Source organism: Gammaproteobacteria bacterium, from assembly GCA_016712635.1.
Classification (GTDB): Bacteria; Pseudomonadota; Gammaproteobacteria; order SZUA-140; family SZUA-140; genus JADJWH01.
This window is the reverse complement of sequence record JADJQS010000002.1, coordinates 114,460-343,544: the sequence shown is the minus strand read 5'-3', so window position 1 is coordinate 343,544 and position 229,085 is coordinate 114,460. Positions and strand designations below refer to the sequence as shown.

Sequence of the window (229,085 nt, the reverse complement as noted above, 5' to 3'; positions counted from 1 at the left end):
CCCGCTCATCGACGGTGAGGGATGAGGCCGGGCCCCCCGGTTTTGCTGGCATGGATATTGCCTTTTTCCCGGACGATACGTCCGTCGGCGTGAATCAACGGAGCGGGGTGGAGTCATGGCGGTATCTGCAGGTGTGAGTCTTTCTTCAATTCCCCGTGTCATGGACACGGCGGTTCAAGGCGTCGCCGCGGGCGACTCCCTGCCTTCGGCGGCGGACTCCGAGCCGGGGAATGCGCAAGGCGGATCTTTCGGCAACCTGATGAATTCCCTGCTCGCCGCGCCGCGCCTGCAGCAAGGCGCGGCCGCCACGGGCGACAGATCCATGACCCCGCTGCCCGCCGCGACCGCCGGCGATGAACCCGTATTTCAATCGGCGCCGGATGGCAGCCCGTTCGACATACTCGTTCCGGATCCACCTGCGTCGGCGGCGATGCCCCTGCCTTTGTCTCCGGATGCATCATTGCCGCCCGCCGGCAAGGCCTTGCCGCCTGTGTTCGCTGAGACCGCTGAGGGCGAGATCGCCGTGAACGAAATCGAGGCGGCCATGGCGGCGGAAACGCATGACGATGGCGACGGCGATCCGCTGCAGTGCACGGCCGCGCCGCAGATTGTGCCATGGGATACCGTGCCCGGATCGGCGGCGGACGCTGAGCCGCGCGCAGCGATGGACGGAGCGGCGCTTGCGGACACCGGCGCATCACCCGCGGCAACCGGGCAAATCCAGGCCCCGGCGCCGCTCCCTGCGCCGGCCACGACCATGTCCGCAGTTCCATTACCGTCCTCGCCGGCGGGTTCACTGACAACCGTTGCCGCCCCGTCCGCCCCGCCGGCGCAGATCACGCCGGAAGCGGGCGCGGCACGTGACGCCGCCGCCCCGCGGACTGACGCGGCCATGCGTTCCGAACAGATAGCCGTCGCATCGGCTGACACGCAGCCTGAGGCGGGGTCGGATCATGATTCCACGCCGGACGGCGGCACGCGCCTGCAGGAACTGCTTGCCAGGATAGGTGCGGGTGATGGCGCGGCGCGCACCCGGAGCGAGAGTTTCACATCCCTGCTGCAGGCTGCCGACAGCGGCTCCCAGGGAGGCCCCGCCGCATTGACATACGCCCAGGCCGGCATGTCCGGCGGTCCCGTTCGTGATGCGGCACCCGGCCTCGCCGTGCACACGCCGCTGCGCCATCCGGAGTGGAGCGACGAAGTCAGCCAGCGCATCCGCTGGGCGATCGGAAATCAGGTGCAGTCCGCGGAGATGAAGCTCAATCCGCCGCAGCTGGGTCCGCTCGAGGTGCGCGTCAGCGTCGATTCCGACCGGCAGATGACCGTAACGCTGAGCAGCCAGCACGCCCTGGTGCGCGAGACGCTGCAGGAAAATCTCCCGCGGCTGCGCGACCTGATGAGCGAGCAGGGCTTCGGTGCGGTGAACGTGGACATCTCGCAGCATTCCTCGTCGGATGGCAGGAAACCGGCGCCGCAGCAGGCGGACACGGACGCCGCGCCGCGTGCGGAAGCCGCGCCGACCGGCGCGGCAGACGCCGGTCCGGGCCGGCTGCGCGAGACCCGCAGCCTCGTCGACCTGTACGCCTGATTCACACCCTCCCGTGCCGGCGCGCCGGCGCCGCCCCGGGCCGTCCTGCCCGGTCTTATCCCCTTCTCATGCGGCATGCGGCCAACGCCTTTCCGGCGCCGCGGCTCCGGACCGCCCATGGAGGCCGTCAAGATGCCGTCATGACTGCAATTTGCCTAAATAACATCATGTAATTACTTATAAAAAATCTCGCCTCCCCGGTGGCACGTGTCTTGCTAAATCTGAGCAGGACGTTATTACGAACTCCGTGCACAAGGGAAGGGACCGAGATGGCGAGAAAAGACGAAGAAATCAACGAAGACGAAGATAACGAAAAGCCCAAGCCGAAAAAGAAATCGGGGATCCTCAAGATCGTGCTGATCGTTGTCTCCGTGATTGTGCTGATCGGGGCGAGCGTGGGTGCGACGTTGCTGCTGACCGGCGGCCCGGGCAAGCACGACGCGGAGGAGGTGGCTGCCGCCGATGCAGGCGGTGAGGAAGGCGCCGAGGCTGCCGCCGACGAAGCGCCCAAGGCCAAGCCGAAGAAGTCCAAGGAGAAGAAGTCGTCGAAGGAGCCCAAGGCCGCCCCCCATCTACGTCGAGCTGGGCGATCCCTTCGTGATCAACTTCGTCGAAGGGGTCCAGATCCGTTACCTGCAGGTCAAGATCGAGGCGATGACGCGGGACCAGGTGGTTTCGGAGGCCATCAAGACCCATCTGCCGCAGATCCGGAACAACCTCGTGATGATGTTCGGCAACCAGGACTACGCCTCGCTCAACACCGCGGAGGGCAAGCAGAAGATCCGCGACCAGGCGCTCGTTGAAATCCAGAACATCCTCAAGGAAGAAACGGGCAATACCGGGGCGGAAGCCGTCTATTTCACCAGCTTCGTGATGCAGTGACGGCCATGGCGGTTAACGACATTCTGAGCCAGGACGAGATCGACGCGCTGCTCAACGGCGTCACCAGCGGCGAGGTCGAATCCGAGTCCGACCAGCCGGTCGCGGCGGGAGACATCGCCGACTACGACTTCACCAGCCAGGACCGCATCGTGCGTGGCCGGCTGCCGACTCTGGAGATGATCAACGAGCGCATGGCGCGCCAGCTGCGCATCAGCTTCTTCAACCTGCTGCGGCGCAGCGCCGAGATCGCGGTCGGCAATGTGCAGATGATCAAGTTCAACGAGTACGTCCACAGCCTGTTCATGCCGGCGAGCCTGAACGTGATCCGCGTGCCGCCGCTCAAGGGCATGGGGCTGCTGGTGATCGATCCCAAGCTGGTGTTCAGCTTCGTGGACAACTTTTTCGGCGGGCGCGGGCGCTTCAACGCCAAGATCGAAGGGCGCGAGTTCACGCCCACCGAGCAGCGCATCATCAAGATCATCCTTGATATGACCTTCCTCAACATCAAGGAGGCATGGAATCCGGTCGTCGGTGTCGACATCGAGCTGGTCAGCACCGAAATCAATCCGAACTTCGCCAATATCGTCAGTCCGAGCGAGGTGGTCGTGGTTTCAAGCTTCCACATCGAGTTCGAGGGCGGCGGCGGAGACATCCACGTAACGCTGCCGTACTCGATGATCGAGCCGATCCGGGAGATGCTGGAGTCGGTAATACAGAGCGACCGTGTCGAGCTCGACGAGCGCTGGACCGTGTCGCTGCGCAACGAGCTCATGCATGCGGAGGTGGATCTGTCCAGCACGCTGACGGAGACCCGGATCAGCATGCGCCAGCTGAACGCCCTCCAGGCCGGGGACATCATACCGATCGAGATCCCGGAGTCGATCACCGCGATGGTCGAAGACATCCCGGTGTTCCGCGGCATGTTCGGCAGCGCTGACGGCAAGAACGCCATCAAGGTTACAGAGCTGGTCCAGAACCAGCGCGGCAGGCAGTTGATGACTATCACAGGAGCGGCGTGATGAACGATGCAACGAAGACGGAGAGCGGCGCGGTGGAGGCCCAGGCCGGCATGGGACAGGGCGAGGATTACGCGCGCGCAAGTTTCCAGAACCTGCAGGATGATTCCTCCGGCGCCTCCATAGGAGATAAAAGTCTGGACATGATCCTGGATATCCCGGTCACGGTGGCGGTCGAGATCGGACGCACCAAGATCTCCATCAGCAACCTGCTCAAGCTCAACCAGGGTTCGGTCGTCGAGCTGGACCGACTCGCCGGCGAGCCGATGGATGTCACGGTGAACGGTACGCTGGTTGCGCACGGCGAGGTGGTGGTGGTGAACGAGAAGTTCGGCATCCGCCTCACGGACGTGATCAGCGCGACCGAGCGCGTCAAGAAACTCAAGTAGTCCGCGCCGGAGCATGGGAATGTCAGGACGGAATCCGCTCACCATGGGCCTGCGCGTGGCGTGCGCCTGCCTGCCGCTGGTCGCACTGCCCGCGGTCGCGCTGGCCCAGGGCGCCGACCCCGCGCTTGCCCACAAGGGCGCGGTGTCGCTCGCCGGTGTGCTGCAGATGATCACCGGGCTGATCGCCGTGCTTGCGCTGATCTTCGCCGGCGCCTGGGCGCTGAAGCGTTTCGGGCGCATGCAGGGGGGCGAGCATGAACAGCTGCGGCTGGTCGGCGGCATCAATCTCGGCCAGCGCGAGCGCATCGTGATCGTGCAGGCCGGCAGTGACCGCCTGCTGATCGGTGTCGCGCCGGGCTGCATCAGGACGCTGCATGTGCTGGAGCCGGCCTCCGAAGGCGGGGCGGATCCTGCGGGCGCCGGCCCGGCCGCGCCGGCCAGCTTCCTTGGCCGCTTCAACCAGGAGCTCAGAAAGAGAATATCGCTGTCATGACAAGACTCATCCTCCTCGTCCTTCTCGCTCTGGCTCCCTGCGCGGCCGCGCTCGCCGACGCGGGCCTGGCGGCGGTCACCGTGACCACGGCCCCCGACGGCGGCAAGACCTACAGCCTCAGCCTGCAGATACTGGCGCTGCTGACCGCGATGTCCCTGCTGCCCGCGGGCCTCATGATGATGACTTCGTTTACCCGCATCATCATCGTGCTGGCGATCCTGCGCCAGGCGCTTGGCACGGCGTCGACACCGACCACCCAGACGCTGATCGGTCTGGCGCTGTTCCTGACGATCTTCATCATGATGCCGGTGTTCACCGACGTCTATGACAACGCCGTGCAGCCCTACACCGAGGAGAAGATGACGATGAAAGAGGCGCTCGACCGCGGCAGCGTGCCCATCAAGAAATTCATGCTGGAGCAGACGCGAGACTCGGATCTCAGCCTGTTCGCCGGGATCTCCGGCAGTCCGGGCGTGGAGTCGCGCGAGCAGGTGCCTTTCGCTGCTGATGCCGGCCTTCCTCACGAGCGAACTGAAGACGGCCTTCCAGATCGGCTTCATCATCTTCATCCCTTTCCTGATCATCGACCTGGTGGTGGCGAGCGTGCTGATGTCGATGGGTATGATGATGCTGTCTCCCCTCATCATCTCGCTGCCGTTCAAGATCATGCTGTTCGTGCTGGTGGACGGCTGGGCGCTCATCCTCGGGACGCTTGCCGCGAGCTTCTCCGCATGAACGCCGCGCCGCAGTGCCGCACTGGAGAAAGGCCATGACACCGGAATCCGTCGTCACCATAGGACAGGACGCCCTCTACGTGACCCTGATGATCCTCGCGGTCCTGCTGCTGCCCGCGCTCGGGATCGGCCTGCTGGTCAGCATGTTCCAGGCGGCCACCCAGATCAACGAGCAGACGCTGAGCTTCATACCCAAGCTGTTCGTGGTTCTGGTCGTGATGATCGCCGCCGGACCCTGGATCCTGAGGTCGCTGGTCAATTACACCGAGGGGCTCATCCAGAGCATACCGTCGCTCATAGGATGAGTGTCCGGCCCGGCGGGACGATGCAGAAATGAACTTCACCGAACAGGAGCTGACGCAGTGGATCACGGGTTTCATCTGGCCCTTCTTCCGCATCGCCGCCCTGATCATGGTTGCACCCATCCTGGGCGTGCGCATCGTGCCGATGCGCTTTCGCGTCGGCCTCGCGCTTGCGCTGACCCTGGTCATTGCACCCGTGCTGCCGCCGGGTCCGCAGGTGGATCCCGCAAGCGTACAGGGCATCCTGATCTCCGGCGCACAGATCATGATCGGGCTTGCCATGGGATTCCTCGTGCGCCTGGTCTTCAGCGCGGTGGAGATGGGGGGGAACCTGATCGGTCAGACCATGGGCCTGGGTTTCGCCCAGATGATGGACCCTGCCAACGGCGTCACGGTGCCCGTGGTGAGCCAGTTCTACACTGTACTTGCCACGCTGATATTCCTCATCCTGAACGGCCATCTGATCCTGATCGAAACCCTGGTCGACAGCTTCCGGACGATCCCGGTGGCGCTTGCGTCGATCAGCGGCGACGGCCTGTGGACACTGCTCGCCTGGAGCGCATGGATCTTCAAGGGAGCGCTGATCATCTCGCTGCCGGCGCTCGCGGCCCTGCTGCTGGTAAACGCCGCCTTCGGGGTCATGATGCGCGCCGCGCCCCAGCTCAACATCTTCGTCATCGGGTTCCCGATCTCGCTCATGCTGGGTTTCATTTTTATCCTGCTGTCGCTTCCGTTGTTCCCGGCGCAGTTCACCAGCCTGGTCGAGAGCTCCTTTGACGCGGTCAATACGATGATAGCGGAGTAGGGTGATGGCAGAGAATTCCGCACAGGAACGCACAGAACAGGCCACCCCCAAGCGACTGCAGGAGGCGCGCGAACGCGGTCAGGTGCCGCGTTCGCGCGAACTCACCACGATGGCCGTGCTGCTGGTATCGGCGGCGGGCATGATGCTGCTGGGCGACGGCGTCGTGCGGCAGTCACTGCGCACCATGGAGCTCTCATTCGCGGCGCCGCGCGCCGAACTCATGGACGCCGCCTCCATGCTGCTCAAGCTGCAGCAGGCCATCATCGAGTCGGTGGTCGCGCTCGCTCCCTTCCTGATGGTGGTAATGGCGGTCGCGCTGCTCGCGCCGCTTGCGCTGAGCGGGTGGGCCTTCAGCACCAAGGCGATGGCCTTCAAATGGGACAAGCTCGATCCCGTCAAGGGGATGGGCCGCGTCTTCGGCGTGCGCGGTCTGGTTGAGCTGCTCAAGGCCATGGCCAAATTCGGCGTCGTCCTGGCGATCGCCATTCTGCTGCTGCTGGGCAATGCCGAGGATCTGCTCGGTCTCGGCGGGATGGATGTCAATACTGCCATCGCCGGCGCCGGCAGCTTGCTGTTGCATGCCTTTCTCCTGCTGAGCGGCGCCATGATCGTGATCGCCGCGATCGACGTCCCGTTCCAGCTGTGGGACCACAAGAAGCAGCTCCGCATGACGCACCAGGAGATCAAGGAAGAATTCCGCCAGACCGACGGCAGCCCGGAAGTGAAGCGCCGCATCCGCGAGATCCAGCACGAGCAGTCGCGCCGCCGCATGATGGATGCGACACCGAAGGCGGACGTCGTCATCACCAACCCGACGCACTATGCAGTGGCCCTGCGCTACGACCAGAGCAGAATGTCGGCCCCGGTGGTGGTGGCAAAGGGCAGGGATCTCGTTGCGCTGGAGATCAGGAATATCGCGCTCAGGCACAAGGTTCCGATCCTGTCCGCGCCGCCGCTCGCGCGCGCCATCTATTACAGCACGCGCCTGGAGCAGGAGATCCCGTCGGGCCTGTTCCTGGCGGTGGCGCAGATCCTGGCCTATGCCTTCCAGCTGCGCCGGAAGCCGCGCCGCGGGCAGGGGACGAACAGGGACTTCAACGATCTCCCGATACCGGACGACCTGCGCCGGGACGATTGAGTCCGGCAGACGGCGGGATACGGGCAATGAACGCAAGAACGCATACGAGGAATGCATATGGCTGAGGCAAACGTACTGGGAAGCATCCGTGACTTCGGCCGCCACGGCGCGCTGGGGGCGCCCCTGCTGATGATCGCGCTGCTGGCGATGCTGGTGGTGCCGCTGCCGCCGCTCATGCTCGACGTCTTCTTCACCTTCAACATCGCGCTGTCCCTGGTCGTGATCCTGGCCTGCGTGTACACCCAGCGTCCGCTCGACTTCGCCACCTTTCCCACCGTGCTGCTGCTCGCGACACTGCTGCGCCTCGCGCTCAACATCGCCTCGACCCGGGTGGTGCTGCTCGAGGGGCATACCGGTGCCGACGCGGCCGGACACGTCATCGAGTCCTTCGGCTCCTTCGTCGTGGGCGGCAACTACGCCGTCGGCATCATCGTATTCGCGATCCTGGTCATCATCAACTTCGTGGTGGTGACCAAGGGCGCCGGCCGCATCTCCGAGGTCAGCGCGCGCTTCACCCTGGATTCAATGCCCGGCAAACAGATGGCGATCGACGCCGACCTCAACGCCGGCATCATCGGCCAGGAGGAGGCCAAGCGGCGGCGCGCGGACGTGGTGGCGGAGGCGGATTTCTACGGCTCCATGGACGGCGCCAGCAAGTTCGTGCGCGGCGACGCCGTCGCCGGCATCCTCATCCTGTTCATCAACATCATCGGCGGCCTCGCCATCGGCATGATGCAGCACGACATGGCGTTCGCCAACGCCATGCACAACTACACCCTGCTCACCATCGGCGACGGACTGGTGGCGCAGATCCCCGGCCTCGTGCTGTCGACCGCGGCGGCCATCATGGTGACGCGTGTGTCGAGCGAGCAGGACATGGGCAAGCAGCTGCTCAGCCAGCTGTTCGACAGCCCGCGCGCGCTCGCTGTAACGGCTGGCGTCATGGGCCTGCTCGGCATCGTTCCGGGCATGCCCAACGTCGCCTTCCTGACCCTGGCCGGTATCGCGGGGGCGGGTAGCTACATGATCCAGCAGCGCAGGTCGCAGCCCGCGCGCGCGCAGGAACAGGCGCGCACGGCGGCTGCGGCGGAACAGAAGCCGAGCGAGCCGCGCGAACTCAGCTGGGAGGACGTGGTGCCGGTCGACACGGTCGGACTCGAGGTCGGTTACCGCCTCATCCCGCTGGTGGACAAGAACCAGGGCGGCCAGCTCATGAGCCGGATCAAGGGCGTGCGCAAGAAACTGACGCAGGAGATCGGCTTCCTGATCCCCTCGGTACACATTCGCGACAACCTTGAACTGGCGCCGAGCGCCTACCGCGTCACCCTGATGGGCGTCACCCTGGGCGAGGCCGAGGTCTTCCCCGACCGCGAGCTGGCCATCAATCCGGGTCGCGTGTTCGGGAAGCTGGCGGGAGTACAGACCAAGGACCCGGCCTTCGGCATGGACGCCGTGTGGATCGAGGCGAACCAGCGCGAGCAGGCGCAGACCATGGGTTACACGGTCGTCGATACCAGCACCGTGATCGCGACGCACCTCAACCACATCCTGCAGACGCATGCGCACGAACTGCTCGGCCGCGAGGAGGTGCAGCAGTTGCTGGACAACCTCGCCAAGGTCTCGCCGAAGCTGGTCGACGGCCTGGTGCCGGATTCGCTGCCGCTCGGCACCGTGCAGAAGGTGTTGCGCAACCTGCTGGAGGAGAAGGTACCGATCCGCGACATGCGCACAATCGTGGAAAATCTGGCGTCCGCCTCGGCCAGCAGTCAAGACCCCGGCGTTCTCACCGCCTCCGTGCGCGTCGCCCTTGGCCGCCTGATCACGCAGAGCATCAGCGGTCTCGGCAGCGAGCTGCCGGTGATCACCCTGGATCAGACGTTGGAACAGTTATTGCACGAGACTCTGCGCACCCAGGGGGCCGGCGGCATGGCCCTCGAACCGGGACTGGCCGACCGGCTGCACCAGTCGCTGCTGGAGGCGGCGCAGCGGCAGGAGATGGCGGGACAGCCGGTGGTGCTGCTGGTATCCCCGGGGCTGCGCATGGTGATGGCGCGCTTCACCCGCCACACGATCCCAGCCATGAACGTGCTGTCGTACGACGAAATACCGGACAACCGGCAGATCAAGATCGTCGCCAACATCGGACGGCCGGACCGGTGAAACGGCGATAACCGCCGCGCAAGATGCGCGGCGCTGAACGAGGCGAACGATGAAGATAAAACGATTTTTTGCCCCCGACATACGCCAGGCCATCCGCATGGTGCGCGATGAGCAGGGACCGGAGGCGGTGATCCTCTCCAACAGCCGCGTCAATGGCGGCGTGGAGATCGTCGCTGCAGTCGATTACGACGAGACGGTTTTCAAGGCGGTAAAGACCGAAATCATGGGCGAAACCCGGACGCAGGAGGTTCCCGCGCCGGCCGTCGCTGCCGCCCGCAGGACGGTCGAGGCCGTCCAGCCCGCCGCGCCGGCCGCCGAGGCGCCCGACAACATCTGGAGCCAGGAGCCGACGCTGGTCGAGCTGCGCTCCGAACTCAGCCATATGCGCCTGATGATGGAAAACCAGCTGTCGAGCCTCGCCTGGGGCCATTTCAGCCGGCGCGAACCGGCCGCCGTCGAGCTGATCCAGCGTCTGATGCATTTCGGCCTGACCGCAGCCCAGAGCCGCAGTCTCGTCGACGGTCTCGGGCATCTCGATGACGACATCGAGGGGCTGTGGCAGCGCGCGCTGAACCTGCTTGCGAATGACATCCCGCTGTACGGACACGACATCCTCAACGACGGCGGCATCGTCGCACTGGTCGGCCCGACCGGCGTGGGCAAGACCACCACCGCCGCGAAGCTCGCCGCGCGCTATGCGATGCGCCACGGCAGCCGCCAGGTGGCCTTGATCACCGTCGACAACTATCGCGTCGGCGCCTATGAGCAGCTGCGCACCTACGGCCGCATCCTCGATGTCCCGGTCAAGACTGCCGACAGCCGCGACGAACTGCGCAAGGTGCTCAACGACCTGTGCGACCGCCGCCTGATCCTGATCGATACCACCGGCATGGGCCAGCATGACAGCGCGCTGCTGAAGCAGGCGGAGCTGCTCGACAAGTCGCACATGAACAAGAAGACCCTGCTGCTGCTGTCCGCCACCACGCGCCTGTCCGGGCTGGGGGATGTGGCGGGCGCCTTCGGCGCGTTCCATCCGGACGGATGCATCCTGACCAAGCTGGACGAGGCCACCTGCATCGGCGGCGCCGTCAGCGCGGCGATCAGTCACGCGCTGCCGGTGGCGTACTACAGCGACGGCCAGCGCGTGCCGGAAGACCTGCATCAGGCGCGCGCCGGCACGCTGGTGGCACGCGGTGTGCAGACGATGAAAAACTCGGAATCCTCCATCAACGAAGATCTGATCGCACTCAGTTTCGGAAAGGAAGTGGCCAATGCTTATGTCTGACAAGGGACTGTCCCAGGTGGCCGGTCTGCGTGAATTCTCCCGCCAGACGCCCGTGCGCGTCATCGCGGTGACGGGCGGAAAGGGCGGCGTCGGCAAGACCAACGTCTCGGTCAATCTCGGCGTGACGCTCGCCATGAGTGGTGAGCGGGTGCTGCTGATGGACGCCGACCTCGGCCTCGCCAACGTCGATGTTCTGCTCGGCCTGCAGCCGAGCGTGAATCTGTCGCATGTCGTCAAGGGCGACTGTTCGCTCGACGACGTGCTCATGGAGGGGCCGCACGGCCTGCGCATCATCCCCGCGTCCTCGGGTGTGAAACGCATGGCGGAACTCAGCCAGGCGGAACATGCCGGCCTGATCCGCGCCTTCAGCGCCCTCAGCTTCAATCCGGAGATCCTGCTGGTCGACACCGCGGCGGGCATCTCCGACAGCGTGGTGACCTTCGCCCGCGCGGCGCACGAGGTTCTGGTGGTGGTATGCGACGAGCCCGCATCGATCACCGACGCCTACGCCATGATCAAGATCCTGCACCGCGAGCACGGTGTGGACCGGTTCCGCGTGCTGGCCAACATGGTGCAAAGCGCGCAGGAGGGGAGCGAGCTGTACAGAAAGCTCGCCAAGGTGGCCGACCGCTTTCTCGACGTCAATCTCGACTATGTCGGCGCGATCCCCTACGACGAATTCCTGCGCAAGGCGGTGCAGAAACAGCGCGCCCTGGTGGATGCGTATCCGCGCAGCAAGGCGGCGCTCTCCTTCGGCAAGATCGCGCAGAAGGTGGCGCAGTGGCCGACCCCGCGGGCGGCAAGCGGCTGTATCGAATTTTTCGTGGAAAGACTGTTCGTAAACAACAACGGCGGCAGGACAACTGTGGGCATATCATGAATAAACCAGCCATGTATACACCGATAGACAACGAGGATAAAGGGTATCAGGAAGTGGTGACGCAATACGCTTCACTCGTGAAGCGCATCGCCTACCACATCATGAGCAGGCTGCCGCCGAGCGTTCAGGTCGACGACCTGATCCAGGCCGGGATGATCGGCCTGCTCGAGGCGGCGCGCAACTACGATGCCGGCCAGGGGGCGAGCTTCGAGACCTACGCGGGCATACGCATCCGCGGCTCCATGCTCGACGAGATCCGCAAGGGCGACTGGGCGCCGCGCTCGGTGCACCGCAAGGCGCGCCAGGTCGCCGATGCCGTGCGCGAGATCGAGAACGCCACCGGCCGAGACGCCAGGGACCATGAGGTGGCCAAGGTGCTCGGCATGAGCCTGGACGAGTATCACAAGACGCTGCAGGACGCGAGCGGCTGCCGGCTGCTGAGTTTCGAGGAGATGGGCATGAGCGAGGATGCCGTTCCCTCGCGCTTCGGCAAGGGTGACAACGGGCCGTTCGAGGGCGTGCAGCGCGATGATTTCAAGCGCAATCTCGCGGAGGCGATCTCCGGATTGCCCGATCGCGAACGCCTGGTCCTCACGCTCTATTATGAAGAGGACCTCAACCTGCGTGAGATCGGTGCGGTGATCGGGGTCAGCGAGTCGCGCGTCAGCCAGATCCACAGCCAGGCGCTGGTCCGGCTGCAGACCCGGCTCGGCCACTGGCGGACGAACGACTGAATCGCGCCGCCGGCGCAGGGATCGCACTGCACAGGGAAGGTGTGCCGGGACGCATGCGCGTCGCCGGCAGGAACGGAACGGGGATTATGCACAGGCCAGGCGGAACTTACGGATTGACGGGCGCGGGGACCGCCCGCAACCTGCCTGTCGCATGGGAGCGATAGATCTTGGATATGCTGACCATAGCCGGTGTCGCGCTCGCCTTCATCGCGATACTCGGTGGCAACGCGCTGGAAGGCGGGCACCTCTCGTCGCTGTTGCAGCTGACGGCGTTTCTCATCGTGTTTGGCGGCACCACCGGCGCCGTCCTGATCCAGACCCCGTTCAACATCTTCATGCGTTCGCTCAAGATGACCATGTGGGTCGTCTTCCCGCCCAAGGTCGCCGCGGCGGAGGCCATACAGAAGATCGTCAACTGGAGCAATATCGCGCGCAAGGAGGGCCTGCTCGGCCTGGAGTCGGTCACCGAAAGCGAGCCCGATCAGTTCGCCCGCAAGGGATTGCAGCTGCTGGTGGACGGCAGCGACCCGCAGGCGATCCGCGCCATCATGGAAGTGGAAGTGGGCGTCCATGAATATCACGACACCCAGGCGGCCAAGGTGTACGAGGGCATGGGTGGTTACTCCCCCACGATCGGCATCATCGGCGCCGTCATGGGTCTCATTCACGTCATGGCGAACCTGGCCGATCCCAGCAAGCTGGGTTCGGGCATCGCGGTGGCATTCGTGGCCACGATCTACGGCGTCGGCCTCGCCAACCTGTTTTTCCTGCCGATAGCCAACAAGCTCAAGGGCATCGTGCACGTCCATACGCAGTTCCGCGAGATGATCATCGAAGGCATCGTGTCCATCGCCGAAGGGGAAAACCCGCGCAACATCGAGACCAAGCTGCAGGGCTACATCCACTGACGGTCCGCCCATGGCGCGCAAGAAAAAGCATGAGGAGCACGAGAATCACGAGCGCTGGCTCGTGTCGTACGCGGATTTCATCACGCTGCTGTTCGCGTTCTTCGTCGTCATGTACGCGGTTTCTTCGGTCAACGCCGGCAAATACCGCGTCCTGTCCGATTCACTGGTGGCGGCCTTCAACGAACCCAAGAAATCCTTCGAGCCGATCCAGGTGGGCGAGATCGTGAAATCCGCCACCAATGCCTCGATCGAGATCGTCAGCAAGCCCACGCTGATCAAGGTCCCGATCGTCACCCTGAGCAACCAGGATACGGACAAGGGCAACCTGCCCGGCGCCGGCTTCACATCGTCGCCGGAGAACGCGCGCGACATCCAGAAGATTGCGGACGAGGTAGCCGAGGCCATGCAGAAGCTGGTCGACATGGGACTGGTCGCGATCAGCGTGACGGACCTCTGGGTCGAGGTGGACATCAAGGACAGCGTGCTGTTTCCGAGCGGCAGCGCGCGGATCCGCCAGGAGGCGATCGAGGTGCTCACCCGCGTCGCGGCCATCCTGGCCGATTTCTCCAATCCGGTCCGCGTGGAGGGATTCACCGACAACGTGCCCATCAATACCCCGGTCTATCCGTCGAACTGGGAACTGTCCTCCGCGCGCGCCTCCAGCGTGGTGCGCCTGTTCGAGGGTCACGGCATCTCTTCCACCCGTCTGTCGGCGGTCGGCTACGGCGAGTATCGTCCGGTCATCGCCAACGATACTGCTGAAGGCCGCGCGAAAAACCGCCGCGTGGTACTGGTCGTGCTGGCCGACAAGGAGGTCGAATACCTCCTCGACGAACGCCTGCGCCAGTCCGCTGTCCCGGAGGAGGCAGGGTCCACCGCGTCTCCCGCAGCCACCGACATAGCGCCGCTGGCGACGGAACCGGCGGATTCCGTTCCTCTGTCGCCGGCCGGCGTAGCGGAGCCCGCGGAAGTTCCGCCTGCCACGGCGCCGGGCTTCACCGCGCCCGCCGCGCCGCCGGCGGTGCCGCCAACCCCGGCCGCCACGGCCCCCGCGCAGGCCGGCGTGAAGCCGCCTCGTCCGCCGAACCCGCGACCGCAGCGTGCGATCACACTGCCGCCCGTCCCGGCGCTCCCGGTGCGACCGCTGGAACTGGCCCCGCCCGCAGCACAGCCCAGGGTGGAGATCGGCCTGCCTCCGCTGCTGCCGCGCGGGGCCAGCATCGCCGGCCGGCAGCCGGACGCGCGATCGCCCTGACGCGGACCGGGTCACGGCACCCTGGCACGAAATGTGCAAATTTACGGATATTCGGACGGCCAATGGAGGTCGACGGAATGCCGGATATCGGGGACATAAAACCGACGCTGCCGACCTGGGGCAGGCGCCCGGTTGACCGTATCGGGCCGGATTCCGGTCAGCCCCGGCCGCCGCGCAGGGAAAAGACGCCTCCGCGGGACGAAGACGGGGAAAACAAGGATGACTCCCGCGGTGGACAGGTCGATGAATATGCCTGAGGTGAGCTTCGATGAATCTTGATATGACCGGACAGATCGTGGCGGCCACCGTCGCCGCCGCCGTGCTGGTGCTGGTGCTGCTGCAGGCGGCGAGCGTGATCCGTCTGCGCCGCGCCTACCGGGCGCTGCGCGCGGAATCCGCGGCGCTGCAGAACGAGTTGAGTGCGCTGTGCGCAGGCGCCTCCGGCGTGGGTGCGCACCTGAGCCGGCTGGATCAGCAGGTCATGCGGCTGGGCGAACGCCAGGACAACCTGGAGGCGCACGACTCGATGCACCGCGAGTACGACCGCGCGGTCAAACTCGTGCGCAACGGCTCCGGCGTCGAAGAGATCATGGCGCAGTGCAATCTTATCCGTACCGAGGCCGAGCTGCTGATGCGCCTGCATGGCGGGGCGCAGGATCGCCGGCACGCCGCGGTCTGAGACTCGTAGCCCGGATGCAGGCGCGGAGCGCCGGAAACCGGGGTAATGAATAAAGCATTCCCGGATGCCGCTGCGCTGTATCCGGGCTACAGAAGCTGTTCAGGGCAGGTTAAAGATAAAAAAGTCCGCAGATTCGGGCTGAATGTGCTGGGCTGCGCGTTGCTCAGCCCAGCCCGCAGCAGCTTGGTATGCCGGGTTTTACTCAGTCCTGAGTCCCAAGCCCTCGGTCCTTTGGTTCAGCCCGGCGGGATCTCCGGCATCGGTTCCCCGATGAAGTTGCCCTGCGCGCGGTTGACGCCGTACTCGCCGAGCAGGGCGAGGATCTCGGCATTCTCGACGAACTCCGCCACCACCACCTTCCCCAGCGTGCGCCCGACCTCGATCATCGACTTGACGAGGCGCTGGTCGACCGGATCATTGAGCAGGTTGCGGATGAAGCTGCCGTCGATCTTCAGGTAATCCACCGGGAACTGCTTCAGGTAGTTGAAGGAGCTGAAGCCGGTGCCGAAGTCGTCCAGCGCGAAGCGGCAGCCCAGCTCGCGCAGCTGGTTGATCATGTTGCGCGTCTGGTCATAGCTCGCCACCGCCGCCGTTTCGGTGATCTCGAAGGTGATGCGTTCCGCCGCCACCCCGCTGCGCGCGAGCTTGTCGCGCACCAGCGGCAGCAGGGCGTGGTCCTGGAAGGCGTGGATCGACAGGTTGACGTTGAGGGTCAGGTGCGACTGCTCGCGCGGCAGGCGCGCAAGCACGTCGATCGCGTACTGCACGACCCACAGGTCGATGTCGTGGATCAGGCCCATGCGCTCGGCGACCGGTATGAAGCGGTCCGGCGTGACCAGCGAGCCATCGGCCTCGCGCATGCGTATCAGCGCCTCATAGCCGACCACGCGTCCGCCGGGCAGCTCGATCACCGGCTGGAAGAACATGCAGAACCGGTCGTGCGCGAGCGCCTCGCGGATGCGCGGCACCCAGTCGGCCGCGTTGCGCAGGATGTTCGTCTCGACGTCATCCTTGTTGAACAGGTGCACCAGGTTGCGCCCGTGCGTCTTCGCCTCGAAGCAGGCCTGGCTGGAACGCGCCAAGGCCTCGCTCGCGTTGATGTCCTCGTGCGGCAGGATCAACGTCACACCGATGCTCGCGCACACGTGATAGTTGCGGTCCTCGGTGCGGAAGCGGTACTCGTCGATGGCCGTGCGCAGGGTCTCCGCCCGCGCCAGCGCCTCGGCCTCGCCGGTGTCCTCGATCAGCACGGCATACTCGTCGGAGCTGATGCGGGCGAGGATGTCGTGCGCGCGCAGCTGCTTGCGCAGGATGTTGGCGATGCTCATCAGGAGCCGGTCGCCGACCGCGTGGCCCTCCAGGTCGTTGATGACCTTGAACTGGTCGAGGTCGACGTAGAGCAGGGCGGCGGTGTTTGAGTTCGCGCGTGCGCTCGCGATAGCATCCTCCAGCGCGAGCTCGAGCCGGCGGCGGTTGAACAGGCCGGTGAGGTCGTCGTGCGAGACCAGATACTGCAGCCGCGCCTCCATCACCTTGCGCTCGGCGAGCTCGGTCTCGAGTTCGCTCTCGTGCTGGCGGCGGATATCGCGCTCCTTCTTCAGCAGCAGGGCGGAGATCACGCGCGGGATCAGCTCGGCGCGCTGCACCGGCCGGAACAGGATGTCGGTGGCGCCGGCGGCGAAGCTGCCCGGCAGCATGTCCTCCTGCCAGGCGGTGCGCTGCCGGATGAGGATGATCGGCATGTCGATCCAGGCCGGCTGGCGGCGGATCGCGCGGCACAGCTCATGGCCGTCGAACTGCGTCGTGGCGACGTCGAGCAGCAGGAGATCGATGGGGCGGGAGCCGAAGTCCAGGCTCCCGCGCAGCGCCTGCAGGACCGTGTCGCCGTCCGTGGCGGTGACGACGCGGGTGAAGCCGTTCTTCGCCAGCATGACCCCGATCGGCGTGGCGTCGCCGTCCGCGGCCGCGGCCACCAGGATGCCCATGGCGCGCAGTTCGTCAAGACGGGAATTGATGTCCTGCTGTTCGTTCAGGGCTGGCGGGTGGTCGGCGGCGGTTGCCGTCGCCGCCCGGGTATCGCGGCTGGAATTGTGCGCGGAGCTCATACTGACGGTTGTTTCAAATCCCTTTCATGCCATGCCGATATCGATTCTGGCATCTGTCGTGCATATTGAATTGCCTGGCATTCCGGCATCTCGCGATGTCCGGGTCGTTGCGTAGCATACTGTATATTAATTTCATGTTGAACATAAAGGTTTTTTTCGGGTGTCCAGGGGTCGCGGCGGCGGGCGGTGGTCCGGCGCCAGCGCGCCGTTGGACCTGTAGGACGCTGACGGGCGCAGCAGCGTTTCCCGGGTTGTCGGGTGGCGGTCATGCGGCCGGATAAGACGCAGCACCAGCTCTGGTTTACCCGGCGCGGCGAGGCCGTGCAGGGCCCCTTTCCTGCCGGCCAGATCATGCGCTATGTCATCCTCGGCCGGGTGCTGCTGTCGGACGAGGTCAGCACGGACGGGAAGGTCTGGGTGCCGCTGAGCCAGGTTCCGGAGATGATTCCGGAGATCGTGCAGTCCGACGCCGACGACCCCGCGCTGAGCCAGCGCCTGCAGGCGGCGAAGCGCTGGGAGGATGAGCGCGGCCGGAACCGGCGGCGCGACGAGGCCGCGATCGACGCCGACCAGCGGGGTGCGGAGGACCGGCGCAAGCAGGCGGCCTCCGCCGCCCGGCGCCCGCGCACCGCGCGTCCCGACCGCCTCGGTGAGCATATCGCGCAGAACAGGCGCCACCGCCTGGTGTCGGCGCTGATCGCGGTCGGCGTGCTGGCATTCCTCGGCATGCTGGTGGTGATTTACCGGCCTGCGACGAAGGTCGACAGCACGGGGCTGGACTGCGCGCAGCCGCCCGCGCCCGGCGTGGAATGGAGCAACTGCGCATTCGACGGACGCGGGCTCGCGCGCGCCGACCTTACCGCTGCGCAAATGAAGAACATGCGCCTCACCCGCGCCGATCTCAGCGGTGCAGTGCTGGAACGGGCCGATCTTTCCTACAGCGAGCTGGCGGTGGCGCGTCTGCGCGACGCCCGCCTGGGCGGCGCGGTGCTCGTGGGCGCCAGCCTGCGCGGGGCCGATCTCGGCGGCGCGGACCTCGCGGGCGCCGATCTCTCCTACGCCGATCTGCTCGGCGCCGACCTCACCGGCGCGAACCTGGTCGCCGCGACCCTGGACAACGCCATCTGGATCGACGGCAACATCTGCGCGCCGGGCTCGGTCGGCCGCTGCCAGACCGCACGCAATTAATCGGAAGGTCCTTCGGATGCACGCCCTGCGATTCACGCGTGGCGGTCATGCCCCGGCGCCGCGTGCGAGCGCATCCAGGTATCCGCTCCGGATCACGCCGGTGGTATAGCGCGCAAAGCGCAGCGTGTCCGACCAGTATCCCGGCGCCAGGCCGGCCTTGCGCCGCAGCTCGCGCAGGAAATCCTCCGGCTCCGGCAGCGCCTCCCACACCTTGGGCAGGAAGGTCGCACGGTGGCGCGTCCCTTCCTCCAGCACCACCCCGTCGGTGTGCGGGCGCAGCCGCCCGATCAGCTCGGTTTCGCTGCCGCAGACGAGGACCTCAAGCGGATTCAGCACCGCCACCTCCACGGTCAGCAGCGCCGCCTCGGCGCCGGCGAGCGGCGGGAAGCGCGGATCGAGGAAGGCGGCCGCGTAGGCGTTCATGACCAGGTCGTGCGCCAGTGCGCGAAACGGTTCGAGGGTGCCGATGCAGCCGCGCAATTCGTCCCCGCATGTCAGCGTGACGAAGCTCGCGCCGGGCCGGCGCAGCTCGGGCGGGTACTCGGCGAGACGCAGCGCCGGGGGTTCGCCGTGCGCGAGCCCGTGCGCGATCGCGGCGGCGGCGATGGACAGCAGCCGTACGGGCGCGCCGGCCGCGGTGTCCGCCTCGTGCGGCCGGCTATCCATCGAAGGCGAAGGCGCCGTAGCCCACCACGCGGTCGCGCGTGCCGGCGGTGTCGCCGGAGTTGCGCAGGTCGAGTACGCGGGCGTGCAGACCGTGCCGCTGCGCACACAGCAGCAGGCCGTTAACCGGGTTGCGGCCGCAGGCGTCGTCGTAGCGGATGTCCTGCGGCTGCAGCGCCTCGATCGCGCGCGAGGTGGCGGCGTCGAGCCGCTGCGCCGTGGCGTAGTCGCGGTAATGGCTGAGGTCGCTGCTGATCACGACCAGCGTCTCGTCGCCGCCCCATAGCGCCTCGATCACCTCGCTTACCTCTTCGGGCGCGGCATCGCCGACCACCAGCGGTATCAGCGTGAAATCGCCGAGCACTTCCTGCAGGAAGGGCAGTTGCACCTCCAGGCTGTGCTCCATGCGGTGCGCCTCGTCCAGGATGCGGACCTGCGGCAGTGTCAGCAGTTGCGCAGCCGCGGCGGTGTCAAGCGGGATCTCGCCCAGCGGCGTGGCGAAGGCCGTTGCGCTGCTGAGCGCCAGGCCGTCGAAGGCAATGCGATGGGCAGGGCCGAGCAGCACGACGCGCCGGATGCGCCCGCGCGCCGGGATCAGCCGCGCGTAGAGGCTCGCCGCGACCGGGCCGGAGTAGACGTAGCCGGCGTGCGGCGCGATGACGGCCTTGGGTACGGATCCCGCCGCGGGTTCCGCCGCGGCGAGCAGTGCGCGGACCTGGGCGCGCAGCTCGCGCGCGTCCGCAGGGTAGAACATGCCGGCGACGGCCGGGATTCTGGCGGTATGCATCGTTGTCTCCCTCCGTGAAGAGGCTGGATGCCAGCAACAATGGGGACGAATTTGTTTATTTACAGCACCCCGGCGTTATGGGATTGTCCTTGCTGAAGATAAATCCGTCCGTATACCTCCCGATGATGTGCCCGGGAAGTCCGGCAGGCAAGCGCGGACTTGCACTATGTGACCGCCGCCCCCATTTCCAGCGCCATGAAGCTGAATCATGCGTATAGTCGAGGGCAGCGGGGGGAGATTGCGCCATGACTGCATCCGCCGGTGTTGAGCTCGAGAGCGCGGCCACCGTGCCGACGCGCTACTGGCACGCGCTGGCCGACGGCCGCGTGCAGTGCGACCTGTGCCCGCGCTACTGCAAGCTGCACGAGGGGCAGCGCGGACTGTGCTTCGTGCGCGCCTGCCAGGACGGACGCGTCGTATTGACGACCTATGGCCGCTCCAGCGGCTACTGCATCGACCCGATCGAGAAGAAGCCGCTCAACCACTTCCTGCCCGGCACGCCGGTGCTTTCCTTCGGCACCGCCGGCTGCAACTTGGCCTGCAAGTTCTGCCAGAACTGGGACATCAGCAAGTCGCGCGAATTCGATACCCTGGCCGATGCCGCAGCGCCGGAGACCATCGCCCGCGCGGCGCGCGAACTCGGCTGCCGCAGCGTGGCCTTCACCTACAACGACCCGGTGATCTTCCACGAATACGCCATCGACGTCGCGCAGGCCTGCCGCGAGCAGGGCATCAGGACCGTGGCGGTCACCGCCGGCTACGTCTGCCCCGGGCCGCGCGCCGAGTTCTACCGCCACATGGACGCGGCCAACGTCGATCTCAAGGCCTTCACCGAGCGTTTCTACAAACACGTCACCGGTTCGCAGCTCGCTGCGGTGCTGGATACGCTGGTCTATCTCAGGCATCAGACGCAGGTGTGGTTCGAGCTGACCACGCTGCTGATCCCGGGGGAAAATGACTCCGCCGCCGAGATCGACGCCATGACGCGCTGGGTGGTGGAGCACCTCGGGCCGGACGTGCCGATGCATTTCACGGCCTTCCATCCGGACTGGAAGATGACGGACACGCCGCCGACCCCGCCGGCCACGCTGACGCGTGCGCGCGAGATCGCCCGCGCCAACGGCGTGCGCCACGCCTATACCGGCAATGTGCACGACGCCGCGGGCGGCAGCACCTTCTGCCATCACTGCGGTGGGCTGCTGATCCAGCGCGACTGGTATGTTCTGGGGGAATGGAACCTGGATGCGCGCGGCCGTTGCCGTAGCTGCGGGACGCCGTGCGCCGGGGTGTTCGAGCCGAAGCCCGGCGCCTGGGGCGCGCGGCGGCTGCCGGTGCGGCTGAAGGATTACGCCATTAGTGAAGAGCGGGGACAGACTTAAGTCTGTCCCCATGCACCGGCGGTCACGGGGACGGATTTAAAATCCGTCCCCGATGTGTTGAGCGATGCGCCGGTTGATCTCCGCGGCGATCACCGCGGCGTCGACCGGCCCGCCGGTATCGATCCCGATGGCGGCGTCGCGTTCGTCCGCCGTCAGCGCCTCCTGGTTTTCCAGTTGCCGTTCCAGCACTGCAAGCGTGGCCTCCGAGGCGTCGCGGCCCGCCTGCTCGCGTGCACTGACGCGTTTCCTCAGGCTCGCCTCGCTCGCCTGGAAATCGAGGATCATGAACGGGACCCGCAGTCGCGCGGCGAGCGTGCGGAACTGTTCGCGCTGCGCCTGTTTGAGGAAGGTCGCATCCACCAGCGCCGTGAAGCCGGCCTCGATGATCGCCGATGCGAGTCCGGCGAGGTGTTCATAGGTGCGCGCGCCGGCGTCGCGGCTGTAGAGGCCGGCGTCGAGTCCGGAGCGCGTGCGCGCCTCGGGCGCGTAGCCGAACAGGCGTTTGCGCTCGACGTCGGAGCGGACGCGGATCATGCCGCAAGGCGCGAGCAGGGCGGCGCTGTGCACGGTCTTGCCCGAGCCGGACAGGCCGCGGGTGATGACCAGCGCACGCGGCCGTGGACGGGTATAGTCCCGCGCCAGCCTGATGTAGGCGCGCAGGCCGTCCCAGGCGGCGGTCTCCGCCGCGCCGGTCTGGCCCAGCCGGATGCTCTCGACCTTGGCGCGCACCAGGGCGCGATAGACCTGGTAATAGCGCAGCAGCGCGAGGCCTGCATAATCGCCGCTGTGGTGCAGGTATTCGTTCAGGAAGCGCAGGCCGAGGTCGCTGCGCCCGTGCTGGTCCAGGTCCATGACAAGGAAGGCGATCTCGCTCATGACGTCGATCCAGCGCAGGCGGTCGTTGAACTCGAGGCAGTCGAACGCAAGCGGCTCGCCCTGATAGAGCGTGATGTTGCCGAGGTGGAGGTCGCCGTGGCATTCGCGGATGAAGCCCCCGGCCTTGCGCCGCTCCAGCAGCGGTCGCAGATGCGTGTGGATGCGCGTGCTCCAGTCGTGCAGTTCCCGCAGCATCCCGCTCTCCGCGGCAAGGGATGGCGGCAGGCGGATCTGCGCGAAATTCTCCTCCACCGGCGCGGCCACCGCCGCCGGCGAGCCGTAGGCGTCGTCCGCCTGCGCGCGCGCGATCCCGGCATGAAAGCGGGCGAGGCCGGCGGCGAACCCCGCGAGTTGCTCCGGCGTCAGACGGCCGGCGGCGAGCAGGCGGTCGAACTGGGCGGCGGGGTCGAACTGCACCATCTGCACGGCGTATTCGATCGGCGCGCCGGCGCCGCCCGGGCGGGGATGCTGGGCGGTCCCGGTGATTGGCAGCACCGCGCGATAGAGCGCGGGCGCCAGGCGCCGGTTCAGGCGCAGTTCCTCCTCGCAGTAGAAGCATCGTTGCTCCAGCGTGGAGAAGTCGAGGAAGCCGAGATTGACGGCCTTTTTGATCTTGTAGGCGTACGGGCCCGTGAGCAGGACCCACGAGATATGCGTCTCGATGACGCGGAAGCCCGCGACCGGGTGATCGTAGAGCGCCGGGTCCTGCAGCGCCTGTATCAGTGAGGGATCCTGCGCGTTCATGTCGCGTGGGCTCGTCGCGATCTCGACGGGGACAGATTATACAATCTGTCCCCGTGCTCGGTTTGTGCCGCCGTTTCGGGGACAGACTTGAAGTCTGTCCCCGATCATTCCGGCATTATAGCCTCCGCACGACATGCCGCATCCTTAATGCTAGAATCGCCCCAATAAATACCTGACCGGACTGCCGTGGAATTTTATTCCGTCGACAAACTCATCGCCGAGGCCCGCCGTATCGCCGCGGCCTATCGGCGCACCACCGGGCGGCCCCTCTCCGGGGTGAGCGCCGAGATCTGCCAGCACGACGCCGCGCGCCTGCTCGACCTTGAGCTCTGCCAGCCGCCGGTGAACGGCTACGACGCCGTCGGGCGCGGCACGCGCTCCGGCAAGCGCATCCAGATCAAGGGGCGCGCCATCTTCGACGAAGGCAAGGGCGGTCACCGCATCGGCCAGCTCAAGGTCGAGCAGGAATGGGACAGCGTCGTGCTGGTGCTGATGGACGAGAATTTCGAGCCTTTCGAGATCTACGAGGCGGAGCGCGCGGGCATCCTGGAAGACCTGGGCCGTTCCGAAAGCCGGCGCAGCAAGCGCGGCGCGATGTCCGTGGCCCGCTTCAAGAACCTCGGCCGCCTCGTCTGGGAGCGCGGGAGCGGGACGGTGGACGGCGAGGTGTGGGACAATCAGGCCGGCGCCTGATCCGTCCCGCGCGCCATGCCGGATTTCCTGCCGGGCCCCGCTGAGCTGCTCGGCCGCGACGGACCGCTGGCGCGCGGAATCCCCAACTTCGCACCGCGTGCGCAGCAGCAGGCCATGGCCGTGGCCGTGGCCGAGACCCTCGATGCCGGCGGCCTGCTGGTCGCCGAGGCCGGCACCGGCACCGGCAAGACCTTCGCCTACCTGGCGCCGGTGTTCCAGCGCGGCGGCAAGGTCATCATCTCGACCGGCACCAAGGCGCTGCAGGACCAGTTGTTCCAGCGCGACATCCCGGTGGTGAAGCGGGCGCTCGCGAGCCCGCTGCAAGTCGCCCTGCTGAAGGGACGCTCCAACTATCTGTGCCTGTACCGCCTCGATCTGGCCGGCCAGTCGCGCGAGGCCGCGGTCCCGCGCGCGGCGGTGCGCCTGCAGCAGGTGCGCGCCTGGTCCGGGCGCACGCGGAGCGGCGAGATCAGCGAGGTCGCCGAGATCCCGGGCAACGATCCGTTCTGGCATCAGGTCACGTCGAGCGCCGAGAACTGCCTCGGCCAGGACTGCCCGGCGTACGCGGACTGCCACGTGGTCAAGGCGCGCCGTGCGGCGCAGGAGGCCGACGTGGTGGTGATCAACCATCATCTGATGTTCTCCGACATCCTGCTGCGCCAGGAGGGATTCGGCGAGCTGCTGCCGCAGGCGCAGTCCTTCATCATCGATGAGGCGCACCAGCTGCCCGAGCTTGCCTCGCGCTTCTTCGGCACCGCGCTCGGCGGGCGCCAGCTCGGCGAACTGGCGCGCGATTCGCAGCGCGCCCTGTACGCGCTGAGCGCCGACATGCCGCAACTGGAGGCCGGCGCGCGCGCGCTCGAGCAGTGCGTCGAGGCGTTCCGCCTGGCGCTCGGCGAGGGCCAGCGCCAGGCGGCGTGGCCGGCGGCGTCCGTCCCGCCGTCGCTCGACGCCGCCCTGCATCGCCTGCAGGACGGCGTGCTCGCGCTGCTCAGAACAGCTCGAGGCGGCGGCCGGGCGCGACAAGGAGCTGGAGAACTGCTGGCGCCGCGCGCAGGTCCTGGGTTCGCGCCTGCGCCTGTTCGCCGGCGGCGCGGACGCGGAGGAGGAGGCGGGGCAGGCCGAGAGCATCACCTGGTTCGAGACCGGCGCACGCTCGTTCACCCTGCACGTCACCCCGATGGATTTCGCCGCCACCTTCCGCGCCAGCATCGACCAGTACCGCAGCGCCTGGGTATTCACCTCGGCGACACTCGCGGTCGGCGAGGATTTCAGCCATTTCAGCGCGCGCCTCGGCATCGACGACGCGCGCACCGCGCGCTGGGACAGCCCGTTCGATTACGCCGCCAACGCCCTGCTGTACCTGCCGCGCGAGCTGCCCGAGCCCGGCACGCCGCGCTACACCGCGGCCGTGGTCGAGGCCGCGCGACCGGTGCTCTCGGCGAGCGGCGGGCGCGCCTTCATCCTGTTCACCAGTCACCAGGCGCTGCAGGAGGCGGCGCGGCTGTTCGCGCGGATGGATGGCTTCGACTACCCGGTATTCGTGCAGGGCACGCTGCCGCACAATGAACTGCTCGAGCGCTTCCGCCGCGCCGGCAACGGCGTGCTGCTCGGCACCGGCAGCTTCTGGGAGGGCGTAGACGTGCGCGGTCCGGCGCTGTCCTGCGTGATCATCGACAAGCTGCCCTTCGCCCCGCCGGACGACCCGGTGTTCCAGGCGCGCGCCGCCCTGATGAAGGCGCGCGGCGGCAATCCCTTCCGCGATTACCAGCTGCCGGCGGCGGTGATCGCCCTGAAGCAGGGCGTAGGCCGGCTGATCCGCGACGTCGACGACCGCGGCGTGCTGATGCTGTGCGACCCGCGCCTGCTCACGAAATCCTATGGGCGCACCTTCCTGAACAATCTGCCGCCCATGCGCCGCACCCGGGAACCGGGGGATGTGGAGCGGTTCTACACGGACCAGCCGGGGCGGGAAGCGGCGGCCGGCGCCTTCAGCGCGCCTGCCTGACGGGTTAACCCGGAAATAATTCTTTCAGATCATTTCCGCGCTGTCGCAAATCCAGTAATCTGTTTGACAAGCCACGCCGGATTCGTGGCTGGAAATGCTTCAGGTCCGGAAACAATAATAATTTCGCGCTCCATCGTACCCTCGTCTTCATGAAACTGCTCGCCATCGATACCTCGACCATCGCCTGTTCCGCCGCGCTGTTCGATGGAAACGACCTGCACGAACGCTTCGAGATCGCCCCGCGCGAACATGCCGGGCTGCTGCTGCCGATGCTCGACACGCTGCTCGCCGAGGCCGGCTGGTCGCGGGAACAACTCGAGGTCATCGCCTTCGGGCGCGGCCCCGGCGCGTTCACCGGCCTGCGCATCGCCGCGGGCGTGGCGCAGGGCATCGCCTTCGGGCTCGATATCCCGGTGGTGCCGGTCTCCACGCTCGCCGCGCTCGCGCACGGCGCCGTGCGCGACGGCAAGGGCACGCGCATACTCGCCGCCATGGATGCGCGCATGCACGAGATCTACTGGGGCGTATACGAGCAGGAGGACGGCGGCGCGCTGGCGCTGCACGGTGCGGAGCGGGTCTGCGCGCCGATGGATGCCGAACTGCCCGCGGGCGCCGGCTGGTTCGGCGTCGGCGATGCCTGGGACGCCTACGGCGAGGTCATGCGCCTGCGCCTCGGTCCGCGCCTCGCCGGCTGGGACGCCGGGCGTTATCCCCGCGCCCGCGACATCGCCCTGCTGGCGGCGCCCATATATAAGGAGGGCGGCGGCCTGCCGCCCGAGCAGGCCCTGCCCGTCTACCTGCGCGATAACGTCGCCCAGCCCAGGCGGAAACCCGGCCCGGCGGAATAATCCCGCGCCCGGGCGCGTCCCCTGCGCGTTTGGCCGTCCCCGCGGGCTTGCCGCGCCGCGACCCGATGGGGGATCATACCTGTCTGATCGGGGGCGGACTTCAGTCCGTCCCCACCCCGTCGTCAGTTAACAAAAAGGTGAGCAACGATGAACAACTGCCTGTTCTGCAAGATGATCCGGGGCGAGATCCAGCCGAACAAGGTCTACGAGGACGATCGCGTGCTCGCCTTCCGCGACATCAACCCGCAGGCGCCGACCCACGTGCTGGTCATCCCGAAGGAACACATCGCCACCATCAATGACCTGCGCCCGGATCACGCTGCGCTGGTCGGCGAACTCTACCTCGCCGCGCAGGAAGTGGCGCGGCTCGAAGGCCTGACCGAATCCGGCTACCGCACCGTCATGAACTGCGGCCGCGACGCCGGCCAGGCCGTGTTCCACATCCACCTGCACGTGCTCGGCGGCCGGCCGCTGAGCTGGCCGCCGGGGTGATGCGCGACCGGACGGACGCTGCTGGAAATCAGCCGGATTCATTCGTCATGCCCGTGCAGGCGGGCATCCGGACGCGCGTTGATGTCACAGTGACCGCATCCCCGCCTGCGCGGGAAAGACGGAATCGTGATGGCGGTTCTCGGATCCTGTGCGGTCACACTAGCCCGGGAAGAAGCCGCCGGATAATCGCAGTCCTCGGGTCGAAGCGATCACCTTGCGCACCGTCAGGGCCGGAGCCAGCTGCTGCATGATCTTCTCCGCCGTCGCCCGGTAGGCGGTGAGCTTCCCCCCGTAGATCGTCAGCACGCGCGGCCGGTCCGCGCGGTCGGTATGCAGCACCGTGTCGCGCGGGCGTCTGAAGGCGGCGCCGTCGCGGGGCAGGACACGCAGGCCGGCGAAGGCGTCGAGCACGCGCGCCGGCGCGGATCGATAGCGCGGGAAGTAGTGTGCGAGGGTTTCCAGCAGATAATCCTGTTCCTGTGCAAGCGGCGCGACGGCGGAGGGATCGCCGGCGTAGGGTGTCTCGGTGGTGCCGAGCAGCAGCCCGCCCTGCCAGGGCATGGCGAACACGGCGCGGCCGTCGCGCGGGGCCTCCATGTAGTAGATGCCGCGGCGCAGCGCGCCGTCGATGAGGAGGTGTGCGCCCTGCACGAGCTCGATCGCGCGCGGCTCCATGCGCGGACGGATCTTCTCCAGCACCGCGTTGACCCAGGGGCCGGCGGCATTGATCAGCACGCGGGCCTCGCAGTTGTGTTCGCCGCCGGCATGGGTGTACGTGATCGCGCATCCTCGGTCCGATAACCCGGCGCCGGTGAAGGTGGCGGGCAGGATGAGCCGCGCGCCCAGCGACTGCGCCGAGGCCATCACCGCGCGGGTGAGCAGGCGGTCGTCGGTCTGCGCATCCCAGTACCGGAACACCTGCTGCAGGCCGCGCGTCTCCAGGCCATCGAGGTTTGACCACTCGCGGCGAGGCAGGCTGCGGAAGCGGTTCGCGGCACTGAACCCGCCGAGCGCGGCGTAGAGCGCGAGACCGATGCGCAACTGCGCCGGCCGCCTGCGTGTGTCGGCGTATACGGGGAGGTGGAACGGCTGCAGCCGGACGAGATCGGGCGCAAGCCTGAGCAGCAGCGCGCGCTCGCGCAGGCATTCGCGCACGAGGGCGAACTGGCCGGACTCGAGATAGCGCAGCCCGCCATGGATCAGCTTGCTCGAGCGGCTGGAGGTGCCGCTCGCGACGTCCGCCTGTTCCAGCACCAGCACGGACTGGCCGCGCGCGGCGGCGGCCTGCGCCACGCCGGCGCCGTGGATGCCGGCGCCGATCACGACGACATCATAATGGTCAGGGCTCATCGGCGATCGTGAGCGACCACGGCGGTCCCGTGAAGGCGTCGAGCGCCATGGTCTCGACCAGGGCCGCGCCGCGCCGCGCGAGGTCCAGCGCGAGCGCGGGATCGGTGACCTCGTAGAAGGCCCATTGCCACGGACCCGGCCACAGCGGCGTCGGGTGGTCCGGGAGCCTGGTGTGGTTGCAGAACAGGAAGTCGGGGGCGAGCGCCTCGGCGATGTTCCGTTGCACATCGTCCCAGGCGCCCACCACCCAGCCGATGCGCGGCGCGCCGGCGGCGCGCGCGCGCCTCAGCGCATGTTCGTCGAAGGAGATCAGGATGCAGCGATCGAGGCAGGGCGCGAGGACGTCGAGCACGCGCGCGATGACGGCATCGATGCCGAAGGCGTCCAGGCTTTCGCGCTTGAGCTCGACGAAGGCCCGCGCCGCGGGCCAGGCGCGCAGCAGTTCCGCGAACTCCGCCAGCGTCGGGATCATCGTAGCGCGGAAACGCGGACCCAGGCGCGCGGTCTCGCCGGCGCGCAAGCCCTGCAAGGCGGAAAACGCGGTCCCGGTGATGCGCCCGGCGGCGCCGGTGGTGCGCGACAGGTCGGCATCGTGGAACAGCACCGGCACGCCGTCGGCGGTGAGCTGCACGTCGATCTCCACACAGGATACCCCGGCGCGCAGCGCGGCCGCGACCGCCGGCAGCGTGTTCTCGGGATAGCGTCCGGCGTAACCGCGGTGTGCGACGAGGGTCGGCAGGCGCGCGTTCATGTCTTGAGCGCCTCGCGCAGGGCGGTGCGCCAGCGCAGATAACGTTCGTATAAGGCGGCATCGTCATGCAGTGGAAAGGTGTACGCCTCCGGCGCGGCATCTCCCCAGGCGGATGCGTCGCCGTGATCCCGGGTGGCTGCATGCAGCAGAAAGGCGAGGCCGCGCGCGGTCGTCTCGACGCGCCCGCCGCGCCGTACGGGCAGGCCGCTGAGGGAGGCGATGCGCCGGCACAGCCCGTCATAACGCGACAGGCCGCCGCCGATCTCGATGCGCGCGGCGGGCGGGGTCAGGCGGCCGATCTCCTCGATGTTCATCTGCAGCAGGAAGGCGATGCTCTCCGCGACGGCGACGGCCCGGGCGGCCGTCCCGCCTGCGCCGATGAAGCGGCTCTCGAAGTGCGGCTGCATGAACGGTGTGCCCAGCCCCGATACACCGTTGAGGAACAGCGGCGGCTGCATGTCCCCGCCCGCGTCAAGCCAGCGGTGCAGGGCGTTGACGATGCCAGAGGCGGGATGCTGCGCAGCCAGCCAGTCCAGGGCGCTGCCGGCGCCATTAACGGTCCCTTCGAGTGCGTAGGTGGTCGCATCGCGGTCCGCGAATATGACGCCGTGCAGCAGCCGGTGCGAGGCCGGGCGTTCCGCGCCGGTCGGACGCAGCACGAAGGCGCCGGTGCCGAGGGTGATGTAGAGGGTGTCGGCGGCGGGCGGGCCGTCGGCGCAGAGGGCGGCGTTCTGGTCGCCGGTGACGACGAGCAGCGGGACCGGGGCATCGTCCCGGTCGAGGGTGCCGAAGGCGTGCCGGTTTGGCGCGGGCTCCGGCAGCGGCGCGCGCGGCAGCTCAAACAGCCCGAGCATCGCCTCGGACCAGTCGGCGTGCGCGATATCCCACAGCAGGGTGCGCGCCGCGTTGACCGGGTCCGCGTACAGCGGGCGCTCGCGCGCCAGGTGGAACAGCAGGTAGCTCGCCATAGGTCCCCACGCCAGCCGGCCCGCGCCGAGCGCGGCCGCCACCGCAGGTATATGTTCCAGGCACCAGCGCAGCTTGCCCGCGCCGTAATGCGCCGACAGCAGAAGTCCGGTGATGCGGTGCGCCATGGCCGCGCGGTCGCGCAGCCGTTCCACCGTGCGTGCCGCGCGCCGGTCCTGCCAGCTGATCACCGGGGAGAGCGCCGCGCCTGTCTCGCGGTCCCAGCACACCACGTTCGAACGCTGCGTCGCGAGGCCCGCTGCACACAGGCGGCGGCGCGCACTGCCGAGGTCCGCGAGCGCGGCATCGACCGCGGCGGAGACCGAGTCGAGCAGCTCCACCGCGTCGTATTCCATGCGGCCGTCGGCATGGATCCGCAGCCGCGCCTCGCGGTGCGCCGCGGCGACCGTGTTGCCGCGGCTGTCGAAGACCAGCGCGCGGCTCGCGTGGCCGCCCTGGTCAATGCAGAGATACAGCGCGTCCGGGGCGGATCTGCGGGGATGAGGCATGGCAGCGGGCGGTGCGGTGCGGGCGTGCCGTTGGGACGCCCGGAGATGATGGGGATGCGCGCCGGATAGACATCGCACCCATCTTACTGCAGCACCCTGCCGGCCGCATCCGGATTTTTTTCCGGGCGCGGCAAGGCGGTGCGGGCGGCGGTGTATACTGCTCGGCGACCGGCAGTGCAGGCGGGGCTGATCGATGGCGGGGTCGGGACAGGAATGGAGGCATATTACATCAGAATCTTTCGCGGTCTGTTCGTGCTCGTGTTCGCGGCAGTGGCATACCTGTCATTGGTGCAGATGCCGGAGACGGGCCTGCAGCAGGTGTCGGACAAGGTGCATCACGCCTTCGCGTTCTACGTCCTCGCCCTGCTGCTCGATTTCGCCCAGCCGCGCAGCGAGTTCGGCCCGGGCAAGTTCAGCCTCCTGATGGCGTACGGCGTGGCCATCGAGTGCGCACAGTATTTCCTGCCCTGGCGCGAGTTCTCGCTGCTCGACATGGTGGCCGATGCCGTCGGCCTGCTGCTGTACGTCGCCGCCGTCCCGCTCCTGAAGCGGGTGCCGGTGCTGCGGAACAGGTGGCGTTAGGGGACGGACTTCAGTCCGTCCCCATCCAGATACAGGGACAGATTGAAAATCTGTCCCTGTTCATGTCTGTCCGTCCCCGCCCAGCTGCAGGGACAGATTTTTAATCTGTCCCTGTTCATGCCCGTCCGTCCCCATCCAGCCGCAGGGACAGATTGAAAATCTGTCCCTGGTCATAATTCAAGCCAAAATCTGTCCCCGTACATTAACAACCCGAAACGGATTTCAAATCCTCCCTCGTACAATTTATACTCGCCGCAGCGATCAACTGCCGTGCGCGGCGCCGCGCCGTATCATTGGGGTGTCTCATGGAATCCATCATTATCAAGCTCGTCGTGATCTCGCTGCTGGTGGGCGTGCTCGTCTTCATCGCCCTCGGGGACCGGCGCATCCGCAAGGAACGTGAACGGGAAGAACGGGAGAGAGTGGCGAACGGGAATTCCGAGTAGCCTTCCGCTACTCCTGTTCATTGCCGCTGTCAAGCAATAGCATGGCCGCGTCGTGCGCGAGGATCGCGCTGACCCAAATGTCGTAACCCGGTGGTATAATTTGCCGTGTCATACGGGCGAGATCCTGCGCCCGATCCGAAGCAGGCAGAGAGAAGTCCACCACGGCGATGACGATACGGACGGCGCACGGGCTGCAGAGCCTGATGCCGATTTACGAAGGCAATTATCGAAGCCTTGCGCAGCTGGTTCCCGGCCTGCGTTCGATGCAGTATCCCGCCACCTTCATCCTGAGCGATCTGCCCCGCATCCGCATGAGCGTGGTGGAATGCTGCAAGTATACTGCGCTGCTCGCGTTCACCCATTCGCTGATGCCCGACGCGCAGCGGGTGCCCGATCTGGCGCTGAAGGTGCGCATGTGCCACGACGCGCGCGTCGCCGAGGTGATCGGGTATCAGGGGCGGTCCCGCTTCGCGGCGGTCTATGCCTATCCCAACAGGGACATGCACGGGATGTTCGAAAAGCGCCAGGTCAACCTGTTCCTGGGCGAGTGGCTACGCTTCTGCCGCTGCAGCGATCCGCTGCCGGTGGCCGCCGCCGGCGCAGGGCTGAGTCCGTTCCCTGATGAAACATAAAGGCAGGGGACAGACTTAAGTCTGTCCCCATCCGATTGATCCTCTGTCGGGACCTTGATCTGACAGGCGGCTTCAGGAGTGCCCTTTAACTCTCCGGCGTCCATGGTTTTTCCCCGAAACCCGAGCGACGCTGGCGCGCGCAGCACCGCGCGTGCGCGTGGACACGCGAAAGCGTCCTGGGTTAGAATCGCTACGCTTTGAAATCTGGTTCAATTCCGGTTATTTGAAAACGGGAGGGGTGAGGCCGCTTCTCCCGTTTTGCGTATCTGTAAGGAGGGGTTCTGCTTTGCATCAACCGGCCCTGTTAGCGCTTGCGGACGGTAATCTGTTTCGGGGTGTATCTATCGGTGTCTCGGGACAGACGGTCGGTGAGGTGGTGTTCAACACCGCCATGACGGGGTATCAGGAGATCCTGACCGACCCGTCATACAGCCGCCAGATCATCACCTTCACCTATCCCCACATCGGCAATACCGGCACCAATCCCGACGACGAGGAATCGACCCGCGTCTACGCGAGCGGCATGGTCGTGCGCGAGCCCTCGCCCATCGCGAGCAGCTGGCGCGCGCGCGAGCGGCTGGAAGACTACCTGCGCCGCCACGAAGTGGTCGCCATAGCCGACATCGATACCCGGCGCCTGACCCGGATCCTGCGCGAGAGCGGGGCGCAGAGCGGCTGCATCATGGCCGGCGAGCATGTCGACGAGCACGCCGCCGTCGAGGCCGCGCGCGCCTTTCCGGGCCTGAACGGCATGGACCTCGCGCGCGTGGTATCGACCGAGATCCGCTACGAATGGGCGCAGGGCAGCTGGACGCTGGAGCCCGCCGCCGCTTCCACCGCCGGTCGCGCGCAGCCCTACCACGTGGTGGCCTACGATTATGGTGTCAAGCGCAACATCCTGTGCCTGCTGGTCGATCGCGGCTGCCGCGTGACCGTGGTCCCGGCGCAGACCCCGGTGGAGGAGGTGCTGGCACTGAAGCCGCACGGCGTATTCCTGTCCAACGGCCCCGGTGATCCCGCGGCCTGCGGCTATGCCGTCGAGGCGATCCGCGTGCTGCTGCAGCGGCGCATTCCGCTGTTCGGCATCTGTCTCGGGCACCAGCTGCTCGGGCTGGCGAGCGGGGCGCGCACGATCAAGATGAAGTTCGGCCACCACGGCGCGAACCACCCGGTGCTGGACCTCGACAGCAAACGCGTGATGATCACCAGCCAGAACCACGGCTTCGCGGTCGACGAGGCGACGCTGCCCCCGACCCTGCGCGTCACGCACCGTTCGCTGTTCGACGGCTCCAACCAGGGCATCCACTGCACCGACCGCCCGGCGTTCGGATTCCAGGGCCACCCCGAGGCGAGCCCCGGCCCGCACGATGCGGCGCCGCTGTTCGACCATTTCATCGCGCTGATGCAGCAGCACGGCCGATAAAGCGCAACTGAAAGCACATGCCGAAACGTACCGACATAAAAAGCGTTCTGATCATAGGTGCCGGGCCGATCGTGATCGGGCAGGCGTGCGAGTTCGACTACTCCGGCGCGCAGGCGTGCAAGGCGCTGCGGGAGGAGGGTTACCGCGTCATCCTGGTCAACTCCAACCCGGCGACCATCATGACCGATCCCGGCATGGCCGACGCCACCTACATCGAGCCGATCAAGTGGCAGACCGTGGCCAAGATCATCGAGAAGGAGCGCCCGGACGCGCTGCTGCCCACCATGGGCGGCCAGACCGCGCTGAACTGTTCGCTCGACCTGGTGCGGGAGGGCGTGCTCGAGCGTTTCGGCGTGGAGATGATCGGTGCCTCGCGCGACGCCATCGACACCGCGGAGGACCGCGACCTGTTCCGCAAGGCGATGGCCGAGATCGGGCTCGCCTGCCCGCGCGCCGCCGTCGCCCACAGCATGGAGGAGGCGCTGCAGGTGCAGGCGCCGATCGGCTATCCCACCATCATCCGGCCGTCGTTCACGATGGGCGGCAGCGGCGGCGGCATCGCCTACAACCGCGAGGAATTCGTCGAGATCTGCGAGCGCGGCTTCGATCTCTCGCCGACCCGCGAGCTGCTGATCGAGGAGTCCGTGCTCGGCTGGAAGGAATTCGAGATGGAGGTCGTGCGCGACCGCCATGACAACTGCATCATCGTCTGCTCGATCGAGAACCTCGACCCGATGGGCGTGCACACCGGGGACTCCATCACGGTCGCGCCGGCGCAGACGCTGACCGACAAGGAATACCAGCTGCTGCGCAACGCCTCCATCGCGGTGCTGCGCAAGATCGGCGTCGACACCGGCGGCTCGAACGTGCAGTTCGCCATCAGCCCGGAGGACGGCCGCTGCCTGGTGATCGAGATGAACCCGCGCGTGTCGCGCTCCTCCGCGCTGGCCTCCAAGGCGACCGGCTTCCCGATCGCCAAGGTGGCGGCCAAGCTCGCCGTCGGTTACACGCTGGACGAGCTGCGCAACGAGATCACCGGCGGGGCGAGCCCGGCCTCGTTCGAGCCGTCGATCGACTACGTGGTGACCAAGGTGCCGCGCTTCGCCTTCGAGAAGTTCCCGCAGGCCAAGCCCGTGCTCACCACGCAGATGAAGTCGGTGGGCGAGGTCATGGCGATGGGGCGCAATTTCCAGGAATCGCTGCAGAAGGCGCTGCGCGGACTGGAGACCGGCATCGACGGGCTCGACGAGATCATCGACCCCGCCGCGGCGGACGTCGAGGCGGTCATCGTGCACCAGCTGCGCACGCCGGGGCCGGACCGCATCCGCTACGTCGCCGACGCCTTCCGCAGCGGCATGGCGATCGAGCGCGTGCATGAACTCTCCCGCATCGATCCCTGGTTCCTGGTGCAGCTCAAGGAACTGGTCGATCTCGAGGCGGGCGTGCGCGGACGCGCGCCGGCCGCGCTCGATGCCGCCGCCCTGCGCGCGCTCAAGCGCAAGGGCTTTTCCGACCGCCGCCTGGCGCGCCTGCTCGGCGTGGGCGAGGACGAACTGCGCGCGCAGCGCCACCGCCTCGGCGTGCGCCCGGTGTACAAGCGCGTGGATACCTGCGCGGCGGAGTTCGCCACCTCGACGGCCTACCTCTATTCGTCCTACGACGAGGAATGCGAAGCCGCGCCGACCGGGCGCAGGAAGATCATGGTGCTCGGCGGCGGGCCCAACCGCATCGGCCAGGGCATCGAGTTCGACTACTGCTGCGTGCACGCCGCACTCGCCCTGCGCGAGGACGGCTACGAGACCATCATGGTCAACTGCAACCCGGAGACGGTCTCGACCGACTACGACACCTCCGACCGCCTGTACTTCGAGCCGCTGACGCTGGAAGACGTGCTGGAGATCATCGAGGTCGAGAAGCCGTGGGGCATCATCGTCCAGTACGGCGGACAGACGCCGCTCAAGCTGGCGCGCGCGCTGGAGGCGGCCGGCGCGCCCATCATCGGCACCTCGCCCGACGCGATCGACCTCGCCGAGGACCGCGAGCGCTTCCAGCAGCTGATCGAGCGCCTCGGCCTGCGCCAGCCGCCCAACCGCACCGCGCGCACCGTCGAGGCGGCGCTGGTTGCGGCGGCCGAGATCGGTTATCCGCTGGTGGTGCGTCCGTCCTACGTGCTCGGCGGCCGCGCGATGGAGATCGTCTACAACGAGGAGGACCTGGCGCGCTACATGCGCACCGCGGTGTCGGTGTCGAACGAGTCTCCGGTGCTGCTCGACCGCTTCCTCGACGATGCCATCGAAGTCGATGTCGATGCGGTGAGCGACGGCACCGACGTGGTGATCGGCGGCATCATGGAGCACATCGAGCAGGCCGGCGTGCACTCGGGCGACTCCGCCTGCTGCCTGCCGCCGTTCAGCCTGCCGCGCAGCCTGCAGGACGAGATGCGGCGCCAGGCTGAAGTGCTCGCGCGCAACCTGGGCGTGGTCGGCCTGATGAATATCCAGTTCGCCATCAAGGGGACCGACATCTACGTGCTGGAGGTCAATCCGCGCGCCTCGCGCACCATCCCCTTCGTCTCCAAGGCCTGCGGTGTCTCGCTCGCGAAGGTGGGCGCGCGCTGCATGGCCGGCGCGAGCCTGCGCAGCCAGGGCGTCACACGCGAGATCATACCGTCGTTCTATTCGGTCAAGGAGGCGGTGTTTCCGTTCGCCAAGTTCCAGGGCGTGGATCCGATCCTGGGGCCCGAGATGAAGTCCACCGGCGAGGTGATGGGCATCGGACGCAGCTTTGCTGAGGCCTTCGCCAAGTCGCAGGTGGCGGCCGGTATCGATCTGCCGACGGGCGGGCGCGCCTTCATCAGCGTGCGCGACGCGGACAAGGCGCGCGCCGTCGAGGTGGCGCGCGAGCTGGTGGCGCAGGGATTCGAACTGCTGGCGACGGGCGGTACGGCGAAAACCCTTGAAACCGCGGGGGTGCCCTGTGCTAAAGTGATGAAGGTCGGCGAGGGACGTCCCCACATCGTCGACATGATCAAGAACGACGAGATCAGTCTGATCATCAACACCACGGAAGGCAAGCAGGCGATCGCGGACTCTTACGAGATTAGGCGGGCGGCGCTGCATCACAAAGTCACCTACACCACCACCATCGCCGGGGCGCGCGCGACCAGCATGGCGCTCAGGCAGTCGGGTGATTTCACGGTAAACGCCTTGCAGCAGCTGACGGAGCGGAATTCGTATGAACAAGGTACCGATGACGGTTCAGGGCGCCGAACGCCTGCGCCTGGAACTGCATGAACTCAAGACCGTCAAGCGCCCGCGCGTGATCCAGGCCATCGCCGAGGCGCGCGCCCACGGCGACCTGCGCGAGAACGCCGAGTACCACGCCGCCAAGGAACAGCAGTCCTTCATCGAGGGACGCATATCCGAGCTGGAGGAAAAGCTCGGCAACGCGGAGATCATCGATGTCCTCAGGCTCAACGCCGGCGGCAAGATCGTGTTCGGCGCGACCGTCGACCTGATCGACGAGGCCTCGGGCGAGGAGGCGACCTACCAGATCGTCGGCAACGACGAGGCGGATATCAAGGAAGGGCGCATCTCGCTCAGCTCCCCCATTGCCCGCGCACTGATCGGCAAGGAGGAAGGCGACCTCGCCACGGTCCATGCGCCGGGCGGCGTGAAGAAATACGAGATTGTGGCCGTCCGCTACGTCTGAGACGGGAGGCCGCGGCCGGCCGGCGTCAGTCCGGCAGGGCGATCTGCGGCTTTGTGGCCGGACGGTACAGGACGGCGATATGCCCGATGCTCTGCACCCACGCACAGCCGGTCGCACGGCAGATCTCCTCCGTCATCGCCTGCCGGTTCTCCCGGTCGGGGGCGTTGAGCCTGACCTTCACCAGTTCATGATGACCGAGCGCCAGCTCGATCTCGCTGACGACGGCGGGCGTCAGCCCGCGCTGCCCCGTGCTCACCACGGGCTTGCGCGCGTGGGCGAGCCCGCGGAGATAGCTCCTCTGTCTGGCGCTGATTTCCATGGTGCGGCGCATTGTAATGGCAATCCGCCGCGATCGTAAGGGCTGTATATGAAAAAGACCCCCAGCAGCCGGCGCTGGCTGCAGGAACACCACAGCGACGCCTTCGTGCTCCAGGCCAAAAAGGAGGGCTACCGTTCGCGCGCCGCCTACAAGCTGCTGGAGATCGACAAGCGCGACCGCCTGTTCCGCCCCGGCATGGTGGTGCTGGACCTGGGTGCGGCGCCTGGCGGCTGGTCCCAGATCGCCGCGCGCCGCGTCGGCGCCAAGGGGCGCGTGATCGCACTCGACCGCCTGGACATGCCGCCGCTGCCCGGGGTGGAGTTCCACCTGGGTGACATCGACGATGAGGAATGCATGGATAAGGTGTTGAAAACACTGGGCGGCCGCGGCGTGGACCTTGTAATATCCGACATGGCGCCCAATATCAGCGGGGTGGATGCGATCGACCAGCCGCGTTCCCTCCATCTGGCGGAACTGGCCCTGGACGTGGCGCGTAAAGTTCTCGAACCGGGAGGCGATATGCTGATCAAGCTGTTCCATGGATCAGGTCTGGACGCCTATATTAAGGAGCTGCGCCGGTCGTTTCGCAAGGTGATCCATCGCAAACCCCAGGCCTCGCGCGCGCGGTCCCGCGAGGTGTACGTCCTGGGGCGGGACTTCCACCGCGAGTGACACGCCGCATGGTTGGTTAATGCGGGCAAAGCAAGTAAGATGGAAAAGGCGGGCATACAGGTACAGTGCAACGTTAGCCGGGGAGATGCAGGACATTGAGTGACATGGCGAAAAATATCATCCTGTGGGTCGTGATCGCGGTCGTGCTGATCTCGGTGTTCAACAACTTCAGCCCGCCGCAGGTCTCCTCGCAGCAGCTTCCTTATTCGGAATTCATCCAGCGCGTCGAGAACGGCGAGATCAAGGAAGTCGTTATCGACGACCGCACCATCCACGGCTCGACCCAGACCGGCGAGAAGTTCTCCACCTACAGCCCGGGCGATCCCGGCCTGGTGGGCGACCTGCTCGACAACAAGGTGCTGATCCAGGCGCGGCCGCGCGAGCAGCAGAGCGTCCTGATGCAGATCTTCATCTCCTGGTTCCCGATGCTGCTGCTCATCGGCGTGTGGATCTTTTTCATGCGCCAGATGCAGGGCGGCGGTGGTGGGCGCGGGGCGATGTCCTTCGGCCGCAGCCGCGCGCGCATGCTCGGCGAGGATCAGGTCAAGATCACCTTCGCCGACGTGGCCGGGGTCGAGGAGGCCAAGGAGGAGGTGGTCGAGCTGGTCGAGTTCCTGCGCGACCCCAGCAAGTTCCAGAAGCTCGGCGGCAAGATCCCGCGCGGCGTGCTGATGGTCGGCTCACCCGGCACCGGCAAGACCCTGCTCGCCAAGGCGATCGCCGGCGAGGCCAAGGTGCCGTTCTTCACCATTTCCGGTTCCGACTTCGTCGAGATGTTCGTCGGCGTCGGCGCCGCGCGTGTGCGCGACATGTTCGAGCAGGCCAAGAAGCACGCGCCCTGCATCATCTTCATCGACGAGATCGACGCCGTCGGGCGTCACCGCGGGGCCGGTCTCGGCGGCGGCCATGACGAGCGCGAGCAGACCCTCAACCAGCTGCTGGTGGAGATGGACGGTTTCGAAGGCAACGAGGGCGTCATCGTCATCGCCGCGACCAACCGCCCCGACGTGCTCGACCCGGCGCTGCTGCGCCCGGGCCGCTTCGACCGCCAGGTGGTGGTCCCGCTGCCGGACATCCGCGGCCGCGAGCAGATCCTCAAGGTGCACATGCGCAAGGTGCCGATCAGCGAAGACGTCGAGCCGGCGATCATCGCGCGCGGTACGCCGGGATTCTCCGGCGCCGACCTCGCCAACCTGGTGAACGAGGCCGCGCTGTTCGCCGCCCGCGGCAACAAGCGCACGGTCGAAATGGGCGACTTCGAAAAGGCCAAGGACAAGGTCATGATGGGCGCCGAGCGCCGCTCCATGGTGATGAGCGACGAGGAAAAGCGCCTGACGGCCTATCACGAGTCCGGGCATGCCATCGTCGGCCGGATGGTGCCGGCGCACGATCCGGTGCACAAGGTGACCATCATTCCGCGCGGCCGCGCCCTCGGCCTGACCATGTTCCTGCCCGAGGGGGATCGCTACAGTTACAGCAGACAGCGCCTCGAGAGCCAGATATCGACCATGTTCGGCGGCCGCATCGCCGAGGAGCTGGTGTTCGGGCCGGATGCCGTGACCACCGGAGCCTCCAACGACATCCAGCGCGCCACCGAGATCGCCCGCAACATGGTGACCAAGTGGGGCCTGTCCGAAAAGCTCGGGCCGCTCACCTACAGCGAGGAGGAGGGCGAGGTGTTCCTCGGCCACTCCGTGACGCAGCACAAGAACGTATCGGATGAGACCGCGCACGTGATCGACAAGGAAATCCGGGCCTTTATCGACCGCAACTACGAACGCGCGCGCAAGATCCTGACCGACAACATCGACAAGCTGCACACGATGGCGGAGGCGCTCATCAAGTTCGAGACCATCGACAGCCATCAGATAGACGACATCATGCAGGGCAAGGAGCCGCGGCCGCCCCGCGACTGGGGCCACTATGAGGGTCCCAAGGCCGGCTCCGGCATGGGTGGCGAGAAGCCGGGCGAGAAGGACAAGCCGGCGGCCGACGGCACCATCGGCGGACCGGCGGGACAGCACTGATCCCCGGCTTCCGGCGCGACCACCGCGGGCGCAGCGCGGCATGCAGGCCACGACGATACACCCCGCCAGACAGCCGGCGGGCGGGCGTACGCTTCAATGCGGCGACCGTTCGCTGGATCTGACCCGTCCCCAGGTCATGGGCATCCTCAACGTCACCCCCGACTCATTCTGGGACGGGGGTGATTTTTTTTCGCCGCAAACCGCGGTGGCGCGCGCACTGCGCATGACTGGGGAGGGCGCCGCGATCATCGATGTCGGCGGCGAGTCGACCCGCCCCGGCGCGGGCGCGGTGGCGGAGGCGGAGGAAATTGAGCGCATTATTCCCGTCATCCGGGAGATCCGCGCCGCCGTGCCGGCAGCGGTGATATCCGTCGACACCAGCAAGCCCGCCGTGATGCGCGCGGCGGTCGCCGCCGGCGCCGGGCTGATCAACGACGTGCGCGCGCTGCGGGAACCGGGCGCGCTGGAGGCGGCGCGCGAGCTGGGCGTGCCGGTCTGCCTGATGCACATGCAGGGCGAGCCGCGCACCATGCAGCAGGCGCCGCATTATGACGACGTGGTGCGCGAGGTCATGGAGTTCCTTTCCGCGCGCATCGAGGCCTGCCTGCGCGCCGGCATCCCGCGCGCGCGCCTGCTGGTCGATCCTGGCTTCGGCTTCGGCAAGACCGCGACACACAACCTGGAGCTGCTGCGCCGGCTCGACCGGTTCCGCGAGCTGGACTGCCCGCTGCTGGTCGGGCTTTCGCGCAAGTCGCTGATCGGCACGGTGCTCGGGCATCCGGTGGAGGGGCGCCTTTATGGTAGTATTGCCCTGGCCACGCTGGCGGTGTGGCAGGGGGCGTCGATCGTGCGTGCGCACGACGTCGCCGCCACCGTGGACGCGGCGCGGTTGTGCGGCGCGGTGATGGAAAGTATCTGATGGGGACGGATTTGAAATCCGTCCCCTACCACCGCAGGAGGGGACAGATTTCACAATCTGTCCCCGGATTATATGGGGACAGATTACAAATCCGTCCTCGGAGTGCAGCGATTTGATTGAGGAGGCGGAGGACGGATTTTAAATCTGTCCCCTATAATGAACAGCCGGCGCTATTTCGGAACCGACGGTATCCGCGGACGGGTGGGCAGGGAGCCGATCACCGCGGAATTCGTGCTCAAGCTGGGCTGGGCCGTCGGCCGCGTGCTGGCGCCGCGCCAGCACGGCAAGGTGCTGGTCGGCAAGGACACGCGCATCTCGGGCTACATGTTCGAGTCGGCCCTGCAGGCCGGCCTGTCCGCCGCGGGTGTCGACATCCTGCTGCTCGGTCCGATGCCCACTCCGGCAATCGCCTACCTGACGCGCACGCTGCACGCACAGGCCGGCATCGTGATCAGCGCGTCGCATAATCCCTATTACGATAACGGCATCAAGTTCTTCTCCGCGCGCGGCCACAAGCTGCCGGACGAGACCGAGGCGGCGATCGAGGCGATGCTGGAAGAGCCCATGGTCACGCGCGAGTCAGCCGAACTCGGCAAGGCCGAGCGGGTGGTGGACGCGGCGGGGCGCTACATCGAATTCTGCAAGAGCACGATTGCCTCCGGGCTCGAGCTGCGCGGCCTGAAGATCGTGGTCGACTGCGCGCACGGCGCCACCTATCACGTCGCGCCGAGCGTGTTCAGCGAACTCGGGGCCGAGGTGGTCAGGATCGGCGTCGCGCCCAACGGCCTCAACATCAACGACAAGTGTGGCGCGACCCAGCCGCAGCACATCCAGGCCGCCGTACTCGAGCACAAGGCCGACCTCGGCATCGCGCTCGACGGCGACGGTGACCGCGTCATCATGGTCGATCACCGCGGCGAGGCGGTGGACGGCGACGAACTGCTGTACATAATCACGCGCGCGCGCCTCAAGGCCGGGCACGAACTCGGCACGGTGGTGGGCACCGTGATGAGCAACCTCGGGCTGGAGCACGCGCTGGCGGAGCTGGGGGTGTCTCTCAAGCGGGCGCAGGTCGGTGACCGCTACGTGATGGACCTGCTGCTGCAGGGTGGCTGGTCGCTGGGCGGAGAATCCTCCGGCCACATCATCTGCCTCGACCGCACCACCACCGGAGACGGCATCGTCGCCGCGCTGCAGGTGCTCGAATTCATGGTGCGCTCCGGCTGCACCCTGCACGAGCTCAAGGCCGGAATGGCCAAATACCCGCAGCACATGATCAACGTCCCGATAGAGAAGGGCTTCAGCCACACGCGTTCGCCGGCCGTCACCGCCGCTGTCGCCGAGGCGGAGTCCGCCCTTGGCAGCGAGGGCCGCCTGCTGCTGCGTCCCTCGGGCACCGAGCCGGTGCTGCGCGTGATGGTGGAAGGGATTGATCCCCAGCAGGTCAAGGCCATCGCGCAGCGTCTCGCGGCCGTCATCGGCGAGGAGCAGGCGCGCCAGTCCGGCGGCCGCACCGGCAACGCCTGAGCATTCCCCGCATCCCGCGCGTATCCGCTGCGCCGCCGAATTGATTTATTCCGGCGGTGGCGGTAAGCTTCAGCGTTTTCCGCGACACCACAAGGGTTTTTCGAGGATGCGCCGACCTCTGGTTGCAGGCAACTGGAAGATGAACGGTACTCGTGCGGGCATCAGCGGCCTGCTCGAGGCGGTGCGCGCGGGCGCCGCGCGGACCCCGGGAGTGGACATCGCCGTGTGTCCGCCCTTCGTGTACCTGGCGGAGGTCGAGTCCGCGCTCGCGGGCGGAGCGGTCGCCTGGGGCGGCCAGAACCTGTGTCAGGAGTCCGCGGCGGGCGCCTTCACCGGCGAGATCTCCGGCGCCATGCTGCGCGACTTCGGTTGCCGTTATGTCATCATCGGGCATTCCGAGCGGCGCACCCTGTACGGCGAGGGCGACGCCCTGGTGGCGCGCAAATTCGCCGCCGCGACTGCGGCGGGACTGGTTCCGATCCTGTGTGTCGGGGAACTGCTGGAGGAGCGCGAGAACGGCACGACGGAGGCGGTGATCGCACGCCAGCTTGACGCCGTCCTCGATGCGGTGGACGCGCCGGCCGCGCTCGAGCGGGCCGTCGTCGCCTACGAACCGGTATGGGCCATCGGCACCGGACGCACGGCATCGCCGGCGCAGGCGCAGGAGGTGCACGATTTCATCCGCCGGCGCATCGCCCGGCGGAACAAGGATGCGGCGGCCGCGCTGCGCATCCTGTACGGCGGCAGCGTCAAGGGATCGAATGCCGCCGAGCTGTTCGCCATGGAAGACATCGACGGCGGCCTGATCGGCGGCGCCTCGCTGAAGGCGGAAGATTTTCTGGAGATCTGCCGGGCGGCGCAGGCCGCCTGAGATTCCGGCGCTGTCGCGCGTCATTGCTAACAGGTAAATGAAATGTTGCCGTTCCTGATCGTGTTGCATATCCTGATCTCCGTTGTGCTGGTCGGCCTCGTGCTGATCCAGCGCGGCCGCGGCGCCGATATCGGGGCGGCCTTCGGCAGCGGCGCCTCGCAGACGGTGTTCGGCGCGCGTGGTTCCGCGTCCTTCCTCACGCGTGCGACCGCGGTGCTGGCGGCGCTGTTTTTCATCTCCAGTCTCGCGCTCGCCTATGTCTACAGCCAGCGCACCGAACGCGGAAGCGTCACGGATCTGTCGGCGCCGGCGCCCGGACAGGAGCTTCCCGCCGGACCCGCAGACCTGCCGCCGCTGCCGGACGAGCCTCCCTCCGCGCAGGAAGATTCCCCCGGGCAAGCCGGGCAGCAGTAAAGCGTCGGGCTCCGCCACGGAGTCCGCCACGCGCCGCGGTGCGGCGCGCGAGTAAATTGCCGATGTGGTGAAATTGGTAGACACGCCGTCTTGAGGGGGCGGTGGCGCAAGCCGTGCCGGTTCGAGTCCGGCCATCGGCACCATCTGCGGGGGCATCGCGCCCCTGTTCAGCATGAAGTCTAAATACCTTCTATTTGCCTGTTTATCCAAATAATTCCAGGCTGTTTCCGGCTTGACACCGCGCGAAGCGCTGGCCTAGACTGAACAGCTCGTGGCCGTAAAGATCGCGGCCAAACATAATAAAAAGCAGTTCAGTCCATTTGCAGGGGGGAGTCTTCTTCGAGAGGTGAGCCGTGCTACGGTGCGCCTCGGCGCAAGACCATCCGGGCCTTAACAATCCGACTGTAACCATGCTGGAAAATTATCTGCCAATACTGGTTTTTCTCGTCCTCGGGCTGTTCTTCGGAATCGCGCCCCTGGTCGCGGGTTTCGTGCTGGCGCCGCACCGCCCCGACAGCGAGAAGCTGTCACCCTACGAGTGCGGCTTCGAGGCGTTCGAGGACTCGCGCATGAAGTTCGACGTGCGTTACTACCTCGTCGCCATCCTGTTCATCATCTTCGACCTCGAGATCGCCTTCCTGTTTCCCTGGGCCGTGGTGCTCGAGGAGATCGGCATGTTCGGCTTCATCTCGATGGTGGTGTTCCTCGCCATTCTCGTCGTCGGCTTCATCTACGAGTGGAAGAAGGGTGCGCTGGAATGGGAATAGAGGGCGTTTTCAACGAAGGAGTGCTCACCACCACGGCCGACAAGCTGATCAACTGGGCGCGCACCGGTTCGCTGTGGCCGATGACCTTCGGGCTCGCCTGCTGCGCGGTGGAGATGATGCATGCCGGCGCCGCGCGCTACGACCTCGACCGCTTCGGCGTGGTGTTCCGGCCCAGCCCGCGCCAGTCCGACGTGATGATCGTCGCCGGCACCCTGGTCAACAAGATGGCTCCCGCGCTGCGCAAGGTCTATGACCAGATGAGCGAGCCGCGCTGGGTGATCTCGATGGGTTCATGTGCCAACGGAGGCGGGTATTATCACTATTCCTATTCCGTGGTGCGCGGCTGCGACCGAATCGTGCCGGTCGACATCTACGTGCCGGGCTGTCCGCCGACCGCCGAAGCGCTGCTGTACGGCATCATCCAGTTGCAGAACAAGATCAAGCGCACCAACACCATCGCCCGCTGACACGCCATGGCCGATTCCCTGCAGACATTGAGCGAACGCGTGCGGCAGCGGTTTGGCGGCGCGATTGATTCCTGCGTCCTCGCGCTCGGCGAGCTTACCGTCGAAGTCGCGCCCGCGCAGCTGTTCGAGACCTGCCGCGCGCTGCACGACGAGCCCGAGTTCGCCTTCAGGCAGCTCATCGACCTGTGTGGCGTGGATTATCTGGATTACGGCGACGGCACCCGCGGCGGCCCGCGCTATGCCGCGGTCTACCACCTGCTGTCGATCGACCATAACCGGCGCATCCGCCTGCGCGCCTGGCTCGATGATGACTACCCGCGCGTGGATTCGGTGATCGGCGTGTGGGCTGCGGCGAACTGGTACGAGCGCGAGGCCTTCGACCTGTTCGGCATCCTGTTCGACGGGCATCCCGACCTGCGCCGCATCCTCACCGATTACGGCTTCATCGGTCATCCGTTCCGCAAGGATTTCCCGCTCTCGGGCAATGTCGAGATGCGTTACGACCCGGAAAAGCGCCGCGTGATCTACGAGCCGGTGAGCATCGAGCCGCGCGTCAACATCCCCAAGGTGATCCGGCACGATCACCGCTACCTGGTCAGGAACGGAACGGGACGCGAGAATGGCTGAGATCCGCAACTACACCATGAACTTCGGCCCGCAGCATCCGTCCGCGCACGGCGTGCTGCGGCTGGTGCTCGAGCTCGACGGCGAGGTGATCGAGCGCGCCGATCCGCACATCGGCCTGCTGCACCGCGCCACCGAGAAGCTGGCCGAAAGCAAGCCCTACAACCAGAGCATCGGCTACATGGACCGGCTCGATTACGTGTCCATGATGTGCAACGAGCACGGCTATGTGCTGGCGATCGAGAAGCTGCTCGGCGTCGAGCCGCCGCTGCGCGCGCAGTATATCCGCGTCATGTATGCCGAGGTCACGCGCATCCTGAATCACCTGCTGTGGGTCGGCGCGCACGCGCTCGACATCGGTGCGATGACGGTGTTCCTGTACGCCTTCCGCGAGCGCGAGGACCTGCTCGACTGCTACGAGGCGGTATCCGGCGCGCGCATGCATGCGACCTACCTGCGTCCCGGCGGCGTCTACCGCGACCTGCCGCCGACCATGCCGCAGTACCGCGAATCGCAGTGGCACAACGCGAAGGAGACCACCGCGCGCAACCGTGACCGCCAGGGGTCCCTGCTGGATTTCCTGCAGGCCTTCACCGAGCGTTTCCCCGGCTACATCGACGAATACGAAACCCTGCTGACCGACAACCGCATCTGGAAGCAGCGCACCGTCGGCATCGGCGTGGTGAGCCCGGAGCGGGCGCTCCAGCTCGGCTTCACCGGCCCCATGCTGCGCGGTTCCGGCGTCGAGTGGGACCTGCGCAAGAAGCAGCCGTACGAGGTGTACGACCGTCTCGACTTCGACGTGCCGGTGGGCGTGGCCGGCGACTGCTATGACCGCTACCTGGTGCGCATCGAGGAGATGCGGCAGTCCAACCGCATCGTCCGCCAGTGCATCGACTGGCTGCGCGCCAACCCCGGCCCGGTGATGGCCGACGACCACAAGGTGACGCCGCCGCAGCGCACCGACATGAAGGGCGACATGGAGGCGCTGATCCACCATTTCAAACTGTTCACCGAGGGTTACTGCGTGCCGGCGGGCGAGGCCTACGCGGCGGTCGAGCATCCCAAGGGCGAGTTCGGCGTGTACATCGTCTCCGACGGTTCCAACAAGCCCTATCGGCTCAAGATCCGCGCGCCCGGTTTCGCCCACATCGCCGCACTCGACGAGATGGTGCGCGGCCACATGATCGCCGACGTGGTGGCGATCATCGGCACCCAGGACATCGTATTCGGGGAGGTCGATCGCTGATGAGCGGCAGGGAAGGCACACATGACCTGATATCCGCGCACGCCCGCGGCGAGATCGACGCCTGGATCGCCAAGTACCCGGCCGAACGCAAGCGCTCGGCGCTGCTGCCCGCGCTCAGCATCGTGCAGGAGGAGAACGGCGGCTGGCTCAGTACCGGGCTGATGGACGCGGTGGCGGAGTACCTGGAGCTGCCGCCGATCGCGGTGTACGAGGTGGCGAGCTTCTACAGCATGTACGAGCGGGAGCCGGTCGGCCGCCACATGGTCTCGGTGTGCAATAATATCTCGTGCATGCTGGGCGGCGCCGACGATATCCTCCGGCACATCGAGCGCAAGTACGGCGTCAAGGTGGGCGGCACCTCGGCGGACGGCAGGTTCACGCTCAAGCGCGAGGAGGAGTGCCTGGCCGCTTGCTGCGGGGCGCCGATGATGGCGGTCGACGGGCATTATCACGAGAACCTGACGCCGGAGCAGGTCGACGCGGTACTGGGCTCGTTGAAGTGACGCGGCAGGGAGAGATGTGATGGCCAACGAAGTCTGCTTTCGAACCCTGAAACACGCCGTCCCGTGGTCGTTCGAGACCTATCTCAAGGAGGACGGCTACGAGGCCTGGAAGAAGGTGCTGGCCGAGCGCATCCCCCCCGAGGAGATCATCAACGAGCTCAAGAAGTCGGCGCTGCGCGGACGCGGCGGCGCGGGCTTTCCGACCGGCCTCAAGTGGAGCTTCATGCCGCGCAGCTCGCCCGCGCAGAAGTACATCGTGTGCAACTCGGACGAGAGCGAGCCGGGCACCTGCAAGGACCGCGACATCCTGCGCTTCAATCCGCACGCGCTGATCGAGGGCATGGCTATCGCGGGCTACGCGATCGGCGCCACCGTCGGCTACAACTACATGCGCGGCGAATTCCATCATGAGCCCTTCGAGCGTTTCGAGGCCGCCCTGAGGGAGGCGCGCGCCGCCGGACTGATCGGCCGCAACATCCTCGGTTCGGGCGTCGATTTCGAGCTCCATTCGCACCTCGGCGCGGGCGCCTACATCTGCGGCGAGGAGACCGCCCTGCTCGAGTCGCTCGAGGGCAAGAAGGGGCAGCCGCGCTTCAAGCCGCCGTTCCCGGCCAACTTCGGCCTGTACGGCTGCCCGACCACGATCAACAACACCGAAACCCTGGCCTCGGTCCCGTCCATCATCCACAACGGCGGCGAGTGGTTCCTCGAACTCGGCAAGCCGAACAACGGCGGCGTGAAGATCTTCTCGGTATCGGGCCACGTCAACAAACCCGGGAACTACGAAGTCCCGATGGGCACGCCGTTCCGCGATCTGCTCGAAATGGCGGGCGGGGTGCGCAAGGGCCGCAAGCTCAAGGCGGTGATCCCGGGCGGATCCTCCATGCCGGTGATGCCGGCGGCGGCGATCATGGAGTGCAACATGGATTACGACTCGCTGTCCAAGGCGGGCTCCGCGCTCGGTTCCGGCGGCGTGATCGTGATGGACGACTCGACCTGCATGGTGCAGGCGCTGCTGCGCATCTCGCGCTTCTACTACGCGGAATCGTGCGGCCAGTGCACCCCGTGCCGCGAGGGCACCGGCTGGCTGTGGCGCGTGGTCAAGCGCATCGAGGAGGGCGCGGGCCGGCCGGAGGACCTGGATCTGCTGAAGAAGACCGCCGGCCGCATCGAGGGGCGCACGATCTGCGCCTTCGGCGATGCCGCGGCGTGGCCGGTGCAGAGCTTCCTGAAGCATTTCCACGATGAATTCGAATACCACATCAGGCACAAGCGCTGCCTGGTCGGTGCGGCGGAGCGGGCGGCATGACGGCGGCGACGGAACCGGTGCGGGACCCGAACGCGGTCAGCCTCACGATCGACGGCGTGCCGCTGAGGGCGCGCCGCGGCGACATGATCATCGAGGTGGCGGACGCCGCAGGCATCACCATCCCGCGTTTCTGCTACCACAAGAAGCTGTCCATCGCGGCCAACTGCCGCATGTGCCTCATCGAGGTGGAGAAGGTTCCCAAGCCGCTGCCCGCCTGCGCCACGCCGGTGGCGGAGGGCATGAAGATCTTCACCCGCTCGCCCAAGGCGATCGAGGCGCAGAAGGGCACCATGGAGTTCCTCCTCATCAACCACCCGCTCGACTGCCCGATCTGTGACCAGGGCGGCGAGTGCGAGCTGCAGGAGATGTCGATCGGCTACGGCTCCGACCGGTCCGAATACGCCGAGGCCAAGCGCGTGGTCAAGGACAAGGACATCGGACCGCTGGTCGAGACCGAGATGACGCGCTGCATCCACTGCACGCGCTGCGTGCGCTTCGGCGAGGAGATCGCCGGGCTGCGCGAACTCGGCGCCACCGGACGCGGCGAGAACATGCGTATCGGCACCTATATCGAAAAGGCGGTCAGCTCCGAGCTGTCCGGCAACGTGATCGACCTGTGCCCGGTCGGCGCGCTGACCTCGAAGCCGTTCCGCTACACCGCGCGCGCCTGGGAGATGCAGCGCCGGCCGTCGATCGCGCCGCACGACTGCGTCGGCTCGAACCTGACGCTGCTGACGCGCGGCCACAAGGTCATGCGCGCGGATCCGCGCGAGAACGAGGCGGTCAACGAATGCTGGATCTCCGACCGCGACCGCTACAGCTACCAGGCCCTGGGCGGCCCCGGGCGCCTGCTCGCGCCGATGATCAAGCGCGACGGCCGCTGGGAACAGACCGACTGGAACGGCGCGCTGGCGTTTGCGCGCGACCGGATCCGGCAGGTCATCGACGCGAACGGGCCGGGCGCACTCGGCACTCTGGTCGCGCCGGGCGCGACGCTGGAGGAGATGTACCTCGCGCAACGCCTCACGCGCGGCCTCGGCAGCCACAACATCGACCACCGCCTGCGCCAGGTCGACTTCCGCGACCAGGATTTCGCGCCCGTGTACCCCGCGCTGGGGCAGCCGCTGGCCGCCCTGCAGGATGCCGGCGCCGTCCTGCTGATCGGCTCAAACCCGCGCAAGGAGCAGCCGCTGGTCGCGCACCGTTTGCGCAAGGCGGCGCTGCGCGGGGCGGCGGTGATGTGCGTCAATCCGGTTGCCTACGACTTCAACTTCCCGCTGGCGGAGAATCTCGCCGCCGGCCCGGCCGGCATGGAGCGCCATCTGGCCGCCATCGCCAACGCGCTGCTCCCTCTGACCGGCAAGGCGGCGCCGGCGGAACTCGCCCGCGTGCTGGACGGGGTCACGATTCAGGATGTCCACCAGTCCATCGCCAGGCGGCTGGCAGCGTCGAAACGCGGCACCGTACTGCTCGGCATGACGGCCTTCATGCATCCGGCCTTCGCCACCCTGCACGCGCTCGCCCGCCTGATCGCGCAGAGCGCCGGCCTGACCCTGGGCTATCTCACGGAGGGCGCCAACACCGCGGGGGCCTGGCTCGCCGGTGCGGTGCCGCACCGCGAGGCCGCGGGCGCACGCGCGGTGAAACCGGGCATGGCGGCGCACCACATGTTCTCCGCCCGCCTGAAGGCCTACCTGCTGCTGGGTGTGGAACCCGAATACGACGCGGCCGCGCCCGCCGCCGCAGTGGCGGCGCTCAAGGCGGCCGAGTGCGTGGTCATGCTGAGCGCCTTCAAGGGCGGCGCGATGCTGGAATACGCCGACGTGCTGCTGCCGGTCACGCCGTTCAGCGAGACCTCCGGAACGTTCGTCAACATCGAGGGGCGCTGGCAGAGCTTCGCCGCCGCCGTGGCGCCGGCGGGCGAGGCGCGGCCCGGCTGGAAGGTCCTGCGCGTGATGGGCAATCTGTTCGAACTCGCCGGTTTCGACTACATGTCGTCGGAGGACGTGCGCGAGGAACTGCGGCTCCAGGTCGGCGATCCGGCGCCGGCGAACCCGCCGGCAGAGTGGTTTTCCCCTCCGCCCGCGGACGTCGATCCGATACTGACGCGGGTCGGCCACGTGCCGATCTACGCGGTCGATCCCATCGTGCGGCGCGCAGACGCGCTGCAGCAGACCGCGGATGCGCGCGGCCTCGCCGCCGCGTCGCTGTGCGCGGCGACTGCGGCGCGGCTCGGCCTCACGGCCGGCGCGCGCACGCGGTTCCGCCAGGACAATGGCGAGGCGGAACTTCCGGTGGTGATCGACGAACGGGTGCCGGAGGGCTGCGTGCTGATCCCGGCCGCCCTGCCGGAGACCGCCGCGCTCGGCGCGGTGTTCGGATCGCTCGCGCTGGCCGCGGCGGGGCGGGGGTAGGCGATGATCGATACCGCGCTCGCGCTGTGGACCGGGGTGCCGCCGTCGCTGCAGTCGCTCATCGTGATCGTCGCGAAGATCGTCGCCATCGTCGTGCCGATCATGCTGTCGGTCGCCTACCTGACGCTCGCCGAGCGCAAGGTGATCGGCTACATTCAGGTGCGCATCGGCCCCAACCGCGTCGGACCCCGCGGCTGGCTGCAGCCGATCGCCGACGGCATCAAGCTCGCGTTCAAGGAAATCATCATCCCGACGCGCTCCAACCGCTTCCTGTTCGTGTTCGCGCCCTTGCTGGCGCTGGCGCCGGCGCTGGCCGCCTGGGCGGTGATCCCGTTCGACGACGGCATGGTGCTGGCCGACATCGACGCCGGATTGCTGTATGTGCTCGCGCTCAGTTCCATGGGGGTGTACGGCATCATCATCGCCGGCTGGGCCTCCAATTCGAAGTATGCCTTCCTCGGCGCGATCCGCTCCGCCGCGCAGATGGTGGCCTACGAGATCGCCATGGGCTTCGCCCTCGTCGGCGTGCTGATGGCGGCGGGCAGCCTGAACCTGGGCGAGATCGTGCGCAGCCAGCAGGGCAGCCTGCTGCACTGGTTCTGGCTGCCGCTGCTGCCGCTGTTTTTCGTCTATTTCATCGCCGGGGTCGCGGAGACCAACCGCGCGCCGTTCGACGTCGCCGAGGGCGAATCGGAGATCGTCGCGGGATTCCACGTGGAGTATTCCGGCATGACCTTCGCGCTGTTCTTCCTCGCGGAGTACGCCAACATGATCCTGATCTCCGTGCTGACCGCGCTGATGTTCCTGGGCGGCTGGCTGTCGCCCTTCGAGGGCGTGCCGCTGCTGGGGCCGCTGTTCGCCTGGGTGCCGGGCATCTTCTGGCTGCTGGCGAAGACGGCGTTCTTCCTGTTCCTGTTTCTCTGGTTTCGTGCCACGTTTCCGCGCTATCGTTACGACCAGATCATGCGGCTGGGCTGGAAGGTGTTCATCCCGATCACCATTGTGTGGATACTGGTGATCGGCGTGGCGATCATGGCGCAACTGGGTCCCTGGTTCGACTGAGCATGGGTGAGGCACGGTGAAAGACCTCCAGTTCTATTTCAAGAGCTTCATCCTGTGGGAACTGTTCCGCGGCCTCAAGCTGACCGGAAAATACCTGTTCGCGAAGAAGATCACCGTGCAGTACCCGGAGGAGAAGACGCCGCAGTCGCCGCGCTTCCGCGGCCTGCACGCGCTGCGCCGTTACCCCAACGGGGAGGAGCGCTGCATCGCGTGCAAGCTGTGCGAGGCGGTGTGCCCGGCGCTGGCGATCACCATCGAGGCGGAGCCGCGCGAGGACGGTTCGCGCCGCACCACGCGCTACGACATCGACCTGTTCAAATGCATCTACTGCGGCTTCTGCGAGGAGGCCTGCCCGGTGGATGCCATCGTCGAGACGCGCCTGTTTGAATACCACTTCGAGAAGCGCGGAGAGAACATCATGACCAAGGACAAGCTGCTCGCGGTCGGCGACAAATTCGAGGGGCAGATCGCCGCAGACCGGGAGCAGGACGCCCGGTTCCGCTGACGCGGACGGCGCGGCGAGGGCGCACCCCGGCGGGGTGGCGGATCACAGGACAGGCGGCTGCGACATGCGGCGACAGCGGATATAACAAGAACAGGCATGAACATAGAACCGGTACTCTTTTACCTCTTCGCGACCATCCTGATTGCCGCTGCGGTGACAGTGATCACCGTGCGCAACCCGGTGCACGCCGCGCTGTTCCTGGTGCTGGCCTTCTTCACCAGCGCCGCGATCTGGCTGCTGCTGGAGGCGGAGTTCCTCGCCATCGTGCTGGTGCTGGTCTACGTCGGCGCGGTCATGGTGCTGTTCCTGTTCGTCGTAATGATGCTGGACATCAACATCGTCCCGCTGCGCGAGGGTTTCATCCGCTTCCTGCCGGTCGGCGCGCTGGTCGCGCTGCTGATCCTGGCCGAGATGGCGCTGGTGGTGGGTCCGGAGCATTTCGGCCTGGACAGCGTCGCCGAGCCGGCCCGCCACGCCGCCGACTACAGCAACACCAAGGAGCTGGGCAGCCTGCTCTACACCGTGTACGTCTATCCGTTCGAGATCGCCGCGGCGATCCTGCTGGTGGCCATCGTCGCCACGATCGCGCTGACCATGCGCCGGCGCCCGGAGACCAAGTACCAGAACCCCGCCGAACAGGTCGGTGTGCGGCGCGACGACCGCGTGCGCATCGTCAAGATGGCTTCGGAAAAGAAGCCGGACAAGCAGTCCGCACCCGGAGGGAAGCCATGATCGCCCTGTCTCATTTCCTCATCCTCGGCGCCGTGCTGTTCTGCATCAGCATGGCGGGGATATTCCTCAACCGGAAGAACCTCATCATCCTGCTGATGGCGATCGAGCTGATGCTGCTCGCGGTCAACATGAATTTCGTCGCCTTCGCGCACTATCTCGGCGACACCGGCGGCCAGGTCTTCGTGTTCTTCATCCTGACGGTGGCGGCGGCGGAGGCCGCCATCGGTCTGGCCCTGCTGATCGTGCTGTTCCGCAACCGGCGCACCATCAACGTCAACAACCTGGATACCCTCAAGGGCTGACGGCGCCATGACGATGATGGAAAAGGTATATCTCGCCATCCCGCTCGCACCCCTCGCCGGGGCGCTCGTCGCCGGCCTGTTCGGCCGCCAGATCGGCCGCGCCGGCGCGCACTGGGTGACCATACTCGGCGTCGCGGCGTCCTTCCTGCTGTCGCTGGTCGTGTTCAAGCACATCGTGCTGGACGGCAACCCGGCCTACAACGGCGCGGTGTACACCTGGCTGGTGAGCGACGGCATCCGCTTCGAGGTCGGCTTCCTGGTCGACCGCCTGACCACCCTGATGATCATGGTGGTGACCTTCGTCTCCCTGATGGTGCACATCTACACCGTCGGCTACATGCACGACGACCCGGGTTACCAGCGCTTCTTCAGCTATATCGCGCTGTTCACCTTCTCGATGCTGATGCTGGTGATGGCCAACAACTTCATGCAGCTGTTCTTCGGCTGGGAGGCGGTGGGCCTGGTGTCCTATCTGCTGATCGGGTTCTGGTACCAGCGCGACAGCGCCATCTACGCCAACCTGAAGGCGTTCCTGGTCAACCGCGTCGGCGACTTCGGTTTCCTCCTCGGCATCGCGGCCATCCTGGCCTATTTCAATACGGTGGACTACGCCCAGGCGTTCGCCGCGGCCCCGCTGATGAAGGACGTCACGATAGAAATCATCCCCGGCCAGCCGTGGTCGCTGCTGACGGTGATCTGCATCCTGCTGTTCATCGGCGCCATGGGCAAGTCCGCCCAGGTCCCGCTGCACGTCTGGCTGCCCGACTCGATGGAGGGTCCGACGCCGATCTCGGCGCTGATCCACGCCGCGACCATGGTGACCGCCGGCATCTTCATGGTGGCGCGCATGTCGCCGCTGTACGAGCTGTCGGCGACCGCGCTCAGCGTGGTGCTGGTGATCGGCGCGATCACCGCCTTCTTCATGGGCCTGCTCGGCATCGTGCAGAACGACATCAAGCGCGTGGTCGCCTATTCGACCCTGTCCCAGCTCGGCTACATGGTGGTGGCGCTCGGCGCCTCGGCCTACGCCGCCGGCATCTTCCACCTGATGACGCACGCCTTCTTCAAGGCGCTGCTGTTCCTCGCCGCCGGCTCGGTGATCATCGCCATGCATCATGAACAGGACATCCGCCGCATGGGCGGGCTGAAGAAATACATGCCGGTCACCTACTGGACGGCGCTGATCGGCTCGCTCGCGCTGATCGGCTTCCCGGGCACCTCGGGTTTCTTCTCCAAGGACGCCATCATCGAGGCGGTGCACGCCTCGCACCTGCCGGGGGCCGGCTTCGCCTATGTCGCGGTGCTGCTCGGCGTGTTCGTCACCGCGCTGTACTCCTTCCGCATGTTCTTCCTGGTGTTTCACGGCGAAGGGCGCATGGACCACCATACGCGGGACCACCTGCATGAATCGCCCTGGGTGGTGACCTTGCCGCTGGTCTTGCTCGCCGTGCCCTCGCTCGTGATCGGCGCATTCACCATCGGGCCGCTGCTGTTCGGCGGATGGTTCGGCTCCGCCATCGAGGTCGATCCCGCGCACGACACCCTGGCCCACCTGGGCGAGCATTTCACCGGGGCGGCCGGCTTCGTCCTCCACGGCCTGCTCGGGCTGCCGTTCTGGTTCGCCATGGCCGGACTCGCCACCGCGTGGTTCGTCTATCTGAAACGCCCCGGCATCGCCGACGCCGTGCAGCGCCGCTTCGCGCTGATCAACAAGGTGCTGGAGCACAACTACGGCTTCGACCAGTTCAACGATTTCTTCTTCGCCGGCGGAGGGCGCCGCATCGGCCGCCTGTTCTGGCGCGCGGGTGACGTCACGGTAATCGACGGAGCCATGGTGAACGGGACCGCGCGCGGCATCGGCTGGATCGCGGCGCGGGTCCGGCACATGCAGAGCGGATTCCTGTATCATTACGCCTTCGCGATGATCCTCGGGCTGCTGCTCCTGCTGTTCGTATTTGTCATCGTCTGACGGAAAGGGAGACCCGATTCAGGGATAGCTGCATGCCGACGGAACTTCCTCTGCTGAGTCTGGTAATCTGGCTGCCGATCATCGGCGGCGCCCTCGTCCTCGCGCTCGGCGCCGGCCGAAACAGCGACAATGCCGTGCGCTGGGTCGCGCTGCTGGTCGCGCTCGCCACCTTCCTGCTGTCCATCCCGCTGTTCACGGGCTTCGACCGCGGCACCTACCACATGCAGTTCGAGGAGCGCGCGGCCTGGATCCCGGTATTCGACATCTATTACCACCTCGGCGTCGACGGCATCTCGATGCCGCTCATCCTGCTCACCACCTTCTTCACCGTGGTGGTGGTGATCGCCGGCTGGGAGTCGATCGAGTTCAGGCGCGCGCAATACATGGCCTCCTTCCTCATCATGGACGGCATGATGGCGGGCGTATTCGCCGCCCTCGATGCGATCCTGTTCTACGTGTTCTGGGAGGGGATGCTGATCCCGATGTTCCTCATCATCGGAATCTGGGGCGGGCCGCGTCGCGTCTACGCCGCCATCAAGTTCTTCCTCTACACCTTCCTCGGTTCCGTGCTGCTGCTGGTTGCGCTGATCTACCTCTATTTCCAGACCGGCAGCTTCGCGATCCTCGATTTCCACGTCCTGCGCATCGGCATGACCGCGCAGACGCTGATCTTCATCGCCTTCCTGGTCGCCTTCGCCGTCAAGGTCCCGATGTGGCCGGTGCACACCTGGCTGCCCGACGCCCACGTCGAGGCGCCGACCGGCGGCTCGGTGATCCTGGCCGCCATCATGCTGAAGATGGGTGCCTACGGCCTGATCCGCTTCTCCATGCCGATCGCGCCCGACGCGAGCGCGGAGCTCGACGGCTTCATCATCACGCTGTCCCTGATCGCGGTGGTGTACATCGCGCTGGTGGCGCTGGCGCAGGAGGACATGAAGAAGCTGATCGCCTATTCGTCGATCTCGCACATGGGTTTCGTCACGCTCGGCTTCTTCGCCGTGTTCTCCATTTTCGAGACCAGCGGCAGCCTGCGCGGCGCCGCCCTCGGCGTGGAGGGCGCGCTGGTGCAGATGATCTCGCACGGCTTCATCTCCGGCGCCCTGTTCCTCTGCGTCGGCGTCATGTACGACCGCGTCCACAGCCGCCTGATCAGCGATTACGGCGGCGTGGTCAACACCATGCCGGTGTTCGCGGCGTTCATGGTGCTGTTCGCGCTCGCCAACACCGGCCTGCCCGGCACCTCCGGTTTCGTCGGCGAGTTCATGGTCATCCTCGGCGTGTTCAAGGCGAACTTCTGGTACGCCCTGCTGGCGGCCACGACCCTGATCCTGGGCGCGGCCTACACCCTGTGGATGGTCAAGCGGGTGATCTTCGGCAAGGTCGCCAACGACAAGGTGGCGGGTCTCACGGACCTCAATGCGCGCGAGACCCTGGTGCTCGGTTCGCTCGCCGCGCTCGTGCTGCTGGTCGGCGTGTGGCCGGCGCCGCTGGTGGACGTGATGCACGCCTCGGTCAACCACCTGCTGGCGCATGTCTCGGAATCCAAACTGTGATGGACACTTCCCCGGAGCGCCCATGGATTTCATAAGCCCCAACCTCACGCCGGCGTTGCCCGAGATCTTCCTGCTCGGGATGATCTGTGTCGTGATCGTCGCCGACCTGTTCGTCGACGACAATAACCGCATCATCACCTACCTGCTCGCGCAGGCGAGCCTGCTGGGCACGGCCGTGCTGACCGTCGCGCTGCATTCGCCGGCCCCCGTCGTCACCTTCGCCGGCATGTTCATCAGCGACAACATGAGCGACGTGCTGAAGGTGTTCCTCTACCTGGTCACCGCGGTGGTGTTCCTCTATTCACGCGAGTACCTCAGCGTGCGCGGCATCTTCAAGGGCGAGTTCTTCGTGCTCGGGCTGTTCGCGCTGCTCGGCATGATGATCATGACGTCGGCCTACAACATGCTCACAATCTATCTCGGCCTCGAGCTGCTGGCGCTCTCGCTGTATGCCATGACCGCGTTGAACCGCGACTCGATCGCCGCCTCGGAGGCGGCGATGAAATACTTCGTGCTGGGGGCGATTGCCTCCGGCATGCTGCTCTACGGCATGTCGATGATCTACGGCGCGACCGGCAACCTGGGCCTTGCCGAGATCGGCGACTATGTGCGCCGCAGTCCGGCCGACGACAAGGTGCTGCTGTTCGGCATGACCTTCGTGGTGGTCGGGCTGGCCTTCAAGCTGGGCGCCGTGCCGTTCCACATGTGGATCCCCGACGTCTACCATGGCGCGCCGACGGCGGTCACGCTGTTCATCGGCACCGCACCCAAGATCGCGGCCTTCGCCATGGTCATGCGCCTGCTCGCCGACGGCCTGGGCGGCCTGCACGTCGAATGGCAGACCATGCTGATGGTGCTGGCGGTCCTGTCGATCGGCATCGGCAATGTGGTCGCGATCGCGCAGCGCAACCTCAAGCGCATGCTCGCCTATTCCACCATCTCCCACGTGGGGTTCCTGCTGCTCGGCATCCTGGCCGGCACGCGCGCCGGCAATTCTGCCGCCATGTTCTACATACTGGTCTATTCGCTGATGACGCTGGGCGCCTTCGGCATGGTGATCCTGCTCAGCCGGGCGGGCTTCGAGGCGGACGAGCTGGAGGATTTCAAGGGGCTCAACGACCGCAATCCCTGGTTCGCCTTCATGATGCTCATCATCATGTTCTCGATGGCGGGGGTGCCGCCGGCGGTGGGCTTCTACGCCAAGCTCTCCGTGCTGCGCGCCGTCATCGACATCGGCCTGGTGTGGCTGGCGGTGTTCGCGGTGCTGTTTTCCGTCATCGGCGCGTTCTACTACCTGCGCCTGATCAAGTTCATGTATTTCGACAAGCCGGACGACACCGCGCCGCTGGCGGTCAATTTCGACATGCGCGCGGTGATGAGCGCCAACGGCCTGCTCATCCTCGGGCTGGGGATATTCCCGGGGGCGCTGATGGGCCTGTGCGCCGCGGTGATGAATTAGCCGGCTCACCACCGGCGTGGCTTGTGCGGTCCCGCCAGTTCAGGGCAAAATGCCCGCCATGATAACCGGTTATATCCGCCGCCCCCGGCCAGCCGTGGGGCGCGCCGAAGTGTCCCGCCCATGAAGATCCTGATCAGCAACGACGACGGCTACCGCGCCCCCGGCCTCGCGCGCCTGGTGGAGGGACTGGCCGGCATGGGGGAGCTCACTGTGGTGGTGCCCGACCGTGACCGCAGCGGCGCCAGCAATTCGCTCACCCTTGAGAACCCGATCCGCGCCCAGGTGCTGGACAACGGCTTCATCCGCGTCAACGGCACGCCGACCGACTGCGTGCACCTCGCCATCACCGGGCTGCTGGAGCAGGAGCCGGACATGGTGATCTCCGGCATCAACGCCGGGGCGAACCTGGGCGACGATGTGATCTATTCCGGCACCGTGGCCGCGGCGATGGAGGGGCGCTTCCTGGGCTATCCCGCCGTCGCGGTCTCGCTGGCGGGCCGGAACCTCGAGCATTACGCCACGGCGGCCCGGGTGGCGCAGCGCATCGTCGCCCGCCTGCAGCACGACCCGCTGCCGCCGGACGTGATCCTGAACGTGAACGTGCCGGACCTGCCGTGGGAGTACCTGGCGGGCTTCATGGTGACGCGCCTCGGCCACCGCCACAAATCGGAGCCGGTGATCATGACCGCGGACCCGCGCGGCCGGCCGATCTACTGGATCGGCGAATCGGGTGCGGAGCAGGATGCCGGGCCGGGCACCGATTTCCACGCCGTGCGCAACGGTTACGTCTCGGTGACGCCGCTGCAGGTCGACCTGACGCGCCACTCAGCGCTCGAGCGCCTGCAGGCCTGGATGAAGGACATCGGGGCATGATCCAGCACGAAGGCATCGGGATGACCTCGCGACGCACGCGCAGCCGCCTGATCGAGCGCCTGCGCAGCCAGGGCATCGTCAACGAGGCGGTGCTGGAGGCGATCTGGGAGACGCCGCGCCACATCTTCGTGGACGAGGCGCTCGCGACGCGGGCCTACGAGGACACCGCGCTGCCGATCGGCTTCGGCCAGACCATCTCGACGCCGGTCACGGTGGCGCGCATGACCGAGGCGCTGCTGCTGGGCGGTCCGCTGCGCAAGGTGCTGGAGATCGGCACCGGCTCCGGATATCAGGCGGCGATCCTGGCGCGCCTGGTGCCGGAGGTCTACACGGTGGAGCGCATCATGGCCCTGCAGCGCAAGGCGCAGCAGCGTTTCCACAACCTGCGCCTGCGCAACATCCGCCTGAAACACAGCGACGGCAAGCAGGGCTGGCCGGAATACGCGCCGTATGACGGCATCATCGCCACCGCCGCGCCCACCGCCGTGCCGGAGCCCCTGCTCGCGCAGCTCGCCGTGGGCGGCCGCCTGGTCATCCCGATCGGCAGCGGCGGCCACCAGGAGCTGAGGCTGATCGTCCGCACCGAGGACGGCTACCGGGACGAACGGCTGCACGAGGCCACCTTCGTGCCGATGCTGACGGGGGACAAGTGAGCGCCCGCGCGGCCGTCCTCGCCCTGGCGCTGATCCTGGCGGCGGGTTGCGGCGCGCCCGTCTATCACATGGTGCGCCCCGGCGAGACGCTGTACTCGATCAGCTTCCGCTACGGCAAGGATCACCGCCAGATGGCGCAGTGGAACAACATGGCGGAACCCTATCAGGTGAATGCCGGGCAATACCTCCGCATCATCCCGCCGCGGCGCGAGGCCTTCGCATCACGTCCGCCGGCGCCCCCGGCGCCCGCACCGCAGGCCGCGGCCGCGCCGGCGGCGGCGCCGCCCGCCGGCGCGGTCGAGGTGTACGGGCTCAACGAGGCCCCGCGGTCCGCGGTCGCGCCGGCGAGCCCGCCGGTCGAGACGGCGCCGCCCGCCGCCGCGGCCGCCCCCGGCTGGCAATGGCCGACTGCGCGCGCGCCGTCCCGTTCCGCGGTGACCTCCGGCACCGCCAACCGGGGCATCGACATCCCCGGCGAGCGCGGCGAGGCGGTGCGTGCCGCGGCGTCCGGGCGCGTGGTCTACAGCGGCAACGGCATTCCGCATTACGGCAATCTGCTCATCGTCAAGCACGACGAACACTATCTCAGCGCCTATGCGCACAATGACCGGCTGCTGGTGGGAGAAGGTGCAGACGTCGCGGCCGGCGAGCAGATCGCCGAGATGGGCGACAGCGGCACCGGGACCGACGCGGTGAAGCTGCACTTCGAGATCCGCCGTGACGGCGAACCGGTCGATCCGCTGAAATACCTGCCCGGGCTGTAGTCCAAGGACTGAGGACTGAGGCGGGCGGGAATACCTGCTTCAGAATCGTAGCCCGGATGAAGCGCAGCGGCATCCGGGGGCGGTGCGTGACACTCCCCGGATTGCGGCGCCAGGCGCCTTCATCCGGGCTACCTGTCGCCACTGGCGCGCGAGTGTCCGGCGCGGCGGGGCATGCTAGAATCATGCACCCGACGCCGCGTCAGGGCTCGATCATGAGCAGGGCGGCGGCGACGCGGCGGCGGTCGGACATCAGGAAATTGAAGGTGCGGCAGGCCGAGCCGGTGTCCATGACCTCGACCCCGATGCCGCGGTCGGTCAGGGTGGACAGCAGCGCGGGATGCGGCCGCTGCAGGCGGGCGCCGGAGCCGAACAGCACGACCTCGGGGGAGAGCGCGGCGAGCAGGTCGAAATGTGCCCGCTCAAGTTCCTCGAAGCGCTGCGGCGGCCAGTCGCCGATGAGGCGGTCCGCCATGATCACCAGGCTCCGGCGCAGCACTTCCCGCCGCAGCGGGCCGTTTTCACCCTCCGCCGGCGCGGCCGGGTCGAAGGGGAAGGTGACGGTCACCTGTCCCGCGGAGTAGGAATGGATGCTGTAGCTGTCCGGGTCGAGATTGCGATTTACCTGCATCAGAGCGCATCTCCGTCACGCAGAGCGGCGCCGGCGGGCCGCCGTGCCGGTCGCGACAGCTTACCCCAGGTCGGCGGCGGGTGAAAGGCTCGGCTTGCCTGCCGGATGGAAATGAAACGATAATAGCGGTCTTTAAAATTCACCGACTTAAACCCACATGTTCGAAGAATTTGCCAGGATCAAGCGCCTCCCGCCCTACGTTTTCAACATCGTCAACGAGCTGAAAGCCAAGGCGCGCGCGCGCGGAGAGGACATCATCGACTTCGGGATGGGCAACCCCGACCAGCCGACGCCGCCCCACATCGTGCAGAAGCTGATCGAGGTCGCGCAGCGCGAGGACACGCACCGCTACTCGGTGTCGCGCGGCATCCCGCGCCTGCGCCGCGCCATCTGCCGCTGGTACAAGACGCGTTTCAACGTGGACCTCGACCAGGAGAGCGAGGCCATCGTGACCATCGGTTCGAAGGAAGGCCTGGTGCACCTGGCGCTGGCGACCGTCGGTCCCGGCGACGCCGTGCTGGTGCCGAATCCCGCCTATCCGGTGCATCCCTACGGTTTCGTCATCGCGGGCGCGGACATCCGCCACGTGCCGCTGGTGCCGGGCGTCGATTTCTTCGGCGAGCTGGTCAAGGCGATCAAGGATTCCTGGCCCAAGCCCAAGATGCTGGTGCTGAACTTCCCCGGCAACCCGACCACGCAGTGCGTCGACCTGCCGTTCTTCGAGCAGGTGATCGAGATCGCGCGCGAGCATCAGATCTGGGTGATCCACGACCTCGCCTACGCCGACATCGCCTTCGACGGCTACGTCGCGCCGTCCATCCTGCAGGTGCCCGGCGCGAAAGAGGTCGCAGTGGAGTTTTTCACGTTGTCCAAGAGCTACAACATGCCGGGCTGGCGCATCGGCTTCATGTGCGGCAACCGCGTGCTGGTGTCGGCGCTGGCGCGCATCAAGTCCTATCTGGACTACGGCATGTTCACCCCGATCCAGGTGGCGGCGATCGCCGCGCTGGAAGGCCCGCAGGACTGCGTGCGCGAGATCTCCGAACTCTACCGCGTGCGGCGCGACGTGCTGTGCGAGGGGCTCAACTCGATCGGCTGGGAGGTCGAGAAACCGAAGGCGACGATGTTCGTGTGGGCGCAGATCCCGGAGCAGTACCGCCACCTCGGTTCGCTCGAGTTCGCCAAGAAACTCATCGAGGACGCCAAGGTCGCCGTGTCTCCCGGCATCGGCTTCGGCTCCTACGGCGACGACCATGTGCGTTTCGGCCTGATCGAGAACGAGCACCGCACGCGCCAGGCCGTGCGCGGCATCCGCCAGATGTTCCGCAAGGACGCCAGCAAGCCCAGGACGGCCTCGGCATGAAGCGGCTCGAACCCGTCCGCGTGGGCCTGCTCGGCCTCGGCACCGTCGGCGGCGGCACCGTCAACGTGCTCAGGCGCAACCAGTCGGAGATCGCGCGCCGCGCCGGCCGCGGCATCGTGATCACGCATGCGGCGGCGCGCGAAACCAGCTTCCCCGGCGTCGACAGCGCCGGCATCGAGATCGGCGCCGACGCCTTCGCCGTCGTCGACCGGCCCGACATCCAGATCGTGGTCGAACTGATCGGCGGTTACGAGCCGGCGCGCGAGCTGGTGCTGCGGGCGATCGCCAACGGCAAGCACGTCGTCACCGCCAACAAGGCGCTGATCGCGCGCCACGGCAACGAGGTCTTCGCCGCGGCGCAGAAGCACGGCGTGATGGTGGCGTTCGAGGCGGCGGTCGCCGGCGGCATCCCCATCATCAAGGCGCTGCGCGAGGGACTGGCGGCGAACCGCATCGAGTGGGTTGCCGGCATCATCAACGGCACCACCAACTTCATCCTGACCGAGATGCGCGACAAGGGCCGCGCCTTCGCCGACGTGCTGGCCGAGGCGCAGCAGCTCGGTTACGCCGAGGCCGATCCGACCTTCGACGTCGAAGGGATCGACGCGGCGCACAAGCTGACCATCCTCGCCGCGATCGCGTTCGGCATCCCGCTGCAGGTCGACAAGGCCTACACCGAGGGCATCAGCGTCATCACGCCGGAGGACGTCGGCTACGCCGAGCAGCTCGGCTACCGCATCAAGCACCTCGGCATCACGCGCCGCACGGACAAGGGCATCGAGCTGCGCGTGCACCCGACGCTGGTGCCGCAGCGGCGCCTGATCGCCAACGTGGACGGCGTGATGAACGCTGTGCTGGTCAAGGGCGACGCGGTCGGGCCCACGCTGTACTACGGCGCCGGCGCCGGGCGCGAGCCGACCGCCTCCGCGGTGGTCGCCGACCTGGTCGACGTCGTGCGCACGCTGACCACCGACCCGGGCAACCGCGTACCGCACCTCGCCTTCCAGCCGGACCGCCTGTCCGACATCCCGCTGCTGCCGATGGAGGAGGTGGAGACCGCCTATTACCTGCGCATGCGCGCCGCCGACCGCCCCGGCGTGCTGGCGGACGTGACGCGCATCCTGGCCGATTCCGGCATCAGCATCGAGGCCATGCTGCAGAAGGAGCCGGGCGCCGGCGCGCCGGAGGCGACCGTCATCATGCTGACCCAGCGCGTGCTGGAGCGCCGCATGAACGAGGCGCTGCGGCGCATCGAGGCGCTGGACACCATCGTCGGCAAGGTGACGCGCATCCGCCTGGAAACGCTGGCCGCCACCTGATCCCGCGCCGGCGCGCGCCCGCATCGAACCGTCGAGAACACAGCCGTCCTGAGGTAAAGCCCATGCGTTACACCGGTCTGATCGAGAAATACCGCAACCGCCTGCCGGTCGGTCCCGACACCCGCATCATCAGCCTGGGGGAAGGCGCCACGCCGCTCATCCGCCTCGACAACATCCCGCGCCTGATCGGCAAGGAGGTCGAGATCTTCGTCAAGTTCGAGGGGCTCAATCCGACCGGCTCGTTCAAGGACCGCGGCATGACCATGGCGGTAACGAAGGCGGTGGAGCAGGGCACCCGCGCCGTGATCTGCGCCTCCACCGGCAATACCTCGGCCTCGGCCGCCGCCTATGCCGCGCGCGCCGGAGTCAAGGCCTTCGTGCTGATCCCGGACGGCAAGATCGCCCTCGGAAAACTGGCCCAGGCCATGATGCACGGCGCCTGCGTGATCCAGATCAAGGGCAATTTCGACGCCGGCATGGAGCTGGTGAAGCAGATCGGGCGCGAGGCGCCGATTGCGATCGTCAACTCCATCAACCCGTTTCGCCTGCAGGGCCAGAAGACGGCGGCCTTCGAGATTGTCGAGGAACTCGGCGACGCGCCCGACTACCACTGCCTGCCGGTCGGCAACGCCGGCAACATCAGCGCCTACTGGATGGGTTACAAGGAGTATCACGCCGACGGCATCGCCCGGAAGCTGCCGGTCATGGCCGGCTACCAGGCGGCCGGCGCGGCGCCGTTCCTGCGCGGGCACATGGTCGACAACCCGGAGACCGTCGCCACGGCCATCCGCATCGGCCACCCGCAGAGCTGGGACCTGGCCTGGCAGGCGAACCGCGAATCGGGCGGCTGGTTCGACGAGTTCACCGACGCCGGGATCCTCGAGGCGCAGAAGCTGCTCGCCGACCGGGAGGGCATCTTCTGCGAACCGGCCTCGGCGATCTCGCTCGCCGGCGCCCTGCGCGACATCCGGAGCGGGCGCATCCCGGAGGGCAGCCGGATCGCCTGCACCCTTACCGGGCATGGGCTCAAGGACCCGGATACCGCGATCAAGCAGTGCGCGGGTTCGGTGCTGACGGTCGAGGCGAGGCTGGAGGAGGTCAAGCAGGCCATCCTGGGCCGCCTGGACTGAGTCCCGGTCCGCCTGGGACGCGATCCAAATTAATATATCCAGGTCAATACATTATCAATAATAGTTCAAGTCCGTTCACGTCAGGGTCCGCGCCCCCGCGCGCACCGCGCGGCCCGACTGTGATCACGTCCCGCCCTCATCCGAATTCGTTATCCGATCCAAGCCGTTAGAGCGGCATTTCGCTAACACTCACCCCGCCCGGGACCGATATAGGGAGCGGGATCAAGGCTGGGCCTGCCACAGGCGCGGCGGCGGGGGCGGAGTGTCTGCACCAGAGTGTACGAATCGGGTTCTGAACGAGGACAGCCTGCCGGTCCGGTTCCTCACCTTCCAGGTGGTGGTGCTGGCCGCCGGCATCGCCGTATCCCGCCTGCTCGCCTTCCTGGTGCGCGACTGGGAGTACGCCATCACCCAGGCGGAGTTCGAGTTTCTCGCCGGGACCCATGCCTCGGACATCACCAAGGAGGTGGAACGCCACCTCGACCTGATGAATTCGCTGGTCGGCCTGTACAGCGCCTCGGATAACGTCACCCGCACCGAGTTCCGGCGCTTCGTCGATCACAACCTCGCACATCACCGGGACCTCCAGATGATCGCCTGGGTGCCCCGCGTCACCGCCGCAGCGCGCGCGGACATGGAGGCCGGGGCCGCACGCGCCGGGTTTGCCGGCTTCCGGTTCACCGAACTGAGCGACGAGGGCCGGTTCACCCCGGCCGCGGCGCGTCCGGCCTATTTCCCGATCTATTTCGCGGAACCCGTGCAACAGAACAGCCACCTGCTCGGCTATGACCTGGCCTCGGATCCCGCCATGCGCACCGACCTGGAACAGGCGCGCGACACGGCGGACTGGGTCAATGCCGAGAAGCTGGTGTTCGACAACGGCGGCTCCGAACAGTACGGCGCCCTGCTGGTGCAGCCCGTGTACGCACGCGGCGCACAGCTCGACGGCGTGGACCTGCGCCGGCGACATCTGCAGGGGTATCTGCTCGAGGTGTTCCGGATCGGCGACATGCTGCGGGAAGCCTTGCGGGACAGCGCGGTGCAGGGCATCGACATCTGGGTCTATGACGAGAACGCTGCCGTCGACGAGCGCTTTCTGTACCGCTACCGCGGTACGGATGCACCGGTCCCGGTGGACGCGGGACTGGTGCCGCAGGATGCGCCGGGTCCGGCGCGTTTCACCTGGGAGACCGACCTCAGCATCGGCGGCCTGCACTGGTCGCTGGTATTCAGGCCTGCGCCCGCCTATCTGGCCGGCCGGGTCTTCTGGCGCGCCTGGGCGGTGCTCGGTGTCGGGATCACGCTGAGCATGCTGCTGTACCTCTACCTGCGCGTGATCGCGGCACGCGCGCAGCGGATCGAAGCGCTGGCGGTCGAACTGGGCGCGAGCAACGCGGAACTGGAGCGCGAGATCGCGGAGCGCCTGCGCGCCGATGCGCAGATGCGGAAGCTGTCCAGCGCGCTGGAGCAGGCGGCGGACTCGGTCATGATCACCGATGCCGGCGGCACGATCGAATACGTCAATCCCGCCTTCACCGGCATGACCGGCTACGCGCGCGAGGAGGCGATCGGGCGCCGGCCGGACATTGTCCGGTCCGACCGCCACGATGCGGATTTCTTCCGCCGCCTGTGGGAGGCGCTCAATGCCGGACAGGTGTTCCAGGACATCTTCGTCAACCGCAAGAAGGACGGCACCCTGTATTACGAGGAGAAGACCATCACGCCGCTGAAGGACGCCGGGGGCAGGACCACCCATTTCATCTCCAGCGGCAAGGACATCACCGAGCGCATGCAGGCGGAGGAACGCCTGCACCGCCTCGCCTACCACGACGTGCTGACCGGGCTGCCCAACCGCGCGCTGTTCATGGAGCGCCTGGTGCACGCGCTGAACCGGCGCGGCCGGCAGAAACTGATGGCGGTGATGTTCCTCGACATGGACCAGTTCAAGACCATCAACGACACGCTCGGCCACGACGTCGGCGACCGGCTGCTGCAGGCGTTTCCCGGGCGCATCGCCGGCTGTATCCGCCAGGGCGACACCATCGCGCGCTTCGGCGGCGACGAGTTCGCAATCCTGCTGGAGGACGTCGAAGGCGGAGACGCGGCGGTGCACGTGGCCGGCAAGATCATCGAGCAACTGGCCCGGCCCTTCGCGGTTGACGGCCACGAGCTGTTCGTCACCACCAGCATCGGGATCAGCCTGTATCCCGACGACAGCGGCGACGTCTATACGCTGCTGAAGCACGCGGATTCGGCCATGTACCGCGCCAAGGAGCTCGGGCGCAACACCTACCAGTTCTACTCGCACGAGATGAGCGCCAAGGCCTACGAGCGCCTGTCGCTGGAGACCAGCCTGCGCCATGCCCTCAACCGGGGGGAATTCGAGCTGTACTACCAGCCGCAGATCGATCTGGCGGACGGCCGCGTGACCGGCGCCGAGGCGCTGGTCCGCTGGATCCATCCCGAGATGGGCATCGTCAGTCCGGAACGCTTCATTCCGCTGCTGGAGGAGACCGGCCTGATCGTGCCGGTGGGGAACTGGTCCTGCGTTCGGCCTGCGAGCACTGGGCGAGTCGAGCGCGCGGCCGCTGCGTGTCGTCCACCTGTCGCCGCCAGCTCCACGACCTCGGCTTCGGCGATCGATGCGATCTCCGCCGCTCCGGCGTCGATCCCGCCCTTCACCGAGAAACGACCTGCCTGCCTGTCCGGTTCGCGATCGACGACTTCGGCACCGGATATTCCTCGCTGAGCTACCTCAAGCGCTTCCCGGTCCACACCATCAAGATCGACCGCTCCTTCGTGCGCGACATAACGCTGAACAGCGACGACGCGACCATCGTCAACACGATCATCCTGATGGCGCACAGTCTCAAGCTCGCGGTGGTCGCGGAGGGCGTCGAGACGAGCGCGCAACTGGATTTCCTGCGGCGCTGCGGCTGCGACCTGATGCAGGGCTACCTGTTCAGCCCTCCCCTCACGGTGCACGAGATGAAACGGCTCCTGCTGGACGGCAGGGGTCTCGACCTGAGCTCCGCCGCCTGAGCCGTCCCGCGCCCCGGGCTAGGAGGGATTCTCCGCCAGCCTGCCCGCCCAGTAGTCGGCCTGAGCATCGGCCTTGGGTAACCCGAACCAGCCTTCCCGGTATGCCACGTACATGTATTCCTGCGCCTCGCGGACGCCGTTTTCCGCCGCGGCCCGATACCAGTCGACCGCCGCCGCCTCGTTGGGATCGACGTAGAGTCCGCCGTGATACATGAGGCCGAGGTTGAACTGGGCGCGACCGTCGCCGCTCATGGCCAGCGGCTTCCACACGTCATAGGCCGTGCGGTAGTCGCCGGCGAGGGCGAGGTCGTAACCGGCGGCGTAGGGATCGGTGGCGGCCGTCGATGCGAAGGCAAGCGACGGCAGTAGGGCGAGAAGTGCATACTGCAGGCGGGGGCGAAACGTATTCATTGCGGTAACTCCTTCCGTGCCTGATGAACTGTGGTGCAGTAAATTGAGATCACCTTTCGGTGGCCGTTCCTCCGCTACTCCTCTCCACATAAGATAGACGCCCCGCACGGGGTCCGGGTTCCCCCGCCTTTTCCGCGGTGAGAACTGTTTCGCGCGGCGAACGTCTATTCCAGCCCGATGTATCCGGCGGCCGTCCACGCGGCGGCGCCATAGTTGTCCGCAACCGGGTCGACGAGCGTCGCCAGGTCGAGGCCCCGGGCGACGCCGGCGTGGTCGCTCCACGTCACGCGGATCTCGATGCGCGCGGTGTCTCCCGAGTCGTCGACGGACCAGGCGCGGGTGTACATCGGCGTCGTATCCGCGTCCGCGGGTTCGAGCGCGGCGGTCCAGGCATCCATGCCGTCGGATGCCGCATCGGTCCCGGCGACGGAGATCGCGCCATAGAGCATCTCCAGGCGCTGCTCGGCCAGCAGTACGGCCTGGGTACGCGCCCTGGCCTGCGTGTCGCCCCGGAACAGTTCCCCCTGGAGGCGCATCAGTGCGCTCAGCGCGAACAGGCTGATGCCGAGCGTGATGAGGACCTCCAGCAGGGCGAAACCGCGCGCGCCTTTGGCGGTCGCGCCGCGCGCTCCGGGGCTGGCGGCGGAGCGTGACATGTTCACAGGTCGATCCAGCTCCCCGGGACGAAGGCGTAGCGTCCGGACTGATGCAGGGATTCCAGGTGGCCGGCGTGATAGATGAGCTCGGCCGGGCCGGTGTCGACGGCATCGCCCGCGACGACGACGGCGCCCTCCACCGCGAGCGGCGCGCCGCCCGCGGTCCAGTCGCCCAGCACGAACAGCAGTCCATGGATCCTGAGCGCGCCCGCCGGCGCGAAATCGCCGGCGACGATCGCGACGACCGGGTGTTCCTCCGTCCCCAGCTCACCCGCCGCGATCGTGACGGGCGCGCCGTCGTTCTCGAACCAGACGAGCCGGGCGCCGGACGGCGCCGTGGCAGGATCGCACGCGGCGCAGCGCGCGACATGGGCGGCGGAACGCATGGCCTGCGGCGCGCGGCCGAAGGTGTTGGCGAAAAACGCCTCCGGCGTCAGCGCGCCGATGCGGGCGTCATCCGCGCAGATCCCGGACGGCGGACAGGAGGCGGGCGCGGAGAATTGCGGGTCGAGCGCGCCGCCGGGCGTGTATGCGCCTCCGGTCCACGCGCCGACCGGACGTTCCAGGTTCACCAGCGTGAGCGGATCCGCGGGCGCCAGGCCGCCGCGCGCCACCAGCGGCGCGGGCGGCACGTTCGGCAGCAACGGGGCGAACGCCGCCAGCAGCGTCGCCGATCGCACGCCGCCGCCCGCGCCGGTGGAGCCCTCTGCCTCGAGGCGGAGCAGCCTGGAGTCGTACGGGATCAGCGCACGGTTGTGCGCCTCCGCGCGGTAGTCCGTGCCGTTGGGCAGGGTGGCGGCGCCGGCATCGAGCGCGGTCCAGCCATCGGCGTCGTATTCCAGCGACGCGCGGTCGAGCGCGGCGAGACCGTTCAGCGTGTGCTCGAGGCCGGCCTGCGCGGCGGCGAATGCCGCGCGCGCCTGCTCATCGTTCGCCGCGAGACGCTGCTCGACGACGCCCACGCGCGCGGCGTAGAGCGTCATCAGGCTCAGCGAGAACAGCAGCATGACGGTGACGACCAGCGTCGCGGCGCCGCGCTGGGTGCCGGCGGCGCGGACCGGTTCAGCGGATCTCATGGTTGCGCACGCTGACGCTGGTATCGAGCCGGTGGCGCACCGCGGGATCGTGCGCGATCTCGCCCTCCAGGCGTATGCCGATCTCGCGCGCCACGATCTCGCGTCCGGTGCCGTCGAAGGGCTCGGCGCGCTCGGCGAGGGAGAAGGACAGGGCGGTGACGCGGACGCCGTCCGGGTCGTTCATCAGCCACCAGGTGCCGCTGCCGCAGTCCGCGCAGGTGGTTCCGCCGCAGGCATCGTCACTGGTCTTGAGCTGGACGCCCGCGCCTGACAGGCGGAAGCCGTGCTGGTCCCCGGGGTCCGGCGCGCCGTCCGCGTCGTCCTTGTCCTCGTCATAGCTGTACAGAAGGCAGTCGCCGTCGACGAGGCGGATGGGGGCGTAGCCGTTGGCGGCGGTGCCGTCGAGGGTGAGCTCGGCGCGGCTCCAGTAGCCGGCGCGCCGCACGTCGTCCGCGATGAGTGCCATCAGCGACCACAGCGTCTGCTGCAAGTGGGCGGTCTTGAGCACGGCGGCATTGGCCCTGACCACCTCCGCGTGGAGATAGGAGACGCCCGCGAGGACGAACAGTCCGAGGGTGATCGCCACCATCAGTTCGACCAGGCTGAAACCGCACTGGCGTACGCGCGTCAGCATGGCGGATACCCTCCCAGGTGGTCGGAGCAGAGCCTCACCCGGCCGAGCGCGCTCAGCACGACGTCCACCGCCTGCGCGCCCGCAGTGAGCGTCACCGTGCCTGCGTTGACCGTGCCGCGCGCGGGCTGGAACGTCGCCGTCTCCTGGCGCAGGTTGGTGGCGAGCGCGATGCGCCGGAACCGTTCCGCGGAAGCGCCGTGCACAGGCGCGTCCGCGACCCGGCAGGCGCCGTCCGCCCGGCAGTCACACGGACCGGCGTCGCTCAGGCCGTAGCACCAGTGTGCGTCCTCCGTGTCGATCCGGAACGAGACACTGACCGGGAGGTTCAACCGCAGCGCCTCGGCGCGCGCGAGCAGCAGGTCGCCGCGGAGGTTTTCCGCGGCCCCGCGCAGGCGCTGGCGGTCGAGCAGGTCGAGCAACGAGGGGGCGGCGGTGACCGCGAGCACGGACAGCACCGCGAGCGCCAGCATCAGCTCGATGAGGGTGAAGCCGTGTGGTAGAGTGCATCGCATAGCAAATCCGTTTGCCAACGATCCGACGCATACCGGCGGTCAGGGAGACTGCCGCAGCCGCGATCCGTGCGGCTCGTCGTAGTCTAGCGCCGCGCCGGGCGCGAGACAATCGGTGCCGCGGCAGGCGGACACAACCCAGGGAGGAGGGATCATGCCGCGCCGGGACAGGGACGTACACGGACACGGGAAGGACGGTTTCACCTTGATCGAACTGCTGGCCGCGCTGGCCATCCTGGGCATATTGATCACCATCGCCTTCCCTCGTATCACGACATGGTGCGCAAGAGCCGGCGCACGGACGCGACGATGGAATTGTTCAGGATCCAGCTTGAGCAGGAGCGCTATCGCGCCACACATCAGCATTACGCCGAAGGGCTTACGGCGCTGGGCTGGCCGGCCGAGGAGGTCGATTCTCCGGCCGGCCATTACCGCATCACGCTGGAGGCAGTGGTGGACCCGATGACCGCCTTCCGCGCCCGCGCCACGCCCCGTACCGGGACCGACCAGGTCCACGACGCGTGCGGGACCCTGACGATCGACCAGAACGGTCCCGGTCTCGACGATCCGGAACAGGCGGGATGCTGGCCGCGCTGATGCCACAGGGAGACTGAGGTGGGGGCTGCAGCGCCGGAGCTGGTTCTGTTGATCCCGGCCTGTTCGGCCCGCGCGGCGCGGCCGGGGATGATGCGGCGGGGGCGGGCGCACTGACCCGTTTGCTAGCCCGCGCCGAGGCGCAGCCGGCCGGACGCGGCGGGCTGACGGCCGACCTGTTCAGCGCCTTCGGCATCGGTGCGCACGGCGCGGCCGAACTGCCCGCGGCGCCGCTGACGCTGCTGTCCGACGGCGGCAGCCCGGGGGGCGGCTATTGCCTGCGCGCGGATCCGGTGCACCTGCGCGTCGGCCAGGATCGGGTGGTGCTGACCGGGGCGGGACCGGTGCGCCGGGAAGAGGCCGCCGCCCTGTGCGGGGAAATCGGGCGACACCTTGCCGATTCGGACCTGGCGCACGCGGTGGTGCCGGAGGCGCCTGACCCCGCGCGCTGGTACCTCCGTCTGCCGCAGGCGCCTGCCGTGGACTTCACTCCCCTCGACATGGTGCTGGGACAGGACATCCGGCCGCACCTCCCGCAGGGCGAGGACGCGCGCGCCTGGCGCCGGCTGCTCAACGAGATCCAGATGCTGCTGCACGCCAGCGAGGTCAATCAACATCGCAAGGCGCGCGGGGAGGCCGAGATCAACAGCGTATGGTTCTGGGGCGGCGGCACCCTGCCGGCGGCGGGCCGGCACGCATTACTCAGGTGTGGAGCGAACATCCGCTCGCACGCGGGCTCGCCCTGAATGCGGGACTCGCGCCGCGCGGCCTGCCGGCGGACGCCGCCGCCTGGTTCGGCGGCGCCGGCGCCGGCCGCCACCTCGTCGTGCTCGACCGCCTCGCCGCGCCGGCGCTGCTCGGCGACGTGGAGGAATGGTACGCGGGGATGCGGGCGCTGGACGAGCGCTGGTTCGAACCGCTGTGGACCCTGGTGCGCGGCGGGAGGGTCGCCGCTATCACCATAGGCGGGGGCGGCGCGCTCGATTATCATGTCACACCGAAACTGGCGCGGCGCTGGTGGCGCCGCGCGCGGCCGTTCACCGCCTTCGTCCGGGAATCGCGCCGGCACCTGGAAGGACAATAATGACAAATTTCCTCATTCAACGCCGGCAGACCGCTGCGTCGGACGCGGAAAACGGTTTCCCGGCCGACCTGCATCCGGTGCTGAAGCGCATCTACGCCGGCCGGCGTATCGGCACCGCGCGCGAACTCGAGCGCTCGCTCGAAAGCCTGCTGCCGGTGGAGCTGCTGTCCGGCTGCGATGCGGCGGCGGAACTGCTGCATGAATTGCTGGAATCCGGCGGCCGCATCCTGATCGTCGGCGATTTCGACGCCGACGGCGCGACCAGTTGCGCGCTTGCCATGCGCGCCCTGCGCATGATGGGCGCGCGCTCGGTCGACTACCTTGTGCCCAACCGCTTTGAATACGGCTACGGTCTCACGCCCGAGATCGTCGCGCTCGCGCAACGCCAGAATCCCGAGCGGCCACCCGAACTGATCATCACGGTGGACAACGGCATCTCCAGCGTCGAGGGCGTGGCGGCGGCGAACCAGAGCGGCATCCGCGTGCTGATCACCGATCACCACCTGCCGGGACGGCAGCTCCCGGCAGCCGCCGTGATCGTGAACCCGAACCAGCCCGGCGACGCGTTTCCGAGCAAGTGCCTGGCCGGCGTCGGCGTGATCTTTTACGTCATGCTGGCGCTGCGCAGGCGGCTGCGCGAGGCGGGATGGTTCGCCGCGCGCGGGATCAACGAGCCCAGGCTCGCCGAACTGCTCGACCTGGTGGCGCTCGGCACCGTGGCCGACGTGGCGGTGCTCGACCAGAACAACCGCACCCTGGTGGCGCAGGGGCTCGCGCGCATCCGGCGCGGGGCGGGCTGCGCGGGCATCCGCGCGCTGGGCCGGGTGGCGAAGCGCGATGCGGCGCGGCTCACCGCGACGGACCTCGGCTTCGCCCTCGGTCCGCGCCTCAATGCCGCCGGCCGGCTCGAGGACATGTCGCTCGGCATCGAATGCCTGCTGTGCGACGACGAGGCCGCCGCCCTCGCGATGGCGGAGCGGCTCGACGAACTCAACCGCGAGCGCAGGCGCATCGAGGGCGAGATGCAGGTCCAGGCCCAGGCCTGCCTCGGCCTCCTCGCCGCCGACGCGCGGCCGGACGCCGAGGGCGTGAGCCTGTGCCTGTACACGAGGACTGGCATCAGGGCGTGATCGGGATCCTGGCGTCGCGCCTGAAGGAACAGTTGCATCGCCCGGTCATCGCCTTCGCGCCGGGTGGGGATGGCGAGATCGGGGCTCGGCGCGCTCGGTCGCCGGCCTGCATATCCGCGACGCGCTCGACGCGGTGGCGACGCGGCATCCCGGACTGATCATCCGCTTCGGCGGACACGCGATGGCGGCCGGCCTGACCCCCTGCGTGCGGAGGATTTCCCGGCCTTCCGGGACGCCTTCGAGGCGGAGGTGCGCCGCCATCTCGATCCGGCCGAGCTGCGCGGGGTGATCTACAGCGACGGCGAGCTCGCCGCGGAGGAGATCTCGCTCGACCTTGCCGAGCTGCTGCGCGAGGCTGGCCCCTGGGGACAGGGCTTCCCCGAACCTGTGTTCGACGGGCGCTTCGAGATCACGCAGCGGCGCCGCGTCGGGGAGCGCCATCTCAAGCTGGTGCTCCGGCTGCCGGGGACCATGCGACATGTGGACGCCATCGCATTCAATACCGGGACGGAGGCGCTCCCGGCGGGACAGGGCGAGATCCGCATCGCCTACCGGCTGGACGTCAACGAATACCGCGGCCAGCGCAGTCCGCAACTGATCATCGAGCACATCGTCGACTGAGGATCGCCGCGGAATGTCCAGCAGTTCGTCATGCCCGCGTACGCGGGCATCCAGGGTTTCCCGCGCATTCTGGATTCCCGCTTCCGCGGGAATGACGACGCTACGGGATTTCCGTTTGGGATTTCCGGTGTAGTACAATGCCCTGCTTCATTTCATTGGCGGACAACATGCTCGAACTCAACCTCGTATTCACGCGCATCAAGGACATGCAGGGCCGCCTCGCGGACCTGGGGAGGTATCTTTGACCTCGCTACCAAACGTGAACGGCTGATCGAGGTCGGGCGCGAGCTGGAGGATCCGGCGGTGTGGAACAACCCGCAGCGCGCGCAGGAACTGGGACGCGAGCGGGTGCGGCTGCAGGAGGCGGTGGGCGGAACCGACAGGCTCGAGGAAGGCCTGGGCGAGGCGCGCGAACTGCTCGAGCTCGCCGACGCGGAGGGCGACGCGGATACCGCCGCCGCGGTGATCGCCGACCTGGACGAATTCGAGCGCCAGCTCGCGGCGATGGAGTTCCAGCGCATGTTCCCGGGCGAGATGGACTCGCAGCAACGCCTTCCTCGACATCCAGGCCGGCGCCGGCGGCACCGAGGCGCAGGACTGGGCGCAGATGCTGGAGCGCATGTACCTGCGCTGGGGCGAGGCGCACGGCTTCCAGACCGAACTGATCGAGGCCTCGGCGGGCGAGGTGGCGGGCATCAAGAGCGCGACGGTGAAGTTCGACGGCGAATACGCCTACGGCTGGCTGCGCACCGAGACCGGCGTGCACCGCCTGGTGCGCAAATCCCCGTTCGATTCCGGCAATCGCCGCCACACCTCCTTCGCCGCGGTCTATGTGTCGCCGGAGGTGGACGACGACATCGAGATCGACATCAATCCGGCCGACCTCAAGGTAGACACCTATCGCGCGAGCGGCGCCGGCGGCCAGCACGTCAACCGCACCGAATCGGCGATCCGCATCACCCACGTGCCGAGCGGCATCGTGGTCGCCTGCCAGAGCGACCGCTCCCAGCACAAGAACCGCGCCACCGCGATGAAACAGCTCAAGGCCAAGCTCTACGAGCGCGAACTGAACGCGCGCAGCGCGGTGAAGCAGGCGCTGGAGGACAGCAAGAGCGACATCGGCTGGGGCAACCAGATACGTTCCTACGTGCTCGACCAGTCGCGCATCAAGGATCTGCGCACCGGCATCGAGACGGGCAACACGCAGGCGGTGCTCGATGGGGCGCTGGACCAGTTCATCGAGGCCAGCCTCAAGCAGGGTGTATAGGGGACAGACCCCGTTTTTTCGTCTTTTTCAAAAAACGGGGTCTGTCCCCATCCAGGAGCGTCATGACGGAAGAACACGACGAACAGGAACAGGTCGCGCAACGGCGCGACAAGCTTGCGGCCCTGCGCGAGCGCGGCAACCCGTTCCCGACCGATTTCCGCCGCAACGTGGTCGCCGGCGAGCTGCACGCGGAATACGATGCCGCCGATGCGGAGGCGCTCGAGCACGACGCGCGGCGGGTGAAGGTGGCCGGCCGCATGATGACGCGCCGGCTGATGGGCAAGGCGAGCTTCGTCCACCTGCAGGACATGTCGGGACAGATCCAGCTCTACATCCAGCGCGATGTGATCTCGCCCGAGGCCTACGACGAATTCAAGCGCTGGGACATCGGCGACATCCTCGGCGCCGAAGGTGTGCTGTTCAAGACCAAGACCGGCGAACTGTCGGTGAAGGTCGATGCGATCCGCCTGCTGCCAAGCGCGCTGCGCCCGCTGCCGGACAAATACCACGGCATCGCCGACCAGGAGCTGCGCTACCGCCAGCGCTATCTCGACCTGATCATGAGCGAGGTCACGCGGCGCACCTTCCGCGTGCGCACCGCCGTCGTCGATTACATCCGCCGCTTCCTCACCGAGCGCGGCTTCCTCGAGGTCGAGACGCCGATGATGCAGCTCCTGGTGAGCGGCGCCGCGGCGCGCCCGTTCAAGACGCACCACAACACGCTCGACATCCCGCTCTACCTGCGCATCGCGCCGGAGCTGTACCTCAAGCGTCTGGTGGTCGGCGGCTTCGAGCGCGTGTTCGAGATCAACCGCAACTTCCGCAACGAGGGCCTGTCGACGCGCCACAACCCCGAGTTCACCATGCTCGAGTTCTACCAGGCCTATGCCGACTACCACGACCTGATGGATCTGACCGAGGAGATGCTGCGCGGACTGAGCCTGCACGTGCACGGCGCGACCGCCTTCGAGTACCAGGGCGCACAATTCGACTTCGGCCGCCCGTTCCGCCGCCTGAGCCTGCCCGAGGCGATCCTGCACTACAACCCGGAGATTCCGGCGTCCGGTCTCACTGATGCGATGAAACTGCGCGCCCTGCTGCGCGCGCGCGGCTTCGCGGCGAAGGATGACTACGGCCTCGGCAAGCTGCAGCTCGAGCTGTTCGAGCAGACGGTGGAATCAAAGCTGCACGAGCCGACCTTCATCACCCAGTATCCCACCGAGGTGTCGCCGCTGGCGCGCCGCAACGACGCCGACCCGGCCGTGACCGACCGTTTCGAGCTGTTCATCGGCGGTCGCGAGATCGCCAACGGCTTTACCGAGCTGAACGACGCCGAGGACCAGGCCGAACGTTTCCGGGCGCAGTTGCAGGCGCGCGAGGCCGGCGACGAGGAGGCGATGCTGTTCGACGCCGACTACATCCGCGCACTGGAGCACGGCATGCCGCCGACCGCCGGCGAAGGCATCGGCATCGACCGCCTGGTGATGCTGTTCACCGATTCCGCATCAATACGGGATGTGCTGCTGTTTCCGCATATGAAGCCGGAGTAGGGACCGCGCATTCTGTCGCCAATCAAAGGCTGGTCGACCAGGATTATCCCGTGGCGGGTGGTGGTCTACGACTTATCGAGCAAGCCGTCGGGGACGATTGAGTAGAGTAGGGATCCGAAATGGCTGCAAATCAGAACAACGTGGCTGGTCGCTAAAAAATAAGTGCAAACTATTATTATCCTGTGTACCTTACGCAAAGTTTAATTGTGCAGTGAGAATAGTAGGTTGAGTCATGTTGCAATTACTTGGCGGCGCCGCGATGATGGTCCCTTTCCTGATTATCAATATCGCAGGATTGGTAATTTCTCTTAAGAAACGCCCCTACCATAAGCATGCCGCCACGATCGCAGCGCTTGCCTATGCTGTATTGATTATGCAGCTCTTGATAAACCGCTCGATATTCATATGGCTTGAATGGGCGAAGGTGCATGATGTCGCGATTTTTCCGCAAATGACAGATATCGAGCGCTTGGGAAATATAGTCAGATATGCTGGATATGCTGCCTATGTGGCGATTATGTGCAGTGTATTTATTGGTAGAAAAGCGACGGGCGGATCCTTTGAGAAACCTTCCATTATTGTGGCAGTCAGCGCGGCACTCTTAGCGCTTAGTCTCACTCTTGACCTCAGTCAGTCTCCCAACCTTGCTATGGCATTATCATTTGCCAGAATAGGCGCCAGTGCAGCATTGCTGTGGGCGCTCTGGGGTTGGCGTAATGATGCAGATTTGCTGCCGACTCCTGAGGTGCAACTGGCAGACCAGGCTGGCAAGCCAGCGGGCGGGATGTTTGAAGAAGTGGATTATGTACCCTTCGTCGCGGGCGTGCTGGTGCTTGCGGGTCTCATAGCGGTGCCCATCCTATGGAGCATGTTTTTGGATATGGAGTATCCGAGCACGCTGTTTTCATCGCTTCTCTCTTGCGGCATTTTTATCTATGCGCACGACAAAAGAGGCAATTTCTCAATTATAAAATTTCTGTTTGGCATGGCATTTATCCTGATTCAGATAATACGCACTGCCAACCAGTATGGTGGCGGTCCCCCATGTTTGTTGCCGGAGGTGTTGTAGGGCTTGTGGTTATGATGGCATGTGGATGGGTGGGAATTTTAATCGCACGCTATATCCGGCGTGCACTTGCGCGCCGTTAATCCTCGCGCGCGAGCAACTCAATATTGCCACCAATGGCTGCTGTGTTAATGGTCAGCGTGCGTTCGGTAACAAAACGCGTAAGGTAGTGCGGCCCGCCTGCTTTGGGGCCTGTGCCTGAAAGCCCTTCGCCACCGAAAGGTTGCACGCCCACAGTAGCCCCTGTCATGCTGCGGTTGAAATACATATTGGCTGCGCGTATGTGTTTTGCAACCAGCTGCATATTATCTTCAATGCGGCTTTGCAGGCCGAAGGTGAGGCCATAGCCGGATGCGTTAATCTGCATGCAGATGGCCTCCAGTTCCTGGGAGCGATAGCGGATGATATGCAGCACCGGTAGGATCTCAGAATTATCAATCTGAATGCTTTTGAGGATGGTCCATCTATTGCTCGTGTGGATCCGTGATAAATCCAATACGAGTCATGCCGGCCTTGCCGGCGGCGGCCATGACCTTTGCCACAGACTCATAGTAGGCAAGCCGGTCGGCGTGGATATGTAATTCCGGTTGAGGCTGCAGCGCCGAGGCGGACGCGAGGCGTGAGTCGATATCTTCCAGGTTGACCTGCTCCCCGTTCCAGAACACGGAGCCGTCTTCCTTTATGGATAGTTCGATATGTTCGAGCTGCGTTTGGTTGGTCGTATTGCTGGCCTTGGGCAGATCGATTTTTATCGAATGGGTAAGCAACGGCGCCGTGATGATGAAAATCACCAGCAATACCAGCATGACGTCGACCAGCGGTACGACATTGATTTCAGTGATCGGTGATGACGTGGATTTATTGTTCAGGCTTCCGAAGGCCATGGCATTCCTCAAACGGCTTTGACCAGGGGACGGGCGGGGCGGGGATTAGCACCCTGCGCGGGTTCCGGATCATCGGCCCCCACGGTGACCAGGGTAATCAGATCATGGGCAAATGCCTCGAGCCTGGTCAGCAGGATACGGTTGGCGCGCGTGAAGTAGTTGTAGGCGAGTACCGCCGGAATGGCGACCGCCAGGCCCAGCGCCGTCATGATCAGGGCTTCTCCCACCGGTCCGGCCACCTTGTCCAGCGTGCCTTGACCGGCGAGCCCGATCGAGACCAGGGCATGATAAATGCCCCATACCGTGCCAAACAATCCGATATAAGGGGCGGCCGATCCGGCGGAGGCCAGCAGCGTCAATCCATGCTCGAGCCGGGCCGTTTCCTGGTCGATCGCGTTTCTCAAGACACGCGTCAGGTACTCATTGATCCCGCCCGCGGCCGCGAGTTTCTGCTTCCCGTGACGATCCTGCTGTCCGGCAAGACAGGCGGTATGGGCCAGTTGTGAAAAGATGTTATCCAGGCCTTTTTCGTCGTGGAAAGCCGTCTGGTCGAGGGATTCCGCCTCCCAGAATTTCGCCAGGAAGTCGTCAGCGCGCCGGCGCGCCAGGAAATTCTGCAGGCCTTTGGTAAGGATCAAAAACCAGCTCGAGACCGACAGCAGAAGCAACAGGACGAGAACGACCTTGCCCAGGGTGTCCGTCTGGGTGAGGAAATGAGAAAAGCCCAGGGTAGATTCCATGATGACCTCAATTGATGACGAAATTGATCGATTGGAGGGCGACGGCAGAAGCAGGCTGCCCGTTCCTGGTCGCCGGACGGCAGCGCCAGCGCTGCACCGCCTGTTGTGCGGCCTCGTCGAGGCGAGGGGATCCGGAGGTACGATTGACTTCGGTGCGTACCACGCGACCGGAGGTATCCAGGTAGACCCGCAGGACCACTACTCCCTGCTCCCGCATCCGTTTCGACCAGACGGGATAGACAGGCGCGGCCCGTTGCGGGCAGGCCACGGCCAGTTCAGGTAGAACGACCTGCTCCGATTCGATGGCGACTTCTTCGGGCGCCGCCGACACAGCGACAGGTTCAGGTTCCGGGATGGGTTCCGGTGCCGGCGCTACATAGTCGGTCGGCTCGAAAACAGGCGCCTCTGAGACGATTTGCGGTTTGGGCGGGGGCTCTATTACCGGGCGAGGTTTGGGCTCCGGCGGTGTCGGGACGGGCGTCGGCTCCGCCTGTTTCGAGGGCGTCTGGATCAGCGATACGAACAGGGGCGCCGTCTGTTCAATGGCCAGGCGGATCTGCGTATTCCATAACGCCCAGATGAGACCAGCATGTAACCCAATTACAAGGGTGAGAGGGATCCATTTAGGTGTCGTGGACTTGGGTTGTATCGTGGCAGTATATTTATACATTTGTATAAATCTTCTCTTCCAACTCCTTCTCCTTGTCTCCCGAATAGCGAGAATGACAGTCTCGACTCAGCAGGCCTGGAAACAATCCTTCTGCCTTTGGCACGTTTACACAAAACGTAAGACACCCGCCTACCACGAAAGACAGGCAGCCACACGCGCCTCATCAACGTGCAGCGAAAACGACCAGCCATTGCGCTCACACAGCCGTTGAACAATACCCAGGCCCAGACCATACCCGTGAGACGACGACGTCTCGGCCGGCGCTTGCCGCCCATCAGGGTCACTGCTCACCTGATTGGTGACTAATAGCTCGTGCTCGTTGATGCGAATCGTGATCGGTCCTTGCCCGTCGAGCGTGTGCTCGAACGCATTTCGCACAAGATTATTGACCGCGATAGAAAAAGCCTGTGGATGTCCGCAGACTCTGGGTTTTGCAAGTTCGTCGATATCAACATCGACGAACTTGCCGTTCAGCAGGTAGCGCTGCTGATCTATCGCCCGGCTCACCAGCGGCATCACTAAAAACTGCTCGTCATACAACCCGTCGTCGGTTTCGCGAGCGAGGCACAAGAACATTTCAATCGTGGTTTTCATGTCGAGCGTCGCACGCCTCACTCGATCTACCACTTTCACATCGGCCGCTGACAGGTCGCTTTGTTCCAGCAGCTCAAGCGCGCCTGTTATCACCGTGATCGGTGTCCGCAACTCATGACTGGCTGAATCGGTAAAGTATCGCTCCTCGCAACAAATGCGCTGATACGCTCAAGAGTCTGCTCAATAGTCCCAGCGAGTACGCCAACCTCATCATCACCGAACCGGCTAGACTCTGCGTTTATGATCTTCGGACGATAGATGTTCCAGGTCGATGTCCGCGACCACTTTGGCGAGTTGCACGACAGGGGCGACAGCTCTACGCATCACAACAAGTCCCAGCCCGAAACCAAAAGCACCGAGCGTACCCACGACACCGGTGATAACGAGCAGCCACCACCAATCCTCTGACGACGCAGCCTCAATCCCGGCAACGTCGAAAACCACAAATGCGTGTCGCTGTTCATTATCGGTAGGTATTACCGCGACATGTAATTCTTCGGTCTGGAATTCGTACAATCCCTCATCGGGGTTTGTCTGCGCCCATTCCCTGAGTGATTCAGGCAAGCTACCAACCTCATCGTATCCGCGAAGGTTCATCGTCAGAGAGGGATAGCTTTCGGCGGCACGCTGTAGCTGATGCGCTAGCACACGGTCTTCGCTCAACCTGATCGCAGCGAAGAAAGCGAATCCCCAGGCCACGCTAAGTACAGCAACACACATCGCAAATGCAATTGCGACACGCTTGCGCAAACTGTGCCGGTACATTACTGAGCATCCTCTGCAATTCGGTACTCGATGCGATGCACTGTATGTATTAGCGGGCTATCAAACGGCCTATCGATAGCCTGCCGCAGCTTGTACATGTGCGAGCGAAGCGCATCACCATCGGGGCGCTCGTCAGTCCACAACAAAGTTTCCGAGATCCTCGCGAGCCACAACAGACGGCGCCTCTTCCATCAATCGTTGAAGTAGTCTCATGCCCGCAGGTGAGATCGATGCGCCGCCCCGCGCGAAGCACTTGCAGCGTGGACCTGTTCATAGTCAGATCACCAACAGTTAACAGGTTGCCGGTATTTCGGTGACTACGTTTGTACAGCGCCTGAAGTCGCGCATGTAGCTCTTGTAATGAGAATGGCTTGACCAAATAGTCATCAGCTCCCGCCTCGAACCCCTTAAGTTTATCGTCAAGCGTGTCTCTCGCCGTTAGCATAAGCACGGGAGTTTCTACTTCAGCATCAGCTCGCAGCTTTTGGCAGAAACTTAGGCCATCCATCCTCGGAAGCATCAGGTCTAGAACAATAACGTCGAACCGACTCGTCAACGCCAGGTGCATCGCGTTTATCCCGTCATAGGCAAAATCCATAACATAGCCATGCTTTTCAAGATACGCGGCAATGTTCTCGCAAATGTCGCGGTTGTCTTCGACAATCAACACTCTAATCGGCGCCGCACCAAGCGCGTGTACCATCTTCTGCCCCCTTACCAGGCGTAATCCAGACGCAGACCAATAAGCGGCTCGGCTTCGTTATCGTCTTCCACTTCAACGCCTCGGCGGTAATCAAACTCGGTGTCGTCGCTCGAGGACGCTGCCGTTACGTTGATGACATCGAGAAAGGTTGTTACATCTATGGGGCCAAATGCGCGCCGATAGTCAACGCGAAGGTTCAACAAGCTGTAACTGCTTTTGCGGCCAACATTACGCTCAGTGATCTCTTTCGAGTAGCGTAGAGGTTGTCCGGCTCCCAGCACGTCTGAGTGAATAATAAAGTCTTCGTCTGGCCTGCCAGAAAGATATTTGTAGCGCCCGGCGACCTTCCAGCGGTCGTTGATTTCCCAGGTCAGACCGAGGGTCGAGACATGCTTGCGGCTGAAGTCGGCAGCTACGTCACCGCGACCGTCCTTCCGGTCAACTACGGCATCGTTATAAGAGTAGGTTGCGGTAGCGTAAATGCCTTCTCGAATCGTACGGTTGGCCACGACATCGAAGCCGCGCGATGTGCCGTCACCAATGTTTGCAAATGTTCCGCTAACGCGATCAAGGTCTACAACCAGGCTGTCGAGGCCTTGATAATAGGCTTCAGTCAACACCGACCAGCTGTTGTTCGGGAAATATTCAAAACCTAGACTACGGTGCGTGATTTCTTCGGTCTTGAGGTCGTTCGACTCGTTAGCGGAAAGATCTAAAAATCGCGGCGATTGATGAAAGAGCCCTGCGGTCGCAAAGTATCTAACCGTATTACTCGGCCGCCAATTGACACCGAACCTGGGCGACGCGAAGCTTTCGTCTGCAAAACCGTCCCGTTCGAACCGCACGCCTGTGCGAAAATCCCAATCGCCGCGCTCAAAAACCTGTTCTACATAACCTGCGTAGCTCGTTTCTTTCTGATTTAGTGAAGAGTTGGTGTTGGCGGGAGTCAACACAATATAACGCTGATCGGGGTCTGCCCTGAAATCATCGTCGTCGTAGATAAATTGGATCCAATCGCCATCCAGGACGGTGTCATAGTCCAGTTCAATTTGCGTTACTCGAATACCGGCACTGAACATGCCCCATTGATTCGCCGTCTCGAAGTCGCTTCCCCAGCCGATCTCTGTTTCATCTTCACCGATGGTAATAATGTCTTCCCGTACCGGAAAACTGGACGCAGGTGATCCCGCTGGTACGAGATCAGGAAAAGATTCCCCCTCTGAACTGATCTTGTCGCTTGTGCGGTAGTAAACCTTGTTGGTCCAGACAGCATTTTCACCGATCAATGATCGCAGTGTCAGACCGTGCAAATCACTATCTTGTTCAGAATCTTGAAGTGCAGCATCTTCGAAATTGGGCGACGCAAAAACGTGAGTCACATCGCGGGTATAGTCTTCGTGTGTATCTATCAGTAGGATTTCGAACGTGTGGTTCTGGTTGATTGGTATGACCGACTTTACGATGATGTCTCTTAGCACAGGATCTCCAATGTCCCGTTCTTCGATCGTTTCAAAAAATGCTCCGAAATCAAGTCGTCGGGCGGAAATGAGCAAAGAAGAATCTTCGGTGATACCGGCAGGGCCGTCGTAACCAACTTCATAGCCTGCAAGGTCGAGGCGCAGACTTGCTGAAGGGCTTGGGTTGCCATCGGCGACTTCCAGTTTGAGCAGCGAAGCCGCCCGGCCGCCATAAGCCGCACCCCACCCACCCGGTGAAAATTCTGCCCCGCTGATAACATTCGGTGCGAAAATCGAGAAACGGCCGCCACCACCGACATCTTCTTGTTCACCGAGTGACGCATCAAAGTGCACCGCTTTGTCAAAGGGAAAATCATCAACGAACATCAAATTATCTCTTGGGCCACGGCCGCGTACGCTAAAGTTCGCGAATTCACCGGTGGATGCCAAGCCAGGTAGCCCGTCCAGCGATAGCAGCGGATCTCCGCCACCGCCAACGGCACTTCGCAACGCTTCTCTATCGAGGTAGGTGCTGGAAGCTGATGCAAGCGCATCAGCTTGCCGTGCTTGAACCACTATTTCCTCAAGTACCTGTTCTCTAATTAGTTCGAATGCAACCTGTATATTTTTGCGCGTAATCACGCGTAGGCTTGGCTCATACGATGATGCGAACCCGCTTTTTGCCACGTTCACCGAGTAGAGGCCCGGGTCGAGCTGTTCAACGACGACGCGACCTCCTGCGTCGGTTTCTACTGATCGTGTGGAATTAGTTTCCCGTTCCGTGATTATGATCTGCACAGTTGAGAGTGGCCGGTTGGTATTCGCATCTGTGACAATGACAGTCAGTGCACCGGGCGCCTCTGCTCGCCTGTCCAACGCAAGGGAAATGCCGGCACGACACTCGGCATAGGAAGAATAAAGAACGCCTGGTCCAGTCCGTAAAGAATAAAGTATGCCGTTCCATCTGTCGATCCGGTTCCATGCGGGAATAGAAGTACACCAGCATTGCATGATCGCGAGTTGTCGCTCTGCGATAAACACGCACCCGTTCAACGCTCTACAAACAGAATAGCTCAACATAATGTTGTAGTGGTCTGCGTGGACGTCGCAATGAAAAAGCGGAACCGATCAAATGCAATGCAAGGGCAACGAGGTCGATGTCGTCGGTATAATTGGTTGCATGGCGCAGCAAACTCTCCATTTCGCACAGTTGCAGCGAGAGTGCAACAATACGCCCATCTTTCATCTGGAAATGATTGCCGCCAGCACCCAACACCTGGGAAATATAAGCCCAGAGGCATATGAAGTGCGGATGGCGAAACTAGGCTGAGTGTCTACGGAAACGAAGCAAGTCCATTACCCTTAACTCAACCGTCCGTGATAAAGGGGTAGAGCCCCCCTGCTTTCATCCATGAAAGAGTTAAGAGTATCCTACTGGAGGATACAGAGGGGGGAAGGCATCCGAATGCTATACACAATCGGCCTATCACCAATATGCCGACTTCGTCTAATTAGCTATTGGGCATTCAGGAACAGTCATGCGATCTAGTCAATCAAGAAAGCGCCTTTTAGCCGCTTTTGCTTATGTCACGGCATTTGCGCTCGTTCTGGCAAGTTGTGCCAGTCAACCCTCACCGGAGGCATACGACCCTCCAGGCTTCTTCCTCAGGGTTACTTCACGGCTTCCTAATTCTGTTTAGCTTCATCGGCAGTCTCTTTACCGACATCCGCATTTATTCGTTTCCAAACTCAGGCGGCTGGTATGACTTCGGCTATTTAATTGGCGCAAGCATATTCCTTGGAGGTGGTGGTGCAAGCGCAGGATCCAACTGAGCACATGCCCAACAATGCATTCAAGCGGAAGAGCTTCGCCCGTCGCTTAATTTGAGCGTTGGACCACCATCGGGGGAGAGTCTTGAAAATAAGTGGCGATCAAGGGTTCAGAGTACTTGGAAATCCCTGTTCAAGTACTTTTACCCTTTGATCCACCTTGATCACAATGCACCGCGCACCTTAGCTTCGCGTTATGCTCCGCACTAGACCTGCAACACTTTGCCCGGTGATGAATGGAAAATCAGCACCCTGAACTGAATGACATGGGCTGGGACGTCTGGTTCGAGCAAAGGGCCGGATGCAAGCCCGCGGATACTATCGCCCGCGTAGCAGCCGTCGATCGCGACCAGTGGCTGCTCGTGGACCAGGCCGGCCCTTTCCGCGCGAAGCCGGCCGGCAGTTATATGCATCGTCATCGCCTGTCCCATGAAATGCCCTGCGTCGGCGACTGGGTGTGCGTGGAGAAACACCCGGAGACGACTTTGGCGTGATCCACGCGCTTTTGGAACGAAGGACCGCGCTACGCCGGAAGTCGGCGGGGATGCCGTCGAGTACCAGATGATCGCGGCGAACATCGATTATGTGCTGATTGTGCAGTCCTGCCACGTTGACTTCAATCTGAAGCGCTTGGAACGCTACCTGGTCATGACGCGGGAGGGCGGGGCGGAGCCGTACATCCTTCTCACCAAAACCGACATGGTGGAGCCTGCCGTTGTGTCCGCGCAGGTGGCGGAGGTTCGTGCTGCAGGTATTGCGGCCCCGGTGCTCACCCTGAGCAACGTCACGCAGGCAGGCGTCGATGAGTTCAAGCGGCTGTTGCTGCCGGGCAAGACCTATTGCTTCGTCGGCTCGTCGGGCGTGGGCAAGAGCACGCTGATCAATCGCTTGATCGGTCATGAGGCGCTGGAAACACAGGCGGTGAGCGGGACCGGCGAAGGCAGGCATACCACCGTGCGCCGCGCGCTGATGCGTCTCGAGGGCGGCGCGCTCGTGATCGACAACCCGAGGATGCGCGAGTTCGGCATTCTGGACGCGGAAGGCGGCCTGGGGGACAGTTTCTCCAATATCGCCGCCCTCGCACCCGGCTGCCGCTATCGGAATTGCAGCCATACCAGCGAGTCCGGCTGCGCCGTGATCGCGGCGGTGAATTCCGGAGAAATCAGCCGGGCGCACTATCAGAATTACCTGAAACTGAGGAAAGAGTCCGGGTTCCACCAGTTGTCGTATGCCGAACGGAGAAAGAAGGATCGTGACTTCGGCCGCTACATCAAGTCGGCGAAGGGGAGCCTGGACGATGACTAGTCTGTCGACGGCGGCGCATCACGCCTCACCGCAGGCGCGACGGCGCTGACGGGCCGCAGACCAGATTTACGCGTAATGCCATGTGTTCATCCCGTAAATTGGTTGAGTAATCGTCAGAATTCCTGAAAAGTGGTGACAGGCGGATTGCATGACACGTATTCTGGCGTTAATTCTCGCCTATTTTTTTCTGGCTCTGGCACTTGTGGGTATTTTCCTTCCGGGTTTGCCAACGGTTCCTTTTCTTCTCCTGACTGCATGGTTTGCTGCAAGAGGGTCTGATCGGCTGCATCGCTGGCTGTATGCGCATCCACATCTGGGCAGGTTGCTGATAGATTGGGAGCAAGAAAGAGCGATATCACGCAGAAGCAAAGTCCTGGCCGTAGTAATGCTTATAGGAAGCTGGTTTGTAATGTATCCTCAGTTGGACAATTATTGGTTTCTTTCGGGAATTACTGCATTATTTATCGCGGTGGCAGCGTATTTGATCAGTAGGCCGGAGCCCGGGGAAGTGGCATAATCTGGGACAGACCACGTTTTTTAGAATGCAAGGGTATGCCAGGTTTGAAGATGCGTTGCCGCCAAGGAACGGCAGTTGTCTGAAATTGTGGTCTGTCCCCAAGGAGAGGAGCGTGTGATGGATGTCGCCACCTGGGAGCTCCTGAGTTACATCGTCACGGCAGTCGGCCTGCCGGTCGCGATTCTCGTATTCCTTTACGAGCAGAAGAAGGAGCGCGCCAACGAGGATGAGGAGGTCTACCAACTTGTCTCGGACAACTATCAGGACTTCCTAAAGATTGCGCTCGAGCACCCCGACTTGCTTTGTACTCTGCCAACGAGACGCCGCAACTGAGCGAGGAGCAACGCGAGCGTAAAATGATCATCTTCAGCATGCTGGTCTCGCTGTTCGAGCGCGCTTATCTTCTCCTCTACACGAATGAGATTTCGGGGCCGCACGTGCGGCGCTGGCGATCGTGGGAGGACTACATGCGTGAGTGGTGCCAGCGCAAGGATTTCCCGGTGGCGTTGCCCGCGCTGCTCGAGGGCGAGGATCCCGAGTTCGTGGCGTACATCCGCGCGCTCGCTTCTGAAAGGGGGACAGACCACGGTTTCTTCTCTCTCAATCAATAGCTTCTCGGTTAGAATGATCCCGTCTCGGAGGTGGACATGGAGGTCCGATGCCGCGTCGCGCCCGTATTGCTGTTCCAGGCATTCCCTGGCATATCATTCAGCGAGGGAACAATCGATCAGCGTGTTTCTACGCGTATGAGGATTACCGCCGTTATCTGGATACCCTCCAGGAGCAGGCGGAAAAACATGGGTGCGCGATTCATGCCTATGTCCTGATGACGAACCATGTTCACCTGTTGCTGACGCCTGCGCGAGAGGACAGCGCGGGTCTGCTGATGAAACATCTTGGTCAGCGGTATGTTCAATACATCAATCGCACATATCGCCGTAGCGGTACACTGTGGGAAGGACGTTTTCGCTCCTGTCTGGCCCGCGACCCGGAGTATGTGTTGGGCTGCTATCGGTATATCGAGATGAATCCTGTGCGGGCCGCCATGGTGAGGCATCCGGGGGAATATCGCTGGTCGAGTTACCGCGCGAATGCGGAAGGCGAGCGAGACAGTGTGATTACGCTGCACCAGGATTACCTGCGCCTCGGGAGTTCGGATGAAAACCGCCGCGAGAGCTATCGGGGATTATTCAATGCGCATCTCGATCCGGATCTGGTGGCCAATATACGGAGTGCCACGAACGGAAACTACGTGCTCGGACCGGAACGGTTTCAAGAGGAGATCGGCCGCATGCTCCAGAGGCGGGTGGTTCCGGGCAAATCCGGGAGACCGGTGAAGGCTGACAGCTAAACGATTGAAACCGTGGTCTGTCCCCGATTTTGAGGGTATACGATGCCTCGGTACTTGATTTCGTTTGATGACGGCTCGATGGACCATATTCCTGATGAAGATTGGCCGTCGGTGGGCGCGGCATCACATAAGGTGGTTCGGGAGGCAAAGGCCGCGGGGGTCTGGATCTTCGGCGGCGGTGTCCAGCGCCAGCAATCGACCATTGTTGCGACAGACGGGACGGTCACAGCCGGACCCGTACCGGAGACAAAGGCGGTCATAGGCGGGTTTTCGATCATCGAGGTTGCTTCGCGTGAGGAGGCGCTGGTCTGGGCCGCCAGGTTCGCCGCCGGGTGTCGCTGCGCGCAGGAGGTTCGCGAGATCATGTTCGACCCGGAGTCCTGACAGGAGTGTGCCTGAGTGTGTGGCCTGACAATACATTCAAGCCGTGCCAGGGGACAACAGGGCCCAGTCTGTCCCCGGTATGTGGTAAATTAGACCGCAACCGGATCGGCTCGATTCTTCTGGCCAGATCCGCATCCTCGATCCTTCAGCCTGGGGTTGCGAAACATGAATCACGCCGTATTCATCTCGTCCCGGTTCCGGCGGAGCAGGTAGACCGATGCTCCCGGTACATCCCTATTGGTGGTTCAAGGGCGCGATCTCCCCGGAAGATTGCCGCAGGATCATGGCGCGCGGTCAGGAGGCCCTGGAACAGTTAAAGCAAATCGGGGGCGACACGACCGGCGTCACCCTGGGCTCCACGCACAAGGGCGCGGAAAATGCCGGCGCCAGCGCGCTGGCGGACCGGACGCTGGAGGATGCAGCGCAGGAAGCAGGTGCCTCCCAGCCGGAGGCCACGAAAGGGAAATACATCCGGGACAGCGAGGTCTGTTTCCTCAGCGACGGCTGGATCTACGACCTGGTGTTTCCGCTGATCGCCGAGGCCAACCAGCGCGCCGGCTGGCTTTACGAGGTCGATTTCGCCGAGCCGTTGCAGTTCGCGGCCTACCGGCCGGGCGGATTCTACGGCTGGCACACCGACGGCTTCACCTGCCATAACGGTGCGTACCGCGCGTTCGAGCCCGGTGTCACGCCGCTGGTGAACGGCAAGCCGCCGCCAAACTGCATCGACAATCCGAAGATGCTGGGCAAGGTCAGGAAGCTGAGCATGACGCTGAACCTGAACGAGCCGGGCGCCTATGAAGGCGGGAACCTCAAATTCGATTTCGGCCCGCACGTGCGCCACCGGGAACGCTATCACGAGTGCGAGGAGATCCGGCCGCAGGGTTCGATGATCGTGTTCCCGTCCTACGTGTACCACCAGGTCACGCCGGTGACCTCCTGGATCCGCTATTCCCTGGTGGTGTGGGTGCTCGGAAAACCGTTCCGTTAGCGTAGGGATCGTCTGCGAAGGGCGAGGCGGGATTCCCTTCGGTGCGCACGAAGTCTGGTTTCCACAAGGTGAAGGTATTCGCCGGGCCAGCCGACCAGACGCGGCACGATTCGCAGTGGAAGCGGCCCATCGCGACGGTTTCGCCCGTCTACTTGACCCCCACCGCCACCAGCATCTCGCACGGGCCAACAAAGCCGCCCGAGCCCTCAAATTTCTTCAATTCGCTCTCGATTTCGCGCCAGGTATCGGCGCGTTCGTCCTCGGACAGCGTAGCCATCATCTGATGCAACGCACCGAACGATTCGCGCTCGAAGCGCACGCACTCGGCTGCCGACGCCAGGCGTACCGGTGCGTCCATGTTCTCCACGGTCACATCGCGAAACCCCGCGCGTTCCAGGGCCGTGGCAAGAACACCGTCAGCACCCAGCGAGAACGGCCCCGGCTGGCCCGGCACAGGTGGCGACAGCCTGGCGCGCCGACGGATAATCGACACCGGGATGGAGAAGAAGGCATTGTTCTGCGGCGTGGAATACACGACGGCGCCGATGCGCCCGCCAGGCTTCAGCGCGTGTTTCATGCCGGTCAGCGCCTGCTGCTGGTCGGGAAAGTAGATCAGCCCGACGCGCGAAATGACGGCGTCGAAGGTCTCGGCCGGCAGCACGTCCAGTGCCTCGCCGTCCAGTTCACGCGTCGCGACCTGCGACAACCCCGCCGCGCGGGCCGTCGCGACGGCGTACTCGAGGATCGCCGGCGAGATGTCCGTCGCCAGCACATGACCGGCCGGCCCGACGCGGCGGGCGGCGCGCAGCGTCTGCTCGCCGGCGCCGGCCGCCACGTCCAGTACCCGACTGCCGGTTCGGACAGCGGCGAGGTCCAGCATCCGTTCGGTGGTTGGGCCCAGCCACTCCCCCAGGAGCGGCCCCCAGCGGTGCCAGGCGTCAGCGGCGTTCTCCCACTGCGCCCGAGTCGTATCCTTGAATCTGATCGGATCGAAAGTAGTTACCGCGTTCATGGCGCCTCCTTTTATGATGAGCGGCGACGTGGATTACATCGCTCGAGGCAAAGGATATAAGTGCAGGTTTATCGCCGCTAGTCCAGAATCTGTAGCGCAGCATCGAACTGTTGTAGACTGGCGTCATGACGGACTACGGCCAATTCTGCACCGTGGCGCGCGGCGCTGAAATCTTTGGCGAGCGTTGGACGCCGTTGGTGGTGCGCGAACTGCTATGCGGCAGCGCGCGCTTTAATGATATCCGCCGCGGTTTGCCGCGTATGTCTGCCACCCTTCTGGTCCAGCGCCTGCGCAAGCTTGAGGAAGTGGGTGTGGTGCGGCGTGTGCGCGGCGATGACGGCTGGGAGTACCGCCTCACGCCGGCCGGGGAGGAACTGCGTCCCATCGTCTTGCAGATCGGCCACTGGGGTGCACGCTGGATCGGCAGTCGACTGCGGCGCGATCAGCTCGATGCCGGCTTCCTGATGTGGGATATTCGCCGTTTTGCGCAAATCGATCAGTTTCCGCGCGACCGTCGCGTGGTGATCCGCTTCCATTTCCGTGACGCGGGACCGCGCGAGCGGCGTTGGTGGCTGGTGGTCGAGAACGGCGAGGCCGACCTCTGCCGCGATGATCCCGGCCATGAGCTGACGTTGATTGTGGAGTCCACCGTGCGTGCGCTGACAGAAATCTGGACCGGCGACAGCGACACCAAGGCCGAATTGTCCGCCGGACACCTGCGCGTCGCCGGCACAGAGCGCGACGCGCGCAATTTGTGGCGCTGGTTGGGCCGAAGCATGTTTGCCCCAGGCCGTACCGCCAGATAGCCGCCCGACATCAGCCTGCCAGCAGATGCTTGATCTCATGGATCTGTTCGCGCGCGTCCTTCATCACCGCAATGCTCTCCTCGGGCGTCAGGGCGAGGCGTTCGAAGGCGGGAATCGCTGACCAGTCGAGCCGGGTGTAGGGGTGGTCGTTGCCGATGTAGCTGAGCAGATTGGCCACGGTCACCACGTCGGTGTAATCGGCAGCGGTGCCCGAGTCGCGGGCGAAGTTCTCGTGCTCCGCCGCCACCGTGATCAGCTCCGGCGGGAATTTCCAGCTCCCCAGCACCAGCGCGCCGACCCGCGTGTGCAGCACCTCGAGCAGGCGGTTCAGCGCGTGCTCGTCGGCCGCGATGTCCGGCAGCATCTCGGCGTATTCCAGGATCGGCAGCTTGCCAATGTCATGCACCAGTCCGGCCAGCATCGCCTCGTCGGCGTTCAGCATCGTGTAGTTGTCGGCCAGGATGTAACTGAGCGCCGCCACGTGGACGCCGTGTTCCCAGTTGCGCGCGAGCAGCTTCCGCTTGAGCGGCGAGGCGAGCTTGTTCTGGTAGAGCTGCTCCATGGCGAGGCTGGTCACCACGCTGCGCACGTTGGCGTTGCCGAGGCGGGTGATCGCGCTGCGGACATCCTCGATCTGGGCGTGGGTGCGGTAGAGCGGACTGTTCACGACACGCAGCAGGCGCGTGGTCAGCACGGCATCGGCGCTGATGACGCGCGCGATCTGGCCGGTGGTGACGTTGCGGTCCTCCAGCAGTTTGCGCGTCCGGAGCGCGATGTCCGGCAGGGCCGGCAGGACCACGCGGTTGGCGCGGATGTCCGCGACCAGGTCGTGCCAGAAGATTTCGATTTGGTGCGATGCCATTGCGTGCGTCGATCCGTCGAGGGGTGCGTGAACAGGATATCGGCGAGTCGCTGCCAACTTGATAGCGCGTCGCGCGCCCGGCCCCGCCGGGACGCGCCTTCAGGGGAAGCCGGTCAGGCCGTCGGGTGCCCGCAGGGTGACCTTCATGTCTGAATTATCGTTAAGATACAATGTATTATCCGATGCATGCTCGATAGCGACCACGGCCAGCAGGTCGCAGCCTCCGGCCGGGTCGGAGGCGGATGTGACGACGTGTCCCACCGCCTGCCCGTCGCCGCCGGTGGCATGGAGCGGGGTCCCCGGCGCAGGCGGAGGTTCCGCGCCCGCGTGACCGAGGTACATCCGGCGCTTCACGCTGCCGCGGTAATGCAGGCGCGCGATGATCTCCTGGCCGGTGTAGCAGCCTTTCTTGAAATTGATGCCGCCGAGCAGTTCCAGGTTGACGGTCTGCGGGATGAACTCGTCGACCGTGGCGGGGTTGATGTCGGGGATCCCGGCGAGGATATCGAGCCGGTCCCAGGCGCCGGCGCCGACCGGCGCGGCGCGGGCGGCCAGCACCGTCCAGATAGGTTCCATCTCCGCGGCCGGGCCGTACAGGGCGAAGCGCGGCCGGGTGCCCGGGAGGCGCAGCACGGTCAAGCGCGCCCGGCACACCGCATCGGCTGAGCCGGGTATTTCCGGTACGAGCGCGCCCAGGATCTCCTCGCCGCGGGGCCGGCAAGCCCGACGCCGACGAGGGCGTCCCCGGCGTCTTCCAGTGTCACCTTGGATATCATCACGTATTTCTTCAGGCGCGCCAGCGTGTCGCCGAGCAGGACGCGCGGCAGCAGCAGGTAATAGGAGTCATCGCGGCGGAACACGCGCAGCAGGGCGAGCAGGCGGCCCTTCGGGCTGCAATAGCCGTTGAGCTGGCTGACGCCGGCATCGACGAGACTGATGTCGTTGGTGAACTGTCCCTGGAGGAATTTGCAGGCGTCCGGGCCGTGGACGCCGATCAGGCCGCGCTGGGACAGGTCCGCGATGATGTCCCCGCTGCCCGAGACCTGCAGCTCGCGCAGCGGATTGCCGAAGTGCTCGACGCGGTCATCGGCGAGCGCGGCGCCCGCCTCGAGCAGGAAGTTCTTCCAGCGCGGAATCATGCTGATCAAAGGCGTTTGGATCGGAACAGGGATCATAGCGGAATTCATGTGCGGGTGTAAGGCTGGACGAAAAGTCCGGCTGAGCTACACTAGGCGGCGTGACAGCCCCCAATACGAAACGGCCGGTGTTCCTTTCACTGACGCGCATCCATCTACCGGTGATGGCCGTATTGTCCGTCGGTCATCGCATCAGCGGCGTGCTGCTGGTGCTGTCGATGCCGTTGCTGGCCTATCTATTCGACCGCTCGCTGGCGGACGCGGAGGGCTATGCCGGGGTGCTCGCGCTGCTGCAGGGCGACGGCGCGCGCGTCATCCTGATCCTGCTGGTGTGGGTGTTCGCGCACCATCTGCTGGCCGGGATCCGCTTCCTGCTCATAGACCTCGACGCCGGCGTCGGGCTGCGCGCCGCCCGTGCGAGCGCGTGGGCCGTGCTCGCCGGCGGCGTGCTGGCCATGTTCTGCGCGGCCCTGTATCTGCTATGAACCGTCGCGCCCAGGGATTGCGCGCCTGGCTCTGGCAGCGGCTGAGCGCGGTCTATCTGCTGGCCTACCTGGTGTTTGCCGCCGTGAGCCTGGCGGCGCACCGGCCCGACTCGTATGTCATGTGGCGCGCCTGGATGTCCGATCCGCTGGTCGGCCTGGCCACCGCCTTGTTCTTCGGCGCCCTGCTGCTGCACGCCTGGGTCGGCATGCGCGACGTGATCATCGATTACGCGGGCGCACTGTCCGTGCGTCTGGCCTTGCTCGCACTGACGGGGCTCGGCCTCACGGGTACCGGCCTGTTGGTGCTGCAGACCTTGTATACCCTCCATAGCGGATGAGCGCTTACGCCGGCAATCAGGTGGAACGCCGCCGCTTCGACACCCTTGTCATCGGCGCCGGCGGCGGCGGGCTGCGCGCGGCGCTGCAGCTCGCGCAGGCGGAGGCCTCGGTGGCGGTGGTGTCCAAGGTGTTTCCGACGCGCTCGCACACCGTCGCCGCGCAGGGCGGCATGAATGCGGCGCTCGCGAACGTACTGCCCGACAACTGGCACTGCCATCTGTACGACACCATCAAGGGCAGCGACTGGCTCGGCGACCAGGACGCGATCGAATACATGTGCCGGAGCGCGATCCCCGCGGTGATCGAGCTCGAGCATTTCGGCGTGCCGTTCTCGCGCCTCGACAACGGCAAGATCTATCAGCGCCCCTTCGGCGGCCAGAGCCAGAATTTCGGCGGCGCGCAGGCGGCGCGCACCTGCGCCGCGGCGGACCGCACCGGCCACGCCATCCTGCACGCCCTGTACCAGCAGAACATCCGCGCGAAGACCCACTTCTTCGACGAATACTTCGCCATCGACCTGCTCAAGGACCATGACGGCTACATCCTCGGCGCCCTCGTGCTGTGCATCGAGACCGGCGAGCCGCTGGTGATCGAGGCGAAGACGACGCTGCTCGCGACCGGCGGCGCCGGCCAGCTCTACCGCACCAACACCAACGCCCGCATCAACACCGGCGACGGCATGGCGATGGCGCTGCGCGCCGGCATCCCGCTGCAGGACATGGAATTCATCCAGTTCCACCCGACCGGCATCGCCGGCAAGGGCATGCTGATCTCCGAGGCCGCACGCGGCGAGGGCGGCTACCTCGTCAACAGCACGGGCGAGCGCTTCATGGAGCGTTACGCGCCGCACGTGAAGGACCTCGCCAGCCGCGACGTGGTGAGCCGCGCAATCGCGACCGAAGTGCGCGAGGGACGGGGCTGCGGGCCCGGCGGCGACCATGTCCTGCTGAAGCTCGATCACCTCGGCGCCGACGTGATCCGCAAGCGCCTGCCCGGCATCCATGCGATGGTCAGCACGTTCCTGCGCATCGACCCGGTGACCGATCCCGTACCGGTCTTCCCGACCTGCCACTACACCATGGGCGGGATCCCGACCAATCGCTTCGGACAGGTTGTGGCGCCGGAGCGCCAGGGACCGGAGGAACCGCTGCCCGGTCTGTACGCGGTCGGCGAGTGCGCCTGCGTCTCGGTGCACGGCGCCAACCGCCTGGGCGGCAACTCGCTGCTCGATATCGTGGTATTCGGGCGCGCGGCGGGCAACCACATCATCGAGTACCTGAAGGAGGCGCGCTATCATCGCGTGCTCGACGCGGAGGCGATCGAGCGTCCGCTCGGCCGGCTGGCGCGCTGGGACGGAGCTGCAGCGCGCGATGGAGCATTACTGCGGGGTGTTCCGTACCGAGGATGTGCTGCAACAGGGCGTCGCGAAGGTGCGCGAACTGGAACAGAGATTGCAGCATGTCGGGCTGGGCGACCACAGCCGGGTGTTCAATACCGCGCGCATCGAGGCGCTGGAGCTGGAGAACCTGATGGACGTGGCGCTGGCCGCGGTGACCTCGGCGCTGGCGCGCCGGGAAAGCCGCGGCGCGCATTCGCGCATCGACTATCCGCAGCGCGACGACGAGCACTGGCTCAAGCATTCGCTGTATTTCAGGGACGGCGGCACGCTCGATTACAAGCCGGTGCGCATGAAGCCGCGCACCGTGGAGCCGTTCCCCATGCCGAGGTGTATTGATCATGGAACGCATGCGATTTTCCGTGTACCACTACAATCCGGAGAACGACGCCGGTCCCGTCATGCGCGACTACGAGGTCGACGGCCTCACGCCCGACATGATGCTGCTCGATGCCCTGGCGTGCATCAAGGCGCAGGACGAGACGCTGAGTTACCGCCGGTCCTGCGGTGAAGGGGTGTGCGGCTCCGACGGCATGAACATCAACGGCCGCAACGGCCTCGCCTGCATAACCCCGCTGAAGGACCTGAAACAGCCGATCGAGATACGACCGCTGCCCGGCCTGCCGGTGATTCGCGACCTGGTCGTCGACATGGAGCAGTTCTACCACCAGTATCGCGCCGTCAAGCCGTACCTGATCAACCATGACCCGACCCCGGAGGTCGAGTTCCGCCAGAGTCCGGAGCAGCGCGAACGGCTCGACGGCCTGTACGAGTGCGTGCTGTGCGCCTGCTGCTCCACCGCCTGCCCGTCGTTCTGGTGGAACCCGGACAAGTTCCTCGGTCCCGCGGCGCTGCTGCAGGCGCGCCGCTTTCTTGCCGACAGCCGTGATCAGGCTACCGAGGAACGGCTTGACGACCTTGAGGACGCCTACAAGCTGTTCCGCTGCCACACCATCATGAACTGCGTGCAGGTCTGCCCGAAGGGACTCAACCCCACCCGCGCCATCGGGGAGATCAAACAGATGATGCTGAAGCAGTTCATCTGATGGGCGCCATGGACGAGGCGCATGAGCGCGCGCGACTGCACTGGCAGTGCCGCCGCGGCATGCGGGAGCTCGACCTGCTGCTGCAGGCGTACCTCGATCACGCCTACGATGGCGCAGCGGACGCCGAACGGGCGGCGTTCCGGCGCCTGCTCGACACCCGGACCAGCTGCTGCTGGAATATCTTCTCGGGGCTTGCCGCCGAGCGATCGGGAGGTCTGCGATGTCATCGCCAGGATACGCCGCGCCGCTGCGGCTTGACCTGCGCCGCTCGCGCCGGCTCGCGCTTTACCTGGGCGCAGCGCATGCCGGGGCGCTGGCGTTCATACCGTTTCTGCCGCTCGGGAACGTGACGGGCGCGCTGCTGGCCATCCTGGTCGTCCTGTGTCTTGCACGGAGCTGTTCGGCCCGCGTGCTGATGCGCGGGGACGGCGACGTCGTGGCGCTGGTGTGGGCGCGTGATGGCGAATGGCGCCTGATCGAGCGGGGAGGGCGGACGCGCGTGTGCCGCCTGCGGCCGGACTCCTACGTGCATCCGGAATTGACCGTGCTCAACTTCGCAGGGGGGCGCCGCTGCTCGATCGTCCTGCTGCCGGACAGCCTCGACAGCGACACCTATCGCCGCCTGCGCGTCCGGCTCGGCCTGAGCGGCGCCGATTCCGCCGGGTCGGCCTATCCCGCCTGAAACGCCGCGCCGCCGCGGTGCTTCGGCGTGAGTATGGTGTTGCGCGGCGCGTGCGCCTGGTCGGTTGCCGGATAATCCAGGGTGAAATGCAGTCCGCGGCTTTCCTTGCGCTGCAGCGCGGAGCGGATGATCAGTTCCGCGATGAGCACCAGGTTGCGCAGCTCGAGCAGGTCGCGCGTGACGCGGAAATTGCCATAGTATTCGTCGATCTCATGCTTGAGCAGCTCGGTGCGGTGCAGGGCGCGCTGCAGGCGCTTGTCGGTGCGCACGATGCCGACGTAGTCCCACATGAAGCGGCGCAGCTCGTCCCAGTTGTGCGCCACCACCACCTCTTCGTCCGAGTCCGTCACCTGGCTTTCATCCCAGGCCGGCAGCGCGCGCGGCGGGGCGAACTCCGGCAGGCGCCGCGCGATGTCCTTGGCGGCGGCTTCGGCGAACACCAGGCATTCGAGCAGCGAATTGCTCGCCATGCGGTTGGCGCCGTGCAGGCCGGTGAAGGACATCTCGCCGACCGCGTACAGGCCGTCGATGTCGGTGCGCCCGTGCAGATCGGTCATGACGCCGCCGCACAGGTAATGCGCCGCCGGCACCACCGGTATCGGCTCGCGCGTGATATCGATGCCGTACTCCAGGCAGCGCTCCTGGATGGTGGGGAAGTGGTCGCGGATGAAGTCCGCCGGCTTGTGGCTGATGTCGAGAAAGACGCACTCCACGCCGAGGCGTTTCATCTCGTGGTCGATGGCGCGCGCCACGACATCGCGCGGGGCGAGTTCGCCGCGCGGGTCGAAGCGGTCCATGAAGCGGCTGCCGTCGGGCAGCAGCAGGCGGCCGCCCTCGCCGCGCACGGCCTCGGAGATCAGGAAGGATTTGGCCTTGGGGTGGTACAGGCAGGTGGGGTGGAACTGGATGAATTCCATGTTCGCCACACGGCAGCCCGCACGCCACGCCATGGCGATGCCGTCGCCGCTGGCAATATCCGGATTGGTGGTATAGAGGTAGACCTTTCCCGCGCCGCCGGTGGCGAGAACGGTGCAGCGGGCAGATATGACGCCGACCCCCCGGGCACTTTGCAGGTCGAGCACATAGGCGCCGACGCAGCGGACATCGTCGGATCCGGTCACCTTCTCCCGGATCAGGTCGATGGCCAGGTGATATTCGAAGATGGTGATATTGGGGTGTTCGCGCGCCTTCCGTTCCAGCGTGGTTTCAACCACGCGGCCGGTGGCGTCCGCGGCATGCACCACGCGGCGATGGCTGTGCCCGCCCTCGCGCGTGAGGTGGTAGTCCGTACCGGCATCGGATCCGCTGGCGCGCGTGAAGGCGACGCCCTGATCGATCAGCCACTGGATACACCTGCGGGCGTGTTTGACGGTATACTCGACCACTGTGGGATCGCACAGGCCGGCCCCTGTGCTGAAGGTGTCCTCGATGTGGGATTGGAGCGAGTCTTCCTTGTCGAGCACCACCGAGATGCCTCCCTGGGCATACAGCGTCGCGCCTTCGCTCAGGGCTGCCTTGGAGATCAGGGCGATGCGCGCGAAGGGGGCCAGCCGCAGTGCCAGGCTGAGGCCGGCGGCGCCGCTCCCTATGATCAGTACATCGTAATGCCGGGCCGGATCCATGCGCGGGGGTATTAAGCCTTGATTTTATTATGGTATTACAGATGATTCAGCAGGGTGATCTGCTACAATCCGGTCCACTCGCGCCGGGGACATATGCTATATATCATAAAAGACTGAAATAGAAACGTAATCACCCTGAACTAAACGATAACAATACTGTCAATACCACTTGAGCAAGGCGCAAAGCCTTTGCGGGAGGGGCCAGCCCGGATGGGCGATAATAATGTTGACCAGGCACTGGTCGAACGTGTTCAAAATGGCGACAAGAAAGCGTTTGATATCCTTGTACAGAAATATCAATATAGGCTCACTAAATTGATATCGCGCTATGTCTATGATCAGAGTGAAGTTATGGATGTAGCGCAGGAGGCGTTTATCAAGGCGTACCGCGCCCTTCCGAGCTTTCGCGGCGAGAGTGCGTTTTATACCTGGCTGTACCGCATCGGAGTCAATACGGCGAAGAACTATCTGGTGACCCAGGGCCGGCGGCCGCCCAGTGTGGACATCGATGCCGAGGAGGCGGGATATCTGGAGGGGGAGTCCGAGCTCAAGGAGTACGCGACCCCCGAGCACCTCCTGGTCAGGGACGAGATCCAGAATACGGTGCACAGTGCCATCGAAAAATTACCGGAGGATCTGCGTACTGCGATCACCCTGCGCGAGCTCGACGGTCTGAGCTACGAGGAGATCGCGGAGCGGATGAACTGTCCTGTGGGGACCGTGCGGTCGCGCATATTCCGCGCGCGCGAGGTTATCAACAGCAAGCTGAAGCCCCTGCTGGATTGAATCTGTTCAAAATAACCATAAACGACAGGTGTTGCCCATGATGGAAAGAAACGCGGACAAGGTCTCACTGCTGGTTGACGGCGAGCTCGACGAATGTGACATCCCGCGCGTCGTCCAGCCGATGAAAACCGATGATCTGGCGGGTGAACGCTGGCGAAACTATCATCTGATCCGCGACACGATGCAAGGAAGCCTGCCCGGTCACCTTTCGCGGGATCTGGCCGGGCGCGTCGCGCTGGCCCTGGAACACGAACCCATTCATTTCAATCCGCGTCACAAACCCTCCACTGTCACATCCATCAGGACACCGTCGCACAGAACCCGGGCCACACTGGGATTCGCCCTGGCGGCCTCCCTGTCCGCGATCGCGGTATTCGGGGTGGGCGTAATGGAACTGAACAGCGGATCGCACAACCCGTCCGGGCCGGTCATCGCGTCCGCACGTACGGTTGCAGCCGCGCAGGATCCGGCGACGGACATGGCTGTGGCCCAGACACCGCCCGCAGTACAGATGGCGGCCGCGCCGGCGGTCCGCGCGAAGCAGTCGACGGTCACCGTGCTCGCCGCGGCCAGACCCGCGGAGCAGGCCCCCGCGCGTCGTTCCAGCGTGGCGGTGAGCGAGGATGTCTCGGTGGCGACAACCGACCTGTACGATTATCTGGTGAATTCCCACCGCTACGCCCCCGGGGCTGCGGACACCCAGGCGATGCTGTCCTATGTACAGCTGGTCGGCTACGGATCCGGGAATTAGGGATCGGTAGCCAGATTCCCGGGTTTCCCGTCATCGCCGCCGCTCACATACTGTGACGCATCCCCGTGCAATCCCCCTCTGTAATCCAGAAACACACCGGATGACGCCGCCTGGCGGCGTCCGCCTGCTGACAGTGCTGTCGAACGAAATACCGGGTTATCCCGTAATACCGATGCCACGCTGATGATGACGGAAACGGCACAGGTGATCTCGACCGAGGGGAAATTTGCCTGGGTGGAAACCCAGCGCAAGACCACCTGCGGCAGTTGCGCCGCGCAGAAGGGTTGCGGAACCGGGGTTCTCGCCAAGGTGTTCGGAAACCGCACCAGCCGCGTCCGCGTGATCAATACGATCGGGGCCGAGAGCGGTGAAATGGTCGTAATCGGACTCGAGGACGGCACTTTGGTGCGGACCTCGTTCGCGGTATATGCCATGCCGCTGGTCTTTCTGCTGTTGGGCGGCGCGGCCGGAGGGATGCTGGCGGACGCGCTCGCGTGGGAAACGCGCGAGGGGGCTGCGGCGGTGTGCGGAGTGCTGGGACTGCTGCTGGGCTTTGCCTGGCTGCGCCGTTATACCCGGTCCATCTCCCAGGATCCGCGCCATCAGCCGAGCCTGATCGGCTTTGCGGACGCGGACGATCCCGACCGGACGGTCGCGGTGGATGACATCATGCGCGATTACCGGCGCAAGGACAGAATTGAAGTAACGCAACAACACAGGAGTGGACATGAGTCGTAATGCGGGTTTGATGAAAGGGTGGCGGATGTCGTACGGCGCAGCCTTGGTGATGCTGATGGCCGCCGCGAGCGCCGGGGCGGCGATCAAGGATCTGCCCGATTTCACCGAGCTGGTGGAGCAGAGCAGCCCGGCCGTCGTCAATATCAGCACCACCACCAAGATCAAGCAGGAACAGTTTCGCAACCCGCACGGGGAGTCGATGCCCGAACAGCCGCCGTTCGACGATTTCCTGCGGCGCTTTTTCGGCGACCGCGGCGGCGATGGTGGTGGTGGAGGTGGCGGCGAGGAATTCGACGAGAAATCCCTCGGCTCCGGCTTCATCATCTCCGCCGACGGCTATGTGCTCACCAATAACCACGTGATCCGGGATGCGGATGAGATCGTCGTTCGGCTGAGCGACCGGCGCGAGTTCGTCGCGGAGGTCGTGGGCAGTGACAAGAACAGCGATGTCGCCCTGCTCAAGATCGACGCCGACAAGCTGCCGGTGGTCAAGATCGGCAGCTCGTCCGACCTCAAGGTGGGCAGCTGGGTGCTGGCGATCGGCTCGCCGTTCGGTTTCGAGCACTCGGTGACGGCGGGTATCGTCAGCGCCAAGGGCCGCAGCCTGCCCAACGAGAACTACGTCCCGTTCATCCAGACCGACGTCGCCATCAATCCCGGCAATTCGGGCGGACCGCTGTTCAACCTTGACGGCGAGGTCGTCGGGGTCAACTCGCAGATCTTCAGCCGCACCGGCGGGTTCATGGGGCTGTCGTTCGCAATCCCGATCGATATCGCGATGAGCGTGGTCGACCAGTTGCGCAGCGAGGGGCATGTCACGCGCGGCTGGCTGGGCATCCTGATCCAGGATGTTGACCGCGCCCTGGCGGAATCCTTCGGCATGTCCAAGCCGATCGGCGCCCTGGTCGCGCGCGTGCTGCCTGACAGCCCGGCGCAGAAGGCGGGCGTGATGGTCGGCGACGTCATCGTCGAGTTCGACGGCAAGGAGGTCGAGAGTTCCGGCGCCTTGCCGCCCATGGTCGGCGTGTCCAAGATCGGGGCCAAGTTGCCGCTCAAGGTGATTCGCAACGGCAAGCCGCTGACCCTCAAGGTCATGATCAGCGAGCTGCCGGAGGAGGAGGAGCTCGATCTCGCCGCCGGAGGCGGCGATGGCGACAGCACCCGGATCAAACGCCTGGCGATCACGGTGGCGGACCTGACCCCGGATCAGAAACAGGAGCTGGACGGCAAGAACGGCGTGCTGGTCGATGCGACCGAAAGCGGCCCCGCCTCCAAGGCCGGGATTCGCCGGGGCGATGTCATCCTGCAGTTCAACAACGTCGAAGTGGGAAGCGTGGAGCAGTTAAAGAAGCTGGTGGCGGACCTGCCGGCCGGCAAGGCGGTGCCAGTCCTGGTGCAGCGCCGCGGCAGTCCCATTTTCCTGGCGTTGAAGCTGGAAGAGGACGCGAAGCAGTAAGCTGTCTGATAATTACCGGCTCTGTTATGATAGAAAGGGGAGCGCAAGGCGCGCTCCCCTTTTTCTTTATGGACCGGGAAGAATTCGCCATACATGCGGCACATCCGTAACTTTTCGATCATCGCCCACATCGATCACGGGAAATCCACCCTCGCCGACCGCATCATCCAGCGCTGCGGAGGTTTGAGCGAGCGCGAGATGGAGGACCAGATCCTGGATTCGATGGATCTGGAGCGCGAGCGCGGCATCACGATCAAGGCGCAGAGCGTCTCGCTCGACTATACCGCGCGGGACGGGGTGACCTACCTGCTCAACTTCATCGATACCCCGGGGCACGTCGATTTCGCCTACGAGGTGTCGCGTTCGCTGGCCGCCTGCGAAGGCGCGCTGCTGGTGGTGGACGTCTCGCAGGGGGTGGAGGCGCAGACGGTGGCGAACTGCTACACCGCCCTCGAGCAGGGCCTCGAGGTGGTGCCGGTGCTGAACAAGATGGACCTGCCGACGGCCGATCCCGAGCGGGTGATCCAGGAGATCGAGGATATCATCGGCATCGAGGCGCTTGGGGCCGTGCGCATCAGCGCCAAGACCGGGCTGGGGATCGACGATCTGCTGGAGGAACTGGTCAAGCGGATCCCGCCGCCGCGTGGTGAAGAGAGTGCGCCGCTGCAGGCCCTGATCATCGATTCCTGGTTCGACAATTATCTCGGCGTCGTCTCGCTGGTGCGCGTCATGCAGGGCCGGCTCGATGTCGGCAAGAAACTCACCGTGATGTCGACCGGGCGGGCCTATCCGTGCACGAAGGTGGGAATATTCACCCCGAAGCGCAAGGAAACGCGCTGCCTGAACGTGGGCGAGGTCGGCTTCGTGATCGCGGGGATCAAGGAGGTCGACGGGGCGCCGGTGGGGGATACCTTCACCCTCGCTGAGAATCCGGCGCGCGAGCCGCTGCCCGGCTTCAAGGCGATCAAGCCGCTGGTATTCGCCGGGCTGTTCACGATCAACGCCGAAGACTACGAGGCGCTGCGCGAGGCCCTGGGCAAGCTGCGCCTGAACGACTCCTCGCTGTTCTACGAGCCGGAGACCTCGCAGGCGCTGGGCTTCGGTTTCCGCTGCGGTTTCCTCGGCATGCTGCACATGGAGATCGTGCAGGAGCGCCTCGAGCGCGAATACAACCTCAACCTGATCACCACCGCGCCGACCGTGGTCTACGAGGTGCTGACGACCAAGGGCGAGGTGCGCGAGGTGGACAATCCCTCCAAGCTGCCCGACGTGGGTCAGATCAGCGAGATCCGCGAGCCCATCATCAGTGCGGACATCCTGGTGCCGCAGGCTTATCTGGGGCCGGTGATCAATCTGTGCGTGGAGAAGCGCGGCGTGCAGAAGAAGATGGAATACCATGGCAACCAGGTGATCCTCACCTACGAATTGCCGATGAGCGAGGTGGTGATGGATTTCTACGACCGCCTCAAGTCGGTCAGTCGCGGCTACGCGTCGTTCGATTACAGTTTCAACCGTTATCAGGCCGCCGATCTGGTCCGGCTCGACCTGCTGATCAACAACGACCGCGTCGATGCGCTTTCCGTCATCCTCCATCGCGAGCGCGTCAACCAGCGCGGCCGCGAGCTGACCGAGAAGATGCGCGAACTGATCCCGCGCCAGATGTTCGACGTCGCCATCCAGGCCTCGATCGGTGCGCGCATCGTCGCGCGCGAGACCGTGAAGGCGCTGCGCAAGAACGTCACCGCCAAGTGCTACGGCGGCGACATCACCCGCAAGCGCAAGCTGCTGGAGAAACAGAAGGCGGGCAAGAAGCGCATGAAACAGATCGGGACGGTGGAGATCCCGCAGGACGCATTTCTGGCGGTGCTACATACAGGGAAAAAAGAATGAACTTCGACTTTCAGGCGGTAATGGTGCTCGCCCTGCTGGTGACCGGGCTGATCTGGGCGCTCGATGCCTATGCGCTGCGGCCGCGCCGGGAACGCGCTGCCGCTGCATTGACGCAGAGCGGCGGGCAGGACGCCGGCGAGGAGCAGCTCCAGCGGATCCGCAAGGAGCCCCTGCTGGTGGAGTATGCGCGCTCCTTTTTCCCCATTATCCTGGTCGTACTGGTGCTGCGGTCGTTCCTGGTCGAGCCGTTCCGCATCCCCTCGGGCTCCATGATGCCGACCCTGCTGGCGGGGGATTTTATCCTGGTAAACAAATTTTCCTACGGCATCCGCCTGCCGGTGGTGGGCGCCAAGATCATCGATATCGGTGCGCCCCGGCACGGGGACATCGTGGTATTCCGTTTTCCCAAGGATCCCGCCACCGACTACATCAAGCGCATCGTCGGGCTCCCGGGCGACCGCGTCCGCTACAGCGACAAGACGGTGTATATCAACGGCGAAAGGGCGACGCAGGAATATGTCGGCATCTACGCCGGCGTTGGCGCCGGTCTGGGCATGAGCGGGGCCAGCCTGCGCACCGAGCAGCTGGGCGAGGTCAAGCACGAAATCCTGGTCGAGAACACCCGCCGTATCGCCGAGGGGGAGTTTATCGTGCCGGAGAATCATTACTTCGTGATGGGAGACAACCGCGACAACAGCAACGACAGCCGTTACTGGGGCACGGTGCCGGAAGAGAATCAGGTCGGGAAAGCGTTTATGATATGGATGAACTGGGATTCCGCCAGAGGCGGCATTACCTGGAACCGCATCGGCGACATGCTCAATTGAGTACGATTCACGCCGCGACGTGCGACGCAATGATTGTGGGACAACCAGTCAGGGAGCCCGGGTATGAAACGATTCGATAAACAACAAGAAGGATTGACGTTTCTCAGTCTGTTGATCGTGCTGGCGGTGGTCGGTTTCTTCGCCTACATCGGGATCAAGCTTACGCCCATTTACCTGCAGCATTTCAGCGTTACTTCCTCCCTCCAGTCGCTGGCGGAAGAGGAATCGCAGGGACTTGCGGTCGGCGAGCTGCGGTCGCGGCTGCTGAAGCGGCTGGAAATCAACAGCGTGACCCATGTAACAGAGGACGACATCAAGGTCAGGAACGAGGCAAATTCAAAGACGGTAACCGTGCAGTACGAGGTGCAGGAGCCGTTTTATGGCAATGTCAGTCTGCTGATCTCCTTCGAGGACAGCGTGACATTGTCGGACGATTGAAGCAGTCCTACGACAAGCTGTGCCAGAGGCTCGGGTATCGCTATTCCCGCGAGGATCTGCTGCGCATGGCCTTGACCCACCGCAGTTACGGCAGCCCGAACAACGAGCGCTTGGAGTTCCTCGGCGACGCGGTCCTGAGCCTGGTGGTCAGCGAGAACCTGTACGCGATGTTTCCACAGCAGGATGAAGGTGCACTGAGCCGTCTGCGCGCGAATCTCGTCAACGGCGAGACCCTGGCGCGCCGGGCGCGCGAGCTCGAGCTGGGAGATGAGCTCCTGATGGGGCCAGGGGAGATGAAAAGCGGCGGGTTTCGCCGTGACTCCATCCTCGCCGGCGCAATGGAGGCGCTGATCGGCGCGGCGTATCTGGAATCCGGGTACGATGCCGCGCGCGAGCTGATCCTTGCGGTGTTCAATGCGGAGATCACGAGCGTTTCCCCGGACCGTGCGGCGAAGGATCCAAAGACGCGTCTGCAGGAATACCTGCAGGGGCGCAGGCTGCCGCTGCCGGAATATCAGGTGCTGAACGTTGCGGGACAGGATCACGACCAGATGTTTCGCGTCGAATGCCGGGTTGCCGGACTGGATGAGGTCCTGTCCGGCGAAGGGAGCAGCCGGCGCAAGGCCGAGCAGGAAGCGGCCGGCAAGGCACTGCAGCTTTTGCAGGAGCGGTCCTGACATGTCCGCGATACGAGTAACAGACGCCTGCACCGCGCTCCCGCGGCCGATGTGTTCGGAATCTTCGTGCGGAGTACGGTGATGCATCGCTGCGGTTATATCGCCATCGTGGGCCGGCCGAACGTCGGCAAATCCACGCTGTTGAACCGGATCCTGGGGCAGAAGATCAGCATCACGTCGCGCAAGCCGCAGACCACGCGGCACCGCATCCTGGGGATCAAGTCGACCCCCTCGGTCCAGGCCATCTATGTCGATACGCCCGGTTTGCACCGCGGCGTACGGCACGCCATCAATCGCGTGATGAACCGTGCGGCTACGGCCGCGATCACCGACGTCGACGTCGTGTTGTTCGTGACCGAGTGCCAGAAATGGCAGGAAGAGGATGATCACGTGCTCGATCTTCTGGAATCTGTGAGCGTCCCGGTGATCCTGGTGCTGAACAAGGTCGACCGCCTGAAGGACAAGGAACATCTGCTGCCGTATATCGCCCGGATGAGCGAAAAACGTAACTTTGCCGCCGTCGTTCCCGTGAGCGCGACGCACGGCATGCAGACGGATGCCCTTGAAAACGAGGTGTGCCGGCTGCTGCCGGAGTCTCCGCCGCTGTTCCCCGAGGAACAGGTGACCGATCGCAGCGAGCGATTCCTGGCAGCGGAGCTGGTGCGTGAAAAGCTTACGCGCCTGCTCGGAGATGAACTTCCCTATGCGGTAACGGTCGAGATCGAGCAGTTCAAGGAAGAGGGCGGGCTGACGTCCATCGGTGCGGTGATCTGGGTTGAGCGCGATGCGCAGAAGGCGATCGTAATCGGAAAGCAGGGACACATGCTGAAGCAGATCGGCACCCAGGCCCGGGTGGAGATGGAGCGACTGTTCGGCGCCAAGGTGTATCTGCAGCTATGGGTCAAGGTCAAGGAAAAATGGTCGGACGATGAGCGCGCGCTGCGCAGCCTGGGTTACGGCGACTGAGGCTATGGTGATGGAGGCGCCGTCGAATACGCATGCCAGGGGAGTGCTGGAACAGGCCTATGTGTTGCACTACCGGCTGTATCGGGACAGCAGTCTGATAATAGAATTGCTGACCGCCGGTCAGGGACGCATCGCGCTGGTCGCACGCGGGGCGCGTCGGCCGAAATCGCGCATGCATGGACTTCTGCAGCCGTTCCGGCCACTGCTTGCAAGCTGGACCCTGCGCGGGGAGTTGGGTTCCCTGACCGCGGTCGAGATCCGCGACAGCGCAAGCATCGGCGGGCGCGCGCTCATCAGCGGTTTCTATCTCAATGAACTGTTGATGCGGCTGCTGCACCGCCATGACCCGCATCCGGGGCTTTTCGCCATCTACGAGGCGGCGCTGCGCCGATTGGCTTCGCCGGAGATCGCTGCAGAAGCAGAACAGTCGGTCCTGCGCCAGTTCGAGCTCACACTGCTGCGCGAGCTGGGCTATGGCCTGGTGCTCGACCGCGAGATCATGGGCGGTACCCCGATCCTGCCTGACGCGATGTATTATTATTATCCCGAGCGCGGACCGGTCCACGAAGACGCCGTGGCGATGCCCCATACGGTGCGGGAAGAGGCAGCAGAGTATGCCGCGCATGCGCGGCCCATGCGCCTGCATGGCGGCAGTCTTCTGGCGTTGGCGCGGGGGAGCTGCACGACGCCGTCCATCTGCACGAGGCGAAACGCCTGTTACGCACCGCGCTCGAGGCGAGACTGGGCGGGCGGCCGCTGGCCAGCCGGAAATTGTTCCGGCGGCGGGTCGGCGGCCGAGTGGCGGAGACCGAAACTGAATTGACAATGGAAGGCGGGGGGCGCGCATGACGGCGCTGGACCAGGACATCCTGCTGGGTGTGAACATCGACCATATTGCAACGCTGCGGCAGTCGCGCGGCACACGCTATCCCGACCCGATCCAGGCGGCGATCGAGGCCGAGCAGGCCGGCGCCGATTGCATCACCCTGCACCTGCGGGAGGACCGCCGTCACATTCAGGAGCGTGACGTCGAGGCGCTGCGGGACATCCTGCAGACGCGCATGAATCTCGAGATGGCTGTGACCCCGGAGATGCTGGCCTATGCCGAGCGCATCCGCCCGCATAACTGCTGTCTGGTGCCGGAGCGCCGCGCGGAGTTGACCACGGAGGGCGGTCTCGACGTGGCGGGGCAGGAGGCGAAGATCAAGGTCGCCTGCGAACGCCTTGCCGCTGCCGGCTGCATTGTTTCCCTGTTCATCGACGCCGATATCGCCCAGCTCGAGGCGGCGGTGCGTGCCGGCGCCCCCGCGGTCGAGATCCACACCGGACATTACGCCGACGCCGTCGATAATCGCGCGATGAAGGGAGAGGTGGACCGCATACGGAGGGTGGTGCAAGCCGGGGTCGCGGCGGGCATCCAGGTCAACGCCGGGCATGGTCTTAGCTACCATAACGTCAAGCCGATCGCCGCGATAACCGGGTTGCGCGAACTCAATATAGGACACGCCATCGTGGCGCGCGCACTGTTCACGGGCCTGCAGGAGGCGGTGCGCGAAATGAAACGGTTGATGATCGAGGCGCGCCGATGATCCACGGGATCGGGACTGACATCGTGTCAGTGATGCGCATGCAGACAAACCTTGAGCGGTACGGCGACCGCTTCGCGCGGCGGATACTGACAGAACACGAGTTCGAACAATATCGCGATATTTTTCATCCCGCCCGCTTTCTGGCCAAGCGTTTTGCGGTCAAGGAGGCGGTGGCCAAAGCGCTCGGTACCGGGCTGGGCGCAGGGGTGCATCTGCGGCAGATCTGTGTGGAGCATGATGAGCGTGGGAAGCCAAGCCTGTCCTACAGCGGTCGCGCCGCAACCCTTTGTCACGAGGCGCGTATCTCCTGCAGCCATGTGTCCATTTCCGACGAGGAGCAGTATGCCGTGGCCTTCGTGATCCTTGAGCGCCAGGCGCCTTGATTGGCTGAGGCTTGATAACGGCGCCTGTGTTCTGTACTATAGGCCTCCCAAGTCGGGTGCGGGGTGGAGCAGCCTGGTAGCTCGTCGGGCTCATAACCCGAAGGTCGTTGGTTCAAATCCAGCCCCCGCTACCATCTTTCTTTTGTCATAGCATTTCCGTGGATTTATCAGTCTTATATCCTCACGCCTCGGCATGGCTGCGGCGTCATGCTCGCCATGCGGTATCGATGCGAGACCAAATGTACTGCAGAGACCATCGCAAGTGAGCCTTTAACGTTGATTGCGAGTCCCCACGTAGGAAAGTCCCGGCTGTCGCCATGCATGAGGGCGAGCTGACGGGCGAGGCACCCGCATGTATGAAAGAGCGTCGTGCAGCGTGCGGTCTGTGCATATTGAGTGTGCGGATAACGGAAGATACATTCCCCAGCCTCCAATGAGATCAGTGATCGCATTGAGATAGTCGCTTCAAATACATCACTGCGGTAATAAGTAATTACGTTTCATGTGATATCTCGCTGATACCCGCCGGTTCATCACTTGCATCAATCACGGCACGAATTAGAATAGGGAACTCCGCAGTCTGTTTCGTCGTTATTTATTTCTGTTATCAGCGTGTCCGACATAGTTCAGGGTACGCATAAGTCCATAAATTAGTAACGGTAATGATTGATTTGGAAATCAGGCCACAACCAAGTCAACTGTTTTTCTGCTTTGGTCCTCCCAAGTCGGGGACGACGCTGTTGCAGCGCGCGCTGAATCTGCATCCTCAGGTATCGTGTCCATCGGAGTATGACTCTCGATTCCTGCACGAGGGACTCAAATGGGTGTTTGGGGAATTCAATAAAGTATTGCAGCAGGTAGACAGACGGACCGGCGGGCAGGGGGCCAGCCTGGTGGGGGGCGAAAGCGTCAACATGATATTCCGTTCGGCAATCGAAACCATGATGCGCGACGCGGCAAAAGGCAAGACGATCATCGGGGCCAACGATAACAACATCATTGCCAATCTTGAATTCTTTAACGAGCTGTTTGATCAGCCCGGGCTTATCGCCATCTTCCGCAACCCCATCGATCAGGGTTTGTCGGCATGGCATCATAACCTGCGCCTCGCGCGTGAAGAAAACGATCCGCGCCACAGCCAGATTGTCACCCAGTACGGCGACCTCGCGGGATGGCTGCGCCAGGCCGCGCAGCAATTCAAGCAGAATGTCGCCCGCTGGCATGATTTCGCTGCAGGGCGGAACAATGTGCACCTGGTCTGCTATGAGAATCTGGTGGCAGATCGCAGGACGGTGCTGCAGGAAATATTCACTTTTCTGCACGCAGATACCGATGATGGCGTGCTCGACAGGATCGTTGATGAAACCAGTATCGGGCGCATGCGCGCCACCTCGCGCAATCCCCAGTTTTTCCGGTCAGGAAAGATAGATATGGGCGGTGATCAGGTGCCCCGGCAGGTACGGGAGGAAATTCTTGATATGGTTTCCGAATCGATGGAAATGATCGGTTACCGTGCCATGTCGGCGGCATGAATGCATTCGGGCATTCATCAGGCCGGCAGCTATGTGACTACGCCAGGCGGGACTTCCCGGGCTACACAGAAGGAAAAAATTCAACGGTCGGTCCACCCATCCATGGGCAGAGCCGACCGTTTCTTTCAACTACTATCAGGCTGCAGCTTGACGGATACCCGGCCCTGTCAAGGGCCAGTGGGTGCACCGCCCAGATCCCACAGCGCAGCATCCCAATCCCACGAACCGTTATCGGTGAACGTGGCCGACGGGCCCAGGGACATATAGGTCGATGTGCCGCCCGGGGAGGTGGTGCCCGGATTGGTCACGGCAACCGTGCCCCAGTTGCTGTACCTCTGATATCCGAACTGACGGGCAGTCGCCGCCGCATTTCCGGGCATGTCGGCACCCATCCACACCACGCTCAGGCCATCGGTCGACGCATAGGCGAGTGAGGGCATTACCGTGCCGCCCAGGGTCCCGCCCGCTGTCGGCATGAATGCAGTGCCATCGATGGATGCATAGGTGAACATGCCGGGATTGGTGCCCATGACCTGGTCGATGCGCTGACGCGCATTGCCATTGACGCCATCCTGCTGGAAGGTCTGGCCGGCGCTGCTGATCTGCTGGTTAATATACATTTCAGCGCCGCCGCCGCCGCTGGTCGGGACCGTGATGTCGCCATCACTGCGGAATGAAGCCTCGAAGAGCTTCATGCGGAAGTCCATGCCATTCTCTACGATACCCAGTGAGACAGCGACATTATTGGTATTGACACCGCTGGTCAACGACTGTGTCTCCTGCCAGAACTCGAGGCCGCTCGCAGTGGTTCCGGTCGCGGCTTCATCCACCGTAATGGTGCGGATGAAGGAGACGCCGGTGCCAGGATCGGTGATCTGCTGCATCAGCATGCCCGCGCTGGTGGCATCCAGCGTGACGCAAGTCCAGGTGGTGGAACATTCCGTCGAGGTGTCGGTAATCACACCGCTGGCAACCGAGTACTGATCAAAGCTTAACGGGGCGTTATGTGAGGCGGCAGAGCCGGCCACGGCTGCGTTCGATACAAAAAGTCCCCCTGCCGTTGCCAGCGCCACCTTGAGTAGATACTTACGATTCATATTGTTCTCCTATCGCATTGCGATGTTCGGTACGCCATCAGGGCAGGATGTAGTCGTTGGCGAAGGTGCCGGGGGCATCTGGCGCTCGCAATCCCGCGTTGGTCGAGTTTGCGAAATACTCCTGCGGCTGCGTGCCAAACAACACCGTGTCCCATCCCCACTGCGTGCCGCTGATCTCAAGGTCGGCGCCATTGCTGGTTGCTACGAAAGCACCGACACCGTCAGCATTATTCTGCGAAATGCTTGTGCCGCCGGCGTTGGTCTTGCCGTTAGTCGTTATGGCGGTATATCGCTGAACACCCAGCGTGCGACTCAGGGCGCCAGTCACACCTACACCAACGCCTGATGCGGCCTGCGTCAGCCAGACAGCGGTAACGCTGCCGCCTGTCGCATAGGCCAGTGTTTGTTCATTGGCACCGCCCGGATCGAGGGTCAGCGTTCCGGCCGATGACAGGTTGCCGGAGCGACGTACTGTCACCGCGCCCTCATTTCCTGTGCCCGCGTTTGTGCCGCCAGGACCGTCATCCGCGACACCGCTGGTGGAGTAATGATTCAACTCGAGGTAGTTGACACCGTTCTCATGGAAATGCCAGTCCATCCTGCGGGTGGTTGCACCCAGGCCCTGTTCCTGATCCGCGATAAAGTGTGCTATTCCGATCAGAGTGCCTTGGCCTACTTCGGCTGCGGTCGACATCGCATCGTTGCCAAGCTGAGTGCCGGCCTTGATCACGCTGCGGTTGACATAGTTGCCCGAGCCATCCTCGGCGCCCACCATCCCCTCAATCCTGAAACCCAGCGCCTGTACCGAGGCAAGATCGGTCGCAGTCGCGCCTTCATCCGTCACGATCGTCCTGAAATAGGAGACGGTCGTATCCGCGCTATCCGTAACCCGCTGCTGAAGAATGCCGTTACCCGTCGCATCCAGATTGGAACAGGTATGGCCTGCCGGGCAGGTCGCAGTGATTGTTCCGCTCGATACCGTCCATGCGTCGTAGCCCCCTATGGGAGCCGCCATGGCTGTGCCACCCACGAACAGCGAGGCGGCTGACGCCATGGTTAATGCTGTAATTTTTTTCATTGAGACGCTCTCCTGTATGTATACGCGCACATGACTCTCGAATATGGTTAGCGGCAATTCATGCGCATTTATTAATCACTATCCAAAGCGAAATGCGTGGGAACTTGACCGCGTTTTACCTAACTCAATCAGTCGATCAGCAGATGATCAGTGGATGGTTTCAGGCGTGAATAACTGCCTGAAAACAGGTTCAGGATCATGCGAAAGCGGAGTTCTTTCGGTAGCAGACGTTATGCAGGGCGGTGCGGAAAAATGCAGGACAATTTGTTCCATGCAGCAAGGGTTAGACATTCAGCGAGACAAACATGATGGACATACATGACTCAAATTGTTCATAATGAAAACTCCTCACATTTGAAGCGGCTTGCTATGGACTTGTTCTTTCCGGTAGGAATAGCTGTCTTGCTGGTCCTATTTCTGGTCACCAATTTCGACCTGGTTTCCACGGTGGCCAGCTATCTGCTGATGATCTGCCTTGTCGCAATCGTGGCTGGTGCGATCGGCTACGGGATCTACACCGCGCTGGGTGCTGAAGCCGCGATCCTGCTCGGCCTGGTCGCCGCAGGGTTGATTCTGGTCACGAAAGCCAGAGATTCTCTTGCCGGATTTAACAGGGGATTTGCCGAGGGCTATCGCGCGGGCCCGACCAACAAGGCATGACGGCGATGTAGCCATGGCGCATACAGTTCGCAATCACCTGCTTTTCACTCTGCTACGAGGCTTCTTGTATCCGCCAAACGGTGAAGTTCCGTCGTACGCTGCGGTCCGCGTGCCGGATATCACGGTCGGCTGATCCATCATGTTCCCCTGGGAACTGGTTGTCCTGCTGCTGTTGATATTGCTCAACGGCTTCTTCGCCATGTCCGAGCTCGCGGTACTTTCATCACGTCGTGCGCGACTCAAGGCCATGGCGGATGCAGGGAGCAATGCGGCCCGGAACGCCTTGAGTCTCGCCGAATCCCCCGGGCCATTTCTGTCGACGGTACAGATCGGTATTACCATGATAGGTATCTTTGCCGGGGCATATGGAGAAAAGACCCTGGCAGCGTCTCTATCGGGGTGGCTGGCCGGTTTCACGTGGCTTGAATCAGTGAGCGAGATCCTGGCGCTGGCGATAGTCGTGGCGGGAATTACTTATTTTTCGCTCATTCTGGGTGAGCTGGTTCCCAAGCGCATCGCGTTGGCGAACGCGGAGCGCATCGCATCCGTGGTATCGCTGCCCATGCGCGTGCTGGCGTCATTGTTTACACCTATGGTGGTGGTGCTTGATGCTTCCACCCGGTTTGTGCTCCGTCTGCTGGGGCGTCACGCCGTATCGACGCACAAGATTACCGACGAGGAGATCAGATCCCTGATTTCCGAGGCGGCCGACACCGGTGTGGTGGAGCACGCCGAGCGCGACATGATTCGCGGCGTGATGCGTCTCGCCGACCGGCCCATCCAGGCCCTGATGACGCCGCGGGTCGATATCATGTGGCTCGACATCGAGACGGCAGAACAGGACATCCGCCCCCTGCTGCGGGACAGTCCTTATAGCCGTTTTCTGGTCAGCCGGGGAGAGCTCGACGAGGTGCTTGGGGTGGTTCAGGTGCGCGATCTTCTGGCGCAGGTGCTCGACGGACATCCGCTCGATGTGAGGGGAGTGCTGCTGCAGCCTTTGTTCGTGCATGAGGATATCCGGGCGCTCAACGCCCTGGAGCAACTGCGTCAGGTTGAGGTGCCCATGGCCGTGGTGGTGGACGAATACGGCGGTGTGCAGGGGCTGGTGACCGCGACCGATATTCTGACTTCGATTGCGGGTGAAATCGCCGAAAATGTGGAAGAAGGCGAGCCTCAGAGTGTCCGCAGGGAGGACGGGACATGGTTGCTTGACGGCAGCCTGCCGGTGGATGAGGTGCGGGATCTCCTCGGGCTGCACACGCTCCCGCAGGACGCGTCATTCCACACACTTGCCGGACTTGTACTGCACCAATTCGGGCATGTCCCGGCCGCAGGCGAATATTTTTCCCTGGACAACTACCGGTTCGAGGTGGTGGACATGGACGGTCACCGCGTCGACAAGGTGCTGGTGGCGTCGATCGGCGATCAGCTGGAAACGGACATAAGCTCCACGGGATAAAACGGCGCGATCAGGAAGCGGTCCCCATTGTTCTGTCTGCAGTCATAATCCCCCCATGATTGTCCAAATTGCGTTTCCTGCGCTTCAGAATGCCGCAGGATAACTTCATGGTCATCACCCGCAAGACTTGCATGTTCCTGTATGAACCGCATCGGCACCAAGCCGCTCGCCAGTGCTTTCTAAGCTATCTCTGTATCTTGCTGTTACCGCATGACGATGGACCGGGTCGCCGCTTGCCGCAAAATCGGAGATTCAGCTCTGTGTACTTCAGTACCGTGGTGAAGCGGGGAGTTTCCTCGATGAATCCGCTCAGGAATGGGCTGGTCTCTACTATCGCGGGCAGTACGAATTCAATCAATAATTCAAATAGATGACATCAACCTGTCTGCCGGCCGGGCCGCCGACATAGTGTTGATGCTTGCAATCGAGTTCCGGGCACTGATACGATTGAGAATAATTATTATACGCGAATAGGCGTCGGCGACATCACGAGGTTGCCAGCAGACGCAGAATGTCATGAATGCAACGGGAGCAGTATGGCCACCGAGACACTCGCCGTTCCACGCCTCGTTTTCTTGCGCATCGCCGCCAGCCTGCTCGGCGGATATGTATTCACCTGGGGATTTGCTGCGATGGGTATTGCCCTGTTGCCCGCCTTTGGTGTGTCGTTCAATGACGCGTACAGCCTGACGATGATGCTCGCGTTTCTCGTCTTTCTGACCGTATTCTGCTGGTCATTCGCCGCGGAAGGCATCGTGCAGGTATGGGCACTTCTGACCGGCGTGGGTGCTCTGATGACCGGCTCGGCATGGACCATATCGCGATTTCTGATTTGACGTCAGTGAAATCAGTATAGGAGACATCTCCGATGTTCCCGTCCTTCCGTCTCTCGATGGCGTGGCTGCATACCTGGTTCGGCCTGGTGCTGGGGTTCGTGCTGATGGCGGCCTTCTTCTTCGGGGCACTGTCGGTGTTCGACCGCGAGATCGACCGCTGGGCCATCCCCGAGACGCGCTTCGCACCGCAGGCGATGCCGTCGTACGACAAAGTGCTGGCGCCGGTGTTCCGCGATCTCAAGCCTCATCCGGACGACATGGAGGCCACCGCCGAGCGTGTGATCGGCGATCTCCCGCGCCCTGATACACTCAAGCTGTCGTCGTTGTGGGCCTACACCACGCACCGCGATCCGGTGCTGGCCCTCGGTGGCGAGTTTCCGATCCCCAACAAGCCCAAGGATGCATCCGACGAGCACCAGCATGTGCATGGCTGGGCGACCATCGACCCGCGCGACGGCAGGATGCTGCGCGACGACCAGCTCAACATCGGCACCGACTTCTTCTATCCGTTGCACTACAGCCTGCATCTTCACTGGAAGGACCTCGGCTATTGGATCATCGGCCTGGCGGCCCTGATGATGCTGGCGGCGCTGGTCAGCGGCGTGGTGATCCACCGCAGGATTTTCCGCGAACTGTTCACCTTCCGGCCGAAAAAGCAGCCCCGGCGCAGTGTGCTGGACCTGCACAACCTGACCGGGGTGGTGGCCTTGCCGTTCCACTTCTTTTTCGCGTTGACCGGACTGATCATTTTTGCCGGCATATACTTCCCGGTGACCGAGACCATGCTGAAACCCATGGCGCAGGCACATCAGCAGGCCGAGGCGGCAGCTAAGGGACTGGCCTTCGAACCATCCGGAACGCCGGCGGCACTGGCATCGGTGGACGCGATGGTGGACGAGGCCAGGCGACGCTGGGCCGCGCGCGAAATGCCCGGCGACGTGGGCTACCTGGAGATCAATCACCTCGGGGATGCGAGCAGCTACGTCAGCATCTACCGCGCCGGCAGCGACCGGGTCACACTGGTGGGGCAGGGCGTGCACTTCGAGGGCCCCACCGGCCGGGTAATCTACGAGGAACCGCCGGCCACCGTGGTCACCGGCATCAATGATTTCCTTGCCGGGCTGCACCTGCAGCATTTCGAGCACTGGCTGCTGCGCTGGTTCTACCTGCTGGGCGGCCTGGCCGGCTGCGTCTGCATCGCGACCGGCTTCATCTTTTTCGTCGAGAAGCACAAGCGCCAGCATGCGGGCCAAGGCATTTCAGGTTCGCGCTGGGTCGACGCGCTCGCCGTGACCACCGTCACCGGCATGCTGGTGGCGACGCTCTCGATCCTGGTGGCCAACCGGCTGTTGCCCGCCGACCTGGCGCACCGCGGCGATTGGGAGGAACGCATATTCTGGTTCGCCTGGCTGGCGGCGCTCGCGCATGCGTACTGGCGCACGGCGCCGGTCCTGCAGGCGTGCATCGCGCCGGCCTGGGCCGAGCAGTGCTGGGCCGTGGCCGGCCTCGCCGTGCTGGCGGTGCTGCTGAACTGGATCACCACCGGCGATCATCTGCTGCGGACCATCGGGGAGGGCTACTGGCCGGTGGCGGGATTCGATCTCGCCATGCTGGTCAGTGCGGGTCTCGCAGTGATGGCGGCTCTGCGTCTGCGCCGGCGGGCACGTGCCACCGGGACCGCGGCGGAACAGGGCGACATCGTGTCTGATCGCGAGGACATGCTGCCGGAGGCGGATCATGCCTGAGGCACTGCTGCTCGCCGCTGCATTCGTGTGCAATGCACTCGGTCTGGCCTGGCTGGCGCTCGCCATGCAGGCCCATTGGCAGCAGGTCGCCGGCCAGCGTGCCTTGCCGTCGCGCCCGGCGGTGACGATGCGCGTGCTGGGCGCGGCGGGACTGATCGCGTCATTGGCCTTGTGCCTGCTTGCGGACCACGCCTCGATGGCGTCCCTGGTGTGGATCATGGCCCTCGCCGCGGCGGCCCTGATGGTCGCATTCACGCTTGCCTGGCGCCCGCGTACGCTCGCGCCGCTGGTGGCATGCCTCGTCGTCGCCAGGTCACCGCAACTGTAAACAAGGTGATGATTAATGTGTTCCCGTCGAACCGCGTATGCGGGGAAAGCATGGGTACATGCGTAAAACGCTGAGAATCATCGAAACGAACATCCGTGTAACTTTGCCGCAGTGAGGTAGGCGTTCAGTGCAGATGCATCGATATTCGATCCGCAGGCGGGGTTGAGCAGGTACCATCATCATCGTACGAAATAATTACCGAACGTGAGGATAGGGTCAGGCCTGCATGAGTCAACTCTACCGACAACCGCAGGGCGAGCTTGCCTGCGATACGGCGACCGAAGGGAGACATCCAGGCCGAGAGAATGGCGACCGTCTCGGTTCTCCCGCCATGCTGCATCAGGCGGATGATCTGCAGCAGTCGGCCCTCATCACGACTGAGATGGGGACAATGCCTGGTCCTGAAATCAAGCGGTTTGCGCGTCTCGAGCACAATTGCTTCCATCAAATCATGAAACGCCATCATGCCCTCTTTCGACACGCCTGCAGCACCTAGGCCATCGTGCCAGTGAAATGACGTTTCCCTCGCAGCAGGTCCGGATGCTGCAGCAAACCACAAGCGCAATGTCATGACCAGCACGAGTTCAGGCGTGCCCAGTCGTTGTAGATGGGTAACGGCCGGAAAGGGTGACTTGAAATTAGAGCAACTCATAGGCCCGCATTGCCATCTGAGGTTTGGACAGGGGCAGTATATGCAGCCACGGCTTCAAACGTAAATGATTCTTAATAATTATTATGACGGTAGTCGTTTGATACCTGACATTCATCCATAGTTAGCTATGAAGCGATCTGTCGATCCTGTGACCGCGGGATTCCTCTGTCAGAATGACCTGCCGGGAGACGAGGGGGCTGGCGCCCACAACCGCTATTTCCACGCCGCACAGACCCGATGGCGTGCGGTGACGTGTTGATTATCATGGAGTTAACTGTTTGTTGAAATGCATAAGTCATATTCCTATAATATGGCACCCGCCGGGACCATCCTCGCTCCCGGCAACGGACGGGTACGGGGAGCGGGAACTGTAGCAATCGTTTCCGGTCTATACAGGCAGTCGGCGTCGTTCTGGCGCTGGACGGGGGAATTGAAGTGGGCCTTTGGGCCCATTTTTGTTTTTGCGGGGTCGGCGTCATGGGCTTGGAAATTACCGCGCGATTGCGGCAGCTGCTGGAGCCGGCGGTGGCGCTGCACGGCTGCGAGCTGGTTGCCGTGGAGTATGTACCGCAGGGCAACAACCAGACGCTGCGCGTGTACATAGACAAGCAGGACGGCGTCACGGTGCACGACTGCGAGCGGGTCAGCCACCAGATCAGCGGTGTGCTCGATGTGGAAGATCCCATCGCGGGGCATTACATGCTGGAGGTGTCGTCGCCGGGGCTGGATCGGCCGCTGAGCGCACCGCGCGATTTCGAGCGGTTTCGCGGCAGTGAGATACGGCTGCGCCTGCACGCGCCGCTGAACGGGCAGCGTAATTTCAAGGGTCTGTTGATGGGTTTGCGCGGTGAGCAGGTGGTGCTGGAGGTCGACGGCCGGGAAATAGAACTCCCCTTGCGGGATGTCGACCGGGCGCGCCTGGTTCCCGACATCTGATTTGTAGAATGGTCAGGCAGAGGCAACGGATATGAGCAAAGAAATATTGATGGTCGTCGACGCGGTGTCCAACGAGCGCGGCATCGGCAAGGATGTGATCGTGAGCGCGATCGAATCCGCGCTGGCTGCCGCGACCAAGAAGCGCTATGGCGGCGAGATCGACGTGCGGGTATCCATCAACCGCGACACCGGCGATTACGAGACCTTCCGCCGCTGGCAGGTGGTGGAGGACGCGGTCGTGATGGAGAATCCGGACGCGCAGACCCGGCTGGAGGATGCGCTGGACGTCAATCCCGCGATCCAGGTCGGCGAGTTCATCGAGGAGCCGATCGAGTCCATGGCGTTCGGCCGCATCGCCGCCCAGACCGCCAAGCAGGTCATCATCCAGAAGGTGCGCGAGGCCGAGCGCGCCCATGTCGTCGAGCAGTATCACGGGCGCGTGGGCGAGCTGCTTACCGGCGTGGTGAAGCGCGTCGACCGCGGCAACATCGTCATCGACGTCGGCAGCAACGCCGAGGCGCAGCTGTCCCGCGAGGACATCATCCCGCGCGAATCCGTCCGGCCGGGCGACCGGCTGCGGGTGTATCTGAAGGCGGTGCGCCCCGAGTCGCGCGGTCCGCAGCTGCACGTCAGCCGCACCGCGCCGGAACTCCTCATCGAGCTGTTCAAGCTCGAGGTCCCCGAGGTGGGCGAGGGGCTGATCGAGATCGTAAGCGCGGCGCGCGACCCGGGTTCGCGCGCGAAGATCGCGGTCAAAACCCACGATGAACGCATCGATCCGGTGGGCGCCTGCGTTGGCATGCGTGGTTCGCGTGTGCAGAGCGTCTCCAACGAGCTGGCCGGGGAGCGCATCGACATCATCCTGTGGGACAACAATCCGGCCCAGTTCGTAATCAACGCGATGTCACCGGCCGAGGTCGAATCGATCGTGGTCGACGAGGAATCGGGCAGCATGGACCTGGCAGTCAAGGAGGAACACCTGTCGCAGGCGATCGGCCGCGGCGGCCAGAACGTGCGGCTGGCCAGCCAGCTTACCGGCTGGGAACTCAACATCATGACCGAGCAGCAGGCCGAGGAGAAGAGCGAGGCGGAGTCGAACGTACTCAAGCAGCTGTTCATGGAGCAACTGGATGTCGATGAGGAGATTGCCTCGATATTCGTGCAGGAGGGATTCTCGAGCATCGAGGAGATCGCCTACGTGCCCACCAAGGAACTGACGGAGATCGAGGAGTTCGACGAGAATATCGTGCATGAGCTGCGCGAACGTGCGCGCGATGTGCTGCTGACGCGCGCCATCGCGAGCGAGGAGGCGACGGACGGTCAGGAGCCAGCGCAGGACCTGCTTGATCTGGAAGGCATGGACGCCGAGCTCGCGCATAAACTGGCTGCGAAGGGTATCCTGACCCAGGAGGATCTGGCCGAGCAGGCAGTCGACGACCTGCTCGAGATAGAAGGTGTCGAAGAGGAACAGGCCCGCACGCTGATAATGACCGCGCGCGCACCCTGGTTCGCCGCAGAGCAGCAGCATTAAGGCAAATTCATTACCCTGAGAACCGAGACGGATGCATCCAACTACATGGCGGACGTGACAGTAAGACAACTGGCGGAAGTGGTCGGTATACCGGTCGATCGTCTGATCCTGCAGCTGGGCGAGGCGGGATTGCCGATCACGGACGCCGACCAGACCATCAGCGACAAGCACAAAATGGAGCTGCTGACCCACCTGCGCAATGCGCACGGCAAGGACAGCGGCAAGGGCGAGCCGAAAAAATCACGCTGCGGCGCAAGACGGTCGGTGAACTCAAGCTGACCACGCCGACGCACGGGCGAGCCAAGGCGCAAACCCGCAAGGTCAACGTCGAGTACCGCCGCAAGCGTACCTACGCCATGCGCGGCGAGTTGGCGCCGGAGGGCGGTGAACCCGCCGCGGATCAGCTTCCTCCGGAGGAGGTCACGGCCGAGGTCCTGGCACCGGCGGAGACGGCTCTGCCCGTCGTCGAGCCGGCGCGCACGATGGTGCCGGACATCATCGTGGTGCCCTCCGCGGTTTCGCCGGAGTCCGCCGCTGCGAAACCGGGTGAGTCGGCGCCCGGGGCGCCCGCCGCCGAGACGGAGGAATCCGCAGACAAGAAGGGCAAGCGGCGCAAGAAACGCGACGAACGCGAGACCAAGTACGGCCGCGAGGAGCTGCACGTCAGCGCGCTGCCCGGCGCGACACGCCGCAAGAAGAAGACGAAATCGAAGTCGCTGCCTCCCGGTGCACCGCGGCACGGTTTCGAGAGACCGACCCAGCCGATCGTGCGCGTCGTGACCATACCCGAGACGATCACGGTGGCTGAACTGGCCCAGAAGATGTCGGTCAAAGCCGCCGAGGTCATCAAGACCATGATGACCATGGGCAGCATGGCCACGATCAATCAGGTGCTGGATCAGGAGACTGCCGCGGTTCTCGTCGAGGAGATGGGGCACAAGGTGCAGCTGCTGCAGGAGAACGCGCTTGAGGAACAGGTGCTCGAGAGCAGTGACGAAGATGAGGGCGAGGGAACGCCGCGTCCACCGATTGTCACCATCATGGGCCACGTCGACCACGGCAAGACCTCGCTGCTCGACTACATCCGCCGCACCAAGGTCGCGGCCGGCGAGGCCGGCGGCATCACGCAGCACATCGGCGCCTACCACGTGGAGACCGATCGCGGGGTCGTCACCTTCCTCGACACGCCGGGCCATGCCGCCTTCACGGCGATGCGCGCGCGCGGCGCCAGGATCACCGACATCGTCGTGCTGATCGTGGCGGCTGACGACGGCGTGAAGCCGCAGACGCTTGAAGCCATCAAGCACGCCAAGGCGGCCAAGGTTCCGATCGTCGTCGCCATCAACAAGATCGACAAGCCGGATGCCGATCCGGACCGCGTCAAGCACGAGCTCGCCGCGCAGCAGATCATTCCCGAGGACTGGGGCGGCGATACCATATTTACCCACGTCTCTGCCAAGACCGGCCAGGGCGTCGACGACGTGCTGGAGGCGATCCTGCTGCAGGCCGAAGTCATGGAATTGAAGGCGGTGCACGACCGCCCCGCGGCAGGCACCGTGATCGAGTCCAGCCTCGACAAGGGACGCGGTCCGGTGGCCACGGTGCTGGTGCAGAACGGTACCCTGCGCAAGGGCGACGTGATCCTCACCGGCAGCGAATACGGCCGCGTGCGGGCGATGCTCGACGAGAACGGCAAGCCGGTGGAGGCCGCCGGGCCGTCCATGCCGGTGGTGGTGCTGGGTCTTTCCGGCACCCCGAACGCGGGCGACGACATGGTGGTACTGGCCGACGAGCGCCGCGCGCGCGAGGTCGCACTGTTCCGTCAGGGCAAGTACCGCGACGTCAAGCTGGCCGCGCGCAAGGCGACCAAGCTGGAGGACGTGTTCTCGCAGATGGGCAAGGAGGGCGTGCTGACGCTCAACCTCCTGATCAAGGCCGACGTGCAGGGTTCGGTCGAGGCGCTCAAGGATTCGCTCACCCAGTTGTCGGGCAAGGAAGTGGCCGTCAATATCGTCGCGGACGGAGTCGGAGGCATCACCGAGTCCGATATGAACCTGGCGCTGGCGTCGAACGCGATCGTTATCGGTTTCAATGTGCGCGCCGACAGCACGGCACGCCGCCTGGCGGAGGAAAACGGCGTCGATCTTCGTTATCACAGCATCATTTATAACGTGATCGAGGAAGTGACGCAGGCGCTGGTTGGCATGCTGTCGCCGGAATTCAAGGAGCAGATCATCGGTCTGGCTGAGGTGCGCGACGTGTTCAAGTCGCCCAAGTTCGGCGCCATCGCCGGCTGCCTGGTTGTCGAGGGGACGGTGCGGCGCAGCAGTCCGATCCGCGTCCTGCGCGACAATGTGGTCATCTATGAAGGAGAGCTCGAGTCTCTGCGCCGCTTCAAGGATGACGTCAGCGAGGTCAAGGCCGGCACCGAATGCGGCATCGGCGTACGCAACTACAACGATGTCAAGGTCGGCGACCAGATCGAAGTCTACGAAAAGGTCGAGGTCAAGCGGCAGCTGTAACCCGCCGTCGTCGCGGCGCCAGGGGCCAAACGGCGCCGGCGCGGCATCATCAGTGCAGGCCGAGCATATGTCGAAAGAATACAGCCGCACATTGCGCATCGGCGAGCAGATCCAGCGCGAGCTTGCCGTGCTGATCCAGCAGGAGGTGAAGGATCCCCGCCTCGGCATGGTGACAGTGGCGCACGTCAAGATGTCCCAGGATCTGTCCCATGCCAAGGTGTACGTGACCGTGCTCGGCGGTGAGCACAGTTCAGCGGGAGAGACCCTCAAGGCGCTCAATCGCGCCGCGGCGTTCCTGCGCCACGAGCTCGGCCGGCGCGTGATCCTGCGCATCGTGCCGCAGCTGCACTTCGTTTACGACGAGTCCCAGGAAGACGGGGCCCGCCTGGTTTCGCTGATCAATGCCTCCGTGGCAGCCGACAAAAAGAAAAGGGAGGCTGACCGGGATGGCGCGGCGGCGGGATGGGGAGCGTGACATCAGCGGCATCCTGCTGCTGGACAAGCCGGCCGGAGTGACCTCGAACGCAGCCCTGCAGGCGGTCAAGCGCCTGTTCCGGGCGCGCAAGGCAGGTCATACCGGCAGTCTCGATCCCCTCGCCACCGGACTGCTGCCGGTCTGCCTGGGGGAGGCGACCAAGCTGTCCGGCTACCTCCTCGACGCGGACAAGCGGTATCGTGCCGAGATCCGCCTGGGCATCACGACCACCACGGGGGATGCGGAGGGCGACCCGCTGCTCGTGCGCGAGATCGGAGCCGTGGACCGCGCCCGCGTGGAGGCGGCGGCGGCGCGGTTCACCGGCGCGATCGAGCAGATTCCGCCGATGCACTCGGCGCTCAAGCGGAACGGCGTTCCCCTGTACAAGCTGGCCCGGCAGGGGGTCGAGGTCGAGCGCGAGCCGCGTTCCGTGACCATCCATTCGCTCAATGTGGTGCGCGTCGATGCGGACCGGGTCGAGATCGACGTGCACTGCTCGAAGGGTACCTATATCCGCGTGCTCGCCGAGGATATTGGCGAGGCGCTCGGCTGCGGCGCCCATGTCAGCGCACTGCACCGGACCGGGGTGGGTGGCTTCGATTCCCGCCGGATGGTCGCCCTGGAGACCTTGCGCGGTCTCTCAGAACACGGGACGGAGGCCCTGGATGCGCTGCTGGTGTCGATGGAGGACGCCCTCATGCACTGGCCGGAAGTCAGGCTCGCCCCGGATGTGGCCTTTTTCCTCCGGCGCGGTCAGGCGGTGCTCGTTCCCCACGCGCCGGCGCACGGTATGGTGCGTATTTATACGCGGGAGGATCGTTTCCTCGGCGTCGGACACATCCTGGAGGACGGCCGGGTGGCGCCGAAACGGCTGGTAAACGGTTGATCCACATAACGTCGGGCGGCCACGGGACTCGGCTTGTAACCTGCAGCTAATACAAGCTAAAATATGCCCTCTTTTAAACGGCTAAATTCAGAATCAGAGAAACGGGAAAGGCAATGGGATTAGACGCTCAAGCTAAATCAGACGTGGTAAAGAAGTATCAGCGCTTCGCCGGTGATACCGGTTCGCCCGAGGTGCAGGTGGCGCTGCTGTCGGCGCGCACCGATCAGCTGTCCGATCACTTCAATGAACACAAGCACGATCACCATTCGCGTCAGGGTCTCCTGAAGATGGTGAGCGCGCGCCGGAAGCTGCTCGATTATCTGCGTGCCAGCGACACGACGCGCTATCAGGACCTGATCGCCAGCCTTGGCCTGCGCAAGTAAGCAGCGTCCGAAACCGCGGCGCGCAGCGAATGGCGCCGTCGTCCGCGCGCGGCCGCTTCGCGTCGCCGGATTATCCGTCGTTCTGACCTTCATCCCGATTCCCATCAGTTAAGGAAGTTACCGTGACCCCTGTTAAAAAGACATTTCAATACGGCGACCACACGGTCGTCATGGAGACCGGCGAGATAGCGCGACAGGCGACCGGCGCCGTAATGATCAGCATGGGCGATACCGTCGTGCTGGTGACCGCAGTCGGCCAGAAGGTGGCTGTGGAGGGGAGGGACTTCTTCCCGCTCACCGTGAACTACCAGGAGCGAACGTACTCCGCCGGCAAGATACCGGGCGGATTCTTCAAACGCGAGGGCCGCCCCACCGAGAAGGAAACCCTCACCTCCCGCCTGATCGACCGCCCGCTGCGCCCGCTGTTCCCCAAGGGATTCACCAACGAAGTACAGGTCATCGCCACCGTGGTGTCTCTGGACAAGGAGATCGATCCGGATATTCCGTCCATCATCGGCGCCTCAGCGGCGCTCGCCCTGTCAGGTCTGCCCTTCAACGGACCGATCGGCGCGGCACGCGTCGGTTACCGGAATGGCAGCTTCCTGCTCAACCCGACCTTTTCCCAGCTGGCCGAATCGCAGCTCGACCTGGTCGTCGCGGGAACGGAGAACGCGGTACTGATGGTGGAGTCCGACGCGCGCGAACTGCCGGAAACGGTCATGCTGGACGCGGTGCTGTTCGGCCACCAGCAGCAGCAGACGGTGATCCGCGCCATCCGCGAGCTGGCGGCTGAGGCGGGCGCGCAGCCGTGGAACTGGCAGGCGCCGGAGGAAGACCGCGACCTGCACGCACGCGTGCAGGCGGAGTGCGCGACGGATATCGCCGCGGCGTACCAGATCCAGGAAAAGCAGGCGCGCCAGGCGCGGCTGTCTGAAATCCGCGCCGCCGTCATAGGCCGGCTGGCCGGCACCGACGAATCCGGCTGGTCCGAGGACGCGGTCAAGGGCGCCGTCGGCAAGATCGAGAAGAAGACCGTACGCGAACGCATCCTGGCGGGACAGCCGCGCATCGACGGGCGCGATACGCGCACCGTGCGGCCGATCTCCATCCGCGTCGGACTGCTGCCGCGCGCGCACGGCTCGGCCCTGTTCACCCGCGGCGAGACCCAGGCGCTGGTGGTAACCACGCTCGGCACCGGACGCGACGCGCAGATCATCGACGCGATCGAGGGCGAGCGCAAGGAACCCTTCATGTTCCACTACAACTTCCCTCCCTATTGCGTCGGCGAAACCGGCATGGTGGGCTCGCCGAAACGGCGTGAAATCGGCCATGGCCGACTGGCCAAGCGCGGCGTCGCCGCGGTGCTGCCGGACATGGACAGCTTCCCCTATGTGATCCGTGTGGTGTCCGAGATCACCGAATCGAACGGTTCCAGCTCGATGGCGAGCGTATGCGGCAGCAGCCTGGCGCTGATGGACGCCGGCATCCCGGTCAAGGCGCCGGTCGCCGGCATCGCGATGGGCCTGATCAAGGACGGCGAGCGCAGCGCCGTGCTGACCGACATCCTGGGCGACGAGGACCACCTCGGCGACATGGACTTCAAGGTGGCCGGCACCGCCAACGGCGTCACCGCCCTGCAGATGGACATCAAGATCGACGGCATCACCCGCGACATCATGCAGGTGGCGCTGGCGCAGGCGCGCGAAGGCCGCCTGCACATCCTGGAACAGATGAACCGCGTCATCGCCAGGCCGCGCGAGGACATCTCGCAGCACGCCCCGCGCATCATCACCATCAAGATCAACCCGGACCGTATCCGTGACGTCATCGGCAAGGGCGGCGCCACCATCCGCGCGCTGACCGAGGAGACCGGCACCAGCATCGACATCACCGACGACGGCACGGTCAAGATCGCCTCCGTCGACCAGACCGCCAGCGACGAGGTGGTGCGGCGCATCCGCCAGCTCACGGCGGACGTCGAGGTCGGCAGCATCTACGAGGGCCGCGTGTCGAAACTGATGGACTTCGGCGCCTTCGTCACCATCTTGCCGGGCAAGGACGGACTGGTGCACATCTCGCAGATCTCCAACGAGCGCGTCGACAATGTCAGCGACAAGTTGTCCGAGGGCAAGATCGTCAAGGTCAAGGTGCTCGAAATCGACAAGCAGGGCCGCATCCGCCTCAGCATGAAGGAAGTGGAGAACGGCTGATCCCGGAAGTTCGCGGGGCACGGATGAAAAAGGGGCGTGAGCCCCTTTTTTATTGCGCGCGGATCCCGCCGCCGAGGTTGGCGCTCCGGCGCGCGCGGGGATACAATGAAAATCCGTGTTTCCAGCGTGGCCGTCCGCCCATGAACGTTTCCTATCCGACGATCGAGGACTTTGTCGGCAACACCCCGCTCGTCCGTCTGCAGCGGCTGCCGGGGCAGACCGGCAGCACCGTACTGCTCAAGCTCGAGGGCAACAACCCGGCCGGCTCGGTCAAGGACCGGCCGGCGCTGAGCATGATCCGCTATGCCGAGCGGGACGGGCGCATCAAGCCGGGCGACACCCTGATCGAGCCCACGAGCGGCAACACCGGCATCGCGCTGGCGATGGCGGCGGCGATCCGCGGCTACCGCATGATCCTGGTCATGCCCGAACACATGAGTCTCGAGCGCCGCGCGCTGATGCATGCCTACGGCGCCGAGATCATCCTGACGCCGCAGGCGGGCAGCATGGAGGCGGCGATCGACCTCGCCCGCCGGATGGTCGCCGAAGGGAAGGGGGTGATGCTGGACCAGTTCTCCAATCCCGACAACCCGCGCGCGCATTACGAGACCACCGGGCCGGAGATCTGGCGCGACACGCACGGCAAGATCACCCACTTCGTCAGCTCCATGGGCACCACCGGCACCATCATGGGGACCTCGCGCTACCTCAAGGAGATGAATCCGGCGGTGCAGATCGTCGGCGTGCAGCCGGGCGAGGGCGCCTGCATCCCGGGCATCCGGCGCTGGCCGGCCGAATACCTGCCGAAGATCTACGAACCCGCGCGCGTCGACCGCATCGTCGACGTCGGCCAGCAGGAGGCCGAGGACACCGCGCGCGCGCTGGCGGCGCGCGAGGGCATATTCGTCGGCATCTCCTCCGGCGGGGCCGTGGCCGCCGCGCTCAGGCTGCTCGGCGAGATCGAGCACGGCGTCATCGTCGCCATCGCCTGCGACCGCGGCGACCGCTACCTGTCCACCAATGTCTTCGGGGAGGACGCATCCCGATGAGACTGAATGTCCTCGTCTTCGATATCGAGACCGTGCCGGACGTTGTCTCCGGGCGCCGGCTCTACGGGCTGGACGGCCTCGACGACGCCGAGGTCGCCAACGTCATGTTCCACAAGCGCCGCCAGGAGACCGGCGAGAACGAATTCCTGCGTCTGCATCTGCAGCGCATCGTGGCGATCTCCGCCGTCGTGCGCTCCGGCGACCTGCTCAAGGTGTGGTCGCTCGGCGATCCCGATGCCCCGGAGGACGAACTGGTGCGGCGCTTCTTCGACGGGATCGAGAAGTTCACCCCGAACCTGGTGTCGTGGAACGGCTCGGGTTTCGACCTGCCGGTGCTGCATTACCGCGCCATGCTGCACGGCATACCCGCGCCGCGCTACTGGGAGACCGGCGACGAGGACAGCGCCTTCCGCTGGAACAACTACCTCAGCCGTTTCCACTGGCGCCACATCGACCTGATGGACGTGCTGGCGGGCTACCAGCCGCGCGCCGCGGCGCCGCTGCACGAGATCGCCACGATGCTCGGCTTTCCCGGCAAGCTCGGCATGGACGGCTCCAAGGTATGGGGCAGCTACCTCGCGGGCGATATCGCGGGGATCCGCAACTACTGCGAGACCGACGTCCTGAACACCTTTCTCGTTTATCTGCGTTTCGAGGTCATGCGTGGACGCATGGCGCGCGCGCAGAACGAGGAGGAATGCCGACTGTTGCGCGATTACCTGGCGCGGGAGGCCCGCCCGCATTTCGCCGAATTCCTTGCCGCCTGGCGCGACTGAATGCCGCGCGCGTCCCTTGTTCAGGCGGGTATCTCCGTATATCGTAATCACCGCGCCGCGCCGACCCGCAGAGGACAGCCGTAACCCGATGGCACAGGAGATAGAGCGTAAATTCCTCGTCACCAGCGACGCCTGGCGCGGTGAGGCCACCGCGAGCGCGCGTTACCGCCAGGGCTACCTGTCCGACGGTGGCCGGTGTTCGGTGCGCGTGCGCGTGTCCGGAGCCGACGCCTATCTCAACATCAAGAGCGCCACCCTCGATATCGTGCGCACCGAGTACGAATACCCGATCCCGGTGGCCGATGCGGAGGAAATGCTGGAACACCTGTGCAGCGGTCTGCTGGTCGAGAAGACGCGCCATTTCGTCGACTACGGCGGTTTCGTGTGGGAGATCGATGTGTTCGAGGGGGTGAACCGGGGGCTGGTCATCGCCGAGATCGAACTGGACCACGAGCACGCCGAATTTCCACGCCCGCCGTGGGCGGGGGCGGAGGTGTCGGACGATCCGCGTTATTACAATGTCTACCTGGCGCGGACACCCTATACGCGATGGTGAGGCGCGCAGCCGGTATCGTGGTGTGGGTTGCGGTCCTCGCGCTGACCGCGCTGTTCCCCGTCCTTGGCGGCTGCAGCCGGACCCCGCATGAGGGTCTGCGCTTCGGCCTGCCGGTGATGCCGGTGACGCTCGACCCGCGCTTCGCGACCGACGCCGTGTCCGCCCGTATCAATCGCCTGCTGTATCAGGCGCTGATCGACTTCGATGCCAGCGCCATGCCGCAGCCCGCGCTGGCGGACTGGCAGCAGCTCACCCCGACGCTGTACCGCTTCACCCTGCGTACGCCGCGCGCCCGCTTCAGCAACGGCGCTCCGCTTACCGCGCTCGACGTCAAGGCGACCTACGATTACATCCTGGACGCGCGCAACGCCTCGCCGCAGCGCCTGTCGCTTGCCAACATAGAGGCGGTCGCGATCGACGGCGAGGACGTGGTGGAGTTCCGGCTGCGTGTTCCGGATCTGCTGTTCCCGGGGCGGCTCGGCATCGGCATCCTGCCGTCGGATCTGGTCGCGGCGGGACATCCGTTCAACCGCCTTCCTGTGGGCAGCGGGCCGTTCGAGCTGACCGCCTGGGCCGGCGAGGGCCGCCTCCAGCTGCGCCGCCGCCGCGACGGGCTTGCGCTCGAATTCATCGCCGTGAACGACCCGACGGTACGCGTGCTCAAGCTGCTGCGCGGCGAGATCGACATGCTGCAGAATGATCTGCCGCCGGAGATGATTACTTACCTCAAGGCGCAGGGCGGGATCGAGGTGCTGGAAGGGCGGGGGACGAATTTCGCCTACCTCGGCTTCAACCTGCAGGACGCGGCGACTGGCCGGCTGGAGGTACGCACTGCAATCGCGAGCGCGCTGGACCGCGCCGCCATCGTCACGCACGTGCTGGGCGGGGCCGCCCACCTCGCGAATGCCGTGCTGCCGTCCGAACATTGGGCGGGAAACCCGGACCTCGCCCCGATCCCGTATGATCCCGCGCGCTCCCGCCGCCTGCTGCAGGCGGCGGGCTACGGTTCGGATACTCCGTTACGCCTGGTGTACAAGACCTCGACCGACCCGTTCCGCCTGCGCCTCGCCACCATCATCCAGAGCCAGCTCGATGCGGTCGGCATCAAGGTCGAACTGCACAGCCTGGACTGGGGCACGTTCTACGGCGACATCAAGGCAGGCAACTTCCAGATGTACAGCCTGATGTGGGTCGGCATCAAGCTGCCGGAGATCTTTCGCTACGCCTTCCACAGCGGCGCGGTCCCGCCCGACGGCGCCAACCGCGGGCGTTTCGCCAGCCCCGCGCTGGACCGCCTGATCGAGCAGGCCGAGGCCGCCGATACGCTCGCCGGACAGGCGGAAGGATTCCGCGCCGTGCAGGCGGACCTGCTCGCGGAACTGCCGTACGTGCCGCTGTGGCACGAGGATCATGTGTTCGCCGCCCGGAGCGGAATCGCCGGCTACCGCATATCCGGCGACGGAAATTACGACGGCCTGGCCTACGTTGAGCGCCTGGACACTGCTACCATAGCGAAACGTTGAACGGGATGATGGCGGCGATGGCGGGCGGCACATGACACGGGAGCGGATCATCGAGGTTTCCCTCGCCGGGCAGCGCCTGTACCTGCGCGAAGGCCCGGACGTGCTGATGGACATCCGCGTATCGACCGCCAGGAACGGTCCGGGAGAAAAGCTCGACAGCGAATGCACCCCGCGCGGCTGGCACGAGATCCATGCCAAGATCGGTGCGGAGTGTCCGCCCGACACCGTGTTTGTCGGCCGGATACGTCGATTCGCTGCAGCGGTATATCTATATTCATGGCACGCCGGACGACGTTGCCCTGGGGATGCCCGGCTCGCGCGGCTGTGTCCGCGTGCGCAATGACGACATGGTGCGCCTGTTCGACCTGGTGGAGGTCGGGACGCGGGTGCACATCAAAGAATAGGGGACGGATTTCAAATCCGTCCCCTGTCCTTATTGAATGGTGAGGAGTGAGGAGTGAGGCGTAAGGAAAAGAATCTTTGGGCGGCATGACCAGATTCCTGCTGGCGCGTTTTGGCAGTGCCCTGGTGGTGCTGTTCGGCGTCTCGCTGCTGGTGTTCCTGCTGATCCACCTGATTCCCGGCGATCCGGTCGAGGTCATGCTCGGCGAGTCGAGCCAGCCCGCCGACCGCGCCGCGCTGCGCCATGCCCTCGGTCTCGACCAGCCCCTGTACCTGCAGTTGCTGGAGTACTACCGGAATCTGATCCGGTTCGACCTGGGGCAGTCGCTCCATTCCCAGCGGCCCATCGCCGAAATCCTCCTCGAACGCCTGCCCGCCACCCTCGAGCTCGCCGTTGCCGGCCTGTGCGTGGCGGTGCTGATCGCGGCGCCGCTCGGGATTCTCGCCGCGACGCGGCGGGATACCGGTTGGGACGTCGGCGCCATGACCTTTTCCATGCTGGGCATATCCATCCCCAATTTCTGGATGGGGCCGCTGCTGATCCTGGTGTTTTCGCTCTGGCTCGGCTGGCTGCCGGTGAGCGGGCGGGATGAGGCTGCCTCGCTGGTGCTGCCCGCGCTGACGCTGGGCACGGCGCTGGCGGCGATCCTCTCGCGCATGCTGCGCGCCACGCTGCTCGAGGTGCTCGGAGAGGATTTCATCCGTACGGCGCGCGCCAAGGGACTCACCGAGGGCGCCGTGATCTTCCGGCACGCGTTGCGCAACGCGCTGCTGCCGGTGATCACGCTGCTCGGCCTGCAGCTGGGCGCGCTGCTCGCCGGCGCGGTGATCACCGAGACGGTATTTTCCTGGCCCGGCATCGGACTGCTCACCATCGAGTCGATCCACCGGCGCGATTATCCGGTGGTACAGGCCTGCGTGCTGATGATCAGCCTGGGCTATGTCGCGGTGAACACCTTTACCGACCTGGTCTATGCGCGCCTCGACCCGCGCATCCGCTTCGGGGGGGCGGCCCGGTGATTCGGCTGTGGTTCGGCGGCGGGGTGGTCGGGATGTGGATGCTGCTCGCCTGCGCCGGCCTGGTCCTTCCGCTGCGGCCGGACGAGGTCGACCTCGCACGCATCCTGGCAGCGCCGGGGGACGGCTCCTGGCTAGGTTACGACGACCTCGGGCGTCCATTGTGGGACCGCGTCGCGGTGGGCGCGCGCTATTCCTTCTTCGTCGCCTTCTTCGTGGTGCTGGTCTCGGCCGGCGCGGGCACCCTGATCGGCACCGCCAGCGCCTATCTGGGCGGCTGGGTCGACCACGTGACGACGCGCATCATCGATGTCTTCCTTGCCTTCCCCGGCATCCTGCTCGCGATCGCGCTCGCCGGCGTGCTCGGGGCGGGGATCGGCAATGTGGTGATCGCGCTCGCCGTCGTCGGCTGGGTGGGCTTCGCGCGGCTGGCGCGTGCCCAGGTGCTGTCGTTGAAGGATCGCGAACACGTGCAGGCGGCGGTGGCGCTCGGCGCGGGGCGCCTGCGCATCGTGCTGCGCCATCTGCTGCCGCTGATCACCGCGCCGCTGATCATCGAGGCCACCTTCGGCGTCGCTGGCGTGGTCATCGCCGAGGCCGGCCTGTCTTTCCTCGGGCTCGGCATCCAGCCGCCGACGCCGTCGTGGGGCAGTATGATCCGCGACAGCAGCCGCTACATGCTGGTGTCGCCGCACATGGTGCTGGTGCCGGGCATCGCGTTGATGCTGGTGGTGCTGGCGGTCAACATGCTGGGCGACCATCTGCGCGACCGCCTGGACGTGCGCCTTGTCGGGCGAACCCGGACGTGAGACGCGGGGACAGGAGGGGCGTAACTTGTCACTGGGACCGATCATGATGGGCCTGGCCGGACGCGAGCTGAGCGCCGAGGAGCTCGAACTGCTGCGGCAGCCGCAGGTGGGCGGGGTCATCCTGTTCAGCCGCAACTACGAATCCCCGGCCCAGATCGCCGCGCTCACGGCCGAGATCCATGCCCGGCGCGATCCGCCGCTGCTGATCGCCGTGGACCAGGAGGGCGGCCGCGTGCAGCGGTTCCGCGCGGGATTCACCCCGCTGCCGGCCGTGGCCCGTCTCGGCGAGCTGCACGATGTCGACCCTGCGCGGGCGCGCCAGTATGCGGAGGCGACCGGCTGGCTCATGGCGGCCGAGCTGCGCAGTGTAGGCGTCGACCTGAGTTTCGCGCCGGTGCTCGATCTCGCCCGCGGGGTGAGCCAGGTGATCGGCGACCGCGCCTTCCATCGTGACGCCACGGTCGTCGCCGAGCTCGCCCACAGCTACGTGCGCGGCATGCGGCGCGCCGGAATGGTGGCGACCGGAAAACATTTTCCGGGCCACGGCTCCGTCGCGCAGGATTCCCACCTCGAGCTACCGGTGGATCCGCGCCCGTACCGGGAGCTGGAGAGCGGGGACCTGCTGGCGTTCCGGCGCATGGTCGGGCACGGGATCGAGGCGCTGATGACTGCTCACGTGGTGTACCGCGACATCGATCCCGCGCCGGCGACCTTCTCGCGCTTCTGGCTGCAGGAGGTGCTGCGCCGCCGTTGCGGCTTCCAGGGCGTGATCTTCAGCGACGATCTCCACATGGGGGGCGCCGAGGCCATCGGCGACATGCCCGCGCGCGCGCGGGCCGCACTCGATGCCGGCTGCGACATGCTGCTGGTATGCCACGGCACCGAACCGGTCGCCCGGCTTGTCGAGGCGCTTGCCCAGTGGAATAATCCGGTGTCGCAGCTGCGGCTGGTGCGCATGCACGGACGCGGCACCGGCGGATACGAGGAACTGCGCCGGAGCCCGCAGTGGCGGGAGGCGGTACGGATCGTGGGATCCTACGATGAGCCCCATACCTTGGAATTGATGTAGCACGCGCCTGCCGACGCGCGTGCTTTGCGACGGAATCCCCCCCATGATGATCACACTACGAGCCTATGCCATCGCGGGCGCGGCCTTATGCGTCCTGCTGGCGGCGCCGGCGGTGCGGGCATTCGAGCCGTTCAGCCCCTTGCCCGCGACACCGCCGATTCCGGCGGACAACCCGCAGACGCCGGAGAAGATCGCGCTGGGGCGGCAATTGTTCTTCGATGCGCGGCTGTCAGTCGACGGCAGCGTATCCTGCAACTCCTGCCACGACCTGCAGCGGGGCGGCGCAGACGGACTGAAACTGTCGGCCGGTGCGCGCGGCAGGGTTGCGACGCGCAATACGCCGACCCTGTGGAATGTTGCCTTCCAGACCGCCTACTTCTGGGACGGGCGCGCGGCGAGCCTGGAGGATGCGATCGCGGAACATATCCTCGACGCCGCGATCATGGGACAGCCCGGCGAGGCGGACGCGCTCGCCTCACTGCGCCGGGTCGCGCTGTACCGGGAGCGCTACCGCGCGGCATTCTCCGGCTGGCGTCCGCTGACGTACCGCAATACCGTGGCCGCGCTCGCAGCCTTCGTGCGCACGCTGGCGACACCGCGCGGACCCTTCGACCGCTACCTGGCGGGCGACACCGCCACACTGCCGGAAGCGGCCCTGCGCGGGAAGCATCTGTTCGTGGAGAAGGGTTGCGCGGCGTGTCACTTCTGGGTGAACTTGTCCGGACCCCTGCCCGGGCTCGAGATCCCGATGGGGGAGGGATTCTACGAATTGTTCCCGACCTACAGGGGCAGCCGCTATGACGCCGAGTACGGGCTGCTCGGCTCCGACATGGGCCGTTTCCACGTCGACGGCCGCGTGGAACACCAATACCTGTGGCGGGTGCCGACGCTGCGCAACGTTGCGTTGACCGCGCCCTATTTTCACAACGGCTCGGTCGACACCCTGGAGGAGGCTGTGCGGGTCATGGCCGTGACGCAGTTCAATGTCGGGGTCACCGACGACGAGGTGCGTGATATCGTCGGTTTCCTGCGCACGCTCACCGGGGAATTTCCCCCGGAGGAATCTGCGACCGCGCCCTGACGCAAAGGGCGCGCGGTCCTTTATTTCCTGATTTCGATCTTGCTGTTCTGGCGCAGCGAGGTGATGTATTTCGCGATGTTCTCGTTGCGGAGATGCTGGCTCAGCTCATCCTTGACCGCCTCGAAATCGGGCGGCGGCAGGATGCGGGTCTCTTCCAGCTTGAGCACGTGCCAGCCGAACTGGGTCTGCACCGGAGTCGCGCTGAAGCTGCCTGTCCGCAGCGCCCCGAGCGCGTCCCGGATCGGCTGGGCGATCTGGTCCACCGGCAGCCAGCCGAGCTCGCCGCCGTTCTGGGCCGTGGGATCGAGGGATTTCTCGCGCGCCAGCGCGGCGAAGTCGCCCCCCTGTTTGAGGCTCTTGATCAGGTCACCGGCTTCCGACTCCGTCTTGACCATGATGTGCCGCGCGCGGTATTCCTTCACCGGCTTCGAGGCCAGGGCCTTGTAGGCGTCCTGCAGCGCCCTGTCCGGCAGCGGTACGCTGACGACCTGCCGCAGGGCGTAGCCCGCGATGATGTTGTGGCGCTGGTTCTCGATGGCGATGACGACTTCCGGGTGCTTGTCCACGCCCTTCGCAACCGCATCCTGATACACCAGTTCGCGGTTGATGAATTCATCCTGCAGGATGTTGAGCTGCTGCTGGTTCAGGTTGGCCGGTGAAACATTCTGGCCGATGCGCGTGCTGACGAAGGTGCCGAAATCGGCGCTGGTGACGTTGCGTCCGTTGATGACGGCGATGACCCTGGATCCTGTAGCGTCCGTCGACTCGGTCTCGGCGAGCGCCGGTCCCAGCGCGAGGACGAGGCTGGCCGCGGCGGCGGTCAGCAGGGCGGTATGGTGCGGCATAGGCATGAGACATTCCTTCGATTTTTAAACGAATGGCGGTATGCACCGGACGCCACGCCCGGTGTCATATCGGATACTGTGTCCGGCTGCTCGATCAAGGCTACGGGAGCACTTTTATCAAGGGTTTGACTGTGATTGATTTATAGACACCGTTTTTCAGAAAGGGTTCGGCATCCGCCCATTTACGGGCATCCTCCAGCGACGGGAATTCCGCCACGATCAGGCTGCCGGTGAAGCCCGCGGCGCCGGGATCCGCGCTGTCTATGGCGGGGTGCGGGCCCGCGAGGACCAGTCTGCCCTGGTCCTTGAGCTGGACCAGCCGCTCGAGATGGGCGGGCCGGTGCAGCCGGCGCGCCTCCAGACTGTTTTCCCTGTCCTCGCACAGGAGGGCGTAGATCATTCAGTTGCTTTCCCCGCCGTCATGCTTGATGTAACGGCCGATGTAGAACGACTGCGCGATGATGAATACCAGTGTCAGGCCGATGATCCCGAAGAGCTTGAAATTGACCCAGGTTTCGGTGTCGAAATTATACACCACGTACAGGTTGATAAAGCCCACGGCGATGAAAAACAGCGACCAGACGAGGTTCAGGCGGTACCACACGTCCTGGGGCAGGGTGACGGCCTGGGACATGAGCCGCTGGATGACGGGGCGCTCGCCGATGAAATGGCTGCCGATAAAGACAAGACCGAACAGCCAGTTGAGCACGGTCGGCTTCCACTTGATATATACTTCGTCCTGCAACAGCAGGGTCGCCCCGCCGAACACCACCAGCAGGACGAGCGTGATCATGTGCATCTTTTCCAGCCTGCGGTGCCGCAGCCAGAAGATCGCGGACTGGATGAAGGTGGCCGCGATCGCGACCGCGGTGGCGATGTAGATGTCGTCGCCGGTCAGTTTGTAGGCGGCGAAAAACAGCAGGACGGGGAAGAAATCGAACAGGAGTTTCATCGGTGTTCGCGCTGGGATCCGGGGGTTTGGCGATGCCGTATCTTACAATGAAGCCCGTTATATTGGCAGTTCGGAGCGGCGCATGAGCGGCTGTTACGACCTCCACAGCCATTCCCGCTGCTCCGACGGGTCGCTGTCCCCGGCCGAGCTGGTGCGGCATGCGCGCGCCTGCGGCGTGGATGTACTCGCGCTGACGGATCATGATACCACGGCGGGAATCGCCGAGGCGCGGCAGGCCGCGCTGGAGTGCGGCATGGGCCTCGTCCCGGGAGTCGAGATCTCGGTGACCTGGGTGCAGCGGGTGATCCACGTCCTCGGCCTCGGCATCGACGCGGACTGCGCGACCCTGCAGGAGGGGCTCACCCGCCTGCGCGAGGTGCGGCAGGCGCGCGCGCGGGCCATTGCGGACAAGCTCGCACGCTGCGGGATTCCCGGCGCGCTGGAGACGGCGGAAACGTATGCCGGCGCGGGTGGTGTGGGCAGGAACCATCTGGCCCGCTTCCTGGTCGAACAGGGGTGCGCGCGCGACATGCAGCGCGCCTTCAAGCGCTATCTCGGCCGCACCGGCAGCTGCTATGTCGCGAGCGAGTGGGCGTCGCTCGAGGAGGCGGTGGCCTGGATCCGCGCCGCGGGCGGGGTGGCCGTGGTGGCGCATCCGACGCGTTATGCGATGACGCGCAGCGTGATGCGGCGTTTCCTGCGGGAATTCACCGCGGCCGGAGGTGGAGGGATCGAGGTGGTGTCGAGCAGCCACAATGAGCAGCAGGCGCGCCTGATGGCGGACTATGCGCATGAGTTCGGCCTGTGCGCCTCGGTGGGATCGGATTTCCATTCCACGGACAACGGCTGGACGGTGCCCGGGCGGCTCGCCGCACTGCCGCGGGACTGCGAGCCGGTATGGACGCGCTGGCCCGCCGATGCGATCACGCAGCCGGTGAACACGCGCGCCGACGGTGCGCGGCTTCTGGTGCAATGAAGGTGTCAGATGCAGTATCTGCAGATACATCCGGTCAATCCCCAGCCCCGGCTGATCAGCCAGGCGGTCGCGATCGTGCGCAACGGAGGGGTGATCGTCTATCCCACCGACTCCTGCTACGCGCTGGGGTGCCAGATCGGTGACAAGACGGCGATGGAGCGGATCCAGCGCCTGCGCAAGCTCGATGCCACCCATAATTTCACACTGATGTGCCGCGACCTCTCCGATCTGTCGGCCTACGCCCGGGTCGGCAACCAGGAGTTTCGCCTGCTCAAGTCCCTCACCCCCGGACCCTACACCTTCATCCTCACGGCCAGCCACGAGGTGCCGCGCCGGTTGCAGAACCCGAAGCGCAAGACCATCGGACTGCGCATCCCGGATCAGCCGATCACGCACGCCCTGCTGGAGGCGCTCGACGAGCCGCTCATGAGCGTTACGCTGATCCTGCCGGATTCCCCCCAGCCGCTGACGGATCCGGAGGAGATGCGCGAGCGGCTCGGCAACCAGGTGGATGCCATCATCGATGGCGGCAGCTGCGGCAGCGAGCCGACCTCGATCATCGACCTGACCGGGGAATCTCCCCGGCTGATTCGCCAGGGCAAGGGCGATACCTCGTTCCTGACCGCCTAGCCATGTCAAGGCACACTCGCGCGGGGACGCCTCGGCCGCAGGTCCGCGGCGGGACGGCAAACCGGGTATAATACGGCCGTAATGGATCAACTGAGCCTGATACAGAAGCTCGCGGTCTGGGTCATGCCCGTGCTGCTGGCGATCACGGTGCACGAAGTGGCACACGGATGGATGGCGCTGCGACTGGGCGACCGCACGGCGCTGATGCTCGGACGGCTCACCCTGAATCCGGTGAAGCACATCGACCCGATCGGAACGGTGCTGCTGCCGGCGCTGATGCTGCTGATCGGCGGCTTCGTCTTCGGCTGGGCCAAGCCGGTTCCCATCACCTGGGAGAACCTGCGCCACCCGAAGCGCGACATGGCGCTGGTGGCGCTGGCCGGCCCGTGCGCGAACCTGCTCATGGCGGTGCTGTGGCTGCTGGTCGTGAAAACCGGTATCGCGCTGATGAGCGCCATACCGTGGCTCGGCCAGCCCCTGATCTACATGGGCGTCGCCGGGATCTTCATCAACGCGATACTCATGGTGCTGAACATGCTGCCACTCCCGCCCCTCGACGGCGGCCGCATCGTCGCCGGCCTGCTGCCCGGTCCGCTTGCCTGGCAGTACAACCGCATCGAACCCTACGGCATGCTGATCATCCTCGCGCTGTTCTTCACCAAGCTGCTCGGCAAGATCATGTGGCCGATCCTGTCGGGCTTTTTCCTTATGCTATTCTATTTCGGCCAGCTGCCCGCCGGGCTGTTCCAGTCGGTGCTGCAGGCGATCATCTGAACGATCTCAACAAGAAAAACAGCGGAGTGGGGAGGCGGCGTGAACAACGGCTTACCGCATAGCCAGCGGGTCCTGTCCGGGATGCGGCCGACCGGTGCGCTGCACCTGGGCCATTACCATGGCGTCCTGAAGAACTGGCTCCGGTTGCAGCATGAGTACGAGTGCTTTTTCTTCGTGGCGGACTGGCACGCGCTCACCACCGAGTACGAGAACAAGGAGATCATCGCGCGCAGCTGCTGGGACATGGTGATCGACTGGCTCGCGGTCGGCATCAATCCGGACTCCGCCACGCTGTTCATCCAGTCGCGCCTGCCCGAGCACGCCGAGCTGCACCTGATACTGTCGATGATCACGCCGCTCGGCTGGCTCGAGCGCGTGCCGAGCTACAAGGATCAGCAGGAGAAGCTCAAGGACCGCGACCTCAGCACCTACGGCTTTCTCGGGTATCCCCTGCTGCAGAGCGCCGACATCCTCGTCTACCGGGCGAGCCTGGTCCCGGTCGGGGAGGACCAGGTCGCGCATATCGAGCTGACGCGCGAGGTGGCGCGGCGCTTCAACCACCTGTACGGGCGCGAGCCGGACTTCGCCGCCCGGGCGGAGGCCGCGCTCAAGAAAATCGGGAAGAAAAACTCCAGTTTATATAGTGAATTAAGACGGAAATATCAGGAACAGGGTGATCATGAGGCCCTGCCCAGGGCGCGCGCGCTGCTGGAACAGCAGCAGAACATCACCCTGGCCGACCGGGAGCGCCTGTACGGTTATCTCGAGGGGGAGGGGCGGGTGATCCTGCCCGAGCCGCAGGCGCTGCTGACCCAGACGCCCAAGATGCCCGGCCTCGACGGCCAGAAGATGTCGAAGTCCTATGGCAACACGATCGCGCTGCGCGAGGATCCGCAGGCGGTGGAGAAGAAGCTGCGCACCATGCCGACCGATCCGGCGCGCGTGCGCCGGACCGACCCGGGGGATCCGCTCAAGTGCCCGGTATGGGAGTTCCACCAGATCTATTCCGGCGAGGAGACGCGCGCCTGGGTGATGGACGGGTGCCGCAGCGCGGGCATCGGCTGCATCGAATGCAAACAGCATGTCATCGACGGGGTGCAGGCCGAGCTTGCCCCGATCCGCGAGCGGGCGCAGGAATTTGTCAACAATCCCGCCGAAGTACGCCGGATTATTGCGGCGGGCTGTGAGCAGGCGCGCACGGTCGCGGCGCAGACCCTGCAGGAAGTGCGTCAGGCCCTCGGATTAGTTGATATCATATAGCGCCATGAATCAGGACCCCGCCTTGGATACCGCCCCCCCGCGCCCGGAGCAGCAGGAGATGCCCTTCGCGCTGGTGCACGGCAAGGCGATGACCGAGCCGCCGCGCGACCTCTACATCCCGCCGGACGCGCTGGAGGTGTTCCTCGAGGCCTTCGAGGGCCCGCTCGATCTGCTGCTGTACCTGATCCGGCGCCACAATCTGGAGATCCTCGACATCCCGATCGCCGAGATCACGCGCCAGTACATGCAGTACATCGAGCTGATGCGCGAGATGCGCTTCGAGCTTGCCGCAGAGTACCTGCTCATGGCGGCCATGCTCGCGGAGATCAAGTCGCGCATGCTGCTGCCGCGTCCGGCCGAGGCGGAGGACGAGACGGATCCGCGCGCCGAGCTGGTGCGGCGGTTGCAGGAATACGAACGCTTCAAACAGGCCGCCGCGGACCTGGACGCGATGCCGCGCGTCGATCGCGAGGTCTTTCCGGTCACGGTGGAGGGGCCCGAGGCCAAGGTGGTCAAGCTGCCGCCACGGGTGGAGCTGCGCGACATCCTGCTGACCTTCCAGGAGGTGATGGCCCGCGCCGAGATGTTCAGCCATCACCACATCATGTTGGAGCCGCTCTCCGTGCGCGAGCGGATGTCGATCATCCTCGAGACCGTCAACACGGAGCAGTTCATCGAGTTTGCCTCGCTGTTCACGCCGGAAGAGGGGCGGCGCGGCGTGGTGGTGACCCTGCTCGCGATCCTCGAACTCATTCGCGAGTCGCTGCTCGAGCTGATCCAAACCGAGGCCTTCGGGCCGATTTATGTGAAGGCACCTCATCATGTCAACGAATCAACCGCCAGTTAAGGACATCATCGAGGCCGCCCTGCTGTGCGCCGACCAGCCTCTGAACCTGGAGCGCCTCGCCGGCCTGTTCGACGAAGATGCCCGTCCCGCGCCGGAAGAGATCCGTACCGCCCTCGACGAGCTGGCGCGGGAATGGGGCGACCGCACGCTCGAACTGAAGGAAGTCAGCAGCGGGTTCCGCCTGCAGGTGCGGCAGAGATACGCGCCGTGGGTCGGCAGGCTCGCCGAGGAGCGCGCCCCGCGTTACTCACGTGCCCTGCTGGAGACGCTGGCGCTGATCGTCTACCGGCAGCCGATCACGCGCGCGGGCATCGAGGAGATCCGCGGTGTGAGCGTGAGCACGCACATCATCAAGACACTGATGGAGCGCGAGTGGGTGCGCGTTGTCGGTTACCGCGACGTCCCCGGCAAGCCGGCGCTGTACGGGACGACGCGCAAGCTCCTCGACTACTTCAACATCCAGAGCCTGAGCGATCTGCCGGCGCTGGCCGACATCAGGCCGATCGATCACCTCCAGAAGGAACTGGACCTGGCGGCTGCGGCAAACGCCGCGGGTCCGGCCGCGCCGGATGCCGGCGCACTCTACGCGATGGAGCCGGCGATGAACGATGCGGGCCCGGATGCCGCGGAGGAAGACGAGGCCGAGGCGCGGGAAACGGCTGAAGCCCTCAACTGAACGTCCTGTCCCGGGTAGCCGCGTGCCGTCTTCGCCCGCATGGATGAGGCCAGCGTGAACACGCCGACGATTCCCGCCATCCCCCCTCGCAATGTCTGCCGCGTCCGCCGGTCATGAGCGAACGCGTGCACAAGGCGCTTGCGCGCCTCGGCTATGGATCGCGCCGCGAGATCGAGGAATGGATGCGCGCGGGCCGCATCACGGTCAACCGCAAGCCGGTGCAGCCCGGCGCCGTCCTCGCGCCGGGCGACAGCGTCGGCATCGACGGCCGGCAGGCCTTCACCTACGCGACTGAGCCCGCCGCGTGCCGGGTGCTGGTGTACTACAAGCCCGAAGGCGAGATCTGCACGCGCGACGATCCGGACGGGCGCCCGACCATCTTCGACCGCCTGCCGCGCATCAAGGATGCGCGCTGGGTGGGCGTCGGACGCCTCGACATCAACACCTCCGGACTGATCCTGCTGGTCACGAACGGGGAGCTCGCCAACCGCCTGATGCATCCCACCCTCGGCGTCGAGCGCGAATATCTGGTGCGCGTGATGGGCGAGGTGGATCCCGCCGTGCTGACCCGTCTCCAGGAAGGCGTGATGCTCGAGGACGGCCGGGCGGCGTTCGACCGGATCTACGAGATCGGCGGCGGCGAGGGCGCCAACCGCTGGTTCGGCGTGGTGCTGAAAGAAGGGCGCAACCGCGAGGTGCGGCGGCTGTGGGAGTCCCAGGGCGTCAGGGTGAGCCGGCTCAAGCGCGTCCGATTCGGGCCGGTCACCGTGCCGCGCCGCCTGCGCCGCGGCCACTACGAAGAGATGGACGCGGCGGGGGTCGCCGAGTTGCTGCGCTTCGCCGGCTTGGACGCCGGATCCGGTGTCACCGCGCCCGCCGTCCGCGAGCCGCGGCGCAAGGCCGCGCCGCGCCGCAGTGTGTTCCAGGGAGCGGCGGTTAAGAAACATCGATCCAGGCCCTCACCGAAGAAGCGGGTGAGGCGTGAGGCGTGAGGCGGAAGATAGCGGGGACGGATTTGAAATCTGTCCCCGTATTTGAAGGCGAAGGGGACGGATTTGTAAATCCGTCCCCGGGCAATCCCGGCTTCCTCGCAATATTCGACCTCCTCCACGCCGCCCACGGCGCGCAGCACTGGTGGCCGGGCGAAACGCCGTTCGAGGTGATGGTCGGGGCGATCCTGACCCAGAATACCGCCTGGTCCAACGTCGAGCGCGCGATTCTCGCGTTGAAGGAACAGCAGGCCCTCGACGCCCAGCGCCTGCTTGCCGAGTCGCCGGAGGTCGTGGCGCGCTGGATCCGGCCGGCGGGGTATTTCAACGTCAAGGCGAAACGGCTGCGCAATTTCTGCCGCTGGTACCTCGGACAGGGCGGCTACGAGGCGCTCGCACGGCAGGACACCGGGACGCTGCGGCACGGACTGCTGTCCGTGAACGGCGTCGGCCGCGAGACGGCGGACGATATCCTGCTCTACGCCTTCGAGCGCCCGGTGTTCGTGATCGATGCCTATACGCGCCGCCTGTTCATGCGGCTCGGCCTGCTGGACGCCGACGCCGGCTACGAACATCTGCGCGCGGCCATGGAACAGGGGCTGGAGCGCGAGCTCGGCCGTTCGCGCCGCAAGCGGGACCGCGTCGGCCTGTACAACGAGTACCACGCGCTCATCGTCGCGCACGCCAAACACGCCTGCCGTACCCGCCCGCGCTGCGCGCACTGCAGCCTGGCCGGGCTCTGCCCCGGCCGGCAATAACCCGGCGCGCGATAGCTCGCGCCCGACCATTTATGGTTTAATGCACAGTCATGTTCCGACCCCTGGAAGTCTTCATCGGCCTGCGCTACACGCGCGCCAAACGCCGTAACCATTTCATCTCCTTCATCTCGCTCATCTCCATGCTCGGCATTGCGCTCGGCGTCACTGCGCTGATCACGGTGCTGTCGGTGATGAACGGTTTCGAGAAGGAGCTCAGGGAGCGCATCCTCGGCGTGGTCTCCCATGCTACCGTGCAGGGTGGCGCGGGCGCGATCATGGACTGGCCGGAACTGCGCGCACGGCTGGCCGGTTATCCCGGCGTGACAGGTGTCGCCCCCTTCGTGCACGCCGAGGGCATGATCAGCCACGGCGAGCGCGTCGCCGGCACGATATTGCAGGGCGTGTTGCCGGAGGAGGAACCTGCGGTGTCAGAGCTGCCGCGCAAGATCGTGGCGGGCGATTTCGCCAGCCTGACGGCGGGCTCCTACGGCATCGTCCTCGGACAGGAGCTCGCCTATAACCTCGGCGTGGCCCTCGGCGACCAGGTGGTCGTGATCACGCCGCAGGCCAGCATCACCCCGGCCGGCTTCCTGCCGCGGCTGAAGCGCTTCACCGTGGTCGGCGTCTTCAGCATCGGCATGTACGAATACGACAGCGCGCTCGCGCTGGTGCACCTCGAGGATGCCGCCACGCTGTACCGCCTCGACGGCGGGGTGAGCGGACTCCACCTCAAGCTCGACGACATGTTCAAGGCCCCGGCCCTGAGCCGCGCGCTGGAGAAGACGCTGCCGCCCGGGATGTACGTGATCGACTGGACGCGACAGCACAGCAATTTCTTCCGCGCCGTGAAGATGGAAAAGACGGTGATGTTCGTCATCCTGTTCCTGATCGTGGCGGTGGCGGCGTTCAACCTGGTGTCGACCCTGGTGATGATGGTGACCGACAAGCGCAGCGACATCGCCATCCTGCGCACGCTCGGTTCCAGCCCGGGCAGCATCATGGCGGTGTTCATCGTGCAGGGCAGCGTGGTCGGCGTGATCGGCACGCTGCTCGGCATGGCCGGCGGCGTGGCGCTGGCGCTCAACGTGGAGACACTGGTGCCCGCCATCGAGAGCCTGTTCCACGTGCAGTTCCTCGCGCCTGACGTCTATTACATCAGCGATCTGCCGTCCGACATGCGCTGGGCCGACGTGTTCAGCATCGGCGGCATTGCGCTGGTGCTGTGCCTGTTCGCGACCCTGTATCCGGCCTGGCGCGCCGCGCGCGTTCAGCCCGCGGAGGCGCTGCGCTATGAATGACCGGTTCATCCTGCGCTGCGAGCGGCTTGCCAAGACCTATGCCGAGGGCCCCGCCGTCGTCGAGGTCCTCAGCGACATCACGCTGGAGGTCGCCGCCGGGGAGCGTGTCGCGGTCATGGGCAGTTCCGGCGCCGGCAAGAGCACCTTGCTCCACCTGCTGGGCGGACTCGACGAGCCGACACGCGGCGAGGTCTGGCTGGACGACCAGTGCCTGACCCGGCTCGGACCGGTGGCGCGCGGGCGGCTGCGCAACGCGATGCTGGGCTTCATCTACCAGTTCCACCACCTGCTGCCGGAATTCACCGCGCTGGAGAACGTGGCCATGCCCCTGCTGATCCGCGGCGACACCCCGGCGCAGGCGCGCGGGCAGGCCGCCGCCATGCTCGAGCGCGTGGGACTGAAACAGCGCATGGGACACAAGCCGGGCGAACTGTCGGGCGGCGAGCGCCAGCGCGCCGCGGTGGCGCGTGCGCTGGTGACGCGGCCGCGCTGCGTGCTCGCGGACGAGCCGACCGGAAACCTCGATTTCCACAATGCGCGCGAGACCTACCGTCTCATGCTGGAACTCAACCGCGAGCTCAACACGAGTTTCGTGATCGTGACGCACGAGCGTTCACTTGCACGCCAGGTGGACCGGGTGCTGCTGCTGGAGGCGGGGAGACTGGCGCCCGCCGGCGCGGATACCGGCGCGGACGGCGAGCCGCCGGCCGGCTGAGGCAAGCCGGCACGATTACTGCTGCGGCGCCTGTCCGAGGCGGCGCAGCTTGCGCGCCTCCCAGCTCCTGACCACCTGCAGACGCCAGAGGCCGCGGATGAGGAGGTTGCCCGCGATCGCGCTGACCGTCGCGACGATCAGGCAGCCGAGCAGGAAGGGCTCCCAGATGGACGACAGTTCCGTGGTGAGCCATTCCAGCGTGGGTTCGAAATGGATCTTGCGCGCCGGCACCTGCAGCAGCCAGGCACCCAGCTTGTAGCACAGGAAGAAAAGCGGCGGCATGGTGAACGGATTGGTGATCCACACCAGGCTGGCGGCAATCGGCAGGTTGACGCGCGAGGCGATCGCGATCGCCGCGGCGAACACCATCTGGAACGGCACGGGTATGAAGGCGATGAACAGCCCGACGGAAAACGCGCCCGCGACGGAGCGCCGGTTCATGTGCCAGAGGTTGGGGTCGTGCAGCAGGGTACCGAAGAAGCGCAGGTGTCTGTGCTCCTTGATGACGTGGTGCTCCGGCAGGAAGCGCTTCAGCAGTCTTTTCGGCATCGGGGTTATGGGGTAGATTCTCCGCAGACGGACATTATCCACAATACTGCTCAGGGACAGAAGCATGGGTCAGGGAACGACCTCATTTCTGCTCGGCGTGCTGGCGTTTCAGCAGCTGCCCGTACTCCCCGCGCCCGCCTGGGCGCTGACCTTCGTTCCCCTGGCGGTGCTGGCCGTCCGCTTCCGCGCCCTGCGGCTCCCCGCCGCCTGCGCCGCCGGCTTCCTGTGGTCGCTGCTGCATGCACAGCATATCCTCGCGCCCGGCCTCGTTCCCGATCTGGAGGGCAGGGATCTGGAGGTGGAAGGCGTCATCGTCTCCATCCCCGAACGGCTGGAAGGGGCGACGCGTTTCCAGTTCCGGGTCGAGCGCATGGGCGACGGCGCACCCGTGCCGCCGCCGGGCCGGGTCCGGCTCAGCTGGTACAACGACGCCCCGGAGCTGCGCGCGGGGGAACGCTGGCGCCTGCGGGTGCGGATGAAGCGCCCGCACGGCTTCCATAATCCGGGCGGCTTCGATTTCGAGGGCTGGCTGTACCAGAACCGGATCCGCGCCACCGGTTACGTGAGGCCCGCGGCGGACAATCGCCGGCTGGAAACGGCCGCCCCGGGATATTTACTGCAGCGGGTGCGCCAGGACCTGTTCGAGCGGCTGGACGGGACGCTCGCCGGACGTGAACTGGGCGGCGTCATCAGCGCGCTGGCGATCGGGGAGCGCCAGGGCATCACCCAGGGCCAATGGGATGTCTTCCGGCGCACCGGCACCACCCATCTGGTCGCGATCTCCGGCCTGCACGTGGGCATGATCTCCGGGCTGGTGTTTTTCGCCGTCCGCCGGCTGTGGGCGCGGCTGGGCAGGGTCCCGCTGTACTGGCCGGCGCAGCAGGCGGCGGCGGTCGCCGCGCTGGCGGCCGCGTTCGTGTACGCGGCGCTCGCGGGCTTCTCCATCCCCACCCAGCGTACCGTCGTCATGATCGGTGTGGTGATGCTGGCCGTGCTGCGGCGGCGCCATCACGCGCCCGGCCGGACGCTGATGACGGCCCTGCTGTGCGTGCTGCTGCTCGACCCGCTGGCGGTGATGAACGGCGGTTTCTGGCTCTCCTTCGGGGCCGTGGCGGCGATCCTCTTCGGCATGAACCAGCGCGCGGGCCGGGAGGCCTGGTGGCTGCGCGTGGGCCGCCTGCACGTGCTGGTCGCCGTGGCGCTGGCGCCGTTGCTGCTGGCCCTGTTCCAGCAGGTGTCCCTCGTCTCACCGCTGGCCAACCTCGTCGCGGTGCCGTGGGTGACGCTGGGGGTGGTTCCGCTCGTGCTGGCGGGATGCGCGCTGCAGGCACTGCTGCCCGCGCTGGGCGCCCCGCTGCTGCGGCTGGCGGAGGCCGTGCTGTCCTGGCTGTGGCCGCTGCTGGAGCGCATGTCATCCTATGACGCGTTGCAGTGGACACAGCCCGTCCCCGCGGGATGGACAATCGCCGCCGCCGCGATCGGCGTGACGCTGCTGATCGCGCCGCGCGGCCTGCCGGGCCGCTGGCTGGGGATCGTGTGGCTGCTCCCGGCACTGCTCGTCGCGCCGGCCCGGCCGGCGGCCGGCGAGCTCTGGTTCACGCTGCTCGACGTCGGGCAGGGCCTGGCCGCCGTGGCCTGGACGCGCGATCACGTGCTGGTGTACGACACCGGTCCGCGCTTCAGCGCCGACTTCGATGCCGGCAGCGCCGTCCTGCTGCCGTTCCTCCGTTTCCACGGGCTGGAACACATCGACACCCTGGTCATCGGTCATGGAGACAACGACCATATCGGGGGTGCGGCCGCGCTGTCCGGCGAGGTCAGCGTCGGGCGGGTGCTCTCCAGCGTGCCCGATCGCATCCCGTGGTGGCACGCGGAACACTGCCGGCGCGGCCAGGCCTGGGATTGGGACGGCATCCGCTTCGAGGTCCTGCACCCCGGGCCCGGCGGCGGGTTTGCCGGCAACGACGCCTCCTGCGTGCTGCGCATCGCCAACGCCGCCGGCGCGATCTTGCTGACCGGCGACATCGAGGAGCCGGCCGAAGCCCGGCTGGTGCGCGATGACTCCCTGGTCCTGTCCGCGGACGTGCTCGTCGCGCCGCATCACGGCAGCAAGTCCTCGTCGAGCGCGCCGTTCATCGCGCGGGTCGGGCCGCGCCATGTCCTGTTCCCGGCCGGTTATCGCAACCGCTGGGGATTTCCGCATCCTGTGGTGACCGAGCGCTATCGCTCCGCGGGCGCGGTACTGTACAGTTCGGCGGAGCACGGCGCGCTGACGGTCAGGCTGCCCGCCGCCGGCCAGGTTGAGCCGCCCGCCGCGCACCGGCGCGAGTTTGTGCGTTACTGGCACGCGCGCTGACCGGCGCCGTGCCGGGAAGCGGTTTCCGGGCCGGGGTGAATCAAGTATCATAGGCGCGGTCTTTTACTCATCCATGCGGGCAACTCTGACAGGGAAGGCATGCCGTGTTTGAAGTGATCAAAGCAGGCGGCTGGGTCATGCTGCCGATCGTCCTGTGCTCGACGATCGCACTCGCGATCGTGCTCGAGCGTTTGTGGGCCCTGCGACGGCAGCGCATCTGCCCGGGCAATCTGGTCAGCCAGATCTGGCACTGGGCGAACAAGGACGAGCTCAATGCGTCCCATATCGCGGAACTGCGCTCGGGTTCCCCGCTCGGGCGGGTGCTCGCCGCCGGCCTGGTGAACCTGCACCAGGACCGCCAGATCATGAAGGAGAGCATCGAGGACACCGGTCGCCACGTGGTGGTCGAACTGGAGCGCTACCTGAACACGCTCGGCACCATCGCCGCGATCAGCCCGCTGCTCGGGCTGCTCGGCACCGTGCTCGGCATGATCAAGATCTTCACCGCCATCAACGTCGCCGGGCTCGGCAACCAGGCGGTGCTCGCCGGCGGCATCGCGGAGGCCCTGATCACCACCGTCGCCGGGCTTTCGGTGGCGATCCCGAGCATCATGTTCTACCGCTACTTCCGCGGCCGTGTCGATGAACTGGTGGTCTACATGGAGCAGCAGGCGCTCAAGATGGTGGAAATCCTGCATGGCGAGCGGGTGATGGAGGCGGTCCCCGCGCCATGAAGCTGCGCCAGAGCCGCCGCGAGGAGCCCGAGATCAATCTGATCCCGCTCATCGACGTCATGCTGTTCCTGCTGATCTTCTTCGTGGTGACGACGACCTTCACGCGCAATTCGGGCATCACCCTCAACCTGCCCGAGGCCTCGCCGCGGCCGGTGGAGGAGCAGGAGGCCCCGGTCGAGGTCGTGGTCGACGCCCAGGGCCGCTACTACGTGAACGACCAGCTGGTGGTGAACAAGCAGATCGAGACCCTGAAGAAGGCGCTGCAGCTGGCAACCCAGGGCACGGACCATCCGGCGCTGGTCATCAGTGCCGACGCGAACGCCACGCACCAGTCCGTGGTGAGCGCGCTCGATGCCGCGCTCCAGCTCGGCATCGTCCAGGTCTCCATGACGACGCGGCAGCCGGAAGGCGCGCAACCCTGAAGAGGCGCGATGCCGCCTGCCATCCATTCTCCTCCGCGCCGTGACGCCGCGGCCTGCACAGGATCCGGGCGCATCCGATGAAATCCCGCCGCGGCGCGATGGACGCACTGCTCGAAATCTGGTACGGGAAAAGCCCGCTGGCGACGCTGTTGCGGCCGCTGTCCTGGGTTTACCGCCTGCTGGTCATGCTCCGGCGCGGCATGTACAGCCTGGGACTGCGCCGCGTCACGCGGCTCAACGTGCCCGTCATCGTGGTCGGCAACATCACGGTCGGCGGCACCGGCAAGACGCCGTTCGTGATCTGGCTCGCCGGCCTGCTCGCGCGTGAGGGATGGGCGCCCGGCATCGTCGCGCGCGGTTACCGCGGTCAGGCGCGACACTGGCCGCAGCAGGTGCGCCCGGATGCCGATCCGGCGATCGTGGGGGACGAGGCGCTGGTGCTGTCCAGGCGCTGCGCGTGTCCGGTGAGCGTCGGTCCGGACCGCGCCGCCGCCGCGGAGGCGTTGCTGCATTACCACGGCTGCGACATCATCATCTCGGACGACGGGCTGCAGCATTACGCCCTCGCGCGCGATATCGAGATCGCGATGGTGGACGGCGTGCGCCGCTTCGGCAACGGCTACTGCCTGCCCGCGGGTCCGCTGCGCGAGCCGGTCAGGCGGCTGGAGCGGGCCGATTTCACGGTCGTCACCGGCGGCGCGGCGCTGCGGCATGAATACCTGATGACCCTGCACGCGTCCGCGCTGCGCAATGTGCGGCGCGACAGCCAGGCGTATGCGCCCGACAAGTTCCCGCATCGCCGGTTCCACGCGGTCGCCGGCATCGGCAACCCGGCGCGGTTCTTCCGCCAGTTGAAGCAGCTCGATTTCGGCTTCACGGAACACGCCTTCGCCGACCATCACGATTTTTCCGCCGCGGACCTCGCCTTCGGCGACGACCTGCCGGTGGTGATGACGGAAAAGGACGCGGTCAAATGCCGCCGTTTCTGTCATGATAATTGCTGGTATCTGGCTGTCGACGCGCGGCCGGATGAGCGGCTCGAGGCGCGCCTGCTGGCCATGGTGCAGAAACTGCGCCGCGCTCCCGCTCCGCAGACGGCAGAAGAACGGAGGTGACCCCGATGGACAAGAAACTGCTCGATATACTCGCCTGCCCCCTGTGCAAGGGGCCGCTGGTGTACCTGAAGGACGCGCGCGAGCTGGTCTGCAAGGCCGACCGCCTGGCGTTCCCGATCCGCGACGACATACCGGTCATGCTCGAGGACGAGGCGCGCGAACTCGCCGCCGAAGAGGAAGTCTGATGGGTTTCATCGTCGTCATCCCGGCGCGATACGCGTCGACGCGCCTGCCGGGCAAGCCGCTGCGCCTGCTCGCCGGGAAGCCGATGATCGAACATGTCTGCCGGCGCGCGCGCGCGAGCGGGGCGGACGAGGTCATCGTCGCGACGGACGACGACCGCATCGCGCAGGCGGTGCGCGGGTTCGGCGCGCGCGCCTGCCTCACCGCGCAGGATCATCCCTCCGGCACCGACCGCCTGGCCGAGGTCGCGCGCCTGCTCGATCTCCCGGACGACCAGGTGCTGGTCAATCTGCAGGGCGACGAGCCGCTGATGCCGCCGGCGCTGATCGACCAGGTCGCCGCGGACCTCGCGGCTCACGGCGCCGCGAGCATCGCCACGCTGTGCGAGCCGGTCGGTACTGCGGAGGAGCTGTTCGATCCCCATGTGGTCAAGGTCGTGCTGGACGAGCAGGGCTATGCGCTCTATTTCAGCCGCGCCGTCATCCCCTGGCACCGCGACGCGTTCGCGATCTCAACGCGGGAGCTGCCGGCCGGCGCGGCGCACCATCGCCACATCGGGCTCTATGCCTATCGCGCGGGGTTCATCCGCGAGTTCGTCGAATGGGAGCCATGCGCGCTCGAACGCACCGAGATGCTGGAACAGCTGCGCGCGCTCTGGCGCGGACACCGCATCCATGTGGGGATCGCGCGCGAGAAGCCCGGACCCGGGGTGGATACGGAGCGGGATCTCGAGCGGGTGGAGGAGCTGTTGCGCGCCGGCGGTCGCTGAGGCCTCAGTCGGCGAGGTCGAATTCTTCCAGCGAGGCGTCGATCAGCTCGATTTCCATTGCGGCGAGGTCGATGGCGCCGCCGGCGGTGAGGGGCAGGGCGACCGTCACCGTGGAGGGCACGCGCCGGTGCGCCTCGCCGTGCTGGTCGGCCTGGATGGTCGAATGGCTTTCGTCCTGCAGCACCAGCGCCGGTTCGTCCTCGATGACCTCGAGGATTTCGTAGGTCCTGCCGTGGTAGCGCGCGCGCGCGCCGATCAGCTTGCGCAGCCGGGCATTGCGCCGGTCCTGGGGTTGTGTGTTCCGGTCGATCATGAGGCAACGATAGCGTGCTTCGCGGCGGGTTTCAATAACGGGACGGATTTCATAAAATCTGCCTTCGATTCGAATTGCGGGAGCCCCGGGGCGCCATGGTCAAGGTTCTGTTCGTTTGCATGGGCAACATCTGCCGTTCACCGACCGCGCAGGGCGTTTTCGCCGACCTGCTGCAGCGCGAACGCCTGACGCATGCCGTCCACGTCGACTCGGCCGGGACGCACGCCTATCACACCGGGAGCGCGCCGGATCCGCGTGCGCAGGCGGCGGCGAAACGGCGCGGGATCGACCTCGGTCCGCAGGCGGCGCGCCAGGTCAGGGACGACGACTTCGAAGCATTCGACTACATCCTCGCGATGGATCGCGAGAACCTCGCGCTGCTGCAGGAGATGTGTCCCGCGCAATACAGTCACAAGGTGGGCCTGCTGCTGGAATACGCGCCGCATCTCGGCATCGAGGAGGTGCCCGATCCCTATTACGGCGGCAGCTCCGGATTCGATCGCGTGCTGGATATGGTGCTGGAGGCGGCGGACGGCCTGCTGCGCGACATCCGAGCGCGCCATCCCGCTGCGTCGTGAGCGGATCCCGGCCGGTCACAGCACCGGCGCGTTGACGACGGCGCCGGTGAGCGGAGAGGTCGTGACGGCGGTGAGCTGTGCAGCGGCCTTGCCGGGATCGGTGCGCCACACCAGGATGTCGAAATAGCTGCGTATATTCTCGACATATTTCAGCGCCTCGTTGCCGCGGGCGTATCCGTAGCGCGTCTGCTCGTACCACTCCTTCCGGGTGAGCAGGGGGAGAGTCTCCTTGACGTCGACCCACTTGCTCGCGTCGCCGCCGCGTTGCGCGGTCAGCGCGCGCGCGTCCTCCAGGTGGCCCAGCCCCATATTGTAGGCGGCGAGGGCGAACCAGCTGCGGTCGGGTTCGGCGATGTCCTGCGGTATGCGTGACTTGACGAGGCTGAAGTAGCGCGCACCGCCCTGGATGCTGCCGATGGGGTCGATGCGGTCCTCGATGCCGAGCTCGCTCGCGGTGGTGCGCGTCAGCATCATGATCCCCCGTACGCCGGTGGGCGAGATCGCCTCCGGATTCCAGTGCGATTCCTGGTAGCCCATCGCGGCGAGCAGGCGCCAGTCCATATCAAAGCTCTGCGCGGCCTCGATGAAATGCGGCATGTAACTCGGGAGGCGCCGGTAGATGTGGGTGATGAAACGGCGGGTCTCGACGTAGTCGAAGTCCTGCACGTGGCCGTAATAGCGTTCATGCAGTTGCCGGAGCTGGCCGTTGTCCCGGACCGTCGCGAAGAATTCCCCTGCCGCCGTGACCAGGCTGTCGTCCTCCCCCTTGGCGAATGCCCAGGCCAGGGGTTGCGGGTCGGTCACGTCGAAGGCGACGCGCAGTTCCGGGTAGAAGCGCTGATTAAGGCTGACGTCATTGGAATTCGCGATGGTGTAACTGATCTCACGCTTCCAGACCTTGTGCAGCAACTGTTTGGTGTCGGCGTCTTCGTTCTCGTGCCAGTTGATCTCCGGAAGGCCCGCGGCCAGCCACTTGAGCCGCTCGGCATGGCTGCTGCCGCTGACGACGTTGATCACGCCGCCGCCCAGGTCCGCCAGGCTGGAGGGGGTCGGGGTGCCCTTGTGGTAAACCAGTTGCTGGGAGATCCGGTCGTAGATCGGGCCGAAACGCACCAGCTTGCCGCGTTCCTGCGTGACGGCCATGCCCGCCGCGGCCAGGTCGGCGCGACCGTCCGCCACCATGGGAAGGATCGCAGTGAGGCTGGCCGGGGCCAGGATGGTGAGTTCGACGCCGAGATGATCCGCGAACAATCGGGCGAGGTCGTGCTCGAAGCCGCTCGGTCCGTCCACACCTTCGTAATACGTGGTCGGGCTGTGGCGCGTCGCCACCACCAGCTCTCCTTCGTCGACGATACGCTGGAGCTGGGTCGGCGGCGCGACATAACCGGCCAGCATCAGTCCCGTGGCGCCGGCGGCAAGGAAGGGCAGCAGGGTGCGCATGCGGCTAGCCATGACACGCGCCCCAACTCGGGAAAAATTTGCTGTATAATGGCGCGGCCTTGGGGGCGGGCGATGCCAGCGTGATCACGCCCCCGCGCATATCCCCGGAGAGGTACCGAAGTGGCCATACCGGCACCGACTCGAAATCGGTTGGGGGCTTAAACGTCCCACGTGGGTTCGAATCCCACCCTCTCCGCCATCTCCATGCCAGTGGGCCGTTGTTTCGGCCCACTGGCATGGAGATCGATGCGTGGATTCGAGACCACGTGATCGAATCGGGATGGGTTCGACGACCGGAGCACGCACCGCGTGCGCAGGGAGAACACCGGCGCGCAGCGACGGTGGCCCGCAGGGCGAGGCGCGTCGGGGCCGAATACATCCACCCTGTCCGCGAATTTTTGATTCCGGTCGTCATTCTTTAAGCTATATCCCGGGCGTTGACAGCACGCCCTCGCTAATTGTCCCCCCGCCAGTCGTGCGCGGGGTGAGCTCTATATGATCGCGCCAGCCGGGTTAAAGAACGGAACGGTCCGGAAGCACGCTTGACGTTCGCATGGGCAACTGTTCTGTGTGCCCTGTGTGGATGAATGTCCGGGAGGCGGGGCGACCGTTGATGGTTGCTTCAGGCCTGCGCGGACACTGAATCCATTCATACGGCAGATCGGGCTTGTAGGAGCTGCATGGGGTCATTGGGGGCCCAAGCCGGGATCTGCATTCCCTTATCGCTGTGTCGATATGGCGGGAATTCTATACCAGAATCGTCAAAATTGCGACGCAGGTCTCAAGATTATTTTTCCTTGGGCGCGGCAGGCCCTGTTATCCTGCGGATCGGCATGGGGTTTTTTCTGGCCCATGATAATGGCCCGCGGGAATCCGGGACGGGGCCAGCGCAGTGATCCATTGCTGCTGTCATAAAAGCTTCTTGGAAATTCAATATATTCTGTCCGATTATTATCCTTTTTGCGTATGTATGAGGGCGCGCGAACCGGCGGTTCGACAGGTGCCCGGGTCTGCCGTGTGATTCTATGCATGCCTTATGTAATCCCGGGCCGGGCAGACACCAATACTCTATTATCCTAATCCCATGACGGACATCCCTGTGGATATGCTGACGGCCGCAAATGATGCGGCGACCAATCGGGCAAGTGGAGCTGAGTCCCTGCTGGACAGGTTCAGCCACGAAAACCGCATCGCCTATTTCTCCATGGAGATCGCGCTGCGGAATGAAATTCCCACCTATGCCGGAGGCCTGGGGGTGCTGGCGGGAGACACCATGCGATCCGCGGTCGACCTCAACCTCCCCCTGGTCGCCGTCACCCTGGTCAGCCGCTCAGGGTATTTTCGCCAGGAACTGGATGCGGAGGGCAGGCAGACCGAGCATCCGTCCCCCTGGTCGCCCGCGCAGTGGGCCTCCCCGCTGGACGCCAAGATCGCCATCCGGCTCGAGGGCCGCACCGTCTGGATCATGGCCTGGCTGTACGTGCTCGAAGGCGGGATGTCCCGGGCGCAGCCGGTGGTGCTGCTCGATACCGACCTGGAAGAGAATCACGCCGAGGACCGGCTGATAACGCACCATCTGTACGGCGGTGACGATGCCTATCGCCTGAAGCAGGAGATCGTGCTCGGCATCGGCGGGTTTCGCATGCTGCAGGCGCTCGGATTCCACGTGCGGGAATATCACATGAATGAAGGCCATTCGGCCCTGCTGACGATCGAGCTGCTGAAGCAGTACGCCTACCAGGACAGGGAGGTGCGGCCGGGCGAGGCATCCTATGACCTGCCGCGCATCCGCGAGCTGTGCAATTTCACCACCCACACACCGGTCGCCGCCGGCCATGACAAGTTTCCCTATCCGCTGGTGCAGCGCGTGATGGGTGAACTGATCGATCCCGCCGTCCTGCGCCGGCTGGCCGGGGATGAGAACCTCAACATGACGCGCCTCGCCCTCAACCTCAGCGAATACGTCAACGGCGTGGCCGGGCGCCACGCCGAGATCTCGAACCACATGTTCCCGGGATACAAGGTGCATGCCGTGACCAACGGGGTGCATCCGTTCCGCTGGACCTGCCCGAGTTTCGCCCGCCTGTACAACCGGCATCTCCCCGGCTGGTGCCACGCGCCGGAGCTGCTGATGCGCGCCGATGTGACGATCGCGGACGAGGCCGTCTGGCAGGCGCATGTGGAGGCCAGGCAGACGCTGATCGACAAGGTTCGCGCCCTGACCGCGATCGCGCTGGATCCCGCGGTGATGACGCTCGGCTTCGCACGCCGCATGACGGCGTACAAGCGCCCGGACCTGCTGTTCAGCTCGCTGGAGCAGTTGCGCGCGCTGGCGGCGCGGCATCCGCTCCAGTTGGTGATCGCCGGCAAGGCCCACCCGCACGACACCGGCGGCAAGGCCCTGATCGAACAGATCCACCGGCACATGCGGGAACTCGCCGGCGCCGTTACGATCGCCTATCTGCCGGATTACGACATGGACAAGGCCGCGCTGATGGTCGCCGGGGTGGACGTCTGGCTGAACACGCCGCTCCGGCCGCTGGAGGCCTCCGGCACCAGCGGCATGAAGGCGGCGTTCAACGGCGTGCCGCAGTTGAGCGTGCTCGACGGCTGGTGGATCGAGGGCTGCATCGAGGGGGTGACCGGATGGGCGATCGGCAACGACGAGGAGACACACAACGGCGAGGATGCGAAATCGCTGTACGGCAAGCTCGGTGACGTGGTGCTGCCGATGTATTATGGTGACCGTCCCGGCTGGATCCGGGTCATGAAGGGCGCGATTTCCAAGAGTGCGCCGTTCTTCAACAGCCACCGCATGATGCGCCGCTACGTCTCCGAGGCCTATATCCGCTGACCCATGAACGGAGGCCGCATGCGAAAGGAGGCGCGCCCATGAGACTGCTCACCGTCAACGCCGGCAGTTCCTCGCTGCGTCTCGCCCTGTACGAGCGCAAGGGCGGAGAGCTCGTCTGCCTGCGGCAGGCGCATGCCGAGGCGGACGGCGCGGAGGACACCGCGCCGCTGGAAAGACTGCTGGATGCCGCGCCCGGCCGCATCGATGCGATCGCGCACCGCATCGTGCATGGCGGAAGGCGCAGTCAGTCCTGCCGCATCGACGCCGCGGTCGAGCGCGAGATCGAGGCGTGCGCACCGCTCGCACCGCTGCACAATCCCCCCGCGCTGCGCTGGATCGCGCATTGCCGCCGCCGTTTCGGCGCGGACACGGCGCAGGTCGCGGTGTTCGACACCGCGTTCTACGCCGATCTGCCGCCGGTGGCGTCCACCTATGCACTTCCGCATGAACTGGCCCGCGAACACGGCCTGCGCCGCTACGGGTTCCACGGCAGCGCGCATGCGGCCATGGTGCGCCGCTGGCGCGCGCTGCGCCCGGACCTGCCGCTCGGCGGGAGGGTCATCTCGCTGCAGCTCGGCGCCGGCTGTTCGGTGACCGCGACCGCGCAGGGCCGCGCGGTCGACACCTCCATGGGCTTCACGCCGCTCGAGGGGCTGATGATGGCGACGCGCCCGGGCGACATCGATCCCGGGCTGCTGATCCATCTGCAGCGACGCGCCGGTCTCGGCGTGGATGCCCTGGAGGACCTGCTGACGCACCGCAGCGGGCTGCGCGGCGTGTCGGGCCTGAGCGGAGACATGCGCGAGCTGCTTGCGAGCCGCGAGCCCCGCGCCGAGCTCGCGGTCGGGATGTTCTGCTACCGCGCGCGCAAATACGTCGGCGCCTACCTGGCCGCGCTCGGCGGTGCGGACGCCGTGCTGTTCGGCGGCGGCATCGGCGAACACAACCCGCGCATCCGTTCAGGCATCCTCGACGGCCTCGAGCACCTCGGCATCCTGCTGGATCCGGTCCGCAACGAGTCCGCCACCGGCACGGAGGCCCGCATCAGCGCGGACGCCAGCCGCATCGAGGTGCGCGTCATGACGGTGGACGAGGGGCGGGTGCTGGCGGAAGAGGCGGAGAATATATTAAACACAGGACTGAAGACTAAGGACTAAGAAAATTCCTGGGACACCCGTGTGCGCGGGTCTGTGATTTTGTAGCCCGGATGAAGGCGCGGAGCGCCGGAATCCGGGAGGCCGATATCCCCGGATTCCGCTGCGCTCCATCCGGGCTACGAGATCTGGCGGAGGAACTCTTAAACACAGGACTAAGGACTCAGTAAAATGCAAAACACTCTTGACTGGGCTATTGGATATCGAACTCCACCATCCTTCCTGCACATGACAGGATTTTGATTTTCTACTCAGTCCTTAGTCCTCAGTCCTCAGTCCTGATCTTTTTAGGGAGTAACCATATGGATACCGCACACACCACCCAATCCGGCCCCCTGTCCGCCGACGAACTGCGCCGGATCAACGCCTGGTGGCGGGCGGCGAATTATCTGTCCGTCGGCCAGATCTTCCTGCTCGACAATCCGCTGCTGAAGGAGCCGCTCACGATCGGGCACGTCAAGCCGCGCCTGCTCGGTCACTGGGGGACGACGCCGGGTCTCAATTTCATCTATGCCCACATGAACCGCGCGATCCGCGCCCGCGACCTCGGCGCGATCTTCATCGCAGGTCCCGGCCACGGCGGGCCGGGGCTGGTCGCCAGCACCTACCTCGAAGGCAGTTACACCGAGTTCTATCCCAACGTCACGCGCGACGCCGAGGGCATGAAGCGCCTGTTCCATCAGTTCTCCTTCCCCGGCGGCGTCGGCAGTCACGTCACCGCCGAGACGCCGGGATCGATCCACGAGGGCGGCGAGCTCGGCTACGCGCTGTCGCACGCCTACGGCGCCGTGTTCGACAACCCGGACCTGCTCGCCTGCTGCGTGGTCGGCGACGGCGAGGCGGAGACCGGACCGCTGGCCACCGCCTGGCACTCCAACAAGTTCCTCAACCCGGCGCGCGACGGCGCGGTGCTGCCGATCCTGCACCTGAACGGCTACAAGATCGCCAACCCGACCGTGCTGGCGCGCATCAGCCACGAGGAACTCGAAAGCCTGTTCATCGGCTACGGCTACCGGCCGTGGTTCGTCGAGGGTTCGGACCCGGCGGCGATGCACCAGCAGATGGCCGCCGCGCTCGACCAGATGCTCGACGAGATCCGCCGCATCCAGCACGAGGCGCGTGAACACGGCGCGGTCGAGCGTCCGCGCTGGCCGCTGATCGTGCTGCGCACGCCCAAGGGCTGGACCGGACCGAAGGTGGTGGACGGAAAGAAGGTCGAGGGTCACTGGCGTTCGCACCAGGTGCCGTTCGCGGACCTGGCCGAGAAGCCGGAGCACCTTGCGGTGCTCGAACAGTGGATGAAGAGTTACCGCCCCGAGGAGCTGTTCGATCGCAACGGCACGCTGCTGCCGGAACTCGCCGCGCTCGCGCCGAGCGGCGAGCGGCGCATGGGATCCAATCCGCACGCCAACGGCGGCCAGTTACTGAAGGATCTGAAACTCCCCGACTATCGCGATTATGCGGTGAAGGTGCCGACGCCGGGCGCCGTGAGGCCGAGGCGACCCGCGTCATGGGCGCGTTATTGCGCGATGTCATGCGACACAACGCAGCGAACCGCAACTTCCGCGTGTTCGGCCCCGACGAGACCGCCTCCAACCGGCTCGGCGACCTGTTCGAGGTCACCGACCGCGCCTGGATGGCCGAACGCCTTCCCGGGGACGACCACCTCGCGCCGGACGGCCGCGTGATGGAGATCCTCTCCGAGCACACCTGCCAGGGCTGGCTCGAAGGCTATCTGCTCACCGGGCGCCACGGCCTGTTCTCCTGCTACGAGGCCTTCATCCACATCATCGACTCGATGTTCAACCAGCACGCCAAGTGGCTGAAGGTGAGCAAGGAGGTACCGTGGCGGCGTCCGGTCGCCTCGCTCAATTACCTGCTCACCTCGCATGTCTGGCGCCAGGACCACAACGGCTTCTCGCACCAGGACCCGGGCTTCATCGACCATGTCGTCAACAAGAAGGCCGACATCATCCGCGTCTACCTGCCGCCCGACGCCAACACGCTGCTGTGCGTCACCGACCACTGCCTGCGCAGCCGCGACTTCGTCAACGTCATCGTTGCCGGCAAGCAGCCGCAGGCGCAGTGGCTGGACATCGACGCCGCAATGAAACACTGCTCCGAGGGCATCGGCATCTGGGAGTGGGCGAGCAGCGACCGCGACGGCGAGCCCGACGTGGTGCTGGCCTGCGCCGGCGACGTACCCACGCTGGAGACGCTGGCCGCGGTCGACCTGCTGCGGCAGCACCTGCCGGAGCTGCGCGTGCGCGTGGTCAACGTCGTCGACCTGATGACCCTGCAGCCGCGGGAGGAGCATCCGCACGGCTTGTCCGACGCCGACTTCGACGCCCTGTTCACCGTCGACAAGCCGATCATCTTCGCCTACCACGGGTATCCGTGGCTGATCCACCGTCTGACCTACCGCCGTACCAACCACCACAACCTGCACGTGCGCGGCTACAAGGAGGAGGGCACGACCACCACGCCCTTCGACATGGTCGTGCGCAACGACCTCGACCGCTTCCACCTGGTAAACGACGTCATCGACCGCGTCCCGGGGCTGGGTTCGAAGGCCGCCTACCTCAAGCAATTCCTGCGCGACAAACACATCGAACACAGTGAATACATCCGCCGCCACGGACAGGACATGCCGGAGATTCGCGACTGGAGCTGGCCAAGCCGGTGATTTGCTGGTAAAAAGCCAATATAGGAGAGGGTACAGGGAGAGGCTGTGAAGAGGGAGTCGGGCCAGATGCGATCTTGGCCTGAATCTCGCATTGTCGAGGCAAAGGCATGCGAGGAACATCCAAACCACACGCACAAGGAAACGGTGAATCCATGGCCAGACTCTATATATTGGTGCTCTGCGGCCTGCTCGCCAGCGCCCCCCTGATGGCGCAGGAGGCGGAGGTGCAGCAGGAAAATGTCCGATACGTCAATGACATGATACGTATCGACGTGCGCACGGCGGCGAATCCGCAGTCCAACATCATCGAGGTGATCCCGAGCGGCACGCGCCTGGTCGTGCTGGAGGAGGGGGCGGGCGACTTCGTCCGCGTGCGTCTGGAATCCGGCGCCGTGGGCTGGGTGCTCGGTCGTTTCCTGACCGAGGAGCCCATCGCGCGGACCCGGGTGGACGCCGCGCAGGCCAAGCTCGAGGGTCTGCAGACCGAGCGGACGCGCCTGTACGCGGAGCTCAACAAATACAAGGAAGAGCGCAACACCTACAAGGCGGACCTCGATAAACTGCAGGCCGAGCACGAAACCCAAAGCCGGGAGCTGACGGATCTCCGGACCACGAGCAGCACGGCGGTGAATATCAGCAATGAGAACCGCCGCCTGAAATCGGACCTGGACCAGGAAACCCAGCGGCGCACCGAGGCCGAGGCCCGCGCCGCGGGGGCGACCACGAAGCTCTTCATGGCGGGGGTGATCTGCGCCGTGGTCGGCGCGGTGCTGGGCTTTTTCGTCGGCAGCGGCCCGTCGCGCGCCGAGAAGAAGTGGCGCCGCATGCCGATCTGAACGCGCCGGCGTTCCCCCCGGCGTCCGGGTCAGGGGCCGGAAATCTATGCGTTTTTACCGGTTTTCGATTGTCTTGAAACCGGCCATGTTGTAATCTTTCGCATCCCGCGGCTCCCAGGCCCGCGCGGTTCTGTATTCCTCCGGAGAGGTGTCCGAGCGGTCGAAGGAGCACGCCTGGAAAGTGTGTGTACGCCAAAAGCGTACCGAGGGTTCGAATCCCTCCCTCTCCGCCATACCCATGTCATTGCGCATGGGGACAGATTTTAAATCTGTCCCCATTATTCATTCGTCCCACCTCATCCGTTTTGTAGTCAGCTTTCAGCAAGCAGATTATTTCTCGATAATCTTAGCCAGAGTTCTTTCAGGTCATATAGCTTAGGGAGCTTCTGATTAATTCGTCATTCCGGGCGAAGCGGAGCGTAGACCCGGAATCCAGAGGTTTCAATTCTGTGTGTGTTATAGAAGGCACGGTGGAATATATCGGCTGGCGGCACACCCGGGTGCGGGCCTTCAACAAGAACCCGATCTACGTACCCAACGCGCTGTTCACCAACATCGTGGTGGAGAATCCCACGCGGATGACCAACCGCCGCATCAAGGAGACCGTCGGCATCCGCTACGACGACATCGCGCAGATGGATGCCATCGTCACGGACATACAGGCCATGCTGAAAAGCCATCCGGAGATCGACACGACCCAGACGCTGATCGTCAACTTCAGCACCTTCGGCCCTTCCTCGCTGGACATCCTGATCTACACTTTCACGAAGACGAAGGAATGGGTGCGTTATCACGAGGTCAAGCAGGACGTGCTGCTCAAGGTGGCGGAGATCATCGCCCGTAACGGCGCGGAGATCGCCTTCCCGACGCGGACACTGCACCTCGACAGCAGCGCCATGGCTGCAAGCGAATCAGAAGACGTCGGGAAAGTCTGACCTTTCTTCACCGAAGGGTGCCCAGGACAGGTGAGAGAGTATTCAAAGTATCAGGCGACCAGTGCCTCATACAGTATCATATCCGGGCGAACTTGCTGGCCATGGCTCAAATCTCTTCGGGTATGCCACCCATGTGACTGTCAGATTATTCAGGATTCTCATTACGAAATGAGAGGAAGAATCTGGCCATCCACTTTAACCGCAGTTCTCTTGTAGCCCACTTGGGATGGTGTCAATTATTTCAAGGTGGGTTCAATCTCAGTGTGTGTTAGCGCACCGAGTTGGAATCATATACGACCTAATCTGCTTGCTGGGATTCATTTTTGAATCCATCGTCCAGTTGCCAGCGGCAGGAGGTTAGGTGTGAATCGTGTGCAATCGTTTTCAATCTCGCCAGTAAGGGCATCAAGCATAATCGGAACGGATGTTGTTAATCCGGACGGCGAAAATCTCGGCGACGTTAAGGAAGTCGTCATAGATCCCAGTACCGGAAAGATTGCCTATGCTGTCGTAGCATTTGGAGGATTTCTCAGCATGGGTGAAAAGCTGTTTGCAATTCCATTCAGTGCGTTCACATACGATGTGGAAGACAATGATTATATCCTTGATGTTACGAAGGAGGAATTGAAGGAGGCGCCAGGATTTGACGCCAATCATTGGCCATCTATGGCAGATGAAAAATGGAACCGCGATATATATAGATACTACGCGCGTCAGCCATATTGGGAGTGAGGCCGTTATTCGTGTCGCGGCTGGAAGGCTGTGTGGCGAGGGTATAAATCTAAAGAAAAGAGTGTTGCATGTGTTTGGTGTTTAATGTGTTAGCCATCCGACTAACTGGCAGGACGAAACATAGGTATAAATACCATGAATAAAATTATTATCGCTGCGGTAACAGCCGCAATCGGTTTTTTCAGCGTAAGCGCGATAGCAACAGGCTTGACAATGGAAGAGCATGAGGCCGTAGAGGCGGCAATTGTAGCCGTGCATAAAGCAGACAAAGAAAGTTGTAATTCATCTTCTGGAGGTGTGAAAAAGAATTGCCTGGACAAGGCGGAAAGAAAGCAAAGGGATGCGATGGAACAGCTTGAGTCTGATGGCAATGCTTTTGGAAAGGAGCTATTCAACGCAGATGTCTCTAAAGCGGTCGCCGAGTATTCAATTGATAAAGATAAATGTAATCAAAAGACGGGAAGCATAAATGATCTCTGTTTAAGAGAGGCTTCCGCAAAACAGATTAACGCAATATCCGCTGCCAAGGAGAAGTTGAAGGCGGATACCGAGGTTAAGGAAGAGGTGGAAAGATCATCTAAAGGCACTGCTGATGTCAACTAGAGCCTGTCTCAATAAATACTATTACTTTCATTAAACTCCTGCGGCTCTATGGTAATACTGCGCCCATAAATTCCAGGCTTTGTGCAGATCGCAACCATAATTGGATAGCAAAAACTACTTATCATGGAGAATTAATTATGAAAATCAAAAAATCGATTGCCACAATCAGTCTCATAGTGTTTGGACTGTTTGCTTGTACTGCTGTCTTTGCCGATAGCAAACAGGAGATAGATGCCAGTGTGAGCCAGGCATTGAAACAGTTCTACGCGCAATCCCCGAAGCATAAGGAGCTCGCAGACAAGGCGTATGGCATGCTCGTCTTTCCGCGCATAACCAAGGGCGGCATAGGCGTCGCCGGCGAGTATGGCGAGGGTGTCCTGCAAGTCAAGGGGGAGAATGTCGACTATTACAACATAGGATCTGCGTCAGTCGGCCTTACATTGGGTATTGCGAGCCGTAGCGAGATCGTCATGTTTATGAATCAGGAATCGCTGGAAAAATTCAAGAATAGCAATGGTTGGAAAGTTGGTGTCGACGCGGGTGTTGCTGTTGTTACCCAGGGTGCTGGCGGCCAATACGATACCAAAACTCTGCAGCAACCTATCATCGGCTTTGTTTTTGGAGAAAAGGGTCTGATAGGCGATCTGTCGTTTGAGGGCTCTAAAATCACGAAGCTTCAGAAGTAGGTGGATGCATCACAGGCGCAGGCACGCCAGGGGGTATTGCATGACGGCGTGATTCATCCCCATCGGATGCGTTACACTATCGCCTGGCTCGATAACTACGGCCCGGGTATCCAGTATGTTGCGCATCACCGAAATCAAACTGCCGCTCGAGCATCCCGCCGCTGCGCTCCGTGCCGCGATAGTGAAACGGCTGGAGGTGGCCGACCATGAACTGATCCGCTATTCCGTGGTTCGCCGCGCCGTGGACGCGCGCCAGCCGGCCATCGCGTTCATCTATACGGTGGATGCCGAGGTCGGGGACGAGCCGTCGATCCTTCATCGACTGAAGGATGAGCGGCGCATCTCCCGCGCGCCCGACATGAGCTATCGTTTCGTCGCGCGCGCGCCGGCGGGTTCCGTCCTGCGGCCGGTCGTGATCGGCACAGGTCCATGCGGGCTGTTCGCGGGCCTGCTGCTGGCGCAGATGGGCTTTCGTCCCATCATCTTCGATCGCGGCAAGAGCGTGCGCGAGCGTACGCAGGACACCTGGGGCCTGTGGCGCAAGTCGGTGCTCGATCCGGAATCCAACGTCCAGTTCGGCGAGGGCGGCGCCGGAACGTTCTCCGATGGTAAGCTCTACAGCCAGGTCAAGGACCCGCGCCACCTCGGGCGCAAGGTGCTCGACGAATTCGTCAAGGCCGGCGCACCGCCCGAAATCCTCTACGTGGCCAAGCCGCATATCGGCACGTTCCGGCTGGTGGGCATCGTCGAGGCCCTGCGCGAGACCATCCAGGCGCTGGGCGGGGAGATCCGCTTTCAGTGCAAGGTCGAGCAGGTGGAGATCGAACAGGGGCAGGTGCGCGGCGTGGTGCTCGCCGACGGCGAACGCATTGCCGCCGATCACGTCGTGCTGGCGGTCGGGCATAGCGCGCGCGATACCTTCCAGATGCTGTACGACCGCGGCGTGTACATCGAGGCCAAGCCGTTCTCCATCGGTTTCCGCATCGAGCATCCGCAGTCGCTCATCGACCGCGCGCGCTACGGTAAAAACGCCGGCAATCCGCTGCTCGGCGCCGCCGACTACAAGCTGGTCCATCACTGCAGGAACGGCCGCTCGGTCTACAGTTTCTGCATGTGCCCCGGCGGCACCGTGGTGGCCGCCACGTCGGAGCCGGGGCGCGTCGTCACCAACGGCATGAGCCAGTATTCGCGCAACGAGCGCAACGCCAACAGCGGCATCGTGGTCGGCATCACGCCCGCCGACTATCCCGGGCATCCGCTCGCCGGCATTGCCTACCAGCGCCAGTGGGAGGCGCGCGCGTATGAGGCGGGCGGTAATAATTACTGCGCGCCCGCGCAGCGCGTCGGCGATTTCCTGGCGGGACGGCCCTCGACCGGGCCGGGTTCAGTCGCGCCGTCCTACCAGCCGGGTGTGCGCATGACCAGCCTGGATACCTGCCTTCCCGACTACGCTATCGAGGCGATACGCGAGGCGCTGCCCGCCTTCGGGAAACAGATCCGGGGTTTTGCGATGGAGGATGCGGTGCTGACCGGCGTCGAGACGCGCACCTCGTCGCCCATCCGTATCCTGCGTAACGCTGAATACCAGAGCGTGAACACCCGCGGTCTGTATCCGGCCGGGGAGGGTGCGGGCTATGCGGGCGGCATCCTGTCCGCCGCCATCGATGGTATCGAAGTGGCCGAGGCCGTCGCCCTGTCGATGACTAAAGCGCAGGAAGGGTAAACGCCCATCGCAAATCGGCGGTCCGTCAATCCGGTCCGTAACCGACCGCGACGATCTCGAGGGTCTCCGCGCCGGACGGGGTGGTCAGCCTGACCGTGTCGCCGGCGCGCGCCTTCAGCAGCGCCTTGGCGACCGGGGACTGCCAGTTGATCTTGCCATGGTCGAGGTCGGCCTCGTCGATGCCGACCAGCGTGACGGTGTGTTCGTTGCCGTCTTCGCGCGCATAGGTGACGGTGGCGCCGAAGAACACCTGCTCCAGTCCCCGCTGCAGCTTCGGGTCCACGACCTCGGCGCTCTCCAGCCGCTTGGTCAGGTAGCGCGCGCGGCGGTCGATCTCGCGCAGGCGTTTCTTGTTGTAGGTGTAATCGCCGTTTTCCGAGCGGTCGCCGTTGCCGGCCGCCCACGAGACGATCGCGACGATGCGCGGGCGTTCCTCGCGCAGCAGCCAGCGCAATTCCTCCTGCAGCGCCGCGTATCCGGCCGGTGTCATGTAGTTCTTGATGTGGGCGGGCAGCGGGTCCGGCGTGTCCAGCTCCTCTTCCTCGTCCGTCTCCGTCTCTTTGGTGAAGGCCTTGCTCATGGGCGGTCTCACTTCGGCCTGAGTTCAATCGCGCGCTGGCAGGCGGTGGCGACGTCGGGGCAGAACAGCAGGTCGTTCTCGCGCGGCGCGATGCCGGTCTGGACCAGCGCCTGTTCCAGGCGCGGTGACAGATTGCTCAGCAGCACCAGCACGCCCTGGCGGTGCAGCCGGCTCAGCAGGGTCTCGAGCGCGACCGTGCCGGTCATGTCGATCATCGGCACGTCCTTCATGTCGAGCACGATCGCGCGGATGTCGCCGCGCACCCGCAGCAGCACGCCCATCGCCTTTTCGGCCGCGCCGAAGAAGAGCGGGCCGTTGATGTCATAGACGGCGACGTGTGACGGCAGGTTCGCATGCTGGTGATCCGAGCCCTCGGTGATCAGCTCCGTCCCGGTCAGTTCCGACATGCGGCGGATGAACAGCAGCGCGGCCAGCACCACGCCGACGCCCACTGCGATCACCATGTCGAATACCACTGTCAGCGTGAAGCAGACCAGCAGCACCAGCACGTCGCTGCGCGGGGCCACGCGGACGATGTGCCCGAAGTGCTTGGCCTCGCCGATGTTCCACGCCACCATCATCAGGAAGCCGGCCAGTGCCGCCATCGGCACATACGACAGCCAGCCGGAGAAGAACTGGATGATCAGCAGGATCACCAGCGCGTGCACGACCGCGGCCACCGGCGAGTGGGCGCCGGTGCGGATGCTGGTCGCGGTGCGGGCGATGGCGGCCGTGGCGGTGATCCCGCCGAAGAACGGCGCGACGATATTGCCGATCCCCTGGCCGACCAGCTCCGCGTTCGGATTATGCCGGGTGGCGGTCAGTCCGTCCGCCACGACGGCGCACAGCAGCGACTCTATCGCCCCCAGCAGGGCGATGGCAAAGGCGGGACCGATCAGTTCCTGGAAGAGATGCAGCGAAAGGTGCAGCGGCTGCCCGTCCGCGCCCGCCATCAGCCACGGCAGGCTGAATCCGGGGAGCGAGGGCGGAATCCCCGCGCCGCGCACGCCGTCCATCATGTATTCGAAGCGTGAGCCGATGGTCGCCACCGAGAAATCGTCCAGCCACTGCCCGCACAGCCAGGCGGTCAGCGTCGCCAGCACCAGCGCCACCAGGTGGCCCGGCACGGGCAGTTTCAGCCTGGGCCATAATATGAGCACCGCGATCGTCAGCACGGCGATCAGCGCATCCGGCCAGTGCGCGGACGGCAGGGCGGAGAAGATGGTCAGCATCATCTCGACGAAATGCCCCTCGGGCCGGGGCATGTCGAGGCCCAGGAAGTCGCGTAGCTGCAGCGCGGCGATGACGACGGCGATGCCGGCCGTGAATCCCGTCGTGACCGGATAGGGGATGAAGCGGATCAACTGGCCCATGCGGGCGATGCCCATGACGACCAGTATCAGCCCCGCCATCGCGGTGGCGAGCAGCAGCCCGCCGATGCCGAATTTCTGCGTCACCGGCAGCAGGATCACCACGAAGGCCGCCGTGGGGCCGGAGACATTGAAGCGCGACCCGCCGGTCAGGGCGATGAGCGCGCCGGCGATCATCGCCGTATACAGACCGTGCTGGGGCGGAACGCCGCTCGCGATGGCCAGGGCCATTGCCAGCGGTATGGCGATGATCCCGACGGTCAGGCCGGCGATCGCATCGCGCCGGAGCGTGTGGAGGCTGTAGCCGGTCCGCCAGGATTCGCGGACGGCCGAGGCGATCAGTGCGGCCTGGTACATGCGCCCGCCACCGGTCCTCCGCGCGTGCGCGCAGCGTCAACCCGCATGGATCGCGACGCCGGCGTATGTCGGGGAGGAATGGGGTATCGATGATATCGGGGGGAGGGTCAAACTTCCGGTTCCCTTGATCGCGGTTATTCTGTCGCCTGCCGTGCGGGATTATACACGACGGCGGTGCGGGCTTGGATACCGCGAACGGGAAAGCCGTCCACCGGTGGCGCCCGGCTGAGCTGCCCCGGTGGCGGGATCGTACGGGCGACGCCTGCGGCAGGATCTCCGCCAGGGCGGATGGCTCGCGCCGGCAGATCCGTCGCGCCGTGGCAGGCGCTGATTTGCGGAGCCTGTCAGTTGATGTGTGCTGAACCGGGCGGGTAAGACCGCTGTGATCAAGCAGGACCGTGCTGTAACAACAATGGATGGGTGGTATGGCTCGTACTATGCAGGCTGTCTGACCCTGAACCAGGCCGCGTACAGGGCGGGCAGGAAGAACAGTGTGAGCACGGTGGCGACGAGCAGCCCGCCCATGATGGCGACCGCCATCGGGCCCCAGAAGGTGCTGTGCGTCAGGGGGATCATCGCGAGGATGGCGGCCGCGGCGGTCAGCATGATCGGGCGGAAGCGACGCACCGTCGCCTCGATGATCGCCTCGTACGGGGAATGTCCCGCCTTGATGTCCTGCTCGATCTGGTCGACCAGGATCACCGAATTGCGCATGATCATCCCCGCCAGCGCGATCACGCCCAGCATGGCGACGAAGCCGAACGGCCGCTGCAGCACGAGCAGGGCGATGGTCACGCCGATGAGCCCCAGCGGTGCCGTCAGCAGCACCAGCAGCGTACGCTGGAAGCTCTGCAACTGGACCATCAGCAGGACCAGGATGAGGACCAGCGCGAACGGCACGACGGCCTTGATGGAGGCCTGCGCCCTGGCGCTGGATTCCTGCGCGCCGCCCATCTCGATGCGATAGCCGTCCGGCAGTCCGGCGGCGATCTCCTGCATGGCGGGCAGCAACTGCGCGGCCACGTCCGGCGCCTGCACGTGGTCGGGGATGTCGGCGCGCACGGTGATGGCCGGAAAGCGGTTGCGCCGCCAGATGATGCCTTCCTCGAATCCCTGCGAGACGGTGACGAGCTGGCTGAGCGGCACCGCCTTCCCCTCCGCGTTATGGATGGTCAGCTCGCCGAGGGCGCCGAGGTTCTCGCGATCCTCCTGCCGTGCCCGGATGACGACATCGATGGAGCGGTCCAGCTCGCGGTATTGCGTCACGGCGAAGCCGCTGAGGATGGCGTTCGTCGTTTGCGCGATGTCCTGGGAGGACAGGCCCATCGTGCGCGCCTTGTCCTGGTCGACATCGAGCCTGACCGCCTTGATCATCTCGTTCCAGTCCGTGTTGACATTGCGGATGCTGGCGTTGGCGCGCATCGCCCCGGCCATCCCGGCCGCGATGGTGCGCAGCGTCTCGGGGTCGTCCCCGATCACCCGGAACTGGACCGGGTACCCGACCGGCGGGCCGTTTTCGAGGCGGCTGGCGCGGCCGCGCACCAGCGGGAAGTCGTTGTCGAGGATGTCGCGCAGCTTTTTCAGGGTGGCCTCGCGCGCCTCGAGGTCGCTCGTCATGATGATCATCTGGGCGTAATTCAGGTGCGACAGTTGCGGGTCCAGCGGCAGGTAGAAGCGCGGCGAGCCGCCGCCGACGTAGCTGACGTAGTTGACGACGTTGCCGTCACCCATCAGGTGTTTCTCGAGGTTCTTCACCTCGTTCTCCGTGGATTCGAAGGTGGAACCTTCGGGCAGCCACAGGTCCACCAGCAGTTCCGGGCGCGCGGAGGCGGGGAAGAACTGCTGTTCGACGGCGGTCTTGAAGGCGACGATGGCGGCGGCAAACGCGGCGATCGTGGCGAGGATGACCCGGGTCCGGTGCTGCACGCACCACGCCACCCAGCGCCGGAAGCGGGCGTAGAAGGGCTTTTGATAGATCTCCTCATGGCTGACGTGGGCCCTGGCCTCGGGCAGCAGCATGTAGCCGATGTACGGCGTGAATACTACCGCCACCAGCCACGAGGCGAGCAGCGCGATGGTGACCACGGCGAAGATGGAGAAGGTGTATTCGCCGGCGCTGGACCTGGCGAGGCCGATGGGCAGGAAGGCGAGGGCGGTGATCAGCGTCCCGGTCAGCATCGGGAAGGCCGTGGAGGTGTAGGCGAAGGTCGCGGCGCGGATCCGGTCCCAGCCCTCCTCGAGTTTCAGCGACATCATCTCCACCGCGATGATCGCGTCGTCCACCAGCAGGCCGAGCGCGATGATCAGCGCGCCGAGCGAGATGCGCTGCAGGTCGATGCCGTAGAACTTCATGACCAGGAAGACGATCGCCAGCACGAGCGGGATGGACAGCGCCACCACCAGGCCGGAGCGCACGCCGAGGCTGAGGAAGCTGACCGCGAGGACGATCAGCAGGGCCTCCAGCAGGCTGCGGGTGAATTCGTTGACCGACTGCCTGACCACCGCCGGCTGGTCGGACACCTGGTGGACCTCGATCCCGACCGGGATCTCCGTCATCAGGCGCTGCATGGTCTGCTGCAGGGATTTGCCCAGCGCGATGACGTCGCCGCCTTTCGTCATCGAGACGGCGAGCCCGATCGCGTCCTGGCCCAGGTAGCGCATCCTGAACGTGGGCGGATCCACGTACCCGCGGTAGACGCGCGCGATGTCGCCGAGGCGGAAGATGCGGTCGTTGGCGCGTATCCCGATGTCGCTGATGCTGTCGACGGAATCGAAGTCGCCGGAGATGCGGATGAAGAAGCGGTCGCTCTGCGTCTCCACGGTGCCGGACGCGGTCATCGCGTTCTGCGCCTGCAGGGTGGAGACGACCAGCAGCGGGTCGATGCCGAGCGTGGCCACCTTCGTGTTCGACAGCTCGATGTAGATCTTCTCGTCCTGCTCGCCGACGAGGTCGACCTTGCTGACGTTGTCCAGGCGCAGCAGTTCCTGGCGGATGCGGTCGACGTAGACCTTAAGTTCGGCGTAGCCGAATCCGTCGGCCGTGAAGGCGAAGATGGAGCCGTAGGTGTCGCCGAACTCGTCGTCGAAGAACGGGCCGAGGATGTTGTCCGGCAGCTCCTCGCGGATATCGCCCACCTTTTTCCGCACCCTGTCCCAGATGAAGTCGACGGATTTCGGCGGTGTGTCCTCGCGCAGATAGACGAAGACGACCGCCTCCTCGGGTTTGGAGTAGCTTTTCAGGTAGTCGAGGCTGGGGGTCTCCTGCAGTTTCTTCTCGATCTTGTCCGTGACCTGCAGTTCCATCTCGCGCGCCGTGGCGCCGGGCCAGATCACCTTCACGATCATCGTCCGGAAGGTGAAATCCGGGTCCTCCTTCTGGCCGAGGCTGAAATAGGTAAGGACGCCCGCGATCATGAACACGGCGATCAGAAAGCGGATGAAGGCCTGGTGGCGCAGGGCCCAGGCGGAGAGATTGAAGTTCGTCACGGCAGTTCCGCGGTGCTGAGCAGGCGTACCTTCTGGCCGGGATGGAGTTTATGCACGCCCGCGGTGACCACCAGCTGGCCGTCGGACAGTCCCTTTGTCACGGTGACGGCATTGTCGTGAAAGCCGTCCACCTCGACCGGCACCAGGTCCACGGCGCCGGAGGTTTCATCCACGATCCATACCGCCGGCTGCTGTTCCTTCTGGAACAGCGCGGTGAGCGGCAGGCGCACCGACTTGCTGCCGGATGTGCTGCTGAACGCCACCGACGCGGTCATCCCGAGCTGCATCGCGTCGTCGGCGTCGGGTACGGAGACCTTCACCGTATACGTGCGGGTCACCGGATCGGCGCTGGGGGAGACCTCCCTGATCCGGCCCTGGTAGGTCCGCGCGGGATTCGCCCACAGCGATACCTGTATCTGCTGGACGGAGCGCAGCCGGTCGAGGACGTTTTCCGGGACGTTGATGACGATCTCTTTCTCCCCGAAGCGGGAGGCGCGCATGACGGTCTGTCCCGCGGACACGACCTGGCCCACTTCCGCGTCGATGGCGGTGATGACGCCGGGATAATCCGCCCGCAGGTCCGTGTAGGCCGCCTGGTTCTGGCTCAGCTTGAGCTGCGCACTGAGCTGGTCATGATTGGCCTGCGCGGCCTTGTAGGTGTTGAGCTGGCGGTCGTAGTCGGACTTGCTGACCAGGTTGACCTTGACCAGGCGCTCGGAACGTTCCAGGTCGATCGCGGCCCGGTTCAGGTCGGCCTCGGCGGCCGCGAGCTGCGAAGTGATGCTCTGGGTATTGAGGTTGGAATCCTGCGGATCCAGTCGCGCCAGCAGGTCATGCGGCTTGACGCGGCTGCCGACCTCGACGTGGCGTTCCACGACCTTGCCGCCGACGCGGAATCCCAGCGCGGTTTCGTGCCGCGCGCGGACCTCGCCCGGATAGCGCGCCATCATCTCGAATTCGCTCGCCGCGACTTTCTGAAATCTGACGGGACGGATTTCCTCGGCCGGCGGCGGAGGCCCGCTGCAGGAGACCGAGAAAACGGCGGCGAGGGCAAGCGCCCGGATTCTGGATGGCAGGATCGGCACAGGCATACGTCATCCCTCGGGAATCACGCACGATGCGAATCTATGCTAGCAGCATTTTTCCGGGCTGTAATCGTCGTACAAAGTGATAGTAATCATATGGAAATACCGCTACACGTGACGCGGTATGATGCGACGTATCGCAGTCAAGGTCTGCGCGACGGTCGCAGCATCGGGCGGCGCCTGCGATTGCGGTGATCCCGGGTTTTTACCGGCGCAATCGCTTGCTCAGATGTGTTTGTCTGTAATCGCGAAATTGCTATAAGCCCCAATTACCATGTAAAATTTGCTGCTTCTGGAGTGACCTCGATAACAACCCCGGACCGATCACGTTATCCACGGTCATTTGTCGTCAACCGGGCGCCGCGGCGCACGAATGTCGTAAGGATTCAGTATGGGTGCACAGTGGAAAGCGAAAGGCAAGGAGGCCGCGGCCAACGCCAAGGGCCGGATCTTCACCCGGCTCGCACGCGAGATCATGGTGGCGGCGCGCGCGGGCGCAGACCCGGACATGAACCCGCGCCTGCGCCTCGCCGTCGATCAGGCGAAGAAGGCGTCCATGCCGAAGGACACCCTGGAACGCGTCATCAAGAAGGGCGCCGGCCTGCTCGACACGGGCGTGAACTTCGAGAAGCTGACCTATGAAGGTTTCGCGCCGCACCGCGTGCCGGTGATCGTCGAGTGTCTGACGGACAACGTCAATCGCACCGTCTCCAACGTCCGCATGCTGTTTCGCAAGGGCCAGCTCGGCGCCTCGGGCTCGGTGGCCTGGGACTTCGATTATCTCGGCATGATCGAGGCGACGCCGGAAACTCCCGGCGCCGATCCGGAAGCGGCCGCGATCGAGGCCGGGGCGCAGGACCTGGAACCCGCCGAGAACGGCGCCACGCTGTTCCTCACCGATCCCACCGACATGGACGCGGTGTCGCGCGCCCTGCCGGCGCACGGCTTCGTCGTGCAATCTGCGCACCTCGGCTACCGGCCGAAGAATCCGGTGTCGCTGGGCGAGGCGGAACGCGCCGAGGTCGAGGCCTTCCTCGAGGCCATCGATGCCGACGACGATGTGCAGCGCGTGTTCGTGGGGCTGGCCGACTGAGACCGGAGTCCGGGGATTCTCCCCGGCCGCTTCAATCTTTCTGTTTCCTGAGCGCCAGCGCGTTCATGCAGTAGCGCAAGCCGCCGGGCGCCGGGCCGTCCGGGAAGACATGGCCGAGGTGGGCGCCGCAGGTGTTGCAGGTGGTCTCGATGCGCCGCATGCCGTGCGCGGTGTCGCTGTGATAGGCGATGGCGTCCGCGCGGATCGGCTGGGTGAAGGACGGCCAGCCGGTGCCCGAGTCGAACTTCTCGCGCGCGTCGAACAGCAGCGTGTCGCAGCACACGCAGGCGTACAGGCCGGGTTCGAACAGGTTGCACATCTCGGAACTGAACGCGCGCTCGGTGCCTTTCTCGCGCGTGACATGGTATTCCTCGGGGGTGAGCCGGGCACGCCACTCGGCGTCGGTCCTGCTCACGCGGCGCTCCGGCCCGGGGTTGCCTTTGCTCGCGAATCCGATCACGTCGTTCCACTTCAGCATGTCGTGTCTCCAGGGTGGCGGGCCGGGCCGGTCGATCCAGCATAGCCGCGAATCGCGGCCGGACCAAGGCCTGCGCACGTGATCCGCTGGCGGCGTCATCATTCGAGCTCGTAGCCCGGAGGGAGGCGCATGGCGCCGTAGTCCGGGGCACGCCATTCCCGGATTCCGCTTCGCTGCATCCGGTCTGCGATTACTCCGGCTTCCCGGTTCGACGGATCAGAACAGTGCCGCGATCGCGGCGCGCTCCTCATCGTCGAGATGGAAGGCGAAGATCCCGAGATCCTCCTGCATGTGCGCCTCCGAGGTGGTGCCTGTGAGCGGGACGACGCCTTCCTGGGTAAGCCAGCGGAACAGGATCTGCGCCGGCGTGCGCCGGTGCTTCCTGGCCGGCCCCTTGACCTTCTCGTGCGCCAGGATGTGCGGGTTCGCCGTCAGCGTCCAGAAACTCTGGTAGATGATGCCGTGGTCGCGGCAGAAGGCGCGGATCTCGCGGTCGTAGCGGGTCTCGGCATAGAACCGGTTCTGCACCACGGCCGGCGGGATCCGTGCCGAGCGCCGCAGCGCCTCGAGATAGGCGAGGCTGTAGCAGTTGCTGATGCCGAGCTGGCGCGCGCCGCCGGCCTCGACGATCGCCTCCATCGCCGACCAGGCCTTGGCCAGCTGGCCGGTGTCTTGCAGCGGCGAGTGCAGCACCAGGCAGTCGACGTAATCGGTGTGCAGGTTCTGCAGGGAGGCGCGGAACGACTGCGCGACCTGGTCGGCGAGCGCGGCGGTGCGGTCGTAGGGGGTCTGCTTCGGGTCCTGGCCGTCGATCGGGGTGAATTTCGTCTGCAGGTAGAGTTCGGCCCGTGTCAGTCCGTCGTCCAGCGCGGCGGCGATGGCCGCGCCCACGCCGGCCTCATCGTAGTGCTTGGGCTGGCCGGCGGTGTCGATGCCGCGGAAGCCGTGGCGCAGCGCCAGGCTCACCAGTTCCTGCGTCCGGCTTTTCTTCCAGGCCGTGCCGTAGATGATGCGCGGGCTGCGCACGCCGTGGATGGAAGTGACGTATTCGTTCTCGCTCATGGTGCGGGATTCTTCGCGCGGCGGATGCCGGGACGGGTCAGTCACATTCTACTTGATAGATGTCCATCGAGGGCAGATGCAGACCGGTCAGGCGGCCGCGCCGCGAATCGTCCAGGCAGATCGCGAATTCGCCCCTCCAGTCGGAGAATTTCCGCAGGCCGAACTGGGAGTTGTGTCCGGCGATCTGCATCCGGTACTGGCGCAGGCGCCGCGGCGGCTCCCGGTTCCAGAGCAGGCTGCGGTCGAAGCGGGCATCGCGCGAGCCGGCGCCGAGTTCGCAGGCCTCCGCGAGGGTGGAGCCGGGATACACGAAGGCATGGGAGATCAGGCAGTCCCCGATCTCCAGATAGAGCGGCAGGCGTTCGATCCAGTCCAGCACCTCCGCGGGGACGGCGCCGCGAAACGAATGCAGCGTGGCGTCGCCGCCGTTGACCTCCCACGAGCCCGGCGTGTAATAACCGGTGCCCCGGCAGTGGTCGAGCATCATGTGTTCGTGATTGGCCAGCACGGCGCGGCCGTTGGCCATGAACCATTCGACCACCGCACGCGAATCCGGCCCGCGGTCGACCATGTCGCCGAGGGAGATGGCCTCCTCGTCCGGCATCTTCGCCAGCAGGCGCAGCAGGGCGGCGTAGTCTCCGGAGATGTCGGCGATGATGTTGGGCATAATCCGGCGGCGAGGGGACAGATTTTAAATCTGTCCCCATTTAGTGTGTGTAAGGGGACGGATTTAAATCTGTCCCCAATGGCCCGGCTACTCGATCGACCGCTGAATCAGCGGCACCAGCGCCTCAGGCAACCGTATCCCGCCCGACAGCGCAAAGTCGTGCGCCTGTTTCGACATCTTTTCCCAGGTCTTGCGGATGATGCCGCGCCATTTCTCCTCGTCGTATTCGGGGTGCCTGGCGGCGAAATCCAGCATGTAGCTCTCGATGAATACCAGCGCGGTGACGTCCTCCAGCATCTGGGTGTCCGGATTCTTCTTGAGCGCCCGTTTGCCCACGGCCTTCTTCACCCGGTCGATGACGTCCGCGTCGCAGCCGGCCTGCGTCAGCAGTTCGGCCGCGGTGTCGGCGTGGAAGCGGTAGAGGTCCTTGCGCCATTGCAGATAACCGTCGCGATCCATCGGATAGGCGTCGCGCGGCGAGGTCCAGCGCCGGACATGCTGCGCGCGAACCGCGAGCCTCACCGCGTCGTCGGCCGCAGGGGCATAGCGCTGCAGCATGTCGGACATGCGGCGGGAGTAGAGCAGCTCCTTGGGCCACTCCGTCCCGTCGGCGGTCTCGCGGTTCGGGTCGGCGCGGTTCGCGGCGTCGATCAGTTCAATGGCCTTGTCGAATGTTCGTGGCTGCGGCATGGCGTGTCTTTGGCTCAACGGGTTCGTTCCGGGTGGGGGTGCGTGCGAGCAATGGTCTCGGCGCGGCTTCAGCGCCGTATATGATGCCTCAAATCGCGGAAATTTCCAGTGCGCTAACGCCGTTGCGAGGCGGTGAATTCCGCGAAGCCGAGGATGAACTGCGCCAGCTGTTCCCGCGTCTTTGCGTCGGCGAGATCGCCACCGTCGCCAAATACGGACCCCGCGCGCGACACCTGCAGGCGGGCGCCGAACCAGGGCCGCATGCCCAGCGTGCGCAGCACCGGCAACCAGGCGTTCTGCGCGAGTATCGTCCCGAAGCCGCCCGGCGAGGCCCCGATGACCGCGACCGGACGGTTGCCGAAGATGCGCGGGATGTCAGAGGACGGCCGCGACAGCCAGTCGATCGCGTTCTTGAATACACCCGGAATCGAATTATTGTACTCGGGCGTGACCAGCAGCAGCCCGTCTCCGGCTGCGATACGATCCTTCAGCGCGGTTACGGTTTGGGGAATGCCATCCTTCGCCTCGACGTCGCCGTCATAGAGCGGGATGCCCTTGATGCTTCCGATCTCCAGGCTTGATCCTTCGGGCATCAGATCAACGGCGGCGCGCAGCAGCGCCGCGTTGTATGAACCGGAGCGCAGGCTGCCGGCAATCCCCACGATCCTGGACATGGTCTCCTCCGGTCCGGCGGCGTTAGCCGGACGACGTCAGACAGCTATCATCCCGCCGGGTCTGGCGCGCGGTCAACCGGACAGGGCGGGGCGCCGGGAACGTAGTGAAGACAATGGATCAGGCTGTCGTTACTGCCGCATGATTCCATGCGGATTTCTGCGCCGGGTCCATGGCCCGGCGGATTTCATACAGATTCGTTGCGGTCATCAGCGGAGGCCGCCCCATGGGCACGCTTGACACACCCTGCGCCCCTCTGTTGAAGCCGGAGCGCGTGGTATATTCCCCCGGTGGCGGCACGGAGGGATGCGCGGACGACCCGTTTCCGGACCGTCCGCGCCGAGTCACGAATAAACGGGAGACATCACCATGCTCAAGAAAATCACCCTGGCCATCGCGGTCCTGGTCGCCGCGATCCTCGTCTACGCCGCGACCCGGCCTGACAGCTTCCGCGTCGAGCGCAGCGCGGTGATCCAGGCGCCGCCGGAGGAGATCTTCGCGCGCCTCGAGGACCTGCATGAGTGGGCGGCCTGGTCGCCATGGGAAAAGAAGGATCCCGCCATGAAGCGGACGCACAGCGGCGCGGCGCGCGGCACGGGCGCAGTGTACGGCTGGGACGGCAACGACGACGTGGGCCAGGGGAGCATGGAGATCATCGAGACCGTTCCGCCCTCCCGGCTGGTCATCCGGCTCGATTTCATCAAGCCCTTCGAGGCGCACAACATCGTGGAGTTCGCGCTGCAGCCGGCGGGCGGGGCGACGAATGTCGTCTGGTCCATCCACGGCCCCAGTCCCTACCTGTCGAAGCTGATGGGCCTGTTCTTCGACATGGACACGATGATCGGCAAGGATTTCGAGGAGGGGCTCGCCAGCCTGAAGTCGCTCGCCGAGGCCTGAGCGCGAGGATTCCCGACGCAGGGAGCAGACCTTGGTCCGGATTCCGTATTCTGTTTCATATTATCCAGGAGGTGTTCGATCATGGCCAAGTACGTCGATGGATTCGTCCTGCCCGTCCCGAAGAAGAATCTGGCGGTCTATCGCCGCCTCGCACGCAAGGCGGGGAAGATCTGGCGCGAACATGGCGCCCTGGAATACATGGAATGCGTGGCGGACGACGTGAAGCCCGGCAAGCTCACCTCGTTTCCGCAGAGCGTGAAACTGAAGCCGGGCGAGGTCGTGTTCTTCTCGTGGATCGTCTACAAATCGCGTGCGCACCGCGACCGCGTGCTGAAAAAGGTCTTGGCGGATCCGCGCCTCACTTCCATGGGCCCGAATGCCATGCCCTTCGACAGCCGGCGCATGATCTACGGCGGCTTCAAGCCGGTGGTTATGCTTTGACCAGCGGGGACGGACTTCGAATAATCCGGGACAGATTTATTTTTATTCCAGGGGACGGACTTAAGTCCGTCCCCGTGCCGTCGTAAATCTGTCCCGGATTATTTCTCTATCCCGGCTTTTTCCCGGCACTGCGCCGCCAGGCGCCCGGCGGCGAAGTCGATGAAGACGCGCACCGCCGGGATCAGGCCGCGGCGAGAGATGTAGACGATGTGCAGTGTGACGCCGGGCAGTTGCCAGGCGGGCAACACGATCTCCAGCCGGCCGGCGTCGATGTCCTCCCGGCACATCTCGTCCGGGATCGCCGCGACGCCGAGGCCGTCCAGCGCCGCCTGCCGCAGCACCAGCCAGTCGTCCGACTCCAGCCGCGGTCGATAGGGCACCGTCGTGTCCTCGCCGCCCTCGCTTGTCAGTTGCCAGGCGTAACCCGCGTCGTGGCGGCTCTTGCCCAGGCTGGGGAAACGGGCGAGGTCGGCCGGCTGGTCGGGGCGGCCATGGGTATTCAGTAACGCCGGGCTTGCCACCAGATACGTGCGGCTCTCGCCGATCGTGCGCGCGACGAGACTGGAGTCTTCCAGCGGCAGCGCGCGAAAGCGGATCGCCACGTCGAGGCCTTCGTCGATCAGGTTCACCAGCCGGTCGGTCGCCGCGAGCGAGACGCGCACCTCGGGATAGAGCCGCATGAACCCGGTGATGATCGGCCCGAGTACCGACTGCGCCGTCAGCGCCGGGCAGGTCACGCGCACGTGCCCGCGCGGGACGGCCTGCACCTGTTCCACCACTTCCGCGGCGGCCTCGGCCTCGCTGACTATCGCGCGGCAGTGCTGGTAATACTGTTCGCCGACCGGCGTCAGCGCGAGTTTGCGCGTGGTGCGGTGCAGCAGGCGCACCCCCAGGCGGTCCTCCAGGTCGGCGACGCGCCGGCTGATGCGGGAGGTGGTCAACCCCGCCACACGGCTCGCCGCGGTAAAGCTGCCCTCATCGACCACCAGCGCGAACAGGTAGAGGTCGTTCAGGTCCTGCAGGCCGGCCTTGGTGGTGACGTTTCGATTATTGCGCATAACATGAAAGTGTTTGCTGAATACGATATCTAATCATGGATTACTGTCGGAATTAACATTAATCCTCAGGAAGACGGTTGTAAAGGGCGGGGCGTCCGCCCGCCGTGCCATCCCGTGAGGAGAACGACCATGAAACTGCTGCACATCGATTCCAGCATCCTGGGCACCCAATCGGTCACGCGCCAGCTCGGACAGGAGCTTGTCGACCAGTGGCGCCTGCGTCACCCCGGCATCGAGGTCACGCATCGCGACCTCGCGGTGAGCGCGCCCGGACATCTGACCGCCGAGGCCCTTAGCGCGCGCCAGGTGACGCCGGAGCAGCGCAGTCCGGCGCAGCAGGCGGAGCTCGCGCTCGGCGAGGAGCTGCTGGCGGAATTCATCGCCGCGGATGTGATCGTGCTCGGTGCGCCCATGTACAATTTCTCGATCCCCTCGCAGCTCAAGGCCTGGCTGGATCGCGTGCTGGTCGCGGGGCGCACCTTCAGATACACGGAGCAGGGACCGGTCGGTCTCGCCGGCGGCAGACAGGTCGTGATCGTCTCCGCGCGCGGCGGGGTGTATTCCGCAGGTCCGGCACAGGCGATGGATCACCAGGAGTCGTACCTGAAGGCGGCGCTCGGCCTCGCCGGCATCACCGACATCAGCGTCATCCGCGCCGAGGGCGTCAATCTCGGTGCAGAAAAGCGCGAGCAGTCGATCGCCGCCGCACTCGACCGGGTGCGGGCGCTGCCGAGGAAGGCGGCCTGATCTGCAGCAGCAAGAGGGGACGGATTTCACAATCCGTCTCCCGTGTTTGGATCTCGGAGCAAGGGGACGTATTTAGATAAGGGGACAGATTTGAAATCTGTCCCCATGTTCGCATGATGATGATACAGGAGGCAGGCCATGAAAAAACTTGCATTCATCCAAAGCCAGGACACCGGCCACTGGGTTGGCGACGGATTCCCGGTGCGCAGCATCTTCTCTTACCACGACCACAGCGCCGAGCTGTCGCCGTTCCTGCTGCTGGACTACGCCGGGCCGGCGACCTTCGCGCCGACATCGGCGCGGCGCGGCGTCGGCGAGCATCCGCACCGCGGTTTCGAGACCGTGACCATCGTCTACTCCGGCGAGGTGGAGCATCGCGACTCGACCGGCGCCGGCGGCACCATCGGTCCGGGCGACGTGCAGTGGATGACGGCGGCCGGCGGCATCGTGCACGAGGAGTTCCACGCCCCCGGCTTCGCGCGCGAGGGCGGCCTGTTCGAGGTGATCCAGTTGTGGGTGAACCTGCCCGCGCGGCACAAGATGGACGCTCCCGGCTACCAGCCGATCACGAGCGCGGACATCCCGCGCGTCGAACTGGAGAACAGCGCCGGTTCGGTGCGCGTGATCGCCGGCAGTTTCAACGGCGCGGCGGGACCGGCGCGCACCTTCACGCCGATCAACCTGTGGGACGTGCGCCTCAAGGCCGGTGCGCGCGCGGAGTTCGATCTGCCGGAGGGGCACACCGCCGGTGTGTTCGTGCTGCGCGGCCGCATCCGTCTCGGCGGCGGGGAACCGGTGTCGGACGCGCACATCGCCGTGCTGGAGCGCGCGGGCAGCCGGATCGTCATCGAGACGGACGAGGACACGACGCTGCTGCTGCTGGGCGGCGCGCCGATCGACGAGCCGGTGGTCGGTTACGGTCCGTTCGTCATGAACACCCAGCAGGAGATCCGCCAGGCCATCGCCGACTACCAGAGCGGCAAGATGGGGCGCATCGCCCGGCGCGCGTAACGGTACCCCCGAAACCGGTTCGGTTGCCGGTTTTCGGAGGTTTTCCTGCTCGTTGCGCTAGATCAGGCGACGTGAAGGTTGGATTTCCCCCTGGATGGCGCGGTTTGTTTACGCATTGCCCGCCGAATGAAGGTGATTTATATTCCGTGTACGGCGCCGATCGTGCAGGCGCGCGGGTGGTGCCGTGGCGCCGTAGCGGTATAACAAGCCTGAATAAAACTGCCGCAAGGATCGGGTCCCCAGGATGATTGACGAGAGCGTGTTCAGGGCGTCGTTCCGCGCTGTGGTGCGGGGCGTATTCATCATCATCGTGCTGTCGTTGTTCAAGGCCCTGACCGAGCACATCCCCGGCGCGGAGACGGCCTTCGGCAAGCTGCGCTTCAGCGACTGGCTCGACATCCTGCTCACGCTGGGCGTGGTCGTGATCCTCGTCCGGATCTTCGTGCCCCTGAAGCAGGTCATCGCGTTCTATCTCTCGATGCTGATGAAGGTCGGCAAGATCCCGGGCCGGGATACGCTGCTGGGGCGCATCATCGCACTGAGCCAGCTCCTAGTCCTGTTCGTCTACCTCGTCGTGCTGTACCAGTACCTGGTGCCGGTGATCCTGCAGCTGAACAACGCCTTCCTCGACTGGGACAAGCTGAAGATGATCCTCGACATCGGCTCGGTGCTGTTCGGCGTCTATATCCTGGTGATGCTGTGGCGCGAGGGCGATCCGGTCATCGAGGTCATCACCGGCGGGATCACCGACAAGGTCGCCGGCTCCTCCGTGAAGGCCGCGTACCGCGACTGTGCGAAATGCGGCGCCAGGAACGATCTCGACGCGGAATTCTGCACCGGCTGCGGCACGTCCCTGAGCCAGCCGGCGGGCGGCAGCAGCAGCGTTTTGTCCTGCCCGAGGTGCTCCGCCGCGAGCCCGGCCGGGGCGAGGTTCTGCCAGAAGTGCGGCATGGCGCTGCAGGCGGCCGGTTCCTGAATGCGGCGGATGCGGCCATCCTCGATCAGGTGTTGGCACGGGTGTTGCTAACCATATCAGGGCACCATTCCAGTCCGCCGCCGTTCGCGGAACTTCACCATGGATCAGGGAGGCTGCAATGAGCACTAAGATCGCAATCATCGGTTTGGGCAGGATCGGTTCCACTGTCCTCGAACAGATGCAGGGCGCCAGCGGCAGGGGATCGAGATCGTTTGCGTCAGCGAGCTGCACGATACGCCCGGCAAGCGCGAGGCGCAGGCCAGCGGCATGCCCGTACTGAGCATCGACCAGATCGTCGCCAAGGGGGACGCGGTGGACATGATCTTCGACATGACCGGCATGCCACAGGTCCGCAAGGAGCTGCGCGAGAAGCTGTTCGCGTCGAACAACAAGCATACCGTGGTGGTGCCGGAGAACGTGGCCTACCTGATCTGGGCGCTGCTCTCCGGCGAACACGTGCCGGACAAGGACCACCGCAGCGGCTATTGATCACGCGCGCGGATGCGTGCATGATGCGTTCCGGTGGTTAAACCGAATGACCTGACGCGAGGAGCGAGGACGCCATGGCAAAAGGCCAGCAGAACAACAAGGAAACCAAAAAGAAACCGGCCATGACGCCGAAGGAAAAGAAGGCCGCGAAGAAGGACAAGAAAAAGTAAGGCTGTACCGGTGCGGTGCCCGCGGTGAGGGAGCCCCGAGCCGGCTACGCCGCGCCGCGTTCCCCGTGCCAGGCGCCGGTCGCGTCTAGAGGTCGGCCGCCTTGATGATGATCGAACCGTCTTCCTCGTAGCCGCCTTTTTCGATCACTTTCCTTGCCGCGGCCTCGATAACCACCCGGTTTTCCTTGATTGCCCGCAGCGGATTTTCCGCCGTGGCGTGGAATTTCTTTTGCAGGATTTCCATCGAAATCCGGCACAACACCCGTTTCTTGTTGACCTGCGCCGCGATGGTGCCGGTCTTGCTGAGGGGATTCCAGGATTCGAGCCGCGGGAAGAGGATCTCTTTCCCGTTGAGCGGTGATGCGCGGTAGCCGGATAATTTCATGTCGAGGGCTCTTGCTGATGGGGGGACGGCCCGTTCGCCTGCCGTCATGCCGGCGCCAGCCCGTGGAGGCAGTATGGCACGCACAGGGCTGTTTGTCCCTTTATTTAGTGAGTTGCGCGCCAAACAGCATGTTTAACACCAGGCTCAGGACCGAGATGAACAGCGCCACTCCCACCGCCGGCCAGAAGCCGGTGACGTCGAAGCCGGGCACCACGAAGGCGACCAGCAGCAGGATCAGCGCATTGATCACCAGCAGGAACAGGCCGAGGGTGAGCACGGTGACGGGCAGGGTGAGGATCACCAGGACCGGTTTGATGACTGCGTGGGCGATGCCGAACAGCAGTCCGGCGATGAACAGCGCGCCCAGGCCCTCGTAATGCACGCTGGCGAACAGCTCCGCCGCCACCCACAGCAGCAGCGTGTTGAGCCCCCAGAAGACGACAAATCTCAGCATCGGAAAACCCGGGACAGATTTATTTTCATAGGAACTACAGGCTACAGGATATTAACAGATCTGTCCCGGGGCGCGGAAAGCGTGCGCCGGTTGACGGACAGGCATAGAATGGGAAATCCACCCATCTTGCATAGGAGTAATCCTATGAATCGCTATCTCCCCCTTGTCGCAGGTTATCCGTTGTATCCGGTCGTGCTGGCGCGGATCCCCGATCCGGGACTGACCTTGCTGGGCCATGAAGCGCCGGCGCTCGAGCTGATGACCGATTTCCGCCATACGCCGGCGATCTCGGTCCACGCTGCAACCCAGATCGACGACGCCCTGAACCAGATGATCTATTCCGGCGTCCGGCTGCTCTTCGTGGTCGATGCGGCGTTCAAGGTGCTCGGAACGGTCACCTCCAGTGACATCCACAGCGAGAAACCCATGCTCTACCTGCAGTCGCGGGACTGCCGCATCGGCATCTGCACGCGCGACGATGTCCAGGTGCAGGATATCCTGACGCCGGTGCACGCCTGGCACGCGCTGAACTACCGCGACCTCGCCGACGCCACGCTGGGCAACATCGTGCAGACCTTCAGGAATCTCGGCGTGAGGCACCTGATCGTCCTCGACGGGGTCTCGGTACAGGGCATCCAGTCGGTACGCGGCCTGTTTTCGGCCAGCGTCGTGGAGCGCGCGCTGGGCATCCGGATCGACTCGACCGAGACCGCCGAGAGTTTCGCCGACATCGAGCGCGAGCTGGCGCGCGGTTGAGACGTGAATGGGGACGGATTTCAAATCCGTCCCCGGGTTCATGCCTGGCAGCCCTCCAGCACCGCGGAGGCATACTCGTGCGGCTCGCCCTGCCACAGGTAGGCTTCGAAGATGATCCTGAGCAGGCGGGTGGAATAGGGGGCCGCGGCGCTGATTTCGTCGTGCGAGGCGATGGCCGAGTCCGGATCGGTGGTCGCGAGGTGCAGGATGTGTTCCGGCCGGATGCCGAGCCTGGAGTTGATCACGGAGTCCATCCCCACCATGGCGAGGCCATAGCAATGGGCGCCCGCATGTACGGGAGAATGCGCGGTGTTCTCCTCGCTCCCATGGCCGCCGCGGCTGATGGCAACCAGCAGCAGGAGATACACCACCGTCGGATGCAGGGACCGCTTCATACCGGTCACCCTTCCTTGACCGCCGTTCGATGGACGGGACGGTGTGTGTGGCGATCAATGGATTAGACAGCGGAATCCCGCAATTGCTCAAAAATCCGGGACAGATTTATTTTTACGAGGCAGCCGAAGCGACGGGACAGATTATGAAATCCGTCCCGGTCATCTCAATAAAATAAATCTGTCCCGGGTTTTCAGTCGGTGCCGGCGCCGAGGAAGCCGCCGGACTGGTGGGACCAGAGCTGGGCGTAGAGGCCCTTCCGGGCGATCAGCTCGGCGTGGGTGCCTTCCTCGAGGATGCGGCCCTGGTCCAGCACGATGAGGCGGTCCATCATGGCGATGGTGGACAGCCGGTGCGCGATGGCGATGACGGTCTTGTTGCGCATCAGGCGGTTGAGGTTGTCCTGGATCGCGGTCTCGACCTCCGAGTCGAGCGCGGAAGTCGCCTCGTCGAGGATCAGGATCGGCGCGTCCTTCAGCAGCACGCGCGCGACGGCGATGCGCTGGCGCTGTCCGCCGGAGAGCTTGACGCCGCGTTCGCCGACGTGGGCGTCGTAGCCGCGGCGGCCCCTGGCGTCCTGCAGCTGTTCGATGAACTCGTGCGCCTTGGCCTGTCGCGCCGCGGCGACCACGTCCGCCTCGGTGGCGTCGGGGCGTCCGTACAGGATGTTGTCGCGCACGGAGCGGTGCAGCAGCGAGGTGTCCTGCGTGACCAGGCCGATCTGCGCGCGCAGGCTTTCCTGGGCGACCTCGGCGATGTCCTGGCCGTCGATCAGGATGCGGCCGCCCTCGACGTCGTGGAAGCGCAGCAGCAGGTGCACCAGGGTCGACTTGCCCGCGCCGGAACGGCCGACCAGGCCGATCTTCGCGCCGGGCTCGATGGTCAGGGAGAAGTCGTCGATCACGCCGCCGCCCTTGCCATAGTGAAAGCGGATATGATCGAACTCGATGCGTCCCCGCGCCACCGCGAGCGGCGGCGCCAGCGGCTGGTCGATGACCTCGCGCGGCCTTGCGATGGTCGCCATGCCGTCCTCCACGGTGCCGATGTTCTCGAACAGCGCCGACATCTCCCACATGATCCATTGCGACATGCCGTTCAGGCGCAGCACGAGCGCGATCGCGGCCGTGATCGCGCCTGCGGTGACGGCCTCCTGCATCCACAGCCAGATCGACAGCGCGCCGGTGGCGAGGATCAGCAGGATGTTGTTGACCCACACCGACATGACCAGTCCGGTGACCAGGCGCATCTGCGGGTAGACGGTCTGCAGAAAGTCATCCATGCCCTCGCGCGCGTAGTCCGCCTCGCGGCGCGAGTGCGAGAACAGCTTGACGGTGGCGATGTTGGTATAGGAGTCGACCACGCGCCCGACCATCGCCGAGCGTGCATCGGCCTGCCGCGCCGACACCTGCGCGAGCCGCGGGATGAAGAAATACAGGGTCAGCACGTAGAGCGCGACCCAGATCAGCAGCGGGATGGCGAGGCGCAGGTCCGAGCCGGCGGCGATGACGAGCACTCCGCTGAAGTACACCACCACGTAGAGGATCACGTCGAGCAGCTTCATCACCGTTTCGCGCACCGCGAGCGCGGTCTGCATGACCTTGGTCGCGATGCGGCCGGCGAAGTCGTTCTGGAAGAACGACAGGCTCTGTCCGAGCAGGTAGCGATGCGCCTTCCAGCGGATGATCATCGGATAGTTGCCGAGCAGCGCCTGGTGGATGATCAGGGAGTGCAGCAGAACCGCGACGGGGAGCGCGATCAGCACGGCGAGCACCGTCCACAGGAAGCGGCCTTCAGCGCCGAAGATCTCCGCAGGGGTGGTCCGGTTCAGCCAGTCGACCAGGCTGCCGAGATAGCCGAACAGTGACACTTCCAGGATTGCGATAATGCCGGTCAGCAGCGCCATCACCGCGAGATGCGGTTCGATGCCGCGCGTGTAATGGCGGCAGAACGCGAACAGACCCCGCGGCGGCAGTTCCGGATCCTGCGGCGGGAAGGGCATGATCAGTCTTTCGAAGAACGCGTACATAATGGCGAAACGATTCCCTGGTCAATCAGTGAAGCCCGACCGCATGGGTGCGAATGGACGCGGAACGACGGTGGATTCAGAGGGGCGGCTGCCGCGGCACGGACGAATTCTCCCGCATTCGGACGGGGCGATCAAGCGGCGCGGCGGAACCGCCCGCGGATCAGGAGGATTTGTAGCGCATCGCGATATGGGAATCGATCAGCGCCGCCGCCTTGTCGCGAATGATGGAGCCGTCGGCGTCGGCGAGCCAGAGGTTGATCAGGCCCTTCATGAAGAGGTAGCTGTCGAGCGCGTATTGCGCCGGGTCGGCGCCGGTGCGCAGCAGGCCTTTCTGCTGCGCGTCTTCGTAGGCGCGCGTGAGTTTCTGGATGTAGGCGCAGCCGGTCTTGGTGACGCGGGTGTCGAGACGGGAGAATTCGTCGACGTACTCGCACTTGGAGTTGACGATCTCGAAGGTGGTGCGGGCGATGTCGTCGTCCTTCAGCAGGCGCAGGATTTCGACCATGCTGGCGCGTATGCTGCGCAGGGGATCGCCGGGATTCTGCGCCGGCAGGTTTTCCTCGATGAGGTCGACGAGAGGAAGCGACACCTGTTCCATCATCGCGAAGAACAGGTCCGGCTTGTTCTTGAAATGCCAGTAGATTGCACCGCGCGAGACGCCCGCCTCCTTGGCGATGTCGGCGAGCGTGGTGCGGCTGACGCCGCGCCCGGCAAACACGCGCCGCGCCGCGGCGATGATCTCCAGCCGTGTCTGTTCCGTCTCCGCCTTTGTCTTGCGTACCATGGCCTTTCGTCAGGGCGACGCCGGTGACCAGCCGCCGCCGAGCGCCTTGATCAGGTCGACGCTGAAGGCGAGCCGGGCCTGGCGGTGCTGGATCAGGGCCTGCTCGGCGGCATTGGCCGTGCGCTGCGCGTCGAGCACCTCGAGATAGCCCGAGTAGCCCGCCTCGTAACGCATCTGCGACAGGCGCAGGGCGTTGCGCGCCGCCGCCACGCGGATCTCCTGGTCCTCCGCGGCGGCGCGGGTGAGCTGCGCGTTGCTGAGGGCGTCGGCCACCTCGCGGAAGGCGGTCTCGACGGCCTTCCGGTAATCCGCCAGCGCCTGGCGCTGGACCGCCTCCGCCTGGCGCGTGCGCGCGGCGTAGCGGCCGGCGTCGAGGATCGGCAGCGCGGCGCCGAGGCCGACCGACCAGATGCGCGCGCCCGATTCCAGCACGTCGCCGAACTCCTCGCTCTGGCCGCCGAAGCTGCCGGTGAGGGAGAACGTCGGAAACTGCGCGGCCCGGGCCACGCCGATGCGGGCATTGGCCGCGACCAGCGCCTGTTCCGCCTGCTGCACGTCCGGACGGCGCTCGAGCAGGGTGGAAGGCAGACCGGCCGGAGGTTCGGCCGGCAGCGGAAGCAGCATCACGTCGCCCGCCTCGAGGGAGAGTCCCGGCGTGCCGGTCAGTTCGCCGAGCTGGTGCTCGACCAGCGCGCGCTGGCGCCGCAGTTCGTGCAGTTGCAGCGCGGCGTCCGCGCGTCCGGTCTCGGCCTGGTATACGTCGAGCCCGGAGGCGAGCCCGCCGGATGCGCGGCTGCGCGCCACCGCCAGGGACTCCTCGCGGGAGGCGAGCGTCTGTGCCGTGACCGCGATCTGGGCGTCGAGCGAACGCAGCAGGAAATAGGCCTGCGCAGTGGCGCCGGACAGCGCCAGCGCGGCGACGTCGCGGCCGTAGCGGGTGCCGAGCAGTTGTGCGCGCGCGGACTCGGAGGCGCGCCGCAGTTTTCCCCACAGGTCGAGCTCGAATGAGGTGGAGAGCGCGAGGCGGTGCGAGTTCGATATCACCGGCGTGCCGGCGGCGATCGGCTGCGCGTTCAGCGTGCTGGCGCGTGTGCGGCTGCTGTTGAGGCCGAGGTCGATCTCGGGAAACAGGGTGGCGCGGACCTCGGACAGCACCGCCTCCGCCTCGTCGACCTGTGCCACGGCCCGGCGCAGGTCCGCGTTGTTTTCCAGCGCCTGTGTGACGAGGCGGTCGAGCCCGGCGTCGCCGTACAGCGTCCACCAGTCGGCCGCGACCGCAGTCTCTCCGGCGTCCGGCGAGGCGGCGGCGGGATAGGCGGCGGGCAGGTCGAGTTCCGGACGGCTGTAATCGGGGCCGACGGCGCAACCGGCGAGGGCCGCGAGGAGGGCGAGAGGGATGGCGGCGGAGCGCGCGATCATGTCTTGTCCTCCTGCAGCGGCGCCGGGTGCGGCGGCTCGTGGTGTTCGTGGGTATGGACCGGGCGCGGCTTGCGCGCGAGCAGGGTGAAGAACAGCGGCACGAAGATCGGGGCGATGAAGGTCGCGACGATCATGCCGCCGAACACGCCGGAGCCCATGGATTGGCGCGCCGCGGCGCCGGCGCCGGTGGCGAGCACCAGCGGCACCACGCCGAACACGAAGGCGAGCGAGGTCATGACGATGGGGCGGAAGCGTAGGCGCGCCGCCTCGGCTGCGGCCTCCACGGCATTCTTGCCCTCGCTCATGCCCTGCATGGCGAATTCCGCGATCAGGATCGCGTTCTTCGCGGCGAGTCCGATCAGCACCACGAGCCCGATCTGGAAATAGATGTTGTTCTCCATCCCGCGCAGGAAGACGAAGCCAAGCGCGCCCAGCAACGCAAACGGGACGGCGAGCAGCACGGACATGGGTACGCCCCAGCGTTCGTACAGCGCCGCCAGGATCAGGTACACCATGATGAGCGCAAAGCCGAAGGCGAACACCGAGGCCGTGCCGGTGCGCTTCTCCTGGAAGGCCTGGCCGGTCCAGGCGACGTCGTAACCCTTGGGCAGGCTGCGCGCGGCGACGCGCTCGACCGCCCTGATGGCCTCGCCCGAGCTGTAGCCGTGCCTGGCGTTGCCGATCACCTTGGCCGCGATGTAGCCGTTGTAGCGTTCGAGCAGTTCGGGACCGATGATGGTCTGCACCTGGATCAGGGCCTTGAGCGGAACCATGGCGCCGGAGGTATTCGAGCGCACGTAGATGTTGCCGAGGTCCTCCGGCCGGGCGCGGTACTGCGCGTCGGCCTGGAGGGTGACGCGGTAGGTGCGTCCCGCCTTGTTAAAGTCGTTGACGTAGAGCGAACCCATCTGCGCCTGCAGGGCGGCGAAGACATCGCTCACCGGCACGCCCAGCGCCAGCGCCTTCTCGCGGTCGAGGTCGACGCGCAGCTGCGGCGTGGTGGGGCGGTACAGGCTGCGCAGAGATTCCAGCACCGGATCCTTGCCGAGTTCGGCGACGAAGTCGTTGGTCACCTGGGCGAGGCGCTGGGTGTCGGGGTCGTCGCGGCCGCGCACGTAGAGCTCGAAGCCCCCGGTGGCGCCGAGGCCGCGGATCGAGGGCGGATTGATCGCGAAGGCGAGGCCGTCGGCGAGCGTCATGCCCTTGCCGCTCACTTCCTGCACCAGTTCCTGCGCCGTCTGTTCACGCTCGTGCCAGGGCTTAAGCGGCATGAAGATCGTCGCGGAGTTGGTCTTGTTGCTGCCGGTGACGAGGTCGAATCCGTTGACGATGAAGATGTTCTCGATCGCCTGGTTGCCGGCCATCATGGTGCGCAGCTGCTCGGTGGTCTTCATGGTGCGCTCCAGCGTGGCGCCGTCCGGTAGCTGCGCGACGGTGATGATGTAGCCCATGTCCTCCACCGGGACGAAGCTGCCGGGGACGCGCAGGAACAGGGCGCCGCACAGTCCGAGCACGGCGGCGAATGCCGCCAGCGAGGCGATGCGGTGCCGGATCGCCAGGCTGACCGCGCCGAGGAAGTGGCGCGTCATCCAGGCGAAGGCCCGGTTGAAGGGCCGGAACATCCGCGCCAGGCCGCTGCCGTCGGGCTCGCGCGGCTTGAGCAGCAGCGCGCACAGCGTGGGCGTCAGCGTCAACGCGACCACGCCGGACAGCGTCACGGCGATGGCGACCGTCACCGCGAACTGGCGGTAGAGCTGGCCGGCGATGCCGCCGAGGAAGGCGACCGGGATGAACACCGCCACCAGCGCCAGCACGATGCCGATGACCGCATTCTGCACCTCGCGCATCGCCTCGAGCGCGGCGTCGAACGGCTTCAGTTTCTGCTCGCGCATCAGGCGCTCGACGTTTTCCAGCACGACGATGGCGTCGTCGACCACGATGCCGACCGCGAGTACCATCGCGAACAGGGTCAGCGTGTTGATCGAGAAGCCGAACAGCCACAGGCCCGCGAAGGTGCCGATCAGCGACACCGGCACGGCGATCATCGGGATCAGCGTCGCGCGCCAGGTCTGCAGGAAGACGAACACCACCAGCAGCACCAGCACCGCGGCCTCGATCAGGGTGTGGACCACCGCCTCGATGGAGGCGGATACGAAGCGCGTGGTGTCGTAGGGGATCAGGTAATCGACGCCGGCAGGGAAGCGCTGCTGCTTCAGTTCCTCCATCCTGGCGCGGATGGCGTCGGCCACGTCGAGCGCATTGGCGCCGCTCTGGAGGAATACGCCCATGGCGATGGCGGACTGGCCGTTGACGGTATTGGCCTGGTCGTAGCTCTGTGCGCCGAGCTCGACCCGCGCCACGTCCTTGATCCGGAGCACGCCGTTCGGCCCGTCGGAACGCAGGATGATCTCGCCGAATTCCTCCGGCTGCAGCATGCGTCCGCGCGCGGTGACGGTGTAGACCAGCTGCTGCCCGGCGGGGGATGGCGCCGCGCCGATCTTGCCCGCGGCGTACTGGGCGTTCTGCGCGTTGATGGCGGCGGAGATGTCGGCGGTGGTGAGGCCGAGCTGCGCCATGCGGTCGGGCTTGAGCCAGATGCGCATGGAATAGTCGCGCGCGCCGAACACGATGATGTCCGCCGTGCCCGGGATGCGCTTCAGCTCGTCGACCACGTTCTGGGTGGCGTAGTTGGACAGGAAGAGCATGTCGCGGCTGTCGTCGGGTGAGCGCAGCGCCACCACCAGCAGGATGTTCTGTGAACGCTTCGCCACGGTGACGCCGTTACGGCGCACCTCCTCGGGCAGCCGCGGCGTGGCGAGCTGGACCCGGTTGTTGACGTTGAAGGTGGCCTTGTCGATGTCGGTGCCGACATCGAAGGTGGCGGTGATGTTGATGGTGCCGTTGGAGGCCGCGGTGGAATTGAAATAGAGCAGGTCCTCCACGCCGGAGAGCTGTTCCTCGATCGGCGCTGCCACGGTCTTGGCCAGCGTTTCGGCCGAGGCGCCCGGGTAGCTCGCGCTGATGGTGACGGTGGGCGGCGCGATCTCCGGGTACTGCGCGATCGGCAGGATGTTCGCGGCGACCAGGCCGGCCAGCACGATGATGATCGCGAGCACGGTGGCGAAGATCGGGCGTTCAATGAAGAATCTGGACATGGGTGTTTACCGCCGAATGGTTATGCCGACGTCCGGGACTCAGGGTTTCGCCGCGGGCGCGCCCGCGGGTGCGCCGGGTCCTGCGCCGGGCGCATGGGGTGCGACCGCTGCGCCTGGCCGCAGCTTCATCAGGTTGTCGACGATGATCCTGTCGCCGGGCGCCAGCCCCTGCGTGACCACCCAGTCGTGGTTCGACCAGCCGGCGGTCTCCACCGGGCGCGGCGCCACGGTGTTGTCCGGCGCGACGGTGAAGAGGACCTTGCCCTGCTCGGTCTGCGCCAGTGCGGCCTGCGGCACCAGGTACGCCTCGCGTTCGCCGATGATCACCTGGACGCGCGTGAACTGTCCGGGCAGCAGCAGCCGGTCGGGGTTGGCGAACTCGGCGCGCATCTGCACCATGCCGGTCTGCGTATCCACGGTCGAGGCGGTGAAATTGAGCCTGCCGGTGGCGGCATAGGTGCTGCCGTCGGCAAGGACCAGCTTCACCGCGGCGTTGCCGCGCTGTTTGCGCAGCTGCAGCATCTCCTGCTCGGAGAATGAAAAGCGCACCCACACCGGGTCGATGCTGTTCATCGTGGTGAGCAGGCTGGAATCGGCGCCGGCGGTGACCAGCGTGCCGAGGGAATGCTGCGCGCGGCCGGTGACGCCGGCGATCGGTGCGGCCACGTCGGTGTAGGACAGGTTGAGCTCGGCGTCGCGCACGCTGGCCGCGCTGGCCGCGACCGCCGCCCGCGTCGCCTCGAGCGCCGTGGCGGCGTCATCGTATTCCTTGCGGCTGACGGCCTTTTCCTCGACCAGGGGCTTGAGGCGCGCGGCTTCGCGCTCGGCCTGCGCGAGATCGGCCTGGTCCTGTTCCAGGGCGGCACGGGCCTGCGCGAGCGCGATCTCGAACGGCGCGCGGTCGATGCTGAACAGCGTGGCGCCGGCCTTCACCTGGTCACCCTCGCGGTAGGACTGCCCGGTCAGGATGCCGGAGACGCGCGCGCGCACCTCGACATCCTTGGAGCCTTCGATCCGGCCGACGGTCTCGATGGTGACCGGCACCTGCTGAGGACTGGCATCGATCACGGTGACCGGCATCGCGGGCATCTGCGCCGCGCCCGCCGCATCGCCCTTGCCGCAGCCGGCGAGCAGCGTCGCCATGCAGATTGCCGCGAGTGGCAGATGGAGATACGGTGAGTGTTGAGCGTCCAGGGGGCGTTTGCGAGTGATGTTGAACGGTGATGGCGCCATGGCAGAGGGTCCGTGTGACTGGGATTCGAAGCCGGGATTATATATACAATCGTGAATGTATGTATACTCCGACAATTATTGGGGACATGGCATATATATAGAGTGAGTTGGTAATGATCGATCTTTAAATGGCTTGCCATTCAAACTTGATGTCAGACCTTCGAAAATACGGGGCCTGGGCGCGGCCTGGCGGGCGTACCGTTGGCCGGTGTCCGTGTGGCCCCGACAGGTGAGAAGACCATGCGAAACCCGATTCGGTTCCGGTCGATTGATTGGCGGGCGGCGGCCTGTGCCGGCCTTGTCGCGGGAGGCGTCGCGACCGCGCTGCAGATGGTGGCCTGGTGGATGGCCGGAGCAGCGGTGGAGGAGCTGCTGGCGCGGGATGCGGCCCTCACTGCCGCCGTCGTCCTGGGGCGTGATGTATTGCAGTCATCGAGCGGTTTTGCGCGCGAGGTTTTCCTCGCGGCGACGCTCGTGCATCTGTCCCTTTCCCTGCTCTACGGGTTGCTGCTGGCGCCGCTGATCGCGGGGCGCGGCCGGGCGGCGTCGCTGGGGATCGGAGTGGCGTGCGGGCTGCTGCTGTTCGGGGTGAACCTGTACGGATTTACGCTGGTCTTCCCCTGGTTCGCGCAGGCACGCGACGCCATCACACTGCTTGCACATGCGGCATTCGGGGCCGCGTGCGCAGGCGTCTACAAGGCCATGGCGCGATGCTGAGGCGCGGGCAGGAGGGGCGCCGGAGTTGCGCTAGGCAAGCGCGCGTTCCACGATCTCGAACACGTCGCGCGACAGCCCCGGGTGGGCGCGCAGCGATTCCAGCGCGATACGCGCCTGCGCCTGGTGTGCTGCGTCGAAGCGGCGCCATCGATCGAAGCTGCGCGCGAGCCGCGCCGCCACCTGCGGGTTGATCGCATCGAGGTGCAGGATCTGCGCCGCCATGAAGCGGTAGCCGGCGCCGTCGGCGGCGTGGAAGCGCACGTGGTTGGCGCCGAAGCCGCCGAGCAGGGCGTAGACCTTGTTCGGGTTGCGCAGATCGAAGGCCGCGTGGCCGGTCAGGCGCGTCACGTCGGCGAGGGTATCCGGGTGTCGGCTGGTGGCCTGCACCATGAGCCATTTGTTCACCACCAGCGGTTCGCGCTGCCAGCAGGAATAAAAATCATCGAGCGCGCGCTGCCGCTCGGGCCCTGGGCACTGGGCGAGCGCGGAAAGCGCGGCGAACTGGTCCGTCATGTTGTCCGCCGTCTCGAACTGGCGCAGGGCGAGGGCGCGCGCGGCAGGCGTGTCCAGTTCGGTCAGATAGCCGAGGCAGAGATTGCGCAGCGCGCGTCGCGCGGCGTCCGCCGTATCCGGGCGGTAGGCGCCGGCCGGTGCGAGGCGCTCATGGCAGTCCGCGAGCTCCGCGCCGAGTTGTTGAGCAAGGAAACGGCGCAGGCCGTTGCGCGCGGCGTGCAGCGCATCCGGATCGACCGTTTCCATCTGCTCCGCCAGCGTGCCTTCCGTCGGCAGGGTGAGCGCCTCGGCGGCGAAGGCGGGGTCCGCGTCGGCCAGTGCGAGCACACGGGCCGCGGCCCGGGCGAAACTCGCGGGCCAGGCGGGAGTGCCGCCTTCGGTGAGCGTCGCGGTGGCGGCGAGGATCAGCCGGCCCGCCAGGCGCTGGCCCGCCTCCCAGCGATTGAAGGGATCGCTGTCGTGCGCGAGCAGGTGGGCCAGTTCCTCGTCCGTGTACGGGAAGTCCAGCACGACCGGCGCCGAGAAGCCGCGCAGCAGCGAGGGGACCGGGGCCGCGTCGATGTCCTCGAAGGCGAATTCCTGCGCGGTCGTGGCGAGCGACAGCACGCGCCGCGCCGGGCGGTGCGTGTCATCGTTCATGCGCAGCGGCAGATCGGCGCCGTCCGGCCCGACCAGGCCGAGGGCGACCGGGATGTGGTACGGCCGATTGTCCGGGTGGCCGGGACAGTCTTGTCGCAAGGTGAGTACGTAACGGCGCGTGGCGGCGTCGTAACGGCCGCGCGCCTCGATGCGCGGCGTGCCGGCCTGATCGTACCAGCGCATGAACTGCGCGAAGTCCGCGCCGGAAGCGGCGGCCATCGCCGCGACGAAGTCGTCGCAGGTCACCGCCTGTCCGTCGTGGCGTGCGAAATAGAGATCCATGCCGCGGCGGAAGGCCTCCCTGCCGATCAGCGTCTGGATCATGCGCACCACCTCGGCGCCCTTCTGATAGACCGTGGCGGTGTAGAAGTTGTTGATCTCGAGATAGGTGGCGGGGCGCACCGGATGCGCCATCGGCCCGGCGTCTTCAGGGAACTGTGCGGCGCGCAGGCTGCGCACGTCGCGGATGCGGCTGATGCTGCCGTGCGTGTCGATGCCGAACTCCTGGTCGCGGAAGACGGTCAGCCCCTCTTTCAGCGAGAGCTGGAACCAGTCACGGCAGGTGACGCGGTTGCCGGTCCAGTTGTGGAAGTATTCGTGCGCCACCACGCGATCGATATTGGTGTAATCGGCGTCGGTGGCGACGTCCGGCCGCGCCAGCACGTACCTGGTGTTGAAGATGTTGAGGCCCTTGTTCTCCATCGCACCCATGTTGAAATCGCCGACGGCGACGATCATGTAATGGTCGAGGTCGCATTCGAGGCCGAATACGTCTTCGTCCCAGCGCATGGATTTTTTGAGCGCCGCCATCGCGTGCGCGCACTGGTCGAGTTTGCCGGGTTCGACATAGATGGCCAGGTTGACCTCGCGTCCGGAGGTCGTTCGATACGTATCGTGCAGCATCTCCAGGTCGGCTGCCACCAGTGCGAACAGGTAACACGGCTTGGGGAAGGGATCTTCCCAGCGCGCCCAGTGTCGCCCGTCCGTATCCTTGCCTTCGCCGACGGGATTGCCGTTCGACAGCAGCAGCGGCAGCGCGGTCTTGTCGGCGCGGAGCGTCACCGTGTAGCGCGACATCACGTCAGGGCGGTCAGGGAACCAGGTGATGCGGCGGAAACCCTGTGCCTCGCACTGGGTGAAATAGCCGTTGGCGGAGCGGTACAGGCCGGACAGCTTGGTGTTGCCGTCCGGACGGATGCGGACGATGGTCTGCAGCGTGAAGGCGGCGGGGACGTCTGCTATCGTCAGCTGCGTATCGTTCAGGGAGTAACGTGCCGCATCCAGCGCGCGGCCGTCGAGGGATACCGCGAGCGTCTCCAGCTCTTCACCGTCCAGCATGAACGGCGCCTGCGCCGCGCGCGCCGCCGGATTGCGCCGTATCGCCAGGTCGGCGGTGACGCGCACCTCGCCGGACCGGAAATCGAAGTCCAGCCCGACGCGGTCGACCAGGAAGGGCGGCGGCGTATAGTCCTTGAGCAGGACGGGTTGCGGGGTGTCGGTTTTCATCGGGTCTCGCGGGTTCGTCTTGAATCGGTCTGCGTGGACGGAGGCCGGGGACGGCGCCATGCGCCGCACGACATGATACGCGATGTGCCGGTGGTGATGGAATGACCGCCATCCGCCGTGGTCTCGCGCCGGCTTGAATTCACCCGCGACAGGCTCCACTTGATCTGAATGGAGACCGACGGCCGGGACGGAACCATGAACCATCCGAACGAGACCGATTTGTCACGCGAGGCGCTGGACAGCTACTCGCGGGCCGTGGTCGGCGCCGTGCAGCGCGTCGGCCCCGCCGTGGTGGGCATCTATGTGCCCGCGTCCGGCAAGGGCGCCGCCGAACGCGCGGCGGGCGAGCATGGCGGCGCCGGGTCGGGCGTGGTCGTCACGCCCGACGGCTACCTGCTCACCAATGAACACGTCGTACAGCATCACGACCGTGTGCGGGTCTCGTTCGGCGACGGGCAGGGCGTGGAGGCGAGGGTGGTCGGGCGCGATGCGGCGACCGATCTCGCCGTGGTACGGGCCGAGGCGGCGTCGCTGCCGTATGCCGAGCTGTTCGAAACCGCGCAGCCCCGCGTCGGCCAGCTCGTCATCGCGGTCGGTAATCCGTACGGTTTCGAATCAACGGTGTCGGCCGGTGTCGTCAGCGCGCTCGGGCGTTCGCTGCGCAGCCGCCACGGCCGGCTGATCGAAGGGATCGTGCAGCATACCGCGGCCCTCAATCCGGGCAACTCCGGCGGACCGCTGGTGGACGCCCGCGGCAGGATCCTCGGCATCAATACCGCGATCATCGCCATGGCGCAGGGCATCGGCTTTGCCGTGCCGGCCGCGACGGCGGAATGGATCCTGAGCGAGATTCTCGCGCATGGCCGCGTGCGCCGGGTGTATCTCGGGATATCGGGACGCGACCGCCGGCTCGACCGCCGGCTGGTGCGTGCGCTGGAGCTGCCGGTGGAGCGCGCCTTCGAGGTGGTCGGGCGCGAGCCGCGCAGCCCGGCCGCCAACGCCGATCTCCGCGTCGGCGATCTGGTCATCGGCGCGAACGGCACGCCGGTCGACGGCGTCGATTCCCTGCACCGCTTCCTGGCCCGCTGGCCGGTCGGCGCCGCGCTGACGCTGCAGGTGCTGCGCCGTATGCAGCGCATCGAGGTGGCGCTCACACCCGAGCCGCTGCGCGCCGGGCGCTGAAGCGGCCCCTCCCGGGGCCGGGCGCGCGGCGGGGGCTGTACGGCTTCCGCGCCCGAACAGCCCTTGCCATACTTAAGATATTGTTTGTATTTCAACTGCAAGCTGTTAATGCAGATTAATTTTTGATGATGCCTTGAAAGTTCTCCAAATGTTCTCTACGCTGGATGGAGACTGCCGATTCGAAGATCCTTCATGCTGACGCCCGCACAACAGAAGACCCTGGACTTTATCCGCAGATACTGGCGGCTGCAGGGCCGCAGTCCGAGTCTGATGGAGATCGCCGCGGGTATCGGGATCCGCTCCCGCGGTGTGGTCCATCGCTACGTGCAGGCGCTGATCGCGGCGGGCCATGTGCGCAGGCTTCCGGGTCGCAAGCGCGGCCTCGAGCTGACGGAACAGGATTCCGCGCAGACGTATACCCTCCCGCTGCTGGGGCGCATCGCCGCCGGCCGGCCGATCGAGGCGATCCCGGGCGAGGGAACGCTCGATATGACCGCCTTCCTGCTCGGCCTCAACCGGTATGCCCTGCGTGTGTATGGCGATTCGATGATCGAGGCCGGCATCCTCGACGGCGACACGGTGATCGTGGATGCACGCGGCGACGCCGGCGAAGGCGCGATCGTCGTCGCCCTGATCGACGAGCAGGAGGCGACGCTCAAGCGCCTCCACCGGCGCAAGGACGGCAGTATCCAGCTGACCGCGGCGAATGCCGCGCTGGCGCCGATGATCTACAGCGCCGAGCGGGTGCGTGTCCAGGGCGTGGTCGTCGGTGTCCTGCGCAGCTACCGGTGAGTATGCATGAGCGCGGATCTCCACGCCGGGAACGGACAATTCTGGCCGCGCGCCGTCATCCTGGTCGACATGGACGCCTTCTTTGCGAGCATCGAGCAGCTCGATCGCCCGGCCTGGCGCGCGCGCCCGGTCGCCGTGACCAACGGCCTGACCGGCACCTGCATCATCACCTCTTCCTACGAGGCGCGCCGATTCGGGGTGCGCACCGGCATGCGCCTGCGGGAGGCGCGCCGCCTGTGCCCGGAGCTCATTCAATGCGCGGCGCGTCCGGAACGCTATGCGGCGGTCTCGACGCGGATCATGCAGTCGCTGGAGGAGATCACGCCCGACGTCGAGGTCTTTTCCGTCGACGAGGCATTTCTCGACGTGACGCGCTGCCAGCGTCTGTGGGGGCCGCCGGAGACCATCGCGCGCCTGGTGCGGCGCAAGGTCTTCGAGGCCTCCGGCCTCGGATGCTCCATCGGCGTGAGCGGCGACAAGAGCACGGCCAAGTTCGCCGCCAAACTCGACAAGCCGGAGGGCCTGATCCTGATCCCGCCGTGGGAGGCCGCCGCCCGGCTGCGCGACGTCCCGGTGACCGAACTGTCCGGCATCAAGGAAGGGATCGGAGGCTACCTCGCGCGGCACGGCGCGCGCACCTGCGGCGAGGTTGCGCGTCTCCCGGTCAGCGTGCTCGCGCGCCGCTTCGGGAATCCCGGACGGCGCATCTGGTACATGTGCCAGGGCCTGGATCCGGAGCCGGTGCGCAACATCGTGTCTGCACCCAGGTCGCTTGGCCACGGCAAGGTGGTCCCGCCCGGCACGCGCGATGCGCAGCTGATCCATACCTACCTGCTGCACATGAGCGAGAAGGTGGCGGCGCGGCTGCGGCGGAATGATCTGGAGGCGCAGATTTACGCCGTCGGTTTGCGCACACGCCTGGGCTGGCTCGGCGGTCGCCTGCGCACGCCGGTGCCCACGCAGGACAGCCGTCCCTTGCAGGAGCTGTGCCGGAGGGTGATACGGGAAGAGTGGCACGGCGAAGGGATCTTCCAGGTGCAGGTGACCGCGCTCGATCCGCGGCCGGCGCGGGGCCAGGCGGAGCTGTTCGACCCGGCGTCCGCCCAGGCGCATTCGGTCAATCGCGCGATGGATGCGGTCAACCGGCGTTACGGGGAGTTCACCCTGGCCCCGGGATGGCTCTTGAACCGTTCCACCATGCCCAATGTCATCGCGCCGGCGTGGAAGCCGTACGGCCATCGCCAGACGATCTGAGCCAGACGGTCCGGGCATGTGTCGCGCCGTACGTTATCTGTTCGGAAACAGCGAACAGTGCGTTTCCTTCGCAGACGCCGCGGCGTGCCTGCCCGTCATGACCCGTTCCGGCGGCGCCCGGCTGGTGACCTGGGGCCGGCGCCGCTTAGAGGAGGGAACCCTGCCGGCCGGCGGGTGGGCGCGCATCGAGACGGTGACGGCGGGTGCGTGGGATCGCTGGTTTCCCCGGCCGGTACGGGTACCGGTACTGGGTTTCTTCGAACCGGACCGGAAGGGGCGGGAGCGCGCTTATGAGCTTGTGCGCGGTCAATGCCTGCAGGGCCTGCTGGCCCGCGATACGGATCGGTCGCTGCGCGTCTATATCGTGATGATAGAGCCCGACGGCGAGGATCCGCTGCATTCGCGCTGGCCGCGGGTGATCAGGATCGGGACGGGGGATGCCGCGACGGGGTGGCGCGCCGGGGCAGTACCCGCTGCATAGCCGCGTCAGCGGACGTGCATTCCCGATCCTCCGAATCCTCCGGCGGCGGGCCCGGGCATGCCTTCCGGAGCATTCACCCTCGGCGGCGCGATTTTCCTTCATGAATACCCCTCTCAAGCGGCATCCACATCGGCCGGAATTTATTAAGTGTTTGTTTGTAATTATCTTTATATTTTTTTCTCGGAATATATGAAAATATTTGATTTATTCATATTCCGGAGTTATGATTCATAAAAATTTGATGTTCGTATGATCCAATGTCTGGATGGGTTTGTAGAGGAGGAAATATGAGCCGTTTCATCAAAAAATTGTTTTCCCCGAAAGCGAATCCCTCGAAAAAGGCGGCCCGGGCGGCCAAGCCGGGTCAGGCGCCTCTGATCGTGTCGTTCGACGGCCGGGTCATGCGCCTGCGCCTGCCGGAAGGCTGAAACATGGGCGTTCGGGCGCACCGTTCACATGGACTGGTCCCTGGCACAAGGATGTGCACCCTGTTTAGGGGCGGATTGCCGGGGAATGTCCCTGAATTCATCGATTTTCGCATCATCATTTAGTCTCCCACTCCCTCTGTCCCTCCTGGGATGACCCGTTCCCTTTCGGAACGGGTCTTTTTTTATCCGGTCCGGGCACGCGTTCCTCGTCTGCGAATTTACGCCCGGGCGGGGCTTGTACCGCTTTTCGTCTATCCCCGTTAAGCCAGCGATTCACCGGCTCGGCAATATCCGACCGCCACGCCAGGAATAAATGATTTAATCGGTTTTAGGTTTTTGACGCTAACTTGTGTGTAAATCAATAAAGTCGATGGTTGGTGTTCATGCAGATTCGAGGCTGGAAGTCGCTTAGCGCCCGCATCACCCTGTACGCTGTCATGCCCGTGATGCTGGGTTTCGCGGCCGGGGCGTGGCTGATCTATGCGCGCCAACTGGACAGCCACCAGCACCAGGCGGCCGAATATCTGCAGCGCTATGTCTCCGACCGCGGCCAGCAGGAAAGCGCCCTTTTCCAGCTTACGGAAGACGGGCTGCTCGCCTTCCGGGAGGATTTCCTGGCGGGTTTGCAACGTGACGTCGATCCGTCCGCTGTTGCGCGTGATTTTGACCGGATGTTCGAGGACCGGGACGATGGAACCCTGCGCGTACGGCCCAGCTATTACAGCGGCGCGAACCTTGAGGGCACCGGCTGGGTCGAGGGGATTGGCGGTTTCATATCGCCCGAGGTTGCGCTCACTCCCGACCTGAAGCGTCGCGCCGTCCTTGGCCTGACACTGCTCGCCAAGCGCGGGCCCTTGTGGCGCGTGCGCTTTCCCAATCTCTATGTTTCGCTCCCGGAGAAGGTGAGCCTGGACTACTGGCCTGCGGTCACCTGGACCCAGAACGCGGGCGCGGAACTGGATCTTGCCGGAGAGGAATGGTTCTACATCGCCGATCCTGTGCACAACCCCGCGCGCGGACCGGTCTGGACCGGGATCTATTACGATGCGCCTGCCAAGGCTTGGATGGCTTCCTGCGAGGTCCCGATAGACCATCAGGGAAGGCATATCGCCACCGTGGGGACGGACATCCTGCTCGACGACCTGTTTGCGAGCGTCAGCCTGAACCGTCCCGAAGGCGCCTACAACATGATCTTCCGGCCCGATGGCCGGCTGATCGCCGATGATGAACACCTGGCTCAGTTGATGCGGAACGAAGGACTCTACAAGATCCAGGAGTCCGGTGATGCCGCCCTGAACAGGATCTTCGCTGCGGTGCTCGCAGGGAAGGATTCTGACGGGGTGCTCAGCGACGAGACCGGGGATCAATGGCTGGCATATACCCGGCTGCAACCGACGGGCTGGTATTTCGTGACGGTCTTTCCGCGCGCCACGATACGCGCGCAGGCCGCCCAGTCCGCGCGGCTGCTGCTCGCGGGCGGCATCGCCGTCACCGGACTCGGGCTGCTCATCATGCTGCTCGCGGTGCGCCGTCTGCTGGTCAGGCCGCTGGAGCGGCTCGAAAAACAGGCGAGCGCGATCGCGGCCGAGGGCGGCCGCGGCATCGAATCGCTTGCCTCCACCCTGGACCGCCACGCGGATGACGAGATCGGCCGTCTGGCGACCGCGTTCGGGCAGATGACCGATCAGGTGCGCAGCCATACCAGGGACCTGGAGGCAGCTGGTCGAGCAGCGGACACGATCAATGCGCGAGAGCGAGGCGCAGTTCAGCGCGCTGTTCGAGGAGACCGCCGATGCCCTGTTGCTGATCGAGGGCAACCGTTTCGTCGAGTGCAACCGGGCTGCCGTGGAAATGATGCGCATGAATTCGCGCGAAGCGCTGCTGAACACGCATCCCTGGGAGATCTCGCCGCAGCTGCAGCCCGATGGCCGCCACTCGGAGGAAAAGGCGAACGAGATGATATCCCTCGCCAAGAGCCAGGGAAGCCATCGCTTCGAGTGGATACATACGCGGGCGGACGGGGAGAATTTTCCGGTGGAGGTCCTGTTGACCCCGGTCCGCTGGAACAACCGGCAGATGGTGCACGTCGTCTGGCGCGACATCACCGAACGTAAGCAATCAGAACTGCACCTCCAGCTCGCGGCAAAGGTGTTCGAGAATACCCGCGAGGGCATCATTATCACCGACCCCAACCGGGTGATTCTGGCCGTCAATCGCGCCTTTTGTGAAATCACCGGCTATCCGGAACAGGACGTCCTGGGGGTCAGTCCCGATTTCCTCGAGTCCCCCGATCCACGGCCGGGTTTCTACCGGGAAATGTTCAGTGAACTGGGGGCCGCCGGGCACTGGCAGGGCGAGACCCTGATCCGCCGTCGCAACGGGGAGGCGTTCCCCGCCTTGCTGTCATTGAGCCAGGTCCGTGGCCCGAAGGGCGAGACCAGCCATTACGTCGGCGTGTTCGCCGATATCAGCGACGCCAAGGAGGCCGAGGCCAGGCTGGAATACCTGGCTTATCACGATTCCCTTACCGAGCTGCCCAATCGCATCCTGCTGCTGGACCGCCTCAAGCATGCCATGGACAAGGCGGAACGGTCGCAGACCATGGTGGCGGTGCTGTTCCTGGACCTGGACCGCTTCAAGCACGTGAACGACAGCCTGGGACATGCCGCGGGCGACCAGTTGCTGCAGCAGGTCACCAGCCGGATCCATGCGGTCTGCCGTGACGACGATACGCTGGCGCGCATCGGCGGCGACGAGTTCGTCCTGGTGATGGAGGATCTGAAGGACGCCGCCAATGCGGCATATATGGCCGAGCGCGTGATCCAGTCCCTGGAAAAATCGTTTCAGATCGGGGACCACGACATCGCCATGACCATCAGCATCGGCATCAGTATCTATCCCGCCGATGGAAATGACGTCACCGTCCTGCTGCGCAACGCCGACGCCGCCATGTATCAGAGCAAGGAACAGGGACGGAATACCTTCAAGTTCTACACCCAGGAGCTTACCGAGAAGGCAATGGAGCGCATCCAGATCGAGGAGCACCTGCGGCGCGCGCTCGAAAACGGCGAATTGCAGCTGCACTACCAGCCGCAGATCCGCCTTGCCGACGGGCGATTGATCGGGGCCGAGGCCCTGGTACGCTGGAAGCATCCGGAATGGGGCATGGTGTCGCCGGCCCGTTTCATCCCCGTCGCCGAAGAGTCGGGTTTGATTGTTCCCATCGGGGAATGGGTGATGCACAGGGCCTGCAGCCAGGCGAGAGAGTGGCTGGATCAGGGATATGACTTCAGCCGTATTGCTGTCAATATCGCCGGCCCCCAGCTGCAGCGGGCGGATTTTCTGGGCATGGTGCGGAGAGTGCTCGCGGACACCGGCTTGTCGCCGCGCTGCCTGGAACTGGAGATCACCGAGACCTTTATCATGGGACAATCGCGGACCGTGGTGCCCGTGCTGGAATCGCTGCGCGAGCTGGGGGTTCAGCTCGCCATCGACGACTTCGGCATCGGGAACTCGTCACTCGCGTATCTTAAGAAGCTTCCCATCGACCGCCTCAAGATCGACCGCACCTTCGTGAGCGGGCTGCCGGATGACGAAGACGACGCCGCGATCGCGCGCTCGGTTATCGGACTCGCCCATGCGATGCAGCTCGAGGTGATCGCCGAAGGGGTGGAGACCACAGCGCAGCGTGATTTTCTCGTCAGGGAACGCTGCAACGAGGTACAGGGTTATCTGTTCGGAAAACCGATGGCGGCGTCCGAGTTCGCCGCGCTGCTGATTCCGGCGGCGCGGGGTGCGAGGGCGCGCAGCGGGTCCGCGTAGGCGGCGCCGGGCAAGAGCGAAGACAATCATTCCTTAGGCAATCGGGAAAGGCATCATGAAATACACGGAGTCAGTCGAGAAGAGCGCGGAGTTCCTCCGCCTCGCCATCATGCACATGGCCCGTCAGAAAGCCGGACATCATCCGCTGAGCTTTTCAGTCTGGTATGAACATGTTTCGGGCGCCAACAATCTGTTGTCGGAGGAGCTGAACCGGCTACAGGAAAAGGGGGTGCTGCTGACCGACGAAATGACGGAGGCGCTGTACAGCAAATACGTCTCGGATTGCGATGCGGATGCCACCCAGCGCGTGCACGACGAGCTTGAGAAGATCCTGGCGCATATCGCGGTGTCGACCCGGGAGGCGGGCGAACGCTCGTCCCAGTTCGATCATTCGCTGGCGCACTATTCCACGCAGCTCGAGGAGAAGCCCGGCATCGAGAGCCTGCAGGCCGTGATCAAGGAGCTGCTGACGGAAACACGCTCCATGCGCTCTTCGCTCTCCGTGCTGCAGAATGAGCTGTCCGAAAAGACCCGGGAAATGGCATCGCTCAAGGAGCAGTTGCGCCTGGTGCGCGAGGAAACGATCATCGACGCGCTCACCGGCCTGGTGAACCGCAAGGTGTTCCTAGAACGGTTCGACCTCGCGCGCCATGTTCCTGACGCGCATGGCAACCTGTGCCTGCTTCTGGCTGATATCGACCATTTCAAGAACATCAACGACAATTACGGCCACCTGCTCGGCGACAAGGTCATCCGGCAGGTTGCGCAGACCATGAACGCCACGGTCAAGGGGGGCGATACCGCGGCGCGATACGGCGGGGAGGAGTTCGCGATACTGCTGCCGAACACCTCGCTCAATAACGCGCGGAAGCTGGCGGAGCAGATCCGCCTGAAGGTGGAGCGGATCCGCGTCCGGCGCGCGGACAACGGCTCGACACTCGGCGTGGTCACGATATCCGTCGGGGTGGCGTGTTATCGCCAGGGCGACAGCGCCGACAGCCTGATCCACCGCGCCGACATGGCGCTCTATGCGGCGAAGAACAATGGCCGCAACCAGGTCATGATCGAGTCCGAATAGGGAGCGGCGCGCCCGTCGCGCACTTGCTGTTCCGTGTCGCGGCGGTACAATACGGCATGCCCCCGCCGCATGCCCGATGTACGCCCTGCGCATGATCCTCCGCAATAGCCGTGAATCCTACGGACTGGTCTCGAAGCTGCTGCACTGGCTGATCGCCGTGCCTGTGCTGGTGCAGATTCCCCTCGGCTGGTACCTGGGCGGACTCAGTGAGGAAAGCGTTTTGTACTGGCGCCTGCTGGAGCTGCACGAAACGCTGGGCCTGGGCGTCCTCACCCTCGCCCTTGCCAGGATAGGCTGGCGCGGGATCAGCCCCAACCCGGATTTGCCCGCTGTGCTCGCGGCCCGGGAGCGGGCGGCGGCCCGTCTCGTCCACCTGTTTTTCATCCTCGCGCTCGTCTTCATTCCGGTGCTGGGGTTTCTGTTCGTGGCCTCCGACGGGGAGCCCGTCGAGTTGTATCGCAACATCGAAATCCCGCCTGTCGGCCAATGGAGTAAAGGCACGCGCGAGCTGCTGTTCGACCTGCACGGCTACATGGCGTATACCTGCGCGCTGCTGATTGTCGTCCACGTGCTGGCCGCGCTCAAGCATCATTTCATTGACCGGCGCAGTTCGCTCCGGCGCATCGCGTTTTAAAATGGGCGGTCCGGCTCAGCCACCGCGCAGAGGGCGCAACAGTCTCCTGCCGTCCACGGCGTAGGCGATGGCTAGGTACAAGGCCAGACACAAGGTGGCGCCGGCGAGCGAGGGGAGGATCCCGGCCGCGGTGATTGCGCCGTGGGTGAAATAGAGGAGGAGGCCCAGGCTGATGTGGCCGAAGATACGGCCGAGTTCGTAAGGCACCGGGTAATGGCGCCGCCCGAGCAGGTAGGATACCGCCGCCATGCTGGTATAGCAGGCGAGCGTGGCCCATGCGGCCCCCATGTATCCCAGCAGCGGGACCCACCACAGATTCAGGACCACCGTGATCACGGCGCCTCCCGCCGCCACCCAGGCTCCCATGAGGGTGCGGTCCGTCAGCTTGTACCAGATCGAAAGATTGACGTAGATCCCGAGGAACAGGTTCGCGAGCAGCAGCACCGGCACGACCGCGAGGCCTGTGCGAAACGGCTCACCGATGAAATACTTGAAGACATCGATGTAAAGCGTCACCAGCAGGAAGATCAGCACGCAGAAGATGACGAATGCCGTCATGACGCGGGCGTACAGTGTCCGGCTGTCTCCGCGTCCGGCGTGGGCGAAGAAAAACGGTTCGCCTGCATAACGGAAGGCCTGGATGAACAGCGACATCAGGATCGAAAGCTTGTAGCACGCGCTGTAGATGCCGAGCTGCGCCAGGTTGGTTTCGGAGTCGTAGGGCAGGAGGTACTTCATCATCGCGCGATCGAGCATCTCGTTGATCACCCCGGCGAAGCCGATCACCGTCATCGGGAGCGAGTAGCGCATCATGCGCGTGAACAGGGCGCGGTCGAATCCTGCGGTGGCGCCGCGTAACTGAGGCAGCAGCAACAGCCACTTCACCCCGCTGCCGACGAGGTTGGCGATAAAGACGTAGCCCACGCCGATCTCCGGATTCCAGAGGCGGCCGAGGGCGGAGGCGGGATCCTGTTCGTAAGCGCCGCGGCAAAGCACGATGAAGAACAGGTTCATCGCCACCGTGACCACGATCTCGATCAGTTTGATACCGGCAAAACGCCAGGCCCGTTCCTCCGCCCGCAGCCGTGCGAAGGCGACCGCCGCCATGGAGTCGAGGGCGAGAATGGCGCCCATCCAGACGACATAATCCGGATGATCGCGATGGTTCAGCGCATCGGCGATGACCGGGGCGAACAGGACGACGAGCAGGAAGAAGCCGGCGTTGACGCCAAACAGAAAACGCTGGGCCGTGGCGTAAGCGGCATCCGCCGTGGCGCCGGCGGAGTTGTCGCGGAATCGAAAGTAGCCCGTCTCCAGGCCGAGCACCAGCAGCACCGCGAGAAATCCGGTGTAGGCGTAGAATTCCGATACCACGCCGTACTCGGCCGGTGAGAAAAAGTAGGTGAACAGCGGGACCAGCAGATAATTGAGGAAACGCCCGAGGACGCTGCTGAGGCCGTACACGGCCGTCTGGGAGGCGAGGCGCCGCAGGGGGTTCAAACTCAAGTCCGTAGGTTTCTTGTCAGTCTGTACAGTCAGGTGAATTCCCGCGCGCCTGGGCGGTCCGCGTGCGGGCCTGCCGGGAGTATAGGAGAATCAAGGAGCGGTTCCAATCGAACACGGTCACGGAGGTGGGTCGGCTAAAAAAAATCGCCCCGCGTGGGCGGGGCGTGAAATTTACTATAGGAGAGACGGTAGTACGCGGTGGTAATCAGCGCGGGCAGGAGGTGGCGCCTCCGCGCGCGCTCAGCATCTGGCCTTCAGGCAACCGTTGTGCCGGTCGCCGAAAGGGGTCAGATAGAGTCCAGGAACGATATACTGAACAGGTTTGTTCCGGGCCTTGTCGCTGGTGGCGCGCCCCGCGGAGGTGCTGGCGGCTTCCTGCGTGAAATCGCAGGTTTGCTTCAGTTTCAGTGGGTCCATGGCTAGCTCCTGTGAATGCCTGGTGAGTCCGAACATGAAACCAGTATACAGAATAGTAAGAAGAAAACAAGTAATATCTTAATATATTTATTAAATATTTGTAAGATATTGAATAATATTTGGTATTGTAAATTTCCCCGCCATATTTTTGGTCTGCACCGGGTGAAAACCTGTTGTGATTTCAGATCGGCTCAGCTCCGGATGGCCGCCACGGGAGTAATATCTCGGCGCTTGAGCATGCCGCGAGGCCGGGTGCTGGAGGCGCATGGACTCATGATCAACGAAGCGGGCAGGGCGGCGTCGAATTCCCGGGGTGCAGGCAGAATCCGCAGATGTTTAGCCGGTTCTCCCGGGTTGTACCTCGGTCGTTCGCGTATCGACGCGCGAATCATATGATTCAAGCTTGACGCACGGCGCACGATAACTAGTCTGCACTATATGAACGTGCATAGTCGCGTGCCTATTAGGGCATGGAAGTCACGCAGAACTGCCCGACTAACGATCAAAACTTGAGCCCCGCATAAAGCCGGGGCTTATTTTTTTGTAATCATCCCGCAGTGGTTTTCCGCGAGACCGGAATCCGCCAGCCCTCCTTTCCATCCTCTTGCGCGCCGCCAGCCGCCTGGAGGCCGTCATCTTGAATCTTCATGCCGCGTCCCAATATGTCACTATGAACCTGCGGATCGCGTTCCATGGCCTATGCCCTGCCGGCTCGCATCCCGTGCCGATGGCGTATTGCCCATGGCCGTGACGTAGACTGCTTCCGGCCAGAGTGGGTGAGACAAGGATGGAATACAGGGATTATTACAAGCTGCTCGGAGTTGCGCGTGACGCGTCGCAGGATGAAATCAAGCGCGCCTATCGGAAACTGGCGCGCAAATACCATCCCGATGTGAGCCGCGAGCCGGACGCCGAGGCGAAATTCAAGGGGATCGGCGAAGCCTACGAGGTGCTCAAGGATCCGGAGAAACGTACCGCGTACGATCGTCTTGGCGCGAACTGGCGCGCAGGGCAGGAGTTCCGCCCTCCGCCGGACTGGGACACCGGGTTCGAATCCAGCGGCGGGTTTTCCGCGGGGGACTCCTCGACCTTCAGCGATTTCTTCGAATCCCTGTTCGGCCGCGGTGCTGCGGGGGGGCACAGGGGGCAGTCGGCGTTCCGCGCGCGCGGACAGGATCACTTTGCCAGGATCTTGATCGCCATCGAGGACGCGTTTCGCGGAGCGAACCGCTCCGTCACCCTGTCCGCGCCGGAGGTGGATGAAGGCGGGCGGATCCATACCCGCAAGCGCACGCTCAACGTGCAGATCCCGAAGGGTATACGACAGGGCCAGCACATACGGCTGGCAGGCCAGGGCGCCCCGGATACGGGTGGCGCGGGCGACCTTCTTCTGGAGGTGGCGTTCAAGCCGCACCCCTTTTATCGCGTCGAGGACCGCGATGTATACCTGGATCTGCCGGTCGCCCCCTGGGAAGCCGCATTGGGGGCGACGATCCAGGTGCCCACGCCGGGCGGACGGGTGGAGCTCAAGATTCCTCCCGGATCCGGCAGCGGACGCACCCTGCGACTCAAGGGACGGGGGATTCCGGGCAGCCCGCCGGGCGATCTCTATGCAGTGTTGGCGGTCGCGGTGCCGCCCGCGGATACGGAGCAGGCCAGGGCGCTGTACCGGAAGATGGAACAGGAGATGAAATTCAATCCGCGCGCGCCACTGGAAGGCTAGCGCCATGCACGGGAAGGATGATGTGGTCATCCTGGCGGTCGAGGTCCTGGATGAGGACGCGACCCTCACGCTGGCGGAGCTGTGCCGGACCTGCGGCGTTCATGAGGACTGGATAGCGCAGCTGGTGGTGGAGGGCGTGCCGGGGCCTCCCGGGCATGCCGGTTCCGGCTGGCGTTTTCCCGGCTCGAGCCTGCACCGTGCGCCTGCAGCGCGATCCGGGAGTCAATCTCTCAGGCGCCGCACCGGCGCTGGTGCTGATCGGGGAAATACGATGTCTGCGTGGCAATGGCGATATACCTCGGGGATGCTCTGATTCATTTCTGAACGTCATTCCCGCAGAAGCGGGAATCCAGTTACACGCTGAATTTAAAACGCTGGATTCCGGGTCTTCGCTTCGCCTGGAACGACGAACCGATCAGAGGTTCCCTGGGAGATGTCCGGGCGTAAACGGAGCCAATTCAACAGCGATTGAAGGATAAATCATTCATGAACGAGCTGCTGCATGTCGTCTGTCCGCAATGTGCCGCGGTGAACCGTGTGCCCGGCGCACGTCTGGGCGAGGGCCCGAACTGCGGGGCCTGTCACCAGCCCCTGTTCACCGGCCATCCGCTCACACTGACCTCGGCGAATTTTCACAAGCACGCATCCACCAGTGACGTTCCGCTGCTGGTCGATTTCTGGGCGCCATGGTGCGGTCCCTGCAAAATGATGGCGCCGGCCTTTGAGCAGGCGGCAAGGCAACTGGAGCCGCGGGTGCGCCTGGCCAAGCTCAACACCGAGGAGGAACCTGCACTCGGCGCGCAGTTCGGTATCCGCAGCATCCCCACATTGGCGCTGTTTCATCGCGGCAGGGAGCTCGCCCGCCAGGCGGGCGCCATCGGTGCCGCCGATATCGTGCGCTGGGTGAACGCGCATTACCGTTAGCGGACAGGGATGCTGCGTGCCCTGCGTGATGGGTGAGTCTTTCGTGATAGAATCGCCGGTAATCCGCGGCGGGGTGAACATCCGCGATCCCCTTAATTGACGCGGATATTCGTCCAGATTGAATCAATAACCACAAGGAGTACCTCGATGAAGACGATGAGGCGCATCGCGCGCAGTGTAAGCACCCTGTTGATTCTGGCCTTCACCTGCCTTGGCATCCAGGCCCCGGCGCAGGCGGGCATGGTAGGCACCGGCGCGATGCTTGGCCAGGAACTGGCCGCCGCCGAGCGCACGCAGGTCCTGGACGCGCTGGAACGGGAAGACATCCGGCGTGGACTGGTTGACCTGGGGGTCGATCCCGTATCGGCGCGCGATCGCGTTCACGCGCTCAGCGATGAGGAGGTGCATCAGTTGGCGGGCAGGCTCGATCAGCTGCCTGCGGGCGGCGATGCCCTCGGCGTAGCCGTGTTCATCTTCGTCCTGCTGCTCGTCACGGACATCCTCGGTTACACGAACGTCTTCCCATTCGTGAAAAAGACGATCAATTGATTCCCGCATTTCGCGACCGCCGTGCCTGGCTGGCAGGCACGGCGGTCGCGCTGCTCCTCGGCGGTTGCGCCGGCATCCCGCAGACGCGCGCCTTGCTGGACGCTCCGCCGGTTGAGCTCGACCGCAAGGCTGAATTGACCGCGGTCCCGTTTTTTCCGCAGGAACGGTTTCAATGCGGTCCGGCCGCCCTGGCCACCGTGCTTGGCTGGAGCGGCGTCGAGGTGGCGCCCGAGGAACTCGAGCCCCTGGTCTATGTCCCGGATCGCCAGGGCAGCCTGCAGCCGGAGCTGCTCGCCGCCGCGCGGCATTACCAGCGTATTCCCTATGTCCTGGAGCCGGAATTGACCGCGCTGCTGCGCGAGGTCAGCGCCGGACACCCCGTGCTGGTGCTGCAAAACCTGGCGTACAGCTGGTATCCGCGCTGGCATTACGCCGTGGTGGTGGGTTTCGATCTCGACCGCAGGGAAGTGGTGCTGCGTTCCGGCGCGCGTGCGCGCCATATCCAGTCGTTGCGATCCTTCGAGCACACCTGGCGCCGCGCCGGCCACTGGGCGGTTGTCACGCTGGCAGCGGAGTCGATGCCGGTGACGGCTTCCGAAACGGCTTACCTGCGCGCGGTGCTTCCCTTCGAACAGGCCGCCGACTGGAAGACCGCCGCCGCCGCCTATCGCGGGGCTGCAGCACACTGGCCCTCCAGCGCAGGCGCCTGGTTCGGTCTCGGCAACAGCGCCTTTCAACTGCATGATTTCGCCGCTGCGGAAACCGCGTTCCGGCGCGTCCTGGCGCTGCGGCCGGAATCTCCGATCGCCCTGAACAATCTCGCACTCGTCATGTTGCGGCAAGGTGACGGTGACGAGGCCGCGCGCCTGGCGGAGCGCGCGCTGGCAGCCGATCCCCCCAATCCGGAATTCAGGGCGACGCTGGATGAGATTCTCCGGCACACGGCAGGTGGGCGATGAATCAGGATCTGTACGCCGGATCGCTCCGATAATGCGCACTGCGTCCCGGTAAGATAAAAGATCCCGAACGGCAGCTTTTCGATCTGACCGATGGGGAGCGGACGGACATGATCGCCTTCCTGGACAACCTGGTCCTGTACAAGGTGATCGAGGAGGATGCGGAGGCGGTTAATCAGTTTCCGCATCGGAAGCGTGACAGGGATGGCCGCCGGGATCATTCACGGGAGCGCGACAGGCGATGAGCGGGCGCGGCGGGAGACTGCCAAGCGCGGTCTCCCGCCGGCTGGTTTCGCGTCGATCATCGTACTATAGTGAACCAGTGGATTTCGCGGATGGACGGATGCGCCTGCCGGCCAAGATGCGGAATCACGGCAATGCGGGAGGCCTGGAATGAAACCTTTGGCAGGTATCCTTTCAAGCGTGCTGCTCGCGGGCGCCGCCTGCGCCGCCGCTGACGATCAGATCCAGCCCCATATCGCCGTTGTGGACGCCGACGGTGTCCAGCGCGTGCGCATCGTCGGCGGCGACCATTTCTTCCGGCCCGATCACATCGTCGTCAAGGTTAATGTCCCGGTCGAGCTGTCCTTGAGCAAGGAGCACGGGATCGTGCCACATACATTCGTCATCGACGCGCCCGGCCCGGGGGCGGCATTCGACGTCAAGCTGCATGATCAGGCGGAAACGATCAGTTTCATCCCGACGCTCACCGGCCGTTTCGACTTTTATTGCAGGAACAGGCTGCTGTTCTTCAAAAGCCACCGCGAGAAAGGCATGAAGGGCGTGCTGGAGGTCGTGCCATAGCAATGCACGCCGCCCTGTTGTGCATGGCCATGATGGGAGCCGATGCGATGGACCCGGTCGCCGCCGCGCTGGAACGCTACGAGGAGGTGAAGGCGTACGCGGTGACCCTGAAATCCGCCGCGGACGGCGAAGTCGACGTCATCCGCTATGCCTACCGGCGCCCGGGCCACGTCCGGATGGAATTCGTGGCGCCGCACGCGGGCGTCGTGATGATCTACGATCCGCAGACCGCAGAGGTTCGCCTGTGGCCGCTCGGCCGCGGTTACTTTTCCCTGGCGCTCGATCCCGCCAACCGGCTGATCCGGAGCCGTACCGGCCAGCGCATCGACCGCTCCGACTTTGGCGCATTGCTGCAGAACGTGCGCAGCTTGCAACGCTCCGGCCAGACGACCTGCGTCGCGGAGCAGATCAACGGCCGTGATGCGCTTTATGTGGTCGTCGAAGGCGAGCCTTATGACTCTCTCGGCGCGATCCGGCGTTATGAGCTGTGGCTGGACACCGCGAACCGGATGCCGCTCAGGGTGATCAGCCGCGACAGGGCGGGCGCCGTGATCGAGGAGGTCCGGTTCGAGGAACTGCGCCTGGATCCCGAGCTGCCCGCGGCGCACTTTTCATCGCGCGGGGACGCGTTGCGGCGATGAACTACGCGCTGTCCACCGTCTGGCATATCGGGGCGCCGCTGGAACGGGTATGGGAGGCCGTCTACCGGCTGCAGCACTGGCCGGACTGGTGGAGGGGCGCGCTCAGCGTCTCCGAACTCGAAAAGGGCGATGCGCAGGGAGTGGGCGGGCTTTACCATTTCGTCTGGCGGGGCCGGCTTCCCTACACGCTCGGCTTCGCCTGCCGCGTGACGCGCGTGGAACCCATGATCGTCCTGGAAGGGCTCGCCAGCGGTGAGCTCGAAGGTTCGGGGCGCTGGTGTTTCTTCCGGGACGGAGCGAACAGCATCGTGCGTTATGAATGGCGCGTGCGCACGAATAAATTCTGGATGGACCTGGCCGCTCCGCTCGCGCACCCCTTGTTCAGATGGAATCACGACGTGCTGATGCGCGAGGGCGGCATCGGCTTGTCGCGCCTGCTCAACGCGCGGCTCATCGATTGCACGAACGTCGTCTAGTCCACGCAACGTGCGCGATTCTCCGCCGCGCGCCGCCATCACGAAGCATCGCCTTCATATCTTTTCCGAGTCTGCGATTTCGCGCTGCGTAAAACGGATAATGTGACACGCACCGATCCGTTCAGGCGGCCGCACGTTTGATATCGTGTCGATGTCTCCCTGCGGAGACGCTCGCTTTGTGAGAGTCGTCACTAATTCGACGCATGCTGTAATGATAAATTCATCGACCTCGCGGAACTTTCAATCCCGACTCCTCGTCTTAAATAACGTTGTCATCACTGTCCTGGACGGCGGAGATGATAGTGACCGCGAGAGATGCAGATACGAATCTGGATGCTTTTTGGTGCGGTTCGGTAACAGTTGAACAATGGAGGTGCAATATGTCCCACGATCCCCAAGTGAACGAAGAAATATCCCATCGCGCAACCATGCTGGTTCTGAGCATCACGCTCGTTCTGGCAACGCTGTCGATGGAAGGCCCGCTCGGCTGGCGTTCCGTGTTCCCGCTGATCGCGATCTGGCCGGGAATCGCTGCCCTGGTCGGCCTGCAACTGGCGCCGTGGGGTAAGATCTTCGGCAAATCCAGTGATTCGCAAGCCGCGTATAAAGACATACCCACCCATGCCTGACCGATCGTTCCATCGGATCGGTCGCTTCATGTAAATCCTGCAAGATAACCCCCTGGAAGCCACAGGCACGCAGCGCTGCACCGGCGGATAATCCGCCGGCGTGGCGGCGTGGCGCGCCGGGAGGCGCGCCAGCATTGCGGCGTGACGGTTTCCCGTTTACAGGTGGTTGCATCCGTCGGCTGCACGCATAACGTCCCATATCAGGGTACGGGGTATGCCGGCGGCTGCGTAACGTACTATCATTGCGCAACGATCGTGCAGGAATCGACAGGGGAGGGTGAGCGCGTGAAGATCCCAGCGGGGATGATGGCGGTTGGCGCCGTGCTGATTGTGGCGGCGGCGTGTGCGGTTTCGCCCACCGGGCGCAAGCAGCTGACATTGATGCCTGAATCGCAGATGATCGTGATGGGTGTCCAGTCATTCAACGAGATACAGGACAATACGCCGCGCGAGGAGGACGCGGCCATCACCGCCTACGTGCAGTGCGTTGCCGATGCCATCACCCGCCTGCCGGAAGTGCGCCGGCAGAGCACCGACTGGCAGGTGGTGGTCTTCGACGAAAAGACGGTGAATGCGTTTGCGCTGCCGGGCGGCAAGATCGGCGTCTACCGGGGCCTGCTGTCGGTGGCGCAGTCCCAATCGCAGCTCGCGGCCGTGCTCGGGCACGAGGTGGGTCATGTGCTTGCGCGCCACGGCAACGAGCGCGTTTCCCACCAGTTTGCCGTGGGCGAGACGCTGGCGGTGCTGGACGCATGGATGGCGGCCGGCAACAAATCCAACCGGGAATCGGCCATGGCCCTGCTTGGACTTGGCACCCAGGTGGGTGTGTTGCTGCCCTTCAGCCGGGTGCAGGAGAGTGAGGCGGACGACATCGGACTGGATCTGATGGCGCGTGCCGGTTTCGACCCGGGTGAGAGTGTTGTCCTGTGGCAGAACATGAGCAAGGCGGGTGGAGGCCAGTCGCCGGAATTTCTGTCGACCCACCCCGCGCACAAGACCCGTATCAAGGACCTGCAGTCCGGGATGGAGGACGCGCTGGTTCTGTACAGGCAGGCCCAGGCCGCCGGCATCCGGCCTGACTGCAGGGCGCCTGCAGTGAAGGGCTGAACCGGCCTGCCCGATCGCGTGCGCCGCGAGGGAAAATTTCTAATAAATTATTGAGATAAATAATTTATCACCATGTAATTATTATTAAATAATTCACGTATAAAATATAAGTTCAGGTCCGGTGAACTGCCGCGGCCATGCATATTTGACCTGCGGAATCGGGCGATCCGCGGTATAATCAGCGACGTTGTTGCCGCCGACGGATTAAACCACAGCCGATTACGCCAGGGGGAACGATGTCAATCCTGCTCGAAAACCTCGATCTGTCGTATAAGTATCCCCCCGTCCATCTACGCAGCAGCCGCCTTTTCTATGTGGATCCGATGGCTGAGGATCCGGCGTTCGGCTGGTATTTCAAGGTGCGCGGCCCGCGCTGTTTTGGGCCGTTTCAAAGCAAGGAAGAGGCTGGCCAGGCGCTGGACCTGATCGTGAACAGGTACCTGGAGCTGAACGATTCCAGCGGCCGCCAGCGCTGATCGCAGTATCCACCCGGCAAGGCGTGTTCACAGATTCTTTCCTGCGCGGCGGCGTCGTCCGCGCGCTGCATGCACGCAGGTATTGTCCGCCATAACAGTGACACCTGATTTGAAATAACAACTGTTTATCACTAGAATTCCTCGCTTTCGTCCAGCATCAGGAGGGGTAATCGGAGTTTTATGACCAAGAAAACAGAATTTTCCCAGTGGCGTCCGCATCCCTGGCACGGCCTGGAGACCTGGGCGGGCGGACGCGGCAGTGTGCTCGCCTACATCGAGATCACACCTTTCGACACCATCAAGTATGAGGTGGACAAATCCAGCGGCTACCTGCGTGTCGACCGCCCGCAGCGCACCTCCTCCCTGCCACCGACGCTGTACGGCTTTGTCCCGCGCACCTATTGCGGCCGGCGCGTGGCCGGTCTGGCGAAGGGCATCGCGGAGGGTGACGGTGACCCGCTCGATATCTGCGTCATCAGCGAACGCCCGATCAGCCGCTCGGAGGTGATCATGAACGCCAAGGTGATCGGCGGTATGTGCACCATCGACGGCGGCGAGGCGGATGACAAGATCATCGCCGTGCTCGAGAACGACTGCCTGTGGGAAAGCATTGACGATGTAAAGAATCTCCCCTCGCGCATGGTGGAACGACTGCGTCATTACTTCTCCACCTACAAATATGACCCGACCAAGCACGATCGTTCACCGGTGGTGGTCGAAAGCGTCTACGGCCGCGATCACGCCCTCAAGGTGATCGATGCCGCGGTGCAGGATTACGACGAGATCTACAAGTAGCATCGCCTGTCCGGCGATGGTCGATGCGGAATGACGCATGACCGCGGATCGTCCGCGGTCATGCGCCTGGTCAGATCAGTGGCCGAGCATCCATGGCCGTTTGACACCGTTCTGGGTTTTCAGGGGCGTGCCCGCCGCTGATGCGGGTTTGTGATTGCAGCCGGCCCCGCATTGATGACGCTGGGATACCCGGGGTTCATGGGCGCTGCGCTCGTTGACCTGGTGCGCCTTGCGCGTTCCGGCATCCATCGTGCTGAGGCGGGGGGCGGACAGCACGCGTCCTGCCGATCCTCCACAGGCGGGGCAGGCCGCGTCGGCCAGGTGTTCGGACATTGGCCGCAGCTCGGTGAATTCGTGATCGCACTCGTGGCAGCAGTAATCATAGACAGGCATGGTTCGTTCTCCGGTGAAACCGGCGAACGGCACGGGGCCGTCCGCCGGCGTGGGTGATGTGATCTAACAGCCCGTTTACCTGTCCTTCCAGTACGACACCGGGATGTCCTTGCCGCCCGTGATGTACTTCTTCGGTCCTTCCTTGCACGGATTGATATCAAACTCGAAGATCTCGGTCGGCAGCATCAGCGTGGCGCACACGTTGGGGATGTCGACGATGCCGCTGATGTGGCCTTCCACCGGCGCGCAGCCGAGGATGGCATAGGCCTGCGATCCGGTATAGCCGAATTTCTTCAGATACTCGATGGCGTTGAGGCAGGCCTGGCGATAGGAGACATGGGCGTCCAGGTAATGCTGCTTGCCCGACTCGTCCACCGAGATGCCCTCGAAGATCAGGTGACGCTTGTATTCCGGTTTCAGCGGGCTGGGCTGGAAGATCGGATTCTTCACCGCGTATTTCGCCACGCCGTCCTTGATCACATCCACCTTGATGTGGATCCAGCCGGCCATCTCGATGGCGCCGCAGAAGGTGATCTCGCCGTCGCCCTGGGAGAAGTGCAGGTCGCCCATGGAAGGCCGCCGCCCTTGACGTAGACCGGGAAGTAGACCTTGGAGCCGCGCGTCAGGTCCTTGATGTCGCAGTTGCCGCCGTGTTCACGCGGCGGTACGGTACGCGCAGCCTCCTGTGCCGCGGCCTTCGCGGCGTCCGGCTTCATGCTGCCCATGTGCGCCGTCTGCGGCGCGGTCGGGGCGACCAGCGGCGGCACGCGATCGGGATTGGTGGCGAGCAGGGCCCCTTCGCGCTTGTTCCAGGTGTCGAGCAGCGCCTTGGACGGCAGGCAGCCGATCAGTCCCGGGTGCATGATGCCGGCGAAGTTGACTCCGGGGACATGGCGCGAATGGGCGTAGATGCCGCTGAACTCCCAGATCGACTTGCGCGCATCGGGGAAATGCTCGGTGAGGAAGCCGCCGCCGTTTTCCCTGGCGAAGAAACCGTTGAAGCCCCATTCCGAATTGGGCAGGGTGCCGATGTCCAGGATATCGACCACCAGCAGGTCGCCCGGTTCGACGCCCTCGACCCCGATCGGGCCCGACAGATAGTGAACCTTGGTGAGATCGACATCGCGCACGTCGTTCGCGCTGTCATTGTTGTGAATCTGGCCGCCGGTCCAGTCCACACACTCGACCTTGAAATCGTCGCCCGGCTTGACCCAGGCAATCATCGGGATGTTCGGGTGCCAGCGGTTGTGGATACAGGGGTGCTGCTCGGGTGTCTTTGAAAAATCGATCTTGATCAGCGTGTCTGTCATGTCCGTCTCCAGAGTATATGTGGCCAGAATTTCAGTGGATCAATCGCATCGGCTCCGCTTGTCGCCCGAATCTGCGGATGCAAATGCCTGGGTGAATCCCGCAGGATTGCGTGTACCAAGCGGTATCAGCACAGACTGTGCCAGACATTGAATGCCCCGCTCAGGTGCGATGAAATGCGCAGAATGCGGTGTTCCTGCGCATCAGTGGATTCAAGGCGGCGGGTTGCGCCTGATTCACCGGCAATCGTCACGTGACAAAGATGACAATGTCATTTGACAAACTGCACATTGGCAGACGCATGCCCGGCTTCGAGGAAGACTCTGCATAAATAATCGCCACGCTCAAAGCGCGTGCGGCGCGCGCATTCGAGTGCCCGCATTATTCATTCGATCCCTGCGACGAATTTTTATAGACGAACTCGATCAACAGCTTGTTGATGAGTCCCCACCGTATTCTGCGCGCCGGTCAGGACGGATTACCCGCTCGCGCGAACATCCCGCGCGGCGTGTGGCATGGTCGTTGCTCTTCACCTGATAACGCGCTGTGCTGCATGAATCAGGACACGCGTTGTTACGGCATCAGGCGGCACTCGATAAATAGCTTAAAGAGAGCGGAGGAATGGCAACGATGGTTTTTCTAGACAAGACAAGAGAAGTGTTGAAGAGGAAGCGGCTGGTCGCGGCACTGGGCGCTTCCATGTTGTTCGGCGCGATCACGGCCGTGTCCGCGGCCACACTGCCGACGGCGCAGGTGAACACAACCGGGCTCGCGATCACCGACACTACGGTGAAAGTCGGGATCCTGCATTCGATCACCGGCACCATGGCCATCAGCGAGACAGGATCGGTGGAGGCGGAAAAACTCGCCATCGAGCAGATCAACGCGATGGGTGGAATCCTGGGACGCAAGATCGAGATCATCCAGGAGGATGGCGGCAGTGACTGGCCGACCTTCGCGGAAAAGGCCAAGAAGCTGCTCGAAAAGGACAAGGTCGCCGCGGTATTCGGCTGCTGGACCTCCGCATCGCGCAAGGCCGTGCTGCCGGTGTTCGAGAAGGACAACGGACTGCTCTACTATCCGACGTTCTATGAGGGCCTGGAGGAGTCCAAGAACGTGTTCTATACCGGGCAGGAGGCGACGCAGCAGATTCTGGCGGGTCTCGACTGGGCCAGCAAGGAACTCGGCGCCAAGACCTTCTATCTGGTCGGCTCGGACTACATCTGGCCGCGCACCTCGATGAAGATCGCGCGCAAGCACATCGAGAACGTGCTGAAGGGTACCGTCGTCGGCGAGGAGTACTATCCGCTCGGCAGCACCCAGTTCGGTTCGCTCATCAACAAGATCAAGCTGAAGAAGCCCGACCTGGTGTTCGGCGCGGTGGTGGGTGGCAGCAACGTCGCCTGGTTCAAGCAGCTCAACGCGGCCGGCCTGACCTTCAAGAAGCAGCCCATGCTGACCATCTCGGTGACCGAGGATGAAGTGCTCGGCATCGGCGGCGAGAATGTCGAAGGCCTGTATTCCTCGATGAAATACTTCCAGGCCCTGGACCTGCCGGGCAACAAGAAGTTCATCGATGCCTTCAAGAAGAAGTGGGGTGACGATTCGGTCATCGGCGATGTGACGGAGTCCGCCTACCTGGGCCCGTGGCTGTGGCTGCGCGGCGTCGAGGCGGCGAAGAGCTTCGATGTCGACAAGGTGGTCGCGGCCTCTCCGGGCATCAAGTGGGAGGATTCCCCGCACGGCTACCTCGAGGTCGACAAAACCACCACCTGTGGATGAAGACCCGCATCGGTGAGTGGCAGAAGGACGGCCAGGTGAAGATCGTGTTCGAGTCGGACGTGATCAAGCCCGATCCGTTCCCTGCCGGCTATCAGTGATGATGTAACGGCTGCGGCGGCGTGAGGCCGCCGCAGCATTCACCAGGGCCATGATCTGAACAGCACAAGTCGGGGGTCGCGATGGACGGATATACAGCTTCGGAACTTCTCAATATTTTCACAATGCAGGCATTCGCCGGCGTCAGTCTGTTCTCGGTGTTCGTGCTGATGGCTCTTGGCCTCGCGATCATCTTCGGACAGATGGGTGTGATCAACATGGCGCACGGTGAGTTTCTGACCATTGGCGCCTACAGCACGGTCATGATGTCCATCCTGGCCGAGAAATACCTGCCGGCATTCCTGCCTTATTACTTCATATTTGCCGTGATCGCAGCCTTTATCATCGCCTTCACGATCGGCTATCTGGTTGAATTCCTGATGATCCGGCATCTGTACCGTCGACCACTGGATACGCTGCTGGCGACCTGGGGTCTGAGCCTGATCATGCAGCAGATCTTCCGCTCCTCCTTCGGCGCGCGCGAAGTGAGCGCCACGCTGCCGGACTGGCTGATGGGCTCCTGGCAGCCGGTCGAGGGCGTGGACATACCGCTCAACGGCCTGTTCGTGCTGGCCCTGACGATCCTGCTGTCGCTTGCCGTATTCCTCTTCCTGTTCCGTTCGCGCTGGGGCCTCAAGGTGCGCGCAACCACGCAGAACCGCCTGATGGCGGGTGCGGTCGGCATCAGCACGCCGATGGTGGACCGCCTGACCTTCGCGGTGGGCTGCGGCATCGCCGGCGTCGCCGGCGCGGCCTTCACGACCATCGCCTCCACCGGTCCCACAAGCGGATCGCTCTATATCGTGGACACCTTCCTGGTGGTGGTATTCGGCGGCGCGGGCAGCCTGCTCGGGACCTTCGCCTCCGCGTTCTCCATCGCCCAGGCCCAGTCGGTGATGGAATTCTTCCTGAGCGGCTCGATGGCCAAGGTGCTGACGCTGCTGACTGTGATCATCATCCTGATGATCCGGCCGGAAGGACTGTTCTCGATCAAGGTTCGTAAATAGTCGGACGAGGTGACATATATGCAAGTTGCGATGGACAAACTGTTTGGCGGGCGCGAGGGCCTGATCGGCCTCGCGATTCTGGCGGCGCTGATCTTCGTGATCATGCCGCTCAGCTTCGACATCTTCCGGCTCAACCTCGTCGGCAAGTACCTCAGCTACGCCTTCGTCGCGATCGGACTGGTGCTGTGCTGGGGCTACGGCGGCATCCTAAGCCTGGGGCAGGGCATCTTCTTCGGGCTCGGCGGCTACTGCATGGCCATGTTTCTCAAGCTCGAGGCCTCCGATCCCGAGAGCACCAAGATCCAGTCGACGCCAGGCATCCCGGACTTCATGGACTGGAACCAGCTGACCGCGCTGCCGTGGTTTTGGGAACCCTTCCACAGTCTGACGTTCACCATGGTCGCGATCATCGCCGTACCGTGCATTTTCGCCTTCATCATCAGTGTCGCGATGTTCAAGCGGCGGGTGGGTGGTGTGTACTTCGCCATCATCACCCAGGCGGTCGCACTGATCCTCACCATCCTGATCGTCGGCCAGCAGGGCTACACCGGCGGCATCAACGGCATGACCGATCTGCGCACGCTGAAGGGCTGGGACATCCGAACCGACGAGGCGAAGTATGTGCTCTATTTCCTCAACGGGGCGCTGCTCATCGGCTGCATCATGGTCGGCCGGCTGATCATCACCTCCAAGCTGGGCCGTCTGTTGCTGGCGATGCGCGACCGCGAGGACCGCGTCCGGTTCTCGGGCTACGACGTCTCGAGCTTCAAGGTCTTCGTGTTCTGCGTCGGCGCGGCCATGGCGGCGATCGGCGGGGCGATGTTCACCCTGCAGGTCGGCTTCATGTCGCCATCGTTCGTCGGCATCGTACCGTCCATCGAGATGGTGATCTTCACCGCGGTGGGAGGGCGCATGTCGCTGATCGGCGCGGTCTACGGCGCGCTGATCGTGAACTTCGCCAAGACCTATTTTTCGGAAAGCTTTCCGGAGTTATGGCTGTTCCTGATGGGCGGCCTGTTCATCGCGGTGGTCATGCTGTTCCCGAACGGGCTGGCCGGCATCTATACCAGCCACATCAGGCCGAGGCTGGCGGCATGGAAGGCGGGACGATCCAGTCCGAAGCCGCCTCCGTCAGCACCCGCGGCAGAGCCGGAGCATGATACGCCGTCCAGGCCCGCGGAGCGGCCGCCGGCGGCTGCCGCGGCGGTCCCGCGCACGCTCGCGGCAGGCATCCAGTCGGAACCGTCCCGTTAACCAGCGGAGGATGACATGAGCAGCAATACGGACTTCGTACTGTCGATAGAGGACCTGACCGTCTCGTTCGACGGATTCAAGGCGGTGGACAAGCTCAACCTGTACGTGGACAAGAACGAGATCCGCGTCGTGATCGGGCCGAACGGCGCCGGCAAGACCACGGTGCTCGACCTGATCTGCGGCAAGACCAAGGCGACGGCGGGCAGCATCAAGTTCAAGGGACTGGAACTCACCGAGATGTCCGAACACCAGATCGTGCGCGCGGGGGTCGGTCGAAAATTCCAGACGCCATCGATCTATGAAAACCTGACGGTGTTTGAAAATCTGGAGATCTCCTATCCGAAAGGACGGTCGGTATTCGGTGCGCTCGCGTTCAAGCGTACCGCCGAGGTCATGGCGCAGGTGGAGACGATCGCGAAGGAGATCATGCTGGAGGAGTTCCTCGGCACCGAGGCGGGCCTGCTCAGCCATGGGCAGAAGCAGTGGCTGGAGATCGGCATGCTGCTGATCCAGGACCCCGAGCTGCTGATGCTGGATGAGCCGGTGGCCGGCATGAGCGCCCGCGAGCGCGAACTGACCGGTCAGCTGCTCAGGCGCATCTGCAACAACCGTTCCGTGCTGGTGATCGAACACGACATGGAGTTCGTCAAGAACATCGCCCACAAGGTCACGGTGCTGCATCAGGGCAAGATACTGAAGGAGGGGTCGATGGAGATGGTGCAGAGCGATCCCAAGGTCATCGAAGTCTATCTGGGACATTGATCATGAGCGCAAAACTGAAATTCCGCGAAGAACCGACCCTGGAACACACCGGAGCCGGCGGGGCCATGCTGAAGGTCGATGACCTGGTCGTCTGCTACGGCCAGAGCGAGATCATCCACGGCGTGTCGTTCGAGGTGAAACCGAAGGAGACCCTGGCCATCATGGGGCGCAATGGCATGGGCAAGACCACGCTGTTCAAGTCTCTGATGGGGGTGATCCCGAGCAAAGGCGGCACGGTCGCCGTGGCGGGAAAGGACATCAGCGGCCAGCCGAGCTACAGGCGTGTCGCCGGGGGCATCGCCTATGTCCCGCAGGGGCGCATGATCTTCCCGACCCTGACCGTGAAGGAAAACATCGAAACCGGCCTGGAGACGAATAAAAACAAGACCGTCCCCGACGAGATCTACGAACTCTTCCCGGTGCTGTGGGAAATGCGCGGACGCAAGGGCGGCAACCTGTCAGGCGGGCAGCAGCAGCAGCTCGCCATCGCGCGCGCACTGGCCTCGGACCCCAAGGTCCTGCTGCTGGACGAGCCGACCGAGGGCATCCAGCCGTCCATCATCAAGGACATCGCCAGGATCCTGAACGAGATCCGCCGCATGCGTGACATCACCATCATCGTGTCGGAGCAGGTGCTGAGCTTCACGCTGGAGATCGCCGACCGCCTGCTGGTGATCGAACGCGGCAGCTTTGTACACGAAGACCTGCGCGCCAACGTCGACGCGAAAAAGATTACCGCCTACCTGTCGGTATGAGCGGGACGCTGCGCCTGATTGCCAGGTCCGGTCCCGGCTCAGCCGGGGTCGGCCTCGAGCTTGGCGAGACGGTAGCGGAGCTGGCGCAGCGTCATCCCGAGCAGTTCAGCGGCGCGGGTCTGGTTCCCGCCGGTGCGCCGCAGCGCCTCCTGCAGGCGCGTGCGCTGCCCGACGTCGACGCGCTCGTAGGGGCGGTAACGTATCGCCTCTGCGGGCGCTGCCGGCGGCGGCG

At 64.8% G+C, this 229,085-nt stretch carries 217 protein-coding genes, 4 tRNA genes and 15 pseudogenes (2 of these 236 only partly in view); 176 read left to right on the top strand and 60 right to left on the bottom strand.

What is annotated here, in order from left to right; translation table 11 throughout:
- The 18 genes and pseudogenes from fliJ to IPK65_04730 form a co-directional block, all read left to right on the top strand.
- On the top strand, nt 1-25 hold the final stretch of the coding sequence (gene fliJ, locus IPK65_04815) for a flagellar export protein FliJ (protein MBK8162475.1). The gene continues 425 nt to the left of window position 1, outside the view; the window shows 25 of its 450 coding nt (coding positions 426-450); its start codon lies off the left edge, out of view; the stop codon is at nt 23-25.
- Between the two features lie 135 nt (nt 26-160).
- A complete protein-coding gene (locus IPK65_04810) occupies nt 161-1,588 on the top strand; it encodes a flagellar hook-length control protein FliK (protein ID MBK8162474.1) in 1,428 nt (475 codons plus the stop codon).
- 597 nt (nt 1,589-2,185) lie between these two features.
- Entirely contained in the window at nt 2,186-2,470 is a 285-nt protein-coding gene (locus IPK65_04805; protein MBK8162473.1) for a flagellar basal body-associated FliL family protein, read from the top strand.
- Nucleotides 2,471-2,475: 5 nt separating this feature from the next.
- Complete coding sequence (fliM, locus tag IPK65_04800; GenBank protein ID MBK8162472.1) at nt 2,476-3,489, top strand: flagellar motor switch protein FliM; 1,014 nt, start codon at nt 2,476-2,478, stop codon at nt 3,487-3,489.
- Complete coding sequence (fliN, locus tag IPK65_04795) at nt 3,489-3,875, top strand: flagellar motor switch protein FliN (GenBank protein MBK8162471.1); 387 nt, start codon at nt 3,489-3,491, stop codon at nt 3,873-3,875. Before fliM ends, fliN begins: the two co-directional genes overlap by 1 nt.
- Nucleotides 3,876-3,894: 19 nt before the next feature.
- Nucleotides 3,895-4,368: a flagellar biosynthetic protein FliO gene (gene fliO, locus IPK65_04790; GenBank protein MBK8162470.1), complete on the top strand. Its 474-nt coding sequence runs from the start codon at nt 3,895-3,897 to the stop codon at nt 4,366-4,368.
- Nucleotides 4,365-5,103 (top strand): annotated as a pseudogene (fliP, locus tag IPK65_04785) (flagellar type III secretion system pore protein FliP). The gene fliO and the pseudogene fliP overlap by 4 nt, the downstream one beginning before the upstream one ends.
- A gap of 34 nt (nt 5,104-5,137) precedes the next feature.
- Nucleotides 5,138-5,407, top strand: coding sequence for a flagellar biosynthesis protein FliQ (gene fliQ / locus IPK65_04780; GenBank protein MBK8162469.1), 270 nt, complete (start codon nt 5,138-5,140; stop codon nt 5,405-5,407).
- 28 nt (nt 5,408-5,435) lie between these two features.
- Nucleotides 5,436-6,209, top strand: coding sequence for a flagellar biosynthetic protein FliR (fliR, locus tag IPK65_04775; GenBank protein ID MBK8162468.1), 774 nt, complete (start codon nt 5,436-5,438; stop codon nt 6,207-6,209).
- Between the two features lie 4 nt (nt 6,210-6,213).
- Nucleotides 6,214-7,347, top strand: coding sequence for a flagellar biosynthesis protein FlhB (gene flhB / locus IPK65_04770; protein ID MBK8162467.1), 1,134 nt, complete (start codon nt 6,214-6,216; stop codon nt 7,345-7,347).
- Between the two features lie 57 nt (nt 7,348-7,404).
- Nucleotides 7,405-9,507: a flagellar biosynthesis protein FlhA gene (flhA, locus tag IPK65_04765; GenBank protein ID MBK8162466.1), complete on the top strand. Its 2,103-nt coding sequence runs from the start codon at nt 7,405-7,407 to the stop codon at nt 9,505-9,507.
- A 49-nt stretch (nt 9,508-9,556) separates the two neighbouring features.
- Nucleotides 9,557-10,792, top strand: coding sequence for a flagellar biosynthesis protein FlhF (gene flhF, locus IPK65_04760; protein MBK8162465.1), 1,236 nt, complete (start codon nt 9,557-9,559; stop codon nt 10,790-10,792).
- A complete protein-coding gene (locus IPK65_04755) occupies nt 10,785-11,672 on the top strand; it encodes a MinD/ParA family protein (protein MBK8162464.1) in 888 nt (295 codons plus the stop codon). The genes flhF and IPK65_04755 overlap by 8 nt, the downstream gene beginning before the upstream one ends.
- Nucleotides 11,669-12,406 carry an RNA polymerase sigma factor FliA gene (locus IPK65_04750; protein MBK8162463.1) on the top strand — a complete coding sequence of 246 codons (738 nt, stop codon included), beginning with the start codon at nt 11,669-11,671 and terminating at the stop codon, nt 12,404-12,406. Before IPK65_04755 ends, IPK65_04750 begins: the two co-directional genes overlap by 4 nt.
- Before the next feature lie 167 nt (nt 12,407-12,573).
- Nucleotides 12,574-13,314: a flagellar motor protein gene (locus tag IPK65_04745; protein ID MBK8162462.1), complete on the top strand. Its 741-nt coding sequence runs from the start codon at nt 12,574-12,576 to the stop codon at nt 13,312-13,314.
- A 10-nt stretch (nt 13,315-13,324) separates the two neighbouring features.
- A complete protein-coding gene (gene motD / locus IPK65_04740) occupies nt 13,325-14,569 on the top strand; it encodes a flagellar motor protein MotD (GenBank protein ID MBK8162461.1) in 1,245 nt (414 codons plus the stop codon).
- A gap of 77 nt (nt 14,570-14,646) precedes the next feature.
- Nucleotides 14,647-14,826: a hypothetical protein gene (locus IPK65_04735; GenBank protein ID MBK8162460.1), complete on the top strand. Its 180-nt coding sequence runs from the start codon at nt 14,647-14,649 to the stop codon at nt 14,824-14,826.
- 11 nt (nt 14,827-14,837) lie between these two features.
- A complete protein-coding gene (locus tag IPK65_04730; GenBank protein ID MBK8162459.1) occupies nt 14,838-15,248 on the top strand; it encodes a DUF2802 domain-containing protein in 411 nt (136 codons plus the stop codon).
- A 236-nt stretch (nt 15,249-15,484) separates the two neighbouring features.
- On the opposite strand, the gene IPK65_04725 is transcribed toward IPK65_04730, so the two are convergent.
- Nucleotides 15,485-17,353 (bottom strand): EAL domain-containing protein, encoded by a 1,869-nt coding sequence (locus IPK65_04725; protein MBK8162458.1) that lies wholly within the window; start codon nt 17,351-17,353, stop codon nt 15,485-15,487.
- Between the two features lie 267 nt (nt 17,354-17,620).
- Here IPK65_04725 and IPK65_04720 point away from each other — a divergent pair, with 267 nt between their 5' ends.
- The gene (locus IPK65_04720; protein ID MBK8162457.1) at nt 17,621-18,541 is read left to right on the top strand and encodes a pentapeptide repeat-containing protein; all 921 of its coding nucleotides are present in this window, start codon (nt 17,621-17,623) and stop codon (nt 18,539-18,541) included.
- Between the two features lie 45 nt (nt 18,542-18,586).
- On the opposite strand, the gene amrA is transcribed toward IPK65_04720, so the two are convergent.
- Nucleotides 18,587-19,207, bottom strand: a complete 621-nt coding sequence (gene amrA, locus IPK65_04715) for an AmmeMemoRadiSam system protein A (protein ID MBK8162456.1) — start codon at nt 19,205-19,207, stop codon at nt 18,587-18,589.
- Entirely contained in the window at nt 19,200-19,991 is a 792-nt protein-coding gene (gene amrB, locus IPK65_04710) for an AmmeMemoRadiSam system protein B (protein ID MBK8162455.1), read from the bottom strand. Before amrB ends, amrA begins: the two co-directional genes overlap by 8 nt.
- Nucleotides 19,992-20,236: 245 nt before the next feature.
- On the opposite strand from amrB, the gene amrS reads away from it, so the two are divergent.
- Complete coding sequence (gene amrS / locus IPK65_04705) at nt 20,237-21,370, top strand: AmmeMemoRadiSam system radical SAM enzyme (protein MBK8162454.1); 1,134 nt, start codon at nt 20,237-20,239, stop codon at nt 21,368-21,370.
- 36 nt (nt 21,371-21,406) lie between these two features.
- Here amrS and IPK65_04700 read toward each other — a convergent pair whose 3' ends face one another.
- Nucleotides 21,407-22,990, bottom strand: coding sequence for an AAA family ATPase (locus IPK65_04700; GenBank protein MBK8162453.1), 1,584 nt, complete (start codon nt 22,988-22,990; stop codon nt 21,407-21,409).
- Nucleotides 22,991-23,176: 186 nt separating this feature from the next.
- On the opposite strand from IPK65_04700, the gene IPK65_04695 reads away from it, so the two are divergent.
- The 4 genes and pseudogenes from IPK65_04695 (at nt 23,177) to IPK65_04680 (ending at nt 27,031) form a co-directional block, all read left to right on the top strand.
- On the top strand, nt 23,177-23,683 hold the full coding sequence (locus IPK65_04695) for a hypothetical protein (protein ID MBK8162452.1): 507 nt from the start codon (nt 23,177-23,179) through the stop codon (nt 23,681-23,683).
- Between the two features lie 15 nt (nt 23,684-23,698).
- A pseudogene (locus tag IPK65_04690) lies at nt 23,699-25,691 on the top strand (ATP-dependent DNA helicase).
- A 149-nt stretch (nt 25,692-25,840) separates the two neighbouring features.
- Nucleotides 25,841-26,539 (top strand): tRNA (adenosine(37)-N6)-threonylcarbamoyltransferase complex dimerization subunit type 1 TsaB, encoded by a 699-nt coding sequence (gene tsaB / locus IPK65_04685; GenBank protein ID MBK8162451.1) that lies wholly within the window; start codon nt 25,841-25,843, stop codon nt 26,537-26,539.
- Between the two features lie 147 nt (nt 26,540-26,686).
- Nucleotides 26,687-27,031: a histidine triad nucleotide-binding protein gene (locus IPK65_04680; protein ID MBK8162450.1), complete on the top strand. Its 345-nt coding sequence runs from the start codon at nt 26,687-26,689 to the stop codon at nt 27,029-27,031.
- A gap of 159 nt (nt 27,032-27,190) precedes the next feature.
- Here IPK65_04680 and IPK65_04675 read toward each other — a convergent pair whose 3' ends face one another.
- The 3 genes from IPK65_04675 to IPK65_04665 are packed head-to-tail and all read right to left on the bottom strand — an operon-like array spanning nt 27,191 to nt 30,607.
- Nucleotides 27,191-28,381 (bottom strand): FAD-dependent oxidoreductase, encoded by a 1,191-nt coding sequence (locus IPK65_04675; protein ID MBK8162449.1) that lies wholly within the window; start codon nt 28,379-28,381, stop codon nt 27,191-27,193.
- On the bottom strand, nt 28,371-29,132 hold the full coding sequence (locus tag IPK65_04670) for a glycerophosphodiester phosphodiesterase (protein MBK8162448.1): 762 nt from the start codon (nt 29,130-29,132) through the stop codon (nt 28,371-28,373). The genes IPK65_04675 and IPK65_04670 overlap by 11 nt, the downstream gene beginning before the upstream one ends.
- Nucleotides 29,129-30,607, bottom strand: coding sequence for a hypothetical protein (locus tag IPK65_04665; GenBank protein ID MBK8162447.1), 1,479 nt, complete (start codon nt 30,605-30,607; stop codon nt 29,129-29,131). Before IPK65_04665 ends, IPK65_04670 begins: the two co-directional genes overlap by 4 nt.
- Before the next feature lie 294 nt (nt 30,608-30,901).
- On the opposite strand from IPK65_04665, the gene vanZ reads away from it, so the two are divergent.
- The 6 genes from vanZ (at nt 30,902) to greA (ending at nt 37,401) form a co-directional block, all read left to right on the top strand.
- Nucleotides 30,902-31,189, top strand: coding sequence for a VanZ family protein (gene vanZ / locus IPK65_04660; GenBank protein ID MBK8162446.1), 288 nt, complete (start codon nt 30,902-30,904; stop codon nt 31,187-31,189).
- 305 nt (nt 31,190-31,494) lie between these two features.
- Nucleotides 31,495-31,635, top strand: coding sequence for a hypothetical protein (locus IPK65_04655; protein ID MBK8162445.1), 141 nt, complete (start codon nt 31,495-31,497; stop codon nt 31,633-31,635).
- Nucleotides 31,636-31,802: 167 nt separating this feature from the next.
- On the top strand, nt 31,803-32,267 hold the full coding sequence (locus IPK65_04650) for a DUF1249 domain-containing protein (GenBank protein MBK8162444.1): 465 nt from the start codon (nt 31,803-31,805) through the stop codon (nt 32,265-32,267).
- A gap of 286 nt (nt 32,268-32,553) precedes the next feature.
- Entirely contained in the window at nt 32,554-33,690 is a 1,137-nt protein-coding gene (gene carA / locus IPK65_04645) for a glutamine-hydrolyzing carbamoyl-phosphate synthase small subunit (protein ID MBK8162443.1), read from the top strand.
- A gap of 17 nt (nt 33,691-33,707) precedes the next feature.
- Complete coding sequence (gene carB / locus IPK65_04640) at nt 33,708-36,983, top strand: carbamoyl-phosphate synthase large subunit (protein ID MBK8162442.1); 3,276 nt, start codon at nt 33,708-33,710, stop codon at nt 36,981-36,983.
- On the top strand, nt 36,925-37,401 hold the full coding sequence (greA, locus tag IPK65_04635; protein ID MBK8162441.1) for a transcription elongation factor GreA: 477 nt from the start codon (nt 36,925-36,927) through the stop codon (nt 37,399-37,401). The genes carB and greA overlap by 59 nt, the downstream gene beginning before the upstream one ends.
- Nucleotides 37,402-37,426: 25 nt before the next feature.
- Here the strand turns inward: greA and IPK65_04630 are convergent, their stop codons facing one another.
- Nucleotides 37,427-37,720 (bottom strand): YhbY family RNA-binding protein, encoded by a 294-nt coding sequence (locus IPK65_04630; GenBank protein MBK8162440.1) that lies wholly within the window; start codon nt 37,718-37,720, stop codon nt 37,427-37,429.
- Nucleotides 37,721-37,768: 48 nt separating this feature from the next.
- Here IPK65_04630 and IPK65_04625 point away from each other — a divergent pair, with 48 nt between their 5' ends.
- The 24 genes from IPK65_04625 to IPK65_04510 all read left to right on the top strand — a co-directional run bounded on the left by IPK65_04625 (nt 37,769) and on the right by IPK65_04510 (nt 61,355).
- Entirely contained in the window at nt 37,769-38,392 is a 624-nt protein-coding gene (locus IPK65_04625; protein MBK8162439.1) for a 23S rRNA methyltransferase, read from the top strand.
- A 104-nt stretch (nt 38,393-38,496) separates the two neighbouring features.
- The gene (gene ftsH / locus IPK65_04620; protein MBK8162438.1) at nt 38,497-40,419 is read left to right on the top strand and encodes an ATP-dependent zinc metalloprotease FtsH; all 1,923 of its coding nucleotides are present in this window, start codon (nt 38,497-38,499) and stop codon (nt 40,417-40,419) included.
- Between the two features lie 136 nt (nt 40,420-40,555).
- Nucleotides 40,556-41,338, top strand: a complete 783-nt coding sequence (gene folP / locus IPK65_04615) for a dihydropteroate synthase (GenBank protein ID MBK8162437.1) — start codon at nt 40,556-40,558, stop codon at nt 41,336-41,338.
- 156 nt (nt 41,339-41,494) lie between these two features.
- On the top strand, nt 41,495-42,865 hold the full coding sequence (gene glmM / locus IPK65_04610; GenBank protein MBK8162436.1) for a phosphoglucosamine mutase: 1,371 nt from the start codon (nt 41,495-41,497) through the stop codon (nt 42,863-42,865).
- Between the two features lie 106 nt (nt 42,866-42,971).
- A complete protein-coding gene (locus IPK65_04605; GenBank protein MBK8162435.1) occupies nt 42,972-43,736 on the top strand; it encodes a triose-phosphate isomerase in 765 nt (254 codons plus the stop codon).
- A 42-nt stretch (nt 43,737-43,778) separates the two neighbouring features.
- On the top strand, nt 43,779-44,150 hold the full coding sequence (secG, locus tag IPK65_04600) for a preprotein translocase subunit SecG (GenBank protein MBK8162434.1): 372 nt from the start codon (nt 43,779-43,781) through the stop codon (nt 44,148-44,150).
- 58 nt (nt 44,151-44,208) lie between these two features.
- Nucleotides 44,209-44,293, top strand: a tRNA-Leu gene (locus IPK65_04595).
- A 267-nt stretch (nt 44,294-44,560) separates the two neighbouring features.
- Nucleotides 44,561-44,917 carry an NADH-quinone oxidoreductase subunit A gene (locus tag IPK65_04590; protein ID MBK8162433.1) on the top strand — a complete coding sequence of 119 codons (357 nt, stop codon included), beginning with the start codon at nt 44,561-44,563 and terminating at the stop codon, nt 44,915-44,917.
- Complete coding sequence (locus tag IPK65_04585; protein MBK8162432.1) at nt 44,908-45,384, top strand: NADH-quinone oxidoreductase subunit B; 477 nt, start codon at nt 44,908-44,910, stop codon at nt 45,382-45,384. Before IPK65_04590 ends, IPK65_04585 begins: the two co-directional genes overlap by 10 nt.
- A gap of 6 nt (nt 45,385-45,390) precedes the next feature.
- Nucleotides 45,391-46,011 (top strand): NADH-quinone oxidoreductase subunit C, encoded by a 621-nt coding sequence (locus tag IPK65_04580; protein ID MBK8162431.1) that lies wholly within the window; start codon nt 45,391-45,393, stop codon nt 46,009-46,011.
- Nucleotides 46,004-47,257 carry an NADH-quinone oxidoreductase subunit D gene (locus tag IPK65_04575; GenBank protein MBK8162430.1) on the top strand — a complete coding sequence of 418 codons (1,254 nt, stop codon included), beginning with the start codon at nt 46,004-46,006 and terminating at the stop codon, nt 47,255-47,257. The genes IPK65_04580 and IPK65_04575 overlap by 8 nt, the downstream gene beginning before the upstream one ends.
- Nucleotides 47,257-47,760 (top strand): NAD(P)H-dependent oxidoreductase subunit E, encoded by a 504-nt coding sequence (locus IPK65_04570; GenBank protein MBK8162429.1) that lies wholly within the window; start codon nt 47,257-47,259, stop codon nt 47,758-47,760. The genes IPK65_04575 and IPK65_04570 overlap by 1 nt, the downstream gene beginning before the upstream one ends.
- A gap of 19 nt (nt 47,761-47,779) precedes the next feature.
- The gene (gene nuoF, locus IPK65_04565) at nt 47,780-49,069 is read left to right on the top strand and encodes an NADH-quinone oxidoreductase subunit NuoF (protein MBK8162428.1); all 1,290 of its coding nucleotides are present in this window, start codon (nt 47,780-47,782) and stop codon (nt 49,067-49,069) included.
- A complete protein-coding gene (locus IPK65_04560) occupies nt 49,066-51,483 on the top strand; it encodes an NADH-quinone oxidoreductase subunit G (protein MBK8162427.1) in 2,418 nt (805 codons plus the stop codon). Before nuoF ends, IPK65_04560 begins: the two co-directional genes overlap by 4 nt.
- Nucleotides 51,484-51,486: 3 nt before the next feature.
- The gene (gene nuoH, locus IPK65_04555; protein MBK8162426.1) at nt 51,487-52,545 is read left to right on the top strand and encodes an NADH-quinone oxidoreductase subunit NuoH; all 1,059 of its coding nucleotides are present in this window, start codon (nt 51,487-51,489) and stop codon (nt 52,543-52,545) included.
- A 16-nt stretch (nt 52,546-52,561) separates the two neighbouring features.
- Nucleotides 52,562-53,050, top strand: a complete 489-nt coding sequence (gene nuoI / locus IPK65_04550) for an NADH-quinone oxidoreductase subunit NuoI (GenBank protein ID MBK8162425.1) — start codon at nt 52,562-52,564, stop codon at nt 53,048-53,050.
- 96 nt (nt 53,051-53,146) lie between these two features.
- A complete protein-coding gene (locus IPK65_04545; GenBank protein ID MBK8162424.1) occupies nt 53,147-53,782 on the top strand; it encodes an NADH-quinone oxidoreductase subunit J in 636 nt (211 codons plus the stop codon).
- Nucleotides 53,779-54,084 (top strand): NADH-quinone oxidoreductase subunit NuoK, encoded by a 306-nt coding sequence (gene nuoK, locus IPK65_04540; protein ID MBK8162423.1) that lies wholly within the window; start codon nt 53,779-53,781, stop codon nt 54,082-54,084. The genes IPK65_04545 and nuoK overlap by 4 nt, the downstream gene beginning before the upstream one ends.
- Nucleotides 54,085-54,100: 16 nt before the next feature.
- Nucleotides 54,101-56,053 carry an NADH-quinone oxidoreductase subunit L gene (gene nuoL / locus IPK65_04535; protein MBK8162422.1) on the top strand — a complete coding sequence of 651 codons (1,953 nt, stop codon included), beginning with the start codon at nt 54,101-54,103 and terminating at the stop codon, nt 56,051-56,053.
- A 32-nt stretch (nt 56,054-56,085) separates the two neighbouring features.
- The gene (locus IPK65_04530; protein MBK8162421.1) at nt 56,086-57,606 is read left to right on the top strand and encodes an NADH-quinone oxidoreductase subunit M; all 1,521 of its coding nucleotides are present in this window, start codon (nt 56,086-56,088) and stop codon (nt 57,604-57,606) included.
- Between the two features lie 22 nt (nt 57,607-57,628).
- Nucleotides 57,629-59,065: an NADH-quinone oxidoreductase subunit NuoN gene (gene nuoN, locus IPK65_04525; GenBank protein MBK8162420.1), complete on the top strand. Its 1,437-nt coding sequence runs from the start codon at nt 57,629-57,631 to the stop codon at nt 59,063-59,065.
- Nucleotides 59,066-59,185: 120 nt separating this feature from the next.
- Complete coding sequence (surE, locus tag IPK65_04520) at nt 59,186-59,938, top strand: 5'/3'-nucleotidase SurE (protein ID MBK8162419.1); 753 nt, start codon at nt 59,186-59,188, stop codon at nt 59,936-59,938.
- On the top strand, nt 59,935-60,591 hold the full coding sequence (locus tag IPK65_04515) for a protein-L-isoaspartate(D-aspartate) O-methyltransferase (protein ID MBK8162418.1): 657 nt from the start codon (nt 59,935-59,937) through the stop codon (nt 60,589-60,591). The genes surE and IPK65_04515 overlap by 4 nt, the downstream gene beginning before the upstream one ends.
- 68 nt (nt 60,592-60,659) lie before the next feature.
- The gene (locus tag IPK65_04510; GenBank protein MBK8162417.1) at nt 60,660-61,355 is read left to right on the top strand and encodes a peptidoglycan DD-metalloendopeptidase family protein; all 696 of its coding nucleotides are present in this window, start codon (nt 60,660-60,662) and stop codon (nt 61,353-61,355) included.
- Between the two features lie 199 nt (nt 61,356-61,554).
- Here the strand turns inward: IPK65_04510 and IPK65_04505 are convergent, their stop codons facing one another.
- The gene (locus tag IPK65_04505; GenBank protein MBK8162416.1) at nt 61,555-61,983 is read right to left on the bottom strand and encodes an Mth938-like domain-containing protein; all 429 of its coding nucleotides are present in this window, start codon (nt 61,981-61,983) and stop codon (nt 61,555-61,557) included.
- A 157-nt stretch (nt 61,984-62,140) separates the two neighbouring features.
- On the opposite strand from IPK65_04505, the gene alaC reads away from it, so the two are divergent.
- The 5 genes from alaC to IPK65_04480 all read left to right on the top strand — a co-directional run bounded on the left by alaC (nt 62,141) and on the right by IPK65_04480 (nt 68,837).
- Complete coding sequence (alaC, locus tag IPK65_04500; GenBank protein ID MBK8162415.1) at nt 62,141-63,346, top strand: alanine transaminase; 1,206 nt, start codon at nt 62,141-62,143, stop codon at nt 63,344-63,346.
- Nucleotides 63,343-64,665: a homoserine dehydrogenase gene (locus IPK65_04495; protein MBK8162414.1), complete on the top strand. Its 1,323-nt coding sequence runs from the start codon at nt 63,343-63,345 to the stop codon at nt 64,663-64,665. Before alaC ends, IPK65_04495 begins: the two co-directional genes overlap by 4 nt.
- 62 nt (nt 64,666-64,727) lie before the next feature.
- Nucleotides 64,728-65,795, top strand: coding sequence for a threonine synthase (locus IPK65_04490; GenBank protein ID MBK8162413.1), 1,068 nt, complete (start codon nt 64,728-64,730; stop codon nt 65,793-65,795).
- A gap of 262 nt (nt 65,796-66,057) precedes the next feature.
- A complete protein-coding gene (locus IPK65_04485) occupies nt 66,058-68,544 on the top strand; it encodes a diguanylate cyclase (protein MBK8162412.1) in 2,487 nt (828 codons plus the stop codon).
- Nucleotides 68,545-68,594: 50 nt separating this feature from the next.
- Entirely contained in the window at nt 68,595-68,837 is a 243-nt protein-coding gene (locus IPK65_04480) for an EAL domain-containing protein (GenBank protein ID MBK8162411.1), read from the top strand.
- A gap of 18 nt (nt 68,838-68,855) precedes the next feature.
- Here IPK65_04480 and IPK65_04475 read toward each other — a convergent pair whose 3' ends face one another.
- The 5 genes from IPK65_04475 to IPK65_04455 form a co-directional block, all read right to left on the bottom strand.
- Entirely contained in the window at nt 68,856-69,248 is a 393-nt protein-coding gene (locus IPK65_04475) for a sel1 repeat family protein (GenBank protein ID MBK8162410.1), read from the bottom strand.
- A gap of 164 nt (nt 69,249-69,412) precedes the next feature.
- Complete coding sequence (locus IPK65_04470; GenBank protein MBK8162409.1) at nt 69,413-69,904, bottom strand: hypothetical protein; 492 nt, start codon at nt 69,902-69,904, stop codon at nt 69,413-69,415.
- Nucleotides 69,905-69,906: 2 nt separating this feature from the next.
- Complete coding sequence (locus tag IPK65_04465) at nt 69,907-70,980, bottom strand: hypothetical protein (protein ID MBK8162408.1); 1,074 nt, start codon at nt 70,978-70,980, stop codon at nt 69,907-69,909.
- Nucleotides 70,967-71,614 carry a prepilin-type N-terminal cleavage/methylation domain-containing protein gene (locus IPK65_04460; GenBank protein ID MBK8162407.1) on the bottom strand — a complete coding sequence of 216 codons (648 nt, stop codon included), beginning with the start codon at nt 71,612-71,614 and terminating at the stop codon, nt 70,967-70,969. Before IPK65_04460 ends, IPK65_04465 begins: the two co-directional genes overlap by 14 nt.
- Nucleotides 71,608-72,126 carry a GspH/FimT family pseudopilin gene (locus tag IPK65_04455; protein ID MBK8162406.1) on the bottom strand — a complete coding sequence of 173 codons (519 nt, stop codon included), beginning with the start codon at nt 72,124-72,126 and terminating at the stop codon, nt 71,608-71,610. Before IPK65_04455 ends, IPK65_04460 begins: the two co-directional genes overlap by 7 nt.
- 151 nt (nt 72,127-72,277) lie before the next feature.
- On the opposite strand from IPK65_04455, the gene IPK65_04450 reads away from it, so the two are divergent.
- The 8 genes and pseudogenes from IPK65_04450 (at nt 72,278) to IPK65_04415 (ending at nt 79,438) form a co-directional block, all read left to right on the top strand.
- On the top strand, nt 72,278-72,589 hold the full coding sequence (locus IPK65_04450) for a prepilin-type N-terminal cleavage/methylation domain-containing protein (GenBank protein MBK8162405.1): 312 nt from the start codon (nt 72,278-72,280) through the stop codon (nt 72,587-72,589).
- Entirely contained in the window at nt 72,577-72,720 is a 144-nt protein-coding gene (locus IPK65_04445; protein MBK8162404.1) for a hypothetical protein, read from the top strand. Before IPK65_04450 ends, IPK65_04445 begins: the two co-directional genes overlap by 13 nt.
- Nucleotides 72,721-72,839: 119 nt before the next feature.
- Complete coding sequence (locus tag IPK65_04440) at nt 72,840-73,463, top strand: hypothetical protein (GenBank protein ID MBK8162403.1); 624 nt, start codon at nt 72,840-72,842, stop codon at nt 73,461-73,463.
- Nucleotides 73,424-73,801 (top strand): hypothetical protein, encoded by a 378-nt coding sequence (locus IPK65_04435; protein MBK8162402.1) that lies wholly within the window; start codon nt 73,424-73,426, stop codon nt 73,799-73,801. The genes IPK65_04440 and IPK65_04435 overlap by 40 nt, the downstream gene beginning before the upstream one ends.
- Nucleotides 73,801-75,552 (top strand): annotated as a pseudogene (recJ, locus tag IPK65_04430) (single-stranded-DNA-specific exonuclease RecJ). Before IPK65_04435 ends, recJ begins: the two are co-directional and overlap by 1 nt.
- Nucleotides 75,553-75,719: 167 nt before the next feature.
- Nucleotides 75,720-76,819: pseudogene (gene prfB / locus IPK65_04425) on the top strand (peptide chain release factor 2).
- A gap of 62 nt (nt 76,820-76,881) precedes the next feature.
- Entirely contained in the window at nt 76,882-78,369 is a 1,488-nt protein-coding gene (lysS, locus tag IPK65_04420) for a lysine--tRNA ligase (GenBank protein ID MBK8162401.1), read from the top strand.
- Between the two features lie 232 nt (nt 78,370-78,601).
- Nucleotides 78,602-79,438, top strand: a complete 837-nt coding sequence (locus IPK65_04415) for a hypothetical protein (protein ID MBK8162400.1) — start codon at nt 78,602-78,604, stop codon at nt 79,436-79,438.
- A 76-nt stretch (nt 79,439-79,514) separates the two neighbouring features.
- On the opposite strand, the gene IPK65_04410 is transcribed toward IPK65_04415, so the two are convergent.
- From IPK65_04410 to IPK65_04380, 7 genes and pseudogenes are all read right to left on the bottom strand, one after another.
- Nucleotides 79,515-79,931 carry an aldehyde dehydrogenase family protein gene (locus IPK65_04410; protein ID MBK8162399.1) on the bottom strand — a complete coding sequence of 139 codons (417 nt, stop codon included), beginning with the start codon at nt 79,929-79,931 and terminating at the stop codon, nt 79,515-79,517.
- Nucleotides 79,900-80,319, bottom strand: coding sequence for a biopolymer transporter ExbD (locus tag IPK65_04405; GenBank protein MBK8162398.1), 420 nt, complete (start codon nt 80,317-80,319; stop codon nt 79,900-79,902). Before IPK65_04405 ends, IPK65_04410 begins: the two co-directional genes overlap by 32 nt.
- Nucleotides 80,320-80,327: 8 nt before the next feature.
- Nucleotides 80,328-81,059 carry a MotA/TolQ/ExbB proton channel family protein gene (locus tag IPK65_04400; protein MBK8162397.1) on the bottom strand — a complete coding sequence of 244 codons (732 nt, stop codon included), beginning with the start codon at nt 81,057-81,059 and terminating at the stop codon, nt 80,328-80,330.
- Between the two features lie 7 nt (nt 81,060-81,066).
- Nucleotides 81,067-81,729 (bottom strand): energy transducer TonB, encoded by a 663-nt coding sequence (locus IPK65_04395; protein MBK8162396.1) that lies wholly within the window; start codon nt 81,727-81,729, stop codon nt 81,067-81,069.
- 129 nt (nt 81,730-81,858) lie between these two features.
- A pseudogene (locus IPK65_04390) lies at nt 81,859-83,088 on the bottom strand (HAMP domain-containing histidine kinase).
- Nucleotides 83,088-83,764: pseudogene (locus IPK65_04385) on the bottom strand (response regulator transcription factor). The pseudogenes IPK65_04390 and IPK65_04385 overlap by 1 nt, the downstream one beginning before the upstream one ends.
- Before the next feature lie 38 nt (nt 83,765-83,802).
- Complete coding sequence (locus IPK65_04380) at nt 83,803-86,259, bottom strand: TonB-dependent receptor (protein MBK8162395.1); 2,457 nt, start codon at nt 86,257-86,259, stop codon at nt 83,803-83,805.
- A gap of 1,055 nt (nt 86,260-87,314) precedes the next feature.
- On the opposite strand from IPK65_04380, the pseudogene rsgA reads away from it, so the two are divergent.
- The 6 genes and pseudogenes from rsgA to IPK65_04350 all read left to right on the top strand — a co-directional run bounded on the left by rsgA (nt 87,315) and on the right by IPK65_04350 (nt 91,626).
- Nucleotides 87,315-88,383: pseudogene (gene rsgA, locus IPK65_04375) on the top strand (ribosome small subunit-dependent GTPase A).
- A 148-nt stretch (nt 88,384-88,531) separates the two neighbouring features.
- Nucleotides 88,532-88,900: a YbaN family protein gene (locus IPK65_04370; protein ID MBK8162394.1), complete on the top strand. Its 369-nt coding sequence runs from the start codon at nt 88,532-88,534 to the stop codon at nt 88,898-88,900.
- Nucleotides 88,901-89,017: 117 nt separating this feature from the next.
- Nucleotides 89,018-89,511 (top strand): annotated as a pseudogene (locus IPK65_04365) (hypothetical protein).
- A 47-nt stretch (nt 89,512-89,558) separates the two neighbouring features.
- On the top strand, nt 89,559-90,251 hold the full coding sequence (locus tag IPK65_04360; protein ID MBK8162393.1) for a transposase: 693 nt from the start codon (nt 89,559-89,561) through the stop codon (nt 90,249-90,251).
- A gap of 42 nt (nt 90,252-90,293) precedes the next feature.
- Nucleotides 90,294-90,635, top strand: coding sequence for a hypothetical protein (locus IPK65_04355; protein MBK8162392.1), 342 nt, complete (start codon nt 90,294-90,296; stop codon nt 90,633-90,635).
- A gap of 217 nt (nt 90,636-90,852) precedes the next feature.
- The gene (locus IPK65_04350) at nt 90,853-91,626 is read left to right on the top strand and encodes a 2OG-Fe(II) oxygenase (GenBank protein ID MBK8162391.1); all 774 of its coding nucleotides are present in this window, start codon (nt 90,853-90,855) and stop codon (nt 91,624-91,626) included.
- A 148-nt stretch (nt 91,627-91,774) separates the two neighbouring features.
- Here the strand turns inward: IPK65_04350 and IPK65_04345 are convergent, their stop codons facing one another.
- The gene (locus IPK65_04345) at nt 91,775-92,638 is read right to left on the bottom strand and encodes a methyltransferase domain-containing protein (protein MBK8162390.1); all 864 of its coding nucleotides are present in this window, start codon (nt 92,636-92,638) and stop codon (nt 91,775-91,777) included.
- 125 nt (nt 92,639-92,763) lie between these two features.
- Here IPK65_04345 and IPK65_04340 point away from each other — a divergent pair, with 125 nt between their 5' ends.
- Nucleotides 92,764-93,444, top strand: coding sequence for a helix-turn-helix transcriptional regulator (locus tag IPK65_04340; protein MBK8162389.1), 681 nt, complete (start codon nt 92,764-92,766; stop codon nt 93,442-93,444).
- A 10-nt stretch (nt 93,445-93,454) separates the two neighbouring features.
- On the opposite strand, the gene IPK65_04335 is transcribed toward IPK65_04340, so the two are convergent.
- From IPK65_04335 to IPK65_04325, 3 genes are all read right to left on the bottom strand, one after another.
- Complete coding sequence (locus tag IPK65_04335; protein ID MBK8162388.1) at nt 93,455-94,306, bottom strand: HDOD domain-containing protein; 852 nt, start codon at nt 94,304-94,306, stop codon at nt 93,455-93,457.
- Between the two features lie 99 nt (nt 94,307-94,405).
- Nucleotides 94,406-94,939: a hypothetical protein gene (locus tag IPK65_04330; protein MBK8162387.1), complete on the bottom strand. Its 534-nt coding sequence runs from the start codon at nt 94,937-94,939 to the stop codon at nt 94,406-94,408.
- A 2-nt stretch (nt 94,940-94,941) separates the two neighbouring features.
- Nucleotides 94,942-95,445, bottom strand: a complete 504-nt coding sequence (locus IPK65_04325; protein ID MBK8162386.1) for a hypothetical protein — start codon at nt 95,443-95,445, stop codon at nt 94,942-94,944.
- Between the two features lie 98 nt (nt 95,446-95,543).
- Between IPK65_04325 and sdhC the strand changes: the two genes are divergently transcribed.
- From sdhC to IPK65_04300, 5 genes and pseudogenes are all read left to right on the top strand, one after another.
- Nucleotides 95,544-95,927 carry a succinate dehydrogenase, cytochrome b556 subunit gene (gene sdhC, locus IPK65_04320; GenBank protein ID MBK8162385.1) on the top strand — a complete coding sequence of 128 codons (384 nt, stop codon included), beginning with the start codon at nt 95,544-95,546 and terminating at the stop codon, nt 95,925-95,927.
- Nucleotides 95,924-96,265: a succinate dehydrogenase, hydrophobic membrane anchor protein gene (gene sdhD / locus IPK65_04315; protein ID MBK8162384.1), complete on the top strand. Its 342-nt coding sequence runs from the start codon at nt 95,924-95,926 to the stop codon at nt 96,263-96,265. Before sdhC ends, sdhD begins: the two co-directional genes overlap by 4 nt.
- Nucleotides 96,262-97,984 (top strand): annotated as a pseudogene (gene sdhA, locus IPK65_04310) (succinate dehydrogenase flavoprotein subunit). Before sdhD ends, sdhA begins: the two are co-directional and overlap by 4 nt.
- Nucleotides 97,985-98,012: 28 nt before the next feature.
- The gene (locus IPK65_04305) at nt 98,013-98,708 is read left to right on the top strand and encodes a succinate dehydrogenase iron-sulfur subunit (protein ID MBK8162383.1); all 696 of its coding nucleotides are present in this window, start codon (nt 98,013-98,015) and stop codon (nt 98,706-98,708) included.
- Complete coding sequence (locus IPK65_04300; protein MBK8162382.1) at nt 98,708-99,058, top strand: succinate dehydrogenase assembly factor 2; 351 nt, start codon at nt 98,708-98,710, stop codon at nt 99,056-99,058. Before IPK65_04305 ends, IPK65_04300 begins: the two co-directional genes overlap by 1 nt.
- Before the next feature lie 319 nt (nt 99,059-99,377).
- On the opposite strand, the gene nadB is transcribed toward IPK65_04300, so the two are convergent.
- Nucleotides 99,378-101,012 (bottom strand): L-aspartate oxidase, encoded by a 1,635-nt coding sequence (gene nadB / locus IPK65_04295; GenBank protein MBK8162381.1) that lies wholly within the window; start codon nt 101,010-101,012, stop codon nt 99,378-99,380.
- Nucleotides 101,013-101,222: 210 nt separating this feature from the next.
- Here nadB and rpoE point away from each other — a divergent pair, with 210 nt between their 5' ends.
- The 14 genes from rpoE to IPK65_04225 all read left to right on the top strand — a co-directional run bounded on the left by rpoE (nt 101,223) and on the right by IPK65_04225 (nt 113,045).
- Entirely contained in the window at nt 101,223-101,798 is a 576-nt protein-coding gene (rpoE, locus tag IPK65_04290; GenBank protein MBK8162380.1) for an RNA polymerase sigma factor RpoE, read from the top strand.
- Nucleotides 101,799-101,835: 37 nt separating this feature from the next.
- Nucleotides 101,836-102,549, top strand: coding sequence for a hypothetical protein (locus IPK65_04285; protein ID MBK8162379.1), 714 nt, complete (start codon nt 101,836-101,838; stop codon nt 102,547-102,549).
- Between the two features lie 183 nt (nt 102,550-102,732).
- Entirely contained in the window at nt 102,733-103,287 is a 555-nt protein-coding gene (locus IPK65_04280) for a SoxR reducing system RseC family protein (protein ID MBK8162378.1), read from the top strand.
- Between the two features lie 25 nt (nt 103,288-103,312).
- Nucleotides 103,313-104,743 (top strand): DegQ family serine endoprotease, encoded by a 1,431-nt coding sequence (locus tag IPK65_04275; protein MBK8162377.1) that lies wholly within the window; start codon nt 103,313-103,315, stop codon nt 104,741-104,743.
- Nucleotides 104,744-104,836: 93 nt separating this feature from the next.
- Nucleotides 104,837-106,633: an elongation factor 4 gene (gene lepA, locus IPK65_04270; GenBank protein MBK8162376.1), complete on the top strand. Its 1,797-nt coding sequence runs from the start codon at nt 104,837-104,839 to the stop codon at nt 106,631-106,633.
- Entirely contained in the window at nt 106,630-107,460 is an 831-nt protein-coding gene (gene lepB / locus IPK65_04265; GenBank protein MBK8162375.1) for a signal peptidase I, read from the top strand. The genes lepA and lepB overlap by 4 nt, the downstream gene beginning before the upstream one ends.
- Nucleotides 107,461-107,523: 63 nt before the next feature.
- The gene (locus tag IPK65_04260) at nt 107,524-107,898 is read left to right on the top strand and encodes a DUF4845 domain-containing protein (GenBank protein ID MBK8162374.1); all 375 of its coding nucleotides are present in this window, start codon (nt 107,524-107,526) and stop codon (nt 107,896-107,898) included.
- A complete protein-coding gene (gene rnc / locus IPK65_04255; GenBank protein ID MBK8162373.1) occupies nt 107,895-108,575 on the top strand; it encodes a ribonuclease III in 681 nt (226 codons plus the stop codon). The genes IPK65_04260 and rnc overlap by 4 nt, the downstream gene beginning before the upstream one ends.
- A gap of 81 nt (nt 108,576-108,656) precedes the next feature.
- Entirely contained in the window at nt 108,657-109,541 is an 885-nt protein-coding gene (era, locus tag IPK65_04250; GenBank protein ID MBK8162372.1) for a GTPase Era, read from the top strand.
- A gap of 10 nt (nt 109,542-109,551) precedes the next feature.
- Nucleotides 109,552-110,364, top strand: coding sequence for a DNA repair protein RecO (gene recO, locus IPK65_04245; protein ID MBK8162371.1), 813 nt, complete (start codon nt 109,552-109,554; stop codon nt 110,362-110,364).
- 22 nt (nt 110,365-110,386) lie between these two features.
- Nucleotides 110,387-111,130: a pyridoxine 5'-phosphate synthase gene (pdxJ, locus tag IPK65_04240; protein ID MBK8162370.1), complete on the top strand. Its 744-nt coding sequence runs from the start codon at nt 110,387-110,389 to the stop codon at nt 111,128-111,130.
- Nucleotides 111,127-111,513: a holo-ACP synthase gene (locus IPK65_04235; GenBank protein MBK8162369.1), complete on the top strand. Its 387-nt coding sequence runs from the start codon at nt 111,127-111,129 to the stop codon at nt 111,511-111,513. Before pdxJ ends, IPK65_04235 begins: the two co-directional genes overlap by 4 nt.
- 57 nt (nt 111,514-111,570) lie before the next feature.
- Nucleotides 111,571-111,647: transfer RNA gene (locus tag IPK65_04230), tRNA-Met, on the top strand.
- A gap of 528 nt (nt 111,648-112,175) precedes the next feature.
- Complete coding sequence (locus IPK65_04225) at nt 112,176-113,045, top strand: sulfotransferase (GenBank protein ID MBK8162368.1); 870 nt, start codon at nt 112,176-112,178, stop codon at nt 113,043-113,045.
- A gap of 167 nt (nt 113,046-113,212) precedes the next feature.
- On the opposite strand, the gene IPK65_04220 is transcribed toward IPK65_04225, so the two are convergent.
- A complete protein-coding gene (locus IPK65_04220; protein MBK8162367.1) occupies nt 113,213-114,142 on the bottom strand; it encodes a hypothetical protein in 930 nt (309 codons plus the stop codon).
- 37 nt (nt 114,143-114,179) lie between these two features.
- The gene (locus IPK65_04215) at nt 114,180-115,220 is read right to left on the bottom strand and encodes a hypothetical protein (GenBank protein MBK8162366.1); all 1,041 of its coding nucleotides are present in this window, start codon (nt 115,218-115,220) and stop codon (nt 114,180-114,182) included.
- Between the two features lie 318 nt (nt 115,221-115,538).
- Here IPK65_04215 and IPK65_04210 point away from each other — a divergent pair, with 318 nt between their 5' ends.
- From IPK65_04210 to IPK65_04190, 5 genes are all read left to right on the top strand, one after another.
- Nucleotides 115,539-115,880: a hypothetical protein gene (locus tag IPK65_04210; GenBank protein MBK8162365.1), complete on the top strand. Its 342-nt coding sequence runs from the start codon at nt 115,539-115,541 to the stop codon at nt 115,878-115,880.
- Nucleotides 115,881-116,019: 139 nt separating this feature from the next.
- Entirely contained in the window at nt 116,020-117,339 is a 1,320-nt protein-coding gene (locus IPK65_04205) for an HlyC/CorC family transporter (GenBank protein ID MBK8162364.1), read from the top strand.
- Between the two features lie 536 nt (nt 117,340-117,875).
- Nucleotides 117,876-118,175, top strand: a complete 300-nt coding sequence (locus tag IPK65_04200; GenBank protein ID MBK8162363.1) for an iron uptake protein — start codon at nt 117,876-117,878, stop codon at nt 118,173-118,175.
- A gap of 32 nt (nt 118,176-118,207) precedes the next feature.
- Nucleotides 118,208-119,920, top strand: a complete 1,713-nt coding sequence (locus tag IPK65_04195) for a PepSY domain-containing protein (GenBank protein MBK8162362.1) — start codon at nt 118,208-118,210, stop codon at nt 119,918-119,920.
- Nucleotides 119,913-120,248 (top strand): DUF3325 family protein, encoded by a 336-nt coding sequence (locus tag IPK65_04190; protein ID MBK8162361.1) that lies wholly within the window; start codon nt 119,913-119,915, stop codon nt 120,246-120,248. Before IPK65_04195 ends, IPK65_04190 begins: the two co-directional genes overlap by 8 nt.
- Before the next feature lie 124 nt (nt 120,249-120,372).
- Here the strand turns inward: IPK65_04190 and IPK65_04185 are convergent, their stop codons facing one another.
- Entirely contained in the window at nt 120,373-120,828 is a 456-nt protein-coding gene (locus IPK65_04185) for a hypothetical protein (GenBank protein MBK8162360.1), read from the bottom strand.
- A gap of 549 nt (nt 120,829-121,377) precedes the next feature.
- Here IPK65_04185 and rimP point away from each other — a divergent pair.
- The 16 genes and pseudogenes from rimP (at nt 121,378) to IPK65_04105 (ending at nt 138,125) form a co-directional block, all read left to right on the top strand.
- Nucleotides 121,378-121,836 carry a ribosome maturation factor RimP gene (rimP, locus tag IPK65_04180; GenBank protein ID MBK8162359.1) on the top strand — a complete coding sequence of 153 codons (459 nt, stop codon included), beginning with the start codon at nt 121,378-121,380 and terminating at the stop codon, nt 121,834-121,836.
- Nucleotides 121,837-121,867: 31 nt separating this feature from the next.
- The gene (nusA, locus tag IPK65_04175; GenBank protein ID MBK8162358.1) at nt 121,868-123,367 is read left to right on the top strand and encodes a transcription termination/antitermination protein NusA; all 1,500 of its coding nucleotides are present in this window, start codon (nt 121,868-121,870) and stop codon (nt 123,365-123,367) included.
- A gap of 45 nt (nt 123,368-123,412) precedes the next feature.
- Nucleotides 123,413-125,889, top strand: a pseudogene (gene infB, locus IPK65_04170) (translation initiation factor IF-2).
- A gap of 67 nt (nt 125,890-125,956) precedes the next feature.
- The gene (rbfA, locus tag IPK65_04165; GenBank protein MBK8162357.1) at nt 125,957-126,364 is read left to right on the top strand and encodes a 30S ribosome-binding factor RbfA; all 408 of its coding nucleotides are present in this window, start codon (nt 125,957-125,959) and stop codon (nt 126,362-126,364) included.
- The gene (gene truB / locus IPK65_04160) at nt 126,336-127,250 is read left to right on the top strand and encodes a tRNA pseudouridine(55) synthase TruB (protein ID MBK8162356.1); all 915 of its coding nucleotides are present in this window, start codon (nt 126,336-126,338) and stop codon (nt 127,248-127,250) included. The genes rbfA and truB overlap by 29 nt, the downstream gene beginning before the upstream one ends.
- A 113-nt stretch (nt 127,251-127,363) precedes the next feature.
- Nucleotides 127,364-127,633, top strand: a complete 270-nt coding sequence (rpsO, locus tag IPK65_04155) for a 30S ribosomal protein S15 (GenBank protein MBK8162355.1) — start codon at nt 127,364-127,366, stop codon at nt 127,631-127,633.
- Nucleotides 127,634-127,755: 122 nt separating this feature from the next.
- Nucleotides 127,756-129,843 (top strand): polyribonucleotide nucleotidyltransferase, encoded by a 2,088-nt coding sequence (gene pnp / locus IPK65_04150; GenBank protein MBK8162354.1) that lies wholly within the window; start codon nt 127,756-127,758, stop codon nt 129,841-129,843.
- 140 nt (nt 129,844-129,983) lie between these two features.
- The gene (gene cysM, locus IPK65_04145; protein ID MBK8162353.1) at nt 129,984-130,892 is read left to right on the top strand and encodes a cysteine synthase CysM; all 909 of its coding nucleotides are present in this window, start codon (nt 129,984-129,986) and stop codon (nt 130,890-130,892) included.
- 2 nt (nt 130,893-130,894) lie between these two features.
- Nucleotides 130,895-131,668 (top strand): 3'-5' exonuclease, encoded by a 774-nt coding sequence (locus tag IPK65_04140; GenBank protein ID MBK8162352.1) that lies wholly within the window; start codon nt 130,895-130,897, stop codon nt 131,666-131,668.
- Nucleotides 131,669-131,756: 88 nt separating this feature from the next.
- The gene (locus IPK65_04135; protein MBK8162351.1) at nt 131,757-132,224 is read left to right on the top strand and encodes a CYTH domain-containing protein; all 468 of its coding nucleotides are present in this window, start codon (nt 131,757-131,759) and stop codon (nt 132,222-132,224) included.
- Nucleotides 132,218-133,747, top strand: a complete 1,530-nt coding sequence (locus tag IPK65_04130) for an ABC transporter substrate-binding protein (protein ID MBK8162350.1) — start codon at nt 132,218-132,220, stop codon at nt 133,745-133,747. The genes IPK65_04135 and IPK65_04130 overlap by 7 nt, the downstream gene beginning before the upstream one ends.
- 31 nt (nt 133,748-133,778) lie before the next feature.
- A pseudogene (locus IPK65_04125) lies at nt 133,779-134,151 on the top strand (L,D-transpeptidase).
- An 85-nt stretch (nt 134,152-134,236) separates the two neighbouring features.
- The gene (locus IPK65_04120; protein MBK8162349.1) at nt 134,237-135,169 is read left to right on the top strand and encodes an ABC transporter permease; all 933 of its coding nucleotides are present in this window, start codon (nt 134,237-134,239) and stop codon (nt 135,167-135,169) included.
- Nucleotides 135,170-135,201: 32 nt separating this feature from the next.
- Nucleotides 135,202-135,975 carry an ABC transporter permease gene (locus IPK65_04115; protein ID MBK8162348.1) on the top strand — a complete coding sequence of 258 codons (774 nt, stop codon included), beginning with the start codon at nt 135,202-135,204 and terminating at the stop codon, nt 135,973-135,975.
- 25 nt (nt 135,976-136,000) lie between these two features.
- A complete protein-coding gene (gene nagZ, locus IPK65_04110; GenBank protein MBK8162347.1) occupies nt 136,001-137,044 on the top strand; it encodes a beta-N-acetylhexosaminidase in 1,044 nt (347 codons plus the stop codon).
- A gap of 43 nt (nt 137,045-137,087) precedes the next feature.
- A complete protein-coding gene (locus tag IPK65_04105; protein MBK8162346.1) occupies nt 137,088-138,125 on the top strand; it encodes a c-type cytochrome in 1,038 nt (345 codons plus the stop codon).
- Nucleotides 138,126-138,145: 20 nt separating this feature from the next.
- Here IPK65_04105 and IPK65_04100 read toward each other — a convergent pair whose 3' ends face one another.
- The 3 genes from IPK65_04100 to IPK65_04090 all read right to left on the bottom strand — a co-directional run bounded on the left by IPK65_04100 (nt 138,146) and on the right by IPK65_04090 (nt 139,922).
- Nucleotides 138,146-138,976 carry a peptidylprolyl isomerase gene (locus tag IPK65_04100; GenBank protein ID MBK8162345.1) on the bottom strand — a complete coding sequence of 277 codons (831 nt, stop codon included), beginning with the start codon at nt 138,974-138,976 and terminating at the stop codon, nt 138,146-138,148.
- Between the two features lie 94 nt (nt 138,977-139,070).
- Nucleotides 139,071-139,370 carry a YciI family protein gene (locus tag IPK65_04095; GenBank protein ID MBK8162344.1) on the bottom strand — a complete coding sequence of 100 codons (300 nt, stop codon included), beginning with the start codon at nt 139,368-139,370 and terminating at the stop codon, nt 139,071-139,073.
- Nucleotides 139,371-139,922 (bottom strand): septation protein A, encoded by a 552-nt coding sequence (locus tag IPK65_04090; GenBank protein MBK8162343.1) that lies wholly within the window; start codon nt 139,920-139,922, stop codon nt 139,371-139,373.
- 82 nt (nt 139,923-140,004) lie between these two features.
- Between IPK65_04090 and IPK65_04085 the strand changes: the two genes are divergently transcribed.
- The 10 genes from IPK65_04085 (at nt 140,005) to lolD (ending at nt 148,845) form a co-directional block, all read left to right on the top strand.
- Nucleotides 140,005-140,898, top strand: coding sequence for a PHP domain-containing protein (locus tag IPK65_04085; GenBank protein ID MBK8162342.1), 894 nt, complete (start codon nt 140,005-140,007; stop codon nt 140,896-140,898).
- A gap of 9 nt (nt 140,899-140,907) precedes the next feature.
- On the top strand, nt 140,908-141,528 hold the full coding sequence (locus IPK65_04080; protein MBK8162341.1) for a threonylcarbamoyl-AMP synthase: 621 nt from the start codon (nt 140,908-140,910) through the stop codon (nt 141,526-141,528).
- A gap of 81 nt (nt 141,529-141,609) precedes the next feature.
- Complete coding sequence (locus tag IPK65_04075; protein MBK8162340.1) at nt 141,610-142,302, top strand: site-2 protease family protein; 693 nt, start codon at nt 141,610-141,612, stop codon at nt 142,300-142,302.
- Between the two features lie 39 nt (nt 142,303-142,341).
- Nucleotides 142,342-143,562, top strand: coding sequence for a tryptophan--tRNA ligase (locus IPK65_04070; protein MBK8162339.1), 1,221 nt, complete (start codon nt 142,342-142,344; stop codon nt 143,560-143,562).
- Between the two features lie 4 nt (nt 143,563-143,566).
- Nucleotides 143,567-144,409: a segregation/condensation protein A gene (locus IPK65_04065; protein ID MBK8162338.1), complete on the top strand. Its 843-nt coding sequence runs from the start codon at nt 143,567-143,569 to the stop codon at nt 144,407-144,409.
- Nucleotides 144,384-145,085, top strand: a complete 702-nt coding sequence (scpB, locus tag IPK65_04060) for an SMC-Scp complex subunit ScpB (GenBank protein MBK8162337.1) — start codon at nt 144,384-144,386, stop codon at nt 145,083-145,085. Before IPK65_04065 ends, scpB begins: the two co-directional genes overlap by 26 nt.
- Nucleotides 145,086-145,198: 113 nt before the next feature.
- On the top strand, nt 145,199-146,077 hold the full coding sequence (locus tag IPK65_04055; GenBank protein ID MBK8162336.1) for a pseudouridine synthase: 879 nt from the start codon (nt 145,199-145,201) through the stop codon (nt 146,075-146,077).
- 170 nt (nt 146,078-146,247) lie between these two features.
- Nucleotides 146,248-146,832, top strand: a complete 585-nt coding sequence (locus IPK65_04050) for an endonuclease (GenBank protein ID MBK8162335.1) — start codon at nt 146,248-146,250, stop codon at nt 146,830-146,832.
- A gap of 50 nt (nt 146,833-146,882) precedes the next feature.
- A complete protein-coding gene (locus IPK65_04045; protein MBK8162334.1) occupies nt 146,883-148,130 on the top strand; it encodes a lipoprotein-releasing ABC transporter permease subunit in 1,248 nt (415 codons plus the stop codon).
- Nucleotides 148,123-148,845: a lipoprotein-releasing ABC transporter ATP-binding protein LolD gene (gene lolD, locus IPK65_04040; GenBank protein ID MBK8162333.1), complete on the top strand. Its 723-nt coding sequence runs from the start codon at nt 148,123-148,125 to the stop codon at nt 148,843-148,845. Before IPK65_04045 ends, lolD begins: the two co-directional genes overlap by 8 nt.
- Nucleotides 148,846-148,860: 15 nt before the next feature.
- On the opposite strand, the gene IPK65_04035 is transcribed toward lolD, so the two are convergent.
- Nucleotides 148,861-149,394 (bottom strand): DUF2062 domain-containing protein, encoded by a 534-nt coding sequence (locus IPK65_04035; GenBank protein ID MBK8162332.1) that lies wholly within the window; start codon nt 149,392-149,394, stop codon nt 148,861-148,863.
- A 64-nt stretch (nt 149,395-149,458) separates the two neighbouring features.
- Between IPK65_04035 and IPK65_04030 the strand changes: the two genes are divergently transcribed.
- From IPK65_04030 to kdsB, 6 genes are all read left to right on the top strand, one after another.
- Nucleotides 149,459-151,750 carry a DNA internalization-related competence protein ComEC/Rec2 gene (locus tag IPK65_04030; GenBank protein MBK8162331.1) on the top strand — a complete coding sequence of 764 codons (2,292 nt, stop codon included), beginning with the start codon at nt 149,459-149,461 and terminating at the stop codon, nt 151,748-151,750.
- A gap of 104 nt (nt 151,751-151,854) precedes the next feature.
- Nucleotides 151,855-152,484, top strand: a complete 630-nt coding sequence (locus IPK65_04025) for a MotA/TolQ/ExbB proton channel family protein (GenBank protein ID MBK8162330.1) — start codon at nt 151,855-151,857, stop codon at nt 152,482-152,484.
- Nucleotides 152,481-152,906: a biopolymer transporter ExbD gene (locus tag IPK65_04020; protein ID MBK8162329.1), complete on the top strand. Its 426-nt coding sequence runs from the start codon at nt 152,481-152,483 to the stop codon at nt 152,904-152,906. The genes IPK65_04025 and IPK65_04020 overlap by 4 nt, the downstream gene beginning before the upstream one ends.
- Nucleotides 152,907-153,004: 98 nt before the next feature.
- The gene (locus IPK65_04015) at nt 153,005-154,021 is read left to right on the top strand and encodes a tetraacyldisaccharide 4'-kinase (protein ID MBK8162328.1); all 1,017 of its coding nucleotides are present in this window, start codon (nt 153,005-153,007) and stop codon (nt 154,019-154,021) included.
- A gap of 5 nt (nt 154,022-154,026) precedes the next feature.
- Nucleotides 154,027-154,206: a Trm112 family protein gene (locus IPK65_04010; protein MBK8162327.1), complete on the top strand. Its 180-nt coding sequence runs from the start codon at nt 154,027-154,029 to the stop codon at nt 154,204-154,206.
- Complete coding sequence (gene kdsB, locus IPK65_04005) at nt 154,206-154,973, top strand: 3-deoxy-manno-octulosonate cytidylyltransferase (protein ID MBK8162326.1); 768 nt, start codon at nt 154,206-154,208, stop codon at nt 154,971-154,973. Before IPK65_04010 ends, kdsB begins: the two co-directional genes overlap by 1 nt.
- A 4-nt stretch (nt 154,974-154,977) precedes the next feature.
- Here the strand turns inward: kdsB and IPK65_04000 are convergent, their stop codons facing one another.
- On the bottom strand, nt 154,978-155,286 hold the full coding sequence (locus tag IPK65_04000) for a hypothetical protein (GenBank protein MBK8162325.1): 309 nt from the start codon (nt 155,284-155,286) through the stop codon (nt 154,978-154,980).
- A gap of 95 nt (nt 155,287-155,381) precedes the next feature.
- Here IPK65_04000 and IPK65_03995 point away from each other — a divergent pair, with 95 nt between their 5' ends.
- On the top strand, nt 155,382-155,864 hold the full coding sequence (locus IPK65_03995) for a low molecular weight phosphotyrosine protein phosphatase (protein MBK8162324.1): 483 nt from the start codon (nt 155,382-155,384) through the stop codon (nt 155,862-155,864).
- Nucleotides 155,865-155,879: 15 nt separating this feature from the next.
- Here the strand turns inward: IPK65_03995 and mltF are convergent, their stop codons facing one another.
- Complete coding sequence (gene mltF, locus IPK65_03990; GenBank protein ID MBK8162323.1) at nt 155,880-157,316, bottom strand: membrane-bound lytic murein transglycosylase MltF; 1,437 nt, start codon at nt 157,314-157,316, stop codon at nt 155,880-155,882.
- Nucleotides 157,317-157,410: 94 nt separating this feature from the next.
- Here mltF and IPK65_03985 point away from each other — a divergent pair.
- The 11 genes and pseudogenes from IPK65_03985 (at nt 157,411) to IPK65_03935 (ending at nt 169,513) form a co-directional block, all read left to right on the top strand.
- Nucleotides 157,411-157,503 (top strand) — tRNA-Ser (locus IPK65_03985).
- Nucleotides 157,504-158,409: 906 nt separating this feature from the next.
- Nucleotides 158,410-160,158, top strand: coding sequence for an alpha-glucan family phosphorylase (glgP, locus tag IPK65_03980; protein ID MBK8162322.1), 1,749 nt, complete (start codon nt 158,410-158,412; stop codon nt 160,156-160,158).
- A gap of 38 nt (nt 160,159-160,196) precedes the next feature.
- Nucleotides 160,197-161,315 carry an acetate/propionate family kinase gene (locus IPK65_03975; protein ID MBK8162321.1) on the top strand — a complete coding sequence of 373 codons (1,119 nt, stop codon included), beginning with the start codon at nt 160,197-160,199 and terminating at the stop codon, nt 161,313-161,315.
- Nucleotides 161,316-161,614: 299 nt separating this feature from the next.
- Nucleotides 161,615-163,998: pseudogene (locus IPK65_03970) on the top strand (phosphoketolase family protein).
- 152 nt (nt 163,999-164,150) lie between these two features.
- On the top strand, nt 164,151-164,834 hold the full coding sequence (locus IPK65_03965) for a TIGR04211 family SH3 domain-containing protein (GenBank protein ID MBK8162320.1): 684 nt from the start codon (nt 164,151-164,153) through the stop codon (nt 164,832-164,834).
- Nucleotides 164,835-164,976: 142 nt separating this feature from the next.
- Nucleotides 164,977-165,067 (top strand) — tRNA-Ser (locus tag IPK65_03960).
- A gap of 153 nt (nt 165,068-165,220) precedes the next feature.
- A complete protein-coding gene (locus IPK65_03955) occupies nt 165,221-165,769 on the top strand; it encodes a mechanosensitive ion channel (GenBank protein ID MBK8162319.1) in 549 nt (182 codons plus the stop codon).
- 372 nt (nt 165,770-166,141) lie between these two features.
- On the top strand, nt 166,142-166,501 hold the full coding sequence (locus tag IPK65_03950) for a PRC-barrel domain-containing protein (GenBank protein MBK8162318.1): 360 nt from the start codon (nt 166,142-166,144) through the stop codon (nt 166,499-166,501).
- 135 nt (nt 166,502-166,636) lie between these two features.
- Nucleotides 166,637-167,104, top strand: a complete 468-nt coding sequence (locus IPK65_03945) for a hypothetical protein (protein MBK8162317.1) — start codon at nt 166,637-166,639, stop codon at nt 167,102-167,104.
- Nucleotides 167,105-167,241: 137 nt separating this feature from the next.
- Nucleotides 167,242-167,790 carry a hypothetical protein gene (locus IPK65_03940; protein ID MBK8162316.1) on the top strand — a complete coding sequence of 183 codons (549 nt, stop codon included), beginning with the start codon at nt 167,242-167,244 and terminating at the stop codon, nt 167,788-167,790.
- 115 nt (nt 167,791-167,905) lie between these two features.
- The gene (locus IPK65_03935; protein ID MBK8162315.1) at nt 167,906-169,513 is read left to right on the top strand and encodes an NAD(P)/FAD-dependent oxidoreductase; all 1,608 of its coding nucleotides are present in this window, start codon (nt 167,906-167,908) and stop codon (nt 169,511-169,513) included.
- A gap of 25 nt (nt 169,514-169,538) precedes the next feature.
- Here IPK65_03935 and greB read toward each other — a convergent pair whose 3' ends face one another.
- The 4 genes from greB to IPK65_03915 form a co-directional block, all read right to left on the bottom strand.
- Nucleotides 169,539-170,093 (bottom strand): transcription elongation factor GreB, encoded by a 555-nt coding sequence (gene greB, locus IPK65_03930; GenBank protein MBK8162314.1) that lies wholly within the window; start codon nt 170,091-170,093, stop codon nt 169,539-169,541.
- A gap of 8 nt (nt 170,094-170,101) precedes the next feature.
- Entirely contained in the window at nt 170,102-171,820 is a 1,719-nt protein-coding gene (gene dauA / locus IPK65_03925) for a C4-dicarboxylic acid transporter DauA (GenBank protein MBK8162313.1), read from the bottom strand.
- Nucleotides 171,821-172,255: 435 nt separating this feature from the next.
- A complete protein-coding gene (locus IPK65_03920) occupies nt 172,256-175,306 on the bottom strand; it encodes an efflux RND transporter permease subunit (GenBank protein MBK8162312.1) in 3,051 nt (1,016 codons plus the stop codon).
- On the bottom strand, nt 175,303-176,397 hold the full coding sequence (locus IPK65_03915; GenBank protein ID MBK8162311.1) for an efflux RND transporter periplasmic adaptor subunit: 1,095 nt from the start codon (nt 176,395-176,397) through the stop codon (nt 175,303-175,305). The genes IPK65_03920 and IPK65_03915 overlap by 4 nt, the downstream gene beginning before the upstream one ends.
- Before the next feature lie 385 nt (nt 176,398-176,782).
- Here IPK65_03915 and IPK65_03910 point away from each other — a divergent pair, with 385 nt between their 5' ends.
- Nucleotides 176,783-177,484, top strand: a complete 702-nt coding sequence (locus tag IPK65_03910; GenBank protein ID MBK8162310.1) for a YebC/PmpR family DNA-binding transcriptional regulator — start codon at nt 176,783-176,785, stop codon at nt 177,482-177,484.
- Nucleotides 177,485-177,515: 31 nt separating this feature from the next.
- Here the strand turns inward: IPK65_03910 and msrB are convergent, their stop codons facing one another.
- The 5 genes from msrB to IPK65_03885 form a co-directional block, all read right to left on the bottom strand.
- The gene (gene msrB, locus IPK65_03905; GenBank protein MBK8162309.1) at nt 177,516-177,962 is read right to left on the bottom strand and encodes a peptide-methionine (R)-S-oxide reductase MsrB; all 447 of its coding nucleotides are present in this window, start codon (nt 177,960-177,962) and stop codon (nt 177,516-177,518) included.
- A gap of 216 nt (nt 177,963-178,178) precedes the next feature.
- Nucleotides 178,179-179,024 (bottom strand): aldo/keto reductase, encoded by an 846-nt coding sequence (locus tag IPK65_03900; protein MBK8162308.1) that lies wholly within the window; start codon nt 179,022-179,024, stop codon nt 178,179-178,181.
- A 37-nt stretch (nt 179,025-179,061) separates the two neighbouring features.
- Nucleotides 179,062-179,691, bottom strand: a complete 630-nt coding sequence (locus tag IPK65_03895) for a metallophosphoesterase (GenBank protein ID MBK8162307.1) — start codon at nt 179,689-179,691, stop codon at nt 179,062-179,064.
- An 87-nt stretch (nt 179,692-179,778) separates the two neighbouring features.
- A complete protein-coding gene (locus IPK65_03890) occupies nt 179,779-180,381 on the bottom strand; it encodes a DUF4202 domain-containing protein (GenBank protein ID MBK8162306.1) in 603 nt (200 codons plus the stop codon).
- A 113-nt stretch (nt 180,382-180,494) separates the two neighbouring features.
- Entirely contained in the window at nt 180,495-181,055 is a 561-nt protein-coding gene (locus tag IPK65_03885; protein ID MBK8162305.1) for an NAD(P)H-dependent oxidoreductase, read from the bottom strand.
- A 367-nt stretch (nt 181,056-181,422) separates the two neighbouring features.
- Here IPK65_03885 and IPK65_03880 point away from each other — a divergent pair, with 367 nt between their 5' ends.
- Nucleotides 181,423-181,950 (top strand): SRPBCC family protein, encoded by a 528-nt coding sequence (locus tag IPK65_03880; protein ID MBK8162304.1) that lies wholly within the window; start codon nt 181,423-181,425, stop codon nt 181,948-181,950.
- A gap of 81 nt (nt 181,951-182,031) precedes the next feature.
- Entirely contained in the window at nt 182,032-182,391 is a 360-nt protein-coding gene (locus IPK65_03875) for a DUF1428 domain-containing protein (GenBank protein ID MBK8162303.1), read from the top strand.
- A gap of 98 nt (nt 182,392-182,489) precedes the next feature.
- On the opposite strand, the gene IPK65_03870 is transcribed toward IPK65_03875, so the two are convergent.
- Nucleotides 182,490-183,449 carry a LysR family transcriptional regulator gene (locus IPK65_03870; protein MBK8162302.1) on the bottom strand — a complete coding sequence of 320 codons (960 nt, stop codon included), beginning with the start codon at nt 183,447-183,449 and terminating at the stop codon, nt 182,490-182,492.
- A 129-nt stretch (nt 183,450-183,578) separates the two neighbouring features.
- On the opposite strand from IPK65_03870, the gene IPK65_03865 reads away from it, so the two are divergent.
- The 4 genes and pseudogenes from IPK65_03865 to IPK65_03850 all read left to right on the top strand — a co-directional run bounded on the left by IPK65_03865 (nt 183,579) and on the right by IPK65_03850 (nt 186,672).
- The gene (locus tag IPK65_03865) at nt 183,579-184,196 is read left to right on the top strand and encodes an FMN-dependent NADH-azoreductase (GenBank protein MBK8162301.1); all 618 of its coding nucleotides are present in this window, start codon (nt 183,579-183,581) and stop codon (nt 184,194-184,196) included.
- Nucleotides 184,197-184,334: 138 nt separating this feature from the next.
- A complete protein-coding gene (locus IPK65_03860) occupies nt 184,335-185,207 on the top strand; it encodes a pirin family protein (GenBank protein MBK8162300.1) in 873 nt (290 codons plus the stop codon).
- A gap of 646 nt (nt 185,208-185,853) precedes the next feature.
- Nucleotides 185,854-186,183: a zinc ribbon domain-containing protein gene (locus IPK65_03855; GenBank protein ID MBK8162299.1), complete on the top strand. Its 330-nt coding sequence runs from the start codon at nt 185,854-185,856 to the stop codon at nt 186,181-186,183.
- A 118-nt stretch (nt 186,184-186,301) separates the two neighbouring features.
- Nucleotides 186,302-186,672 (top strand): annotated as a pseudogene (locus tag IPK65_03850) (homoserine dehydrogenase).
- 255 nt (nt 186,673-186,927) lie between these two features.
- On the opposite strand, the gene IPK65_03845 reads toward IPK65_03850, so the two are convergent.
- Both IPK65_03845 and IPK65_03840 read right to left on the bottom strand, forming a co-directional pair.
- Nucleotides 186,928-187,275, bottom strand: a complete 348-nt coding sequence (locus IPK65_03845) for a DUF1488 domain-containing protein (protein ID MBK8162298.1) — start codon at nt 187,273-187,275, stop codon at nt 186,928-186,930.
- A 52-nt stretch (nt 187,276-187,327) separates the two neighbouring features.
- Entirely contained in the window at nt 187,328-187,681 is a 354-nt protein-coding gene (locus IPK65_03840) for a phage holin family protein (GenBank protein MBK8162297.1), read from the bottom strand.
- Between the two features lie 144 nt (nt 187,682-187,825).
- On the opposite strand from IPK65_03840, the gene IPK65_03835 reads away from it, so the two are divergent.
- Nucleotides 187,826-188,437: a CBS domain-containing protein gene (locus tag IPK65_03835; protein MBK8162296.1), complete on the top strand. Its 612-nt coding sequence runs from the start codon at nt 187,826-187,828 to the stop codon at nt 188,435-188,437.
- A gap of 38 nt (nt 188,438-188,475) precedes the next feature.
- On the opposite strand, the gene IPK65_03830 is transcribed toward IPK65_03835, so the two are convergent.
- The 6 genes from IPK65_03830 to IPK65_03805 form a co-directional block, all read right to left on the bottom strand.
- Nucleotides 188,476-188,832, bottom strand: coding sequence for a hypothetical protein (locus tag IPK65_03830; protein MBK8162295.1), 357 nt, complete (start codon nt 188,830-188,832; stop codon nt 188,476-188,478).
- Between the two features lie 191 nt (nt 188,833-189,023).
- Nucleotides 189,024-190,856 carry an ABC transporter ATP-binding protein gene (locus IPK65_03825; GenBank protein ID MBK8162294.1) on the bottom strand — a complete coding sequence of 611 codons (1,833 nt, stop codon included), beginning with the start codon at nt 190,854-190,856 and terminating at the stop codon, nt 189,024-189,026.
- A 160-nt stretch (nt 190,857-191,016) separates the two neighbouring features.
- Nucleotides 191,017-191,640, bottom strand: coding sequence for a TetR family transcriptional regulator (locus tag IPK65_03820; GenBank protein MBK8162293.1), 624 nt, complete (start codon nt 191,638-191,640; stop codon nt 191,017-191,019).
- A gap of 9 nt (nt 191,641-191,649) precedes the next feature.
- Complete coding sequence (locus IPK65_03815) at nt 191,650-193,059, bottom strand: efflux transporter outer membrane subunit (protein ID MBK8162292.1); 1,410 nt, start codon at nt 193,057-193,059, stop codon at nt 191,650-191,652.
- Complete coding sequence (locus tag IPK65_03810) at nt 193,056-196,214, bottom strand: multidrug efflux RND transporter permease subunit (protein ID MBK8162291.1); 3,159 nt, start codon at nt 196,212-196,214, stop codon at nt 193,056-193,058. Before IPK65_03810 ends, IPK65_03815 begins: the two co-directional genes overlap by 4 nt.
- A 39-nt stretch (nt 196,215-196,253) precedes the next feature.
- Nucleotides 196,254-197,357: an efflux RND transporter periplasmic adaptor subunit gene (locus tag IPK65_03805; protein ID MBK8162290.1), complete on the bottom strand. Its 1,104-nt coding sequence runs from the start codon at nt 197,355-197,357 to the stop codon at nt 196,254-196,256.
- A 357-nt stretch (nt 197,358-197,714) separates the two neighbouring features.
- Here IPK65_03805 and IPK65_03800 point away from each other — a divergent pair, with 357 nt between their 5' ends.
- Nucleotides 197,715-198,164, top strand: a complete 450-nt coding sequence (locus IPK65_03800; GenBank protein MBK8162289.1) for a sodium:proline symporter — start codon at nt 197,715-197,717, stop codon at nt 198,162-198,164.
- Nucleotides 198,165-198,194: 30 nt separating this feature from the next.
- Here the strand turns inward: IPK65_03800 and pepN are convergent, their stop codons facing one another.
- A complete protein-coding gene (pepN, locus tag IPK65_03795) occupies nt 198,195-200,822 on the bottom strand; it encodes an aminopeptidase N (GenBank protein ID MBK8162288.1) in 2,628 nt (875 codons plus the stop codon).
- A 195-nt stretch (nt 200,823-201,017) separates the two neighbouring features.
- Between pepN and IPK65_03790 the strand changes: the two genes are divergently transcribed.
- The 8 genes from IPK65_03790 (at nt 201,018) to IPK65_03755 (ending at nt 210,493) form a co-directional block, all read left to right on the top strand.
- A complete protein-coding gene (locus IPK65_03790; GenBank protein ID MBK8162287.1) occupies nt 201,018-202,004 on the top strand; it encodes a trypsin-like peptidase domain-containing protein in 987 nt (328 codons plus the stop codon).
- 192 nt (nt 202,005-202,196) lie between these two features.
- Nucleotides 202,197-202,796 carry a transcriptional repressor LexA gene (gene lexA / locus IPK65_03785; protein MBK8162286.1) on the top strand — a complete coding sequence of 200 codons (600 nt, stop codon included), beginning with the start codon at nt 202,197-202,199 and terminating at the stop codon, nt 202,794-202,796.
- A gap of 6 nt (nt 202,797-202,802) precedes the next feature.
- Entirely contained in the window at nt 202,803-204,050 is a 1,248-nt protein-coding gene (locus IPK65_03780) for a DNA polymerase IV (protein MBK8162285.1), read from the top strand.
- Between the two features lie 16 nt (nt 204,051-204,066).
- The gene (locus IPK65_03775; GenBank protein ID MBK8162284.1) at nt 204,067-204,531 is read left to right on the top strand and encodes a hypothetical protein; all 465 of its coding nucleotides are present in this window, start codon (nt 204,067-204,069) and stop codon (nt 204,529-204,531) included.
- A 287-nt stretch (nt 204,532-204,818) separates the two neighbouring features.
- A complete protein-coding gene (locus IPK65_03770; protein ID MBK8162283.1) occupies nt 204,819-204,959 on the top strand; it encodes a hypothetical protein in 141 nt (46 codons plus the stop codon).
- A gap of 1,743 nt (nt 204,960-206,702) precedes the next feature.
- On the top strand, nt 206,703-208,781 hold the full coding sequence (locus IPK65_03765; GenBank protein MBK8162282.1) for an EAL domain-containing protein: 2,079 nt from the start codon (nt 206,703-206,705) through the stop codon (nt 208,779-208,781).
- Nucleotides 208,782-208,836: 55 nt separating this feature from the next.
- A complete protein-coding gene (locus IPK65_03760) occupies nt 208,837-209,859 on the top strand; it encodes a diguanylate cyclase (GenBank protein MBK8162281.1) in 1,023 nt (340 codons plus the stop codon).
- Nucleotides 209,860-209,950: 91 nt separating this feature from the next.
- On the top strand, nt 209,951-210,493 hold the full coding sequence (locus IPK65_03755; protein ID MBK8162280.1) for a cytochrome b: 543 nt from the start codon (nt 209,951-209,953) through the stop codon (nt 210,491-210,493).
- Nucleotides 210,494-210,508: 15 nt separating this feature from the next.
- Here the strand turns inward: IPK65_03755 and IPK65_03750 are convergent, their stop codons facing one another.
- From IPK65_03750 to IPK65_03740, 3 genes are all read right to left on the bottom strand, one after another.
- The gene (locus IPK65_03750; GenBank protein MBK8162279.1) at nt 210,509-211,993 is read right to left on the bottom strand and encodes an oligosaccharide flippase family protein; all 1,485 of its coding nucleotides are present in this window, start codon (nt 211,991-211,993) and stop codon (nt 210,509-210,511) included.
- 246 nt (nt 211,994-212,239) lie between these two features.
- Nucleotides 212,240-212,416: a hypothetical protein gene (locus IPK65_03745; GenBank protein MBK8162278.1), complete on the bottom strand. Its 177-nt coding sequence runs from the start codon at nt 212,414-212,416 to the stop codon at nt 212,240-212,242.
- 547 nt (nt 212,417-212,963) lie between these two features.
- Nucleotides 212,964-213,110, bottom strand: coding sequence for a hypothetical protein (locus IPK65_03740; GenBank protein MBK8162277.1), 147 nt, complete (start codon nt 213,108-213,110; stop codon nt 212,964-212,966).
- Nucleotides 213,111-213,203: 93 nt separating this feature from the next.
- Here IPK65_03740 and IPK65_03735 point away from each other — a divergent pair, with 93 nt between their 5' ends.
- The 12 genes from IPK65_03735 to IPK65_03680 all read left to right on the top strand — a co-directional run bounded on the left by IPK65_03735 (nt 213,204) and on the right by IPK65_03680 (nt 221,496).
- Nucleotides 213,204-214,139: a DnaJ domain-containing protein gene (locus IPK65_03735; protein ID MBK8162276.1), complete on the top strand. Its 936-nt coding sequence runs from the start codon at nt 213,204-213,206 to the stop codon at nt 214,137-214,139.
- 4 nt (nt 214,140-214,143) lie between these two features.
- Nucleotides 214,144-214,452 carry a hypothetical protein gene (locus IPK65_03730; GenBank protein ID MBK8162275.1) on the top strand — a complete coding sequence of 103 codons (309 nt, stop codon included), beginning with the start codon at nt 214,144-214,146 and terminating at the stop codon, nt 214,450-214,452.
- Between the two features lie 173 nt (nt 214,453-214,625).
- The gene (gene trxC / locus IPK65_03725; GenBank protein MBK8162274.1) at nt 214,626-215,063 is read left to right on the top strand and encodes a thioredoxin TrxC; all 438 of its coding nucleotides are present in this window, start codon (nt 214,626-214,628) and stop codon (nt 215,061-215,063) included.
- 156 nt (nt 215,064-215,219) lie between these two features.
- Nucleotides 215,220-215,612: a PA2779 family protein gene (locus IPK65_03720; protein MBK8162273.1), complete on the top strand. Its 393-nt coding sequence runs from the start codon at nt 215,220-215,222 to the stop codon at nt 215,610-215,612.
- Nucleotides 215,609-216,571 (top strand): PA2778 family cysteine peptidase, encoded by a 963-nt coding sequence (locus IPK65_03715; GenBank protein MBK8162272.1) that lies wholly within the window; start codon nt 215,609-215,611, stop codon nt 216,569-216,571. The genes IPK65_03720 and IPK65_03715 overlap by 4 nt, the downstream gene beginning before the upstream one ends.
- Nucleotides 216,572-216,961: 390 nt before the next feature.
- Entirely contained in the window at nt 216,962-217,372 is a 411-nt protein-coding gene (locus IPK65_03710; GenBank protein MBK8162271.1) for a quinol oxidase, read from the top strand.
- A gap of 2 nt (nt 217,373-217,374) precedes the next feature.
- The gene (locus IPK65_03705; protein ID MBK8162270.1) at nt 217,375-218,013 is read left to right on the top strand and encodes a DUF1571 domain-containing protein; all 639 of its coding nucleotides are present in this window, start codon (nt 217,375-217,377) and stop codon (nt 218,011-218,013) included.
- The gene (locus tag IPK65_03700) at nt 218,010-218,489 is read left to right on the top strand and encodes an SRPBCC family protein (protein MBK8162269.1); all 480 of its coding nucleotides are present in this window, start codon (nt 218,010-218,012) and stop codon (nt 218,487-218,489) included. The genes IPK65_03705 and IPK65_03700 overlap by 4 nt, the downstream gene beginning before the upstream one ends.
- A 380-nt stretch (nt 218,490-218,869) precedes the next feature.
- Nucleotides 218,870-219,118, top strand: coding sequence for a hypothetical protein (locus tag IPK65_03695; protein ID MBK8162268.1), 249 nt, complete (start codon nt 218,870-218,872; stop codon nt 219,116-219,118).
- Nucleotides 219,119-219,421: 303 nt separating this feature from the next.
- Entirely contained in the window at nt 219,422-220,225 is an 804-nt protein-coding gene (locus IPK65_03690) for a M48 family metallopeptidase (GenBank protein ID MBK8162267.1), read from the top strand.
- Nucleotides 220,226-220,461: 236 nt separating this feature from the next.
- Nucleotides 220,462-220,701, top strand: coding sequence for a hypothetical protein (locus IPK65_03685; protein MBK8162266.1), 240 nt, complete (start codon nt 220,462-220,464; stop codon nt 220,699-220,701).
- Between the two features lie 180 nt (nt 220,702-220,881).
- Nucleotides 220,882-221,496, top strand: a complete 615-nt coding sequence (locus tag IPK65_03680) for an inorganic pyrophosphatase (protein MBK8162265.1) — start codon at nt 220,882-220,884, stop codon at nt 221,494-221,496.
- A 75-nt stretch (nt 221,497-221,571) separates the two neighbouring features.
- On the opposite strand, the gene IPK65_03675 is transcribed toward IPK65_03680, so the two are convergent.
- Both IPK65_03675 and IPK65_03670 read right to left on the bottom strand, forming a co-directional pair.
- Nucleotides 221,572-221,889, bottom strand: a complete 318-nt coding sequence (locus tag IPK65_03675; protein MBK8162264.1) for a zinc ribbon domain-containing protein — start codon at nt 221,887-221,889, stop codon at nt 221,572-221,574.
- Nucleotides 221,890-221,964: 75 nt separating this feature from the next.
- Nucleotides 221,965-223,199 (bottom strand): annotated as a pseudogene (locus tag IPK65_03670) (acetamidase/formamidase family protein).
- Between the two features lie 628 nt (nt 223,200-223,827).
- Here IPK65_03670 and urtA point away from each other — a divergent pair.
- The 5 genes and pseudogenes from urtA (at nt 223,828) to urtE (ending at nt 228,853) form a co-directional block, all read left to right on the top strand.
- Nucleotides 223,828-225,077, top strand: a pseudogene (urtA, locus tag IPK65_03665) (urea ABC transporter substrate-binding protein).
- 81 nt (nt 225,078-225,158) lie between these two features.
- Nucleotides 225,159-226,082 carry an urea ABC transporter permease subunit UrtB gene (gene urtB / locus IPK65_03660; GenBank protein MBK8162263.1) on the top strand — a complete coding sequence of 308 codons (924 nt, stop codon included), beginning with the start codon at nt 225,159-225,161 and terminating at the stop codon, nt 226,080-226,082.
- 18 nt (nt 226,083-226,100) lie between these two features.
- Nucleotides 226,101-227,336: an urea ABC transporter permease subunit UrtC gene (urtC, locus tag IPK65_03655; GenBank protein ID MBK8162262.1), complete on the top strand. Its 1,236-nt coding sequence runs from the start codon at nt 226,101-226,103 to the stop codon at nt 227,334-227,336.
- 15 nt (nt 227,337-227,351) lie between these two features.
- On the top strand, nt 227,352-228,098 hold the full coding sequence (gene urtD, locus IPK65_03650; GenBank protein ID MBK8162261.1) for an urea ABC transporter ATP-binding protein UrtD: 747 nt from the start codon (nt 227,352-227,354) through the stop codon (nt 228,096-228,098).
- A gap of 65 nt (nt 228,099-228,163) precedes the next feature.
- Nucleotides 228,164-228,853, top strand: a complete 690-nt coding sequence (urtE, locus tag IPK65_03645; protein MBK8162260.1) for an urea ABC transporter ATP-binding subunit UrtE — start codon at nt 228,164-228,166, stop codon at nt 228,851-228,853.
- A gap of 38 nt (nt 228,854-228,891) precedes the next feature.
- Here urtE and IPK65_03640 read toward each other — a convergent pair whose 3' ends face one another.
- Nucleotides 228,892-229,085: the end of a sigma 54-interacting transcriptional regulator gene (locus IPK65_03640; protein MBK8162259.1), read on the bottom strand. The gene runs 1,426 nt beyond the window's last position; 194 of the gene's 1,620 nt are visible here — the last part of the coding sequence; its start codon lies off the right edge, out of view; it ends in the stop codon at nt 228,892-228,894.

Coding starts and splice junctions, on each gene's coding strand:
- IPK65_04810 (MBK8162474.1), top strand. CDS start 161: ATGGACACGGCGGTTCAAGGCGTCGCCGCGGGCGACTCCCTGCCTTCG.
- fliM (MBK8162472.1), top strand. CDS start 2,476: ATGGCGGTTAACGACATTCTGAGCCAGGACGAGATCGACGCGCTGCTC.
- fliN (MBK8162471.1), top strand. CDS start 3,489: ATGAACGATGCAACGAAGACGGAGAGCGGCGCGGTGGAGGCCCAGGCC.
- fliO (MBK8162470.1), top strand. CDS start 3,895: ATGTCAGGACGGAATCCGCTCACCATGGGCCTGCGCGTGGCGTGCGCC.
- fliQ (MBK8162469.1), top strand. CDS start 5,138: ATGACACCGGAATCCGTCGTCACCATAGGACAGGACGCCCTCTACGTG.
- fliR (MBK8162468.1), top strand. CDS start 5,436: ATGAACTTCACCGAACAGGAGCTGACGCAGTGGATCACGGGTTTCATC.
- flhB (MBK8162467.1), top strand. CDS start 6,214: ATGGCAGAGAATTCCGCACAGGAACGCACAGAACAGGCCACCCCCAAG.
- flhA (MBK8162466.1), top strand. CDS start 7,405: ATGGCTGAGGCAAACGTACTGGGAAGCATCCGTGACTTCGGCCGCCAC.
- flhF (MBK8162465.1), top strand. CDS start 9,557: ATGAAGATAAAACGATTTTTTGCCCCCGACATACGCCAGGCCATCCGC.
- IPK65_04755 (MBK8162464.1), top strand. CDS start 10,785: ATGTCTGACAAGGGACTGTCCCAGGTGGCCGGTCTGCGTGAATTCTCC.
- IPK65_04750 (MBK8162463.1), top strand. CDS start 11,669: ATGAATAAACCAGCCATGTATACACCGATAGACAACGAGGATAAAGGG.
- motD (MBK8162461.1), top strand. CDS start 13,325: ATGGCGCGCAAGAAAAAGCATGAGGAGCACGAGAATCACGAGCGCTGG.
- IPK65_04735 (MBK8162460.1), top strand. CDS start 14,647: ATGCCGGATATCGGGGACATAAAACCGACGCTGCCGACCTGGGGCAGG.
- IPK65_04730 (MBK8162459.1), top strand. CDS start 14,838: ATGAATCTTGATATGACCGGACAGATCGTGGCGGCCACCGTCGCCGCC.
- IPK65_04725 (MBK8162458.1), bottom strand. CDS start 17,353: ATGAGCTCCGCGCACAATTCCAGCCGCGATACCCGGGCGGCGACGGCA.
- IPK65_04720 (MBK8162457.1), top strand. CDS start 17,621: ATGCGGCCGGATAAGACGCAGCACCAGCTCTGGTTTACCCGGCGCGGC.
- amrA (MBK8162456.1), bottom strand. CDS start 19,207: ATGGATAGCCGGCCGCACGAGGCGGACACCGCGGCCGGCGCGCCCGTA.
- amrB (MBK8162455.1), bottom strand. CDS start 19,991: ATGCATACCGCCAGAATCCCGGCCGTCGCCGGCATGTTCTACCCTGCG.
- amrS (MBK8162454.1), top strand. CDS start 20,237: ATGACTGCATCCGCCGGTGTTGAGCTCGAGAGCGCGGCCACCGTGCCG.
- IPK65_04700 (MBK8162453.1), bottom strand. CDS start 22,990: ATGAACGCGCAGGATCCCTCACTGATACAGGCGCTGCAGGACCCGGCG.
- tsaB (MBK8162451.1), top strand. CDS start 25,841: ATGAAACTGCTCGCCATCGATACCTCGACCATCGCCTGTTCCGCCGCG.
- IPK65_04680 (MBK8162450.1), top strand. CDS start 26,687: ATGAACAACTGCCTGTTCTGCAAGATGATCCGGGGCGAGATCCAGCCG.
- IPK65_04675 (MBK8162449.1), bottom strand. CDS start 28,381: ATGAGCCCTGACCATTATGATGTCGTCGTGATCGGCGCCGGCATCCAC.
- IPK65_04670 (MBK8162448.1), bottom strand. CDS start 29,132: ATGAACGCGCGCCTGCCGACCCTCGTCGCACACCGCGGTTACGCCGGA.
- IPK65_04665 (MBK8162447.1), bottom strand. CDS start 30,607: ATGCCTCATCCCCGCAGATCCGCCCCGGACGCGCTGTATCTCTGCATT.
- vanZ (MBK8162446.1), top strand. CDS start 30,902: ATGCCGGAGACGGGCCTGCAGCAGGTGTCGGACAAGGTGCATCACGCC.
- IPK65_04655 (MBK8162445.1), top strand. CDS start 31,495: ATGGAATCCATCATTATCAAGCTCGTCGTGATCTCGCTGCTGGTGGGC.
- IPK65_04650 (MBK8162444.1), top strand. CDS start 31,803: ATGACGATACGGACGGCGCACGGGCTGCAGAGCCTGATGCCGATTTAC.
- carB (MBK8162442.1), top strand. CDS start 33,708: ATGCCGAAACGTACCGACATAAAAAGCGTTCTGATCATAGGTGCCGGG.
- greA (MBK8162441.1), top strand. CDS start 36,925: ATGAACAAGGTACCGATGACGGTTCAGGGCGCCGAACGCCTGCGCCTG.
- IPK65_04630 (MBK8162440.1), bottom strand. CDS start 37,720: ATGGAAATCAGCGCCAGACAGAGGAGCTATCTCCGCGGGCTCGCCCAC.
- IPK65_04625 (MBK8162439.1), top strand. CDS start 37,769: ATGAAAAAGACCCCCAGCAGCCGGCGCTGGCTGCAGGAACACCACAGC.
- ftsH (MBK8162438.1), top strand. CDS start 38,497: ATGGCGAAAAATATCATCCTGTGGGTCGTGATCGCGGTCGTGCTGATC.
- folP (MBK8162437.1), top strand. CDS start 40,556: ATGGGCATCCTCAACGTCACCCCCGACTCATTCTGGGACGGGGGTGAT.
- glmM (MBK8162436.1), top strand. CDS start 41,495: ATGAACAGCCGGCGCTATTTCGGAACCGACGGTATCCGCGGACGGGTG.
- IPK65_04605 (MBK8162435.1), top strand. CDS start 42,972: ATGCGCCGACCTCTGGTTGCAGGCAACTGGAAGATGAACGGTACTCGT.
- secG (MBK8162434.1), top strand. CDS start 43,779: ATGTTGCCGTTCCTGATCGTGTTGCATATCCTGATCTCCGTTGTGCTG.
- IPK65_04590 (MBK8162433.1), top strand. CDS start 44,561: ATGCTGGAAAATTATCTGCCAATACTGGTTTTTCTCGTCCTCGGGCTG.
- IPK65_04585 (MBK8162432.1), top strand. CDS start 44,908: ATGGGAATAGAGGGCGTTTTCAACGAAGGAGTGCTCACCACCACGGCC.
- IPK65_04580 (MBK8162431.1), top strand. CDS start 45,391: ATGGCCGATTCCCTGCAGACATTGAGCGAACGCGTGCGGCAGCGGTTT.
- IPK65_04575 (MBK8162430.1), top strand. CDS start 46,004: ATGGCTGAGATCCGCAACTACACCATGAACTTCGGCCCGCAGCATCCG.
- IPK65_04570 (MBK8162429.1), top strand. CDS start 47,257: ATGAGCGGCAGGGAAGGCACACATGACCTGATATCCGCGCACGCCCGC.
- nuoF (MBK8162428.1), top strand. CDS start 47,780: ATGGCCAACGAAGTCTGCTTTCGAACCCTGAAACACGCCGTCCCGTGG.
- IPK65_04560 (MBK8162427.1), top strand. CDS start 49,066: ATGACGGCGGCGACGGAACCGGTGCGGGACCCGAACGCGGTCAGCCTC.
- nuoH (MBK8162426.1), top strand. CDS start 51,487: ATGATCGATACCGCGCTCGCGCTGTGGACCGGGGTGCCGCCGTCGCTG.
- IPK65_04545 (MBK8162424.1), top strand. CDS start 53,147: ATGAACATAGAACCGGTACTCTTTTACCTCTTCGCGACCATCCTGATT.
- nuoK (MBK8162423.1), top strand. CDS start 53,779: ATGATCGCCCTGTCTCATTTCCTCATCCTCGGCGCCGTGCTGTTCTGC.
- nuoL (MBK8162422.1), top strand. CDS start 54,101: ATGGAAAAGGTATATCTCGCCATCCCGCTCGCACCCCTCGCCGGGGCG.
- IPK65_04530 (MBK8162421.1), top strand. CDS start 56,086: ATGCCGACGGAACTTCCTCTGCTGAGTCTGGTAATCTGGCTGCCGATC.
- nuoN (MBK8162420.1), top strand. CDS start 57,629: ATGGATTTCATAAGCCCCAACCTCACGCCGGCGTTGCCCGAGATCTTC.
- surE (MBK8162419.1), top strand. CDS start 59,186: ATGAAGATCCTGATCAGCAACGACGACGGCTACCGCGCCCCCGGCCTC.
- IPK65_04515 (MBK8162418.1), top strand. CDS start 59,935: ATGATCCAGCACGAAGGCATCGGGATGACCTCGCGACGCACGCGCAGC.
- IPK65_04510 (MBK8162417.1), top strand. CDS start 60,660: ATGGTGCGCCCCGGCGAGACGCTGTACTCGATCAGCTTCCGCTACGGC.
- IPK65_04505 (MBK8162416.1), bottom strand. CDS start 61,983: ATGCAGGTAAATCGCAATCTCGACCCGGACAGCTACAGCATCCATTCC.
- alaC (MBK8162415.1), top strand. CDS start 62,141: ATGTTCGAAGAATTTGCCAGGATCAAGCGCCTCCCGCCCTACGTTTTC.
- IPK65_04495 (MBK8162414.1), top strand. CDS start 63,343: ATGAAGCGGCTCGAACCCGTCCGCGTGGGCCTGCTCGGCCTCGGCACC.
- IPK65_04490 (MBK8162413.1), top strand. CDS start 64,728: ATGCGTTACACCGGTCTGATCGAGAAATACCGCAACCGCCTGCCGGTC.
- IPK65_04475 (MBK8162410.1), bottom strand. CDS start 69,248: ATGAATACGTTTCGCCCCCGCCTGCAGTATGCACTTCTCGCCCTACTG.
- IPK65_04470 (MBK8162409.1), bottom strand. CDS start 69,904: ATGTCACGCTCCGCCGCCAGCCCCGGAGCGCGCGGCGCGACCGCCAAA.
- IPK65_04465 (MBK8162408.1), bottom strand. CDS start 70,980: ATGAGATCCGCTGAACCGGTCCGCGCCGCCGGCACCCAGCGCGGCGCC.
- IPK65_04460 (MBK8162407.1), bottom strand. CDS start 71,614: ATGCTGACGCGCGTACGCCAGTGCGGTTTCAGCCTGGTCGAACTGATG.
- IPK65_04455 (MBK8162406.1), bottom strand. CDS start 72,126: ATGCGATGCACTCTACCACACGGCTTCACCCTCATCGAGCTGATGCTG.
- IPK65_04450 (MBK8162405.1), top strand. CDS start 72,278: ATGCCGCGCCGGGACAGGGACGTACACGGACACGGGAAGGACGGTTTC.
- lysS (MBK8162401.1), top strand. CDS start 76,882: ATGACGGAAGAACACGACGAACAGGAACAGGTCGCGCAACGGCGCGAC.
- IPK65_04415 (MBK8162400.1), top strand. CDS start 78,602: ATGTTGCAATTACTTGGCGGCGCCGCGATGATGGTCCCTTTCCTGATT.
- IPK65_04405 (MBK8162398.1), bottom strand. CDS start 80,319: ATGGCCTTCGGAAGCCTGAACAATAAATCCACGTCATCACCGATCACT.
- IPK65_04400 (MBK8162397.1), bottom strand. CDS start 81,059: ATGGAATCTACCCTGGGCTTTTCTCATTTCCTCACCCAGACGGACACC.
- IPK65_04395 (MBK8162396.1), bottom strand. CDS start 81,729: ATGTATAAATATACTGCCACGATACAACCCAAGTCCACGACACCTAAA.
- IPK65_04380 (MBK8162395.1), bottom strand. CDS start 86,259: ATGCAATGCTGGTGTACTTCTATTCCCGCATGGAACCGGATCGACAGA.
- IPK65_04370 (MBK8162394.1), top strand. CDS start 88,532: ATGACACGTATTCTGGCGTTAATTCTCGCCTATTTTTTTCTGGCTCTG.
- IPK65_04360 (MBK8162393.1), top strand. CDS start 89,559: ATGCCGCGTCGCGCCCGTATTGCTGTTCCAGGCATTCCCTGGCATATC.
- IPK65_04355 (MBK8162392.1), top strand. CDS start 90,294: ATGCCTCGGTACTTGATTTCGTTTGATGACGGCTCGATGGACCATATT.
- IPK65_04350 (MBK8162391.1), top strand. CDS start 90,853: ATGCTCCCGGTACATCCCTATTGGTGGTTCAAGGGCGCGATCTCCCCG.
- IPK65_04345 (MBK8162390.1), bottom strand. CDS start 92,638: ATGAACGCGGTAACTACTTTCGATCCGATCAGATTCAAGGATACGACT.
- IPK65_04340 (MBK8162389.1), top strand. CDS start 92,764: ATGACGGACTACGGCCAATTCTGCACCGTGGCGCGCGGCGCTGAAATC.
- IPK65_04335 (MBK8162388.1), bottom strand. CDS start 94,306: ATGGCATCGCACCAAATCGAAATCTTCTGGCACGACCTGGTCGCGGAC.
- IPK65_04325 (MBK8162386.1), bottom strand. CDS start 95,445: ATGATTCCGCGCTGGAAGAACTTCCTGCTCGAGGCGGGCGCCGCGCTC.
- sdhD (MBK8162384.1), top strand. CDS start 95,924: ATGAACCGTCGCGCCCAGGGATTGCGCGCCTGGCTCTGGCAGCGGCTG.
- IPK65_04305 (MBK8162383.1), top strand. CDS start 98,013: ATGCGATTTTCCGTGTACCACTACAATCCGGAGAACGACGCCGGTCCC.
- IPK65_04300 (MBK8162382.1), top strand. CDS start 98,708: ATGGGCGCCATGGACGAGGCGCATGAGCGCGCGCGACTGCACTGGCAG.
- nadB (MBK8162381.1), bottom strand. CDS start 101,012: ATGGATCCGGCCCGGCATTACGATGTACTGATCATAGGGAGCGGCGCC.
- rpoE (MBK8162380.1), top strand. CDS start 101,223: ATGGGCGATAATAATGTTGACCAGGCACTGGTCGAACGTGTTCAAAAT.
- IPK65_04285 (MBK8162379.1), top strand. CDS start 101,836: ATGATGGAAAGAAACGCGGACAAGGTCTCACTGCTGGTTGACGGCGAG.
- IPK65_04280 (MBK8162378.1), top strand. CDS start 102,733: ATGATGACGGAAACGGCACAGGTGATCTCGACCGAGGGGAAATTTGCC.
- IPK65_04275 (MBK8162377.1), top strand. CDS start 103,313: ATGTCGTACGGCGCAGCCTTGGTGATGCTGATGGCCGCCGCGAGCGCC.
- lepA (MBK8162376.1), top strand. CDS start 104,837: ATGCGGCACATCCGTAACTTTTCGATCATCGCCCACATCGATCACGGG.
- lepB (MBK8162375.1), top strand. CDS start 106,630: ATGAACTTCGACTTTCAGGCGGTAATGGTGCTCGCCCTGCTGGTGACC.
- IPK65_04260 (MBK8162374.1), top strand. CDS start 107,524: ATGAAACGATTCGATAAACAACAAGAAGGATTGACGTTTCTCAGTCTG.
- era (MBK8162372.1), top strand. CDS start 108,657: ATGCATCGCTGCGGTTATATCGCCATCGTGGGCCGGCCGAACGTCGGC.
- recO (MBK8162371.1), top strand. CDS start 109,552: ATGGAGGCGCCGTCGAATACGCATGCCAGGGGAGTGCTGGAACAGGCC.
- pdxJ (MBK8162370.1), top strand. CDS start 110,387: ATGACGGCGCTGGACCAGGACATCCTGCTGGGTGTGAACATCGACCAT.
- IPK65_04235 (MBK8162369.1), top strand. CDS start 111,127: ATGATCCACGGGATCGGGACTGACATCGTGTCAGTGATGCGCATGCAG.
- IPK65_04225 (MBK8162368.1), top strand. CDS start 112,176: ATGATTGATTTGGAAATCAGGCCACAACCAAGTCAACTGTTTTTCTGC.
- IPK65_04220 (MBK8162367.1), bottom strand. CDS start 114,142: ATGAATCGTAAGTATCTACTCAAGGTGGCGCTGGCAACGGCAGGGGGA.
- IPK65_04215 (MBK8162366.1), bottom strand. CDS start 115,220: ATGAAAAAAATTACAGCATTAACCATGGCGTCAGCCGCCTCGCTGTTC.
- IPK65_04210 (MBK8162365.1), top strand. CDS start 115,539: ATGACTCAAATTGTTCATAATGAAAACTCCTCACATTTGAAGCGGCTT.
- IPK65_04205 (MBK8162364.1), top strand. CDS start 116,020: ATGTTCCCCTGGGAACTGGTTGTCCTGCTGCTGTTGATATTGCTCAAC.
- IPK65_04200 (MBK8162363.1), top strand. CDS start 117,876: ATGGCCACCGAGACACTCGCCGTTCCACGCCTCGTTTTCTTGCGCATC.
- IPK65_04195 (MBK8162362.1), top strand. CDS start 118,208: ATGTTCCCGTCCTTCCGTCTCTCGATGGCGTGGCTGCATACCTGGTTC.
- IPK65_04190 (MBK8162361.1), top strand. CDS start 119,913: ATGCCTGAGGCACTGCTGCTCGCCGCTGCATTCGTGTGCAATGCACTC.
- rimP (MBK8162359.1), top strand. CDS start 121,378: ATGGGCTTGGAAATTACCGCGCGATTGCGGCAGCTGCTGGAGCCGGCG.
- nusA (MBK8162358.1), top strand. CDS start 121,868: ATGAGCAAAGAAATATTGATGGTCGTCGACGCGGTGTCCAACGAGCGC.
- rbfA (MBK8162357.1), top strand. CDS start 125,957: ATGTCGAAAGAATACAGCCGCACATTGCGCATCGGCGAGCAGATCCAG.
- truB (MBK8162356.1), top strand. CDS start 126,336: ATGGCGCGGCGGCGGGATGGGGAGCGTGACATCAGCGGCATCCTGCTG.
- rpsO (MBK8162355.1), top strand. CDS start 127,364: ATGGGATTAGACGCTCAAGCTAAATCAGACGTGGTAAAGAAGTATCAG.
- cysM (MBK8162353.1), top strand. CDS start 129,984: ATGAACGTTTCCTATCCGACGATCGAGGACTTTGTCGGCAACACCCCG.
- IPK65_04135 (MBK8162351.1), top strand. CDS start 131,757: ATGGCACAGGAGATAGAGCGTAAATTCCTCGTCACCAGCGACGCCTGG.
- IPK65_04130 (MBK8162350.1), top strand. CDS start 132,218: ATGGTGAGGCGCGCAGCCGGTATCGTGGTGTGGGTTGCGGTCCTCGCG.
- IPK65_04120 (MBK8162349.1), top strand. CDS start 134,237: ATGACCAGATTCCTGCTGGCGCGTTTTGGCAGTGCCCTGGTGGTGCTG.
- IPK65_04115 (MBK8162348.1), top strand. CDS start 135,202: ATGTGGATGCTGCTCGCCTGCGCCGGCCTGGTCCTTCCGCTGCGGCCG.
- IPK65_04105 (MBK8162346.1), top strand. CDS start 137,088: ATGATGATCACACTACGAGCCTATGCCATCGCGGGCGCGGCCTTATGC.
- IPK65_04100 (MBK8162345.1), bottom strand. CDS start 138,976: ATGCCTATGCCGCACCATACCGCCCTGCTGACCGCCGCCGCGGCCAGC.
- IPK65_04095 (MBK8162344.1), bottom strand. CDS start 139,370: ATGATCTACGCCCTCCTGTGCGAGGACAGGGAAAACAGTCTGGAGGCG.
- IPK65_04090 (MBK8162343.1), bottom strand. CDS start 139,922: ATGAAACTCCTGTTCGATTTCTTCCCCGTCCTGCTGTTTTTCGCCGCC.
- IPK65_04085 (MBK8162342.1), top strand. CDS start 140,005: ATGAGCGGCTGTTACGACCTCCACAGCCATTCCCGCTGCTCCGACGGG.
- IPK65_04080 (MBK8162341.1), top strand. CDS start 140,908: ATGCAGTATCTGCAGATACATCCGGTCAATCCCCAGCCCCGGCTGATC.
- IPK65_04075 (MBK8162340.1), top strand. CDS start 141,610: ATGGATCAACTGAGCCTGATACAGAAGCTCGCGGTCTGGGTCATGCCC.
- IPK65_04065 (MBK8162338.1), top strand. CDS start 143,567: ATGAATCAGGACCCCGCCTTGGATACCGCCCCCCCGCGCCCGGAGCAG.
- scpB (MBK8162337.1), top strand. CDS start 144,384: ATGTCAACGAATCAACCGCCAGTTAAGGACATCATCGAGGCCGCCCTG.
- IPK65_04055 (MBK8162336.1), top strand. CDS start 145,199: ATGAGCGAACGCGTGCACAAGGCGCTTGCGCGCCTCGGCTATGGATCG.
- IPK65_04050 (MBK8162335.1), top strand. CDS start 146,248: ATGGTCGGGGCGATCCTGACCCAGAATACCGCCTGGTCCAACGTCGAG.
- IPK65_04045 (MBK8162334.1), top strand. CDS start 146,883: ATGTTCCGACCCCTGGAAGTCTTCATCGGCCTGCGCTACACGCGCGCC.
- lolD (MBK8162333.1), top strand. CDS start 148,123: ATGAATGACCGGTTCATCCTGCGCTGCGAGCGGCTTGCCAAGACCTAT.
- IPK65_04035 (MBK8162332.1), bottom strand. CDS start 149,394: ATGCCGAAAAGACTGCTGAAGCGCTTCCTGCCGGAGCACCACGTCATC.
- IPK65_04030 (MBK8162331.1), top strand. CDS start 149,459: ATGGGTCAGGGAACGACCTCATTTCTGCTCGGCGTGCTGGCGTTTCAG.
- IPK65_04020 (MBK8162329.1), top strand. CDS start 152,481: ATGAAGCTGCGCCAGAGCCGCCGCGAGGAGCCCGAGATCAATCTGATC.
- IPK65_04015 (MBK8162328.1), top strand. CDS start 153,005: ATGGACGCACTGCTCGAAATCTGGTACGGGAAAAGCCCGCTGGCGACG.
- IPK65_04010 (MBK8162327.1), top strand. CDS start 154,027: ATGGACAAGAAACTGCTCGATATACTCGCCTGCCCCCTGTGCAAGGGG.
- kdsB (MBK8162326.1), top strand. CDS start 154,206: ATGGGTTTCATCGTCGTCATCCCGGCGCGATACGCGTCGACGCGCCTG.
- IPK65_04000 (MBK8162325.1), bottom strand. CDS start 155,286: ATGATCGACCGGAACACACAACCCCAGGACCGGCGCAATGCCCGGCTG.
- IPK65_03995 (MBK8162324.1), top strand. CDS start 155,382: ATGGTCAAGGTTCTGTTCGTTTGCATGGGCAACATCTGCCGTTCACCG.
- mltF (MBK8162323.1), bottom strand. CDS start 157,316: ATGGCTAGCCGCATGCGCACCCTGCTGCCCTTCCTTGCCGCCGGCGCC.
- glgP (MBK8162322.1), top strand. CDS start 158,410: ATGCTGACGGCCGCAAATGATGCGGCGACCAATCGGGCAAGTGGAGCT.
- IPK65_03975 (MBK8162321.1), top strand. CDS start 160,197: ATGAGACTGCTCACCGTCAACGCCGGCAGTTCCTCGCTGCGTCTCGCC.
- IPK65_03965 (MBK8162320.1), top strand. CDS start 164,151: ATGGCCAGACTCTATATATTGGTGCTCTGCGGCCTGCTCGCCAGCGCC.
- IPK65_03945 (MBK8162317.1), top strand. CDS start 166,637: ATGAATAAAATTATTATCGCTGCGGTAACAGCCGCAATCGGTTTTTTC.
- IPK65_03940 (MBK8162316.1), top strand. CDS start 167,242: ATGAAAATCAAAAAATCGATTGCCACAATCAGTCTCATAGTGTTTGGA.
- IPK65_03935 (MBK8162315.1), top strand. CDS start 167,906: ATGTTGCGCATCACCGAAATCAAACTGCCGCTCGAGCATCCCGCCGCT.
- greB (MBK8162314.1), bottom strand. CDS start 170,093: ATGAGCAAGGCCTTCACCAAAGAGACGGAGACGGACGAGGAAGAGGAG.
- dauA (MBK8162313.1), bottom strand. CDS start 171,820: ATGTACCAGGCCGCACTGATCGCCTCGGCCGTCCGCGAATCCTGGCGG.
- IPK65_03915 (MBK8162311.1), bottom strand. CDS start 176,397: ATGCCTGTGCCGATCCTGCCATCCAGAATCCGGGCGCTTGCCCTCGCC.
- IPK65_03910 (MBK8162310.1), top strand. CDS start 176,783: ATGGGTGCACAGTGGAAAGCGAAAGGCAAGGAGGCCGCGGCCAACGCC.
- msrB (MBK8162309.1), bottom strand. CDS start 177,962: ATGCTGAAGTGGAACGACGTGATCGGATTCGCGAGCAAAGGCAACCCC.
- IPK65_03900 (MBK8162308.1), bottom strand. CDS start 179,024: ATGAGCGAGAACGAATACGTCACTTCCATCCACGGCGTGCGCAGCCCG.
- IPK65_03895 (MBK8162307.1), bottom strand. CDS start 179,691: ATGCCCAACATCATCGCCGACATCTCCGGAGACTACGCCGCCCTGCTG.
- IPK65_03890 (MBK8162306.1), bottom strand. CDS start 180,381: ATGCCGCAGCCACGAACATTCGACAAGGCCATTGAACTGATCGACGCC.
- IPK65_03885 (MBK8162305.1), bottom strand. CDS start 181,055: ATGTCCAGGATCGTGGGGATTGCCGGCAGCCTGCGCTCCGGTTCATAC.
- IPK65_03880 (MBK8162304.1), top strand. CDS start 181,423: ATGCTCAAGAAAATCACCCTGGCCATCGCGGTCCTGGTCGCCGCGATC.
- IPK65_03875 (MBK8162303.1), top strand. CDS start 182,032: ATGGCCAAGTACGTCGATGGATTCGTCCTGCCCGTCCCGAAGAAGAAT.
- IPK65_03870 (MBK8162302.1), bottom strand. CDS start 183,449: ATGCGCAATAATCGAAACGTCACCACCAAGGCCGGCCTGCAGGACCTG.
- IPK65_03865 (MBK8162301.1), top strand. CDS start 183,579: ATGAAACTGCTGCACATCGATTCCAGCATCCTGGGCACCCAATCGGTC.
- IPK65_03860 (MBK8162300.1), top strand. CDS start 184,335: ATGAAAAAACTTGCATTCATCCAAAGCCAGGACACCGGCCACTGGGTT.
- IPK65_03855 (MBK8162299.1), top strand. CDS start 185,854: ATGATCCTCGACATCGGCTCGGTGCTGTTCGGCGTCTATATCCTGGTG.
- IPK65_03845 (MBK8162298.1), bottom strand. CDS start 187,275: ATGACGGCAGGCGAACGGGCCGTCCCCCCATCAGCAAGAGCCCTCGAC.
- IPK65_03840 (MBK8162297.1), bottom strand. CDS start 187,681: ATGCTGAGATTTGTCGTCTTCTGGGGGCTCAACACGCTGCTGCTGTGG.
- IPK65_03835 (MBK8162296.1), top strand. CDS start 187,826: ATGAATCGCTATCTCCCCCTTGTCGCAGGTTATCCGTTGTATCCGGTC.
- IPK65_03830 (MBK8162295.1), bottom strand. CDS start 188,832: ATGAAGCGGTCCCTGCATCCGACGGTGGTGTATCTCCTGCTGCTGGTT.
- IPK65_03825 (MBK8162294.1), bottom strand. CDS start 190,856: ATGTACGCGTTCTTCGAAAGACTGATCATGCCCTTCCCGCCGCAGGAT.
- IPK65_03820 (MBK8162293.1), bottom strand. CDS start 191,640: ATGGTACGCAAGACAAAGGCGGAGACGGAACAGACACGGCTGGAGATC.
- IPK65_03815 (MBK8162292.1), bottom strand. CDS start 193,059: ATGATCGCGCGCTCCGCCGCCATCCCTCTCGCCCTCCTCGCGGCCCTC.
- IPK65_03810 (MBK8162291.1), bottom strand. CDS start 196,214: ATGTCCAGATTCTTCATTGAACGCCCGATCTTCGCCACCGTGCTCGCG.
- IPK65_03805 (MBK8162290.1), bottom strand. CDS start 197,357: ATGGCGACGCTGCTCGCCGGCTGCGGCAAGGGCGATGCGGCGGGCGCG.
- pepN (MBK8162288.1), bottom strand. CDS start 200,822: ATGAAAACCGACACCCCGCAACCCGTCCTGCTCAAGGACTATACGCCG.
- IPK65_03790 (MBK8162287.1), top strand. CDS start 201,018: ATGAACCATCCGAACGAGACCGATTTGTCACGCGAGGCGCTGGACAGC.
- lexA (MBK8162286.1), top strand. CDS start 202,197: ATGCTGACGCCCGCACAACAGAAGACCCTGGACTTTATCCGCAGATAC.
- IPK65_03780 (MBK8162285.1), top strand. CDS start 202,803: ATGAGCGCGGATCTCCACGCCGGGAACGGACAATTCTGGCCGCGCGCC.
- IPK65_03775 (MBK8162284.1), top strand. CDS start 204,067: ATGTGTCGCGCCGTACGTTATCTGTTCGGAAACAGCGAACAGTGCGTT.
- IPK65_03770 (MBK8162283.1), top strand. CDS start 204,819: ATGAGCCGTTTCATCAAAAAATTGTTTTCCCCGAAAGCGAATCCCTCG.
- IPK65_03765 (MBK8162282.1), top strand. CDS start 206,703: ATGCGCGAGAGCGAGGCGCAGTTCAGCGCGCTGTTCGAGGAGACCGCC.
- IPK65_03760 (MBK8162281.1), top strand. CDS start 208,837: ATGAAATACACGGAGTCAGTCGAGAAGAGCGCGGAGTTCCTCCGCCTC.
- IPK65_03755 (MBK8162280.1), top strand. CDS start 209,951: ATGATCCTCCGCAATAGCCGTGAATCCTACGGACTGGTCTCGAAGCTG.
- IPK65_03745 (MBK8162278.1), bottom strand. CDS start 212,416: ATGGACCCACTGAAACTGAAGCAAACCTGCGATTTCACGCAGGAAGCC.
- IPK65_03740 (MBK8162277.1), bottom strand. CDS start 213,110: ATGGAACGCGATCCGCAGGTTCATAGTGACATATTGGGACGCGGCATG.
- IPK65_03735 (MBK8162276.1), top strand. CDS start 213,204: ATGGAATACAGGGATTATTACAAGCTGCTCGGAGTTGCGCGTGACGCG.
- IPK65_03730 (MBK8162275.1), top strand. CDS start 214,144: ATGCACGGGAAGGATGATGTGGTCATCCTGGCGGTCGAGGTCCTGGAT.
- trxC (MBK8162274.1), top strand. CDS start 214,626: ATGAACGAGCTGCTGCATGTCGTCTGTCCGCAATGTGCCGCGGTGAAC.
- IPK65_03720 (MBK8162273.1), top strand. CDS start 215,220: ATGAGGCGCATCGCGCGCAGTGTAAGCACCCTGTTGATTCTGGCCTTC.
- IPK65_03710 (MBK8162271.1), top strand. CDS start 216,962: ATGAAACCTTTGGCAGGTATCCTTTCAAGCGTGCTGCTCGCGGGCGCC.
- IPK65_03705 (MBK8162270.1), top strand. CDS start 217,375: ATGCACGCCGCCCTGTTGTGCATGGCCATGATGGGAGCCGATGCGATG.
- IPK65_03700 (MBK8162269.1), top strand. CDS start 218,010: ATGAACTACGCGCTGTCCACCGTCTGGCATATCGGGGCGCCGCTGGAA.
- IPK65_03695 (MBK8162268.1), top strand. CDS start 218,870: ATGTCCCACGATCCCCAAGTGAACGAAGAAATATCCCATCGCGCAACC.
- IPK65_03690 (MBK8162267.1), top strand. CDS start 219,422: ATGATGGCGGTTGGCGCCGTGCTGATTGTGGCGGCGGCGTGTGCGGTT.
- IPK65_03685 (MBK8162266.1), top strand. CDS start 220,462: ATGTCAATCCTGCTCGAAAACCTCGATCTGTCGTATAAGTATCCCCCC.
- IPK65_03680 (MBK8162265.1), top strand. CDS start 220,882: ATGACCAAGAAAACAGAATTTTCCCAGTGGCGTCCGCATCCCTGGCAC.
- IPK65_03675 (MBK8162264.1), bottom strand. CDS start 221,889: ATGCCTGTCTATGATTACTGCTGCCACGAGTGCGATCACGAATTCACC.
- urtB (MBK8162263.1), top strand. CDS start 225,159: ATGGACGGATATACAGCTTCGGAACTTCTCAATATTTTCACAATGCAG.
- urtC (MBK8162262.1), top strand. CDS start 226,101: ATGCAAGTTGCGATGGACAAACTGTTTGGCGGGCGCGAGGGCCTGATC.
- urtD (MBK8162261.1), top strand. CDS start 227,352: ATGAGCAGCAATACGGACTTCGTACTGTCGATAGAGGACCTGACCGTC.
- urtE (MBK8162260.1), top strand. CDS start 228,164: ATGCTGAAGGTCGATGACCTGGTCGTCTGCTACGGCCAGAGCGAGATC.